Genomic DNA, 182,936 nt, shown 5'->3' on the forward strand with positions numbered 1-182,936 from the left:
AGGCATCCCAGCTGCCCGAGGGAAGCGCCACCCGCACCCCGACCGTCCGGCACCCCAGCGGGGTGTTGCGCGACGGGGTGTCCAGATCGATCGCGTACACGCACACCGTGTGCACCCCGGGATCGAGCTGACCGGTCCGCAACGAGAACCCGTGAGCCGCACCGGCCCCCGGGAACGCCCCCCCGACATCAGGCCGGTCCCCGTCCGCGGTCACCACCGCCCCCACACCATCGACATAGACGTGCACGCTGCTCGAGACGGCCGAGGAGTCCGGGTCCAACGCCCAGCCGTGCAGCGCGATCGTCGACCCGGTGACCGTGACCGCATCGAGCGAGCCGAGGGGCAGCCGGGTGACGACGGTGACCGAGCGGCAGTCGAGCGTCGTGTTGCCCGGCCCGTCGGCCACGTCGATGGCGTACACGCAGACGCTGTGCGTCCCCTCGGCGAGCGCGGTCCTCAGCGCCCACCCGTGCGCAGGGCCGGCTCCGGGGAACGCCAAGGCGACGTCGTCCCGGTTGCCGTTCGCGATGAGCACCGTCGGCCGGCCGTCCACGTAGACGTGGACCGGGACCGAGGCGGTGGGGGCATCGGGGTCCATCGCCCAGCCGGACATCGACAGCGTCACCCCGGACAGGCTGAAGGTGTCGACGGACCCGATCGGTGCCCGCCCCGGTACGACCCGCACCACTGCACCAGTGGACGACTGCGAGGTCACCGTCACCGTGAAGGCATCGTCGGCCACCATCACCGAACGACCCGGCACGAGGGCGGTACGGACGTCGCTGGGCCAGGACGCTCGTGCCGACGGTGTCGGGTCCAGCAGCAGGGAGGAATTCGCCGCACCCGGGTTCGCCCGACGCAGCACGACGCCCTGCTCCAGCCCCACGCTGTTCGCCGAGCTGCCCAGCCAGGAGTCACGGCCGACGGCCGTCCGGTACTCCAGCCAGTAGGCACCACCGCTGGACGTCGTCAGCTTGATGGCCCGCGTTCCGCTGCCACCGCCCACGGGCGACAGGAGGTGGTCCCCGGCCAGGGTGTCCATGGTGACGTCGATGCGCTGTCCTGCCGGCAGCACGCCCAGCTGCCCCTGGTGGACAGTCGACAAGGTGCCCAACTGGCTCCAGGAGATGCCCATCAGGTCGTAGTAGTCGCGGTAGGGCGAGATCTGGCAGGGACCGCCGATCGGTCCTTCGACCGTGCCCTCGCACTGCAACGCCGAGGAGTGGTTGAGTCCGAAGTTGTGACCGAACTCGTGGGCGATCACCGAGGTGGCGGTCGCCCGCACGTAGATCCGCCCACCGGAGCTGATGTCCTGCCGGACCTCACCCAGCCCGTACGAGCACCCGGGCGCGCCCTGGGGGACGTAGACGAGCAGGTGCCGGCCTGCGGCGTACGTCCAACCCGCTCGGGAAGCGGCTTCGGCCCACAGCGCGACGGGATCGGCACACGTCGTCGTCCCCTGGAACCAGTCCACGCTCGCCGTCACCCCGATCCGGACGGCCCCACCGCTCTGCTGCTCCCAGAACTCACCGACCGGTCCGTTGACTGCCGAGACCACCTGCGTCAACGTCGTGGCGTCCCGGGCGACACCAGCCGGCGCGAGCATCACCACCGTGACCGCGTGGTTGACCGGAGCCACCGACTCCGCAGTCGTCTGCTCGTCGGGCTCTGGTGCGGCCAGGACGTCGGCGGAGAGCACCTCCACCGCGGGGACATGTCCATCGGCCGCTGCGCGATCGAGCACGGCCTCGCCGACGGTGACCTCGACGGTCGCGCCGGTGGGCAGCTCGGTGACGTCCTCGGTCAGGACCCGCACCGCACCGGCATCGGACTCCACCCAGCTGAGCAGCGTGTCGTCGCCCCCGTCCTCGTGCTCGTGCGGGTCGTCAACGCCGGGGTCGTGCGGCGCCGGGTCCCCGTAGGCCTGCACCAGCTCACCCACCACCGTCTCACCGGGCTCGACGGCCGGACCACGGTCCGTCGGGACTGCTGCGGAGTCGGTCGTCGGAGTCGGCGTCGGCGCCTCGGTCGCGGGCGCCTCGATCACAGGCGCCTCGGTCGCGGGCGCCTCGATCACGGGCGCCTCGGTCGCGGGCGCCTCGGCGCGGGCAACGGCAGGGACGGCCAGGACGACCACGGCGAGCACGCCGGCGACGGCCGTGTCCCTCAGGGAGTGACGCCGTTGCCGGAGGATGACGTACACGGACGAGCTCCTGACCGAGAAGGGACCTCAGCCAGCATCGGCTGCGCAGCACCGGAACTTGAGCAACCGGCTGAGCGCCGCACCGCCGGGTCGCCTCACGACCCGCCTTGGTCCTCCTCCGTCACGCCCACCACCGCGGGCGAGGACTCAGCTGTGCTCGTCCTCGATCCCCATCAGCCGGCGGCCGGCCTCGGTGATCGACCCGGACAGCGACGGGTAGATCGCGAAGGTCTGCGCCAGGTCCCCGGCGGTCAGGCCCTTGGTGACGGCCAGCGCGATCGGCAGGATCAGCTCCGACGCACCCGGCGCGACCACGACACCGCCGACGACGACGTCGGTGGAGCGGCGGGTGAACAGCTTGACGAACCCGCTGTGCAGGTCGCCCATCTTGGCCCGGGCGTTGGTGGCCAGCGGCAACCGCACGACCTCGACGTCGGCGTCCTCGGTCAGCGTCTTCTCCTGCACGCCGACGGTGGCGATCTCCGGATGGGTGAAGACGTTGGCCGAGACGGTCTTCAGCCGGATCGGCGCGACCGCCTCGCCGAGGGCGTGCCACATGGCGATCCGGCCCTGCATGGCGGCGACGGAGGCGAGCTGGAAGACCCCGGTCACGTCGCCGGCGGCGTAGACCCCGGCGACGGTGGTGCGGGAGACGCGGTCGACGACGATGTGCCCGGACGGCGCGAGCTCGACCCCGCAGGCCTCCAGGTTCATCCCGCCGCTGTTGGGGACGGTGCCCACGGTCATCAGCGCGTGCGACCCCTCGACGACGCGGCCGTCGGTCAGCTCGACCCGGACGCCCTTCTCTGTGCGCACGACCTTGTCCGCGCGGCTGCGCTCGGCGATCCGGCCACCCCGGGACTGGAAGACCTCCTCCACGACGGCCGCGGCGTCCGCGTCCTCCCCGGGCAGCACCTGGTCGCGGGAGGACACCAGGGTGACCGGTACGCCGGCCTCCAGGTAGCCGGAGGCGAACTCCGCTCCGGTGACGCCGGACCCGATCACGATCAGGTGCTCGGGCATCTCGTCGAGCTCGTAGACGTCGCGCCAGGACAGGATCCGCTCACCGTCCGGCTCGGCGCCCGGCAGCACCCGCGGGTCGGCGCCGGTGGCGATGAGGACGACGTCGCCCTCCAGCGTCTCGGTGACCTGCCCGTCGGAGTCCACGACCTCGACCCGGTGCACGGTCAGCCCGCGGGCCTCGTCGGCGAGCCGGGCCGAGGCACGGATGATCCGCACCCCCTCGGACTCGAGGCGGTGGTGGATGTCGGAGGACTGCGCGACCGCCAGCCCCTTGATCCGGCTGTTCACCGTCGCCAGGTCGAGCGCCGCCCGGCCCAGCTCCGTGCCGGTGACCCCCAGGGCGACGGAGTCGCGCACCCAGGTCATCGCACCGGCTGAGGCGATGAAGGTCTTGGACGGCACACAGTCGGTCAGCACGCTGGCGCCGCCGATGCCGTCGCGCTCGACGACGGTGACGTCCGCGCCGAGCTGGGCGGCGACGAGCGCGGCCTCGTACCCGGCCGGGCCGCCGCCGATGATGACGATGCGGGTCATGGGTGCTGCTCCCAGTGCTGGACCGATGTGTGCACCCGCCATTGTCCCTGTCCGGGCACCCGGCGTCGCACACCCACGCGGGCGGGCCGGCCTCGAGAGCCGCCGGGCCGGTCGGCGAAGCCTCAGCCGGGCGAGGCGAAGGCGTCCAGCAGCCGGCGGGCGGCCAGCGCCGGGGTGAGCTCGCCGGCCAGCACTGCCGTCTCCAGCTCCGGCGCCGCCGACCGCACCGCGGGGTGCTCGCGGAGCTGGTGCTCCAGCCCGTCCCGGACCAGCTGCCAGGTCCAGCGCACCTGCTGCGCCCGGCGCCGCTCGTCGAGCTGCCCCGAGGCCCGCATCCGGTCCTGGTGCTCGACGACCGCAGCCCAGACCTCGGACAGCCCGGCGCCGCTGAGCCCCGCGCAGGTGAGCACGGGGACGGCCTCGCCGCGCAGCATCCGCATCGCACCGGCCAGCTCACGGGCGGCGCGGCGGGCGTCGACCTCCCCCGGGCCGTCGGCCTTGTTGACCGCGATGACGTCGGCGATCTCCAGGATCCCGCGCTTGATCCCCTGCAGCTGGTCGCCGGTGCGGGCGAGGGTGAGGAACAGGAAGGAGTCGACCATCTCCGCGACGGCGACCTCGGACTGGCCGACGCCGACGGTCTCCACCAGGACGACGTCGTGTCCGGCCGCCTCGACCACGACCATCGACTCCCGGGTCGCCTGGGCCACCCCGCCCAGCGTGCCCGCGGTGGGTGCAGGGCGGATGAAGGCGTTCGGGTCGACGGCGAGGCGGGCCATCCGGGTCTTGTCGCCCAGGATCGAGCCCCCGGACCGCGCCGACGACGGGTCGACGGCGAGCACCGCCACCTTCGACCCGGCCGCGGTCAGGTCGACGCCGAGGGAGTCGATGAACGTCGACTTCCCGACCCCGGGGACCCCGCTGATCCCCACCCGCCGGGCGTTCCCCGCGTGCGGCAGCAGCTGCACCAGCAGCTCCTGGGCGGCCTCCCGGTGGTCGGCGCGCCGCGACTCGACCAGCGTGATCGCCCGCGCCATCGCCCGCCGGTCCCCGGCGAGCACCCCCTCGGTGAGCCCGGGGACGTCGACGGGCCGGCCGGTCCGGGGGCCAAAGTCGCGACTTCGGCCCCCCGTCACGAGTGGCCGAGGCGGGTGGAGAGGGTGCGGAGCAGGTCCTGCGCGGCGTCGGCGATCACCGTGCCGGGCGGGAAGACCGCGGCCGCGCCCATCTCCTTCAGGGTCGGGACGTCGTCCGGCGGGATGACCCCGCCCACCACGACCAGGACGTCGTCGGCCCCGAGCTCGGCGAGGGCGTCACGCAGCGCGGGCACGAGCGTGAGGTGGCCGGCGGCGAGCGAGGAGACGCCGACGACGTGCACATCGGCCTCCACCGCCTGCCGGGCGACCTCCTCCGGCGTCTGGAACAGCGGGCCCACGTCGACGTCGAAGCCGAGGTCGGCGAAGGCGGTGGCGATCACCTTCTGCCCGCGGTCGTGGCCGTCCTGGCCCATCTTGGCCACCAGGATCCGGGGACGACGGCCCTCGGCCTCGGCGAACGCCGACGCCAGCGCACGGGTCTCGTCCACCGGGCCCGCTCCTCCTGCCTCGTCCCGGTACACGCCGGAGATGGTGCGCACCTGGCCGGAGTGCCGCCCGTAGACCGCCTCCAGCGCGTCGGAGATCTCCCCCACCGTCGCCTTCGCCCGCGCGGCATCGACGGCGAGCGCGAGCAGGTTCGCCGACAGCTCGTCCCCGCGCCGTCCCTCCGCGGCGGCGCGAGCCGCGTCGGTCAGCCGGCCCAGCGCCTCGGTCACCGCGGCGCCGTCCCGGGAGGCACGCAGCTCGACGAGCTTCGCCTTCTGCTGAGCCAGCACGTCGGCGTTGTCGACCCGGAGCACGTCGACCGCCTCGTCGGCCTCGACCCGGTACTTGTTCACCCCGATCACCGGCTGGCGGCCGGAGTCGATCCGGGCCTGGGTGCGGGCCGCGGCCTCCTCGATCCGCAGCTTCGGGATGCCGTCGTCGATCGCCTGTGCCATGCCGCCGTGCTCGGCGACCTCCTGGATGTGCGCCCACGCGCGGCGGGCCAGGTCGTAGGTCAGCTTCTCCACGTAGGCCGACCCGCCCCACGGGTCGATGACCCGCGTCGTCCCGGACTCCTGCTGCAGCAGCAGCTGGGTGTTGCGGGCGATCCGGGCGGAGAAGTCGGTGGGCAGCGCGAGCGCCTCGTCCAGGGCGTTGGTGTGCAGCGACTGGGTGTGGCCCTGGGTGGCGGCCATCGCCTCCAGGCAGGTGCGGACGACGTTGTTGTAGACGTCCTGCGCGGTCAGCGACCAGCCCGAGGTCTGGCAGTGGGTGCGCAGCGACATCGACTTGTCCTTGGTCGCCCCCGCCTCCTTCACCAGCTTCGCCCACAGCAGTCGGCCGGCCCGCAGCTTGGCGACCTCCATGAAGAAGTTCATGCCGATGCCCCAGAAGAAGCTCAGCCGGGGCGCGAAGACGTCGACGTCCAGGCCCGCTGCCTTGCCGGCCTGCAGGTACTCCACCCCGTCGGCGAGGGTGTAGGCCAGCTCCAGGTCGGCCGTCGCCCCGGCCTCCTGGATGTGGTAGCCGGAGATGGAGATCGAGTTGAACCGCGGCATCTGCGTGGAGGTGAAGCTGAAGATGTCGCTGATGATCTGCATCGAGGGCTTCGGCGGGTAGATGTAGGTGTTGCGGACCATGAACTCCTTGAGGATGTCGTTCTGGATCGTCCCCGTGAGCTGGTCCGGGCTCACCCCCTGCTCTTCGGCGGCGACCACGTAGAGCGCCAGCACCGGCAGGACAGCGCCGTTCATGGTCATCGAGACGCTCATCTTGTCCAGCGGGATGCCGTCGAACAGCTGCCGCATGTCCAGGATCGAGTCGATCGCCACCCCGGCCATCCCGACGTCGCCGACCACCCGCGGGTGGTCGGAGTCGTAGCCGCGGTGGGTGGGCAGGTCGAAGGCGACCGAGAGGCCCTTCTGCCCGGCGGCCAGGTTGCGCCGGTAGAAGGCGTTGGACTCCGATGCCGTGGAGAACCCGGCGTACTGCCGCACCGTCCACGGCTGGGTCGTGTACATCGTCGGGTAGGGCCCGCGCAGGTAGGGCGCGATGCCCGGGAGGGTGTCCAGGAAGTCGACGTCGGCCAGGTCGGCCCGGGTGAACAGCGGCGGGACGGCGATCCCCTCCGGTGTCTGCCAGGTCGCCTCGCCGACGTCCCGGCCGGTGGCGTCGGCGTAGGCCTTCGCCCAGTCGTCCGGCGTCGCCGTCGGCTCCGGGCGGCCCAGCTCCAGGTCGCCGAAGTCGGGGATCGCACTCATGCCGACACCTCCTGGTCGTCGGTAGGGCCAAGATCGCGACTTTGGCCCCTCGGGAGCAACTGAGCCACGACCTGCCCCAGGACGTCCAGGGCGTCGCACCCGGCGTGCACGTAGCCGTCGACGCCGTCCACCGCCAGGGACGGCGGACCGGCCAGCCAGACCTGGGTGGCACCGGCGGCCCGCAGCTCCGCGGCGAGCGACGCGGCGGAGGCGGCGTAGTCCCGATCGGTGCCGCAGATGCAGGCCACCGTCGTCCCGGCGAGGCCGTCCACCCCGTCCCCGGTCGGCGCGGCCAGCCCGCCGGCGCCGAACAGGTTGGCCGCGAACGTGGCCCGGGCGGTGTGCCGGGCGACCGGCCCGATCGTGGCCAGGTGCACCCTCGGCCGGGGTTCGACCGCGTCGACCCGGTCGCGCAGCTGCTCGAACGCCTGCGCGGTCCGTACCCGCGGCAGCCCGCCCGGTGCCGCGGGCAGCGCCTCGGCCGCCGGACGGCGGGTGGGCAGCACCTCGGTCGGGTTCGGGAACTCGGTGACGCCGGTGATCGCGTCGGTGCGGTGTGCCACCCGCTGCTGCCGTTCGGCCCACGCGGCGCCGATGCGGTCGGCGACCAGCCCGGACGACAGCGCCGCCGCCAGCCCGCCGGCCCGCTCGACCTCGGTGAACCAGGCCCACGCGGCCTGGGCGAGGGACTCGGTGAGCGACTCGACGTACCAGGAGCCGCCGGCCGGGTCGAGCACCCGGGCGAGGTGTGCCTCCTCCACCAGCAGGCTCTGGGTGTTGCGGGCGATCCGCCGGGCGAAGGCGTCGGGCAGCCCGAGCGCGGCGTCGAAGGGCTGCACCGTCACGACGTCGGCACCGCCGACACCGGCGGCGAAGCAGGCCACCGTGGTGCGCAGCATGTTCACCCACGGGTCGTGCCGGGTGACCATCACGTTCGAGGTCACCGCGTGCTGGCGCATCGCCCGCGCCTCGGCCGGCACGCCGCTGGCCTCCCCGACCCGGTCCCACAGCCGGCGCGCCGCCCGCAGCGCGGCGATGGTGGTGAACTGGTCGGCGCTGGCAGAGAGCCGGAACTCCAGCTGGCCGAGGGCATCGGCGACGTCCAGACCGCCCTCGGTGAGCGCCCGCAGGTAGGCCACCCCGGCGGCGACCGCACAGCCGAGCTCCTCCACCACCGAGCCCCCGGCGTCGGCGAACACCGTGCCGTCGACGACGACGGTGCGCCAGCCCGCGGGGGCGCGGCGGGCCAGGTCGGCCAGGCCGGTGAGGTCCTGCGGCTCCCCCGTCGCGGCCTGCACGCCGAGCGGGTCCAGCCCCAGACAGCCGCCGGGTGCCAGGTCGGTGCGCCCCTCGACCAGCGCGAGGAACGCCTCCGCCGCCGGCACCCCGCCCTGCAGGGTCACCGGCGCGAGGTCCAACAGGACGTCGGCCAGCACCTCGCCCAGCGCGTCGGCCGGCACCGCACCGTCGCCGACCACCAACCACAGCGAGGAGACGCCGTTCTCCAGGTCCGCGGCGATCGCCTCCCGGGTGCGCGCCACGTCGGGGTCGGCGTGCCGCTGCCGGACGTCCCAGCCCCCGGGGACGTCGGGGTCGGCGCCCCCGGCTGCGGTCACCCCGGCGGCACCGGCCCGAGAGCCGCGGACGAACGGCGGGAGACCCGGCAGCCCGGCCAGGGCGGGCAGTTCCCCGGCGTCCTCGGCGGTGTAGAGCGGGGCGACGGTGACCCCGGTGGCGACGGTGCGCGCGAGCGCGTCCTCCACCGGCTCGGGCAGCTCGTCCCGGCCGGCCTTGCGCAGCACCCCGGCCACCAGGTCGCGCCACTGGTCCCGGCTCGCCGCGGGGAACTCCCCGGCCAGGGTCAGCAGGTCGGGCGCGGCCGGCTCGGCCGGTGGGCCCGTGGGGCGCTGGTCGGTGGAGCTCATCGTCGGGTCCCCGCCTCTCAGGTGCCTGAGGGAAGTGCGTCGGGAAGAGGTCTACAGGGCCGGGCCGACGGGTGTACCAGCGGGTACGGCGTCGGCCGCCAGCGCGTGCAGCGCCGTGCGGGCCAGCAACCGCACCCCCACCCCGATCGCCCGCTCGTCGACGTCGAACGTGCCGCGGTGCAGGTCCAACGTCTCGCCGCTGCCGTGCGTGCCCAGCCGGGCGAGCGCGATCGGCAGCACCTCGGCGAACCAGCCGAAGTCCTCCCCGCCCATGCTCTGGGGGGACAGCGCCACGCCCTCGCTGCCCACCGTCTCCAGCGCCGCGGAGCGGAGCAGGGCCACGCTGCGCGGGTCGTTGACCACCGGCGGCACCCCGCGCACGTAGTCGATCGACACCCGGGCTCCCGAGGCGGTCGCGACGTCGGTGACCAGCCGGCACACCAGGTCCTCGGCCTCGCTCCACACCGCGCGGTCGAGCACCCGCAGCGTGCCGCGCAGCTGCCCGGTCTCCGGGATCGTGTTGGCCGCCACCCCCGCGCTGATCGCACCCCACACCAGCGAGACGCCGGCCCGCGGGTCGACCAGCCGGGACAGCAGCCCGGGCACCTCGGTCACCACCTGGCCCATCGCGTGCACCAGGTCGACGGTCAGCTGCGGCCGGGCGGTGTGCCCACCGGGGCCGGTGAGCGTCACCTCCACCCGGTCACAGGCCGCGGTGATCGCGCCGGTGCGCAGCCCGACCGACCCGGCCGTCAGCGAGGGGTCGCAGTGCAGCGCGAACGCGCGGGTCGCACCGGCCAGCACTCCCTCGTCGAGGACCTCCAGCCCCCCACCGGGCACCTGCTCCTCGGCGGGCTGGAAGACGCACCGGACGGTGCCGGGCAGCTCGTCCAGCGAGGCCAGTGCCAGCGCGACCCCGAGCAGCACGGTGGTGTGCACGTCGTGGCCGCAGGCGTGGCAGAGCCCCTCGCGGGTGGAGGCGTACGGGACGTCCTTGAGGTCGGTCAGCGGCAGCGCGTCGATGTCGGCGCGCAGCACGACGACCGGCCCGGCGTCCGGGTCGCCCCCGACGTCACAGACCAGCCCGGTGCCGGACTTCAGCCGGCGAGGCGCGAGGCCCGCCGCGGTGAGCCGCTGCTCCAGGAAGGCCGTCGTCTCGTGCTCGACGAACCCCAGCTCGGGGTGGGCGTGCAGGTGCCGGCGGACGGCGACCAGCTCCTCCTGGTGCGCCTCCGACCAGGCGTCGACGGTCTGGCCGTGGACCTCCACCGCGCTGGTCGTCTCCCCGCCGCTCACGCCGTCCCCGTCGTCGGCAGCCCGTCGCGGAGCTCGGCGAGCAGGCTGTCGACCACCGGCGGCAGCTCACCGTCGTGCGCGGCGGCCACGGCGCGCTGGCGCTGGTAGGAGGCGCCGGCGTCCAGGACCCGCCGGACGTCGAGGAGCTCGTCCTCGCAGCCGAGCTTGCGGGCGGTCGGCAGCAGCTCCTCGACCACGTCGGCGATCGCCTCGCGCACCGGGCGCAGCGTGCCCTGCTCGTCGACGACGATCTCGGCGTCCAGCCCGTAGCGCACCGCCCGCCACTTGTTCTCCCGCACGACCCAGTCCGCCGGCGAGGGCAGGGTGTAACCACGGTCGAGCTGGGTGTCGAACTGCTCGACCAGGCACTGGGCGAGTGCGGCGACCGCGCCGATCTCGTCGAGGGTGGGCAGGCCGTCGCAGATCCGCAGCTCCACGGTGCCGAAGTCGGGGTGCGGGCGGATGTCCCACCACACCTCGCGGACGCTCTCGATGGCCCGGGCGTCGATCAGCGTGCCCATGTACTCCTCGAACTCACCCCAGTCGGCCAGCTGGTAGGGCAGCCCGGCGGTCGGCATCGCCTCGAACACCTTGGTACGGGACGACGCCAGCCCGGTGTCGCAGCCGGCCCAGTAGGGCGAGGACGCCGACAGCGCCAGGAAGTGCGGCACGTACTGGGTGAGCGCGTTCACGATCGGGATCACCTTGTCGGGCGAGCGGACGCCGACGTGCACGTGCACCCCGAAGATCTGCAGCCGCCGGGCCGGCCACTGCATCCGCTCGACGAGCTCCGCGTAGCGCTCCTTCGGCGAGATCTCCTGGCTGTCCCACCGGGTGAAGGGGTGGCTGCCGGCGCACATGACACCCAGGCCGTGCCGCTCGGCGGAGGCGACCACCTCGGCCAGGGTGCCGGCCAGGTCGGCCTTCGCCTCGGCGACGGTGGTGCAGACCCCGGTGATGATCTCGATCGTCGACTGCAGCAGCTCGTGCTTGGCCTTGGGGTGCTCGTCGAGGCCCTCGGGGGTGAGCTCGGCGAGGATCTCGGTGGCGCCGGAGGTCAGCTCGCGGGTCTGGGGGTCGATGAGCTGCAGCTCCCACTCCACTCCCAGGCTGGCGCGCTCGGACGAGTGGAAGGGGATCTGCACCCCGCGAGTCTAGAGAGGGCGGCGGCCCCCCGCCGGACGATGAGCGATCCGCCCGCCCTTCCTATGCTCACGGGGTGAGCCAGCCGACCCCCGCGCACCCTGCCGACCCCGCAGCCCTCGCCGCCCAGGCGGCCGAGCAGCTGACCGCCACCCTGGGCGAGGGCCACGACGTCGCCGTGGTGATGGGCTCGGGCTGGGCCCCGGCCGCCGACGCCTTCGGCGAGACGCTGGCCAGCGTGGCCATCGGCGACCTGCCCGGGTTCGCCGCCCCGACCGTCACCGGGCACGGCGGGGAGATCCGGTCGGTCCAGGTCGGCGCGCACAAGGTGCTGCTCTTCCTCGGCCGCACGCACCTGTACGAGGGTCGCGGGGTCGAGCCGGTGGTGCACGGCATCCGCACCGCAGCGGCGGCCGGGGTGCGCACCGTCGTCCTCACCAATGCCGCCGGCGGCCTGGCCCCCGACCACCGGGTCGGGCAGGCCGTGCTGATCAGCGACCACCTCAACCTGACCGCCCGGTCCCCACTGGTGGGCGCCACCTTCGTCGACCTCACCGACCTGTACTCCGCCCGGCTGCGCACGCTGGCCAAGGAGATCGACCCGTCGCTGACCGAGGGCGTCTACGCCGCACTGCCCGGCCCGCACTTCGAGACCCCGGCCGAGATCCGGATGCTCACCACGCTGGGTGCCGACCTGGTCGGCATGTCCACCGCGCTGGAGGCGATCGCCGCCCGGGCGGCCGGGATGGAGGTGTTCGGCCTGTCGATGGTCACCAACGCCGCCGCCGGCATCACCGGCGAGGCGCTGGACCACCTCGAGGTGCTGGAGGCGGGCAAGGCCGCGGCCGGCCGGCTGGGCGCCTTCCTGGTGGAGCTGATCGGGCGGATGCCGTGAGCGGCCCCGTTCTGGTCACCGGGGCCGCGGGCGGGCTCGGGACGGCGCTGCGCGGCGGGCTGCCGGAGCGCGGCTGGGCGGTGCGCAGCCTGGACGTGGTGCCGATCCAGGACCCGCGCCCGGGCGAGGAGCACCTGGTGGCCGACGCCGCCGACCTGCCCGCGGTGACGGAGGCGGCGCAGGGCGCGGCCGCCGTGGTGCACCTGGCCGGCATCCTCGGCGAGGCGACCTGGCCGGCGATCGTCCGCTCGCACATCGAGACCACCCGCACTGCGCTGGAGGCCGCCCGGAAGGCCGGCGTCCCCCGCGTGGTGCTGGCCAGCAGCAACCACGCCAGCGGCTTCACCCCCCGACCGGGGTCCGGCCTGCTCACCGAGGCCGACGCACCGCCGCGTCCGGACACCTACTACGGGGTGGCCAAGGTGACCATGGAGGCGCTCGGCTCGCTGTACGCCGACCGGTACGGCCTGGACGTCGTCTGCCTGCGGATCGGCAGCGCCTTCCCCCGTCCGACCACGGTCCGCCAGCTGGCCACCTGGCTCTCCCCCGGCGACACCGTGCGGCTGGTGGACGCGGCGCTGCGCACGCCCTCCCCCGGCTTCCGGGTGGTCTGGGGCGTCTCGGCGAACACCCGCGGCTGGTGGGACCTCACCGCCGCCCGCGCGCTGGGCTACGACCCGGCCGACGACGCCGAGGCCTACGCCGCGGAGCTGATCGCCGCCCAGGGCGAGGCGGACCCGACCGACCCGGTGCACGCCCGGGTGGGCGGGGAGTACACGCTGCCCGGCGTGGACGTCGACGTGGTCGAGGCCGCGCAGGGCCCGGTCCAGCCGAGTGGAGGCCCGCGATGAGCGACCTGCTGGACGACGCCCGCGCCTGGGCCGCCGCCGACCCGCACGCCGGCGACCGCGCCGAGATCGAGGCCCTGGTCGACGCGGGTGACACCGCGGAACTGGCCCGCCGGTTCACCGGGCCGCTGACCTTCGGCACCGCCGGGCTGCGCGGCCCGCTGCGCGCCGGCCCGGCCGGGATGAACGCCGCCGTGGTCAGCCGCGCCGCCGCCGGGCTGGCCCGGTACCTCACCGACTCCGGCCAGGGCGGGCGTGGCGTTGTCATCGGCTACGACGCCCGGCACCGCTCCGACGAGTTCGCGCACGTCTCCGCCGCCGTGCTCGCCGGCGCCGGGTTCGCCGTCTCGGTGCTGCCCCGCCCGCTGCCCACGCCGGTGCTGTCCTACGCCGTCCGGCACCTGGGCGCGGTCGCCGGGGTGATGGTCACCGCCAGCCACAACCCGCCAGAGGACAACGGCTACAAGGTCTACCTGGCCGACGGCGCCCAGTTGGTGCCGCCGGCCGACCGGGAGATCGAGGCCGCGATCGCGGCCACCGGACCGGCCCGCGACATCCCGCTCGGAGAGGACTGGACCACCCTCGGGGACGACGTCGAGGCCGACTACGTCGCCGCGGTGGTGCGCGCCCTGCAGCCCGACCGGGTGGACGCCGCGGCCCGCCGACGTCTCGTGGTGGCCTACACCGCGATGCACGGCGTGGGTTCGGCGACCACCCAGCGGGTGTTCGAGGCCGCCGGCTTCGCCGCGCTGCACTGCGTCGCGGAGCAGGACCGGCCCGACCCGGCGTTCCCGACGGTCGCCTTCCCCAACCCGGAGGAACCGGGCGCGGTCGACCTGCTGACCGCACTGGCCGACCGCACCGGCGCCGACGTCGCGATCGCCGAGGACCCGGACGCCGACCGCTGCTCGGTGGTCGTGGGTGGGCGCCAGCTGACCGGCGACGAGGTGGGCGTGCTGCTGGGCGACTGGCTGCTCCGCCGCGGGGTGCGCGGCACCTACGCGAACTCGCTGGTCAGCGGCTCGCTGCTGGGCGCGATCGCCGGCGCGCACGGGGCGCCGTTCGAGCAGACGCCGACCGGCTTCAAGTGGATCATCCGGGCCGGGTCGGCGGCGGCGCCGTTGGTCTTCGGCTACGAGGAGGCGCTGGGCTACGCGGTGTCACCCTCGGTCGCGCACGACAAGGACGGGGTCTCCGCTGCGCTGGCGGTGGCGTTGCTGGCCGCCGAGCTCGCCGTCGACGGCCGCACGCTGGCCGACCGGCTCGACGAGCTGGCGGTCGAGCACGGTCTGTTCGTCACCGGCCAGTACTCGGTGCGGGTCGAGGACCTCACGCTCATCTCCGGCGCGATGGCCCGACTGCGCGCCCAGCCGCCGGCCCAGCTGCTGGGCCGCCCGGTGGAGGTGGTCGACCTGGCGCACGCCACCCCGCCGCTGGACGCGGTCCGGCTGACCGGCGAGGGCGTGCGGGTGATCGTGCGCCCCAGCGGGACCGAGCCGAAGCTCAAGGCCTATCTGGAGACCGTCGTCCCGGTGCCCGACGCCGCCGGACTGCCGGCGGCCCGCACCCAGGGCGCGGACGAGCTGGACCGGCTGCGCACGGAGATGGCCACCGCGCTCGGGCTGTAGCCGGTCGGCGTCAGCCCCAGTAGGGCGGCCGTTCCGGCTCGGGCGCCGACTCGGACTGCGGCTGCGGCTGCTGGCCGACGGTCGGAGCCGCGGACGGCGGCGGGCCGTACCGGTTGGGGCCGCCGTCGCCGCGGAGGAAGCCGGTGATCACCAGCAGCGCCACCTGGCCGAACAACGGCACCAGCCCGATCAGCAGCCACCAGGCGGACATGCCGCGGTCGTGCAGCCGGGTGGCGCCACTGGAGATCGACGCAGGCGCAACGAGCAGCCCGATCGTGGTCACGATCGGCCCGTAGCCGGTCTCGCCCATGGCGATGCTCTCCAGCGAGCTGTTGCCGAGGGCCACGTCGGCCATCAGGGCCAGCACGCTGAGCACCCCGATGGGCAGGGCGTACTGCAGCCACCAGGTGCGCCGGTCGATGCGCCCGCGGCGCACGTACCACTGCCAGAAGTCCACGGGTCCAGTCTGCCTCGCCGAGCGCGGGTCAGCGAGGAGGTGGCCCGTACCGGTTCGGCTGCGGCTGCGTCCCGAGGAAGCCGCAGGTGATGAACAGCACCAACCACCCGAACACGGGGACGATGCCCCACAGCAGCCACCAGGCCGAGTGGTCACGGTCGTGCAGCCGGGTCACCATCGCGGCGACGTTCGGCACGGCCAGCACCAACGCGACGATCGCGGTGACCGGCCCGCCCTCCTCGGGGAAGAACCAGAGGACGTCGGCGAGGTCGGCGGAGCCCGGCCGGTCCTCGAACCGCGGGTAGCTGTCCGGGAACCACTGCGCGTCCACGGACGAGGCCACCAGGCCGAGCAGTGCGATGACCAGGACGTACCGGACCCACCAGTCGCTCCGCTGGATCCGCCCGGTGGGCACGTACCAGCCGAACGGCCCCCCACGTCCGTCGTTGCCGCTCATCCGCCGACGGTCTCCCGGCAGCCGGTCGCCAACGACCGCTGCGCGGCCTCCAGCACCTGGACGACGTCCCGCCCGAAGGTGACGTCGCACGGGTGCGTCCCGCCGGTCAGTGCAGCGGCCTGCAGCTCGTCGACGGCGACCGCGTGGGCCTCGACGGCAGTACCGGACTCGGGCAGCAGCACCAGCCGGCCGGCGTCCCCGTGCACCCAGATGTCGATACCGGTGGCCAGCTCGGCCACCGTCGCCGAGACGGTCACCGTGCTCGCGCGGCCCTCGGGGTGGGTGAGCACCAGGTGGACGGTGTCGCCCTGCCCGGCGCCGGCCTGCACCGCGCTCACCGGCCCGAGCGCCGGGACCAGGAGGGAGAGCGCGTGCGGCCCGACGTCCCACAGCGCGCCGTGCTCCAGCCGCCACGGCGTCTCGAACGGCGAACCCGCCAGCCGGCCCAGCCAGGTGACCGCACCGCCGGCCAGGGTGATGCGCGATGCCTGCTCGAGCCAGGTGGAGGTCGCCGTCCGGAAGCGGCTGGTGAAGAAGACCACCGAGGCGACCCCGGCGTCCTCGACCGCGGCGACCACCCGGTCGGCTGCAGCGACCGACAGCGCCACCGGCTTCTCCAGCAGCAGGTGCTTGCCCGCGGCGGCCGCGCGCTCGGCGAGCGGCGCCTGCACGTCCGGTGGCAGCGCGAAGCTGACCGCGTCGACGTCGGCGAGCAGGGCATCGAGGTCGTCGGTGCCGGGGACGTCGAACTGCGCCCCGGCCGCCTTCGCCTTGGCCAGGTCCCGCCCCCACACGCCGACCAGTTCCGCGCCCGGGTGCCCGGCCAGCGAGGTGGCGTGCACCTCGGTCGCCCAGAAGCCGGTGCCGAGCACCCCGAACCGCATGCTCAGACCGCGCCGAACTGGCGGTCGCCCGCGTCACCCAGGCCCGGGACGATGTAGGCGTTCTCGTTGAGCCGCTCGTCGACGCTGGCGGTGAAGACACGCAGCGGCAGGCCGCTGGCCTCCAGCCGCTCCAGCCCCTCGGGGGCGGCCAGCGCGCAGAGCACGGTGATGTCGGTGCAGCCGCGGTCGGTGAGCAGCGAGCAGCAGTGCACCAGCGAGCCGCCGGTGGCCAGCATCGGGTCGAGCACGAAGACCTGGCGGCCGACGAGCGACTCGGGCAGCGAGGCCATGTAGGCCTCCGGCTGGAAGGTCACCTCGTTGCGGGCCAGCCCGACGAAGCCCATCTGCGACTCCGGCAGCATCCCGTGCGCGGTGTCGGCCATGCCGAGGCCCGCGCGCAGCACCGGCACGATCAGCGGCGGTGCGGCCAGCCGGTAGCCGGTGGTGTCGGTGACCGGGGTGGTGATCGGCTCCTCGGCGACGGCGAGGTCGCGGCTGGCCTCGTAGACCAGGATCTGGGTGAGCTCCCGCAGCGCGGCCCGGAAGGCGGCGTTGTCGGTGCGCTCGTCGCGCATCCGCGACAGTCGGGCGCGGGCGATCGGGTGGTCGACGACGGTCAGCTGCACGGCGCACACCGTATCGGCCCCGGACTGCAGGTCAGGAGCGGAGCCGGGCGGCGGCCTCCCCGACCCCCGGCCCGGTGACCCCGGACGCCGAGACCGGTCGCCCGGTGGCCAGCAGCAGGAGGTCCCCGGCGCGGCCGCACACCTCGGGTCCGTCGCCTCCCACCCAGGCGGTGTCGGTGGCCACGAAGCGGAGCCCGCTCATCCGCCGGGCCGGGCGGCCGTAGAAGACGTTGGACCAGACGTGTTGCAGCGCCGGGACGGCGAGGGCGGGCGGTGTCGGCAGCCGGCGACCGAGTGGCCGGGCGATGTCCTGACTGTGCACGAGGACGTCGACCAGCGGGTCCCAGGGGCTGGACATGCCGACCCGACGGTCGAGCGCCGCGGTCTCGCGCAACTGGGCGAGGAGCGTGGCCGGCGGGTACACCGCGGCACGTTCCCGAGCGGCGCGGGCCTCGGCCCAGTCGAAGTCGCCGCGGGCCCGCAGGATGCGCAGCACCATGCCGGCGGTGGACTGCCGGGTGGAGAGGGTCAGGTGGGCCAGCACGTCGTGCACCGTCCAACCGGGGCAGAGCGAGGGCGTCTCCCACTCGTCGCGGTGCAGGGTGTCGAGCAGGTCGGCGAGAGCACGCCGCTGAGCAGCGACCTCGGGGAGCATGGCGACGCGGGGTTCGGACACGGGTTCCTCGCACGGGACGGTGGACGGCGGTCGGGGCGAGGACTCCCGGGCCACCAGGAACTCATCGCACCCCGACGTCGCGCTGGACGAGTCCGACCTCGTCCTGCCGAGCGGGCAGGCTGAGGGCATGGCTCGCGCACCACGCACTCCCACCGGCCGCGCACTGGCGACACTCTGCCTGGTCGCCTTGTCCGCCTGGGTCGTCTTCATCGCGATCGAGATCGCCACCGTGCCCGAACGCGGTGCACCGACGGTGGACGCACTGGCCAGCCAGACAGCGTCGTCCCTCACCCAGCGGGACGCCGAGGCGCTGCAGGCCCTCCTGGTGGACGACGCCCCCGCTGACTACGCCGAACAGCTCCTCGCCGGGCTCCCCGCAACGGAAGGCGATCTGGACGCCGTGGTCCGGGACTCCGGCCGAGGCGACGTGATCGTGGTGCGCGAACCGGCAGGCGGCGACAGCTGTCTCGCGTGGCAGGTGGTCCCCGAGGACGACCGCTACCTCCTCGGCGTCATCCCACCAGTCGACGGCTGCTGACGCGCGCACCGTCACCCTTCGCGCGGGCTGCTACAGGCCGAGACGAGAGCCGTGCGCCTTCCAGGCGAGGTACTGGTGCCGGACCGCGCCGATCTCAGCCACGTTCTTCATCAGCTCGCTGTTCACCCAGGCCGCGGCGTAGACGAACGGGCGTGGTTCGGGCCAGGGGAATGCGAAGGGGCGATCGAGATCGGTGTCGCTCAGCTCACCGAGGTGTTCCGTCCACTGCGCCCTCAACTCGGTGAGCCGGTCGCGAACTGCGTCGGCCGTTCCCGGCCACAGGACGTGCTCGCGGCGAGGCGGTACCTCCCCGCGTGCCCGCAGGGACAGCTCACCCCACCACCAGAGGACGTGCCAGGTCAGCCAGCCGATCGTCACCGGCGAGGGCGGGTCCTCGTCATCCCAGTCCGCTCGCCACGATCCCGCATCGTCGCGACGAACGGTGAAGGCACCCGGCGCTGGTGTCCAGAAGCACATGTCGTCGTCGAGGTGGGACAGATGGAACTCAGCAGCGAGCCGCCAGGTCATGTCGAACTGCCAACGCACGAGACTGAGCCGGTCTCCGGAGCGCACCGGCTCAGCCTGGCAGTTCTCTGCCGAGCAGACGCGCCCGGACGCGCTGGGCGCGACCGACCCCAACGTCCGTTCGCGACCCATCGCAGTCCTGGGATCGGCAGGTCCTCTGACCGCGCCCGGGAAACGGCCATCACTCGATGTGAAGACCGATGAGGATCTCGGTCTCGTCGGGGCGGTAGGTGCGCCATCGCCCGCCGGGATCTCGCTGCACCCGGAAACCGTGGTGGACCTTGGTGTGATGCCGTTCGCAGAGCAAGGCTGAGTTCTGCAGCGACGTCTCCCCGCCGTGCAGCCAGTGGATGAGGTGGTGGACGTCGCACCACCAACTCGGGGCGCCGCAGCCGGCGAACACGCAGGCCTGGTCCCGCCGTTCCACGGCCTTGCGCAGCCCGGGAGTGACCACCCGGTGGTCCCGGCCCAGGTCCAGCGGCACGCCGTCGGGGCCCATGACGATCCGGGAGATGCTGCCGTCACAAGCCAGGTAGCGGGCCCGCGCGGCGGAGATCGTCGCCCCGAAGCCCATCCCCGCCACACCCGGGCCGGTCGCCGGGTCGACCAGGTCGTCGAGGTCGATGCCCACCACCACGTGCGGCTTCACCGTCCGCAGGATCGGCAGATCACCGCTGGCCAACTGGTTGTCACACAGCTGCACCAGCGCGTCGGCGTTCTGCTGCGCCCGGGTCCGCTCATCACCCTGGGGGCGGTCGGCCTGCACGATCGACTCGATCGCGGCCTGCACCTTCTCCCCACCGACGGCATCCAGGTCGAACCGGCCGGTGACGCTGCCATCGGCGTGCTTGGCGATGCTCAGCCGACGGCCCTCCGTCGGATCCGGCTCCGGGCCGTCCGGGTCCAGCGCGTCCTCGAACGCCTGCACCGCAGCCACCAAGGACTGGTGCGGCGACTCGGCCGCCACCAGCGCCCACACCTGATCAAAGGCAGCCAGGTCGATGCCCTGCTCAACCGCCCGGGCGACCTCGGACTCCCCCACCTTCTCGGCCACCACGTTCACCTGCGCCGCAGTGACCTGCCCGTCAGCGAAACCAGCCGCCAACGCAGGGAAGTGCTCCAACGCCCGACCCGACCGCAGGATCCGCGACGCCTCCACCGGCGACAACCGCGCGTGCCCGATCAACCACGACCGCATGCTCTTCAACCCGTCGCGCTCGGCGGCCTGGGTGGTGTCCGCGCACCGAACCGTGCGGGTCAACTCCGCCGACGCGCGGTTCACCAGCTGCACCAGCATCGCCGTCCGGTCCAGCACCTGCCCGTCGCTGAGCGAGTGGAGATCGTCGGCCGCCAAGGCGGCCAGAGCCGACATCAACTCGCTCACGGACACCTCCCGACGTGTTCGAACGTGTGTACGAATCTTACCGCCAACGAGGACGCCGGGCAACGCGAATTCCCAGGTCACGGGCCTGTCCACAGATTCGGGCTTGTCTCGCTGCGAGTGGAGATCTGCGTTCACAGGAGGGCACCGCCGACGCACGTGGGCGGCTCTCCACAGAGTGGGCCTGCCCTAGGGTGGGAGTGCGGTGCGACTCGTCAGCCACCGCACATGGGAGATGGCCGATGGAGCGATACGAGCGCAACCAGTACTCGCCGGCTGGCCAGATCGATCAGTGGGGCGACCTGGCGCAGGGGCTGAAGCAGAACAGGTCGGGAAGGCGCCGAGCCGTGCGCATGCTCGTAGCCCTCGCCGTCGTCCTCATCGTCGGTCTCGGGCTCGTCTGCCTGCTGGCCTTGGGCGGGCTCCTCGCCTGACAAGGCGGGAGCTCGGCCGCCCGGGGGCACTGACCGTTGAGGCTTCATGCGAACGGTGAGGGTCGGTCAGAGACCAGAAGCGCCCACGAGCGGGCGCTGCGACGGATCGATGTCGTCGTGCGCGATGAGCCACTGACGGATGCGCTCGGCCCAGATGCGCTCGTCGGCTTCACCGTTGCGGGCGGCATGGCTGACCGGCCGCACGAGCCGACTCGCACCGCAGCAGGCAGAGCGCACACGTCGTCGACCGCCGTCACCTTGTCCACAGCCGCCCCCTCTCACCGGTCGGTTGAGCCGATCACTTCGCGGTGCACTGACAAGATCTCCACTCGCAGCGAGACACGGATGCGGGAAGCCCCTTGACAGGCCACCCAGCAGAGCCGCAGGAAGGGCGATGGGCGCCGCACCGTGTCCGATCCGTCAGAGCCGCAGTGGAGAATGCGCGCATGACCCACGTGCTGGACCCGAACGCGCTGGCCGACACCAGCGGCGGAGCGGGCACCCCGCCCGACCCGTTCGCCGACGTCACCCGCTCGAACGACGCCTTCCGCGCGTTCCTGCACGGCCTCCCCGGCGTCGACCAGGTCGGCGCCGAGGCGCGGGCGAAGGTGCTGGGCACGCGGTCGATCAAGACGACCGCCAAGGCGTGGGCGATCGACACGGCGATCTCGATGGTCGACCTGACCACGCTGGAGGGCTCGGACACCCCGGGCAAGGTCCGCTCGCTGGCCGCCAAGGCCCGCCGTCCCGACCCGACCGACCCGAGCTGCCCGGCCGTCGCCGCGGTCTGCGTCTACGGCGACCTGGCCGGCGTGGCCAAGGAGGCCCTGGCCGGCACCGGCATCAACGTCGCCGCCGTCGCCACCGCCTTCCCCAGCGGCCGGGCCAGCCGGGAGGTCAAGCTCGCCGACGTCCGGGACGCCGTGGCGAACGGCGCCGACGAGATCGACATGGTCATCGACCGCGGCGCGTTCCTGACCGGCCGCTACCTCGACGTCTTCGAGGAGATCGTCGCGGTCAAGGAGGCCTGCGGGCCGGCGCACCTCAAGGTGATCCTGGAGACCGGTGAGCTGGTCACCCTGGACGCCGTCCGCCGCGCCTCCTGGCTGGCGATGCTGGCCGGCGGCGACTTCATCAAGACCTCCACCGGCAAGGTCTCCCCCGCCGCGACCCTGCCGGTCTGCCTGGTGATGCTGGAGGCCGTGCGCGACTTCCGCGCCGCCACCGGCCGCCAGGTCGGCGTCAAGCCCGCCGGCGGCATCCGGACGACGAAGGACGCCGTCAAGCACCTGGTCCTCATCAACGAGACCGTGGGCACGGACTGGCTGTCCCCCGACTGGTTCCGCTTCGGCGCCTCCAGCCTGCTCAACGACCTGCTCCTGCAGCGCCAGAAGCTCCGCACCGGCCACTACTCCGGCCCCGACCACGTGAGCGTCGACTGATGACCATGTTCGAGTACGCCCCCGCGCCCGAGTCGCGGTCGATCGTCGACATCCGGCCCAGCTACGGGTTGTTCGTCGACGGCGAGTTCGCCGACGGCACCGGCACGCCCTTCACGACCGTCAACCCGGCCACCGAGGAGGTGCTGAGCGAGGTCGCCACCGGCAGCGACGAGGACGTCGACCGTGCCGTGCGCGCCGCTCGCCGGGCGTTCGTCAAGACCTGGGGCCCCATGCGCCCGGCCGACCGCGGCAAGTACCTGTTCCGCATCGCCCGGCTGCTGCAGGAGCGGGCCCGGGAGTTCGCCGTCCTGGAGACGCTGGACAACGGCAAGCCGATCCGGGAGAGCCGGGACGTCGACGTCCCGCTGGCCGCGGCGCACTTCTTCTACCACGCAGGCTGGGCCGACAAGCTCGAGCACGCGGGCCTCGGCCCGGCCCCGCGCCCGCTGGGCGTGGCCGGGCAGGTCATCCCGTGGAACTTCCCGCTGCTGATGCTGGCGTGGAAGGTCGCCCCGGCGCTGGCCACCGGGAACACCGTCGTCCTCAAGCCGGCCGAGACCACCCCGCTGACCGCGCTGCTGTTCGCCGAGATCTGCCAGCAGGCCGACCTGCCCCCGGGCGTGGTCAACATCGTGACCGGCGCCGGGGAGACCGGCCGAGCGGTGATCAGCCACCCGGACGTCGACAAGGTCGCCTTCACCGGCTCGACCGAGGTGGGCCGCGCCATCGCCCGCGCGGTCGCCGGCACCGAGAAGCGGCTGACCCTGGAGCTCGGCGGCAAGGCGGCGAACATCGTCTTCGACGACGCCCCGATCGACCAGGCCGTCGAGGGCATCGTCCGCGGCATCTTCTTCAACCAGGGCCACGTGTGCTGCGCCGGCTCCCGGCTGCTGGTGCAGGAGTCGGTGCACGACGACGTCGTCGCTTCGCTGCAGCGGCGGATCGGCACGCTGCGGGTCGGTGACCCGATGGACAAGAACACCGACCTGGGCGCGATCAACTCGGCCGAGCAGCTGGCCCGCATCCGTGAGCTGACCGCGTACGGGGAGACCGAGGGCGCGACCTGCTGGCAGCCCGAGGGCGACCTGCCCGACCGCGGCTTCTGGTTCAAGCCGACCGTCTTCACCGACGTCTCCCCCGCCCACCGGATCGCCCGCGACGAGGTGTTCGGCCCGGTCCTCTCGGTGATGACGTTCCGCACCCCCGACGAGGCGGTCGCGAAGGCGAACAACAGCACCTACGGGCTCTCGGCCGGCGTCTGGTCGGAGAAGGGCTCCCGGATCCTGAAGATCACCGACCAGCTGCGCGCCGGCGTCGTGTGGGCCAACACGTTCAACGAGCTCGACCCGACCTCGCCGTTCGGCGGCTACAAGCAGTCCGGCTACGGCCGCGAGGGCGGCCGGCAGGGGCTCGCCGCCTACCTGAGGAGCGACTCCTGATGAGCGACCGGCTCACCGTGCGCAAGACCTACAAGCTCTACCTGGGCGGGGCCTTCCCCCGGTCGGAGTCCGGCCGCACCTACGAGGTGCACGACACCAAGGGGCACTTCCTGGCCAACGCCGCCTGGGCCTCCCGCAAGGACGGCCGGGACGCCGTGGTCGCCGCCCGCGGCGCGTTCGGGAAGTGGTCGGGAGCGACCGCCTACAACCGCGGACAGGTGCTCTACCGGGTCGCCGAGGTGATGGAGGGGCGCGCCGCCCAGTTCACCGAGGAGGTCGCCGCCGGCGAGGGGCTCTCCACCGCCAAGGCCCGCGCCGCGGTGGACGCCGCGATCGACCGCTGGGTCTGGTACGCCGGGTGGACCGACAAGCTCGCCGCCGTGCTGGGCAGCACCAACCCGGTCGCCGGGCCGTACTTCGGCTTCTCGGTGCCCGAGCCCACCGGCGTCGTCGCGGTGCTCGCCCCGCAGCGCAGCTCGCTGCTCGGGCTGGTCAGCGTGCTCGCCCCGGTGCTGGCCGCGGGCAACACCGCCGTGGTGGTCAGCTCCAAGGAGCGCCCGCTGCCGGCGATCACCCTCGGCGAGGTGCTGGCCACCTCCGACGTCCCCGGCGGCGTGGTCAACCTGCTCACCGGTGACGCCGCGGAGATCGGACCCTGGCTGGCCGAGCACGCCGACGTCGACGCGATCGACCTGGCCGGCGCCCCCGCGCCGCTGGCGATGGAGCTGGAACGCTCCGCCGCCGGGACGATCAAGCGTGTGCTGCGCGCCCCGGCCGAGGAACCGGACTGGTCGGCCGACCCGGGACTCTCCCGGCTGCGACCCTTCCTGGAGACGAAGAGCGTCTGGCACCCGATCGGCGTGTAGCGGGGCCGGGCAGCAGGCAGCGATACCGGCCTGCGCGGACCCGGACTCACCGGGCAGGATGGGCGGGTGCCCAGGCCCAGCATCGTCCCCATCGCCCTGACCCTCGACGACCGCACGGGCTACACGCTCTGGGCGCCGCCGTGGGAAGAGGACGGCGAGGAGTGGCAGGCGTTCCTCGGCAGCACCGTCGACGTGCCGGCCGACATCAACGACGACGACCCGGAGGCCCCCGGCCCCACCGCCGTCGTCCACCTGTTCCCCTCGCCGGCCGCACTGGCCGCCTTCTGCCGGGTGAGCACCGATCACGACCTGGTCGACCACCCGGTCTGGCCCGTGGTGTCGACGCTGGGCGCCGCCGACCTCACCCCCGACGAGGACCACCGCTACGACCTGGACGGCGTCTACGACATCGTCGCGGAGAACCCCGACCGCTGGGCCGTCGAGGAGCTCGCCGCCGACGTGGACATCGTCGGCCGGCTCGCCGAGTGCTGCGACACCACCGGCGACGAGGACGACGAGGACCTGGACGACGACGAGACCAGCTTCGAGGCCGTCGCCGAGCTGGTCTCCCGCCCCGAGGTCGCTGCGCTCGGCCTGGGCGTCGGGGCGTTCCTCGGCCGCAGCGGCGAGGAGAGCTGGGCACGGCTGGGCACCGCCGTCGACGAGCTGTGGGAGGACGTCCTCGAGGAGCTCGACGAGCACCTGGACTGGACCGGCGCCGGCACCGTGTCGGCTGACGACTACCCGTCTGCTGCCGAGGAGGCCGAGGCACGCGCCGCCGACCCGGACGACGAGGACGACGAGGACGACGACGAGGACGTCGTCGCCCCGACGGACCGCCCCGCCGCCGGCTCGACCGCCGCCAGCCCGGCACAGGCGTCCACGGCCGGGGTCCGGACCGTCCGCAGCGGCAGCGGGCTGACCGCGACCCCCGCGGCCGTCGCCGCCGCCCAGGAGTTCTGGGAGGCGGTCGGCATCCTGCCCGTGGAGCTGGTGCACCCGCAGGGCGCCGGGGTCACCCTGCGCTGCTACGTCGACGACCGGGCGCGCTTCCTCGGCCGGGACGGGCAGGTGTTCGTCTTCCCCACCCCGGTCGAGCTGGCGCGGTTCTGCGCCGGCGACGAGGCGCACGACCTCACCGAGATCGCCTCCTGGCCCGAGGTGGCCGACACCGACACGATGCCGCTGCCGGCCGACGAGGACCGCTACGACCTGTCCGCGCTGGCCGAGGTGCTGGCCGAGGTGGCCGGCGGCGCCGGCGGGCTGGTGACCCACCAGGCACTGGCCCAGCCGGCCGAGGGTGCGCTGGACCTGGCCGAGTACGCCGGGCTCCCGCGGGTGCAGCAGCAGTTCGGCCCGGGCGCCGCGCTCGGGCAGGCCGTGGCCCGCGGCGAGACCGAGCCGACCGCCCCGCTGTCGGGTGAGGACGCTGCGGTGCTGGCCGGGGCATGGTCCGACGTCCTCGCCGACATCGGCACCGCCCTGGTCTTCCGCAGCGACGTCGAGCGCTAGGGAGACCCGGAGACGGCAACGGCCGGCCCCCGCGATGCGGGAGCCGGCCGTTGCCGTTCAGGCCCCGTCGCTACCGACGGGGCCCCTGCTCAGTAGGAGCGGGCCGGGCGCGAGGGCCGGCCGCCAGCGCGGTGCCCCTCGCTCGAGCCGCGGTAGCCACCGGTGCGCCGCTCGCCGCCGCCGGAACGATCCCGATCGCCGTAGGAGCGCTCGCCCGAGGGGCGGTCTCCGTACGAGCGGTCGCGGTCGCCGGAGGGACGGCCAGCCGCACTGCGATCCCGATCGCCGTAGGAGCGCTCGCCCGAGGGGCGGTCTCCGTACGTGCGATCGCGGTCGCCGGAGGGACGGCGCGGGCCGCCACGGTAGCCACCGGGGCGCTCGCCGGTGGGGCGGCGCCCACCGGAACCGCCGGCCGGACGGCGCGACTCGCGCACCGGACGGACGATCGGCTCGACGAACGTGCCACCGGCGACGAGGTCCGCGATCGGGGCGTCGCCCGGGCGGATCCGCGACACCTGCGGGTCGAGCTTGGCCTGGCGGAACCGGCGCTTGGCCTGGCCCACCTGGTCGGGGAGGAGCAGCGAGACCACGACGCCTGCGGCACCGGCGCGCGCGGTGCGGCCGGAGCGGTGCAGGTAGGTCTTGTGGTCTGCCGGCGGGTCGTAGTGCAGGACCAGCGACACGTCGTCGACGTGGATGCCACGCGCGGCGACGTCGGTGGCCACCAGCACCGGGCTGCGGGCGTCGGTGAACGCCTCCAGCGCGCGACGCCGTGCCGCCTGCGGGAGCCCACCGTGGATGGGCTCGGCCGCGATGCCGACCTGCTGCAGGTTGCCGGCCAGCCGGTCGGCACCGTGCTGGGTGCGCACGAAGATGATGATCCGGCCCGGACGAGCGGCCATCGCCTCGGTGATCTTCAGCTTGTCCGGGAAGGACACGCTGTAGGCGAGGTGCTCGGCCTGCGGACCGGTGTCCTCCGCCTTGGCGACCTCGTGGCGGGCCGGGTCCTTGAGGTAGCGACGCACCAGGGTGTCGACCTCGCCGTCCAGGGTGGCCGAGAACAGCAGCCGCTGGCCGTCGTTCCGGGTCTGGTCGAGCAGCTCCTTGACCACCGGCAGGAAGCCGAGGTCGGACATGAAGTCGGCCTCGTCGATGACCGAGACGACGACCTCGGAGAGGGTCGCCTCGCCCTGGTTGATCAGGTCCTGCAGCCGCCCGGGAGTGGCGATCAGCACGTCGACGCCGCGACGCAGCTGCTGGATCTGGCGGTACATCGAGGCACCGCCGTAGACGGCGGCCAACTGGACGCCGTTGGACTGCCCCAGCGGGGCCAGGTTGTCGTGCACCTGCTGGGCCAGCTCGCGGGTCGGCACCAGGATCAGGCCACGCGGCGCGCGGCGCCCCTGCTGGGCGTCGGCACCGAGCCGGGCCAGCAGCGGGAGGCCGAAGGCCAGCGTCTTGCCCGAGCCGGTGGCGGCCTTGCCGAGCACGTCGCGCCCGGCGAGGGCGTCCGGCAGGGCGGAGGTCTGGATGGCGAAGGGGTGACGGATGCCCTTGCGCTCGAGCGCGGTGACCAGTGGCTGGGGCAGGCCCAGCTGGGCGAAGGTCGGGCCGGTGGGCTCGGGCGCCGCTTCGGCCACGGGGGCCTCGGCGACGGGCGCGTCGAGGACGGCGGCGTCAGCCGGGGCGTCCTGCAGAGCGGGGGTGTTCTGAACGTCGACAGAGTCGAACGAGGACAAGCGGGGACTCCGATACAGATCGGCGCGCGTCCCGTGGTGAAGGTGGTCGCCGGATGCCCGGCGTCCACGCTGGTGATCGGGGGCGTCTGCTATGACGCGTGATCTGCACGGATGCGCTGTGCCCGGACAGGACCGTCCGGGAGGATGACCGGCGTTCACCGGCACGATCAGGTTAGCAGCGACGGCACCCGGATGATTCCCGCGCCCGGGTGACCCTGCTCGCCCCGCCTCAGGGACGCAGGGCCTCGAAGCCCGGGCGGAGCACGTCGGTGAACACCCGGGCACGCACCGCGTCGTCGGCGAAACCGCCGCGCAGCGCCCGCTCGGCGACCGCCTGCACGTCGTCCCAGCCCCACCCGAACGTGTCCACGACGGCGGCCAGCTCGCTGGTCGCCGACACCCCGCTCATCAGCCGGTTGTCGGTGTTGAGGGTCACGGTGAAGCCGGCCCGGTGCAGCCGGTCGACGGGGTGGTCGGCCAGCGTCGGGTAGGCGCCGGTCTGCACGTTGGACGACGGCGCGACCTCCAGCGGCACCTGCTCGTCGCGCACCCGCTCGGCCAGCTCGCCCAGCGGCCCGTCGACCGGCACCTCGTCGGCGATCCGCACCCCGTGGCCGAGCCGCTCGGCCCCGGCGCCGTCCAGGGCGGCCCGGATCGACTCGATGCCGGCCGCCTCCCCCGCGTGGACCGTGCGGTGGGCACCGGCGCGGTCCAGCAGCTCGATCGCCGCGGGGATGCGGTCCGGGGGGAAGCCGTCCTCCGGCCCGGCCAGGTCGAAGCCGACCACGCCGGCGTCCCGGTGCCGCACGACCTGCTCGGCGACCTCCACCCAGCGGTCGGCCTGGCGCATCGCGCACAGCAGTGTGCCGACGACGATCGGGCGCCCGGCTGCCGCGGCCTCCCGGCTGCCCTGGGCGTAGCCGTCGAGCATCGCCTCGACCGCGGCGTCCAGCGACATGCCGCCGGCGGTCAGCAGCTCCGGCGCCATCCGCACCTCGGCGTAGACGACCCCGTCGGCGGCCAGGTCCAGCGCGCACTCGCGGGCCACCCGCTGCACCGCCTCGGGGCGCTGCATCACCGCGACGGTGTGCGCGAAGGTCAGCAGGTAGCGCTCCAGCGACCCGGAGTCGGCGGCCTCGCGGAACCACCGGCCCAGCGCCTCGGGCTCGTCGGCGGGCAGCTCGCGGTAGCCCACCTCGTCGGCCAGCTCGAGCACCGTCTGCGGCCGCAGCCCGCCGTCCAGGTGGTCGTGCAGCAACACCTTCGGCGCGCGGGTGAGGGTCTCGACGTCCAGGGGCGCAGCGGGCATCCCCGCACGTTACCCAGGCGTTCCCGGGCCCCTGCGCTGCGTCACCGGTCGACGCGGTCCTGCCAGCGGAAGGTGCGCACGCAGAGCACCAAGCCGACGACGCACCAGATGGCCAGCACCAGGGCGACCCGGCCGAGCTCCCAGCTGCCGGCCGGCTCCTGGGCGGCCAGCGCGTCCGGGAGGAACACCGAACGCAGCCCCTGCGCCATCCACTTCAGCGGGAAGACCGCAGCCACCGTCTGCAGCCAGGTGGGCACCTCGCTGAACTGGAAGAACACCCCGGAGATGAACTGCAGGACCAGCGCCACCGGGGTGACCGTCGCCGACGCCGAGCGTCCGTTGCGGGCCAGGCTGGAGACGGCGATCCCCAGCAGCGTGGACGCCGCCGAGCCGAGCGCGGCGACCCAGGCGAAGGTCAGCCACTCCGTCCCCGACGGGAGGTCGACGCCGTAGAACACCACCCCGATGACCAGCAGGATCGCCACGATCGCCACGGTGACGACCAGGACCTGGACGACCTTCCCGACGAAGTAGGCGCTCTTGGGCATCGGCGTGCCGGCCAGGCCCTTGAGGGTGCCGTCGCTGCGCTCGGTGGCGATGCCGATGGCCATGTTCTGCAGGCTGGCGCCGAGGATCCCCGCGGCGATCACGCCGGCCATGAAGTACTGGGTGAAGCTGACCCCGGAGCCGAGCTCGTAGTCCAGCACCGCGCCGAACACCAACAGCAGGATCACCGGGAACATCAGCGTGAAGACGACGGACTCCCGCTGCCGGAAGAACTCCTTGAGCTCGACCCCCGCCCGGGTGCGGCAGACGCTGCCGATCGACGGCAGCGAGCATTCCTCGGTCGTGGTCATGACGGTTCGCCGATCATCCGCAGGTAGACGTCCTCGAGCGTCGGCCGGGCGACGGCCAGGTCGGGCACCTCGCCGGGGAAGCGGATGGCCAGCTCCGCGACGAAGGCCGTCGGGCTGGCGGTCTCCGCGGTGCGCCGGACGCCGTCCTCGGTCCAGCTGACGACAGCCGGGGCCTGCCCACGCCCGCCCAGCGCAGACGGGACCGCCACCTCGACCAACCGGCCCCGGGTGATGACACCGACCCGGTCGGCCAGCTCCTCGGCCTCGTCGAGGTAGTGCGTGGTCAGCAGCATCGTGGTGCCCAGGTCGCGCAGCGAGCGGATCAGCGACCAGAACTGCCGGCGGGCCTCCGGGTCGAAGCCGGTGGTGGGCTCGTCGAGGAAGAGCAGGCGGGGCCGGCCGACGATGCCCAGCGCGACGTCCAGCCGGCGGCGCTGACCGCCGGAGAGGGTGCGCCCGCGGGAGCCGGCCTTCTCGGTGAGCCCGACCAGCTCCAGCACCTCGGCCGGGTCCCGCGGGTCGGGGTAGTAGGCGGCCTGGGCGCGCAGCAGCTCCAGGCAGGTCAGCTGGCTGTCCCCGGCGCCGGACTGCAACACGATGCCGAGCTCGGCCTTCCAGCTCCGCCCGCCCTCGGCCGGGTCCACGCCCAGCACCCGGACCTCACCGCCGTCCCGCGCGCGGTACCCCTCCAGCACCTCGACGGTGGTGGTCTTCCCCGCACCGTTGGGGCCGAGCAGGGCGAAGATCTCCCCACGCCGGATGTCCAGGTCCACGCCGTCGACGGCGTTGCGGTCGCCGTAGCACTTCACCAGCCCGCGGATGCTGATCGCGGCATCCGGATCGAGTGGGGTGGACTGCTGGACCGCTCCGGGCGCGGGTGCGGCGGGCGTTCGGGTCACGAACGGTCAGTGTCCTCTCCCCGGCTGTGCACCCCGCGCCGCCCCTCCCGGACGATCATGGAGCCGGCGGGACGACTCGCCGGCTCTGACCCCCTCGCAGGGCCCCGCCGCGAGCCTGCGAGTGGTGGGGGGCGAGGGGGTCCTTCTAGATCCGGTCGAGGACGAGCGGGAGCGGCTCGTCGTCGGTGTCGACGCCGATCGCGCCTTCCAGCGCCTCCAGGGCGCGCGGGATGCGGGCGGCGTCGTCGGTCTGCAGCTCCAGGAGCGGCTGCCCGGCGGTCACCTGCTCCCCCACCCCGGCGGTCCAGACGACGCCGGCCGCGGCCGACACCGGGTCCTCCTTGCGGGCCCGGCCGGCACCCAGCCGCCAGGCCGCCACGCCGAGCGCGTAGGCGTCCAGCCGGGTCAGCGTGCCGGTGGCCGGGGCGGTCACCACGTGCCGCTCGGCCGGCTGCGGCAGCGCGGCGTCCGGGTCACCGCCCTGGGCGGTGATCATCCGGCGCCAGACGTCCATCGCCCGGCCGTCGGCGAGGGCGTCGGCGGGGTCGACGTCGTCCCGGCCCACGCCGGCGAGCATCTCCCGCGCCAGGGCGAGGGTCAGCTCGACCACGTCGGCCGGCCCACCCCCGGCCAGCACCTCCACCGACTCGGCGACCTCGACCGCGTTGCCGGCGGCCCGGCCCAGCGGCCGGTCCATCGCCGTCACCAGAGCCACCGTGCGCACCCCGGCCGCCTCGCCCAGCCCGACCATCGTGCGGGCCAGGGTGCGGGCGTCGGCCGGGTCGCGCATGAACGCACCGGACCCCGTCTTGACGTCCAGCACCAGCGCGTCGGCGCCCTCGGCGATCTTCTTGCTCATGATCGAGCTGGCGATCAGCGGGATCGACTCGACGGTGCCGGTGACGTCCCGGAGGGCGTAGAGCACCTTGTCCGCCGGGGCCAAGTCCGAGCCCGCGGCGCAGATGACCGCACCGACGTCCCGGAGCTGGGCCAGGTAGGCCTCCTCACCGACGTCGGCCCGCCACCCGGGGATCGACTCGAGCTTGTCCAGGGTGCCGCCGGTGTGCCCCAGCCCGCGGCCGGAGAGCTGCGGGACGGCGACCCCGCAGGCGGCGACCAGCGGGGCCAGCGGCAGGGTGATCTTGTCGCCGACGCCGCCGGTGGAGTGCTTGTCGGCGGTCGGGCGGCCCAGCGAGGAGAGGTCCTTGCGGACGCCGGAGTCGATCATCGCCTGGGTCCAGGCCGCGAGCTCGTCGGCGGACATCCCGCGGAAGAAGACCGCCATGAGCAGGGCGCTCATCTGCTCGTCGGGCACGACCCGGTCGGTGTAGGCACCGACCACCCAGCGGATCTGCTCCGGGGTCAGCGGCCGGCCGTCGCGCTTGGCCCGGATGACGTCGATGGCGTCGAAGGGCTGGGTCATCGGGACGCCGCCTTCACCAGGTCGTCGGGGCCGAACGCGTCGGGCAGGACCTCGCGCATCGGCACGATCCCCAGCGACACCGTCTCGATCATCATCTCGGCTCCCCCGTGCTCCCAGAGCAGTTGCCGGCACCGGCCGCACGGCATCAGTGGCTGCCCGTCCCCGCCCACGCAGGCCACCGCGACCAGCCGGCCACCGCCGGAGCGGGCCAGGTCGCTGACCATGCCGCACTCGGCGCACAACCCGAGCCCGTAGGAGGCGTTCTCCACGTTGCACCCGGTGACCACCCGGCCGTCGTCGACCAGGCCGGCCACCCCCACCGGGAACCGTGAGTAGGGGGCGTAGGCGTGACCCATCGCCTCCCGGGCGGCGCTCCGCAGGGCGTCCCAGTCGATCTCGGGCACTAGTGCTCTCCTCGTCGGTAGACCAGCCCGTCGGCCTTCGGCGGCCGCAGCCGTTGCGAGGCCAGCGACAGGACCAGCAGCGTGGTCAGGTGCGGGGTGAAGGAGACGATGCCGTCGGGCAGCTCGTCGATGGTCCAGAAGGCGGCCAGCGCCGCGGCCGCGAAGGCGGCCGCGATGATCGCCTGGGTGTGCTTGCCACGGACGACCTGCCAGACGGCCACCGCAGCGAGCAGGAACGCCACCAGCAGCAGCAGTGCCACCACCGCGGTCTGGCTGCGCAGCTGGAGGGCATCGGCGAAGCCGAACAGGCCGGCACCGGCGGCCAGGCCACCCGGCCGCCAGTTGCCGAAGATCAGTGCGGCCAGACCGATGAAGCCGCGCCCGTTGGTCTGCCCCTCGCGGTAGATGTTGGCGATGAAGACCAGGAAGACGCCGCCCAGGCCGGCGAGCATGCCGGAGATGACCACCGCGATGTACTTGAGCCGGTAGACCGGGACGCCGAGGGAGTCCGCGGCCGCAGGGTTCTCCCCGCACGACCGCAGCCGCAGGCCGAACGCCGTCCGCCAGAGCACCAGGTAGGCCGCCGGGACCATCAGCACGGCCAGCACGGTCAGCACGCCGACGCCACTGCTCACCCCGCGGAGCAGTCCGGCCAGGTCGCTGATCAGGAACCAGCGCTGGGACTCCAGGTCACCGAGCAGGTCGGGGCCGGAGGAGAGCACCGGCAGCGAGAAGCTCGGTGGACGGCTGGACAGCGTCGGTGACTGGGTGACCCCACCGCCCGCGGCGTTGTCGGTGTAGAGGAGCTCGGAGAGGAAGCGGACGACGCCGGCGGCCAGGATGTTGATCGCCACGCCGGAGACGACGTGGTCGACGCCGAAGGTGACGGTGGCGACGGCGTGCAGCAGGCCGCCGAGCGCCCCCAAGATCGCACCACCGGCCAGGGCACCGGCCCAGCCCCACTGGTAGCCGGCCCAGCCGGCTCCCCAGGTGCCCAGGATCATCATGCCCTCGAGCCCGATGTTCACCACGCCCGCGCGCTCGGCGAACAAGCCGCCGAGGGCGACCAGCAGGAGCGGTACGGCGAGCAGCAGCGCGGCGCCGAAGGTCGACGACGACGTCAGCGCCTGCTGCCCGGAGATCACCCGGACGGCGGAGAACAGCACCAGCAGCCCGACCAGCAGCCAGGTCACCCTCCTCGCCCGGCCACCGCCGAGGAACAGCTCGGTCAGCGGGCCACGGCGGGTGCCGGAGGTGGGTACGGCGGTCACGGTGCTCATGCCCCTGCTCCCTGACGGCTGTCGGTGCGGCCGGGTTCGCCGGTCGCGTTGCGGACCCCGACGCCGGTGCCGGTGCCGGTCGTGGGGCCGACGTCCGGTGGCGGCCCGTCACCGGGCCCCTGCCCGTCACCGGTGCTGCCGTCCCCGGAGGTGGGCGGCGCGACGGCGCTGCCACCCTCGGCCTGCCGCCTGGTCACGCGGCGGGCGACCTCGTTGGCGACGACGACGGCGAGCACGATCGTGCCCTGGATGATCGTGACCACGGAGGCCGGGATGTCGGCGAACTGCAGCGGGATCGCGGCCCGGTCCAGGAAGGCGAACAGCAGCGCGCCGAACGCGATCCCCAGCGGGGAGTTCCGGCCCAGCAGTGCCACGGCGATGCCCAGGAAGCCCAGGCCGGCGGTGAACTCGGTGTTGTAGCTGCGCGCGTCGCCCAGCAGGTCGGGCATGCCGATCAGGCCGGCGATGGCGCCGGAGATGAGCATCGCCTTGAGCACCATCCCGCGGGCGTCCACCCCGCTGGCGGTGGCCGCGGACGCCGACATCCCGGTGGCCCGCAGGTCGAAGCCGAACCGGGTGCGCTTGATCAGCACGGCCACGGCGATGCCGACCAGCACGGCCACGACCAGGAAGCCGTAGAGCTCCGAGCGCGGTTCGGCCAGGCCCAGCCCGGTGAGCACGCCGTTCAGGCCGGGGAACCAGCCGGACTCGGGGATCGGGGTGGTGGTGATGATCGAGGCGCCCTCGGGAGAACCCCGCAGAGGCCCGGTGAGCAGGTAGGACGCCAACCCCAGGGCGATGAAGTTGAGCATGATCGAGCTGATCACCTCGCTCACGCCCCGGGTCACCTTCAGCACGGCGACGATGCCGGCCCAGAAGGCCCCGACCGCCATCGCGACGACCACGATGAACAGCAGGTGCAGCGGCCCGGGCAGGGCCACCGCCGCACCGGCGCCGGCGGCCAGCACCGTCGCGATCCGGTACTGGCCCTCGACCCCGATGTTGAACAGCCCCATCCGGAAGGCCACCGAGACCGCCAGCCCGGCCAGGAAGAGCGGCACCGCCCGGTTGAGCACGACCACGATCGCCTGGGTCTGCTGGTCCGGTGAGTCACCGAAGTCGAACATCACCCGGACCGCGGTGGCCGGGTTCTGGCCGATCAGCGCGATGACGGCCGCGGACAGGGCGAGCGCCACGACCAGCGCGATGGCAGGGGCCATCAGCGACAGACCCAGCCGGCGGAGGGCGGTCACGCGGCACCGACCGAGTCGTCGCCGCGCGCCGCGCCGGTCATGTGCCCACCGAGTTCCTCCGGGGTGACCTGCCTGGGGTCCAGCGTCGCGACCAGCGCGCCGCGGAGCATCACGTGCAGCGTGTCGGACAAGCTGATCAGCTCGTCCAGGTCGGCCGAGACCAGCAGGATCCCCATCCCCTCCGCACGGGCGTCCTTGAGCAGTTCCCAGATGCCCGACTGGGCGCCGACGTCGACACCGCGGGTCGGGTGGGCGGCGACCAGCAGCCGCGGGTGCGCGCTCATCTCCCGCCCGACGATCAGCTTCTGCTGGTTGCCTCCGGACAGGGCGATCGCCGCGGTGTCCGGCCCGGGCGCCCGGACGTCGTACTCGCGCATGATCCGGGCGGTGTCCGCCCGGGCCGCCTTGCGGTCGATGAACGCGCCCTTGACCGCCGGTGGCCGGGTCTGGTGCCCGAGGATCCGGTTCTCCCACAGCGGCGCGTCCAGCAGCATCCCCTGCCGGTGCCGGTCCTCGGGGACGAAGCCGATGCCGCCTTCGCGGCGCCGGCGGGTGCTCCAGTCCGCGATGTCCTCGTCGCCGAGTCGGAGCTCACCGGCGGCCAGCGGCCGCAGGCCCATGATCGCGTCGACGAGCTCCGCCTGGCCGTTGCCCTCGACCCCGGCGATGCCGACGACCTCCCCCTCACGGACGGTGAGGGTGACGTCGTCGACGACCGCCCGGCCACCGGCCGCGGCGGTGACGGTGACCCCGCGCATCCGGAGGACGGGGACCTCCCGCACCGTGGAGTCGCGCTTCGCCGCGACGGGCAGCTCGGCACCGACCATCAGCTCCGCCAGCTCCTTGGCGCTCGTCGTCCGCGGGTCGGCGGTGCCGACGGTGGTGCCCCGGCGGATGACGGTGATCGAGTCGGCGACCTTGCGCACCTCGTCCAGCTTGTGCGAGATGAAGATGACGGTGAGGCCCTCGCGCTTGAGCTCGGCGAGGTTGCCGAACAGCTCGTCGACCTCCTGCGGGACCAGGACGGCGGTCGGCTCGTCGAGGATCAGGGTGGTGGCGCCCCGGTAGAGCACCTTCGCGATCTCCACGCGCTGCCGGTCGCCGACGCCGAGTTCCTCGACCAGGGTGTCGGGGTCCAGGCCCAGCGCGTAGCTGTCGGAGATCTCCTGGATCCGGCGGCGGGCCGCACTGCGGTCCAGCCGGCCGCCCTTCGTCGGCTCGCTGCCGAGCACGACGTTCTCCAGCACGGTGAAGTTGTCGGCCAGCATGAAGTGCTGGTGCACCATCCCGATGCCCGCGGCGATCGCGTCCGCCGGACTCCGGAAGCTCGCCGGCTCCCCGTCGAGCAGGATCTGACCCTCGTCGGGGCGGTGCATCCCGTACAGCGTCTTCATCAGCGTCGACTTGCCCGCGCCGTTCTCGCCCACGATGGCGTGCACCTCGCCGCGACGGACGCGCAGTTCGATGTCCTTGTTGGCCACGACGCCGGGGAAGCGCTTGGTGATGCCGCGCAGCTCGACCGCCAGTGGTGCCGACTCGTTCAACGGGGTCTCCATGTGGGCGCAGGACCGGGGCTGGTGACCGGAGGTCTTCCGGTCGTGAGCGCGTCGGACGACGTCCGGTCCGACGCGGAGACGGTACACACGGAAAACGGCGGGCCCGGGGGCGTGTACCGCCCCCGGGCCCGCCGCGTCCGTGCTGCTCAGGACGAGCGCGTCACGGGATCGCCGGGACCTCGATCTCGCCGTCGATGATCTGCTGGCGGAACTCGTCGATCTGGGTCTGGATGTCGTCGATCTGCCCGCCGGAGGTGGACAGGCCCACGCCGTCGGTGGACAGGTCGTTGACGATGTCCTGACCGCCCTCGACGGCGCCCTCGGAGTAGTCGGAGATGAAGGACTCCACCGCGTTGTCGACCCGCTTCAGCATCGAGGTCATGATGACGGCCTGCAGCGCCGGGTCACCGACCGTCTCGTACTGGTCGGAGTCGACGCCGATCGCCCGGCCACCGGAGGCGGCAGCAGCCTCGAAGACACCCTGACCGGAACCGCCGGCCGCGTGGTAGACGATGTCGGCGCCGGCGTCGAACATGCCCTGGGCGACGATCTTCCCGCGGGCCGGGTCGCCGAAGCCGGAGAAGTCACCAGCCGGCGAGATGTACTGGGTGTCGATGACGATGTCCGGGTTCACCGCCTTGGCACCCGCCACGTAGCCGGCCTCGAACTTCTGGATCAGCGGGTTCTCGACGCCGCCGACGAAGCCGATGTGGTCGGTCTCGGACTTCAGCGCCGCAGCCGCGCCCGCGAGGAAGGACCCCTCCTCCTCGGCGAAGAGCAGGCCGGTCAGGTTCTCGGCGCCCATCTCCTCCACCGACGAGTCGACGACGGCGAACGTCGTCTCGGGGTACTCGGCGGCGATGTCACCGATGATCTCGCCGTAGGCGAAGCCGACCCCGATGACCGGGTCGTAGCCCTGCTCGGCCAGCTGGGTGAGCAGCTCGGCCCGGTCGGAACCGTCGTCGTTGGGCGACAGCTCCTGGACCTCGCCGCCGAGCTCCTCGATGGCGGCCTCGACACCGGCGTAGGCCGAGTCGTTGAACGACTTGTCGCCGCGACCGCCGGTGTCGTAGGCGAGCCCGACCATCAGCTCATCGCCGGAGGCGCTGCCGCCTCCGCCATCGCCGGAACCGGTGTCGGTCTCGTCACTCGCGCAGGCCGCCAGGGCCATGCTGCCGGCCAGCAGCAGAGCTGCGGCCTTCATCCCACGCACTCGGCGCAAGACGGTCTCCTCTCTGAGAGGGCTCCTCCGACCAGTGGTCGGAGGGAGCCCCGGTGCGGTGTGTTCCAGGCCTGCTGCGCCGTCCGGCTCACACGTACCGGCTCACGGTTACGAGGCGGTTCCGACGGCGACGTGCGCACGCTAACCGCGGCTCGGGCGCCGGAGACCCCCAGGCGAACGGATAGAGACCCGATCGTTGCCAAGGGGCAACACCCGGCACATACGACGGGCCCTCCGGGAGACCTCCGGCACACCGTCGACCGCCGCTGTTCGATCGGGCAGGCCACCGCGGGTTAGCGTCGGGCATGCGCCGACCCCTGCCGCTGCGCCGGCTGACCGCCGTGCTGCTCGTGGCCGGGCTGTGGGTGATCGGGCTCCTGCTGGCCTCCGCCGGCCCGGCCCTGGCCGAGTGGTCCCGGCCCACCGTCGACCCCTCGGCGCCGACCCCGACCACCCCGCACCCGAACGGGCCGCCGCAGGGCAGCGCCCCTGACGGCAGCACCGTCGGCGGCGAGGGCCTGGACACCCGCGGCCTGGTGACCGTGGCCGGTGCACCGCCGCTCCCCGAGGGCATCGACGCCCGCGGCTGGCTGGTCGCCGACGCCGGCACCGGCGCGGTGCTGGGCGCGCGGGACCCACACGGCCGCTACTACCCGGCCAGCACCCTCAAGGCCCTGACGTTGCTCACCCTGGCGCCCGTCCTGGACCCCGCCCTGGTCGTCGAGGGCACCGTCGAGGACGAGGCGATCGAGGGCAGCCGGGTGGGGTTGGTGCGCGGCGGCCAGTACCCCGTCGACCTGCTCTTCCGCGCCCTGGTCATGCAGTCGGGCAACGACGTGGCCAACGCCCTCGCCCGGGCCGCCGGCGGGGTGGGGCCCACCCTGGCCGCGATGAACGAGACGGCCGCCCGCCTCGGCGCCCACGACACCGTGGCGGGCACCCCCTCCGGGCTGGACGTGGCCGGGCAGTCGTCCTCGCCCTACGACCTCGCGCTGATCCTCCGCCAGCTCGTCACCGACCCGTACAGCCTGGACGTGCTGCAGACCCGCACCGCACAGATGCCGACCGTCGGGACCTACGAGGGCTACCAGATCCAGAACCAGAACACCCTGCTCAGCAGCTACCCGGGCACCCTCGCCGGGAAGACGGGGTTCACCGACGCGGCCCGGCACACCTTCGTGGTGGCCGCCGAGCGCGACGGCCGGCGCCTGGTGGTCAGCGTCATGCAGGCCGAACGACGCCCGGTGCACGAGCTGGAGCAGGCCCGGCGGCTGCTGGACTGGGGCTTCGCCGTCCCGGCCGACGCCGAGCCCGTCGGCCGGCTGGTCGAGCCCGGTGAGGTCGCCGCCGCGATGGAGGCCGCGGAGGCCGCCGAGCAGATGGCGGCCGAGAAGACGGCGGCGATGGCGGCGGGCCCTGCCGAGACAGCGGCCGCCACCCCGGACACCCGAGCCGGCACGGGCTCCGTGGCAGCTCCCGGCTCCGCGACGAGCACCGCACCCCTCGTGCCCGCCGGGATGGCGGCCGGCGCGCTGGTCATCGTGGCGGCCACGGTCATCGGCCGGCGTCGGGCGGTTCGCCGGGTCGCACCGCCCGGGCCCGCCCCCGATGTGCACGACGGGCGATGAGCCGGGGCAGGAACCGGCCCGCAGTCGCGCCGACGACCGCGCCGGCCCCCAGGAGGGCGACGGCGAGCCGGCCCGGGGCCGGGCTCGCCGCGCGCTCGTCGACCCGCGCCATCTCCGGCAGCGGCGTCGGCCCCGGTGGCCCGTGCGGGACGAGGGTGTCGGCGTGCTCGATCGCGGGGAGCGTCGCCGTCCAGCACGCGGTGAAGAACGCGAACCGGCAGACCACGTTGATCCAGACGATCAGGCCGACCAGACCGCCGAACGTCGAGGCGGTCACGTTGCCCCCGATGACCGTCAGGTAGAGGCCGCCGACCAGCTTCAGCGCCTCGAAGCCCACGGCGCCGAAGAACGCGCCGGGCATCAGCTGCCGGTGGCCGAACGGCGTGCCCGGCACGCCCCTGAGCAGCCACAGGAACAGCAGGACGTCCCCGGCCACGGCCAGCACGATCGGCAGCGTCCGGGCGAGCAGGAAGAAGCCGGGCGCCTCGTCGACCTCGGTCAGGCCGAACACCCGACCGGCGATGCTCGTCGCGCCGGTGGTGAGCGCGATGCTGAGCACGCCCGCGACGCCGAACCAGAACAGCGACAGCAGGTCCCTGGCCCGGTCGGCCAGGAACTGCGGCGGGTCCGCCCGACCCCGCCAGACGATGTCCATGCCGATGCGCAGCTTGTCCATGGCGGCCAGCCCGATGAACACCACACCGAACAGGCCGACCACACCGAAGGTGGTGGCGCTGTCGACGGCCGTGGTGACGGTGTCCGCCAGGCTGTCCCCCGTCTCCCCGGGCACCGCGTCCCGCAGGGCCTCGAGGAGCTGGTCCTGCAGCAGCGGGTTGCCCCGCAGCACCAGCCCGGCGACCGCCACGAGCAGCAGGGTCACCGGCGCCAGGGCGAGGAAGACGTAGTACGTCACCCCGGAGGCCATCAGGGTCGCGTGCACCCGGATGTAGCGCCGGCCGGCGCGGATCAGGTGGTCCAGCCAGGAGCGCCGGGCCCGCTGGCGCTGCAGGGACCGCTTCGCCGCACCGGCCGCACGGCTGACGGGGTTGGTCACCGGAGCCAGTCTGGGTGTCGCCCAGCGACCTCGCGCGGCAGCGGGACGGGCCCGCCTCGGCGACTGGTCAGTGCGGCGGACCGGACAGCGGGTACTCGCGGGAGACGGCCCACGCCCCACCGGGCAGCTGCTCGAACTCGGTGAAGCCGTCGACCCGGAACTCTGCGTGCACGTCGGCCAGGCCGGCGTAGGCCATGTCCAGCATGTCGGCGGGCACGTCGTGGGCCACGGTGACGTGCGGGTGGTACGGGAAGCTCAACGGCCGGGCCAGCGGCCCGGTCCGGACGTCGGTCGCGATCAGCTCGCAGTCGGCGATGCCCAGCGCGACCGCCACGAACACCACCTCCGAGATCGGCCGGAAGGTGCCCGTACCCGACAGGTGCATGTCGAACGGGGGGTGCTGCGCCGCCACCCGGGACAGGTGCTCGGTGATCGCCGGGCGGGTGCCGATCGGCACCTCGGTGGGCGGCAGCAGCGTCACGTGCGGGGGCACGAGGGCGGCCTGCGGGTCACCGCACTTGCCCCGCCACTCGACCAGCAGCTGCGCCCAGGGATCCGGGACCGACACCACGACGCCGAGGACGGCGGTGTCCGGCGACGACTCCGAGCCGGCGTCGAGCCGGTGCACGAAGGTGTCGTCGGCGCGGAGCGGCCGGTCCCTCACGTCGGTGCCCCGACAGCGGGGAGGAAGCCGACCCGCTCGTAGACCGTGGCCAGCGTGGGAGCCGCCACCTCGCGGGCCCGGGCGGCCCCGACAGCGAGCACCCGCTCCAGCTCGGCGGGGTCGGCCAGGAGCTCGGCGGTGCGCTGCTGGATCGGGGTCAGCGCGTCGGCGACGACCTCGGCGACCTCCTTCTTCAGGTCGCCGTAGCCGCGGCCGGCGAAGTGCTCCTCCAGCTCGGCGGTGCTCCGACCGGAGAAGGCCGAGTGGATCGTCAGCAGGTTGGTGACCCCCGGCTTGGCCACCGGGTCGGCGACCACCTCACGGCCGGTGTCGGTGACCGCCGAGCGGATCTTCTTCGCCGACACCTTGGGGTCGTCCAGCAGGGAGAGGCAGCCGGCTCCGGGCAGGCTCTTGCTCATCTGCTTCTCCGGCGTCTGCAGGTCCAGCACCTTCGCCGTCCCCTGCGGGATGAACGCCTCCGGGACGGTGAAGGTCTGACCGAACCTGCTGTTGAACCGGGTCGCCAGGTCACGGGTCAGTTCCAGGTGCTGCCGCTGGTCCTCACCGACGGGCACCTGGGTGGCCTGGTAGAGCAAGATGTCGGCGGCCTGCAGCACCGGGTAGGTGAAGAGCCCGACCGTGGTGCTGGCCGTGCCCTGTCGCTGGCTCTTGTCCTTGAACTGGGTCATCCGGCTGGCCTCGCCGAAACCGGTGAGGCACTGCAGCACCCAGCCGAGCTGGGCGTGCTCGGGCACGTGGCTCTGCACGAACAGCGTGCTGCGCGACGGGTCGACGCCCAACGCGAGCAGCTGGGCGGCCGACACCAGCGTCCGGCGCCGCAGCACGGCCGGGTCCTGCTCGACGGTGATCGCGTGCAGGTCGACGACGCAGTAGAAGGCGTCGTGGTCGTCCTGGAGGGCGACCCACTGCCGCAGTGCACCCAGGAAGTTGCCGAGGTGGAAGGAGTCCGCCGTCGGCTGGATGCCGGACAGCACGCGGGGAGCAGGCACGCCCTCCATCGAACCACGCGCCCCGGGAGCGCTCGCTCAGGCTCCGGCGACGCCCGCCGGCGCGCTGGTCAGGACGTCGTCCAGCGCGCCGAGGAAGACGTCGTCCTCCTCGGGGGTGCCGACGGTCACCCGGATGCCCTCGCCGGCGAACGGCCGGGTGATCACCGCGCGGGCCTCCAGCGCGGCGGCGACCTCGGCGGCCCGCTCCCCCAGCGGCAGCCACACGAAGTTGGCCTGGCTGTCGGCCACCGGCAGTCCGCGCTCCCGCAGGGCGCCGGTGAGCCGGGCCCGCTCGGCGACGACGGCGGCGCAGCGCTCCCGCACCTCGGCCTCACTGGCCAGTGCCGCGACCGCCGCGGCCTGGGCGAGCGAGGAGACGCTGAACGGCACCTGGGTGCGGCGGACGGCGTCGGCCACGGCCGGGTCCTCGGCGAGCAGGTAGCCCACCCGCAGGCCGGCCAGACCCCAGGCCTTGGAGAACGTCCGCAGCACGGCGACGTTGGGCCGACCGCGCATCAGCTCGACCCCGTCGGGGACGTCGGGGTCGGTGACGAACTCACGGTAGGCCTCGTCCAGCACGACCAGCGTCTGCGCCGGGACGGCGTCCAGGAAGCGCTCCAGCTCCGCACGCCGCACCGCCGTCCCGGTCGGGTTGTTCGGGTTGCAGACGAAGACCAGCCGGGTCGTGTCGTCGATCGCCGCGGCCAGCCCGTCCAGGTCGTGGGTGTCCGCGGCCCCGCCGGGGGTCCCCGGGACCAGCGGCACCTGCTGGGCCCGGGCCCCGGCGACCTGGGCGAGCAGCGGGTACATCTCGAAGGAGCGCCAGGCGAACGCGATGCTCGAGCCCGGTTCGTTGTAGGCCTGGGCCAGCTGCTGGCAGACGGTGACCGCACCGCAGCCGGTGGCCACCTGCGCCGGCTCGACGCCGTACCGCTCGGCCAGGGCCCGGGTGAGGACGACGGCGCCGTTGTCGGGGTACCGGTTCGTCTCCCCCGCCGTCGCGGCGATCGCCTGGACGACGGCCGGCAGCGGCGGGAAGGCGACCTCGTTGCTGGCCAGCTTCACGGCGCGGTCGACACCGATCTCGCGGGCCAGGTCGGCGGGGTTGCGGCCGGGTCGGTAGACCGGCATGGCGGCCACGGCAGGGCGGGCGCTGACCACGGGTTCCTCCTCGGTCGGACCGGAGGTCGTCCGGGCCACTCACTAGGGTTGGCGGCATGCGCGTACTCGTCACCGGTGGGGCCGGCTACATCGGCAGCGTAGTCACGGCGGCCCTGCTCGAGGGCGGCCACGAGGTCACGGTGCTCGACGACCTGTCGACCGGCCACGAGGACGCCGTCCCCGCCGGTGCCCGGTTCGTCCGGGCCTCGCTGCACGACTCCGCGCCCGTGCTGGCCGACGTCCGGCCCGAGGCGGTGCTGCACTTCGCGGCCAAGAGCCTGGTCGCGCAGAGCCAGGTCGAGCCGGAGGTCTACTGGCACTCCAACGTCGGCGGCTCGCTGGCGCTGCTCGAGGCGATGCGCGCGGTCGACTGCCGGCGGATCGTCTTCTCCTCGACCGCGGCCACCTACGGCGAGCCCGACGCGGTGCCGATCCCCGAGGACGCGCCGACCCGGCCGACCAACACCTACGGGGCCAGCAAGCTCGCCGTCGACGCGATGCTGACCTCCTACGCGGTGGCCCACTCGTTCGCCGCGGTCAGCCTGCGGTACTTCAACGTCGGTGGCGCCGCGTACGGCGTCGGCGAGCGGCACGCCACCGAGACCCACCTCATCCCGATCGCGCTGCAGGTGGCCGCGGGCACCCGCGAGGCGCTCACCGTGTACGGCTCGGACTACCCGACCCCCGACGGCACCTGCATCCGCGACTACGTGCACGTCACGGACCTCGCCGCGGCCCACCTGCTGGCGCTGCCGGCCCCGGCGCCGGGCGAGCACCGCATCTACAACCTGGGCAGCGGCGCCGGGTTCTCCGTGCAGCAGATGGTCGACGCGGTCCGGGAGGTCACCGGGCACGAGCTGCCGGTCATCGTCGGCGACCGCCGGCCCGGCGACCCGGCCCGGCTGGTGGCCAGCTCCGCCCGGATCCAGGACGAGCTCGGCTGGGCACCGCAGCACACCGACCTGCGCGAGATCGTCGCCGACGCCTGGGCGTTCACGAAGGACCTCAGCTAGCGCTCGCCTCGGTGTCGGCGTCGGCCTGCTGCGGTGCGGCGCTGACGCTGATCCGGGCGATCCGGCGGCCGTCGAGCTCGAGCACCGTCAGGGTGCGCTCCTCGACCGTCACGGTGTCCCCCAGCACGGGGAGGCGCCCCAGCTCGGCGAGGACGTACCCGGCGACCGTCTCGTACGGGCCCTCGGGGAGGTGCAGCCCCGTCGCGCCGGCGAAGTCGTCGAGGTTCAGCAGCCCGTCGACGTCGTGCGGCCCCTCGGCCGGCTCCTCGGAGTCGGGCGTGACGTCCTCGTCGTACTCGTCGTAGATGTCGCCGATGACCTCCTCGATGAGGTCCTCCAGGGTGACGATCCCGTCGGTGCCGCCGTACTCGTCGACCACGATCGCGAAGTGCCGGTTCTCCTTGCGCATCCCCGACAGGGCGGTCAGCACGCCGGCAGTGCCCGGCAGCTGCTTCACCTCGCGGGCGAGGTCGCCCACGGTCGCCGCCCGCCCGGCCGGGTGCGTGGGCAGGAAGAGGTCGCGCACGTGCACGAAGCCGACGACGTCGTCCTCGTTGCGGCCCACGACCGGGTAGCGGGACCAGTTGGAGTCCGCGACCTGCTTGGCCGCGCGGCTGGCGGTCATCCCGGACTCCAGGAAGTGCACCTCGGTGCGCGGGGTCATCACCTCGCGCACCTCGCGGTCACCGGCCCGGAAGACCTCGTCGATCAGCCGGCGCTCGTCGCTGGACAGCGACTCGTGCGCCGCGACCAGGTCCCGCAGCTCCTCCTGGCTGATCGACTCCCCGCTCGCCTGCGGGTCGCCGCCCAGCAGGCGGACCAGCACGTTCGTGGACTTCGACAGCAGCCAGATGATCGGCCGGAACAGCTTGGCGATGGCGTTGAGCGGGGCGGCGACCACCAGCGAGAAGCCCTCGGCCCGCTGCAGGGCCAGCCGCTTGGGGGTCAGTTCGCCGACGACCAGGGACAGGTAGCTGATCGCGATGGTGACGGCGACGAAGGACAGCGGGTCGGCCACACCGGGCTGCACCCCCCAACCGATCAGGACGTCGCCGAGCGGCCCGGACAGGGTGCTGGCGCCGAACGCGGCGGAGAAGAAGCCGGCCAGCGTGACGCCGACCTGGACGGAGGCGAGGAACTGATTGGGGTCGGCGAGCAGCTTGTTCAGCGCCTGCCCGCGCCGGCCGGTCTCGGCCAGGGCGCGGACCTGGGACTCGCGGAGGGACACCAGCGCGATCTCGGCGCCGGAGAACGCGCCGCCGACCAGCACGAAGGCGAAGACCATGACGATGTTGAGCCAGACGTCGCTCACGGGCGGCGCGTTCCTCCAGAGATGGTCTCGACGGGACTGTCCCGCGACCGACCACGGTAGTGGCTGGGCCGGCCCGCCGATCCGCGATCACCACCCCTGCCCCCCGCCCGGGGCCACCTCGCCCGAGGGGCCCGGTGACCGTCCGCATGCGTCTACCCTCGCGCGGGTGACGACCTGTGCTCGGTGAGGACGCCCCCGTGCGGCGCCGCGCCTCCGCGCCGTCCCGGCTGCTGCGGGTGGTCCTGCTGCTGACCGTCGTCGCCGCGGTGGCGCTCACCGTCGCGCTGAACGGCGGTTCCCTGCCCGGGCTCGGCGACACGGCGGGCTCGTCGGACGTCGACCGGGGCGCCGCACCCCCGGCTGCCGCGACCGGCGGTGCGGCGCCCACCGGTCGCGCACCGGTCCCCTCCCCGGGCACCCCGGCCGAGGTGCCGGTGACGACCACCGCCTCGGCGCCGACCGAGTCCCCTGTGCCCTCGCCGGCAGCGGCCGGGCAGACCAGCACGCCCGCGCCGTCGGTCCAGTCCGAGCCCGGGCGCGGGTCCCTCGTTCCGCCACCTGCGACCGCCTCGGCGGTGCCGCCGCCGACAGCGGCACCGCCTCCCCCGGCCCCCGCCGCACCGCCTCCGGCGGCCCGCGCCGCACCGCCTCCTCCGGCGCCGGCTGCACCCGCGGCGGCGCCCGGACCAGAGGACCAGGTGCTCGCGCTGGTGAACGCCGAACGGACCTCCGCCGGCTGCGCCCCGGTCAACGCCGACGCCGGCCTGGCCACGGTGGCCCGGGCACACAGCGCCGACATGCGGGACCGCGGCTACTTCGACCACGTCACGCCCGAGGGCCTCGACCCCTTCGCCCGCGCCCGCGCGGCCGGTGTCGGCTACGCGCGGGCAGAGAACATCGCGTCCGGCCAGCCGGACGCGGCCGCGGTGATGGCCGCCTGGATGTCCAGCCCCGGGCACCGGCAGAACATCCTGAACTGCCAACTGCGCACGCTGGGGGTCGGCGTCGCCACCGGCTCCGGCGGCCCGTGGTGGACCCAGCTGTTCGGCGCCTGACCGTCCGCCCGCCGCCCGCCGCCCGCCGCCCGCCGCCCAGCTAACCGGCGGCCGCGAGTGCACTGAGCCGCTGCCGGTCCCGCACGAACTGACCGGGTCCGTCGTGCCAGACCCCGTCGTACTCCAGCGCCACCCGGCGCTCGGGCCAGCCGAAGTCGACGCGGGCCAGGAAGCGCCCATCAGCGCGCACCTCGAACTGCGCCACCGGCGCGGGCAGCCCGTGCGCAGCGAGCAGCAGCCGCACCCTGGTCTCCTGGGGCGACTCCGCCCGGACGACGATCCCCGGCTCCGGGTCCCAGCGGGTGCCCCGTGCGACCACCACCTCGACCGGGTCGCCCGCGCCCGCCACGTCGCGCGCCCGAGCAGGTCCGCGGCGCTCCGCCCACCCAGGACGGCGTCCCGGGCATCCGCTGCGCCGCGCCACGGCCGTGCAGCCGGTGGGTGTCGGGCAGCGTCGCGTCGGCGTACACGTCCTGGCGCAGCCGGCGCCATGCCGAGCTCCGCAGCTGCGCCCGGGTCAGCAGGCCGACCTCGATCGCCCAGGTGCCACGGAAGACCCGCCCGTGGAGCAGCAGGGCGGTACGGGGGGAGCGGCACCGGGGCAGCCAGCCGCGACCAGCCTGCCCGGCGTGGGCGTCGTCCACAGGGCGGTGATCACCTCGGGGTGGTGGCTGCCTCGTTCTGACCGAGGCAGCCACCACCCCGTTCTCGGCACCGCCCCACGACGCAGAACGGCCCCGGCGACCGGAGGTCGCGGGGGCCGTTCCGAGCTACGACAGCGGCCGTCAGGCCATGGCCTTCTGCAGGTTGCTGTCGATGGCTGCCAGGAAGTCCTGGGTGGTCAGCCACGGGGCGTCCTTGGAGATCAGCAGCGCCAGGTCCTTGGTCATCTGGCCGCTCTCGACGGTCTCGACGCAGACCCGCTCGAGGGTCTCGGCGAACCGGGTCACCTCGGGGGTGCCGTCGAGCACGCCGCGGTGGGCCAGCCCCCGGGTCCAGGCGAAGATCGACGCGATCGGGTTCGTCGAGGTCTCCTTGCCCTGCTGGTGCTGGCGGTAGTGCCGGGTCACCGTGCCGTGCGCGGCCTCGGCCTCGACGGTCTTGCCGTCCGGGGTGGCCAGCACCGACGTCATCAGGCCGAGCGAGCCGAAGCCCTGGGCCACGGTGTCGGACTGCACGTCACCGTCGTAGTTCTTGCAGGCCCAGACGTAGCCGCCCTCCCACTTGAGGGACGCCGCCACCATGTCGTCGATCAGCCGGTGCTCGTAGGTGATCCCGGCCGCGTCGAACTGCTCCTTGAACTCGGCCTGGAAGACCTCCTCGAAGATGTCCTTGAACCGGCCGTCGTAGGCCTTGAGGATCGTGTTCTTCGTGGAGAGGTAGACCGGGTAGCCGCGGTTGAGCCCGTAGTTCAGCGAGGCCCGGGCGAAGTCGCGGATCGACTCGTCGAGGTTGTACATCGACAGCGAGACGCCGGCACCGGGGGCCTGGAAGACCTCGCGCTCGATCGGCTCGCCGCCGTCCTCGGGGGTGAAGACGACCTTCAGCGTGCCTGCGGAGGGGAACGTGAAGTCGGTGGCGCGGTACTGGTCACCGAAGGCGTGACGACCGATGATGATCGGCTTGGTCCAGCCCGGCACCAGGCGCGGCACGTTCTCCATGATGATCGGCTCGCGGAAGATCACGCCGCCGAGGATGTTGCGGATCGTCCCGTTCGGGGACCGCCACATCTTCTTCAGGCCGAACTCCTCGACCCGCGCCTCGTCCGGGGTGATGGTGGCGCACTTGACGCCCACGCCGTGCTCCTTGATGGCGTTGGCCGCGTCGACCGTGACCTGGTCGTCGGTGGCGTCGCGGTTCTCCATCCCGAGGTCGTAGTACTCGAGGTCGACGTCCAGGTACGGGAGGATCAGCTGGTCCTTGATGAACTGCCAGATGATCCGGGTCATCTCGTCGCCGTCGAGCTCGACGACCTTGCCCTCGACCTTGATCTTGCTCACGTCGTTCTCCTTTGTGCGTTCGTGGCCCCGCTGCATGGCCCCGCCGCGAGCGTGCGAGCGATGGGGGGCAGCGGGGTCCTTCCTCAGAGGTCGGCTACGTCGGCCTGCTTGGCGCGTACCGACTCGGCGGCCTCGCGCAGGCCGGCCAGCTCACTGTCGGACAGGTCGCCTTCGACGACCCTCCGGACACCTTCCCGGCCGATCTCGGCCTCGACCCCCAGGTAGACCCCGGAGATCCCGTACTCGCCGTCGACCCAGGCGCACACCGGCATCACGGCGCCGCTGTCGGAGATCACGGCGCGGGCCATCCGGGCGGCTGCGGCCGACGGCGCGTAGTAGGCGGACCCGGTCTTCAGCAACGCCACGACCTCGGCCCCACCGTTGCGGGTGCGGTCGACCAGGTGGGCGATCCGGTCGGCAGCCAGCACGTCGGACAGCGGTTTGCCGTCGACCGTGCAGCGGGACGGCACCGGGACCATCGTGTCGCCGTGTGAACCGAGGGTCAGCGTGCGCACCGAACCGACCGGGACGCCGAGCTCCTCGGCGACGTTGTTGCTGAAGCGAGCGGTGTCCAGCATCCCGGCCTGGCCCATGACGCGGGCCTTCGGGAAGCCGGTGGCCAGCTGCGCCAGCGCGGTCATCTCGTCCAGCGGGTTGGACACGACGATGACCACGGCGTCCGGAGAGGTCTGCGCGACGTTCTCGGCGACCTGGCGGACGATGCCGGCGTTGGTCTCGATGAGGTCCATCCGGCTCATGCCGGGCTTGCGGGGCAGCCCGGCGGTGATGACCACGACGTCGGAGCCCTCGGTGCCCGCGTACGAGCCGCCGCCGACCCCCACGACCCGGGTCTCGAAGCCCTCGATCGGGCGCGACTGGTTGATGTCCAGCGCCAGCCCCTCGGGCTTGCCCTCCACGATGTCGGTGAGCACGACGGTCTCGAACACGTCGTACTCCGCCAGTCGCAACGCGGTGGTCGAGCCGTAGAAGCCGGCACCGACCACGGTCACCTTGCCGTTCCGGGCCCGATCTGCCATGCCCGCCAACCTAGCCCCGGGCGGCGTCGTCCGGCCATGCGGGGGCCGCTCCGGGCTGGTCAGGACGGCGGGATGGCCAGTGCCATGGCCACCAGCGCCACGCCGGCGCACCCCGTCAGGGCGACGTCGACGCGCTGGCTCCGGACGGCGAGGAAGCCGGTGCGACGCAGCGGGAGCAGCAACCGCAGCGCGGCTGCGGTGACCAGGGCGAGCCCCATCACGACCAGCCCCTGCCGCCACCGGTCACCGGCGACCAGCAGCAGGCCCACCCCGGCGATGACGATGACGGCCAGCAGCGGCCACTGCCGGAGGAAGCCGGCCAGGAGCGGTCGGCGCAGGTAGAGCGGCGGCCGCTCGGGCGCCGGCCCGCCGGCGCGCCGGCTCATGCGGTCAGCACCTCGAACCCGGCCGACTGCTCGGCGGCGAGGACGACGTTCGCCAGCAGCATCGCCCGGGTCATCGGGCCGACGCCACCGGGGTTGGGGGCCACGAAGCCGGCCACCTCCCGCACGTCCGCGGCGACGTCGCCGGCGATCTTGCCGTCGACCCGGCTGACCCCCACGTCCAGCACGGCCGCCCCGGGCTTGACCATGTCAGCGGTGATCAACCCCGGGACGCCGGCCGCCGCGACGACGATGTCGGCCGCGCGGGTGTGCGCGGCCAAGTCCCGGGTGCCGGTGTGGCAGAGGGTCACGGTCGCGTTCTCGGTGCGCCGGGTGAGCAGCAGGCCCAGTGGCCGGCCGACGGTGATGCCGCGGCCGACCACGACCACCTCCGCACCGGCCAGCGGCACGTCGAAGCGGCGGAGCAGCTCGACGATCCCGACCGGCGTGCAGGGCAGTGCCCCGGGGACGTTGAGCACGAGCCGGCCGAGGTTGACCGGGTGGAGGCCGTCGGCGTCCTTGGCCGGGTCGATCCGCTCGAGCACGACGCTCTCGTCGACGCCGCGCGGCAGGGGCAGCTGCACGATGTAGCCGGTGCAGGCGGGGTCGGCGTTCAGCTCGTCGACGACGGCGAGCACCTCGGCGAGGTCGGCGGTGGCCGGCAGCTCCCGCTGGATGCTGTCGATGCCGACCTGGGCGCAGTCGGAGTGCTTGGCCCCGACGTACCAGCGACTGCCCGGGTCGTCGCCGACCAGCAGGGTGCCCAGGCCCGGCCGCCGCCCGGCCGCGGCCAGGGCGGCCACCCGCTCGGTCAGCTCCGCCCGGATCGTCGCCGCGGTCGCCTTGCCGTCGAGAGTCGTCGCTGCCACGGGGTGCAGTCTGCCCGACGCGCCCCGATCTCCGGGCTCGACATGACCGGCCGCAGCGCGGGTCCCGGGGACCGGCGCTCGTCTCAGTCGGCCACCAGGGCCCCGTGGGCGCGGGTGAACAGCACCGCCTGCACCAGGTCCAGCCGGACCCCGGTGGGGTCGAACCCGCGCCAGTTGACGCCGTCGGTCTCGGCTCCGCGCAGGTCCGCCCCGCGCAGCAGGGTGGACTGGAGCCGCGCCCGCCGGAGGTCGGCCCGGGTCAGGTCGGCGTCGGTCAGGTCGGTGTCGGTGAGGTCGGCCTCGGTCAGCTTCTGGCCGGCCAGGTCGACGCCGGCCAGGTCGACGCCCCGCAGCGACACGTAGGACCAGTCGGACTCCTCCGACGTCATCGGCCGCAGCGTGGCACCGGGGAACTGCGAGCCGGTCAGCTTGCAGCCGGTCCAGGTGACGTTGGACAGCTTCGCCCGGTCGAACCGGCAGGAGAGGAACGCCGTCCCCTCGTGCCGGGAGCCCGACAGCGCAGCGCCGGTGAGGACGCAACGCTCGAACACGCAGCGGCTGGTCACCAGCTCCGCCATCGAGGCGTCGTCGAACCGGCAGTCGACGAACGTGACCCGCTCCAGCCGGGCCCAGTCCCAGTCGACGCCCGCGAGGTCCTCGTCCTCCCAGACGGTGTCCGGGGCCGGTGGCTGCAGATCCGACATCAATGCGCGAAGTGGCGGGTGCCGGTGAGGTAGAGCGTCACCCCGGCGGCCTGCGCGGCGGCGACGACCTCCTCGTCCCGCACCGAGCCGCCCGGCTGCACCACGGCCCGCACCCCGGCGTCCAGCAGCACCTGGAGCCCGTCGGCGAAGGGGAAGAACGCATCGGAGGCCGCGACCGAGCCGGTCGCCCGCTCCCCCGCCCGGGCCACCGCGAGCCGGGCGGAGTCGACCCGGTTGACCTGCCCCATGCCGACACCGACGGTGGCCTTGTCGGCGGCGAGCAGGATGGCGTTGCTCTTCACCGCACGCACCGCCCGCCAGGCGAACACCAGGTCGTCCAGCCCGGCGGCGTCCAGCGGTGCACCGGTGGCCAGCGTCCAGCTGGTCGGGTCGTCGCCCGGGGCGTCGATCCGGTCGGCGGTCTGCAGCAGCAGCCCGCCGCTGATCGCGCGCAGCTCCACCGACAGCCGCGGCGCCTCCGGCATGCGGAGCAGCCGGATGTTCTTCTTCGCGGTCAGCACGCCCAGGGCGTCCTCGGTGAACGACGGGGCGACCACGACCTCGGTGAAGACCTCGGACACCTGCTCGGCCAGGGTCAGGTCGACCTCACGGTTGGCCGCGATCACCCCGCCGAAGGCCGAGACCGGGTCGCAGGCGTGCGCCTTGCGGTGGGCGGCGGCGATGTCGGCGCCGACGGCGATGCCGCAGGGGTTGGCGTGCTTGATGATCGCCACGCACGGGTCGGCGTGGTCGTGCGCGGCCCGCCAGGCGGCGTCGGTGTCGACGTAGTTGTTGTAGGACATCTGCTTGCCGTGCAGCTGCTCGGCGTCGGCCAGCCCCGACTGCCCGCTGCGGTACAGCGCCGCACCCTGGTGCGGGTTCTCGCCGTAGCGGAGGACCTCGGTGCGCTCCCAGCTCCCGCCGACCCACTCGGGGAAGCCGCTCGCGTCGTCCGGGGCGAGCACGTTGCCCATCCAGGAGGCGACGGCGACGTCGTAGGCGGCGGTGTGCCGGAACGCCTCTGCCGCCAGTTCCCGGCGCTGGGCCAGGGTGAACCCGCCGGCCGCGACCGCCGCGACCACCTCGTCGTAGCGGCCCGGGTCGACGACGACGGCGACGGAGGGGTGGTTCTTCGCCGAGGCGCGCACCATCGCCGGGCCGCCGATGTCGATCTGCTCGATGCACTCGTCGGGCGAGGCGCCGGAGGCCACCGTGTCGCTGAACGGGTAGAGGTTCACCACGACCAGGTCGAAGGCGGCGATGCCCAGCTCGTCGAGCTGGGCGACGTGCTCGGGCCGGCGCCGGTCGGCGAGGATCCCGGCGTGCACCGCCGGGTGCAGCGTCTTGACCCGGCCGTCCAGGCACTCGGGGAAGCCGGTGACCTGCTCGACCGGGGTGACCGGCAGGCCGGCGGCGGCGATCCGGGCTGCGGTGGCGCCGGTGCTGACCAGCTCCACCCCGGCGTCGACCAGCCCACGGGCCAGCTCCTCGACGCCGTTCTTGTCGTAGACCCCGAGCAGGGCGCGGCGGACGGGGGTGCGGTCGCTCATCGGGTGCTCTCCTGTGTAGGTGCGTCGGTGGGGGGCAGTCCGGCGGCCTGGACCACGAGGCCGGCCAGGGTCTGCACCAGGAGCTCCCGCTCCACGTCCTTGATCCGTTCGTGCAGGCGCTCCTCGTCGTCCCCGGGCAGCACCGGCACCGGGCGCTGGGCGAGCACCGGGCCGGTGTCGACGCCGGCGTCGACGAGGTGGACGGTCGCGCCGGTGGTGGGGACGCCGGCGGCCAGGGCGTCCCGGACGGCGTGGGCGCCGGGGAAGGCCGGCAGCAGCGCCGGGTGGGTGTTGACCACCCGGCCACCGAACGCACCCAGGACGGCGGGGCCCAGCAGCTTCATGAACCCGGCGCAGACGACCCAGTCCGGCCGGTGGCGGGCCAGCTCCGCGGCCAGCGCAGCGTCCCAGCCGGCCCGGTCGGGGGCGTCGCGCAGGGCGAGGACGAAGGTGGGGAGGCCGGCGTTGCGCGCGTGCGCCAGCCCGGGGGCGTCGGCGCGGTCGGAGCCGACGGCGACGACCTCGGCGGGGTACCCGGGCGTGGCGGTGGCGGCCAGCAGCGCGGCGCACAGCGTGCCGGCGCCGGAGAGCAGGACCACGACGCGGGCCCGATCGGGGCCAGACCGCGGAACGGCGGTCGCGTCGGCGGACACGCTTGCCAACCCTAGCCGTCACCTCCGCCGGGGCCGACCGCGGCCGGGGTCAGCCCCGCGAGCGCCAGCGGCTGACGGCGGCGGCCACGGCGGCGGCGAGGGCCGCCTGGGCGGCGATCGCCAGCCCCGTGGCGAGCGCCGGCGCACCCACCTCGGCCAGCGCCGCGTCACCGAGCCGGCCGCCGGCGACCAGCACCCACAGCCCGGCGCAGACCCCGACACCCAGCCCGGCGACGACGCCCCACAGCGCAGCGATCACCGTGCCGCCGTCGTCGTCGCCGAGTCGACGACCGAGCACTGCGCCCGCGACCAGGCCGGCCACCGCGGGCAGGGCCTGGGAGAGGAAGGCCAGCAGCGGCACCGCCTGCGTGTCGGGCAGTGCGGCGAGCAGCGGCAGTGCGGGCACGCTGCCCAGCGTCACCCCGCTGGCGGACACGAACGTCCCGGCGCCCACCAGGAAGCCGGGGCCGGCGGCGAGGCCCATCACCGCGGCCACGGCGTTGGGGAGCAGCAGCAGGCTCAGTCCCACCTGCCCGGCGGCTCCGGCACCGGCGCCGCCGAGGCCGGTGATGACCCGGCCGAGCCCGGCCACGTCGTGGACGAGGGCCACCGCGACCACCGCGGTGCAGCAGGCGGCCAGCGCCAGGGTCCCGGCGGCCACCGCGCGCAGGACCACCCGGCCGGGACCGGGGAACCGGTCGACCAGCTCCACACCCAGGCCCGAGTCGCGCAGCACCCCCAGCCCGCCGGCGACGAGTGCGACGACGCCGGCTCCCAGCACCGCACGCGGCAGGGCGACCGAGGCACCCGGGGCGTCGACGACCAGCGCCAGGCCGGCGGTGAGGGCGACGTGGACGGCGACGACGACCGCCAGCACCACCGCCGCTCCCCCTCCGGTGCGCGACCGCCGGAGGGCCACCACCGACCCTGCTGCCCGGCTGATCCCCCAGGCGATCCCCGCGGTCACCACCAGCGGCGCGAGCCGCAACGGGCCCGAGGACAGCTGGAGCTCCGCGCCCTGCCCGAGCAGCCACAACTGACCGGCCACCCGTGCGGAGGCCGTCAGCGGCAGCCCGCCGTCGGGGTCCAGGGTCTGGACGACGACGACGGCGAGGGTCAGACCGGCCAGTCCCAGGACCGACACGGCCAGCGCTGCGGCCACGGCCAGGACGCCGGTCAGTCGAGTGCGACGCTCCCCCGGCCCGACGGAGGGCAGGCGCGTCCGCACGGAGGTCACCCCTCCACTGTCGCAAGGCACACGGGACCTGGCCCGGCGCACGCGCCGGGGCGACTCAAGTCACGCTCCCGGCCGTGGCACGGGGTCAGCGGTCAGGTGCAGGCCGTGGCCGGACGGGACCGACCGGCGGCTGCCAGGGCTCGGCCGGTTGCCCGTACTGCGGCTGTCCGTACGGCGGCTGTCCCCAGCCCGTCGGCTGTCCGTAGTGCGGTCGGCCGTACTGCGGCGGCGGCCCGCTCAGCGGCCTCCCGTGCTGCAGCGGCCGGCCCTCACCGGGCCGGCTCCCGGTGGGCGCCCCGGCCGGGCCGGCCTGCTGGCCGGACCACGCGCGGAGCCCGGGCAGCAGGGACGACGCGGCCAGCACGGTCACGGCGGCGGCGACGAGGACGCCCAGCAGAGCGGGGAACTGGAAGCCGTAGTCGAGGCTCCGCAGCCACGCGATGAGGGTGCACAGCAGCGCGAACGCGGCCAGGACGACGGCCGGTGCGGCGCGCAGGAGACCGGCCCGGTCCGGGCGGACGGCCGGGAGCACCGCCCACGCTCCCGCGCCGAGCAGCAACAGCGCGCTCAGCACGACCAGCGCGGAGAACTCGTACCCACTGGCCGTGATCCGGCCGGCGAAGTCGAAGGTGACCGAGGCCCACGGGAGCAGACCGACGAGCAGGTAGAGGACGGCTCCCCCGGCCACCAGGAGGTCCACCGTCGTCAGCCGGCTCCGGTCGAACCCGCGGCCGGCCGCCGGCTGGGGCGGTGGCGCCCAGGCCGGCTCGGGACCACTCGACGTCATCGTGCGCTCCTCGTGCATGGACGTTCGGGTACGGGCGGGCACCCACGAGTCTCCGCCGTCCCGGCGCCGACGGGCGCCCGCGGGCACGCCACTGCCCGGCACCCTCCGGAGAGAGGCCGGGCAGCAGCGGTGTCGTTCGGCCCTGTCCCGGGGCCCACCCCGATCTCGCGAGGGGTGGGGAGGACGGGGTCCTCTTTCAGCCGCCGACGATCTCCCGCATGAGGCGGGCGGCCTCCGACGGGGTCTTGCCGACCTTCACGCCAGCGGCCTCGAGGGCCTCCTGCTTGGCAGCGGCCGTGCCGGCCGAACCGGAGACGATGGCGCCGGCGTGGCCCATCGTCTTGCCCTCGGGGGCGGTGAAGCCGGCGACGTAGCCGACGACCGGCTTGGTCACGTTGGCCTTGATGAAGTCCGCGGCGCGCTCCTCGGCGTCGCCGCCGATCTCGCCGATCATCACGATCGCCTCGGTCTCCGGGTCGTCCTGGAACGCCTGGAGGCAGTCGATGTGCGTCGTCCCGATGACCGGGTCACCGCCGATGCCGACGGCGGTGGAGAAGCCGATGTCCCGGAGCTCGTACATCATCTGGTAGGTCAGCGTGCCGGACTTGCTGACCAGCCCGATCTTGCCGGCCTGGGTGATGTTGGCCGGGATGATGCCGGCGTTGGACCGCCCGGGGCTGATCAGGCCGGGGCAGTTCGGGCCGATGATCCGGGTCGAGCCGCCCTGGGCGTGCGCCCAGAAGTACGTCGAGTCGTGCACCGGGATGCCCTCGGTGATGACCACGGCCATCCCGATCTGGGCGTCGACGGCCTCGAGGACGGCGTCCTTGGCGAACTTCGGCGGCACGAAGACGACGGTGACGTCGGCCCCGGTCTCCTTCATCGCGTCGGCGACGGAGCCGAAGACGGGGACGGTCGTGCCGTCGAAGTCCACGGACTGGCCGGCCTTGCTGGGGTTCACGCCACCGACGACGGCGGTGCCGGAGGCGAGCATCCGCGCAGTGTGCTTGCGGCCCTCGGATCCGGTGATGCCCTGGACGATGACCTTGCTGTTCTCGGTGAGGAAGATCGACATCTCTGCTGTGTCCTGTTCTCGGGTGCCGGGGCGATCAGGCGGCGAGTTCGGCGGCGCGGCGGGCGGCGCCGTCCATGGTGTCGACCACGGTCACCAGCGGGTGGGCGGCCTCGGCGAGGATCCGCCGGCCCTCCTCCACGTTGTTGCCGTCCAGCCGCACGACCAGCGGCTTGGTGGCCTCGTCGCCGAGCAGGCCCAGCGCCGAGACGATGCCGTCGGCGACGGCGTCGCAGGCGGTGATCCCGCCGAAGACGTTGACGAAGACGCTCTTCACGGCCGGGTCGGACAGGATGACGCCCAGCCCGTCGGCCATCACCTGGGCGGAGGCGCCACCGCCGATGTCCAGGAAGTTGGCCGGGCGGACGCCGCCGAACTCCTCACCGGCGTAGGCGACGACGTCCAGCGTGCTCATGACCAGGCCGGCGCCGTTGCCGATGATGCCGACCTGGCCGTCCAGCTTGACGTAGTTGAGGCCCTTCTCCTTGGCCGCGGCCTCCAGCGGGTCGGCGGCGGCCGAGTCCTCGAGGGCGTCGTGCTCGCCGTGCCGGAAGGAGGCGTTCTCGTCCAGGGTCACCTTGGCGTCCAGGGCGAGGACGGTGCCGTCGGGCGCCTTGGCCAGCGGGTTGATCTCGACCAGGGTGGCGTCCTCCTTGCTGAAGACGTCCCACAGCTGGACGGCGATGGCGATCACCTGGTCGCGGACCTCGGCCGGGAAGCCGGCGGCGTCCACGATCTCGGCGGCCTTCTGCGCGTCGACGCCGACCGAGGCGTCGACGGGGACCCGGGCCAGCGCCTCCGGGCGCTCGACGGCGAGCGTCTCGATCTCGACGCCACCCTCGACCGAGGCCATGGCGAGGAAGGTGCGGTTGGAGCGGTCGAGCAGGTAGGAGAAGTAGTACTCCTCGGCGATGTCGCTGGCCTGGGCCACCATCACCCGGTGGGTGATGTGCCCCTTGATGTCCAGCCCGAGGATGTCCTGGGCCCGCGCCTTGGCGGCCTCGGGGTCGTCGGCCAGCTTCACGCCGCCGGCCTTGCCGCGGCCGCCGACCTTCACCTGCGCCTTCACGACGACCGGGGCGGAGATCTCGCGGGCGATCGCCTCCGCCTCCTCGGGCGTCTCGGCTACGCCGCCGGGGAGCACGGGCACACCGTGCGAGGCCAACAGGTCACGGGCCTGGTACTCGAAGAGATCCACGAGCAAGGACCGTAGCCCGCCCCCGGTGCGCCCGCGTCAGGCGCCCTCCGACCGAGGGGGACGTCTCACCCGTCTCTTCCGCTGAGCGGGCGCCGGACGAGGCGGTCAGACCTCGGCGGAGGCGCCCACGTGGTCCCGGACCCAGCCCACGATCTCCTCGGTGGTCGCACCCGGGGTGAACACCCGGGCCACCCCCAGCTGGGCCAGCTCGGGCAGGTCGGCCTCGGGGATGATCCCGCCCCCGAAGACGACGACGTCGTCGACGTCCCGCTCCCGGAGCAGCTCGGCGAGCCGCCGGAACAGCGTCATGTGGGCGCCGGAGAGCACCGAGAGCCCGACCGCGTCGGCGTCCTCCTGGACGACGGTGTCCACGATCTGCTCGGGCGTCTGGTGCAGCCCGGTGTAGACGACCTCCATGCCGGCGTCACGGAGGGCCCGGGCCACGATCTTGGCGCCCCGGTCATGGCCGTCGAGGCCCGGCTTGGCGATCACGACTCGAATGCGCTCAGCTGCCACGACCGCGACTCTAGGGGCGCGAGGGTGGCCCACGTCACCCCTCAGCGGGGGAACCGCGCCGCCAGCGCCAGGCCAGCAGCGTGAGCCCCACCGCGCCGAGACCCAGCACCAGCAGGCCGGCGCCCGGCACGGTCCACTCCAGCTCGGGGCTGGACCGGGCGTCGCGGAGCCCGGCCAGCGCCGTGTCCAGCAGGAAGACGGCGACGGCGAGCAGGCCGCCGACAGCGGCGAGCCGGGGCCGCAACGACGGCGCGACGACGGCGGACAGCACGAGTGCGCCGGCCAGCAGCAGCCCGCCCAGCAGGGCCAGCCCCGGTCGCTCCAACAGCGCCTGCGGTCCCTCCTGGTCCACGACGACCTCCAGCCCGGTCAACGGGTCGGTCACCACCCGGTCCGGGACGTCGGCCGATGGCAGCGCCAGGGCCAGCACCGCCGCGACGCCGAGGAACGCCGCCGCGCCGGCGAGCACCGGACGCAGCGGGTCCAGCGTGCCGCCGTCCTCCATCACGGTGCGGCTCCAGGCGGCGAAGGCGGTCAGGCCGGCGAGGACGGCGAGGCCCAGGGCCAGGACCCCGAGCACCCAGCCGGCACCGGTCTCCACCGAGCTGGTGAGCACCAGCTCTCCGGCCAGCACCTCGACCGCCGGCCGGGTGGTCGACCCCTGCCCCCGATGGAGCTCGATGAGCAGCCGGCCCACGGCCAGCGCACCGGTGACCGCCGCGTAGGCCAGGCCGAGCCGAGGCACTCGCCCGAGAGCCAGCCCGGCGCCCACCGCCATCGAGGCGACCGGTGCCACGAGGGAGGCGATGGCGCTCGGCACCCCCCGTACCGGGCTCACCGCGACCCCTCCGACCACGAGGTAGGTCGGGAACAACGCCGCTGCGCCGGCCAGCCCGGCGAGCAGGAGGAGCACCCCGCAGATCCGGGCCAGCACCGGGACCGCCCCGACGACGAGCTGGTCGGGGGCGGACGGCGCGGTGGCACCGGCCCGGGAGCCGCCTGAGCGGCGGGCTGCGGAGGTGCGCGCGGCAGCAGGCCGGCCTGGCTCGCCGGTGCGGGCGGGGTCGCGGTCACGGGCGGGCACTGGGGTTCTCCTCCGGATCGAGCTCTCTGGCCGCGAGCGCGTGTCGCGTGACAGTTGTGTGACGTTCAACACAACGGGGCATTACGGTCCCCTGAACCGAGCACACCACTGCTCATGGCGCGCCGCCCGGCGCGGTGCCGAGGCGGACGGGAGGGGGAACGGCGTGCACGAGCCCGTTCTGCCCTCCGCACCAGCCTGGCACGCCCCGCGTGCTGGAGCACGGAGCGACGTCCCCGCGGTGCCGGCACCCCCTCGCCGCACCGGCCTCCGGCGACTGGTCTCCCCGACTGCGCTCACCGGCAGCCTCACCGAGCTGGCCTGGGTGGGCGCCCACACCCTGCTCTACCCCCTGGGCACCCGCACCGAGCGGCTTCGCCCGGACGGGAGCTACCGCCCCGGCGCGCAGCCCGCCGCCGTCCGCGCCCTGTTCGCCGCCGACCCCCTCGCCGCCCGGATCCCCGTCGTGCTGGTCCACGGGCTGATCGACAACCGGTCGGTGTTCACCGTGATGCGCCGCAGCCTCCGCCGGCGTGGCTTCGCCCAGGTCTGCACCTGGAACTACAGCCCGCTGCTGCGGGACGTGGAGAGCGCCGCCGAGGCGCTCGGCCAGCACATCGAGGAGGTCTGCCGGACGACCGGCCACGACCGGGTGCACGTGGTCGGCCACAGCCTCGGCGGGCTGGTCGCCCGGTACCTCGTGCAGCGTCTGGGCGGCGACGCACGGGTGGAGTCCCTGGTGACCCTCGGGACGCCGCACGGCGGGAGCCGGTGGGCGCACGTCCTGCCCACCCGCCTGGTGCGCCAGCTGCGGCCGGGATCGGACCTGTTCCGGGAGCTCGCCGCCCCGGCGCCGGAGTGCCGCACCCGCGTGACGGCGGTCTACAGCGACCTGGACCAGATGGTCGTGCCGTCGTCGGCCGGGCGATGCGAGCACCCCGATCTCCAGGCCCGCAACGTGCTCGTGCCGGGCGTCGGGCACATGTCGCTGCCGATCCACCGGGCGGTGGTCGACGAGGTCGCCGCGACCCTGGCCGGCCTGCGCAGCCCCGCCGCCGACACCCCCGCCGCTGCCGCCTGACCACGACGACAACACCTGCCAAGGGCGGGTGTCGTCACTCATCGTTTGTGGTGTCGACACGCGCTGTCAGATCGTTGAACCACCCACCACCCCTCCGTAGCGTCGCGAATGACACCGATGGGATCTCCACCGGCGTCACCGAACCGCAGTGCCAGCACCCGCCGCTCCCCGCGGCCCGCTGGTGCTCGACGACGCCCGGCTCCCCGCGGCGTGCTGGCCGGGAGGTGCCCGTTGTCCCGTGTGCGAACGCTCGTGGGCCGCACGCAGTCCGAGATCGTCCCCGCCGTCGCCCCCACCGGCCCGTCCGGCGACTGGTCCGACGACTTCGACGACGACTGGGACTGGGACCGCGAGTGGGCGGCCACCCAGGACGCCGACCCGAGCACCGCCGCCCGCGCCGCGGCCGGATCCGACGAGACCCCCGCGAGCTCTCCGGTCGACGTCGTACGACGAGTGCTCCCCCGCCCCCCGCGGCGCCGGGCACCGGTGCTGCTGGCCGTTGCCGTCGCCGGCGCCCTGGCGACCTCGCTGCTGGGCGGACTCAGTGACCCGGAGCCCGCCCCGGTGGCCTCCGGAGCGGACTACGGGCTGGGTCTGGCCGATGCCAGCTTCGCCGGCGGCGTGGACGTCGAGGGCGCCCGCGGGGAGATCAGCCAGGCCGAGGCCCAGGCCCGACTGAGCGAGATCGCCGCCTCCCGGGCCGCCCGCGAGCCGGACTTCGTCGTGCCCACCGCCGGCCGGCTGACCACGTGCTTCTGCCAGCGCTGGGGCACCATGCACTGGGGTCTCGACCTCGCCGCCCCGCTCGGCACCCCGATCTTCGCTGCCGCGGACGGGGTCGTGCTGCGCGCCGGCCCGGCGTCGGGCTACGGCAACGCGGTGTACATCCAGGACGCCGACGGGAACGTCCAGATCTACGGGCACATGCGCTACTACGACGTGGCAGCCGGCGACGTGGTCTCGGCCGGCGAGCAGATCGCCAAGGTCGGCAACCAGGGGCAGTCGACCGGGCCCCACCTGCACTTCGAGATCCACCGCGGTGGGATGAACGGCAAGCCGATCGACCCCGAGGACTGGCTCGCCGAGCGAGGCCTGTCCGTCGGCTGACCCCGGTCGGTGGCCCCCGGCAGACTGGCCCGGTGACCTCCGCGAACCCGCCGTCCGGTCCGTCCGTGCGGTTGGTCCAGCTCCCGGCTGCGGTGTTCACCGCTCTGGCCGCCGGTGATCTCGCCGCGGCCGACGAACTCAGCCCGGTGCCGCTGACCGCGTACTTCGCCGGCCCCGACTGGGCGTCCGTGTGGCGCCGGCGCGCCGCACAGTTGATCACCCACCCCGAGGACGCCGGCTGGATCACCCGGGTCATCTGGGACCCAACCCGCCGGGCAGCCGTCGGGCGGGCGGGCTTCCACGGCGCACCTGATCGCGATGGCATGGTGGAGATCGGCTACGCCGTGGCACCCGCATGGCGCCGGCAGGGCTACGCCCGGGCCGCCTTCGAGCAGTTGCTCAACCGCGCACGCGCAGAGCCCGCGGTCCGCACCGTCCGGGTGACCATCAGCCCGGCCAACACCGCCTCCCGGGCCCTGGCGCTGCCCTACGGCTTCGTGCCGGTCGGCGAGCAGCAGGACGACGAGGACGGTCTCGAGCTGGTCTACGAGGTCGCCGCCGACGGACTCAGAGCTTGACGAGCGGGGCGTAGCGCAGCACGAGCCGCTTGGTACCGCCGGAGCCGAAGTCGACCGTGGCCTGCGCCTTGTCGCCGGCGCCGTTGATCTCGACCACCGTGCCGAGCCCGAAGGCGTCGTGGCTGACCCGGTCGCCGACGTCGACGCTGATCACCGCCCGGTTGCCCGCACCGCCGCGCAGGCCCCCGGTCGACAACCCGGTCGAGGCGACCCGGGCCTGGGCGGAGCTCATCGGCTTGCTGGGCGCCGGCTCCAGCCGCTCCCAGTGGACGGCGTCGGACGGCAGCTCGTCGAGGAACCGGGACGGCGGGTTGTAGGCCGGCTGCCCCCAGCTGGTGCGCACGGTCGCCCGGGAGAGGAACAGCCGCTGCCGCGCCCGGGTGATGCCCACGTAGGCCAGCCGCCGCTCCTCCTCCAGCTCCCGCGGGTCACCGAGGGCCCGCAGGTGCGGGAAGACGCCGTCCTCCAGGCCGGTGAGGAAGACCACCGGGAACTCCAGGCCCTTGGCGGTGTGCAGGGTCATCAGCGTGACCACGCCGGCCTCGTCGCCGCTGACCGGGATCTGGTCGGCGTCGGCGACCAGCGAGACCTGCTCGAGGAACTCGGTGACGGTGCCGCCGGGGTTGGCCGCCTCGAACTCGGCGGCCACCGAGATGAGCTCGTTGAGGTTGTCGACCCGTCCCTCGTCCTGCGGGTCGGTGCTGGCCTCGAGCTCGGCGAGGTAGCCGGTGCGGTCCAGCACGCTCTCCAGCAGCGCCGCCGGGCCCGAGCCGGTCTCGACCAGCTGCTCGAACTCCTCCAGCAGCGCGACGAACTCCTGGATCGCCTTGAGCGACCGGGTGGCCAGGTCACCGACCTCCGAGCACCGGCGCAGCGCGCTGGCGAACGGGATCCGCTCACGGTCGGCGAACCGCTCGACGCAAGCCTCCGCCCGCTCGCCGATGCCGCGCTTGGGGGTGTTCAGCACCCGCCGCAGGCTCACCACGTCGGCCGGGTTGGCGACCACCTTGAGGTAGGCGACCGCGTCCCGGACCTCCCGGCGCTCGTAGAAGCGCACCCCGCCCACCACCTTGTAGGGCATGCCGACCCGGATGAACACCTCCTCGAACACCCGGGAGGCGTTGTTGGTGCGGTAGAAGACCGCGATGTCCTTGGGTTGCGCCTTGCCTTCGTCGGTGAGCGCGTCGATCTGCTCGGCGACCCAGGCCGCCTCGTCGTGCTCGTTGTCGGCGACGTAGCCCTCGATCAGCTCGCCGTCCCCGGCGTCGGACCAGAGGTTCTTCGGCCGGCGGGCGGTGTTGCGGGCGATCACCTGGTTGGCCGCGCGCAGGATGCGCTGGGTGGAGCGGTAGTTCTGCTCCAGCACGATGGTGGTGGCGTCCGGGTAGTCGCGCTCGAACTCGTCGATGTTGCGGATCGTCGCGCCGCGGAAGGCGTAGATCGACTGGTCGGCGTCCCCGACCACGCACAGCTCGGCCGGCGGGACCGGGCCGCCGTGCCCACCGACCAGTTCGCGGACCAGCACGTACTGGGCGTGGTTGGTGTCCTGGTACTCGTCGACCAGCACGTGCCGGAACCGGCGGCGGTAGTGCTCGGCCACGTCGGGGAAGGCCTGGAGCAGGTGCACCGTGGTCATGATCAGGTCGTCGAAGTCCATCGCGTGCGCCTCGCGCAGCCGCCGCTGGTAGAGGGTGTACGCCTCCTTCAGCACCTTCTCCGGCGCCGTCTGCGGGGCGTAGGACTCCTCGTCGATCAGCTCGTTCTTCAGGTTCGAGACCTGGTTGGCCAGGCTGCGACCGGGATACCGCTTGGCGTCGAGGTCCAGGTCGCGGGCGACCATCGTCATCAGCCGGACCGAGTCGCCCTGGTCGTAGATGGTGAACGAGCTCTTCATGCCGAGCTTGCCGGCCTCGGCGCGCAGGATGCGCACGCACATCGAGTGGAACGTGGACACCCACATCGCCCGGGCCCGCGGGCCGACGAGGGCCGCGACGCGCTCCTTCATCTCGCCGGCGGCCTTGTTGGTGAAGGTGATCGCCAGGATCTCGCCGGGCGAGGTGCCACGGGCACCGAGCAGGTAGGCGATGCGGTGGGTGAGCACCCGCGTCTTGCCCGACCCCGCGCCGGCGACGATGAGCAGCGGGCTGCCCTCGTGCACCGTGGCCTCGCGCTGCGGGCCGTTCAGGCCGGCGAGCATCCGGTCGAGCTCGCGGCCGATCTGGCCGGAGGTGTGCCGTGGGAGCGCGGCGGTGCCGGGGAGGGTGTGCTGGGGGCTGCTCATGACCCGCCCACTCTAAGCCGGGGCACCGACGACTCCCGAGGTCCGCGTGTCGACTGGGGACGGCGTGACCTGGCCGCGCGGTCCGGGGTGTGACAGACTCCTCGACGTGCTGACGCATCGCGAGTTTCCCTACGGCCGCCGGGTTCCGGCGTCCGTACTCGCTGGCTGATCAGCCACCGCACACGACGCCCCGGGCCCAAGGCCCCGGGGCGTTTTCCGTCTCTCCGGGTCCGACGGCCTCATCCCCGCCCCGGAGGACCCGATGAGCAGCACCCTCTCCCCCAGCGTCCCCACCGAGCGCCCAGCCGACCCGGCCGAGCACATCGACGCGCTGCGCGCCGAGATCGACGCCTGCGACGCGCAGATCATCGAACTGGTCCAGCGTCGGCTGGCCGTCTCCCAGGAGATCGGCGCGCTGCGCACCGCCTCGGGCGGCATGCGGCTGTCGCTGTCCCGCGAGCAGCGGGTCCTCGCCCGCTTCCGCGCCGCGCTCGGCCCGGACGGCGCCGCACTCGGGATGATGCTGCTGCGCCAGGGCCGCGGCCGGCTCTGAGGGAGGCCCCCTCCCCCGCGCCTCGGGAATGCAGCGGGGCGCCCTGGAGGGTGCCCATAAGCTGCGGCGCGTGATGCCGCTCCCCACCGCCCCCGCCGAGCACGTCGACCGCGTCCTGTGCGTGCTCGCCCACCCCGACGACGTCGACTTCGGCAGCGCCGGCACGATCGCCACCTGGACGGCGGCGGGTACGGAGGTCACCTACTGCATGGTGACCGACGGGGACGCCGGCGGCTTCGACGAGACCCCGCGCGACCAGATGGGCCCGTTGCGCCGCGAGGAGCAGCGAGCCGCGGCCGCGGCGGTCGGTGTCACCGACGTCCGGTTCCTCGGGTACCCGGACGGGCGGCTCGAGCCGACCCTGGACCTGCGTCGCGACATCAGCCGGGTGATCCGCCAGGTGCGACCGCAGCGGGTGCTCACCAGCTCACCCGAGCGCTTCTGGGAGCGGATCGGCGCCAGCCACCCCGACCACATGACCGTCGGCGAGTCCACGTTGCGCGCGGTGTACCCCGACGCCCGCAACCCCTTCGCCTTCCCCGAGCTGCTGGCCGATGAGGGCCTGGATGCCTGGACGGTGTCCGAGGTGTGGCTGGGCGGCGGCCCCCGCTCGGACCACGCCGTGGACGTGACCGACGTGCTCGACCGCAAGCTCGCCGCGCTGCGCTCGCACGTCAGCCAGGTCTCGCACTGGCCCGAGGACCAGTTGGTGGAGTTCCTGACCGGCTGGATGCGGCAGAACGCACGTGCCCACGGTCTGCCCGACGGCCGGCTGGCCGAGGCCTTCCAGGTGGTGCACACCGGTTGACCTGGCGCCCTGCCGACGGCACCGCGGCCACCGGCCGCCGCCTCACAACAGGCGGTTGGTGGCCGCCCAGCGGGTGAGCTCGTTGCGGTTGGACAGCTGCAGCTTGCGCAGCACGTTGGAGGCGTGTGACTCCACCGTCTTCACCGAGATGAAGAGCCGCCCGCCGATCTCCCGGTAGGTGTAGCCGCGGGCCAGCAGCTGCATGACCTCCCGCTCACGGGCCGACAGCAGGTCCAGGCCCGGGTCGGTGGCCGGGTCGTCGGCGAGCGCGGGGGCGGCGGGTCCGGCGGAGAAGGCGTCGAGCACGAAGCCGGCCAGCCGGGGGCTGAAGACGACGTCGTCCTCGGCGACCCGGCGGACGGCGTCCCGCAGGTCCGCGCCGGAGATCGTCTTGGTGACGTACCCGCGCGCCCCGGCCCGGATGACCGCGATGACGTCCTCGGCGGCGTCGGAGACCGAGAGCGCCAGCCACCTCGTCGCCGGCAGCTCGGTGCGGAGCGACTCGAGGACGGCGTGGCCGCCGCCTCCGGGCAGGTGCACGTCGAGCAGGACGACGTCCGGTGTGCTGGTCCGGATGCCGGCCACCGCGGTCGGGACGTCCGCTGCCTCGCCGACCACCTCGACCTCCTCGCCCAGCTCGGTGCGCACGCCGGCGCGGACCATCGCGTGGTCGTCGACGAGGAAGACCCGGGTGCGGTTCACAGCGACGCCTCCATCTGTGCACGTGGGAGGCAGAGCTCCACCTCGGTCCCCTCTCCCGGCGCGGACCGCACCGTCGCCGTGCCGTCGAGTCGGGTCAGCCGCCCCACCACCGAGTCGCGCAGTCCGCGCCGGTCGCCCGGCACGGCGGCGGGGTCGAACCCGGTCCCGCGGTCCCGGACGAAGACCGTCACCGATCCCGGCGTCACCTCGCTGTACAGCGAGACCGACGGCGCGCCCGAGTGCTTCGCCGCGTTGACCACCGCCTCCCGGGCGGCCTGGCCGAGGGTGGCGACCGCGTCGTCGACCGGCAGGTCACCGACGACCACGGGCTCGACGGTGACGGCGTGGTCGGCCTCCACCTCGGCCACCAGTCGGGCTACCAGCCCGGCCCAGGTGCCGCCGGTGGCGACGGTCGGCTCGTACAGCCAGGCCCGCAGCTCCCTCTCCTGGCTGCGGGCCAGCCGGTTCACCACCGTGGGGTCGGCCGCGTGCCGCTGGATCAGCGCGAGGGTCTGCAGCACCGAGTCGTGCAGGTGGGCGGCGACCGCGGCGCGCTCCTCCGAGCGGATCCGGGCGGCCCGCTCGGCCGCGCGCTGGTCCAGCAGCCGGCGCCACAGCGGGGCGGTCGCCAGCGTCAGTCCGACGAGGATGACCACGGTGGCGGTGAAGCCGTTGCGGGCGTTGGCCAGCTGCCCGGTGGTGGCCAGCAGCAGCACCACACCGACCACGCCGACGACGACGCCGGCGGCCAGCCCCCAGCGACTGGTGCGTCGGGAGAGCGAGGCGTCGGTCTCGGTCTGCCGCCAGATCAGCGCCAGCCCGATCCCGGCGAGCACCAGCGGCAGGACGACGTCGTAACCGCCGAACGTGAGCAGCTGGGAGACCAGCCCGAAGACGACGAAGGACAGCAGCGCCAGCAGGATCATCTGGCGGCGGCTGGGGCGCTGCCCGATCACGGCCGTCGGGTCGTCCTCCCCGGACGGGTCGGCGACCGGCATGGTCAGCCACAGCAGCGCATAGGCGACGACGCCGACCCCGGTGAACGCCAGCCCGACCACGACGACCCGCACCACGAGCGGGTCCAGGCGCAGGTGCGCGGCAGTGCCGGCGACCACCCCGGCCAGCAGCCGGTCGCCGGCCGGTCGCACCAGCGGGGGACGGGCCGGGCGGCCGTCGGGGAGCCGAGCCGCAGCCGGGGCGGGATGCCCGGCCGCCGGCGCGGTGCTGGGGGTCACGACACCGATGGTGTCACCGTCCTCGCGCCTCGCACACCGGTGATCACCCGGAGGCAGGGCGACCGTCGCGGATCAGGGTCGGTCCAGGGGGTTCCCTGATACCGCGAGGCGATCGGAGTCGGCAGGCTCGTGGCATGACCTCAGCGCTCCCTCCCTCCGCCCCGCCCCCGGCGGCCGAGCAGCCACCGGGCTCGTGGCCGCCTCCGCCGCCACCGGGCCCGGTGGCGCGTCCGCCGCTGCGCCGCAGCCGCACGGACCGGGTGATCGGCGGCGTCGCCGGCGGCCTGGCCGACTACACCGGTGTGGACGCCCTGCTGTGGCGGGTGGGCGCCATCGCGCTGACCCTCGCCGGCGGCAGCGGCCTGATCATCTACGTGCTGCTGTGGCTGCTCATGCCGGCCGCCCCTGCGGCGCCGCCCGGCCAGCCCGGCGTCCCGGACCAGGCCCGCACCGGCCCGCGTTCGCCGGTGCCCGGCGTGACGGTCGCGGCGCTGCTGATCATCGCCGGCATCGCGGTGCTGCTGGACCAGTTCACCGACGTGGAGCTGGGCGCCCGCGGCGTCCTGGGCGTCGCCCTCCTCGTCGTCGGCGTCGGCCTGGTGGTCGGCGCGCTGACCGGGATCGGCCGGGGCGCCAAGGGCGGGCTCATCGGGCTGGGCATGGTGCTCTCCGTGGCGCTCGCGATCGCCTCGACCGTCGACGTCCCCTCCGGCGGGATGGGCGACCGCACCTGGCGCCCGGCGTCGGCCGCCGCCGTGCAGTCGGACTACGAGAACGGCGCCGGCGACCTGCTGCTGGACCTGCGCGACGTCGACCTCGACGACCTGGACTCCCCGATCACCACCCGGCTCGACTCCGGGATCGGCGACATCGAGGTGATCGTGCCCTTCTCCGCCGACGTGGATCTGGACGTCGTCCAGGGGGTCGGCGAGACCGACCTGCTCGGCGACAGCGTGACGAGCGGCTTCTTCCCCGGTCGGGGGACGGACGAGTGGTCCGGGGACTCCGACCCGGAGTTCGAGATCATGATCCACTCCGGACTGGGCGACGTGGAGGTGTCCCGTGGCTGAGCACGACCCCTACGGACGGCGGGACACCGAGGTGTTCCCGCAGGGCACGACCGGCAGCACGATCGGCAGCTCCACCGCCTCCCCCAGCGACTCCTCCGACCGCCGACGCGACATCGACCCCGGGGCACTGGTGGCCGGGGTGCTGTTCATCCTGGTGGCGGTGCTGCTGATGGCCGGGGTGGACCTGGACCTCGCCTGGTTCGGTGACGGCATCGCCTGGGTCATCCTGATCGGGGCCGGGGTCGCACTGCTGGTCAACGAGTGGCGCAAGGCCCGCCGCCGGGGCTGAGGTCGGCGGTGGCCGGGCCCGGGAGACGCTCCCCGGACCCGGCCACTCAGCGCGTGACGACCGCGATGGCCACGGTGCCGAGGTAGATCAGCGGCAGCAGGATGCCCTCGAACCCGACTCCCTTGCGCTCGCGCATCACCAGCCCGGTCGCCAGCACGACGGTCATCAGGATCGTGCCGCCGAGCAGGACCAGGCTGATCTCACCGGCGTCGCGGTAGACCGGCCCCTCCAGGTAGGCGATGTCGGCCACCGGGATCATCAGGGTGTCGAAGACGTTCCCGCCGATGATGTTGCCGATGCCCAGGGTCAGCGCCCCCATCCGCACCGCGGTGATCAGCACGACGAGCTCGGGCAGCGAGGTGACCGCCGTGGTCAGGGTGAAGCCGACGACGCCGCTGGGCAGCCCGGTCGCCTGGACGACACCCAGTCCCGCCTGGCCGATCACCCAGCCGGCGACGCCGACCACCAGCGCCAGCGACGCGAGCCGGCCCCACAGCCGACGGGTCGAGGCGTCGGTGCCGTCGGGTTCGACGTCCTCGACCGTGGCCGAGGTCTGGATGGGTTGCCACATGGGGTGGTCGTGCATCCGCCGGAGCAGGACCAGCCCGTAGCCGTAGAGCAGCGGGATCAGCAGGGTCACCGGGTGGATCCAGCCCCACTGCAACGTGGGGGTGGCGTAGGCGACCACCGGCAGGGACAGCATCCCGACCAGGAGCAGCGCCTGCAGCACGTTCTCCAGTGAGGCGGCAGCGTGCTCCAGGTTGGCCCGGCGGTAGACCAGGTCGGCGATGGCCAGCCAGACCGTCTGCACCGCGACCCCGCCGATCGGGTTGGCCAGGCCGAACCCGGCATCGCCCTCCAGCGCGCCGGTCGCGGTGGTCACGATGCCCGGCAGGGAGGTGACCGCACCGAGCAGCAGGGCGCCACCGATCGCGTCGCCCAGGCCGGTGCGATCGGCGAGTTCGTCGGCAGCGCGGGTCAGCCGGATGCCGGCGAAGACGATCACCGCCGCCATGGCGACGAGGGCCAGCGCGCTCGGCCAGAGTGGCCACACCCCGGCGGTCACTCCGGCACCTCCTCGCGTGGTCGATCAGATCGCCGACAACCTGATCATGAGCCGCCCGGCCCCGCCACTCGGCGCCCCCGAACAGGTGACGCGCCGGAGCACCTCGCCGACCCTCCGCGGGCAGCGCCCGGGAGTGGTGACGGCCAGGGTTCAGCCGTTCGGCACTGGTGCCCGGTCCGAGCGCCGGTGAGGGCCGGTCAGGCCCCCTCCAGGGGCCCGCCCTGAGCTTGCGAAGGGTGGGGAGGAGGGGGTCCCTACTCCCATTCGATGGTGCCCGGCGGCTTGCTCGTCACGTCGAGCACGACCCGGTTCACCTCGGCCACCTCGTTGGTGATCCGGGTGGAGATCTTCGCCAGCACGTCGTAGGGCAGCCGGGTCCAGTCCGCGGTCATCGCGTCCTCGCTGGACACCGGACGCAGCACCACGGGGTGTCCGTAGGTGCGCCCGTCACCCTGCACGCCCACGCTGCGGACGTCGGCCAGCAGCACCACCGGGCACTGCCAGATCTCGGTGTCCAGGTGCGCCGCGGTGAGCTCCTCGCGGGCGATCGCGTCGGCCTGGCGCAGCACGTCCAGCCGGTCGCGGGTGACCTCGCCGATGATCCGGATGCCCAGGCCCGGGCCGGGGAACGGCTGGCGCTGCACCAGGGTGTCGGGCAGGCCCAGCTGCCGGCCGACCTCGCGCACCTCGTCCTTGAACAGCGTGCGCAGCGGCTCGACCAGGGTGAAGGTGAGGTCCTCGGGCAGCCCGCCGACGTTGTGGTGGCTCTTGATGTTCGCCGTCCCGGTGCCCCCACCGGACTCCACCACGTCGGGGTAGAGGGTGCCCTGCACCAGGAAGTCGACGGTCTCGCCGTGCTCCTTGGCATCGGCGATCACGTCGAGGGCGGCCTGCTCGAAGACCCGGATGAACTCCCGGCCGATGATCTTCCGCTTCGTCTCCGGGTCACTGACCCCCGCCAGCGCGGCGAGGAACTGCTCGCTGGCGTCGACGACGCGCAGGTCGGCTCCGGTGACGGCGACGAAGTCCCGTTCGATCTGCTCGGTCTCACCCTCCCGCATCAGCCCGTGGTCGACGTAGACGCAGGTGAGCCGGTCGCCGATGGCCCGCTGGACCAGCGCCGCGGCCACCGCGGAGTCGACCCCACCGGACAGCCCGCAGATGGCCCGGCGGTCGCCGATCTGCGCACGGATCGACGCGACCTGCTCGTCGACGACGTTGGCCATCGTCCAGCTCGGCTCCAGGCCGGCGATGTCGAACAGGAAGTGCTCGAGCACCGTCTGCCCGTGCGGGGTGTTCTTCACCTCGGGGTGGAACTGCACGCCGGCCAGCCGCCGGTCGACGTCCTCGAAGGCCGCGACCGGGGCACCGGTGCTGGTGGCGGTGACGGTGAACCCGGGCGGCGCGGCGCTGACCGCGTCGCCGTGGCTCATCCACACCGACTGCTCGTTCGGCAGCTCGCCGAACAGCTGACCGGGGGTGGTCACGGTCAGCGGGGTGCCGCCGTACTCCCGGTCGCCGGTGCGGGCCACGGTGCCGCCGAGGCTGGCGGCCATCGCCTGGAAGCCGTAGCAGATGCCGAAGGCCGGCACCCCCGCCTCGAAGACGGCCGGGTCGACCTGTGGGGCGTCCTCGGCGTAGACGCTGGAGGGCCCGCCGGAGAGCACGATCGCCGCCGGCTTGCGGGCCAGCAGCTCGGCGACCGGCACGTCGGAGCCGACGAGCTCGGAGTAGACCCCGGCCTCCCGGATCCGGCGGGCGATCAGCTGGGCGTACTGGGCACCGAAGTCGACGACCAGCACGGTCGGGAAGTCCATCGTGGCCGGGCTGCTGGTGGCCGGGCTGCTGGTGGCCGGGCTGCTGGTGGTGGGGCTGCTCATCGGGGGCGTCAGCCCACCAGGTGGCCGGGACCGGCCGCGGTCTCGCCGTTGCCACCGATCACCAGGTCGACCCGCTGGAACTCCTTGAGGTCCCGGTAGCCGGTCTTGGCCATCGTGCGGCGCAGGGCACCGAAGAGGTTGGTGCGCCCGTCGGCGGCGGTGGCCGGCCCGAGCAGCACCTCCTCCAGCGAGCCGCGGGCCGTCGCCGGTGCGGACGTGCCGCCGCGGGGCAGCCGCGGGTGCGCGGCCACGGAGTCCCACCACACGCCGCCGGCCGGCGCCTCCGCGGCGGTGCGCAGCGGCTCCCCGAGCTGGACGGCGTCGGCACCGCAGGCCAGCGCCCGGGCGATGGCGCCGCTGGTCTCGATCCGGCCGTTGGCGATGACGTGCACGTACCGGCCACCGGTCTCGTCGAGGTAGTCGCGGCGGGCCGCCGCGGCATCGGCGATCGCGCTGGCCAGCGGCACCCGGACGCCCATCACGGCGTCGGCGGTGGACCAGCTGTCGGCGCCCACGCCGACGATCACGCCGGCCGCGCCGGTGCGCATCAGGTGCAGCGCGGTCTGGTAGTCTGCCGCGCCACCGACGATCACCGGGACGTCGAGGTCGGCGATGAACTCCTTGAGGTTCAACGCGTCCCCGCCGGTGGTGACGTGCTCGGCGGAGACGATCGTGCCCTGGATGACCAGCAGGTCGACCCCGGCGGCGAGCACGGTCGGGGCGAGCGCCACGGTGTGCTGCGGGGAGACGCGCACCGCCGTCGTCACCCCGGCGTCCCGCACCTCCTTGATCCGGGCGGCGATCAGGTCCGGCTTCACCGGCTCGGCGTAGACCTCCTGCAGCAGCGCGGTCGGCGGGCCGCTGTCGGCCCCGGCGGCGTCGCGCAGCCGGCGGTAGACGTCGGTCGGGTCGTCGTACCGGGCCCACAGGCCCTCGGCGTTGAGCACACCCAGCCCGCCGGCCTGACCGACCGCGACCGCGGTCTCCGGGCTGACCACGGCGTCGCTGGGGCTGGTGACGAGCGGGATCTCGAACCGGAAGGCGTCGATCTGCCAGGCGGTGGAGACGTCGTCGTGGTCCCGGGTGCGCCGGGACGGGACGATCGACACCTCGTCCAGGTCGTAGCCCCGGCGGGCGAAGCGGTTCAGGCCGATCTCGACGTTGTCACGTACTGGCATGGGGTCAGCGGCCTCGGTAGTTGGGGGCTTCGACGGTCATCTGGATGTCGTGCGGGTGGCTCTCGGTGAGCCCGGCAGAGGTGATCCGGGTCAGCTGGCCGCGCTCCTGCAGGTCGGCGACGGTGGCCGCACCCGCGTAGCCCATGCCGGCGCGGAGCCCGCCGACCAGCTGGTGGGCGACCCCGGACAGCGGCCCGCGGTAGGGCACCTGTCCCTCGATCCCCTCGGGCACGAGCTTGTCGTCGGAGAGGACGTCGTCGGCGAAGTAGCGGTCCCGGCTGAAGGACTGGTTGCCGCGCTTCTGCATCGCGCCGAGGGAGCCCATGCCGCGATAGGTCTTGTACTGCTTGCCGTTCATGAAGACCAGCTCGCCCGGAGCCTCCTCGACCCCGGCGAACAGGCCGCCGATCATGACGGTGTCCGCGCCGGCGACCAGCGCCTTGACGATGTCACCGGAGTACTGCAGCCCGCCGTCGGCGATGACCGGCACCCCGGCCGGGCGGGCGGCGAGCGCGGCCTCGTAGATGGCGGTGACCTGCGGGACGCCGACCCCGGCCACCACGCGGGTGGTGCAGATCGAGCCCGGCCCGACGCCGACCTTGACCGCGTCGACCCCGGCGTCGATCAGCGCCTGCGCGCCGGCCCGGGTGGCGATGTTGCCCCCGACCACCTGCACGCCGTGGCCGACGTTCGCGAACTCCTTCTTCACCCGGGCGACCATGTCCAGCACGGCGCGCTGGTGGCCGTGGGCGGTGTCGACGACGAGCACGTCGACCCCGGCGTCCACGAGCAGCCCGGCCCGCTTGTAGGCGTCCTCCCCCACGCCGAGGGCGGCACCGACGGTCAGCCGGCCGCCGACGTCCTTGGTGGCGTGGGGGTACTGGTCGCGCTTGACGAAGTCCTTGACGGTGATCAGCCCGCGCAGCCGCCCGCCGTCGTCCACCAGCGGCAGCTTCTCGATCTTGTGCTGCTTGAGCAGCGCCAGCGCACGGTCCGGGTCGACGCCCACCGGGGCGGTGACCAGCGGCATCGGTGTCATCACGTCGCGCACCAGCCGGTGCTGGTCGGTCTCGAAGCGCATGTCCCGGTTGGTGACCATGCCGACCAGCACGCCGTCGGCGTCCACGACCGGCGCCCCGGAGATCCGGTAGCGGGCCGACAGGGCGTCGACCTCGGCGAGGGTGTTGTCCGGGGAGCAGGTGACCGGGTTGGTGACCATGCCGGCCTCGGAGCGCTTGACCAGGTCGACCTGGCCGGCCTGGTCCTCGGCGGCGAGGTTGCGGTGCAGGATCCCGATCCCACCGGCGCGGGCCATGGCGATCGCCATCCGCGACTCGGTGACGGTGTCCATCGCCGAGGAGACCAACGGGATGGCCAACCGGATGCCGCGGGTCAGCCGGGTGCTGGTCTCCACGTCGGTGGGGACGATGTCCGAGGCCCCGGGGACCAGCAGGACGTCGTCGTAGGTCAGCCCCAGCGGGGCGAACTTGGCCGGCAGTTCGGGGATGCGCTCGTCGGGCTGCATGTGCCGCCACCCTCTCGACTTCTTCGGTGGGAGCGCCTCCGAGGCGCACGGGATCCCATCACATGCTAGGCGGAGCACCGGAGGGCTCCCTCGCCCCGCTACCGTGGTCCGGCGGTCGGGCGTGCCCGGCCCGACTGCTGGCTGACCAGCAGTGACCGAGGATGCCGGCCCTGGCCGGCGAGGAGGACACGTGGACGCGTGGGACGACGCATTCGGCGCGACCCCGGATCGCGACCCGGACTTCGGGGGCGAGCTCGGCTCCGGTGACCACTCGGTGCAGCCACCGCTGACCATGGAGGAGCGGGCCGGGGTGCTCGACGACCTGGCCGAGCTGGAGGTCTTCCGCACTCTGCTGGAGCCCACCGGGGTCAAGGGCATCGTCGTGGACTGCCCCGACTGCGACGAGGAGCACCACGTCGACTGGGCGCTGATGCAGGCGAACCTGCGCCAGCTGCTCGACGAGGGACAGACCGGCCGGCACGAGCCGCCGTTCGACCCCGACCCCGACGACTACGTCAGCTGGGACTACGCCAGCGGCTACGCCGACGGGGTGGCCGCCCTGGCCGAACGCGAGGAGCCCACCGGCCGGCACGGCACCGGCGGCCGCCACGCCCGCGACGACTGACGGAGGACCCAGCGGCCGAGCCGCCCCGTCCATGGTCCCGAGAAGCGGCCGAGCGCGGTGTCCGGGCATCCGGACACCGCGCTCAGCCGCTTCTCGCTGGGTTGCCGCTCCAGCTCAGTGCATCATCCCGCGGCGGAAGCCGGTGGCCACGGCCTCGGCGCGGTCCTTGGCACCCAGCTTGCGGAACAGCCGTCGCGCGTGGGTCTTGATCGTGTCCTCGGACAGGTAGAGCTCCCGGCCGATCTGGGCGTTGCTCTTGCCCTCGCTCATCCCGGTGAGCACCTGCATCTCCCGCGCCGACAGGGCGACCTGCGGCGTCTCCGGCACCGTGGAGCGCACCGTGGTCGGGGCCAGGCCGGCCAGCGGGCTGGCACCACCCCAGCCCGAGCCGGCGAGCACGCTCGCCTGGTGGGGGCTGCGCGGGGCAGGGGCCAGCTGGTGGGGCAGGCGCCCGCCGTCGGGGCGCATGCCGGTGCGGGACAGGCCCAGCCCGAGCTCGACGGGGCTGGCGTCCCACCGGAGGTACCCGCGGGCGCCGAGGGACACCGCGGCGCGCACGGTCTCGGCGTCGTCCGGCGCCCCCAGCATGAGCACCGGCAGCGTCGGGTGGGCGCGCAGGACCTGGGTGGCCACGGCCAGCCCACTGTCGGTCGCCCGCTGCGTGCCGACGAGGAGGACGTCGGGCGTGCGGTTGTCCAGCCGGGCCATCAGCGCCGCCGGGTCGGCGACGGCCTCGACGCGGCTGACGAAGGGCAGGGCGAGCAGCCGGCCGGCGACGTCGTCCCGGACCCGGCGACGCTCGTCGAACACCCAGACGACGGATCCACCGCTGCCGTTGCCCCGCGTCCTGTCCTCGATCACGACTGCTCCCGTCTGCGCCGGTCGGAGCCGGCGGCGTACCGACCGGGCGTCGCCCGGGCGGGTGGCCGGAGCGGGGTGGTCCCCCCGCTCCCGGGAGCGCCGGCACCTCCGGTCTCCCGGACGGGTGTCGGGGTGTCCCCCACCCTGGTGGTCGGCACTCACTGTGATCACCTTGATCCTGTGGGTAGCGCGGCGACAGTGGCCGTCACCCCCGCGGGTGACGGCCACTGATCGCGGGGCGGCCGAAGCACAACTCCGCCGATCTCGCACGACGAACGCGATCGGTCGTGTTTGCAGCCCGTCGGCAGCGGGCATCGGCCCGGAAGCGACCGGGCAGACCCCCCGGTGCACCGAGCCGAGGAGGTCCAATGGCTGACATCCGCCGACTGCCCAACCCCGTGGCCGAGGTCTGGGACTGGCAGCTGCACGGTTCCTGCCGGGGCGAGAGCACCTCGCTCTTCTTCCACCCCGACGGCGAGCGCGGGCCGGCCCGTGCGCGCCGCCAGGCCGCCGCCAAGGCCGTCTGCGGACGTTGCCCGGTCATCGAGTCCTGCCTCCAGCACGCCCTGTCGGTCCGCGAGCCCTACGGGGTCTGGGGCGGCATGAGCGAGGAGGAGCGAGCGCGGCTGATCGCCGCAGAGCCCGCCGCCATCGCCGCTGCGGTCTGATCCGTCAGCGGGAGGCCTCCCCCGCTGACGAGATGCCGAGAGGGCCGGTCCGACGAACGCGTCGGACCGGCCCTCTCGGCTGTCCGGGGCCTGCTCAGCCCAGGTCGCTGACGACCAGGTCCCGCCCCCGGGTCTTGGCCTCGTACAGGTGCTCGTCGGCGCGGCTGAGCAGGTCGGCGGGCGCCGTCCCCGCACCCCCGGCCGTGGTCGCCACCCCGGCGCTGAGGGTCACTGTGAGGCCGTCGGCCAGCTCGGCCCAGGGGTGTGCGGCGACCGCCCGGCGCAGGTCGTCCAGTTGCCGGACGGCGCGCGGCAGGTCCCCGCCGACGAGCACCAGCAGGAACTCCTCGCCCCCCATCCGCGCGGCGAAGCCACCCGGCACGGCGCCGCCCGACGCCGCGACCTCGAGTCTCGCCGCCACCGCGCGGAGCACCTGGTCACCGACGTCGTGCGACCACGTGTCGTTGATCCGCTTGAAGTGGTCCAGGTCGACCAGGGCCACGGAGACGATCTCGGTGGTCGCGACCGCCCGGTCCAGCAGCTGCGGGAGCTGGTCGTCGACGAAGCGGCGGTTGTACAGGCCGGTCAGCGGATCACGCAGGGAGAGCTCGCGGTAGCGCCGGCTCTGCCGCCGCGCCTCGGTCGCCTCGTACATCGCCTGCAGACCCCGGGCCCGGGCGTCGCGTTGCGCGGACTGGAGGTCCAGCGCCGCCTGGCTGTACAGCTGGTGCTCCTCGAACGCCGCCTTGTAGTCCGCACCCGCTGCGTGCAGTTCGGCCTGCTCCCGCCGGGCGCGCACCCGGATGGCGGTCAGCCCGTGCTGCTCGCACCGGCGCACGCACTCGTCCAGCACCTCCTGGGCGCCCGCCACGTGCCCGCGCCGGCGGCGCACCTCGGCCAGGGTGAGCAGGAAGTCGGCGCCGGCGTCCCCGTCCGGCGAGGCGTCCAGCGCCCCGGACTCGATGCCCGGTGCGAGCGCGTGCTCCGCCTCCTCCAGCCGGCCCAGCCCCAGGAGGGCACGAGCGATGGTGTCCAGCCGCCCGACGTGCAACGGCACCCCGTGCCGTTCGGCGAGGGCCTGCAGCTGCGTGCTCAGCCCCAGTGCGCGTTCGTACCGGCCGGCGATCGTCTCGACGTAGGCCCAGTTGTTCAGGATCAGCAACTGGCGGTCCACGTCGCCGAGCTGCTCGGCGAGACCGAGCACCTCCGCGTAGCGTTCCCGGGCTCCCTCGTCACCCTGCAGGCCCTGGCAGTCGGCCATCCGGGCGAGGTGGTCGATCCGCTGGACCGGCGGGTCCTCGTCACCGAGCAGGTGCACCGACTGGACGGCGTGCTCCAGGGCGAGCGAGAGGTCACCCAGCTCCTGCAGGACGGCCGCCAGGAGGAAGTGGCTGCGGGAGAGCAGGTGCCGGGCGGCCGCATCGGTGGCCCAGCGCTGGACCTCGCGGGCGATCCGGCCGGCCTCGGCCACGTCGCCCCGCCGTCGGGCCAGGTCCGCCAGGACCAGCCGGGCCCGCAGTTCCAGCTCGGGTGCGCCCAGCGCGCGGGCGGCGTCCTCGGCCTGCTGGGCCCGGTCGCCGATGCCGTCGACGTCGAAGCGGGACAGCGCCTCGAGCTCAGCGAGGGCAGCCGCCAGCTCGACGGCGTCCGCTGGGGTCGCCGGAGGCACGAGGGGCATCACCCGCTCACCGTCCTCCACGTCCTGCACACCACCCCATCGACGGCTCGAGCGGCACGCTGAGCCCCTGTCTCGGTGGACTGACCCTGACGGGTGGTGCGCCCGGCGGCCACGAACGGGTCCGCCCCCGCTCCCAGACGGGAACGGGGGCGGTGTCAGCCGGTCGCGCTCAGCTCAGTGGCTGTGCCCGTGGCCGTGCGAGTGCCCGTGGGTGTGGTGCCCGGCGCCGTCGTGCTCCTCCTCGGCGGGCTTCTCCACGATCGCGGAGTCGGTGGTGAGCACCATCGCCGCGATCGAGGCCGCGTGCGACAGGGCCGCCTTGGTGACCTTGACCGGGTCGATGACGCCCTGGGCGGCCAGGTCGCCGTACTCGCCGGTGGCGGCGTTGAAGCCCTGGCCGACGCCCAGCTCACGGACCCGGCCGACGACGACCGGCCCCTCGAACCCGGCGTTGGAGGCGATCAGCGCCAGCGGGGAGTCGATCGCCTTGCGCACCGACCGGGCGCCGATCAGCTCGTCGCCGGTCAGGTCCAGGTCGTCGATCGCCGTGGCGGCGTGCACCAGCGCGGAGCCACCACCGGGGACGACGCCCTCCTCCACCGCAGCGCGGGTGGCGGCGATCGCGTCCTCGATGCGGTGCTTGCGCTCCTTCATCTCGACCTCGGTGGCGGCACCGACCCGGATGACCGCGATGCCGCCGGCCAGCTTGGCGAGCCGCTCCTGCAGCTTCTCGCGGTCCCAGTCGGAGTCGGTCGCCTCGATCTCCTTGCGGATCTGGGCGACCCGGTCGGCCACGGCGCCGGAGGTGCCGCCACCGTCGACGATCGTGGTGTCGTCCTTGGTGACGGTCACCCGGCGCGCCGTGCCCAGCACCTCGAGGCCGACGCCGTCCAGGGACAGGCCGACGTCCTCGCTGACGACCTGGCCACCGGTGACGATGGCGAGGTCGGTCATGAACGCCTTGCGCCGGTCGCCGAAGTAGGGCGACTTCACCGCGACGACCTTGACGGTCTTGCGGATCGAGTTGACGACCAGGGTGGACAGCGCCTCGCCCTCGACGTCCTCGGCCACGATCAGCAGCGGGCGGCTGCCGGTCGCCAGCACCTTCTCCAGCAGCGGCAGCAGGTCGGCCAGGGCGCTGACCTTGCCGCTGACCATGAGGACGAGGGCGTCCTCGAGGACGGCCTCCATCGACTCGTTGTCGGTGACGAAGTACGGCGACAGGTAGCCCTTGTCGAACTGCACGCCCTCGGTGACGTCCAGGTCGGTGGTCATCCCGTTGGCCTCTTCGACGGTGATGACGCCGTCCTTGCCGACCCGCTCCATCGCCTCGCCGATCAGCTCGCCGACCTCGGCGTCCTGGGCGGAGACGGTGGCGACCCCGGCGATGGCCTTGCGGTCGTCGACGGGGATGGCGACGGCGTCGAGGGCGGCGGAGACCGCGTCGACGGCGGCGCGCATGCCGCGGCCCAGGCTCATCGGGTTGGCCCCGGCGGCGACGTTGCGCAGACCCTCGTGCACGAGGGCCTGGGCGAGCACGGTGGCGGTGGTGGTGCCGTCACCGGCGACGTCGTTGGTCTTGGTGGCGACGTTCTTGGCGAGCTGGGCGCCGAGGTTCTCGAACGGGTCCTCGAGCTCGATCTCCCGGGCGATGGTCACGCCGTCGTTGGTGATCGTCGGGGCGCCGAAGTTCTTGTTGATGACCACGTTGCGGCCACGGGGGCCGAGGGTGACCTTGACGGCGTCGGCGAGCTTGTCGACGCCACGCTCGAGGGCGCGACGGGCGTCCTCGTCGAACAGGATGATCTTGGCCATGCCAGACCTCTCTGGTGGTGGTGCGGAGGAGAACAGGGGCAGACGACGACCGCCCCGGGACCCGGTGGTTCGGGTCGCCGGGGCGGTGTCGTGCTGGTCTAGCGGAGGAGTGTGGTCACTTCTCCACGACGGCGAGCAGGTCGCGTGCGGACAGGACGAGGTAGTCCTCGCCGCCGTAGCGCACCTCGGTGCCGCCGTACTTCGAGTAGATGACCACGTCGCCGACGTTCACGTCGAGCGGGACCCGGTTGCCGTTGTCGTCGACGCGGCCGGGGCCGACTGCGACGACGGTGCCCTCCTGGGGCTTCTCCTTGGCGGTGTCCGGGATGACCAGGCCAGAGGCGGTGGTGGTCTCGGCCTCGTTGGCCTGGACGACCACGCGGTCCTCGAGCGGCTTGATGTTGACCTTGGTAGCGGTCGTCACGTCGTGACGCCCCCTTCGGTGTCGGACGGGCTCTCGAATGGATGGTGCTGATGCTGTGGCACGGGGGCTGGGCCTCGCCGTCGCGGGGGTCGGGGCCCGGCCCGTGTCGATTGGCACTCTACCCACGTGAGTGCCAGCCGCTCAACCGGGGTCCCGCCCAGGTGGGGACGGCGATGCGCCACGCTGTGCCGGTGCCCGGCGACCCCCACGACGACGAGACCGACGGGCAGGCCGCGGAGACGGTGCGCCAGTTGGAGGCGCTCGCGACCCCGTCCGGCGCGGCCGCGCTGACCCGCGCGCGGGAGCTGCTGGCCGACCGCACCGACGCCGTCACCGCGCTGACCCGGCTGCGGTCCGAGGTGGGGGTGGAGCTGGCCGGCCCGGCCTGGGGCATCGCCCGGCAGCGCGAACGGGCCCGGCCGGCCTTCGGCGCCGATGCCGACCGCTTCTTCTTCACCGCCGACGCGCTGGAGCAGGCCGGCCGCCCGCTCCTCGCCGACCGGCGGGCCGCCCGGCTGCTGGCCGACGGCGCCCGGTCGGTCGTCGACCTCGGCTGCGCCGCCGGCACCGACACGATCGCACTGGCCCGGGCCGGCGCCGCCGTGGTCGCCGTCGACCTGGACCCGGTCGCCCGCGAGCTCACCCGGCTCAACGCCGCGGCGGCGGGGCTCAGCGGCCTCGAGGTCCGCGCGGCCGACGCGGTCGACCTGGTGGCCGCCGCGACCGGGGGCCGGGTCGCCGGGTGCGACGCCGCCGTCCTGGACCCCGCCCGACGGGCCGGCGGACGCCGTCAGCTCGACCCCGACCGCTGGTCCCCGCCGTGGTCGACGGTGCAGGCCCTGCTCGACACCGTCCCCACCTGCGCGGTCAAGGTGGCGCCCGGGCTGGACCACGACCGGGTGCCCGCCGGGGTGGAGGCGGAGTGGGTGTCGCTGGGCGGGTCGATCGTCGAGGCGCTGCTGTGGGGGCGGGCGCCGTCGCGCACCTGGCGCCGGGCCACCGTCGTCGGCCGGGACGGCGTGCTGCACGAGCTGACCGCCGCCACCGACCCGGGTGACGCGGAGCCGGGCCCGGTGCGCGGCTGGCTGCACGAACCCGACCCCGCGGTCATCCGCTCAGGTCTGATCGCCCTGGCCGCGACCGAGCTGGACGCGACCCTGGTCGACCCGACGATCGCCTACCTGACCTCCGACGCGGCCTCGGACTCCCCGTGGGTGAGCTCCTACCGGGTGACCGACGCGCTGCCGTTCAACCTGAAGAAGCTGAAGGCGCTGCTGCGGGCCCGCGGCGTCGGCCGGGTCGTGGTGAAGAAGCGGGGGTCGCCGATCGAGCCCGAGACGCTCGCCCGCCAGCTCCGCGGCCCCGGCGAGGGCAGCGCGGTCGTCGTCGTCACCCGCGTCGCCGGCGCCCCCACCGTGCTGGTCTGCGCGGCCCCCTAGGTCGCCCCACCAGAATGGCCATCCTGGTGGTTCAGCGGCTGATGAGGTCGATCGGCATGGAGCTGTCGGCGCCCAGGTCGCTCGGCGCCGCCGGCACGCCGGCCTCGACGAGGCGCGAGCCGAGCGCGGCCACCATCGCGCCGTTGTCGGTGCACAGCCGCGGGCTCGGGGTGCGCAGCACGATCCCGGCGGCGTCGCAGCGCTCCTGGGCCAGGGCGCGCAGCCGGGAGTTGGCCGCCACACCGCCGCCGATGACCAGGTGGTCGACCCCGTGGTCGCGGCAGGCCCGCACCGCCTTGGCGGTCAGCACGTCGACCACCGCCTCCTGGAAGGACGCCGAGACGTCGGCGACCGAGACCGGCTCCCCGGCCCGCTGCCGGCCCTCCACCCACCGGGCCACCGCCGTCTTCAGCCCGGAGAAGGAGAAGTCGTAGGTGGCGTCCCGGGGGCCGGTGAGCCCGCGCGGGAAGGCGATGGCCGCCCGGTCGCCCTCCCGGGCGGCGCGGTCGATCGGCGGGCCACCGGGGAAGGGCAGGTCGAGCACCCGGGCGACCTTGTCGAAGGCCTCCCCCGCGGCGTCGTCGATCGTCCGGCCCAGCTCCTGCACGTCCTGGGCGAGGTCGGGCACCAGCAGCAGGGAGCTGTGCCCGCCGGAGACGAGCAGCGCGATCGAGGGCTCGGCCAGCCGGCCGTGCTCCAGCTCGTCGACGGCGACGTGCGCGGCCAGGTGGTTCACCCCGTACAGCGGGACGTCGAGGGCCAGCGCGTAGGCCTTGGCCGCGGCCACGCCCACCAGCAGCGCACCGGTGAGCCCCGGGCCGGCGGTGACGGCGATCGCGTCGACGTCGCGCAGGGTCACCCCGGCGTCGGCCAGCGACCGGTGCACGGTCGGGACCATCGCCTCCAGGTGCGCCCGGCTGGCGATCTCCGGGACCACCCCGCCGAAGCGCTCGTGCTCGGCCATGGAGGTGGCGAGCGCATCGGACAACAGCGTCTGCCCGCGCACCAGCCCGATCCCGGTCTCGTCGCACGAGGTCTCGAACCCCAGGACCAGCGGCTGGCTCATCGCCGCGCCTCCCGCAGCATCACGACAGCGTCCTTCCCACTGAGCGGGTAGTAGTTCGGGCGGCGGCCGATCTCGGCGAACCCGCGCCGGCGGTAGAACGCCTGGGTCACCTCGTCGTCCTCGCGCACCTCCAGCAGCACCGGGGTGCGCCGCCCGTCCGCCTCGGCGAGCAGGGCGTCCAGCAGCAGCGCCCCGATCCCCTCGTGCTGCCGCGTGCCGGTCACCCCGATGGTCGCGATGTGCGCCTCGTAGGGGTAGGCGATCAGCCCGGCGTAACCGAGCACGGCGTCGCCGTCGGCGTCGGCATCGACGGCGACCAGGTAGTGCCGGGTGTCGGGACGGGCGAGCTCGTCCCGGTACATCCACTCGGTCCAGGTGTCCGGCGCGAAGAGCTCCTCCTCCAGCTCCATCACCCGGGGCAGGTCGGCGACGGTCATGTCGCGCAGCCGCACGCTCACTGGCTCACCGGCTTGCGGGTCACCGACGGCACCGCGTCGGGACGGCGCAGGTACAGCGGCTCCAGCGGTGCCGGCGGCCGGTCGAACAGGGGCAGCGCCGCGCGCAGCAGCCCGGTGGTGGTGACCTCGGCGGCGACCACCTCCCGGCCCAGCCGCTCGGCGAACCGGACGTCCCCGACGACCGGATCGGTGACCGGGGCCTCCTCCGGCCGGTCCACGCCGGGACCGGAGAGCCGCAACCCCGCCTCGTCGTAGGTGGCCCAGTGGACCTCCTTGCGCCGGGCGTCGGTGACCACCGAGCGGGCGCCGTCGCCGACAGCGTCCAGCGAGCAGACCCCGTAGACCGTCGTCCCGATCGCATCACCCAGGGCGGCGGCGGTGACCACCCCGACCCGAAGCCCGGTGAACGGGCCCGGCCCCAGCCCCACCACGAATGCCTCCACCCGACGCATCGGCACGCCCGCCTCGGCCAGCACCTCGCGGATCGCCGGGGTGAGCAGCTCGGCGTGCCGGTTGCCCGAGGGGAGCGCCCGCTCGGACCGCACCTCGACGGTGCGCTGGGCGGGGAGCAGCAGTGCGCCGTCGACCCGGGCGGAGGTGACCTCGGCCAGCCCGACGACGAGGGTCGGGGTGGCGGTGTCGAGCGCGAGGACGAGCACGACCGTCGAGGGTAGATGCCGCTCCCCGGCCCGCCGTCGGCAGCGGCCGGGTGGTTGCGCCCGAGGCAGGCTGTTGATCGACTGCGCGGGCCCGCCTCCCCCGACGACGAGGAACCCGCATGCCCGCCACCCTGGTCCTGGTCCACGGCGCCTGGCACACCCCGTGGTGCTGGCAGCCGCTGGTCGACCACCTGCCCGGCGTCGACGTCGTCCGCGTCGCGCTGCCCAGCTCCGGCACCGACCCGCAGTCGCTCGGTGACCTCACCGCCGACGCCGCGGCCGTCCGGGACGTGCTCGCCGGGGTCGAGGGGCCCGTCGTCCTGGTGGGGCACTCCTACGGCGGGATCCCGATCAGCGAGGCGGCCACCGCCGAGCTGGGCGTGGCGCACCTGGTCTACCTGTGCGCCTTCCAGCTCGACGTGGGCGACTCGCTGGTGAGCAGCCTGGGCGGTCAGGTCCCGTCCTGGCAGGAGCTGCACGAGACGCACGTGCGGGCCACCGCGCCGGAGGCGGTGTTCTACAACGGCGTCTCCCCGGAGCTCACCCGGCAGGCCGTGGCCGAACTGCAGCTGCAGTCCACGGCCGCGCTCACCCAGCCGCTGAGCCGCGCCGCCTGGACCGAGCTGCCGAGCACCTACGTCGTCTGCGAGCAGGACCAGGCCATCCCGGTGGCCGCCCAGGAGGCGATGTCCGTCCGCGCCGGCACCGTGCTCCGGCTGGACTCCGGCCACTCGCCGTTCCTGGCCGCGCCGGCGGAGCTGGCGGCCCTGCTGCGCCCGATCGTCGAGCAGGCCGGCTGACACTCAGGCGTCGGTGAGCCGCTGCTCCCAGCCCGGGCCGACGGGCACCAGCCGGACGGTGCGGACGTCGTCGTCCCGCCGGTCCAGCTCGACCACCAGGTGCTCGTCGGCCAGCTGCTCGACCAGGCCGTGGCCCCACTCGACGACGGTGACCGCCTCGTCGGTGGTGGCGTCCAGGTCCAGGTCGTCGACGTCGGCCATGCCGGCCAGCCGGTAGGCGTCGACGTGCACCAGCGGGACCCGTCCGCCGCGGTGCACCCGGGCCAGCACGAACGTCGGCGAGGTCACCGGGCCCGGCACCCCGAGGCCGGCGCCGATCCCCTGGGTGAGCGCGGTCTTCCCCGCGCCCAGCGGCCCGGCCAGCACGACCAGGTCACCGGCCCGGAGCAACCCGGCCAGCTCGCGGCCGAACGCCTGGGTGTCGACGACGGTGGGCAGCTCGTGCTCCCGCCTCACAGCGAGCCCGCCACGGCGCGCAGGTCGGCGGCGAGCGCGGCTCGCGGGGCGCCGTTCGGGCCGAACCGGATCGCGGCCGACGGGTGGTAGGTGACCCACACGGCGCGCCCGTCGACGTCGTGCGCCCGGCCCCGCACCTGGCCGAGCACGGTGCGTGGGCCGAGGAACCACTTGGCCGAGGAGAGCCCGAGGGCGACCACGACGTCGGCGCCGAGCAGGTCGAGCTGGCGGCGCAGCCAGCCGCTGCACCGGGCGACCTCGGGCGCCTTCGGGGTGCGGTTGCCCGGCGGACGGCACTTCACGATGTTGAGCACGGCCACCTCAGCCCGGGGCAGTCCGGCCTCGCCGAGCAACAGGTCCAGCAGCGCCCCGCTCTTGCCCACGAAGGGCCGGCCGGTCTCGTCCTCGGTGGCGCCCGGCGCCTCCCCCACGACCACCAGCCGCGGCCGACCCGTCACCGGCACGTCCCCGACGACGACGTGCTGCCGGGTGGCGGCCAGCTCGGGGCAGGCGACGCAGGAGCGGGCGACCTCGGCCAGCGAGGCCCAGTCCGGCGCGGCCGCAGCGGTCGCTGCCACCTCGGTGGCGGCCGCGTCGAGGCGCGGCGGACGGGTGGAGGCCACGCGCAGACCCTACGGCGGGCCCGAGCCGGCGGTCAGCCGGCGGGGCGCTGTGCGGCAGCGACCCGGCGGATCAGGCCGGCCAGCACGTCGGTCACCTGTCCCGGGTGCTCCAGCGGCACCAGGTGCCCGGCGTCCGGGACGGCGACGTACTCGACGGCGCCGTCCCCCGACTCCTCGAGCCGCGTCCGGATCCGCTCGCTGTGCGCCTTGGGGATCAGCTTGTCCGCGTCGCCGGTGAGCACCACGGTCGGCACCCGGCACAGCGGCTCGATCGCGCCGCTGACGTCCAGTCCGGCGATCGCCGGGTAGAACTCGGCGACCACGTCGACCGGGGTCCCGGCGATCATCGCGTCCACATAGCGCCCCAGTGCCGGGTCGACGCCGGTCGAGGAGAACGACATCGACCAGGTGACCGCCGACACGACGTCCTTGGCCAGTCGCCGGGTCACCTCGGCGAGCCCGGGCCTGCGGCGCATGGTCCATACCGCGACCGGCAGCACCGTGGCGCGCACCCGGGTCAGCAGCGCGGGCAGCCCGAAGTCCAGGTCGCCGAGGTTGCCGCTGGAGGTGGACACCAGCGCCACCCCGGCGACCCGGGTCCCGAACAGCTCTGGCCTGCGCCGGGCCAGGGCGAGCACCGTCATCCCGCCCATCGAGTGGCCGACCAGCACCACCGGCCCGCGCGGCACCCGCGCGGTGAGCACCGACTCCAGGTCCGCGGCCAGCTGGTCGATGGTCGAGTGCTCGGCGGCACCCCGGCCGGAGGCACCGTGCCCCCGCTGGTCGTAGAAGACCAGGCGCGCGGTGGGCCGGTGACCGTTGGCGGTGGCCAGCTGCTCGCCGAGGTCCCGGCGCTGGAACGTCCAGGAGGCCATGGACAGCGCGTAGCCGTGCACGAAGACGACGGTCAGCGGAGCATCGGTCGGGCCGACCTCCTCGACCGTGAGCGCCACCCCGTCGTCGGTGCGCACCACCACCGTGCGGTCGGCGGCACGGCGGCCGGAGCCCAGCGGGTCCTCCTGGCGCAGCTGGTTCACCGGCACGTCCTCGACGGGGCGGCCGTCCTCCCCGCGCTGACCGGCCACCTGACCGGCCCGCACCCGGGCCGTCGCCGTCCGGGTGACGGCGACCCCGACCGCCGTGCCGGCCGCGGCCAGGCCGACCGCGGCGCCGACCAGACCGGCCGTGCGGCCCAGGCGGAGGTGGCCGTGCTGCGCCATCAGACGACCCCGGCGGTGCCCACGTAGCGGCGGGAGAAGCGGCCGCCCACCCGGGTGACGAGCTCGTAGTGGATGGTGTCGACCGCGTCGGCCCACTGCTGGGCGGTCGGCTCGCCGTCCGCCCCCGAGCCCCACAGCACCACCGCGTCACCGGGCGCGATCGGGTCGTCGCCCACGTCGAGGACGAACTGGTCCATGCAGACCCGGCCGGCGATGGTCCGCTGCGCCCCCGCGGCGAGCACCGGTGCCCGGTTGCCGGCGGCGCGGGGCACCCCGTCGGCGTAGCCGACCGGCACCAGGGCCAGCGTCGTCTCGCCCGCCGGGGAGTAGGTGTGGCCGTAGGAGACCCCGGTCCCGGCCGGCACCCGCTTGGTCAGCGCCACCTGGGCCTGGACCGTCATCGCCGGGCGGAGCCCGTACTCCCCCGGGTCGCCGCCCAGCGGGTCCAAGCCGTACAGCGCGACCCCGGGCCGCACCATGTCGTACCAGGTCTCGGGCAGGGCGATGGTGGCCGCCGAGTTGGCCAGGTGCCGACGGGCGTCGGTCAGCCCGGCCCGCCGGGCCAGCGCGACCGCCTCCTCGAAGACCTGCACCTGCCGGCCGATGGTCGGGTGGGTGGGGGCGTCGGCGTAGGCGAGGTGGCTCCACAACCCGGTGACGACGACGTCGCCGTCGGCCTGGGCACGCGCCGCCGCGGCCACCAGCCCGGGCCAGGCCTCGGGTGTGGCGCCCTCGCGGGACAGGCCGGTGTCGGCGAACAGCTGCACCCGGGCGGTGCGGCCGGTGGCCCGGGCGGCGTCGACCACCTCGGCCAGCGCCCACTCCGCGTTGACCGACAGCTCGACGTCGGCGGCCAGCCCCGCGGCGTAGTCCTCGCCCGGCGCGTGCTGCCAGGACAGCAGAGGTGCGGTGATCCCGGCGGCGCGCAGCGCGAGCGCCTCCTCCAGCACCGTCACCCCGAGGGCGTCGGCACCGCCGGCGAGCGCCGCCCGGGCAGCAGGCACCAGCCCGTGCCCGTAGCCGTCGGCCTTGACCACCGCCATCAGCGGCCGGCCGGCCCGCGCGCGCAGCGCCGCGGTGTTCGCCGCGATCGCGTCGAGGTCGACGACCACCTCGGCCCGGCTGCCCAGCACCTGCTGCACCTGCGTCACGCTGCCCACTGTCCCAGGCCGCCGCGGTCAGCCCGCGCCGGCGCGCAGCCGGGCCAGCGTCTCGGGCAGTCGGCGGACCAGGTCACCGGCGATCAGCGGGCCCTGCTCGGCGGCCAGCTGACCGGCCCGGCCGTGCACGTGGGCGGCGACGGACGCCGCCTCCGCGGCCGGCAGCCCGGTCGCCAGCACCGCCCCCAGCACCCCGGCGAGCACGTCGCCGGTGCCGGCGGTCGCCAGCCACGGGGTGCCGGTGCCGTTGACGAAGGTCGTGCCGGCGGCGTCGGCGACGACGGTCGCGTCGCCCTTGAGCAGCACCGTGCAACCCAGCTCTGCCGCACCCCGGCGCGCAGCGGCCAGCCGGTCGCTGCCGACCTCGCCGAAGAGGCGGGCGAACTCGCGGTCGTGCGGCGTGAGCACGGTGGGTGCCGTGCGGTCGGCCACCAGCTCCGGGCGCTGGGAGACCAGGGTCAGCCCGTCGGCGTCGACCACCACGGGCAGGTCGGTGGCCAGCACCTCGGCGAGCACGCTGGCTGCGTCGTCGTCGGTGCCCATCCCCGGGCCGACCACCCAGGCCTGCACCCGTCCGGCGTCCCCTGGGCGGCCGGCGGTGACGATGACCTCCGGCCAGGCGGCCCGGACCCCCTCCGCGGCGGTGCCGGCGTACCGGACCAGGCCCGGCCGGGTCCGCACCGCCGCGCCGGTGCACAGGACCCCGGCGCCGGGATAGGTCGCCGAACCGGCCAGGACGCCGACCACCCCGCGTGAGTACTTGTCGTCGTCAGGGTCCGGGGCGTCCAGGTGCGGGACGACGTCGGCGTCGGTCAGCTGCCGGGCCGCCGGCTCGGCCAGCGCGGGACCGAGCCCGATGTCGACCAGGTGCACGGTGCCGGCCTGCCGGCGGCCGGCACCGACCACCAGCCCGGGCTTGACGGCACCGAAGGTGACCGTGTGCTGCGCGGGGAAGGCGGCCCCCGGCACCTCCCCGGTGTCGGCGACGACGCCGCTGGGCAGGTCGACGGCGACCAGCAGCCCCGGACCGGCGGTCGCCTCCCGGACCAGCGCGGCGGCCGGCTCCCGCAGTCCGCCGGTGCTGCCGAGGCCGACGATCCCGTCGAGGACCAGGTCGGCACGGTGCAGCCCGGCGTCCCCCGCGTCGGCGACCCGCCCACCGGCGCGACGGAAGGCGGCCAGCCCGGCTGCATGCGCCCGCTCCGGGCTGAGCAGCACCGCGGTGACGGCGGCGCCGCGCTGCGCCAGCAGGCCACCGGCGAACAACGCGTCGCCGCCGTTGTCACCGGAGCCGACCAGCAGCACCACGCGGACGCCGTGCGCCCGACCCAGCAGGCCCAGACAGATCGTCGCCAGCCCGGTCGCGGCCCGCTGCATGAGCGCTCCCGCCGGGAGCCCGGCCAGGACGGCCTGCTCCGCCGCCCGGACCTGCGCAGCGGTGTGCAGCCCGATCACGGTGCAGTTCCCTCAGCGACCACCATGGCGGAGGCGATGCCCCCGTCGTGGCTCAGCGACACGTGCCAGGTGGTGACGCCCAGCTCCGCGGCGCGGCGGGCCACCGTGCCGCGGACCTCCAGGTGTGGACGCCCCCGCTCCCCGACGACCACCTCGGCGTCGTGCCAGCGCAGGTCGCCCGGGGCGCCCAGCGCCTTGGCCAACGCCTCCTTGGCGGCGAAGCGGGCGGCCAGGGACTCGCTGCTGCGTTCACCGCCGGTGGGCGTGCGCTGCTCGGCCGGCGTGAACAGCCGGTCGCGCAGCCCCGGGGTGCGGGCCAGCGACACGGCGAACCGCTCGACCGGGCAGACGTCGACACCGATCCCGATGATCACCCGCACAGTGTGCCTGCGCCGCCGTCCACCGCCGCCGACGACTGTCCCCCCGCACCAGCGCTGGTGCGGGGGGACAGCCGGTGATCAGGTCAGCTGATCGGTGCTCGGCGCCGGGTCAGGTGCTGCTACTCCACCGTGACGCTCTTGGCGAGGTTGCGCGGCTGGTCCACGTCCAGACCGCGGGTGGCGGCGATCTCGCAGGCCAGCACCTGCAGCGGCACGGTGGTGACGACCGGCGCGAGCAGGGTCGGCGTCCGTGGCACCCGGATCAGGTGGTCGGCGTAGGGCAGCACGTCGTCATCGCCCTCCTCGGCGATCACGATCGTGCGAGCACCGCGAGCGCGGACCTCCTGGATGTTGCTCACCACCTTGCCGTGCACCGACTCCCGGCTCAGCGGCGACGGGACGACGATCACCACGGGGGTGCCCTGGTCGATCAGTGCGATCGAACCGTGCTTCAGCTCCCCGGCGGCGAAGCCCTCGGCGTGGATGTAGGCGAGCTCCTTGAGCTTGAGCGCCCCCTCCAGGGCCACCGGGTAGCCGACGTGCCGGCCGAGGAACAGCAGGGTGTCCTCCGTCGCCAGCGCCCGGGCGAGCTCCCGCACCGGCTCCATCGTGCCCAGCACCTCGGTGATCTGGGCCGGCAGCGCCCGCAGGTCCTCGACGATGGCGGCGACCTCGTCGGCGTACTTGACCCCCCGCACCTGGGCCAGGAAGAGCCCGACCAGGTAGCAGGCCACCACCTGGGTCAGGAAGCCCTTGGTCGAGGCGACCGCGACCTCCGGGCCGGCGTGGGTGTACAGGACGGCGTCGGACTCCCGCGGGATCGTCGACCCGTTGGCGTTGCAGATCGCCAGGACCTTGGCCTTCTGCTCCCGCGCGTGCCGCAGCGCCATGAGGGTGTCCATCGTCTCGCCGGACTGGCTGATGACCACGACCAGCGTGCTCCGGTCCAGCACCGGGTCGCGGTAGCGGAACTCGCTGGCCAGCTCGACCTCGACCGGGACGCGGGTCCAGTGCTCGATCGCGTACTTGGCGATCAGCCCAGCGTGGTAGGCCGTCCCGCAGGCGACGACGAAGACCTTGTCGACGTCGCGCAGCTCCTGGTCGGAGAGCCGGACCTCGTCGAGCACCAGTTCGCCGGCCTCGCCGAGCCGGCCCAGCAGGGTGTTGGCCACCGCCTCCGGCTGCTCGGCGATCTCCTTGAGCATGAACCAGTCGTAGCCGTTCTTCTCCGCGGCTGCGGCGTCCCAGTCGACCGTGCGGGTGGTCGGCTCGACGACGGTGCCGGCGAAGTCGGTGACCGTCACACCGTGCTCGCGGTCCAGGAGCACGACCTGGTCCTCCTCGACGTCCAGCGCGCGGCGGGTGTGCCCGATGAACGCCGCCACGTCGGAGCCGAGGAAGTACTCCCCGTCGCCCACGCCGACGACCAGCGGGCTGTTGCGCCGGGAGGCGACCAACCGGTCGGGCTCCGCGGCGTGGGTGGCGACGAGGGTGAAGGCACCTTCCAGGCGCCGGCTGACCGTGCGCATCGCCTCGGCGAGTCGATCGGTCCCCGCCGGGGTCTCCCGGTAGACGGCGGCCAGCAGGTGGGCCACGACCTCGGTGTCGGTCTCGGACGAGAACTCGATCCCGGCGGCCTCGCACTCGGCGCGCAGCGGCGCGAAGTTCTCGATGATCCCGTTGTGGATCACCGCGACGGTGCCGTCGGCGGAGACGTGCGGGTGGGCGTTGCGGTCGGTGGGCCCGCCGTGCGTGGCCCAGCGGGTGTGCCCGATGCCGATGGTCGAGGCGGGCAGCGCAGCCTCGACCAGTTCCTTCTCCAAGTTGGCGAGCTTGCCGGCCTTCTTGGCGGTGTTCAGCCGGCCGTCAGCCAGCACCGCCACCCCCGCCGAGTCATAGCCTCGGTACTCGAGTCGGCGCAGGCCCTCCAGGACGACGTCCAAGGAGTCCTGCGGGCCGACGTACCCCACGATGCCGCACATTCCCCCGACGATACCGGGGGCTGGGGTCGGCTACCTGTGACCTCGCCCCGGGCCCAGCGGTGCGTCCGGCGGGTCGGGCGCTCCTCAGGTGGCGGCGGCGACGACGTCGGCCAGCCGGGAGGCCACGGCGTCGGCCTTCTCCTGGGTGGGCGCCTCGACCATCACCCGCACCAGCTGCTCGGTGCCCGAAGGGCGCAGCAGCACCCGCCCGGAGTCGCCGAGCTCGGCCTCGACGGCGTTGACCGCCCGTGCGACCTCGTCGCTCTCCGCCACCGCGAGCCGGTCCGTCACCGGGACGTTGACCAAGGTCTGCGGCAGCCGCTGCACCACCGAGGCCAGCTCGGCCAGGGAGGCACCGGTGGCGCTCATCCGGGACATCAGGGCGAGCCCGGTGAGCAGCCCGTCGCCGGTGGTCGCCCAGTCGAGGAAGACCAGGTGACCGCTCTGCTCGCCGCCGAGGGAGAGCCCGCGCGAGCGCAGCGCCTCCAGGACGTAGCGGTCACCCACGGCCGTCGTCTGCACGGAGATGCCCGCCGCCCGCATGGTGTGGTGGAAGCCCAGGTTGCTCATCACCGTGGCGACGACCGTCTCGTCGGTCAGGTTGCCGCTCTCGTGCAGCGCCAGCGCACAGATCGCCAGGATCGCGTCGCCGTCGACGACGTCGCCCTGCGCGGTCACCGCCAGGCAGCGGTCGGCGTCCCCGTCGTGGGCGATGCCGATGTCGGCACCGTGCCGCGCGACGGCGTCGATCAACGGCCCCAGGTGGGTGGAGCCGATCCCGTCGTTGATGTTCCAGCCGTCGGGCTCGCCACCGATGACGTGCACCTGCGCCCCGGCCCGGCGGTAGACCTCCGGCGCACAGCGGTAGGCGGCCCCGTGGGCGCAGTCGACGACGACGCGCAGGTCACGCAGGGGCTCGCGCAACGCGGAGAGCACGTGGGTGGTGTAGTCCTCCGCGGCGCCGGCCAGGTCGCGGACGCGGCCGATGCCCCCACCGGTCGGGCGGTGGTCGCCGCGGGGGTCGCCGTCGTCGGTGCCCATGACCCGCCGCTCGATGGCGGCCTCGACTGCGTCGGGCAGCTTGTGCCCACCGCGACTGAACAGCTTGATGCCGTTGTCGGGCATCGGGTTGTGGCTCGCCGACAGCATCACGCCCAGGTCGGCGTCGGTGCGGCCGGTCAGGTGCGCGATCGCCGGCGTCGGCAGGACGCCGACGCGCAGCACCTCGGCGCCGGCGCTCGCCAGGCCGGCGACGACCGCGGCCTCGAGCATCTCCCCGCTCGCGCGGGGGTCACGGCCGACGACCGCGACGGGACGTGAGGTCCCGTCGCGGTCGGCGAGCACGCTGGCCGCGGCACGGGCCACCGAGAGCGCCAGTTCCGGCGTCAGCTCGGCGTTGGCCCGGCCGCGGACGCCGTCGGTCCCGAAGAGCCGACCCACGGACGTACCGTCAGCGCTTCGAGTACTGAGGCGCCTTGCGGGCCTTCTTCAGGCCGTACTTCTTGCGCTCCGTGACCCGCGGGTCACGGGTGAGGAAGCCGGCCTTCTTCAGGGCCGGACGGTCATCGGGCTCGATCTCGATGAGCGCACGGGCGATCGCCAGGCGCAGCGCACCGGCCTGGCCGCTGACGCCACCACCGTGCAGGATGCCGACGACGTCGTACTGCTCGTTCTTCTCCAGGATCACGAACGGCTCACGGATGAGCTGCTGGTGCACCTTGTTGGGGAAGTACTGCTCGATGGTGCGGCCGTTGAGCTTGAACTCGCCGGTGCCGGGGAGCAGACGCACCCGGACGATGGCCTCCTTGCGGCGGCCGACGGTCTGGATGGGACGCCCGTCGGCGTCGGTCACGGTCAGTGCGCTGGTCACTGGGCCACCTGCTTGATCTCGTAGGTCTGGGGCTGCTGGGCGGCGTGCGGGTGCTCGGGCCCGGCGTAGACCTTGAGCTTGGAGAGCATCTGCCGGCCCAGCGTGTTGTGCGGCAGCATCCCCTTGACGGCGCGCTCGACGACGCGGTCGGGACGGGTCTTCAGCTCGTCGCCGACGTTGATCGTCCGCAGCCCACCCGGGTAGCCGGAGTGGCGGTAGGCGACCTTGGTGTCGCGCTTGGAGCCGGTCAGGGCCACCTTGCCCGCGTTGACGATGACGACGAAGTCGCCGGCGTCGACGTGCGGCGCGAACTGGGGCTTGTGCTTGCCGCGGAGGAGGATCGCGGTCTGGCTGGCGAGTCGACCGAGCACCACGTCGGTGGCGTCGATGACGTGCCAGGCCCGGGTGATGTCACCGGGCTTGGGGCTGTACGTGCGCACGAGGCTCACTCGTCCTGTCGTCGTCGGGCGGGTGGCTGGTGGGATCGCCTCACCGAGGACGGGAGACTTGGGCGGATCCGATGACATCGGCACCCCGGACGCGTGTGCACCAACCGGCATCACGCACCAACGGGAGACCATACCAGCGTCGACGTCGACGCCTCACGGCCGAGATCAGTCGACTTCTCGCAGCCGGCCGCTCGCGACGTCGTAGACCGTGCCCCGCACCTCGGTGCTGAGCAGGTAGGGCGTCTCCCGGACGAGCCGCATCGACTCCCGGACGTCGGCGTCCACGTCGGTGAAGGTGCGCGCCACCCAGGGCGGCCGGTGCCCGGTGGTGCGCTCCACCAGGTCGGCGACCTCCTGGTCGGTGGCCTTGTTGAGCCCGCAGTCGGTGTGGTGGACGAGCACGACCGCACGGGTGCCGAGCACGTGCTGGGAGATGGTGAGCGACCGGAGGGTGTCCTCGGTGACCACGCCACCGGCGTTGCGGATGACGTGCGCATCACCGACGGCGAGGCCCAGCATGCCGAACAGCGGCATCCGGGAGTCCATGCAGGCGACGACGGCGACCTTGCGGTCCGGGGCGACCGGGAGGTCGCCGGGGAACTCACCCAGCCAGGCCTCGTTCGCCGCCAGCATCCGGTCGATCTCGGTCACCCTGCGCCACCTCTCGTCCGCCGCTGAGTCCCGGTAACGCTAGCGCGGCGCGTCAGCGGCCCGCCCCGCCGCGCTCCCGGCACTCCACGGCGAGGCGCGTGACCTCCTCGGGGTCCAGCGCGGGTCGGCCGCCGAGCCTGCCCACGGTCAGGGCCGCCGCGGCTCCCGCCTGCCAGGCGGCCGTCCCCGGGTCGGCGCCCCGCAGCAGCGCGACGGCGAGCGCCGCCACCACGCTGTCACCGGCGCCCGTCGGGTCGACCGGGTCCTGGCCGAGCAGCGGCACCAGCTCCTCGCGCACCCGGCCTCCGGGCTCCCGCCACACCGTGAGGTCGCCGTCCTCCCCGGCCGACAGGCAGACCACCCTGGGGCCTGCGGCGCACAGCTGGCGGGCGGCGGCACGCACGTCCGCCAGCCCGTCCAGCTCGCCGTCCACCCACAGCCCGGCCTCGACCAGGTCGGCGCGCAGGACCCGCACCCGACCCAGCAACGCCTCCCGGGTCTCCGGATCCGGCGGTGCGCCGTCGGCGACCGTCAACGCGTCCCGCGGAGCCCGCGCCAGGGCGGCGCGGACGGCGACCCCCGGCTGCTGCAGCTGGAGCACGACAGCGGACGCCCGCGCGAACGACCGGGCAGCCGCGTCGACGTCGGCAGCGGTCAGCAGGGTCGGCTCCGGGACGTCCTCCAGCAGCCGCCGCGTGCCACCGGCCTCGACCAGGTCGACCAGCAGCGCGGTCTCGGCGCCCCGGCGGCGGACCACCCCGGAGACCCACAGACCGTCGCTGACCGCCTGGGCCAGGACCAGGTCGCCGGGCGGGTCGTCGCCGAGCACCCCGACCAGGGCGACCGGCCAGCCCAGCTGCGCCATCGCAACGGCCTGGTTCGCCCCCTTCCCACCCAGCAGCTCCCGGCGGCGGCGGACGTCGGCGCTCCGTCCACCGCGCGGCAACCGGTCCACCTCCAGCACCAGGTCGCGACCCACCTGGCCGACGACGACCGCGGGACCCTCCGGAACTGGCACGGTTCCTCCTCCTCATCGCGCACGTGGTGCCGCGCCGGCCCGGCCTGCCTGCCGTGCGGCGTCGGTCACCGTCCCAGCCTGCCCGCTCACGCTGCGTCGTGCGATCACCGGCTGTGCACGACCGGACCCGGCGCGGTCCCGGCCCGCCCCGCCACCCGCTGGAGCGCCGTCGGTGAGGATGGGGGCGTGCGCACGGTCGAGGAACACCAGTCAGCGGTCGCCGGGCTGCTCGCCCCGCTACCGGTCGAGGACGTCGAGCTCGCCGCGGCCGCGGGACGGGTGCTCGCCCGCGACCTGACCGCGCGGGTGGCCCTGCCGGGCTTCGACAACTCCGCCATGGACGGCTACGCGGCACGGCACGCCGAGGTGGGGGCGGCCACTGCGGAGGCCCCCGTCCAGCTGCCCGTCGCCGCCGACCTGCCGGCCGGGCGCACCGACGTGCCACCGCTGCTGCCCGGCACGGTGCACCGCATCATGACCGGCGCCCCGGTGCCCGACGGCGCGGACGTGATCGTCCCGGTCGAGCGCACCGACGCCGGCACCGACGTCGTCACCATCACCTCCGCCCCCTCGGCCGGCACCCATCTGCGGCACGCCGGTGAGGACATCCGGGCCGGCGAGCTGGCCATGCCCGCCGGCACCGCGCTCGGCGCGGCCCAACTGGGGCTCGCGGCCGCGGTCGGGTACGACACCGTGCCGGTGCGGCGCCGCCCCCGGGTGCTGGTGCTCTCCACCGGCAGCGAGCTGGTCGAACCCGGCCGCCCGCTGCAGCCGGGCCAGATCTACGAGTCCAACTCGGTGCTGCTGGCCGCCGCCGTCACCGAGGCCGGTGGCGAGGCGCGCACGCTGCACTTCGTGCCCGACGACGTCGACCAGTTCCTCGCCACGGTCCGCGCCGAGCTGCCGGACGCCGACCTGCTGGTCACCAGCGGCGGGGTCAGCGCCGGTGCGTACGAGGTGGTCAAGGACGCCTTCGCCGGTCTGGGCACGGTCGAGTTCGGCAAGGTCGCCATGCAGCCGGGTGGTCCGCAGGGCGCCGGTACGGTCGACGGTGTCCCGGTCATCACGCTGCCCGGCAACCCGGTGAGCTCCTTCGTCTCCTTCGAGGTGTTCGTCCGGCCCGCCCTGCGCCGGGCGCTCGGCCACGCCTCCCCCGATCGGCTGCGCACCACCGCCCGGCTCACCGCCCCGCTGCACTCCCCCGCCGGCCGCCGGCAGTTCCTGCGCGGGCGGTTCGACGGGGAGGTCGTCGACCAGGTCGGCGGGCCCGGCTCCCACCTGGTCGCCCACCTCGCCCGCGCCAACTGCCTCGTCGTCGTCCCCGAGGACGTCACCGACCTGCCCGTGGGCGCCCAGGTGACCGTCGTCCTGATCGAAGGAGCACTCCAGTGACCACCTCCCCCGACGGCCCGGCACGCCTCACCCACGTCGACGAGTCCGGCGCCGCACGGATGGTCGACGTGACCGCCAAGCCGGTCACCGCACGGGTCGCCACCGCCGCCGGCCGGGTGCTCGTCAGCCCCGAGGTGGTCGCGCTGCTGCGCGGCACGGGCGTGCCCAAGGGCGACGCCATCGCGGTCGCCCGGATCGCCGGGATCGCCGGGGCCAAGCGCACCCCCGACCTGATCCCGCTGTGCCACCCGATCGCACTGCACGGCGTGACGGTCGACCTCGACGTCACCGACGACGCCGTGGAGATCACCGCCACCGCCCGCACCGCCGACCGCACCGGCGTGGAGATGGAGGCGCTCACGTCCGTCGCCGTCGCCGGGCTCACCGTCATCGACATGGTCAAGGCGGTCGACCCGCGCGCCTGCATCACCGACGTCCGGCTGCTCGCCAAGTCCGGCGGCAAGAAGGGCGACTGGATCCGATGAGCGCCGACCTGCCGGCCGACGCCCGGGCCGTCGTGCTCACCGCCTCCAACCGCGCCTCGGCCGGGGTCTACGAGGACCGCTCCGGGCAGGCGCTCGCCGAGGGGCTGCGCGGGCTCGGCTTCACCGTGGAGGGGCCGCACGTGCGCCCGGACGACGTCGCGGCGCTCACCGAGGTGCTGCGGGAGGCCGTGGCAGGCGGGGCCGACGTCGTCCTGACCACCGGCGGCACCGGGCTCTCGCCGACCGACGTCACGCCGGAGGCCACCCGGGCGGTGCTGGAGCGCGAGGCCCCCGGCATCGCCGAGGCGGTGCGCCGGTACGGCGAGGGGAAGGTGCCCACCTCGGTGCTGTCCCGCGGCGTCGCCGGCACCGCCGGGCGCACCCTCATCGTCAACCTGCCCGGCTCCACCGGCGGCGTCCGGGACGGTCTCGCCGTGCTGGGCCCGCTGCTGCCGCACGTGGTCAGCCAGCTCCGCGGTGGCGACCACGTCTGATGTCGCCCTGCCGCGCTCCAGCGCGGCCAGGAGCTGTCCCGGCCTGCACTGAGTCGTTTCCCGCGATCGCGCCCGGCGCTGTGTGCCTAGTCGGGCAGGACGAGGCGTTCGGGGTGGGTGTAGACGTTGCAGCCGTCGCCGCGGAGGAAGCCGATCAGGGTGATGCCCACCTCCTGGGCCAGCTCCACCGCCAGCGAGCTGGGCGCCGACACCGCAGCCAGCACGGGCACGGCGGCCATCGCCGCCTTCTGGGTCAGCTCGAAGGACGACCGGCCGCTGACCATCAGCAGGTGCCCGGCCAGCGGCACCCGGCCCTCCCGCACCGCATCCCCGACCACCTTGTCCACCGCGTTGTGCCGGCCGACGTCCTCCCGCAGCGCCACCAGCTCGCCGCCGGCGGAGAACAGCCCGGCCGCGTGCAGCCCGCCGGTCTTGTCGAACACCTGCTGGGCGGCGCGCAGCCGGTCCGGCAGGGCCAGCAGCGTCGCCAAGGTCATCCGGGTGTCGTCGGCGGCGACGTCGTAGGCGGTCTTCGTGCGGATGGCGTCGATGCTGGCCTTGCCGCAGACACCGCAGGAGCTCGTCGTGTAGAAGTTCCGGTCCAGCGCGGTGTCCGGGGCCTCGACACCGGGCGCCAGGTCGACGTCGACGACGTTGTAGGTGTTGCGGCCCTCGTCGTCGACGGAGTTGCAGTACCGCAGCCCGGCGATGTCGGCCGCCGAGGCGATGACGCCCTCGGTGGTCAGGAAGCCGTGCACCAGGTCGAAGTCGTCGCCCGGAGTCCGCATCGTCACCGCCAGCGGCGTGCCGCCGAGCCGGATCTCCAGCGGCTCCTCGGAGGCGACCGTGTCGGGCCGTCGGGTGTGCACGGCGCCGCGGATGCGCAGCACCGGAGTGCGGCTGGTGACTCGTCCCACGCGGCTGACGGTACTCACCGGTCGCGCCCTACCGTTCCGGGCATGACCTCGCTCCCGCGCTTCGCGGCCGTCGTGCTGGCCGGCGGCCGAGCAGCCCGGCTCGGCGGGCAGCCCAAGCCGCAGCTGGACGTCGGCGGGCGCACGATGCTCGACACCGTCGTGGACGCCGTCCGGGACGCCGATCCGGTCGTCGTCGTCGGACCCCCACAGCCCGTCCCGGAGGCCGTCGTGCTCGTCCGGGAGGTGCCGGCGGGTGGGGGGCCGGTCCCGGCACTCGCCGCGGGGCTCGCCGCGGTCGGCGACGCCGAGGTGGTCGCCGTCCTCGCCGCCGACCTGCCCTTCCTCACGCGGGACCTGGTGACCGCCCTGCGCCGGCGACTCGTCGACGACGGCGTGCTGGTCGTCGACGACACCGGCCGCGACCAGCTCCTCCTGGGCGTCTGGCGGACGGCGGCACTGCGCGCCGCCGTCCGTGACCCCCGCCCGCACACGCCACTGCGGACCGTGCTCTCCGGACTGTCCGTCGGCCGCCATCGGCCGGCCGCGCTGCCCGGCCGGCCCGCGCCGTGGACCGACTGCGACACCCCCGCCGACCTCGCCCGCGCCCGGGCCGCGCCCGGCCGGGAGTGAGCCGTTCCCCACGCAGCCGGCCTGCGTGGGGACCACACCCGCCGGGTAGGGCCGCACCATGCGCGTCGTCACAGCAGGAGCCCACGGGAAGATCGCCCGCCGCCTCGGCCGGTTGCTGAGCCAGCGGGGGGACACCGCCATCGGCATCGTCCGCAACCCCGACCACCAGGCCGACCTGGAGTCCGACGGGGTCCAGCCGGTGGTGCTGGACCTGGAGCAGGCCTCGGTGGAGGAGCTCGCCGCCGTCGTCTCGGGCGCCGACGCCGTGGTGTTCGCCGCCGGCGGTGGCCCGGACAGCGGCATCGCGCGCAAGGACTCGGTCGACCGCGGCGCCGCAGTGCTGCTGGCCGAGGCAGCGGTCGCGGCCGGCGTCCGTCCCTACCTGCTGATCTCCTCGATCGGTGTCGAGATGGTGGCCGGGGACGGCGCCCCCGAGGACATGGACGAGGTGTTCGTCGCCTACCTGCGCGCCAAGCTGGCCGCCGAGGAGCACGTGCTGTCCCGCGAGGGCCTGTCCCCCATGGTGATCCGCCCGGGGAGCCTCACCGACGACCCCGGCACCGGACGCGTCCGGCTCGAGCACACCACGGACCGCGGCGAGGTCCCCCGCGACGACGTCGCCGCCGTGCTGCTGGCCCTGCTCGACGACCCCAAGGACGGCGCCGTCGTCGAACTGCTGACCGGCGACACCCCGGTCACCGAGGCCGTCGCCGCCCTCCCCTGACGTCCTCCGGACGGACGCCCTCGCGGGCGCAGCCGGCGCCGGTCAGCTGCGCTTCGCCCGGGTGACGACTGCCCGGGCCGCGAGGCCGGCGTCGTCCGGGTAGTCGACCCGCAGCAACGTCAGACCGCCGGCCGGCGCGACCGGCACGTCGTTGGCCCGTTCACTGCGGGCGAGCAGGGACGACGGCCACTCCGCCGGCCGGCGCCCCTCACCCACGGCGCCCAGGGCACCGACCAGACTGCGGACCATCGAGTGGCAGAAGGCGTCGGCGGACGCCCGGATCTCCACCAGGTCGCCGTCCCGCTCCACGTCCAGGGCGAGCAGGGTCCGGATCGTGGTCGCACCCTCACGTCGCCGGCAGAAGGCGGCGAAGTCCTGCTGCCCGAGCAGCAGGCGCGCCGCCGTCTGCATCGCACCGACGTCCAACCGGCGCGGCCACCCGACCGTGTCGGCCCGGCGCAACGGCGGTGGGCCCGCGTCGGCATCGGTGAGGCGGTACACGTAGTGCCGGGCCAGCGCGGAGAACCGCGCGTCGAAGTCGGCCGTGACCGCCTCCGCCGAGGTGACGGCGATGTCCGGCGACAAGACGCCCCTCAGCCGGCGCAACAGCCGGTCCTGGTGGGCGGTGAAGAGATCTCCGGGCAGGTCGGCGTGCGCGACCTGCCCAGTGGCGTGCACCCCGGCGTCCGTGCGGCCCGCGACCGTCAGGTCCACGTCCACCCGCAGCACCGTGGCCAGCGCCAGTTCCAGCTCGCCCTGGACGGTGCGCAGGCCGGGCTGACGGGCCCAGCCGTGCAGCGCTGTCCCGTCGTAGGAGATGCCCAGCCGGACGCGGACGAGCCCGCCACCGGCATCGGTGGCGGGCTCGTCAGCGCGCATGTGCATCGAGCAGACCGTCGGGGACGGTCTCAGCTCACTTCGGGTCGGCGGCAGGTTCGCCACCGGGAGCCTGCCGGCCCGCGGTCGCCGCGTCGCCGATCTCGGCGGCCTCGACCTCGGCGGCGGCCGCAGCGGCCACGTCGGGGCTCAGCGTCGGGTCGTCGACGACGGCCAGGTTCTCCGAGGTCGGCTCCGGGTCGACGTCGCCGTCGTCCTGACGCTCGCCGTCGGGCACGAAGACGTCGGTGACGACCTCTTCTGCCTCGGCGGACTCGTCGCTGCCGGCCTCGGTGGCCTCGGCAGTGACCTCACCGGCGGCTGCGGAAGCGCCGGCGCCGGCCGCGAACCGCGTGCCGCGGGCGCGCTCGGCCTCGCCGACGGCCTGCTGCGCCACCGTCTGGCCCTCGACCAGCTCGATGATCGCCATCGGCGCGTTGTCGCCCTTGCGGGGACCGACCTTGACGATGCGCGTGTAGCCACCGGGACGGTCCGCGAAGCGCGGGCCGATCTCGGCGAACAGGTGGTGCACGACGTCCTTGTCACGGATCGTCGTCAGCACCTGCCGACGGGCGTGCAGGTCACCGCGCTTGGCGAAGGTGACCAGCTTCTCGGCCAGCGGCCGCAGCCGCTTGGCCTTGGCCTCAGTGGTGGTGATCCGCCCGTGCTCGAACAGCGAGGTGGCCATGTTGGCCAGCATCAGCCGCTCGTGCGCGGGGGAGCCGCCGAGACGGGGGCCCTTGGTGGGGGTGGGCATGTCGGTCCTTCCTCAGGCGGCCGGGCGGGCGGTTGCCGGCTGCGTCGTCCATCGCGGTGCTACGTCCGGGACCAGTGTGGCGGCCCCGATGTGGCCCCGCTGCCAGGGGCAGCGGGGCCCGGTCTCAGAGCTGCTCGGTCTCCTGGTAGGTGCCCTCGTCGAAGGTGGCGGGGTCACCGAAGGCTGCGTCGCCCTGGTAGGCGTCGGTCTCGTAGCCCTCGTCGTAGCTCTCCACCGACGAGGGGACGAACCCGGGCGGGCTGTCCTTGAGCGCCAGGCCCATCGCCGCGAGCTTGAGCTTGACCTCGTCGATCGACTTCGCACCGAAGTTGCGGATGTCGAGGAGGTCCGCCTCGGAGCGGGTGACGAGCTCACCGACGGTGTGCACGCCCTCGCGCTTGAGGCAGTTGTAGGACCGCACGGTGAGGTCCATGTCCTCGATGGGCATCGAGAAGTTGGCGATGTCGGCGGCCTCGGCCGGGCTGGGCCCGACCTCGATGCCCTCGGCGTCGACGTTCAGCTCACGCAGCAGGCCGAAGAGCTCGACCAGGGTCGAACCGGCGCTCGCGATGGCGTCACGGGGCTCCATCGACGGCTTGGTCTCGACGTCCACCACGAGCCGGTCGAAGTCGGTGCGCTGCTCGACACGGGTCGCCTCGACCGCGTAGGTCACCTTCAGCACCGGCGAGTAGATGGAGTCGACGGGGATGCGGCCGATCTCCTGGCCGGGCTGCTTGTTCTGGGTGGCCGGCACGTAGCCGCGGCCACGCTCGACGACCAGCTCGATCTCCAGCCGGCCCTTCGCGTTCAGCGTGGCGATGTGCAGGTCGGGGTTGTGCACCTCGACGCCGGCCGGCGGGGCGATGTCCGCCGCCGTGACCTCACCAGGGCCCTGCTTGCGCAGGTACATGGTCACCGGCTCGTCGGAGTCGGAGCTGACCACGAGGCCCTTGAGGTTCAGGATGATCTCGGTGACGTCCTCCTTGACCCCCGGCACGGTGGTGAACTCGTGCAGGGTGCCCTCGATCCGGATGCTGGTGACAGCAGCGCCGGGGATCGAGGACAGGAGGGTGCGACGCAGCGAGTTGCCGAGGGTGTAGCCGAAACCCGGCTCGAGCGGCTCGATGACGAACCGTGAGCGCTGGGCGTCGATGGTCTCCTCGGCGAGGGTCGGACGCTGTGCGATGAGCATGGTTCTCCTTCAGGTCCTCCGGCACCCGCCATATGACGCCGTGAGGGGGTGGTGCCGGCGGGACGGACATCGGTCCGCCCGTCCCGCCGTCGTGCTGGTCCTGCAGTCGTGCTGGTCCTGCAGTCGTGCTGTCCTACCGGCCGATCACTTCGAGTAGAGCTCGACGATCAGCTGCTCCTGGACCGGGGTGTCGATCACCTGGCGCGCCGGGATGTTGTGGACCAACACCTTCAGCTGCGAGGAGATCACCTCCAGCCACGGCGGCACCGGACGAGAGCCGGCCTTGGCCTGGGCGAGCTGGAACGGAACCATCTCGGCGGACTTCGCAGCCACCTCGAGGATGTCGTTGGCGCTCACCCGGTACGACGGGATGTCGACCTTGCGGCCGTTGACCTTGATGTGGCCGTGGCGCACCAACTGGCGGGCCATGTCACGGGACTCGGCGAAGCCGGCCCGGTAGACCACGTTGTCGAGGCGGGACTCGAGGATCTGCAGCAGGACCTCACCGGTCTTGCCCGACTTCTTGTTCGCCTCTTCGTAGTAACCGCGGAACTGCTTCTCCAGCACGCCGTAGATGCGGCGGGCCTTCTGCTTCTCACGAAGCTGGAGCAGGTACTCGCTGTCCTTGCTGCGACCCCGGCCGTGCTCGCCCGGCGGGTAGGGCCGGATCTCGATGGGGCACTTCGGGGACTCGCACTTGCTGCCCTTGAGGAACAGCTTCATCTTCTCGCGCCTGCACAAACGGCAGTCGGCTCCGGTGTAACGGGCCACGTCAGGTACTCCTAGTTCGTCTCGTCAGTGACCGGTCAGACCCGGCGGCGCTTCTTGGGGCGGCAGCCGTTGTGCGGCTGAGGCGTCACGTCCTGGATCTGACCCACTTCGAGGCCGGTGGCCTGCAGCGAGCGGATCGCGGTCTCCCGACCGGAGCCCGGGCCCTTCACGAAGACGTCGACCTTGCGCATGCCGTGCTCCTGCGCCTTGCGTGCGGCGTTCTCCGCAGCCATCTGCGCCGCGAACGGCGTGGACTTGCGGGAGCCCTTGAACCCGACGTGCCCGGCCGAGGCCCAGCTGATCACGTTGCCCGTGGGGTCGGTGATCGACACGATCGTGTTGTTGAAGGTGCTCTTGATGTGCGCCGCACCGTGGGCGACGTTCTTCTTCTCCTTGCGGCGCACCTTCTTGGTGCCAGCTGCCGCGCGAGCCCTGGGAGGCATCTCTCTCCGGTCTGAGTCTGTGTTCGTGGCCTGGTCCCCACCCGGTCCTAGCCGAGGGGGCGGTCGTGCTCAGGCGCACCGCCGGTCCGGCCCTACGGACCCGCGACGGTGCGCCGACGTGCTGAGATCAGCGGGCCTTCTTCTTGCCCGCGATGGTCTTGCGCGGGCCCTTGCTCGAGCGCGCGTTCGTCTTGGTGCGCTGCCCGTGCACCGGCAGGCCACGGCGGTGCCGCAGACCCTGGTAGCAACCGATCTCCACCTTGCGGCGGATGTCGGCGGCCACCTCACGGCGCAGGTCACCCTCGACGCGGAAGTGCTCGTCGATGTAGTCGCGCAGCTTGAGCAGGTCCTCGTCGGTCAGGTCCTTGGCGCGCAGGTCCGGGCTGACGCCCGTCGCGGCCAGGGTCGCCTTGGCCGAGGTCGGCCCGATCCCGTAGATGTAGGTGAGCGCGATCTCCATCCGCTTCTCGCGGGGAAGGTCGACGCCAGCAAGTCGTGCCATTGTCAGGTACTCCCTCAGCCCTGGCGCTGCTTGTGCCGGGCGTTCTCGCAGATGACCATGACCCGGCCGTGCCGGCGGATCACCTTGCACTTGTCACAGATCTTCTTCACCGACGGCTGGACCTTCACCGGTGCCGCCCTCATTCCTGTAGATCGTGCGCCGACGCCCGGACCCACACGGGGCCCGGACCGGCAGCGGGTTACTTGTAGCGGTAGACGATGCGGCCGCGGGTCAGGTCGTAGGGCGAGAGCTCCACGACCACGCGGTCCTCGGGCAGGATCCGGATGTAGTGCTGCCGCATCTTGCCGCTGATGTGGGCGAGCACCCGGTGCCCGTTCTGCAGTTCGACCCGGAACATCGCGTTGGGCAGCGGCTCGACGACACGACCCTCGACCTCGATGGCCCCGTCCTTCTTTGCCACGCCTACACGGCCTCCTCGTTCGATCGGAACTGCATGCGCCCATGCCGGACTGGCAGGGCGGTGGTGCGGGATTCCTTGCGGGCTGCACTCGACACGTCGAGTGCGGTGGTGCGGGCGCTCTCGCTGAGGGCGTCCCTCGGCGTACGGCCACAGCACGACGACGGACGGCGCGAACGCCATCGGCCACTGTACTCCCCGCAGCACCAGGGCTCCAACCCGGCCCAGGGTGACGGACCCCTCGCACCCCCGGCGCCCTCCTGCTCGGGCTCGGAGCCGTCAGGAGAGAGCCTGTCAGGAGCGGGGCGTGACCCCGAACGGCGCGAGGCCGGCGACGCCACCGTCCTCCGCCGTGAGGACCCACGGGCCCTCCGGCGTGATGGCGACGCTGTGCTCGAAGTGCGCGGCCCGGGAACCGTCCTTGGTGACCACGGTCCAGCCGTCGTCCAGCTCCACGGTGGCCGGGTCACCGACGGTCACCATCGGTTCGATGGCCAGCGCGAGACCGGGGACGAGCTTGGGCCCGCGCCCGGGACGTCCGTAGTTCAGCACGTGCGGGTCCTGGTGCATCTCGGTGCCGATGCCGTGACCGCCGTAGTGGTCGACGATCCCGTAGCGGTGCTGGTGAGCCGTGATCGACTCCTCCACCGCGTGGCTGATGTCGGTGAGCCGACCGCCGGCCAGGGCCTTCGCCAGTCCGGCCCACATCGAACGTTCGGTGACCTCCAGCAGAGCCGCGTCCTCGGCAGACGGGGTCCCCACCGGAACGGTGATCGCCGAGTCGCTGTGCCAGCCCTGCAGGATGGCGCCACAGTCGATGGAGATGTTGTCGCCCTCGGCGAGCGCCCGGTCGGGGTTCGGGATCCCGTGCACCACCTCGTCGTTGATCGACGCACAGATGGTGCCGGTGAACCCGTGGTACCCGAGGAAGTTGGGCACGGCCCCGCACGACCGGATGTGGTCCTCGGCGATCGCGTCGAGCTCGCCGGTGGTCACCCCGGGACGCACGGCCGCACGCACGGCCTTGAGGGCCCCAGCGGTGACCAGCCCGGAGGCTCGCATGAGCTCGATCTCGTGCGCTGTCTTGATCTGGATCATGCGTCCACTCCACTTCGCCAGCAACGGCAGCCGGGCGAGCAGCGCGGACCCGCGGTCACCGTGCACCGGAGCCCCGCCGTCTCAGACCCCGGTCGAGCCGTGGGCCGGGTCGTCCCCCGGCTCGTCGTCCAGTGCGTCCTGTGCGCCGAGCGCCTCGAGCGCGCGGCGGGTGACCTCGTCGATCTCGCCGATGGCGTCGATCTGGCTCAGCAGCCCCGCCTCGGCATAGAAGTCCGAGAGCGGCGCCGTCTGCTCGCGGTAGACCTCCAGCCGATGGCGCACCGTCTCGGGCTTGTCGTCGTCCCGCTGCACCCACTCGCCGTCCACCAGCATCCGGCGTCCGGAGAGCCGACGCACGAGCTCGTCCTCGTCGACCACGAGCTCCAGGCACCTGTCCAGCGAGTGACCCATCTCCCCCAGCGAGTCACGCAGCTGCTCAGCCTGGGCGATGGTGCGAGGGAAGCCGTCGAGCAGGAAGCCGGCCTTCGCGTCGGACTCGGCCAGGCGGTCGGAGACCATCGCGACGGTGATCTCGTCGGGCACCAGGTCACCGGCGTCCATGTAGGCCTTTGCCTGTCGACCCAGCTCGGTCTGGCCACTGACGTTGGCCCGGAAGATGTCACCCGTCGAGATCGCGGGCACACCGAGCCGCTCCGCGATGATCTGGGCCTGGGTTCCCTTGCCGGCTCCGGGAGGACCCAGCAGCACGACGCGCACTAGCGGAGGAACCCTTCGTAGCTGCGCTGGTTCAACTGCGTCTCGATCTGCTTCACCGTCTCCAAGCCCACTCCCACCATGATCAGCACCGCGGTCCCGCCGAACGGGAAGTTCTGGTTCTGTCCCTCTTGGGTGATCGAGAGGAACAGGTTGGGCAACACTGCCACCAACCCGAGGTAGATGGACCCCGGCAAGGTGATCCGGGACAGCACGTACTGCAGGTACTCCGCAGTGGGCCGGCCGGGTCGGATGCCCGGGATGAAGCCGCCGTAGCGCTTCATGTCGTCGGCACGCTCTTCGGGGTTGAACGTGATCGACACGTAGAAGTACGTGAAGAAGATGATCAGCCCGAAGTAGATGGCGATGTGCACCGGGCTGCTCTGGTTGATCACGTAGTTCTCGAAGAACCGGCGGACCGGGCCGCTCGAGTCGCTCTGCAGCTGGCTGAGCAACTGCGGCAGGTACAGCAGCGACGAGGCGAAGATGACCGGGATGACGCCGGCCTGGTTCACCTTCAGCGGCAGGTAGGTCGACGTGCCGCCGTACATCCGGCGTCCGACCATCCGCTTGGCGTACTGCACCGGGATGCGGCGCTGCGCCTGCTCGACGTAGACCACCGAGGCGATGACCACCAGGGCGAAGATGCAGACCACGGTGAAGATGAAGGCACCGCGGGTCTGCAGGATGGCGCCGCCCTCGGCGGGGATCCGGGCCGCGATCGAGGTGAAGATCAGCACGGACATGCCGTTGCCGATCCCCTTCTCCGTGAGGAGCTCGCCCAGCCACATGATCACGGCCGTACCGGCGGTCAGCGTGATGACGAGGATGACCGTCGTCCAGACCGAGTCCGACGGGATGATGTCCTGCGGGCAGTTGGGGAACAGCTGGCCGCTACGGGCCAGGGCGATGATCCCGGTGCTCTGCAGGACGGCGAGGGCGATCGTCAGGTAGCGGGTGTACTGGGTCAGCTTCGCCTGACCCGACTGCCCTTCCTTCTTCAGCTGCTCGAACCGCGGGATGACCACGACCAGCAGCTGGACGATGATGCTCGCGGTGATGTACGGCATGATGCCGAGCGCGAAGACCGACAGCCGGAGCAGCGCACCACCGGAGAACAGGTTGACCAGCGAGTAGACGTCCCGCTGGTCGGAGGCCGCAGCCAGGTCCAGACAGCTGTTGATCGCCTCGGTCGAGACCCCTGGCCCGGGGATGGCGGCACCGAGCCGGTAGACGGCGATCAGCGCCAGGGAGAACAGCAGCTTGCGCCGGAGATCTGGCGTCCGGAACGCCGCGGCGAACGCCTGCAGCACGTGCCCTCCCCGAGTAGGTCCTATGAGGCTATCAACGTCAGGCCGTGGCGCCGTCGACCCGCCCACCCGGAGAGGTGGACCCGGTCGCGCGGTCGACGGTCAGGTGGCGCTCCGGCCGGCGGCCGGACAGACAAAGGCCCCCCTGCGTCCCCCGCCGGGAGCGTGCTCACAGCGGGGCGCAGGGGGGACCTTCGTCAGATCTGGGTGGTGCTGCCCCCGGCAGCGCCGATCTTCTCCTCGGCGGACTTGGAGAAGGCGTGCGCCTGCACGTCGACCTTCACCCCGCCGAGCTCGCCCGTGCCGAGGACCTTGACCGGCTGACCGCGCCGGATGGCGCCGGCGTCGGCCAGCGTCTCCGGGTCGATCGTGCCGCCCTGCGGGAACAGGGAGGCGATCCGGTCCAGGTTCACGACCTGGAAGACGACCTTGTTGTTGTTCTTGAAGCCCGAGAGCTTCGGCAGCCGCATGAAGAGGGGGGTCTGACCACCCTCGAAGCGGGCAGAGACCTGCACGCGAGCGCCGGAGCCCTTGGTGCCGCGACCGGCCGTCTTGCCCTTGGAGCCCTCACCACGACCCACGCGGGTCTTCTTGGTGTGAGCGCCCGGGGCCGGGCGCAGGTGGTGGACCTTGAGAGTCATGTCAGTATTCCTTCTCGCCCGAAGCTCAGACGATCTCTTCGACGGCGACCAGGTGCGGCACCGTCGCGACCATCCCGCGGATCTCGGGACGGTCCTCCTGGACGACCGAGTCGTTGATCCGCTTCAGCCCGAGCGAACGCAGCGTCTGGCGCTGGTTCGGCTTGGTGCCGATGGCCGACTTGACCTGGGTGACCTTCAGCTGAGCCATCTCAGACCCCCTGACCGGCCCGCGCACGCAGCATGGCCGCCGGGGCGACGTCCTCCAGGGGCAGACCGCGGCGAGCCGCGATCTCCTCGGGGCGGACGAGGTCCTTCAGCGCCTGCATGGTCGCGTGGACGATGTTGATCGGGTTCGAGGACCCGAGGCTCTTGGACAGGATGTCGTGGATGCCGGCGCACTCGAGCACGGCGCGCACCGGACCACCGGCGATGACACCGGTACCGGGGCTGGCCGGCTTCAGCAGCACGACACCGGCGGCCGCCTCACCCTGCACCGGGTGCGGGATGGTGCTGGCGATGCGGGGCACCTTGTAGAAGTGCTTCTTGGCCTCCTCGACGCCCTTGGCGATCGCCGCGGGCACCTCCTTGGCCTTGCCGTAGCCGACACCCACGGTGCCGTTGCCGTCGCCCACGATGACCAGCGCGGTGAAGCTGAAGCGCCGACCGCCCTTGACGACCTTGGACACGCGGTTGATGGCCACCACGCGCTCGATGAACTGGCTCTTCTCGGCGGTACCGCCACCGGGGCCGCGGCCGCCGTCACGGCGGTCACGACGGTCGTTGCCGCCGCCGGCACCGCCGGGGCCACCCGTCCCGCCGGCGCCACCGCCGCGTCGCTGTGGTCCTGGCATCAGACGTCCCTCTCGATCTGCTCAGTGATGGTGCTCATCAGAAGTCCAGCCCGCCTTCGCGGGCACCGTCCGCCAGGGCGGCGATGCGCCCGGCGTACCGGTTGCCGCCGCGGTCGAAGACGACGGCGGCGATGCCGGCGGCCTTGGCGCGCTCGGCGACCAGGGCACCCACCTGCCGGGCAAGGGCGGACTTGTCGCCCTCCGCGCCCTTCAGGCTGGCGTCCATGGTCGACGCACTGGCCAGAGTACGGCCCACGGTGTCGTCGATGACCTGGACGTGGATGTGCCGGGAACTGCGCTTGACGACCAGACGCGGGCGCTCCGGCGTGCCACCCACCCGCTTGCGCAGGCGGTTGTGCCGGCGCAGCCGCGAGACGCGGCGCGCGGTGCTGACATCGGTGCCGACGGGCTTGTGCACCCGGACACCCTTCTCGGTCTTGGCTGCCTGTGCCATCACTTGCCCGTCTTCCCGACCTTGCGCTTGACGACCTCGCCCTGGTACCGCACGCCCTTGCCCTTGTAGGGGTCGGGCTTGCGGATCTTGCGGATCTTGGCGGAGACCTCGCCGACCTGCTGCTTGTCGATGCCGCTCACCCGCAGGCGGGTGGGGGCCTCGACGGTGAAGGAGATCCCCTCGGGGGCCTTCACCAGCACCGGGTGGCTGAAGCCGAGGGCGAACTCGAGGTCCGACCCACGGGCCTGCACGCGGTAGCCGACGCCGACGATCTCCAGGGTCTTCTCGTACCCCTGGGTGACGCCGGTGATCATGTTGGCGATGAGCGAGCGGGACAGACCGTGCAGGGCACGGCTCTCGCGCTCGTCGTCGGGACGCTGCACCAGCAGCGCACCGTCCTCACCGTGCTCGACGGTGATGGGAGCTGCCACCGTGTGGCTGAGCTTCCCCTTCGGGCCTGAGACGTTGACCGTTCGCCCGTCGATGGCGATGTCAACCCCGCTCGGCACCGGAATCGGGAGTCGTCCGATCCGTGACATGTCTGCTCGCTCCTCTTACCAGACGTAGGCGAGGACTTCCCCACCCACGCCCTTCTTGTTCGCCTGCTTGTCGGTCAGCAGCCCGGTGGAGGTGGAGATGATCGCCACCCCGAGGCCGCCCAGGACCTTGGGCAGGGCAGTCGACTTCGCGTAGACACGCAGGCCGGGCTTGGACACCCGACGGACACCGGCGATGCTGCGCTCCCGGTTCGGGCCGTACTTGAGGGAGACCACGAGCTCCTTGCGGACGTGGCCTTCGACCTCGACGTCGTTGACGGTCCAGCCGCCGATGTAACCCTCCTGCTGGAGGATCTCGGCGACCTTCGTCTTGAGCTTCGACGACGGCATGGCCGCGGCGTCGTGGTACGCCTGGTTGGCGTTGCGGATCCGCGTGAGCATGTCCGCGATCGGGTCGGTCATCGTCATGGGTGCGTCGTGCCTCTCTCACCGCGGTTCCGCACGCTGTCGTGCGCGGGCCTCTCGGTGACGTGGGTGGTGCTCCGGGTCGTGCCCGGGAGCGAGTGGCCCGCCCCATGCGGGGCGGGCCGTCCTGCGTCTGTTACCAGCTCGACTTGGTCACGCCGGGCAGCTCGCCCGCGTGTGCCATCTCCCGCAGGCAGATCCGGCACAGGCCGAACTTGCGGAAGACCGCGTGGGGCCGGCCGCACCGCTGGCAACGGGTGTAGCCGCGGACGGCGAACTTCGGCGTGCGAGCCGCCTTGTTGACAAGGGCCTTCTTGGCCATCTCTTGGTCTCCTACCTTCTACGCAGACCGCGTCAGCGGGTGGCGTTCACGACGGTCTGGCCGGCGAAGGGGAACCCGAGCAGCGACAGCAGCTCACGGCCCTCCTCGTCGGTCGTGGCGGTGGTCACCAGGGTGATGTCCATGCCGCGGGGCCGGTCGATCTTGTCGACGTCGATCTCGCGGAACATCGACTGCTCGGTCAGACCGAACGTGTAGTTGCCGTGGCCGTCGAACTGCTTGGGGTTCAGGCCACGGAAGTCACGGATGCGGGGCAGCGCCAGCGACAGCAGCCGGTCCAGGAACTCCCACATGCGGTCGCCTCGGAGGGTGACCTTCGCGCCGATCGGCATGCCCTCACGCAGCTTGAACTGCGCGATGGACTTCCGGGCTCGCACGACGGCGGGCTTCTGGCCGGTGATGGCGGTGAGGTCGCGGACCGCGCCGTCCATCAACTTGGCGTCACGGGTGGCCTCGCCGACGCCCATGTTGACCACGATCTTCACGAGACCGGGGATCTGCATGACGTTGGGGTAGCCGAACTCGGACTGCAGGGCCGGCGCGATCTCCTCGCGGTACCGGGCCAGCATGCGGGGCAGCTCACGGGTGGGTGCGCTCATGATGATCAGAGGTCCTTACCGGTGCGCCGCGAGACCCGGATGTTGCGGCCTTCCTCGTCCTTGCGGTAACCGACCCGGGTCGGCTTGTCCTCGGAGTCGATCACCATCACGTTGCTCACGTGGATGGCGGCCTCCTGCGTGACGATTCCGCCCTGCTGGGCACCGCGCTGGGTGGTGCTGATCCGGGTGTGCTTCTTCACCCGGCCGATGCCCTCCACCAGGACCTTCTGGGTCCGGGGGAAGGCCGCGATGACGCGGCCCTTGGCACCCTTGTCCCTGCCGGCCAGGACGACGACCGAGTCGCCCTTCTTGACCTTCATCGACGGGGTCTTCCCGCTCGTCGGCTGAGCCATGGTCACAACACCTCCGGAGCGAGCGAGATGATCCGCATGAAGCGCTTGTCGCGCAGCTCGCGGCCGACGGGGCCGAAGATGCGCGTGCCGCGCGGGTCGCCGCTGTCACGGATGATCACCGCGGCGTTCTCGTCGAAGCGGATGTAGGAGCCGTCCGGACGACGGCGCTCCTTGACCGTGCGGACGATGACGGCCTTGACCACATCGCCCTTCTTGACGCCTGCACCCGGCAGCGCGTCCTTGACGGTGGCGACGATGACGTCACCGATGCCCGCGTAGCGGCGCCCCGACCCGCCGAGCACACGGATGCACAAGATCTCCTTGGCCCCGGTGTTGTCGGCGACCCTGAGCCGCGACTCCTGCTGGATCACTTCCTGCTCCTGAATCTGAGTGGCGACAGCCGGACCGGATCGGTGAACCGGCTGTCCGGCACCCACGTGCGGACGCACCGGCAGCGAGCGCCGCCGGTGCGTCCGTGCACGGGTACCGGGATGCGGCGGGCTCCGAAGAGCGCGCCAGTCGTCCAGAGTACTCCCTGCTCACCGACCCCGAGAGGCCGGTTGTCGACTTCCTACTTGGCCTTCTCCACGACCGTCACCAGACGCCACCGCTTGGTGGCGGAGGTGGGGCGCGTCTCCATGATCTGCACCCGGTCGCCGATGCCGGCGGTGTTCTGCTCGTCGTGCGCCTTCAGCTTGCTGGTGCGACGCAGGACCTTGCCGTACAGCCCGTGCTTCACGCGGTCCTCGACCTCGACGACGATGGTCTTGTCCATCTTGTCGCTGACGACCAGGCCCTCACGGACCTTGCGGTAGCCACGCCCGGCCAGGCCGGGCCCGGTCGAGGTCTCGGTGGTGTTGGTGACCTCGCTCATGCGACACCCTCGTTCGGGGCGACCGAGAGGCCCAGCTCGCGCTCGCGCATGATCGTGTAGATCCGGGCGATGTCGCGGCGGACGGTCTGCAGTCGCCGATTGTTGTCCAGCTGGCCGGTGGCCACCTGGAACCGCAGGTTGAACAGCTCTTCGCGCGACTCGCGCAGCCGGGTGGCCAGCTCGTCGGCGGACAGCTCGCGCAGCTCAGGCGCAGTGAGGCCGGCGGCCATCACACCTCTCCTTCGCGAGTGATGAAGCGGCACTTCATGGGGAGCTTGTGGATCGCGCGGCGCATGGCCTCGCGGGCCACCGGCTCGGCGACACCCGACAGCTCGAACATGATCCGACCGGGCTTGACGTTCGCCACCCACCACTCGGGCGAGCCCTTGCCGGAACCCATGCGGGTCTCGGCCGGCTTCTTCGTCAGCGGGCGGTCGGGGTAGATCGAGATCCACACCTTGCCGCCACGCTTGATGTGACGCGTCATGGCGATACGCGCGGACTCGATCTGCCGGTTGGTCACGTACGCGGGCTCCAGTGCCTGGATCGCGAAGTCACCGAAGTTGATCGCGGTGCCGCCCTTGGCCCGTCCGGTGCGGTCGGGGTGGTGCTGCTTGCGGTGCTTGACCCGACGTGGGATGAGCACTGGTCAGCCCTCCGTGTTCTCGGCGCCGGCGGCCTTCGCGGCCGCCGTGCCCTCGGCACCGGCTGCCTCGCCGATGCTCTGCGCGGGAGCAGCACCCGATTCGACGGCGACGGCACTCGTGGTGTCGGCGGGCGCCTCGGACGGCTGCTCGGTGGAGACCGGGGCGTCAGCCGCAGCGCGGCCGGCCTCGGTGCCCCCGGCGGTGGTGCCGGACGAACCGGACCGCCGCTGGGGACGCTGGGCCCGCTCACGGCGCTGCTGGCGCTGCGCGAGTGCCTCGAGGGCCTCCCGCTCCGCACGCGAACCGCTGGCATCGCCCTTGTAGATCCAGACCTTCACACCGATGCGGCCGAAGGTCGTGCGGGCCTCGTAGATGCCGTAGTCGATGTTCGCGCGGAGCGTGTGCAGGGGCACGCGACCTTCGCGGTAGAACTCCGAACGGCTCATCTCGGTGCCGCCGAGGCGACCCGAGCACTGCACCCGGATGCCCTTGACCTGTGGGCTGCGCTGCGCGGACTGCATCGCCTTGCGCATGGCACGACGGAAGCTGACCCGGCTGGAGAGCTGCTCGGCGACACCCTGGGCGACCAGCTGCGCGTCGGACTCGGGGTTCTTCACCTCGAGGATGTTCAGCTGCACCTGCTTGCCGGTGAGCTTCTCCAGCTCACCGCGGATGCGGTCGGCCTCCGCGCCGCGGCGACCGATGACGATGCCCGGCCGGGCGGTGTGGATGTCCACTCGGACCCGGTCACGGGTGCGCTCGATCTCCACCTTCGAGATCCCGGCACGCTCCATGCCCTTGCCCATGAGCTTCCGGATGGCCACGTCTTCCTTGACGTAGTCGGCGTACAGCTTGTCCGCGTACCACCGGGACTTGTAGTCGGTGGTGATGCCGAGCCGGAACCCGTGCGGGTTGACCTTCTGACCCACTAGCGGGTCCCTCCCCTCGTGTTGCTCTTCTGCTGCTGGGTGGCCGGGCCGGACTGCCCGGTCTCCCGACGTGCCTTGCGCGACCGGAGGGCCAGCTCAGCGCTCGAGCTCACCTCGGTCACCTCGACGGTGATGTGGCTGGTCCGCTTGTTGATGCGGAACGCCCGGCCCTGCGCCCGCGGACGGATCCGCTTGAGCGTGGGGCCCTCGTCGACGAACGCGGCGCTGACGACGAGCGCAGCGGGGTCCAACTGCAGGTTGTGCTCGGCGTTGGCGACCGCGCTGGCGACGACCTTGGCCACCGGCTCGCTGGCGGTCTGCGGGGTGAACCGCAGCAGTGCCAGTGCCTCGTCAGTCGGCAGGTAGCGGATCATGTCCACCACCCGGCGGGCCTTCATGGGGGTGACGCTGACGAACCGGGCCGTGGCCCGGGCGACCGGCGTCTCCTGTCCCAACTGGGAAGTCATCTGGGTCTCTTCTCTACCTGGTCGTCGCTCAGCCGCGCCGCGACCGGCGGTCGTCCTTGACGTGCCCACGGAAGGTGCGCGTGGGCGCGAACTCGCCGAGCTTGTGCCCGACCATCGCCTCGGTGACGAACACCGGGACGTGCTTGCGGCCGTCGTGCACGGCGATCGTGTGCCCGAGCATGTCGGGGATGATCGTCGAACGCCGCGACCAGGTGCGGATGACGTTCTTGGTGCCCTTGTCGTTCTGAGCGTCCACCTTGGCGAGCAGGTGGTCGTCGACGAACGGGCCCTTCTTGAGGCTGCGTGGCATGTCTGTCGGACTCCTCTACCCGCTCAGCGCTTCTTGTTGGTGCGCCGGCGGCGCACGATCAGGGCATCACTGGCCTTGCGCTTGCGCGTGCGGCCCTCCGGCTTGCCCTTCGGGTTGACCGGGTGCCGGCCACCGGAGGTCTTGCCCTCACCACCACCGTGCGGGTGGTCGACCGGGTTCATCGCGACACCGCGGACGGTCGGGCGCTTGCCCTTCCACCGCATCCGGCCGGCCTTGCCCCAGTTGATGTTCGACTGCTCGGCGTTGCCGACCTCGCCGATCGTGGCGCGGCAGCGGACGTCGACGTTGCGGATCTCGCCCGAGGGCATCCGCAGCTGGGCGAAACGACCCTCACGGGCGACCAGCTGGACGCTGGTACCGGCCGAGCGGGCGATCTTCGCCCCGCCACCGGGCCGCAGCTCGATGGCGTGGACGACCGTGCCGACCGGGATGTTGCGCAGCGGCAGGTTGTTGCCGGGCTTGATGTCGGCCGCGGGGCCGCACTCGACCGTGTCGCCCTGCTTCAACTTCGCCGGGGCGATGATGTAGCGCTTCTCCCCGTCGGCGAAGTGCAGCAGCGCGATGCGCGAGGTGCGGTTCGGGTCGTACTCGATGTGCGCGACCTTGGCCGGCACACCGTCCTTGTCGGCCCGGCGGAAGTCGATGAGCCGGTAGGCGCGCTTGTGCCCACCGCCCTGGTGACGAGCAGTCACACGACCGTGGACGTTGCGCCCGCCACGACCGTGCAGCGGTCGGACCAGCGACTTCTCGGGATGGTCGCGGGTGACCTCGGCGAAGTCGGCGACGGACGAGCCGCGGCGGCCCGGCGTCGTCGGCTTGTACTTACGGATGGCCATGGTTCCTCAGAGTCCCTGTCTGTTCTCTCTGGTCCGATCGGTGGTCACCGGCGCTCAGGCGCCGGGTCCACCGAAGAGCTCGATGCGGTCACCGGGGGCAACGGAGACGATGGCGCGCTTGGTGTCCTTGCGCTTCCCCATCACAGCGCCCTTGGAGCGCTTCCTCTTCCCCTGGCGGTTGATCGTGTTGACGGCGAGGACCTTCACGTTGAAGACCTGCTGCACAGCGATCTTGATCTGGGTCTTGTTGGCGTCGGGACGGACGATGAACGTGTACTTGTTCTCGTCCAGCAGCCCATAGCTCTTCTCCGAGATGACCGGGGACAGCAACACGTCCCGGGGGTCGCGGACGCTCATGCCTTCTCCTCGGACGTCTCGGTCGTGGTGGCCGGCGCGATCGAGGGCACGTCGCCGTCGATCTCGTGGGTCTCCAGGTCGGGGAGCTCGGCCGAGGAGGCCGCGCCCTTGCCGCCCCGGGCCGGGCCGGTGACGTACTCGGTCAGCGCGGTCTCGGTGAAGACGACCTCGTCGGACACCAGCACGTCGTAGGTGTTCAGCTGACCGGCCTCGATCAGGTGCACCCGCGGCACGTTGCGCAGGCTGACCCAGTTGAGGACGTCGTCCCGGTCGAGGACGACCAGCACGCGCTTGGCGGTGCTGATCGCGTCCAGGACCTTGAGCGCGGCCTTGGTCGACGGCGCATCGCCGTCGACGAACGCGGAGACGACGTGGACACGGCCGTCACGAGCCCGGTCGGAGAGGGCACCGCGCAGGGCGGCGGCCTTCATCTTCTTGGGCGTCTTCTGCTCGTAGTTCCGCGGCTGCGGACCGTGCGAGATGCCACCGCCGGTGAACTGCGGCGAACGCAGCGAACCCTGACGGGCCCGGCCGGTGCCCTTCTGGCGGTACGGCTTGGCGCCGGTGCCGCTGACCTGGGCGCGGGTCTTGGTCGAGTGCGTGCCCTGGCGGGCCGCGGCCAGCTGGGCCACGACGACCTGGTGCAGCAGCGAGACGTTGGCCGGGGCGTCGAACAGCTCGCCGGGCAGCGTCACGCTGCCCGAGGTCTCCCCCGCCGGCGTCCGGACGTCGACCTGACGGTCGGTCCGGGTTGCGGTCGACTCTGTAGAAGTCGGTGCGGTCACTTCGCGTCACTCCCCACGGGGCCGCCCTTGACCGCGGACCGGACGAGCAGGAGCCCGCCACGGGGGCCGGGGACGGCGCCCTTGATCAGGACCAGGCCCTTCTCGGTGTCCACCTGGTGGACCTTCAGCGAGAGCGTGGTCGTGGTGACCGCGCCCATGCGCCCGGCCATGCGGACGCCCTTGAAGACGCGACCCGGGGTCGAGGCCCCGCCGATCGAGCCGGGGGCGCGGTGCTTGCGGTGGGTGCCGTGGCCGGCGCCGAGGCCCTTGAAGCCGTGACGCTTCATGACGCCGGCGGTGCCCTTGCCCTTGCTGGTGCCGATGACGTCGACCTTGGCCACGTCGGAGAAGACCTCGGCGGTCAGCTCCTGACCGACCGAGTAGTCGGCGGCGTCCTCGGTGCGCAGCTCGACCAGGTGCCGACGCGGGGTGACGCCCGCCTTGGCGAAGTGCCCGCCCTCGGGCTTGTTCACCTTGCGGGGGTCGATCGCACCGAAACCGAGCTGGACGGCGGAGTAGCCGTCCTTCTCGGGGGTGCGCACCTGGGTGACCACGCACGGGCCCGCCTTGATGACGGTCACCGGCACGATGCGGTTGTTCTCGTCGAAGACCTGGGTCATCCCCAGCTTCTCGCCGAGGAGACCACGGAATGTGCTCGCCATGTCTGGGACAGCCCTTACTGGATGTTGACGTCGACCGAGGCCGGCAGGTCGATGCGCATCAGCGCGTCGACCGTCTTCGGCGTCGGGTCGAGGATGTCGATGAGCCGCTTGTGCGTACGCATCTCGAAGTGCTCGCGCGAGTCCTTGTACTTGTGCGGCGAGCGGATGACGCAGTACACGTTCTTCTCCGTCGGCAGCGGCACCGGGCCGACGACGCGCGCTCCGGTCTTCGTCACCGTGTCCACGATGCGCCGAGCCGAGGCATCGATGGCCTCGTGGTCGTAGGCCTTCAGCCGGATGCGGATCTTCTGTCCCGCCATCGGTTGTCTTCGCTCCTGCCGATCGGTTGTGAAAGTACAAGTGGGTCTGCTGACCCGGGGTCGGGTCTCCCGACCCGGTTGACGGGCGGCGGCCGAACCGGCCGCCGCCCGTCAGGGTGTCACTGGTTGATCTTGACGACCCGGCCGGCGCCGACGGTGCGGCCACCCTCGCGGATGGCGAAGCGCAGGCCCTCCTCCATGGCGATCGGCTGGATCAGCTCGACCGACATCTCGGTGTTGTCGCCGGGCATGACCATCTCGGTGCCCGCAGGCAGCGTGACGACGCCGGTGACATCCGTGGTCCGGAAGTAGAACTGCGGACGGTAGTTGTTGAAGAACGGCGTGTGCCGGCCACCCTCGTCCTTCGAGAGGATGTAGACCGAGCCCTCGAAGTTCGTGTGCGGGGTGATGGAACCCGGCTTCACGACGACCTGGCCGCGCTCGACGTCCTCGCGCTTGATGCCACGCAGCAGCAGGCCGACGTTGTCACCGGCCTGGCCCTGGTCGAGCAGCTTGCGGAACATCTCGACACCGGTGACGGTCGTCTTGGTCGAGTTCGGGCGGATGCCGACGATCTCGATCTCCTCGGAGACCTTGACGATGCCGCGCTCGACGCGACCGGTGACGACCGTGCCACGACCGGTGATCGTGAAGACGTCCTCGACGGGCATGAGGAACGGCTTGTCGATCTCACGCTCGGGCTCGGGGATCGCCGTGTCGACGGCGTTCATGAGCTCCATGAGCTTGTCGCCCCACTCGGCGTCGCCCTCGAGGGCCTTCAGCGCCGAGACGCGGACCACGGGGACGTCGTCGCCCGGGAACTCGTACTCGGACAGCAGCTCGCGGACCTCCAGCTCGACGAGCTCGAGGATCTCCTCGTCGTCGACCATGTCGGCCTTGTTCAGCGCCACCACGATGTAGGGGACACCGACCTGGCGGGCCAGGAGCACGTGCTCCTTGGTCTGCGGCATCGGGCCGTCGGTGGCGGCGACCACCAGGATGGCGCCGTCCATCTGCGCGGCACCGGTGATCATGTTCTTGATGTAGTCGGCGTGCCCGGGGCAGTCGACGTGCGCGTAGTGCCGGTTCTCGGTCTGGTACTCGACGTGGGCGATCGAGATCGTGATGCCGCGAGCCTTCTCCTCGGGCGCCTTGTCGATCATGTCGAACGCGGACGCCTCGTTGAGGTTCGGGAACTTGTCGTGCAGCACCTTGGTGATCGCCGCGGTCAGCGTCGTCTTGCCGTGGTCGATGTGCCCGATGGTGCCGATGTTGACGTGCGGCTTGGTCCGCTCGAACTTGGCCTTGGCCACTGGGTTCCTCTCGTCGATTCTTCGCAGTCGTTCGCGTGTCTGGGGTGCGAGCTCACGCTCGCGGTGGCCGGCGGGTGGACCGCCGTCCGGTTACTCGCCGGTCGCCTTGGCGATGATCTCCTTGGCGACGTTGGCCGGGACCTCGGCGTAGGTGTCGAACACCATGGTGTAGCTCGCCCGCCCCTGAGTGCGGCTGCGCAGGTCGCCCACGTAGCCGAACATCTCCGACAGCGGCACCGAGGCCCGGACGACGCGAGCGCCGGAACGCTCCTCCATCGCCTGGATGGTCCCGCGGCGGGAGTTCAGGTCGCCGATGACGTCGCCCATGTTCTCTTCCGGGGTGACGACCTCGACCGCCATCATCGGCTCCAGCAGGGCCGGGCTGGCCTTGCGGGCGGCCTCCTTGAAGGCGATCGATCCGGCGATCTTGAAGGCCATCTCCGAGGAGTCGACCTCGTGGTACTGGCCGTCCAGGAGCGACGCCTTGACGCCGACCATGGGGTAACCGGCGAGGATGCCGTACTGCATGGCGTCCTGCATGCCGGCGTCGACCGACGGGATGTACTCCCGCGGGATGCGGCCACCCGTGACCTTGTTCTCGAACTCGTAGGTCGCCGAGTCGCCGCTCATCTCCAGCGGCTCGAGGGCGATCTGCACCTTCGCGAACTGGCCGGAGCCACCCGTCTGCTTCTTGTGCGTGTAGTCGTAGCGCTCGACGGTCTTGCGGATCGTCTCGCGGTAGGCCACCTGCGGCTTGCCGACGTTGGCCTCGACGTTGAACTCACGCCGCATGCGGTCGACCAGGATCTCCAGGTGCAGCTCACCCATGCCGGAGATGACCGTCTGACCGGTCTCCTCGTCGAGGCGGACCTGGAACGTCGGGTCCTCCTCGGCCAGCTTCTGGATGGCCGTGCCCAGCTTCTCCTGGTCGCTCTTCGTCTTCGGCTCGATCGCGACCGAGATGACCGGCGCCGGGAAGGTCATCGACTCGAGGATGACCGGCTTCTGCGGGTCGCAGAGCGTGTCACCCGTCGTGGTCTGCTTCATGCCGTTGACGGCGACGATCTCACCGGCGCCCACGCCCTGACGCTCTTCGCGCTTGTTGGCGTGCATCTGGTAGATCTTGCCGACCCGCTCCTTGCGGTCCTTGGTGCTGTTGAGCACCGGGGAACCCGCGTCGAGCTTGCCGGAGTAGACCCGGATGTAGGTGAGCTTGCCGAGGTGCTGGTCCGTCTGGATCTTGAAGGCCAGCGCGGAGAAGGGCTCGTTCTCGTCGGCGTGCCGCAGGACCTCGGTCTCACCGTCGAGCGCGGTGCCGACGATCGACTCGACGTCCAGCGGGCTGGGCAGGTAGTCGACGACCGCGTCGAGCAGGGGCTGCACGCCCTTGTTCTTGAAGGCCGTACCGGTCAGGACCGGGTTCACCTGGCCGGCGATCGTGGCCTTGCGGATGGCCGCCTTGAGCCGGTCGACGGCGATCTCCTCGCCGGCGAGGTAGTCCTCCATGAGCGAGTCGTCGAAGTCCGCGATGTTCTCGAGGAGCTTCTCGCGGTACTCCGCGGCCTGGTCGGCCAGCTCAGCGGGGATGTCCTCGATGGCGTAGTCCTCGCCCATCTTGGTCTCACCGCGCCAGGTCAGGGCCTTCATCTGGACCAGGTCGACGACGCCGATGAAGTCGGCCTCGGCACCGATCGGCAGCTGCAGCACCAGCGCGTTGGCCGCCAGGCGCTCGATCATCATGTCGACGCAACGGAAGAAGTCGGCGCCGGTGCGGTCGAGCTTGTTGACGAAGCACATGCGCGGGACGCTGTACTTCTCGGCCTGACGCCAGACCTGCTCGGTCTGCGGCTCCACGCCGGCGACACCGTCGTAGACGGCGACCGCACCGTCGAGCACCCGCAGGGACCGCTCCACCTCGACGGTGAAGTCGACGTGACCCGGGGTGTCGATGATGTTGATGTCGTGGTCGTTCCAGGAGCACTTCGTCGCGGCGGACGTGATGGTGATGCCGCGCTCCTGCTCCTGCTCCATCCAGTCCATCGTGGCCGCGCCGTCGTGGACTTCACCGATCTTGTAGTTGATACCGGTGTAGAAGAGGATCCGCTCGGTCGTCGTCGTCTTGCCGGCGTCGATGTGCGCCATGATCCCGATGTTGCGGGTCTTGGCGAGTTGGGCCTCGTTCTGGGCCATTCCCTTACTCCTCTTCCTTCTCGTCCGTGCGCGGTGTCCGGGGGTCGCCCGGTTGAACCGCGGGCAGCGGCTGCTGATGGACTGGCGTCACCAGCGGTAGTGCGCGAAGGCCTTGTTCGACTCGGCCATCTTGTGCGTGTCCTCGCGGCGCTTGACCGCGGCACCGAGGCCGTTGCTGGCGTCCAGCAGCTCGTTCATGAGGCGCTCGGTCATCGTCTTCTCGCGACGCGCCCGGCTGTACTGGATGAGCCAGCGCAGGCCGAGGGTCGTGCTGCGGGAGGGGCGGACCTCGATCGGCACCTGGTAGGTCGCACCACCGACGCGGCGGCTGCGCACCTCGAGAGCGGGCTTCACGTTGTCCAGCGCACGCTTGAGCGTGACGACCGGGTCGGTGTCGTTCTTCGCCCGGACGCCCTCGAGGGCGCCGTAGACGATCGCCTCGGCGACAGAGCGCTTGCCGTCGACGAGCACCTTGTTCACCAGCTGGGTGACCAACGGCGACTGGTACACCGGGTCGGCGATGAGCGGACGCTTCGGCGCGGGGCCCTTGCGCGGCATTAGCTCTTCTCCTTCTTCGCGCCGTACCGGCTGCGAGCCTGCTTGCGGCCGCGGACACCCTGGGTGTCCAGCGAGCCACGGATGATCTTGTAGCGGACGCCGGGGAGGTCCTTCACCCGGCCGCCGCGCACGAGCACCATCGAGTGCTCCTGCAGGTTGTGGCCGACGCCCGGGATGTAGGCGGTCACCTCGACACCGCTGGTGAGGCGCACGCGAGCGACCTTGCGCAGCGCCGAGTTCGGCTTCTTCGGCGTCGTCGTGTAGACGCGCGTGCACACGCCGCGGCGCTGAGGGGATCCCTTCAACGCCGGGGTCTTGGTCTTCTCGACCTTGTCCTCGCGGCCCTTGCGGACCAGCTGCTGGATCGTGGGCATGGGTGGCCTGGATCTCCTGCCTGCGCTGGGTCGTGCTGTGGATGTGGTGCACTGCGTGTGGTGTGCCCGGTGGCCCGGCCCTCTCGAGTCTGCCCGCGACCCACCCTCCGACCCCCGCGCTCGGGCGTGTCGCCCTTGGCGAGAACCGGCCAGTTGATCGAACCGGACTCGTCGCCCCTCGCGATCCGGCGCCGGCCACACCACCTTGCAGTGGACCCCGTCGATGACGGGAGTGGCCCCTGACATCCGGTCGATCCGAAGACCGATGGACGCCCAGGTGCACCGCTTACGGGAGCAGGCCCAGTCATCCTGGGCACAGCTGACCACAGTACCCGGCCCTGCCGGACCGGTCAAAGCCGGGTCGACATGTGGGCTGCGCACCGGTTCGGCCGGTCCGTCCTGCACCGACTGCCGTTGCCTCGGGCATGTTCCCCGGGCGCTGCCCGAGGGGTCGTGCGGGGACCGTACCGGAACCGGACGGCGGCGGGCAGGGGTCCCGGCGCGCGTCGTCGTCCGTCGTCACGTCGCTTCTGTCGGACTCCGGCCCTACGGTCGGTGGCGACCCGCTCACGTCCCGCACCTCGTTGGTGGTGCGCCTGCCGCTCGGAGGTACGCCGTGCTCCCCGACAACGCCCGCGAACTGAAGGCCCGGCTGTCCAAGCGGCTGAGCGAGGTACCTCCGTCCAGCGTCGCGGCCAGCTCCGTCGACGGTCCTTCCCGGTGGAGCGGGGTGGCGCTGGGCCTGGCCCCGGTCGCCAGAGGTCAGGTGCACCTGGCGATCCGGCTGATCGAGCAGGTCGACGCCGACGTCGTGCTGGGCGGGCTGGACGCCGTCGCCCGGGACGAGGTCGACGTCCGGGTCATCGGGCCGGTCCGGCCGCTGACCTCCCCCGCCCCTGACGAGCTGCGTCGGCGGGGGCGTCCGTTGCGGCCCGGGGCGTCGGTCAGCCATCGCGACGTCACCGCCGGCACCATCGGGGGATTCGTCCGACGGCGCGGCGCGGAGGGGCTGCTCGTGCTGAGCAACAACCACGTGCTGGCCAACAGCGACGCGGGCAGGGCGGGCGACCCGGTGTTCCAGCCGGGTGTCGCGGACGGGGGTCTCGACGCCGACCGGATCGGCAGTCTGGCCGCCTTCATCCGGTTCCGCCTCGAGCCGGGGAACCTGGTCGACGCCGCGGTCGCCGCCCTGGACCCCGGCATGACGGCTGACCCCGCCGGCTACCCCGGCGGCCCGCTCTCCGCCGTGGTCGCCGCCGCGGATGACACCGACCCCGACGAACTGGTGGAGAAGGTGGGGCGCACGACGGGTCACACCCACGGGCGGATCACCGCCGTCGAGGTCGACGGCGTCGGGGTGCAGTTCGACGACGCCGTGCACACCTTCGACGACCAGGTGGAGATCGAGGGCGTCAGCGGGGGGTTCAGCGCCGGGGGCGACAGCGGGTCGGTGATCTGGCGCAGCCGGGACCGCGCGCCACTCGGGCTGCTGTTCGCCGGGTCGACCACGGGCGGCAGCGCCGGTGGCGGCGTCACCTTCGCCAACCCGCTGGCCACGGTGCTGCGCGAGCTCGACGTGGAGTGGTTCGCGGGCTGAGCGACCCCGGAAGGAGGGCCTCGGCAGGCGTTGCCCTGTCCTGATCCGGCACCGGGGGGCACCATGGGGGCATGACCGACCGCGCCTCTGCCCGCGCAGCCAAGGACGCGTTGGCCTCCCGCTTCGCCGCCGACCCCGGCGTCGCCGCGGTCGGGCTGGCGCGGCAGGCCGCCGACTACGTCGTCCGGGTCGACCTGACCGAGGCGGGCGCCGGCGCCCGCGTGCCGGCCGACGTCGACGGCGTACGGGTCGTCACGCACGTGATCGGCACCGTCCGCGCCCTCTGAGCGCCCCGGGGGCCCACTCCCCCGCCGGGCCGTTACCGTCGGCGGCAGTGGCACCGACGAGGGTGCCACGGACGCCGAGGAGGGCGCGTGCGCATCGGGATCCAGGCCAGCTACGCCGGTGACTTCAAGCAGACCGCGGACGAGATCCGTGACCTGGAGTCCGCCGGGCTCGACGTCGCGATGTGCGCGGAGGTGTACACCTTCGACGCGGTCAGCCAGCTGGGCTACCTGGCAGCCGTGACCGACCGGGTCGAGTTGATGAGCGGCATCCTGCCCATCTACAGCCGCACGCCGGCGCTGATCGCGATGACCGCGGCCGGTCTGGACTTCGTCTCCGGCGGGAGGTTCACCCTCGGGCTGGGTGCCTCCGGGCCGCAGGTCATCGAGGGCTGGCACGGGCTGCCCTACGACGCCCCCCTGCAGCGGACCCGCGAGATCATCGAGATCTGCCGCCAGGTGTGGCGCCGCGAGCGGCTGGAGCACGACGGCAAGAAGTACCAGGTGCCGCTCCCGGCCGACCAGGGCACCGGCCTCGGCAAGCCGCTGAAGCTGATCAACACCCCGGTGCGGCCGCAGATCCCGGTGCTGCTCGCCGCGCTCGGGCCCAAGAACGTGGAGCTCGCCGCCGAGATCGCGGAGAAGTGGGAGCCGATCTTCTTCCACCCCGAGCGTGCTGCCGACGTCTGGGGCGCCTCGCTCGAGGCAGGCAAGGCCAAGCGGGACCCGTCGCTCGGCGAGCTCGACGTCGTCGTCGGCGTCCCGGTGGCGATCGGCGAGGACGTCGACCACCTGGTGGAGGCAGTGCGGCCGGGGATCGCGTTGTACGTCGGCGGCATGGGCGCCAAGGGCAAGAACTTCTACAACGACCTGGCCCGCCGGTACGGCTACGAGGCCGAGGCGGAGGCGATCCAGGAGCTGTACCTGGCCGGGCGCAAGGACGAGGCGGCCGCCGCCGTCCCGGAGGACCTGGTGCGGGCGACCTCGCTGATCGGGCCGGAGTCCTACGTGGCCGAGCGGATCGCCGCGTTCGCCGAGGCCGGGGTGACCACGATCAACCTGCAGCCCCTCGACGACAGCCGCGAGGGCAGACTCCGCACCGTCGAGACGATGCGCCGCCTGGCGGGCTGAGGCCGGCGGGGCCGGGTGGACCGGCCCCTTCCGTCACGTGACGTCCGTCGAGACACAGAAGGGCCCCGGGAGCTCGCGCTCCCGGGGCCCTTCTGTCACTCATTCAGCGCATCAGCGCCAGTCGTACTCCTCGAGCCGGACGGCCTCGCCCGTGCCCTGACCGAAGACGTCCGGGCTGTAGTACTGCCCGTCGTCGTAACCGGCCATGGTGTAGACGGCGGCGCGCGCCTCCTCGGTGGGCTCGACCGTGATGTTCCGGTAGCGGCTGATGCCGGTACCGGCCGGGATCAGCTTCCCGATGATCACGTTCTCCTTGAGCCCGAGCAGGCTGTCGCTCTTGCCCTGGATGGCGGCGTCGGTGAGCACCTTGGTCGTCTCCTGGAAGGAGGCGGCCGACAGCCACGACTCCGTCGCCAGCGACGCCTTGGTGATCCCCATCAGCACCGGACGGGCCGAGGCCGGCTCGCCGCCCTCGGCGACCACCCGACGGTTCTCCGTCTCGAACAGCGTCCGCTCGACCAGCGCACCGGGCAGGAACTCCGTCGCGCCCGAGTCGATGATGGTCACCCGCTTCAGCATCTGGCGGATGATCACCTCGATGTGCTTGTCGTGAATCGACACACCCTGGCTGCGGTAGACCTCCTGGACCTCGCGCACCAGGTGCAGCTGCACCTCGCGCGGGCCCATGATCCGCAGCACCTCGTGCGGGTCGACGGCACCCTCGGTCAGCTGCTCGCCGACCTCGACGTGCCCGCCGTCCTCGACCCGCAGCCGCGAGCGACGCGACAGCTTGTCGTAGACGACCTCTTCGGACCCGTCGTCCGGGGTGATCGTGAGCTTGCGGAACTGGTCGCCGTCCTCGATCCGGACGTTGCCGGCCAGCTCGGCGATCGGGGCCTTGCCCTTGGGGACACGGGCCTCGAAGAGCTCGACCACACGCGGCAGACCGTGCGTGATGTCCGCGCCGGCCACACCACCGGTGTGGAAGGTGCGCATCGTCAGCTGCGTGCCGGGCTCGCCGATCGACTGGGCGGCGATGATGCCGACCGCCTCGCCGACGTCCACGAGCTTGCCGGAGGCCAGCGACCGGCCGTAGCAGGTGGCGCAGGTGCCCAGCAGCGACTCGCAGGTGAGCACGCAGCGCACCTTGACCTCGGAGACCCCGGCGTCGACCAGCTGAGCGATCAGCACGTCGCCCAGGTCGGCCCCGGCCGGGGCGATCTGGGTGCCGTCGGCAGCGACCACGTCAGCGGCCAGTGCACGGGCGTAGACGCTGGTCTCCACGTGGGCGTCGCGGATGACCGCGCCGTCCACCACGGTGCCGATCGGCATGAGGACGCCGCGCTCGGTGCCGCAGTCCTCCTCGCGGATGATGACGTCCTGGGAGACGTCCACCAGCCGGCGGGTGAGGTACCCGGAGTCGGCGGTGCGCAGCGCGGTGTCGGCCAGGCCCTTGCGGGCACCGTGCGTGGAGATGAAGTACTCCAGCACGGACAGACCCTCCCGGAAGTTGGCCTTGATCGGCCGCGGGATGATCTCGCCCTTCGGGTTGGCCACCAGGCCACGCATGCCGGCGATCTGGCTGATCTGCATCATGTTGCCGCGAGCGCCGGAGTTGACCATGACCCAGACCGGGTTGGTGGTCGGGAAGTTGTCGACCATCGCCTGGCTGACCTCGGCGCGGGCCCGCGTCCAGATCTCGATGAGCTCGGAACGACGCTCGGCGTCGGTGATGACGCCGCGCTCGTACTGACGCTCGATCTTGCGGGCCTCGTCCTCGTGCCGCTCCAGGATCGCGGCCTTCACCGGCGGGGTGACGACGTCGTCGATCGCGATCGTCACGCCCGAGCGGGTCGCCCAGCGGAAGCCGGCCGACTTGAGGGCGTCCAGCGTCGCCGCCACCTGCACCTTCGGGTAGCGCTCGGCGAGGTCGTTGACGATCGCGCCCAGCGCCTTCTTCGGCACCTGGTAGTTGACGAACCGGTAGTCCTCCGGCAGTGCCTCGTTGAAGAGGACCCGACCCAGGCTGGTGGAGACGACGGCCGGCTGACCGGGCTCCCAGCCCTCGGGGGCCTCCCACGGGTCGTTCGGGCCGCTGTCGACGCCGAAGACCTCGTCGAGGCGGATGAGGACCCGCTCCTGCAGCCCGAGCACGCCCTTGTCGAAGGCCATGACCGCCTCGGCCGTCGTCGAGTACGACTTGGGCCGCTCGCCCTCGGGCACCTCGACCGACCCGGAGAGGGAGGTCAGGTGGTAGAGGCCCAGCACCATGTCCTGGGTCGGCGCGGTGATCGGACGACCATCGGCCGGGCTCAGGATGTTGTTGCTGGAGAGCATGAGGATGCGGGCCTCGGCCTGCGCCTCGGCCGACAGCGGCAGGTGCACCGCCATCTGGTCACCGTCGAAGTCCGCGTTGAACGCGGTGCAGACGAGCGGGTGGATCTGGATGGCCTTGCCCTCGACCAGCTGGGGCTCGAAGGCCTGGATGCCCAGACGGTGCAGCGTCGGCGCCCGGTTCAGCAGCACCGGGTGCTCGGTGATGACCTCTTCCAGGACGTCCCACACGACCGGCCGCGCACGCTCCACCATCCGCTTGGCGGACTTGATGTTCTGCGCGTGGTTGAGGTCGACCAGCCGCTTCATCACGAAGGGCTTGAACAGCTCCAGCGCCATCTGCTTGGGCAGACCGCACTGGTGCAGCTTGAGCTGGGGGCCGACGACGATGACCGAACGGCCGGAGTAGTCGACGCGCTTGCCCAGCAGGTTCTGCCGGAACCGGCCCTGCTTGCCCTTGAGCAGGTCGCTCAGGGACTTCAGCGGACGGTTGCCCGGGCCGGTGACGGGACGGCCACGACGACCGTTGTCGAACAGCGCGTCCACGGACTCCTGGAGCATCCGCTTCTCGTTGTTGACGATGATCTCCGGCGCGCCCAGGTCGAGCAGTCGCTTGAGCCGGTTGTTCCGGTTGATCACCCGTCGGTACAGGTCGTTCATGTCGCTGGTCGCGAAGCGGCCACCGTCCAGCTGCACCATCGGGCGCAGGTCCGGCGGGATCACCGGCACGCAGTCCAGGACCATGCCCATGGGCGAGTTCTGGGTCTGCTGGAACGCGGCGACGACCTTCAGCCGCTTGAGCGCCCGCAGCTTGCGCTGGCCCTTGCCGCTGCGGATGGTCTCGCGCAGCGAGACGGCCTCGGCGTCGAGGTCGAAGCCGGCGAGCAGCTTCTGCAGCGCCGCGGCGCCCATGCCGCCCTCGAAGTACTCACCGAAGCGGTCGCGCAGCTCCCGGTAGAGGCCCTCGTCGGCGATGAGCTGCTTGACCTCGAGCTTGCGGAAGGTGTCCATCACCTCGTCGAGGCGGTCGATCTCCCGCTGGGCCCGGTCGCGCAGCTGGCGCATCTCGCGCTCGCCGCCCTCGCGCACCTTGCGGCGCACGTCGGACTTGGCGCCCTCGGCCTCCAGCTCGGCGAGGTCGGCCTCCAGCTTCTGCTGGCGCGCCTCCACGTCGGCGTCGCGGCGACCCTCGAGGTTGGACTTCTCGGCACTGATCTCGGCCTCGACGGTCGGCAGGTCGCGGTGACGCGCCTCGTCGTCGACGGAGGTGATCATGTACGCAGCGAAGTAGATGATCTTCTCGAGGTCCTTGGGCGCCAGGTCGAGCAGGTAGCCCAGGCGCGAGGGGACGCCCTTGAAGAACCAGATGTGGGTGACCGGCGCGGCCAGCTCGATGTGCCCCATCCGCTCACGACGCACCTTGGCGCGAGTGACCTCGACGCCGCAGCGCTCGCAGATGATGCCCTTGAAGCGGACCCGCTTGTACTTACCGCAGTAGCACTCCCAGTCCCGGGTGGGACCGAAGATCTTCTCGCAGAACAGGCCGTCCTTCTCCGGACGGAGAGTGCGGTAGTTGATGGTCTCGGGCTTCTTCACCTCGCCGTGTGACCACTGGCGGATGTCGTCACCGCTGGCCAGACCGATGCGCAGTTCGTCGAAGAAGTTGACGTCGAGCACTCGATGTACCCCTTTCCGGGGCTAGTTCTTCGCTTCTAATCGATGAGGGTGTGGTGCCGGCCGGCCCTGACTCGGTCAGGGCCGGCCGGCGGCCGATCAGACGTCTTCGACGGACGACGGCTCACGGCGGCTGAGGTCGATGCCCAGCTCCTCCGCGGCCCGGAAGACCTCGTCGTCGGTGTCACGCAGCTCGATCGCGTTGCCGTCGCTGGAGAGGACCTCCACGTTCAGGCAGAGCGACTGGAGCTCCTTGAGCAACACCTTGAAGGACTCCGGGATGCCCGGCTCCGGGATGTTCTCGCCCTTGACGATCGCCTCGTACACCTTGACGCGGCCGAGGATGTCGTCGGACTTGATGGTGAGGAGCTCCTGCAGCGCGTAGGCCGCGCCGTAGGCCTGCATCGCCCAGCACTCCATCTCACCGAAGCGCTGACCACCGAACTGCGCCTTACCACCCAGCGGCTGCTGCGTGATCATCGAGTACGGCCCGGTCGAACGGGCGTGGATCTTGTCGTCGACCAGGTGCAGCAGCTTCAGGATGTAGACGTAGCCCACCGAGATCGGCTCGGGGAAGGGCTCCCCGGAGCGGCCGTCGAACAGCCGCGCCTTGCCGGTCTCCTTGACCATCCGGTTGCCGTCGCGGTTCGGGACCGTCGAGCCCAGCAGGCCGATGATCTCCTCCTCCTTGGCACCGTCGAAGACCGGCGTCGCGGTGCGGGTGCCCGGCGCGGCCTGGCGCGCAGCGCCCGGCAGCTTGGCCGCCCACTCCGGGGTGCCCTCGACCTCCCAGCCGGTCTTGGCGATCCACCCGAGGTGGGTCTCCAGCACCTGGCCGACGTTCATCCGGCCGGGCACGCCCAGCGGGTTGAGCACGATGTCGACCGGCGTGCCGTCCTCGAGGAACGGCATGTCCTCCTGCGGGAGGATCTTGGAGATGACGCCCTTGTTCCCGTGGCGGCCGGCCAGCTTGTCGCCGTCGCTGATCTTGCGCATCTGGGCCACGTAGACCCGGATGAGCTCGTTCACGCCGGCGGGCAGCTCATCGCCGTCCTCGCGGGAGAAGACCCGGACGCCGATGACCTTGCCGGACTCACCGTGCTTGACCTTGAGGCTGGTGTCGCGGACCTCGCGGGCCTTCTCACCGAAGATCGCCCGCAGCAGCCGCTCCTCGGGGGTCAGCTCCGTCTCGCCCTTGGGCGTGACCTTGCCGACGAGGATGTCGCCGGGGACGACCTCGGCACCGATCCGGATGATCCCGCGCTCGTCGAGGTCGGCGAGGACCTCCTCGGAGACGTTCGGGATGTCCCGGGTGATCTCCTCGGCACCGAGCTTCGTGTCGCGGGCGTCGACCTCGAACTCCTCGATGTGGATCGAGGACAGGACGTCGTCCTGCACGAGGCGCTGCGACAGGATGATCGCGTCCTCGTAGTTGTGACCCTCCCAGGGCATGAAGGCGACGAGCAGGTTCTTGCCCAGCGCCATCTCGCCCTCGTCGGTGCACGGACCGTCGGCGACGACCTGGCCCACCTCGACCCGCTGGCCCTCTTCAACCACCGGGCTCTGGTTGATCGAGGTGCCCTGGTTCGAGCGCTGGAACTTCAGCAGCCGGTAGGTCTGCCGGGTCCCGTCGTCGGCCATCACGGTGACGTAGTCGGCGGTGGAGTCCTCGACCACACCGGCCTTCTCGGCCACCACGACGTCACCGGCGTCGACGGCGGCACGCAGCTCCATGCCGGTGCCGACCAGCGGGGCCTCGCTGCGCAGCAGCGGGACCGCCTGACGCTGCATGTTCGCGCCCATCAGGGCGCGGTTGGCGTCGTCGTGCTCGAGGAACGGGATCATCGCCGTCGCGACCGAGGTCATCTGCCGCGGCGAGACGTCCATGTAGTCGACGTTCTCCGGGGCGAGGTCGGTGGTCTCCCCGCCCTTGGTGCGGACGAGGACCAGGTCCTCGGCGAACCGGCCCGACGCGTCCAGCGGCGAGTTGGCCTGGGCGACGACGAAGCGGTCCTCCTCGTCGGCGGTCAGGTAGTCGATCTGGTCGCTGACGGTGCCGTTGACGACCTTGCGGTACGGCGTCTCGATGAAGCCGAAGGGGTTCACCCGGCCGAAGGAGGACAGCGAGCCGATCAGGCCGATGTTCGGGCCCTCAGGGGTCTCGATCGGGCACATCCGGCCGTAGTGGCTCGGGTGCACGTCGCGGACCTCCATGCCCGCGCGCTCACGGGACAGACCACCGGGGCCCAGCGCCGACAGGCGGCGCTTGTGGGTCAGGCCCGCGAGCGGGTTGGTCTGGTCCATGAACTGCGAGAGCTGGCTGGTGCCGAAGAACTCCTTGATGGAGGCGACGACCGGCCGGATGTTGATCAGCGTCTGCGGCGTGATCGCCTCGACGTCCTGGGTCGTCATCCGCTCGCGGACCACGCGCTCCATGCGGGAGAGGCCGACCCGGATCTGGTTCTGGATCAGCTCACCGACCGTGCGCAGGCGACGGTTGCCGAAGTGGTCGATGTCGTCGACGCCGTGGTCGGGCTCGCCGGCGTGCAGACGCACGACGTACTCGATGGTGGCGACGATGTCGTCCTCGGTCAGCGTCGAGGTGCCCTTGGGCACGTCGACACCGAGCTTCTTGTTCACCTTGTAGCGGCCGACCTTCGCCAGGTCGTAGCGCTTCGGGTTGAAGAAGAGGTTCTCCAGCAGCGCCTGCGCCGATTCACGCGTCGGCGGCTCGCCCGGGCGCAGCTTGCGGTAGATGTCCAGCAGCGCCTCGTCCTGGCCGGCGAGGTGGTCCTTCTCCAGGGTGGCCAGCATGGTGGGCGACCACTGGAAGTGTTCGCGGATCCGGTCCTCGGTCCAGCCGAGGGCCTTGAGCAGGACGCTGACCGGCTGGCGGCGCTTGCGGTCGATCCGGACGCCGACGGTGTCGCGCTTGTCGACGTCGAACTCCAGCCACGCACCGCGGCTGGGGATGACCTTGGCGCTGTAGACGTCCTTGTCCGACGTCTTGTCCAGGCTCTTGTCGAAGTAGACGCCGGGGCTGCGGACCAGCTGGGAGACGACGACGCGCTCGGTCCCGTTGATGACGAACGTGCCCTTGCTCGTCATGACCGGGAAGTCGCCCATGAACACCGTCTGGCTCTTGATCTCGCCGGTGGTGTTGTTCATGAACTCGGCGGTGACGAACAGCGGCGCCGCGTAGGTCATGTCCTTGTCCTTGCACTCCTCGAGGGACGCCTTGACGTCCTCGAAGCGCGGGTTGGAGAAGGACAGCGACATCGAACCGCTGAAGTCCTCGATCGGCGAGATCTCCTCGAGGATCTCGGCGAGACCGCCGACGGCGTTGGCCTGGTCCTCGGGGGCGAGGGTGGCCTTCCACTCCGGGGCGCCGACCAGCCAGTCGAACGAGGCGGTCTGCAGGGCGAGCAGGTCCGGGACCTCGAGGGGCTCGCGGATCTTGGCGAACGAGACGCGGAGCGGCGCGCCGGGGATCTTCTGCTGGTCGGTGCCGCCGGTACGGGGACCGGGCTGGACGTCGACCGCGGTGGTGCTGGGATCAGTGGTGGTGGTGCTGGTGGGGCGAGAGCCTGCCAAGATGCGTCCTTTCGAGGACCTCACGACGTGCGGGCGGTGGGTGCAGTTCGTCCTGGGTCGTCGTCGTTGTCGGCGAGGCTGACCGCGGATGCCTGCCCCGTCGGTACGGTCAACACGGGGTGACCCGGAGCCGTTCCCGGGCACCCCTCGTGACCCGTCTCGGCGGGCTGGCAGTCAGAGGGCAGCGCAACAGGAGACCCTACCCCTGCTCAGCGCCGGTGTCCACGTCGGGCCGCCGGGGCGGTCGGGGACCCACCCGCGAGGGGTGGCCGGCGCCCACCCGGCCCGAGGGACACGGGGCTCCAGCAGGAGCCCGGCGCCGCGGGATCGGGGGTGAGCGGGATGAGTGCCCTGCCGATGATGCCAGTGCCACAGCGCACGTGGGACCGCCACGCCGCGACCTGTGGGTGAACGGAGACCCCGCGGACCCCACCCGGCGACAGCGGCCGGGACGCACGACAGGGGCCGACCCACCGGAGTGGATCGGCCCCTGTCGTCAGTGCGGGGTGGTGCTACCCGGCCGCCACGGAGGTGGCGGCCGGGTGGGGGTCACTTGACGGTGACGGTGGCGCCGGCGCCCTCGAGAGCGGCCTTGGCCTTCTCGGCAGCGTCCTTGGCGACCTTCTCCAGGACCGGCTTCGGCGCGTTGTCGACCAGGTCCTTGGCCTCCTTGAGGCCGAGCGAGGTCAGGCCGCGCACCTCCTTGATGACCTGGATCTTCTTGTCACCGGCGGACTCGAGGACGACGTCGAACTCGTCCTGCTCGACCGGGGCCTCCGCGGCAGCGCCGCCACCGGCGCCACCGGCAGGCGCGACGGCGACCGGCGCAGCGGCGGTGACGTCGAAGGTGGTCTCGAACTCCTTCACGAAGTCCGACAGCTCCAGGAGGGTCATCTCCTTGAAGGCGTCGAGCAGCTCGTCAGTGGAAAGCTTGGCCATGGTGTCTCCTTGAGGGGGTCAGTCGGTGCTGGCCGCGGAGTCCGCGGCAGCATCGGTCGTGTCGGGGGTGGTGTCAGCAGCAGAGTCGGCGGGAGCAGCGTCGTCCGAGGCGGCAGCGCCCTCGGCCGGCTTCTTCTCCTGCAGCGCGGCGGCCAGCCGGGCGACCTGCGACAGCGGGGCCTGGAACAGCCCGGCCGCCTTGGTGAGGTTGCCCTTCATGGCGCCGGCCAGCTTGGCCAGCAGGACCTCACGGGACTCGACGTCGGCGAGGCGGGTGACCTCGGCAGCGTCGACCGTGCGGCCTTCGACCACGCCGCCCTTGATGACCAGCAGCGGGTTGGCCCGCGCGAAGTCACGGATGGCCTTGGCGGCCTCGACCGGGTCGCCCTCGATGAAGGCGATCGCGGTGGGGCCGTTGAGCAGCGGGGCCAGGTCGGAGTGACCGACCGAGTCCGCCGCCCGCTTCGTCAGGGTGTTCTTGACGACGGCGTAGCTGCTGCCCGCACCGAGGGAACGACGCAGCTCGGTGAGCTGCGCCACGGTCAGCCCGCGGTACTCGGTGAGCACGGCCGCGCTGGACTTCTGGAACCGCTCGGTGATCTCTTCGATCACCGCGGCCTTCGCCTGCGTGGGCATGGGCCTCCTCTCGTCTGTCGGGCGACCACCGGCGACGTGCGCCCGGGGCGATCGGGCCCGGAGACGAGGAACGCCCCGGCGCAGAGCGCACGGGGCGAGGGACGTTCACGGTCCGGGCGGCGAGCCCAGGCCGTGCCACGTTCGTCGAACCGTCCACCTGCGCGGGTCGCCCGGTCGATTCCGGACCTTCGATCGCACGCGGACGTGCGACGACCAGCGGTCTTGGGGGGAACAGCAGGAAGAGTACACGGCCCTGCGTCCCCCAACGCACGAGGGCCCCGCAGCGACGTGCGCTGCGGGGCCCTCGTGGGGACGGGGTCCGTCGATCAGACAGGTGCGCCGATCAGGAGGGCTCGTCCACGGTGAGGTTGCGGGTGCGGTTCGGGTCGACCTGGATGCCCGGGCCCATGGTCGTGGAGACGGTGACCTTCCGCACGTACCGGCCCTTGGCCGCCGAGGGCTTGGCCCGCAGGACCTCGTCCAGGGCGGCGGCGTAGTTCTCCACCAGCTTGGCCTGGTCGAAGGACGTCTTGCCGATCACCAGGTGCAGGTTGGCCTGCTTGTCGACACGGAAGTTGATCTTCCCGCCCTTGATGTCGTTGACGGCCTTGGTGACGTCGGGGGTCACCGTGCCCGTCTTCGGGTTCGGCATCAGGCCACGAGGGCCGAGGATGCGGGCGATGCGACCGACCTTGGCCATCTGGTCCGGGGTGGCGATCGCGGCGTCGAAGTCCAGGAAACCGCCCTGGATCTGCTCGATCAGGTCGTCGGAGCCCACGACGTCGGCGCCGGCGGCCTCCGCCTCGGCTGCCTTGTCGCCGGTCGCGAAGACGATGACGCGGGCGGTCTTGCCGGTGCCGTGCGGCAGGTTGACCGTGCCGCGGACCATCTGGTCGGCCTTGCGCGGGTCGACCCCGAGCCGGATCGCGACCTCGACGGTGGCGTCGTACTTGGTGGTCGAGGTCTGCTTGGCCAGACCGGCGGCCTGCAGCGGGCTGTACAGCGTGTCCGCGTCGACCAGCTCGGCGACCTTGCGGTAGTTCTTGCCGTGCTTTGCCATGGTGGTTCTCCTTCCCCCCGGAGCGGGGGTCGCGTGGTGCGCGGGCCTGGCGAGGCCCTCCCACGAGTGCTGTCCGGGTCCGCGTGGACCCGGGTGGTGCAGCGCCGCCGTCAGCCGGCGGCTGCCGTCACTTGACGGTGATGCCCATCGACCGGGCGGTGCCGGCGATGATCTTCTCGGCCTGCTCGAGGTCGTTGGCGTTCAGGTCGGCCATCTTGGTCTGCGCGATCTCGCGGACCTGGTCGCGGGTGACCGTCGCGACCTTGGTCTTGTGCGGCTCACCCGAGCCCTTCTCCACACCGGCGGCCTTCAGCAGCATGCGCGCTGCCGGGGGCGTCTTGGTGACGAAGGTGAACGACCGGTCCTCGAAGACCGAGATCTCGACGGGGATGACGCTGCCGCGCTGCGCCTCCGTCGCGGCGTTGTACGCCTTGCAGAACTCCATGATGTTGACGCCGTGCTGACCGAGGGCGGGGCCCACGGGCGGCGCGGGGGTGGCCGCACCGGCGTTGATCTGGAGCTTGATGACCGCGGTCAACCGCTTCCTGGGGGGCATGACTTCCTTCTTCGTGACGGTGGTGACTGGCTGGAACGGCTCCCTCGCAGGCCCCACCTTGAGCCTGCGAAGGCTGGGGGGCGAGGGGGTCCTTAGATCTTGGTGACCTGGGTGAACGACAGCTCGACCGGCGTCTCGCGGCCGAAGATGGAGACGAGCACCTGGAGCTTCTGCTGCTCTGGGTTGATCTCGTTGATGGTCGCCGGCAGCGTCGCGAACGGCCCGTCCATGACGGTGACGGACTCGCCCACCTCGAACTCGACCTCCGGCGCGGGGCCGGCGCTGGGGGCCGCCTCGGTCGTGGAGACCGGCTTGGCGGTGGTGGCCGGCACCAGCAGGTTGACGACCTCGTCGATGCTGAGCGGTGACGGCTTGGAGGTGGCCCCGACGAAGCCGGTGACGCCCGGGGTGTTGCGGACTGCACCCCAGGACTCGTCGTTGAGGTCCATCCGGACGAGCAGGTAACCGGGCAGCTTCTTGCGGTTGACCTGGGTCCGCTTGCCGTTCTTGATCTCGGTGACCTCCTCGGTGGGCACCTCGATCTGGAAGATGTAGTCCTCCATGTCCAGCGACGTGATCCGGGACTCGAGGTTGGTCTTCACCTTGTTCTCGTAGCCCGCGTAGGAGTGGATCACGTACCAGTCGCCGAACTGGCCGCGCAGCGTCGAGCGCAGGGTCTCTGCCGGGTCCTCGTCCTCCGCCGCCGCGGTCTCGAGAGCTTCGACGACCACGGGGTCGTGGTCGGGGGCGGGCTCGGCCAGGGGGTCGGCGACGAGGGTGTCGCGGCCACCGGACTCCACCTCGGGGACGGCGTCGGCGGATCCGGTGTCGGTGTCCTGGTCTGCGGTGTCGCTCGATCCCTCGGCGGACCCGGTCTCGCCGGCGCCCGTCTCGAGGTCTGCGCTACCGCGCACGTCCGCACGCGCGTCGTCGAGGTCGGTGCCCTCGACGGCGCTGTCGGTCTCGAAGGGCTCGCGGGGGTCAGTCACAGGGTCTCTTCCTTGTCGGGTGTGGTGCAGTCGCGGAGGGCGGTCAGCCGAAGACGGCGAGCACGCCCTGGGCGAAGAGGAGGTCCAGGCCGGCGACGATCGCGACCATGACCGCCACGAAGATGATCACCACGGTGGTGTAGGTGATCAGCTCCTTGCGACCGGGCCAGATCACCTTGCGCAGCTCGGCGACGACCTCGCGGAGGAACCGCCCCAGGTCCCGCTTCTTCCGCTGCTCGGCGGCGCGTTCCCGCTCGGCGGCGGCGCGGGTGCGCGTTCCGGTGGAACCCGTGTCGGGTGTCCGGCCGGCGGGACGGCTGGACGAGCGGGACCGGCGCTGGGTGGGGGTGGCGACGACCTTGTCCTCGTCGGTCTCCGCCTCGTCGGCGACACCGGCCTCGGCGGCCTCGAGCGCTCCCGCGTCCTCCACACCCGGCGTCTCGGCGTCGAGCTGCTCGGCGTCGACCTGCTCGCCGTTCGGCTCGCCGTCCTTCTCGCTCACAGCGCCTCGCTCACGTCGGTCCGGCTCACTTCGGTCGGCTCTTCTCGGTCGGTCGTCAGGTCGTGGCAGGGGTGACAGGACTTGAACCTGCAGCCTGCGGTTTTGGAGACCGCTGCTCTGCCAATTGAGCTACACCCCTAGGGAACGCCGGTTCCGCGTCGCGACGCGGCCCCAGTACTCGACGTGACCCCCCGAAGAGGGCCTCCGGGGCACGCCGGTGGCGGGGTCCCACAGGCCCCAGGTCGTCGAGTGTACGGGACCGGCCCGGCCAGCAGCCAACACGGGAGCCGGGTCGCCTCCCGCGGGGTGCGCGGAGCGGGCTGGGACACCCGGTCCGTCTGCCACGATCGGATCATGCCGACCGCCCCCGCCCCCGGGTCCGAGCCCGTCGAACCGACGCCATCGGCGGAGCGGCGGGTCTCCCGGCGGGTCGCCGCGGTCACCTCCTCCACGACGATGGCCGCCGACGCCCGCGCCAAGGCGCTGCGGGCCACCGGACGGCCCGTGATCAGCTTCGCCGCCGGCGAGCCGGACTCCCCCACGGCCGACCACGTCGTCGAGGCGGCCGTCCGGGCCGCCCGGGACCCGGCGATGCACCGCTACACCCCGGTCGCGGGTCTCCCCCAGCTCCGGGAGGCGATCGTCGCGAAGACGCTGCGCGACTCGGGCCTGACCGCCCAGCCGACCGACGTGCTGGTCACCGCCGGGGGCAAGCAGGCGGTCGCCCAGGCACTGGCAGCGCTGCTCGACCCCGGCGACGAGGTGCTGCTCCCGACGCCGCACTGGACCACCTACCCCGAGGCGATCCGGCTGGCCGGCGGCGTGCCCGTCCCGGTGGTCGCCGACGAGGCCAGCGGCTACCTGGTCTCCGTCGGACAGCTCGAAGCGGCTCGCACCCCGCGCACGAAGTTGCTGCTGTTCTGCTCCCCGGCCAACCCAACCGGCGCCGTCCACCCGCCCGAGGAGGTGGCCGAGATCGGCCGGTGGGCGCTGGCTGCCGGCCTCTGGGTGGTCACCGACGAGATCTACGAGCACCTGACCTACGACGGGACGACGGCGCCGTCGTTGCCCGCCCTGGTGCCGGAGGTCCAGCCGCGGTGCGTGGTCGTCAACGGCGTCGCCAAGGCGTATGCGATGACCGGCTGGCGGGTGGGCTGGCTGATCGGGCCGGCCGACGTGGTGGCCGGGGCGACGGCCCTGCAGTCGCACTCGGCCGGGCACGTCTCGAACGTCGCCCAGGCCGCTGCGGTGGCCGCGCTCAGCGGTGACCAGTCCAGCGTCGCGGAGCTTCGGGCCACCCTCGACCGGCGCCGCCGGACCGTCGTGCGGATGCTGCGGGAGATCCCCGGGATCGCCTGCCCCGCGCCGCAGGGCGCCTTCTACGTCTACCCGTCGGTCACCGCCCTGCTCGGCCGCTCGATCGCCGGGCGCACGGCCACCACCAGCGCCGAGCTGGCCGAGCTGCTGTTGGAACTGGCCCAGGTCGCCGTCGTGCCGGGCGAGGCCTTCGGCACGCCGGGGTACCTCCGCCTGTCCTACGCCCTCGGGGACGACGACCTGGTCGAGGGTGTCCGCCGGATGCAGCAGCTCCTGGGCTCCGCAGGCTGAGACCCGCGGACGCGATCAGCCCAGCGCGACGACGGCGCGGGCCAGGGACAGGACCTTGTCGCCACCACTGGTCACGGTGAGGTCCACGCGCACCCGGCCGTCCTCGAGGAGGGCAGCGACCCGGCCCCGCACGGTCAGCTCGGCACCGAGGTCGTCGTCGGGCACCACCACCGGCCGGCTGAAGCGCACCGAGTAGTCGACGACGGCACCCGGATCGCCGGCCCAGGCGGTGACCGCGCGGACGGCGAGCCCCGCGGTGAGCATCCCGTGTGCGATCACTCCGGGGAGGCCGACCTCGCGGGCGACCCGCTCGTTCCAGTGGATGACGTTGAGGTCACCCGAAGCGCCTGCGTAGCGGACCAGGTCGGCGCGGGTGACCCGGGAGGTCTGCTCGGGCAGCTCGGTGCCGACCTCGACGTCGGTCGGTCGAGGGCTCATGCCGTGCCCCGGGCGACGAGCATCGAGCGGGTGGTGCAGACCGGCTCGCCGTCCTCGGTGGCCAGGTCCACGCGGGTGGTCAGCATGTCGTTGCCGGCCACCGTCTTCACCGCGTCGATGGTGGCGGTCGCGACCAGTCGGTCGCCGGCCCGGATCGGGCGGTGGTGGGTGAACCGCTGCTCGCCGTGCACCACCCGGCTGTAGTCGAGCCCCACCTCCGGGTCCTCGACGACGACGTTGCCCGCGCCGAGGGACAGCACGATGGCGAAGGTCGGCGGGGCGATGACGTCGGGGTGACCGGCGGCACGGGCGGCGGCCGGGTCGACGTAGACCGGGTCAGGGTCGGCCAGCGCCGCGGCGAACTCCGCGATCTTCTCGCGCCCGACCTCGTACACGGCAGAGGGCGGGTAGCTGCGCCCGACCAGTCCTGCGTCCAGCGCCATGCTCCCGCCCTCTCCTCGCGACCGCTGCGGTCAGCGCGTCTCGCGGTGGACCGTGTGCTTGCGGTCGGTCGGGCAGTACTTCTTCAGCTCGATCCGGTCGGGGTCGTTCCGCCGGTTCTTGCGGGTGATGTAGTTGCGGTTCTTGCACTCCTGGCAGGCCAGGGTGATCTTCGGACGAACGTCGGTGGCTGCCATGAGCGCATCCTCGCCTTGTCGGTGGTCGAGTGTCCCTCGACGCTTCTCGGGTGGTGCCCGTGCCCGGCGGATGCCGAACACGACGACGGACCCCGTTCCCGGGGTCCGTCTGGGGTAGCGGTGACCGGACTTGAACCGGTGACACAACGATTATGAGCCGTTTGCTCTACCAGGCTGAGCTACACCGCCAGGTGACCGTCCGGCCCGGTCTTCCGACTGCACCGGTGGTCGTCGTGCGAGCCCCTTTACGGAATCGAACCGTAGACCTTCTCCTTACCATGGAGACGCTCTGCCGACTGAGCTAAAGGGGCCTGCTCCGAAGAGCCGTGGAGAACTGTACCTGATGCCTTCGGCCTCCCTGCAGGGGCCCGCCGCGAGCCTGCGAGCGGTGGGGGGGCAGGGAGGCCCTCTCTCAGGTGCGGACGAACAACCGCCGGTGGGTGGCCCCCGGCGCGGCGGCGCGGACCCCGGTGCGCGCCAGCAGCCACCCCTCGAGCCGGTCCTCGGGCAACGGGCGGCTGACCAGGAAACCCTGCAGCTTGTCGCAGCCCATCTGGGTCAGCAGGTCCCGGGTCACCTCGTCCTCGACCCCCTCGGCCACCACGCGCAACCCCAGGTTGTGCGCGAGCTCGACGATCGAGCGGGCGATGAAGGACTCGTTCTGGCTCGTCGACATGCCCAGCACGAAGGACTTGTCGATCTTCAGCTCGTCGATCGGCAGCAGCCGCAGCTGGGACAGGGACGAGTAGCCGGTGCCGAAGTCGTCCATGGACAACCGCAGGCCCAGCGCGTGCAGGTCGGCCAGCACGGTGCTGTTGCGGACCGTGTCGTCGACGACACTGCCCTCGGTCAGCTCGAGGGTCAGCAGCTCACCCGGCACCCCGTGGTGGCGCAGTGCCCGGCGGACCCGGTCGACGATGTCCGGCTCGGCGAGGCAGTGGGCCGAGAGGTTGACCGCCACCGACAGGGCGATGTCCTGGTCCAGCCACCGCCGGCAGCGGTCCAGCGCCCGGTCGAGCACGTGGTCGGTCAGCAGCCCGATCCGGCCGATCTGCTCGGCCAGGCTGATGAAGTCGTCCGGCGAGATGTCCCCGTAGCGCGGGTGCGCCCAGCGCACGAGGGTCTCCACCGAGACGATGTCCGCGGTGCGGGTGTCCACGATCGGCTGGAAGACGACCGAGATCTGCCCGTCGGCCATCGCGGTCTCCAGCTCCGCCCCCAACTGCAGACGGCGCAGGCTCTGCTGGTCCAGGACGGGGTGGTAGGTCGCCACTCCCCCGGAGCCCTGTGCCGCGAGCAGCGCGACGTCCGCCCGCTGGATCAGCGTGCCCGACTCCGACCCGTGCACGGGCGCCGCAGCGACCCCGATCGTCAGCGCGACCTCCAGGTCCAGCCCGGCGACCCGGGCCCGGGTGGAGGCGGCCTCCCGCAGCCGACGGGCGGCTCGCTCGGTGGCGGCCAGGGACAGGCCCGGCAGCAGGACGGCGAACTGGCCGCCCTCCATCCGGGCCACGACGGCCTGCGGCGGCGCGTGCTCGCGGAGCAGCCCGGCGGTGACCAGGAGCAGCTCGTCGCTGGCGGCGTGCCCGAGGGTGTCGGTGACGTCGGTGTAGCCGTCCAGCGCCGCCAGCACCAGCCCGGCCCGGGCGGTGGCCGGCTCGGCCAGCAGCAGCGCGTCGATCTCCCCACCCAGCCGCTGCCGGTTCGGCAACCCGGTCAGCCGGTCGTGGTCGCCGTCGTGCCGGATCTGACTGAGCAGCTGCTGCTGCCGGATGGCGGCGTTGACGTGGGTCAACATCGATTCCAGCGCACTGCGGTCGCCGTCGGCGAAGGTCACCACGTCGCTGCGCCGGTCACAGACCTCGAGGTAGCCGGGCTCACCGGCTGCGGTGACCACGGGAGCACCGAGCACCTCGCGGGCGTGGCGACGGGCCAGGGCGGCCAGCTCCCGGGGCTCCGCCCGCGCCGTCCAGAGGAGGACCGGTCCCGCGGCATCAGGAGCCAGGGCACGCTGCCGGATCAGGTCATCGGGATCACCGGGACCGTCGTACCAGGCGAGCTCGCCATCGGCGGCGTCGACGACGAGCTGCGGGCCGTCGTCGAGGTAGGGCGGCAGCCACAGCGCCACCCGGTCGGCGTTGAGCAGCTCACGGACCGCGCTCACGATCTCCCTGGTCCCCGCCTCGTCCGGGGTCACCAGCTCCACGCGCCGGGCGAAGTCGTAGACCTGCTGGACGGTCCGCCGTTCACGGATGGCGTGCGAGGACTGCCGGAACATCGCCACAGCCCCCAGTACGAGGGGTCCGATCAGCACCCAGCCCCACGCCGTCTCACGGGTCAGCAGGAGGGCGACGACACCGACGACCACGCTCAACGGAGCAACGGCAAAGGCCGGGATCGCGCTCAGCAGCAGTCCCCAGCCCGGGAAGCCCCCGGACAGCCAGATGGCCAGACAGGTCATCAGGATGCCGACGACCGTCGCCGCCAGCAGCGCCAGCACCAGGGACAGCCAGCTCAGCGGGTCGTCGAGGTCGAGCTGCGGGAGCCACGACAGCACCAGCAGCGCTGTGCACACCTCGGCGACGGTCAGGCCGATGTTGTAGGCGGCCTTGGTCAACGGGAGCGACTGACGGACCAGCACGATGGACACGGCGGCCACGCGGGCGATGACGGCCCAGACGCCTCCGACCTCGACGAGCGCGATGACCAGCACCAGCTCGGAGGGCGAGACCGCGAAGGTCTGGCGACGGAACTCCAGCTCCAGCTGGGACGACTCGGTGAGCAGGAAGGCGAGGAAGAGGGCCAGGACGGCCCACACCGACGGGGTGGTCCAGGCATGCGGCAGCGTCAACGCACCGAGCACCGCCGCCACAGAGAGCGCGACGGCGACGATCATCTCGGGGCGCCGGATCACTGCTGCCCCCCACTGTGGGGAGGCCGGCTGCTCGGCCAACGTCAGCCCGTCTGTCAATTGGCGTGGTCGACAGACGTTAACAGCGGTGGCCCCTTCCGGGCAGCCACCTCACCCGATGGGGCAGCCGGCTCGTCACGACCGCCCCGCAGCCAGGCGGCCGGGTCAGCGGTTCCAGCGCCACCCGCGGTTCCAGCGCCAGCCACGGTTGGCGGCGGAGGGGCGGGCGGTGGCGAGCGAGGTGGTGCCGGTCATGACATCTCCTGAGGGGCGCGGATGGACTCGGGTCGCGGTAGCCGCCCGCGCGGGGGCAGAGCGTCGTCCGGCACAGACCGCAATGAAGAGACTGCAGCGGGTCACCCACACGCGCAATATCGAACACGAACGGGTTGATGATCTTCGTTGTGTCGTGACTCTCTGCGGTGAGTGATCTGCCTAGAGTCACTAATGGGTGACCCCGTTCGTGCGCCTGCGTCGGCGCCACCGGTTCCTGTCGTCGGGGTCGGGCACGTCGTCGAGCCGGTCCAGTGGCGAGGGGGCCGGTGGTCCCGGCCGGCCGAGCACGGCGGCCACCTGGTCGAAGCCCGCGCGGGCGGCTGACCCGAGCGATCCGAGGGTGAACGCGTCCGCGGTCAGCAGCTCGACCGCGGCCCGCTCGGCGTCCTCAACAGTCCGGACCCGGCCGGTGTCCGGGCCCATCCGCACGACGCCGTCGGCGCCGGCCAGGCCGGCCGCGGCGTCCAGGACGTCGCCGACGAGCTCCCCCCGTGGCCCGCGGAGTGGTGCGCTGGGCAGGGTCACCCCGATCGTCCACAGCATCTGCCGGTCGACGGCTTCCCCTTGCGCCTGGCTGTGCGCGAGTGCATGGCGGAGCCGCTGCCCGTGCTCCTGGACCGCCACGGTGGCACCGACGATCGCCGCGGCAGACGACGCCGGCCCGCCTGCCTCCCCGGCTCGCAGCGCAGCGTGCACCGCACCGACCACCGGCTCGCTCCGGGCCTCGTCGGCGAACAGGTGTGCCAGTCCACGCAGCTCGGTGTCGGTCGACGCGTCGAGGTCGCCGTCGGCTCCGCCGTCCCGTACAGCCGCGTCGAGGAGTGGCACCAGGACGCCGGGCTGCCCGGCCACCAGTCCGCTCACCGCAGTGCCGATCCCGGCGAGCGTCGCCTGGTCGACCAGCACCCGGTCCGGTGCGTCCGGCGCCAGGCCCTGCCCCAGTGCCCGCAGGGCCGCCTCGACCGCGGCCGCCGCACCCGGGCCCGCGGCGGCGAGCGAGACCACGGCGGCCAGGTCCGCCGTCCCGGCCGGCCAGGGCCGGCTCAGCAGCGTCGTCCAGGCCGCCGGCTCGCCGAGCAGCCGACCCGCTGACCTCGGGTCGGCGCCGCTGCGCAGCACGGTCAGCGCCGCCGCCACCGGGTCGGGTGTCGTCGGCCCGACCCGGACGGCCGCCCCGACCCCCTGGGCGGCTTCGCGGGCCAGGAGCTGGCTCGCCCAGGACGCAGCCAGCCGGGAGGCGCCTCCCCCGACCGGGCCGACCAGGGTGCGCAGCACGACCCCCATCCCGACGGCCACCACGTCGACGGCACCGTCGGGGTCTGCGGGGTCCAACCGCAGCTCGTCGAGCGCCCGGCCGCCCCGGCTCGTGGCGGATGACCCGGCTGCCACCGAGCTGAGCGTCACCGCCAGCAGGCCGGCCAGCGCGTCGACGGAGCCACCCCGCTCGCCCAGCACGGTGAGCAGCCAGCGGAGGCCGTCGGCGCCGAGCCGCCCGACCACGGCAGCAGCGAAGGCAGGGCTCGCCGCGTGGCCGGACCAGCCGGCGGCCGCAGCATCGAGCTGCTCGGCCGTGCCCGGCAGGAGGAGATCCTCCGCCGCCTCCTTCCCCAACGCGGCGAACGCGCCGTCCCCCCATCCCGGCATCCGCCCGGCGAGCCAGCCGGTGACCCGCGCGGCGTCCGCAGGGCGGGCGGCCCCGCCCAACGACGCGGCGACCGCGGCGAGCACAGCCGCGACGGCCGTGGCGTCGGCGGCCAGCTCCTCGAGCAGGGCCCGGTGCTCGACGGCGCGGTCGGCGTCGTCCACCGCGACCGCCGCGCTCAGGTCGGCGGCCTCGTCGCGGCCGGGGGCGGGGACGCCGCCGTCCCACGCCGGCCCGATCAGCACCGCGAGCCGGGACCCGGCGCGGGCGAACTGGTCACGTTGGTCCGCGCGCAGGGCGGCAACCCGGGCGAGCACGGTCAGCCAGAGCTCACGGTGCTCAGTGAGCCGGGCAGCCGCCGTCGTCAGCGCGCTGTGCAGCTCACCGGCCACCGCCGTTGCCGTGGTGACCTCGGTGGTCACCGCCGCCGCGTCGGCTCCCCGCCAGCCGGTGTCGACGACCGCCGCGTCCAGCAGGTGCACCGTCGTCCCCGCCGAGAAGCCGGCCGATGCGAGCTGGTCGAGGACCTCACCCAGGACGGTCGGGGAGCCCGGCGGGTCGGGCAGCTCCGCCGGCGTGGGGAGCAGCGTGCTCATCGGGGGACAGCCGCGCCCCGACCGGGCAGCAACCCGCCGTCCAGCTGCTGCCAGGAGTCGGCGGCCGTCGCCACGGCGCTCTGCAGCCAGGCCAGCTCGCCGGCCAGGCAGCCACCGGCGGCCGCCACCGTCTCACCGAACCCGGCCACGACCGGGCCGAGTGGCCCGCCCACCCCCGCGCCGTCGACCGTCGCACCGACCTGGGCCGCCCGGGCCGACGCGGCGTCCAGCACCCCGGCCAGCGCGTACAGCCCGGCCGGGACCACCTCGATCACCATGCCGGGGAGTCTGGCGGCCCAGCGGCGTCGCCCCCGACCGTCGTCCACAGGCTCGCTGGCCTCGCAGGCTGAGCGGAGCGTCGTCGTCCACACCGTCCACAGGCGTCGTCCACAACCGGTGGACGACGGCGGAGCACCGTTGCGGCCGGCCTCTAGGCTGCGCGCGTGCGCACCGGACCGTCCGACGTCGGCGACCCCGAGGCCGGGTCGACCCTGCCGTTCGTGCTGGTCTGCTGGCTGGTGGGGGCGCTGATGGTGTTCGGTGCGATCGCTGCCTCCGACGCCTTCCTGGAGCAGCAGGAGGTCCAGTCGGTCTGCGACGGTGCCGCGCTGGCGGCGGCGAACCAGGTCGACGAGGGCGCCGTCTACACCCGCGGGGTGGGCACCGAGCTGCCGTTGACCCGCGCAGCGGCCGAGGCGGCGGTGGCCGACCAGCTCGGAGACGTCGGCGTCGTCTTGGACTCGTGGTCGGCGGCGACCGACGGGGCCGAGGTGACCGTGCGGTGCAGCCGGTCGGTCCCGATCGCCTTCGGCTGGCTCTTCCTGGCCGGCGAGCCACTGGAGCGCACCGCCGTGGCCAGCGCCCGGGCCCCCACCGCATGAACGAGGACGGCCCCCGACCGCGAGGTCGGGGGCCGTCGTACCAGGTGTGGCGGGTGAAGGATTCGAACCTTCGTAGGCTAAGCCGACGGATTTACAGTCCGCTCCCATTGGCCACTCGGGCAACCCGCCGTGGTGGTACCGGGAGAGCTTACAAGACGGGGGACGACGTCCTCGCCGGGTCCCCGGCGGCGCGCCGTCCCCACTGAGGAGGAACCGACATGGCCGATGCGTCCTTCGACGTGGTGAGCAAGGTCGACCGACAGGAGGTCGACAACGCCCTGAACCAGGCGGGCAAGGAGCTGTCGCAGCGGTTCGACTTCCGTGGCGTGAACGCCACCATCGCCTGGGCCGGCGAAGAGGCCGTGAGCCTGCAGGCCGACACCGAGGAGCGGGTGGCCGCAGCGCTGGAGGTGTTCAAGGAGAAGCTGGTCAAGCGGGGCATCTCGATGAAGGCGCTGGACGCCGACGAGCCGCAGTCCTCGGGGAAGGTCTACAAGATCTCCGCCCGGATCCAGCAGGGCATCGCCTCGGACAAGGCCAAGGAGATCGCCAAGGCCATCCGCGACGAGGGCCCCAAGGGCGTGCAGGCGCAGATCCAGGGCGACCAGCTCCGGGTCAGCGGCAAGAAGCGCGACGACCTGCAGGCGGTCCAGCAGCTGCTGAAGAGCAAGGACTTCGAGATCGCGCTGCAGTTCGACAACTACCGCTGAGCTGAGGGAGACGGCCCCCGCGCTGCGGTGCAGGGGCCGTCAGCCCAGCTCCCGGGCCATCTGCTGCAGCCGCGCGATGCGCTCGGCCATCGGCGGGTGGGTGGCGAACATCGACGCCATCCCCTGCCCGCGGAACGGGTTGGCGATCATCAGGTGGCTCTGGGTCACCAGCCGGTCGTCCTGCGGCAGCGGCCGGGCCGCCACGCCGCGCTCGAGCTTGGACAGCGCACTGGCCAGCGCCAGCGGGTCGGAGCTGAGCCGCGCACCGGAGGCGTCGGCCTGGTACTCCCGGCTGCGGCTGACCGCCATCTGGACCAGGCCCGCGGCGACCGGACCGAGGAAGACCAGCAGCAGGCCGCCCAGCCCGCCGCCCTGGCGGTCCTCGGACCGGCCACCGAACAGCGAGGCGAACATCGCCATGTGCGCCAGATAGGTGATCACCGTGGCCATGGCGCCGGCGACCGAGCTGATCAGGATGTCGCGGTTGTAGACGTGCGACAGCTCGTGGGCCAGCACGCCGCGCAGCTCCCGACGGTCCAGCAGCTCCAGGATGCCCTGGGTGCAGCAGACCGCCGCGTTCCGCGGGTTGCGGCCGGTGGCGAAGGCGTTCGGCTGGCTCGTGGGGCTCACGTAGAGCCGGGGCATGGGCTGCCGGGCCTCGGTCGCCAGCTCGCGCACGATCGCGTACAGCTGCGGGGCCTGGGTCTCGGTGACCGGGAAGGCGCGCATCGCCCGCAGCGCCAGCTTGTCGGAGTTGAAGTACGCCCAGCCGTTCACGCCCAGCGCCAGCACCAGCGCGATGAGCAGCCCGCCGCGGCCGAAGAAGCTGCCGACCAGCAGGATGACCCCGGCCATCAGGCCCAGCAGCACGGCCGTCTTCAGTCCGTTGTTCCAGCGTTGCACGAGCGGTAGAACGCCGCCGGCCCGATCGCCGTTCCCCCGGCAGCTGGGGCCCGGCTGTGAGGTGAGCCGACCCTGTGTGGCTTCCCTCACGTCGGCGGCCGAGCCGGTCCCCCGGCGCGCCGCGCACGTAGCCTGGTGGGTCGGAGGTACCTCACACATGACTGGCACCAACCACGGGATCAGCGCCCCCGGAATCAGCTCCGCCGCGAACGGTGTTACCCCTGGCATGCACCCCGCCGTGGACCCCGACATCGACGCCGCCTCCAGCTCCGCCCCCGGCGGACTGGTGAAGAGCGTCGTCGCGCTCGACCGCGTCGTCATCCGGCTCGCCGGGGACTCCGGCGACGGGATGCAGCTCACGGGTGGGCGCTTCACCAGCGAGACGGCCTCGTTCGGCAACGACCTCTCGACGCTGCCGAACTTCCCCGCCGAGATCCGGGCGCCCACGGGCACCCTCCCCGGGGTCAGCAGCTTCCAGCTGCACTTCGCCGACCACGACATCATGACCCCGGGCGACGCCCCGGACGTGCTGGTCGTGATGAACCCGGCCGCGCTGAAGGCCAACCTCGTGGACCTCCCCGGCGGTGGCCTGCTGATCGCCGACTCCGACGAGTTCACCCCGCGGAACCTGGCCAAGGTGGGCTACGCCAGCAACCCGCTCGAGGACGGTTCGCTGGAGAAGTGGCAGCTGGTGAGCGTGCCGCTGACCTCGATGACCACCGACGCGCTCGCGGACTCCGGCCTGGGCAAGAAGGAGGCCGAGCGCAGCAAGAACATGTTCACCCTCGGCCTGCTGTCCTGGATGTACCACCGGCCCACCGAGGGCACGATCCGCTTCCTGGAGCGGCAGTTCCGCCGCAAGCCGCAGATCGCCGCGGCCAACATCGCCGCCTTCCGCGCCGGGTTCAACTACGGCGAGACGACCGAGGCCTTCGCGGTCTCCTACGAGGTCAAGCCGGCCCCGATGGCCCCGGGCAAGTACCGGCACATCTCGGGCAACCAGGCGCTCTCCTACGGCCTGGTCGCCGCGGGGCAGCGCTCGGGCCTGCCGGTGTTCCTCGGGGCCTACCCGATCACCCCGGCCAGCGACATCCTGCACGAGCTGTCCAAGCACAAGGCCTACGGCGTGCGCACCTTCCAGGCCGAGGACGAGATCGCCGGCATCGGCGCGGCCCTGGGCGCCTCCTTCGGTGGGGCGCTCGGTGTGACGACGACGTCCGGCCCGGGTGTGGCGCTCAAGGCCGAGACCATCGGCCTGGCCGTGATGACCGAGCTGCCGCTGCTCATCATCGACGTGCAGCGCGGCGGCCCGTCGACCGGGCTGCCCACCAAGACCGAACAGTCGGACCTGCTGCAGGCCCTCTACGGCCGCAACGGCGAGGCCCCGGTGCCGGTCATCGCGCCCCGCTCCCCCGGCGACTGCTTCGACGCCACGCTGGAGGCCGCGCGGATCGCGCTGACCTACCGGACGCCGGTCATCCTGCTGTCCGACGGCTACCTGGCCAACGGCGCCGAGCCGTGGTCGATCCCGGCCGCCGACGAGCTCCCCGACCTGCGCACGGAGTTCGCCACCGAGCCCAATGGTGAGGACGGCGAGTTCCTCCCCTACCTGCGTGACCCGGAGACCCTGGCCCGGCCCTGGGCGGTGCCCGGGACCGCGGGGCTGCAGCACCGGATCGGTGGGCTGGAGAAGGCCGACAAGACCGGCAACATCTCCTACGACCCGGCCAACCACGACTTCATGACCCGTACCCGGCAGGCCAAGGTCGACGGCATCGCCGCCTCGATCCCGGCGACCGAGGTCGACGACCCGAACGGGGACGCCCGGGTCGCGGTCATCGGTTGGGGCTCCACGTACGGCCCGATCGGCGCGGCCTGCCGTCGGATCCGCGCCTCGGGCCGCTCGATCGCCCAGGTGCACCTGCGCCACCTCAACCCGCTGCCGGCCGACCTGGGCGAGATCCTCGCCCGGTACGACCGGGTGGTCTGCCCCGAGATGAACCTCGGTCAGCTGGCCATGGTCCTGCGGGCCAAGTACCTGGTCGACGTACACAGCCACACCCAGGTGCGCGGACTGCCGTTCCGCGCCGCGGAGCTGGCCGCCGTCTTCCAGGACGTCATCGACGGGACCACCGGGACGGTCGCCACCCTCGACACCGGCTCCGACACCCCTGCACAGACGGGAGCGGCCCTGTGACCGCCATCGAGTCCACCAACGCGCACGTGCACGACCTCGGCATGCCCGCCGGAGGTCCGGACGTCACGACCATCGCCGGCGCCATCGACGCCTCGGTCGCGGCGAACGGTGAGAAGCAGACGACGCTGAAGGCCAAGGACCTCAAGACCGACCAGGAGGTGCGCTGGTGCCCGGGGTGCGGTGACTACGTCATCCTCAACGCGGTCCAGAGCTTCCTGCCCAGTCTCGGCATCGCCCGCGAGGACATGGTCATCGTGTCCGGCATCGGGTGCTCCTCCCGGTTCCCGTACTACATGAACACCTACGGGATGCACTCGATCCACGGCCGGGCCCCGGCCATCGCGACCGGCCTGGCCGCCTCCCGCCCCGACCTGTCGGTGTGGGTCGTCACCGGGGACGGCGATGCGCTGTCCATCGGTGGCAACCACCTGATCCACACCCTGCGCCGCAACGTGAACCTGACGATCCTGCTGTTCAACAACCGGATCTACGGGCTCACCAAGGGCCAGTACTCGCCGACGTCGGAGGTCGGGAAGGTCACCAAGTCCACCCCGATGGGCTCGATCGACGCCCCGTTCAACCCGGTGTCACTCGCGCTGGGCGCGGACGCGACCTTCGTCGGCCGGGCGATGGACTCCGACCGCAAGGGCCTCACCGACGTGCTGCGCCAGGCCGCGGAGCACCAGGGCACGTCGCTGGTGGAGATCTACCAGAACTGCAACATCTTCAACGACGGTGCGTTCGAGCTGCTCAAGGACCCGGCCACCGGCCCGATGTGGACGATCCCGCTGGTGCACGGCGAGCCGCTGGTCTTCGGCCCGGGGGGCGCCTCCTGCGTCGTCCGCGACGACTTCGGCGGCCTGCGGATCGCCGAGACCAACCAGGTCGACGCCAGCCAGATCGTGGTGCACGACGCGCACCGCGAGGACCCGTCGTACGCGTTCGCGCTGTCCCGGCTGTCCAGCCAGGACCTGCGCTACAGCCCGATGGGCGTCTTCCGGTCGGTGGCCAAGCCCACGTACGACCGGATGATGGCCGACCAGCTCGAGGACGCCGCGGCGCAGGAGCCCGCCGACCTCGACGCCCTGCTGGCCGGCGGCGACAGCTGGACCGTCAGCTGATCGCAGTCCAGCGCTGAACACCGGTGGCCGGAGGACCTCGAGGGTCCTCCGGCCACCGGCGTCTACGTCTCGCGGAGCACCTCGGTGAGCACCGCCAGGGCCCCGGCGAGCTCGTCTCTGGTGGGGTGGGCGAACCCGAGCACCAGCCCCGCCCGGTTCCCGTCGGCGCCGGTCAGGTGGTGGCGCCCCAGCCCGTCCAGGGCCACCCCGCGGGCCGCGGCCGCCGCGATGACCGCCGCCTCCGCCCCGGGGTCGGGCAGCGGCACCAGCACGTGGGCTCCGGCGGGGTCTCCGTCCGCCCGGCAGCCGGCCGCCGTCACCGCCGCGAGCACCTCCGCCCGGCGGCCAGCGAGCTCGCGGCGCAGCCGCCGCAGGTGCCGGGCGAGGTCGCCGGAGCCGGCCAGCGCGGCGAGGACCCGCTGACCGGCCCGAGCCGGGCGGGTGCCCGTCCTGGTGCGCCGGGCGAGCAGGTCGATGCGCAGGCCCGGTGGCGCCACCAGCCAGCCGGCACCCAGGGTCGGGCTCACGATCTTGCTGGTGGTGCCGAGGTGGACGACGACGTCCGGCCCCAGGGCCCCGAGCAGCGGCAGCGGCGCGACGTCGTAGCGCAGCTCACCGTCGTAGTCGTCCTCCAGCACCCACCAGCCCTCGGTGCGGGCGCGGGCGACGAGGTCCAGCCGGCGGGCTGCCGACATCCGCCGGCCGAGCGGGTACTGGTGGGCCGGGGTGCAGTAGACGGCGGCCAGCCCGGCCGGCACCGCGGAGACGACCAGTCCGTCGCGGTCGACCGGGACGGGCACCGGCTGCACACCGGCGTCGACCAGCGCACCGACGACCCGCTGGTACCCCGGGTCCTCCACCCCGACCCGGCTGCCAGGGGGCAGGACGCGGGCGACCTCGGCCACGGCGGCCGACGTGCCGGACGTGGCCAGCACGTCGGCCGCGGTGGCCGACAGCCCCCGGTGGCGCAGCAGGTGCTCGGCGACGGCGGCGCGGAAGGCCGGGTCCCCGGCCGACTCGGTGGTGGCATCGGGCGCGCTGTCCCCAGCGGCGCGCCAGGCTCGCCGCCAGGCCGCCTGGTCGAGCACCTCGAGACAGGGCGACCCGGCCCGCAGGTCGACGAGCGCAGGACCCGCCGGCGGCGCGACCCGGCCGGCGCGGGCCGCTGCCGGTGGGGCCAGCACCGAGCCGACCACGAACGTGCCCACCCCCCGGCGCCCGGCAGCCCACCCCTCGGCCAGCAGCTGGTCGTAGGCGGCTGCGGTGACCGTCCGGCTGACCCGCAACGCCGTCGCCAGCTCGCGGGTGGACGGCAGTCGGTCACCGGGGCGCAGCGCACCGGCCACGGCGGCCTCCCGCAGCCCGTCGGCCAGCTGCGCCGCCAACGGCCTCGCGGCCGACCGGTCGAGGACGACGGGCGGGACGTCGATCAGCGGACACCTCCGGTGGCCTGGCAGAAAAGCGTCGGAATGGCCCTTGGAGGATGCCACGGCGTGCTGCACGTTGGGGCCATGGACGTCGCAGCCCCGCTCTCCCCCACCCCCCGCAGCACCATCCGCCGGGGGGCACGCCGCGCCCGCACCGACCGCACGGAGCTGTACGCCGCGCTGGACGCCGGGCTCGTCGGCCACCTGGGCGTCGTGCTCGACGGCGCGCCGGTGGTGCTGCCCACCGGGTACGGCCGGGTCGGCGACACCCTCTACCTGCACGGCTCGACCGGGGCGGCCACACTGCGCGCCGCCGCGGCCGGCCAGCCGGTGGCCTTCACCGTCACCCACGTCGACGGCGTCGTCTACGCGCGCTCGTCCTTCCACCACTCGATGAACTACCGCTGCGCGGTCGTGCACGGCACCGCGCAGCTGGTCATCGACCCCGCCGAGCGGCTGCGCGCGCTGGCGGCGCTGACCGAGCAGCTGGCGCCGGGATCCTGGACGGCGACCCGGCAGCCGGACCGCCGGGAACTGGCCGCCACCGCCGTCCTGGCGCTGGACCTCGCCGATGCGAGCCTGAAGGTGCGCACCGGCCCGCCCGGGGACGACGAGCGCGACCTGGCGGCCGATGCCGGCCCGTCGCCGGTGTGGGCCGGGGTCCTGCCGCTGCGCACCGTGCTCGGCGAGCCGGAGCCCGATCCGCTGCTCCCGGCCGGGGTGCCGGTACCGCCCCGGGTGCGGGACCGGGCGCTCAGCCGCCCGGGGTGACCCGGAGCACCTGGTCCTCGCCGCCGCCGTTGTCGGTGGTCACGTACAGCGCGTCCTCCCCCTGCTCGGGGGTGCGGATGCGGCCGTAGGTGTCCTCGAGCTCGGGGAGCCGGAAGGACTCGACCAGCTCGCCGTCCTCGGTCAGCCGGAGCGCGAGGACGCCGGTGTCCTTCTGCACGCCGACCAGCAGCAGCCCGTCGTAGTCGCCCCAGGCCTCCCCGTCGAGGAACGTCGCCCCGGACGGCGCGATGGTCGGCTCGCCGGAGGACCAGACCGCGGGCACGGCGCCGGGGGCGGTCATCGGCACGCTCTCGTCGTAGACGCCCGCCCCGACCGGGTCCCAGCCGTGGTCGGCACCCGGCTGGAGCAGGTTCACCTCGTCGTCCCGGTCGGGCCCGTGCTCCACCGAGTACACCTGGCCGGAGTCGGGGTGCACGGCCAGGCCCTGCACGTTGCGGTGCCCGTACGTCCAGATCCGGTCAGCGGCGTCGGCGACGTCGGTGAACGGGTTGTCCGGCAGGGCCTCACCGGTCTGCGGGTCGATCCGGAGGACCTTGCCGGCGAGTGAGCCGAGGTCCTGGGGGTTGGTGCCGACGGCGTTGTCACCGGTCCCGACGAAGAGCGCGCCGTCGGGGCCGAACTCGACCCGGCACCCGCCGTGCCGGCCGCTGTCGGCGTTGACCGGGATGCCGCCCAGGAGTGGGTCGGCGACCCGGGTGGCGGCGGTCCACCCCTCGTCCACCGTCCAGGCGATCACCTGGATCTCGGCGCCATCGGCGGACTGCACGCCCTGGCAGGTGTAGAAGCGCCGGTTGTCGGCGAAGGCGGGGTCGAGGGCGAGGCCCATCAGGCCGGTCTCCCCCTCGGCGAACAGGTCGTCGAAGTCCGTGTCCAGCGGGCGCGCCTCGCCGTCGGGCAGCACCGCGGTCAGGCCGCCGGCGCGCTCGTCGACCAGCAGGGTGCCGTCCGGTGCCTGGGCGACGTCCCAGGGGTGGTCGAGCCCGTCGAGCACCACCTCGACGTCCAGCGCGGGGGCACCGGTGGGTGCGGACACCGGCGCAGGGGCGGCAGCACCGGAGTCAGCAGCGCCGGAGTCAGCAGCGCCGGAGTCGGTGGCACCGCAGGCGACGAGCAGCAGGAGCGGGGGCAGGGCCACCCAGGGACGGCGGGTCATCCTCCCCAGGATGCCCCCGATCCGACCGACGGGGGCGGCCGTCAGCTGGTGCGGGTCACCACGTACGTGCACAGCCCGGACAGGGCCTCGCGCACCGGGCCGTCGGGCACCGCCGTCAACCGGTTGCGGGCCCGGTCGGCGTACTCGCCGAGCACCGCGGTGGCCCGGGCGAGGGAGGTCGAGCTGCGCAGCAGGGCGAGCGCCTCGGCGTGCTCGGAGTCGTCGACGACCGGGCCGGCGACCAGCTCGCGGAGCCGGGCCTCGGCCGGGTCGTCGCCGGCCAGGGCGAACAGCACCGGCAGGGTGGCGATCCCCTCGCGCAGGTCCGTTCCGGGCCGCTTCCCGGACACCCCGGCCTCGCTGACGATGTCGATCAGGTCGTCGGAGAGCTGGAAGGCCACCCCGACCTCCTCACCGAACGCGGTCAGCGCGGTGACCAGCTCCGGGGCGGCGCCGGCGAACGAGGCACCGAAGCGGGCGGAGGTGGCGACCAGGGACCCGGTCTTGTCGGCCAGCACCCCGAGGTGGTGGCCGACAGCGTCCTCGCCCGGCTGGGCGCCGACGGTCTCCCGCAACTGGCCGGTGACCAGCCGCTCGAACGTCCGGGCCTGCACCCGGACGGCCTCCGGACCGAGGTCGGCCAGCAGGTCCGACGCCCGGGCGAAGAGGAAGTCGCCGGTCAGGATGGCGACGCTGTTGGTCCAGCGGCTGTTGGCGCTCGGGGCGCCCCGGCGGACGGAGGCCTCGTCCATCACGTCGTCGTGGTACAGCGTGGCCAGGTGGGTCAGCTCGCAGACGACGGCCGCGTCGACCACTTCGGGGGCGTCCGCGTCGCCGAGCTGGGCGGCGAGCAGGGCCAGCAGCGGCCGGAACCGCTTGCCGCCGGCGGCCATCAGGTGACCGGCGGCCTCGTTCACGAACGCGTGCTCGCTGGCGACCGAGGAGGCCAGCCGGGCCTCCACCCGCGCCAGCCCGTCGGACAGGGCCGCACCGAGCTCACCGTCGGGCAGCCAGGGGCCGATCGTCGAGGCCGGGCTGGCGGGCCGGTGCCACGACTGGCCCTCGCGCTGGGGGTCGCGTCCGCCGCCCTGGGGGCTGGTGGTGCCGGCTCCGGTCATCAACCGACGAAGATAGCCGCCGCGCACGGCCCCCGGCGCACCGGCCTACCGTCAGCCGGGCCGTCCGGAGCCGGTCAGCCGACGAACACCGCGGCCGACTCGGCCAGCTCGAGCACCGCCCCGGGCAGGACGCCGAGCACCAGCGTCGCGGCCGCGGTGACCGCGAGCACGATCGTCGTCGGCAGGCCGGGGACGCCGACGGTGGGGCCGTCGGGCGCGGGGTCGGAGAAGTACATGAGCACGACGACCCGCAGGTAGAAGAACGCCGCGATCGCACTGGCGACCAGGGCGGTGACGACCAGCGGCCAGGCCCCGGCCTCGATCGCGGCCCGGAAAACGGCGAACTTGCCGGTGAACCCGCTGGTGAGCGGGATGCCGGCGAGGGCCAGCAGGAAGAAGGACATCAGGGCGGCCACCAGCGGGGAGCGCTGCGCCAGGCCGGCCCACTGGGAGAGGTGGGTGGCCTCGCCGTCGCCGTCCCGGACCAGGGTGAGCAGCCCGAACGCGCCGAGCGTGGTGAGGCCGTAGGTGACCAGGTAGAACATGGTCGCGGCCAGCCCGTAGCCGGTGCCGTCCGGGCCGAGGCCGATGACCCCGGTGAGCAGGAAGCCGGCGTGGGCGATCGAGGAGTAGGCCAGCATCCGCTTGACGTCGGTCTGGGTGAGCCCGAGCACCGCGCCGACCACCATGGAGGCGATCGCCAGGGCGTAGACCAGCGGGCGCCAGGTCCAGTCGGCGGTGCCGAAGGCCACGTAGAGCAGCCGCAGCACCGCCCCGAAGGCGGCGACCTTGGTGGCCGCGGCCATGAAGGCGGTCACTGCGGTGGGGGCGCCCTGGTAGACGTCGGGGGTCCAGCTGTGGAAGGGCGCGACGCTGGCCTTGAACATCAGCCCGACCACGAGCAGGCCCAGCCCGATCACCATGAGGGCGCTGCCGCCCTCGGTCACCACGGCCACCCGCACGTCGGACAGTCGCACGCTGCCGGTCGCGCCGTAGACGAGGGCGAGCCCGTACAGGAAGAAGGCCGAGGCGAACGCGCCGAGCAGGAAGTACTTGACCGCCGCCTCCTGGGACAGCAGCCGCCGGCGGCGGGCCAGCCCGGACAGCAGGTACAGCGGCAGGCTGAGCACCTCGAGCGCCACGAACATGAGCAGCAGGTCGTTGGCGGCGGTGAACAGCATCATGCCGCCGATGGCGAAGGTGGCCAGCGGGTAGACCTCGGTCTGCACCCGCTCGGAGGTGGCCAGCTCACGGTCCCGGACGCTGCCGGCCGGGACCGCGGCGGCGGCGACGAACGCCGAGCGGGCCGGGTCCAGGGCGCGCTCGCTGAACAGCAGGACCGACAGCGCGCCCAGGATGGCGATCGTCCCCTGCAGGAACAGGGCCGGCCCGTCGACGGCCAGCGCCCCGGCAGCGGTGACCTCCTCGGTGCCGGCCAGCAGCAGCGTGGCGACGAAGGCCCCGATGGTGCCGACCAGGGCGATCGTCACCTGCACGGGATGGCGCACGGACCGGGGCGTGAACGCCTCGACCAGGACGCCGACGCACGCGGCACCGAAGACGAACAGCAGCGGTGCGAGCGCCGCGTAGGACAGGTCCGGTGCCTCGATGGCGCCCATCAGTCGGTCCCCCCGGTCCCGGTGCTGCCCGGTGCAGCCGGCGTGCTGCCCCCGGGGTCGACGCCGATGTCGCTCATGGTCGCCTCGACCGCCGGGCTGACCAGGTCGATCAGCGGCTGCGGGTACACCCCGAGCACCAGGATCAGGGCGACCAGCGGCGTGACGACGGCGATCTCCCGCCCGGACAGGTCGCGGACCGCCAGTACCCGGGCCCGCGCCGGCGCCTCCAGCACCGCGGTCGCCCCGCCGGCGCCGCGCTCGGGGACGGCGGTGGCGCCACCCCCGGCGCCGTGGTCGCCAGCGCCGTGATCAGCAGGGTCGTGGTCGCCAGCGCCGTCCTCGTCGACCAGGAGCACGCCGCGCGGCGGCCCGTGCATGACCCGCTGGTACATCAGCAGCACGTAGAGGGCGGCCAGCACGATCCCCACGGTGGCGATGATCGTGAACACCGGACGGGTCGGGAACGCCCCGATCAGCACCAGGAACTCGCTGACGAAGCTGTTGGTGCCCGGCAGCGCGAGGGAGGCCAGCCCGGCGAGCAGGAAGACCCCGGCCAGCAGCGGCGCCTTGGCCGCCAGCCCGCCGTAGTCGCGGATCTGCCGGGAGCCGCCGCGGGCGATGACCATGCCGACGACGATGAACAGCAGGCCGGTGGCGATGCCGTGGTTGACCATGTAGAGCACCGCGCCGGTGGCCGCCTCGGTGGTGAAGGCGAAGATGCCCAGCGCGATGAAGCCGAAGTGCGCGATCGAGGTGTAGGACACCAGCCGCTTCATGTCGCTCTGCCCGACGGCCAGCAGCGCGGCGTAGATGATCCCGGCCACGGCGAGCACCAGCACCCAGGGGGCCAGGTCGCGGGAGGCGTCGGGGAACAACGGCAGGCAGTAGCGCAGGAAGCCGAAGGTGCCGACCTTGTCCAGCACACCGACCAGCAGCACGGCGCCGCCGATGGGCGCCTCGGCCCCGGAGTCGGGCAGCCAGGTGTGGAACGGCACCAGCGGCGCCTTGATGGCGAAGGCGAGGAAGAAGCCGGCGAACAGCAGCTTCTGCACGTTCGGGTCGATCTCCAGCTGGCGCAGCGCGTCGAAGGCGAAGGTGCCCTCCCCGAGCTGGGAGTTGCTGACCACGTACAGCCCGATCACCGAGGCGAGCATGACCAGCCCGCCGAGCAGGCTGTACAGGAAGAACTTGACCGCGGCGTACTGCCGGTTCTCACCCCCGAAGCTGCCGATCAGGAAGTACATCGGCACGAGCATCGCCTCGAAGAAGACGTAGAACAGGAAGACGTCGGTGGCGGCGAAGACCCCGACCATCAGCGACTCGAGCAGCAGCAGCCACGCCCAGAAGGCGGTCATCGACCGCGCCGGGCGGCCCGGCCGGGGCAGCGGGGTGTCCCGCCACGAGGCGCCGACGACGACCGGCACCAGCACGCCGATCAGCAGCAGCATCGACAGTGCGATGCCGTCGACGCCGAGGGCGAAGTCGACCCCGAAGTCGGGGATCCAGGCCACCGAGGTGGTCAGCTGGAACCGCTCGCCGCCGGGGTCGAAGGCGACGGTGGTCAGCACGGCGAGCAGCAGCACCAGCAGGCTCACCGCCAGGGCGAGCTGGCGGGCCAGCGCCTCCCGGGCGGCCGGCAGCGCCGCGACGACCGCCGCACCGACCGCCGGGACGACGATCATCAGGACCAGCCAGGGGACGTCGGTCACGGCCGGGCCGCCTCTCCGCGGGTGGGGGTGTCAGGGGTGGTCATGCCGTCACCGCGACCAGCGCACCGGCGACCAGCACCGCGCCGCCGAGGATGCCGAGGGCGTAGCTGCGGACGAACCCGGTCTGCGCCCGGCCCAGCCGGGCCGAGCCGCCGCCCAGCGCGGCGGCCGCTCCGTTGACCGCGCCGTCCACCCCGCGGGCGTCCAGCCAGACCAGCGCGCGGGTGAGCCACACCCCGGGGCGCATGACGAGCGACTCGTTGATCGTGTCGGCGTACAGCCCACGGCGCGCGGCGGTGACCACCGGCGAGACGCGGGCCGGCGCCGTCGTCGGCACCTCGCGGCGGCCGACGAACAGCCAGGCCGTGAGCGCCCCAAGGGCGACGACCACGGTGACGACGATGCTGACCACCAGCGGCGACACCAGGTGCGCGGCCTCCTCCGGCTCGCCGAACACCGGCTCCAGCCAGCCGCTGAGCGGGAAGGCCGCCACCAGCAGGAAGCCCGCCGCGACCGACCCGAAGGCCAGCAGCACCATCGGCGCCGTCATCGACGCCGGGGCCTCGTGCGGGTGCACGCCCTCCTCCCAGCGGGGGCGGCCGAAGAAGGTCATCAGCATCAGCCGGGTCATGTAGAAGGCGGTGAGCCCGGCACCGAGGACGGCGACCCCGCCGAGCACCCAGCCCGACCAGCCGCCGCGGTCCAGCGCCACCTCGATGATCGCGTCCTTGGTCCACCAGCCGGACAGGAACGGGAAGCCGATCAGTGCGAGGTAGCCCAGTCCGAAGGTGACGAAGGTGATCGGCAGCTTCCTGGCCAGGCCGCCGAAGCGGCGCATGTCCACGGAGTCGTCCATCGCGTGCATCACCGAGCCGGCGCCGAGGAACAGCCCGGCCTTGAAGAAGCCGTGCGCCAGCAGGTGGGCGATGGCGGCCGCGTAGCCGACCGGCCCGAGGCCCACGGCCAGGAACATGTAGCCGATCTGGCTGACCGTGGAGTAGGCCAGCACCTTCTTGATGTCGTCGTGGGCGCAGCCGGCGATGGCCCCGATCAGCAGGGTCACCGCGCCGACGGCCAGGACGACGGTGCGGGCGGTGGGCGTGGCGTCGTAGACCGGGGCGCTGCGGGCGATCAGGTACACCCCGGCGGTCACCATCGTGGCCGCGTGGATGAGCGCCGAGACCGGCGTCGGGCCCTCCATCGCGTCGGGCAGCCAGGCCTGCAGCGGGAACTGGCCGGACTTGCCGCAGGCGCCGAGCAGCAGGAGCAGCCCGATCGCGGTGACGGTGCCGCCAGCGAGCAGCCCGACCGAGCCGAAGACGCCGGCGTAGGACGTCGTCCCGAGCTGGGCGAACATCAGGAAGATCGCCAGCGCCAGGCCGACGTCCCCGACCCGGTTCATCAGGAAGGCCTTCTTGGCCGCCGTGGCGGCCGCCGGGCGGGTGTGCCAGAAGGCGATGAGCAGGTAGGACGCCAGGCCGACGCCCTCCCAGCCGACGTAGAGGGCCACGTAGCTGTTGCCCAGGACCAGCAGCAGCATCGCCGCGACGAACAGGTTGAGGTAGGCGAAGAACCGGCGGCGGCCGGGGTCGTGCGCCATGTAGCCGATCGAGTAGACGTGGATCAGCGCACCGACCCCGGTGATCAGCAGGGCGAAGACCGCCGACAGCGGGTCGAACAGCAGCCCGGCGGTGACGTCGAGGTTGCCGGTGTCGATGAAGGTGAACAGGTCCAGGCTGACCGTGCGGCCGGCGCGTTCGGTCAGCGCGAGGGTGCAGGCCAGCGCGACGGCGAACGCCGCGACCACGGTGCCGGTCGCCAGCAGGTGCCCCCAGCGGTCGGTACGCCGCCCACCCAGCAGCAGCAGCGCCGCACCGGCCAGCGGCAGCACGATCACCAGCCACGCGACGGACAACAGTCCGTCGACCGGGACCGACGCAGGCACGACCTCGTTCACCCCTGGGCTCCCGTTCCGCTCAGTACTTCAGCAGGTTGACGTCGTCGACCGAGGCCGAGCGGCGGGTGCGGTAGATCGACATGATGATCGCCAGGCCGATGACCACCTCCGCGGCGGCGACGACCATCACGAACAGGGCGATGACCTGCCCCTCGACCGTCCCGGTGCTCCGGGCGAAGGTGATCAGCGTGAGGTTCACCGAGTTGAGCATCAGCTCGATGCACATGAACACGACGATCGCGTTGCGCCGGACCAGGACGCCGACTGCGCCGATGGTGAACAGGATCGCGGCCAGCACCAGGTAGTTCGTGATGGTCATCGGGGCGCGCCCTCTCCACTGCCGGGGACCGGGCCGGTGGTGCCGCCGCCGATCGTGCCGAGCGCCGCGTCGGTGCCCCCGGCGTGCGGCAGCCCCTCCCGTTCGATCCCGACGCTGCCGGTGCGCGGCAGCTCGTCGACCCGCACGGGCTCGACCCCGGTCGCGAAGCTGCTCGGCGCGAGACCGCCGTCGGGCAGCCGGCCGGGCGCGGCGATGGAGTTGGCCCGCGCGTAGACGCCGGGCCCGGGCAGCGTCTGCGGCCGGTCGGTGAGGAACCGGGCGCGGGAGCGCTCCTTCTGGCTGCGCAGGACGCCGGGCTCCCGTTCGGCGTGGGTGAGCATCAGCGCACCCACCGCGGCGACGATGAGCAGCGCACCGGTGACCTCGAAGGCCAGCACGAAGCGCCCGTAGAGCACGGCGGCGATCGCCTCGACGTTGCCGGCGGCCGGCCCGCCCTCGGTGCCCTGCACCGCCGTCAGACCGATGACCGGCAGGTCCTCGGCGCCCCGCGCGACACCGGCACCCACCAGCCCGGCGAAGCCGATGCCCAGGACGATCGCCGCCACCCGCTGCCCACGCAGCGTCTCGACCACCGAGTCCGACGTCTCCCGGCCGACCAGCATGAGCACGAAGAGGAACAGGATCATGATCGCGCCGGTGTAGACGATGATCTGCGCCGCACCGAGGAACGGCGCCTCCTGGACGACGTAGAAGACGCCCAGGCTGAGCATGGTGGCGACCAGCCACAGCGCGGAGTGGACGGCGTTGCGGGACAGCACCATCCCCAGCGCACCGGCCAGGGCGACCGGGGCCAGCACCCAGAAGACGATGGTCTCCCCGGTGCCGATGACCACCCCGGTGTCCGCAGCGGCGGCCAGCACGCTCATGCCCGCTCCCCGACCACCGGCTCGGCGGCCGACCCGGGCTGCGGCGCCCGCACGTAGTAGTCCTGCTCGCTCTCGCCCAGCCGCATCGGGTGCGGCGGCTGCTCCATCCCCGGGAGCAGCGGGGCCATCAGCTGCTCCTTGGTGTAGATCAGCGCCTGGCGGTCGTCGTCGGCGAGCTCGAAGTCGTTGCTCATCGTCAGCGACCGGGTGGGGCAGGCCTCGATGCACAGGCCGCAGAAGATGCAGCGCAGGTAGTTGATCTGGTAGACGGCGCCGTAGCGCTCACCCGGGGAGAAGCGGGCGTCCTCGGTGTTGTCCCCGCCCTCGACGTAGATGGCGTCGGCCGGGCAGGCCCAGGCACAGAGCTCGCAGCCCACGCACTTCTCCAGGCCGTCGGGGTGCCGGTTGAGCACGTGCCGGCCGTGGTAGCGCGGCTTGGTCTGCTTCGGGACCTCCGGGTACTCCTCGGTGGTCACCTTCTTGAACATCGTGGCGAAGGTGACCCCGAACCCCTGGGCGGGCCCGGGCAGCCAGCTGGACCGCTTGCCGGGGGCCGTGCTGGACGGCGCCGCGGAGGACTGCCGGGCGATGGCCGTGCCCTCCCGCCGGGCCGGGCTGGCGCCGGACGTCGGCTCGGTGGGGGGCGGCGGGGTGGGCTCAGACATCGTCGGTCTCCTCAGGCGTGGTCGAGCTGCTGCGCCGGCCGGTGCCGACCACGGTCCCGGCGCTGACGGACTCCCGGCTGCGCAGCCGCGGGGAGGGCGGGACGACCAGGTCCATCGGGGGCACCGGGAACCCGCCGGCGGCCCGGTCCCGGCCCCGGGCGTCGAGCACCTGCGGCTCGGCCGGTGCCGGCCCGCCGGCGGCGGCCTCGCGGGCGGCGACCCGGGTGTCCCGGTTGCGCATCCGGGAGGCCAGTAGCAGCCCACCCAGCAGCAACAGCGCGATCGGCACCCCCACGAAGACCGCCATCTCGCCGGCGTCCACGTCGGTCTCCCGGGCGACGGCGCGCAGCGTCGCGACGACGAGGATCCAGACCAGGCCGACCGGGACGAGCACCTTCCAGCCGAAGCTCATGAACTGGTCGTAGCGGAGCCGGGGCAGCGTGCCGCGCAACCAGACGAAGACGAACAGCGCGACGACGACCTTGGCGAAGAACCACAGCAGCGGCCACCAGCCGGTGTTGGCGCCGTCCCAGATCGAGATCGGCCAGGGCGCCCGCCAGCCGCCGAGGAAGAGCGTGGCGGCCAGCGCGGAGACGGTGACGATGTTGATGTACTCGGCCAGGAAGAACAGCGCGAACTTCAGCGACGAGTACTCGGTGTGGAAGCCGCCGACCAGCTCGCTCTCGGCCTCGGGGAGGTCGAACGGCGCCCGGTTGGTCTCGCCCACCACGGCGATGGCGTAGATGACGAAGGACACCGGCAGCAGGACGGCGAACCAGCTGGGCCCGGTGAACTCGAGGCCGAAGAGGGACAGCTCGGTGCCGTCGGCCTGGGCGGCGACGATCTCCGAGGTCGACATCGAGCCGGCGTAGAGGAACACCGCGACGATCGACAGGCCCATCGCGATCTCGTAGCTGATCATCTGGGCCGCGCTGCGCAGCGAGCCGAGCAGCGGGTAGGTCGACCCGGAGGCCCAGCCGCCGAGCACGATGCCGTAGACGCCCATGGCCGAGCAGGCCAGCACGATGAGCACCCCGATCGGGGAGTCGACGAGCTGCAATGGCGTGCGCTCGCCGAAGATGCTGACCGTCGGGCCGAGCGGGATGACCGAGAAGGCCAAGAACGCCGGGATGGTGGCGATGACCGGCGCCAGGAAGTACACCGGCTTGTCGGCCAGCGCCGGCATGATGTCCTCCTTGAACGCCAGCTTCAGGCCGTCGGCGAGGCTCTGCAGGTAGCCGCGCGGCCCGACCCGGTTGGGGCCGATCCGCTGCTGCATCCGGGCGACGACCTTGCGCTCGAAGACGATGGCGAACAGCGTCATCAGCACCAGCACCCCGAAGATGCCGACGATCTTGATGAGCACGATCCACCAGACGTCGTTCCCGAAGTCCACCAGCGTCGGCTGGTCGGCGGCGGCGAAGACGGTCACTCCTGGGCTCCCCGCAGGCTCGAGACGGACGTCGCGCCGGCCGGGGTGGGCGGCGGACCCGCCAGCCGGACGACGGAGCCGGGGCCGGCGCCGAGCTGGGCGCGGACCTCGCTGCCCGGCGAGCGCATCGGCAGCCAGACCACCCCGTCGGGCATCTCGACCAGCTGCACCGGCAGCGTGACCGCCCCGGCCGGGCCGGTGACGGTGAGCGGGTCGCCGTCGGCCAGGTCGAGCCGGCGGGCGGCGTCCTTGCCCAGCCGGGCGACCGGGGGGCGGGCGGTGCCGGCCAGCGCCGGCTCCTCCCGCTGCAGCGTCCCGACGTCGACCAGTTGCCGCCAGGAGGCGAGCACCGCCTCGTCCTCGGCCAGCTCCGGCAACGGTGCCGGGACGACGTCGGCCCCGGTGCCGACGGGTGCCTGCGCAGCGCCACCGAGGGCGGCCAGCTGGGCGCGGACCTCGGTCACCGAGCCCACCCGCAGGTCGACGCCGAGGTGCTCGGCCAGGCCCTGGAGCACCCGGCCGTCGGTGAGCTGGCCGGAGCCGTGCAGGGTCGCGTCGAAGGGGCGGACCCGTCCCTCCCAGTCCAGGTAGCTGCCGGCCTTCTCCGGGGCGGCGGCGACCGGCAGGACGACGTCGGCGTGCGCGGTGACCGCGGTCGGGAACAGCTCCAGGCTGACCACGAACCGGGCCGCCTGCAGCGCCCGCTCGGCCAGCACCGGGTCGGGCAGGTCGGCGGGGTCGACACCCCCGACGAGCAGGCCCCCCAGAGAGCCGTCCCGGGCGGCGGTGAGGATGCCGGTGAGGTCGCGTCCCGGCGTCGCCGGCACGTCGGCTCCCCAGCGCTGGGCGACGGCGGCCCGGTCGGCGGCGCTGGCGACAGTGCGGCCGCCCGGGAGCAGGGTCGGCAGCGCGCCCACCTCGACAGCGCCCCGCTCCCCCGCCCGGCGCGGCACCCAGCCGATCCGGGCGCCGGTCTCGGCGGCGAGGGCGCTGACCGCGGAGAAGCCGCCCGGCACCTCGGCCAGCCGCTCGCCGGCCAGGATGACCGCGCCCGGGCGGAACAGCGCGACGGCCACCTCGGCGAGGACGCCGTCCACCGGGTTGGCGGCGAGCGTCTGCAGCAGCTGGGCCTCCTGGCCCGGGACCGTCGGCAGCACGGTGGCCTGCAGCTTCTCCGCGGCCCGCGTGCCGAAGGGGGCCACGTCGAACACCTTCAGGCCCGCCGTCCGGACCGCCCGGCGCAGCCGCAGGAAGACGATCGGCGACTCCTCCTCCGGCTCGAAGCCGACCAGCAGCACCGTCGGTGCGGTGGTCAGGTCGTCGTAGCTGACCGCGCCGGCCCCAGGAGCGGTGCCGGCGACGTGCGTGGCCAGGAAGTCCAGCTCCTCGGCCGAGTGCGCGCGGGCCCGGGCGTCGACGTCGTTGGTGCCCAGCGCCACCCGGGCGAAGGCGGCCCAGGCGTAGGCGTCCTCGACGGTCAGCCGGCCACCCGGCAGCACCCCCACCCCGCCGGCCGCGCGCGCGGCGCGCAGACCCTCGGCGGCCGCAGCCCACGCCTCCGGCCACGAGGCCGGCTGCAGCTCACCGTCCCGCCGGACCAGCGGCGTCATCAGCCGCTCGTTGCTGCTGGCGTAGCGGAAGGCGTAGCGGCCCTTGTCGCAGTTCCACTCCTGGTTGACCGCCGGGTCCTCCCCGGCCAGCCGGCGGGTGACCGTGCCGCGCCGGTAGTCGGTGCGCTGGGCGCAGCCGCTGGCGCAGTGCTCGCAGACGCTGGGCTCGCTGCGCAGGTCGAACGGGCGGGCGCGGAACCGGTAGGTGGCGCTGGTCAGCGCGCCGACCGGGCAGATCTGGGTGGTGTTGCCGGAGAAGTAGGACTCGAACGGCTCGTCCTCGTAGACCGCCACCTGCTCCAGCGCGCCGCGCTCGAACAGCTCGATGAACGGGTCGCCGGCCACCTGCTGGCTGAACCGGGTGCAGCGGGCGCAGAGCACGCACCGCTCGCGGTCCAGCAGCACCTGCGAGCTGATCGGCAGCGGCTTGGGGTAGGTGCGCTTGGCCTCGATGAACCGGGACTCGGCGCGCCCGTTGCTCATCGCCTGGTTCTGCAGCGGGCACTCCCCGCCCTTGTCGCAGACCGGGCAGTCCAGCGGGTGGTTGATCAGCAGCAGCTCCATGTTGCCCTGCTGCGCCTTGTCCGCGACCGGGCTGCTCAGCTGGGTCCGCACCACCATGTCCGGGGCCACCGGCGTGGTGCAGGACGCGGCCGGCTTGCGCTGGCCCTCCACCTCGACCAGGCACTGCCGGCAGGCACCGATCGGGTCGAGCAGCGGGTGGTCGCAGAAGCGCGGGATCTGGATGCCGATCTGCTCGGCGGCCCGGATGATCAGAGTGCCCTTGGGCACGGCGACCGGGAAGCCGTCGATGGTGCAGTGGACGGCGTCGGGCGGGGTGTGCGGGCCGGGTGCGCCCGGCGGCAGCGCCGACGCGGGTTCGGGGGTGGCCGGGGTGAGGGTCATCAGGCTGCTCCAACCGGCTCGAGCCGCAGTGAGCGGCCGAGGCGGGCCTGCTCCTCGACCGGCAGCAGGGCCACGTAGTCGTCCTTGAAGTACTTCAACGAGCTGGCGATGCAGCTGGTGGCACCGTCGCCGAGGGCGCAGAACGCGCGGCCCAGGATGTTGTCGCAGGTGTCGGTGAGCAGGTCGAGGTCGGCGGCCCGGCCCTCACCACGCACCAGCCGGTCCAGGATCTGGACGAGCCAGTAGGTGCCCTCCCGGCACGGGGTGCACTTGCCGCAGCTCTCGTGCGCGTAGAACTCGGTGAACCGGAGCGTGGCCTCGACGATCGAGTCGGTCTCGTCGAAGACCATCAGCGCGGTGGTGCCCAGCATCGAGCCGGCCGCGGCGACCGAGTCGAAGTCCAGCGGCACGTCGAGGTGCTCGGCGGTGAAGTAGGGGGTCGAGGAGCCCCCCGGGGTCCAGAACTTGAGCTCGTGACCGGGCCGGACGCCGCCGGCCATGGCCAGCAGCTCGCGCATCGTCGTCCCCATCGGGGCCTCGTACTGGCCCGGGCGGACCACCCGGCCCGACAGCGAGTAGATCTTCGGGCCGGGCGATTTCTCCGGGCCCATGCTCTTGAACCACTCGGCGCCGCCGCGCACCACGTACGGCACGCTGGCCAGCGTCTCCACGTTGTTGATCACCGTCGGGGAGCCGTAGAGGCCGGCGACGGCGGGGAACGGCGGCTTGAGCCGGGGCTGCCCGCGGTAGCCCTCCAGGGAGTCCAGCAGTGCGGTCTCCTCGCCGCAGATGTAGGCCCCCGCGCCGGCGTGCACCACCAGCTCGAGGTCGTAACCCGTGCCCAGCACGTCGCTGCCGAGGTAGCCGGCGGCGTAGGCCTCCTGCACCGCGGCCATCAGCCGGCGGTGGGCGTGCACCGCCTCACCGCGGACGTAGATGACGGCGAAGTGCGAGCGGATCGCGTAGGCGGTGATGATCACGCCCTCCACCAGGGAGTGCGGGTCGGCCATCATCAGCGGGAGGTCCTTGCAGGTGCCCGGCTCGCCCTCGTCGGCGTTGACCACCAGGTACTTCGGCGCCGCGGCCGGGCCGGTGGGCTCCTCTCCCGGCTTGGGCTGGGGGATGAAGGACCACTTCATCCCGGTGGGGAAGCCGGCGCCGCCGCGACCGCGCAGGCCGGAGTCCTTGACCAGCGCGACGACGTCGTCCGGCGCCATCTCCAGGGCCGAGCGGAGCGCGCGGTAGCCGTCGAGGCGCTCATAGGTGTCCAGCGTCCAGGAGCGGGGCGCGTCGAAGCGGGCGGTGAGGACGGGGGTCAGGGGCATGTCAGGTCTCCCGCTCGATCGAGCTGTTCTGCCCGGCGCCCGAGCTGGTGGGCGGGGTGTCGGTGCCCTCGCGGCCGCGCTCGGCCGGCTGGCGACCGGCGGGCTCGGGGGTGTCCGGGTGGTGCTGCGCCGCACCGGCCCGCTCGGCCGGGGTGTCCGCGGAGGCGACGGCGGTGTCGGCGGCCTGCTCGGACGCCGTCTCGCCCGGCCCGCCCGCGGGCTCGACGTCCGGCTCCGGCGCCTGCTCGGGCTGGGCGTCGCCCATCGGCGGCGCGGTCTCGCCGCGCTCGGCGGCCAGCCGCACCCCGACCAGCGTCGGCCCACCGGCCGACGGGGCGTCGATCGCCGCCCGCTCGGCCTCGAGGTCGGCGTGCTGGGAGAAACCGGCCAGCTGGCGGGAGACGCCGCGGAAGTCGGTCAGCGGCGCCCCGCGGGTGGGTGGCGGCTTCTCCCCCATCCGCAGCGCGGTGACCAGCGCCCGGGCCGACTCGACGTCCTGCTGGTCGTAGAACTCGTAGTCGACGGTGACCACCGGCGCGTAGTCGCAGGCGGCCAGGCACTCGGCGTGCTCCAGGGTGACCGAGCCGTCGGCGGCGGTCTGGTCGTGGCCCACGCCGAGGTCGGCGGAGATCGCGTCGTAGATCCGCTGCCCGCCGAGGACGGCGCAGAGCGTGTTGGTGCAGACGCTGACCAGGTGCTCACCCGTCGGGTGCCGCTTGTACATCGTGTAGAAGGTCGAGACCGCGCCCACCTCGGCCTTGGTCAGCCCGAGCAGCCGGGCGCAGAACCCGACGCCCTCGGGCGAGACGTAGCCCTGCACCGACTGGACCAGGTGCAGCATCGGCAGCAGCGCCGACCGTTCCTGCGGGTAGCGGGCCATCAGCTCGCGGGCCTCGGCCTCGGTCTGCTCGGTCAGCGGCGGCAGGTCCGGGGCGGCCGGCTCGACCGGGCTGGAGTCCAGCCCGGTGACCGCCGTCCCCTCGGGGGAACCAGGCAACACGCTCACGTCGTCACCTCGCTGGCGCTCGTCGACGCCGCTCGCGCGGCGCTGCTGTGCTCTCTGGATGAGCTCGCAAGCTCGCTCACCTGTCCACTCCCCCCATCACGGGGTCGATCGAGGCGATCGCGGCGATGACGTCGGCGATCATGCCGCCCTCGCTCATCGCCGCGGTGGCCTGCAGGTTCACGAAGCTGGGGTCCCGGACGTGCACCCGGAACGGGCGGGTGCCGCCGTCGCTGACCACGTGGTAGCCGAGCTCGCCGCGGGGGGACTCGATGGCCGTGTAGACCTGGCCGGCCGGCACCCGGAAGCCCTCGGTGACCAGCTTGAAGTGGTGGATCAGGGCCTCCATCGACTGGCCCATGATGTGCCGGACGTGGTCCAGGGAGTTGCCCATGCCGTCGGCGCCCAGGGACAACTGCGCCGGCCAGGCGATCTTCTTGTCCTCGACCATCACCGGCCCGGGCTCGAGCCGGTCCAGCGCCTGGCCGATGATCTTGATCGACTCGGTGATCTCGCCCATCCGCACCAGGTAGCGGCCCCACGCGTCGCAGGTGTCGGCCGTCGGCACCTCGAAGTCGTAGGTCTCGTAGCCCAGGTAGGGCTCGACCTTGCGCATGTCCCACGGGATGCCGGCCGCGCGCAGGACCGGGCCGGTGACGCCGAGGGCCACGCAGCCGGTGAGGTCGAGGTAGCCGGTGTCCTTGAGCCGTCGCTGCCAGATCGGCTGGCCGGTGAGCAGCCGGTGGGTGCCGGCAACCCGCTCGGGGAGGACGGCGAGCAGCTCCCGCACGGACTCGACGGCACCCTCCGGGAGGTCCTGCGCCAGACCGCCGGGGCGGACGTAGGCGTGGTTCATCCGCAGCCCGGTGATCTCCTCGAGCACGTCCAGGACCAGCTCCCGCTCCCGGAAGCCGTTGGTCATGCCGGTGAGCGCGCCCATCTCCATGCCGAAGGTGGCCAGCGCGACCAGGTGCGAGGCGATCCGGTTGAGCTCCATGACCAGCACCCGGATGGTCTGCGCCCGCGGCGGCGCCTCGATGCCGAGCAGCTTCTCCACGGCCAGGCAGTAGCCGGTCTCGTTGAACAGCGGGGCCAGGTAGTCCATCCGCGTGACCAGGGTCGTGCCCTGGGTCCAGGTGCGGTACTCCGTCGTCTTCTCGATGCCGGTGTGCAGGTAGCCGATGACGACGCGGGCCTGGGTGACCGTCTCGCCCTCGAGGTCGAGCACCAGGCGGAGCACCCCGTGCGTGGAGGGGTGCTGCGGGCCCATGTTGACCACGAGCCGCTCGTCGCCCTGGGTGTCGGCGCCGAAGGTCTGGTCCCAGTCGCCGCCGGTGACCGTGTAGACCCGGCCCTCGGTGGTCTGCCGGGAGCCGGCGTAGGGGTCCTGGGTGGTGGTCATCGGTAGCTCCGGCGCTCGTCGGGGGGCGGGATCTGCGCGCCCTTGTACTCGACCGGGACGCCGCCGAGCGGGTAGTCCTTGCGCTGGGGGTGGCCCTCCCAGTCGTCGGGCATGAGGATCCGGGTCAGCGCCGGGTGGCCGTCGAAGACGACGCCGAACATGTCCCAGGCCTCGCGCTCGTGCCAGTCCGCAGTCGGGTAGACGGAGGTGACCGAGGGGACGTGCGGGTCCTCGGCGGTGACCGCCACCTCCAGCCGGATCCGCCGGCGGTAGGTCATCGAGGTCAGGTGGTAGACGACGTGCAGCCGCGGCCGCTCCGGCGTCGCAGCCGGACCGCCGCTGTCGGCGTAGTCGACGCCGGAGACGCTGCTGCACAGCTCGAAGCGCAGCGACTCGTCGTCCCGCAGCGCCTGGACCAGGGTGAGCAGGTGCTCGCGGGCGACGAAGTACGTGATCTCGCCCCGGTCGACCAGGACCCGGTGGACGGCGGCGGCGTAGGTGGCCTCACCGACCGCGTCGATCAGCGCGTCGGTGACCTCGTCGAACCAGCCGCCGTAGGGCCGGTCGGTGGAGTGCAGCGCGACGGCCCCGCCGGGCTCGACCCGGACCAGCCCACCGAAGCCGGAGGTGTCGCCGCTGCCGGTGACCCCGAAGGCGCCCTTGCGGAACCCCCCACCGGGCTCGGTCGCCGCGTCGAAGCCGGCCTCGTCGCTCATCGCTCCGCTCCGGGCAGGGCGACGGCGTTGCCTCCGCGCTGCTCGATGGCGAACTGACCGGTGCGGCCCTCGGCGGCGGCCTGCTCGTAGGCGCGCTTCGCCGCCGGGTCGGCCCGGACGCTGGAGGGCATCGCGAGGTGCAGCTCCGGCGCCGTCCCGTTGGCCCGGGCTGCGGCCTGCTCCCGGGCGCGCTTGGCGCCCAGCGGCTGGTGCTGGATCTTGTGGTGCAGCTTGAGGATGGCGTCGGTGAGCATCTCCGGCCGCGGTGGGCAGCCGGGCAGGTACATGTCCACCGGGACGATGTGGTCGACGCCCTGCACGATCGCGTAGTTGTTGAACATGCCGCCGGAACTGGCGCAGACGCCCATGGCGAGCACGTAGCGCGGCTCGGGCATCTGGTCGTAGATCTGCCGGAGGACCGGGGCCATCTTCTGGCTGACCCGCCCCGCCACGATCATCAGGTCGGCCTGGCGGGGGGAGGCACGGAAGACCTCCATGCCGAAGCGGGCCAGGTCGTAGCGGCCGGCGCCGGAGGCCATCATCTCGATCGCGCAGCAGGCCAGGCCGAAGGTGGCAGGCCAGAGCGAGGACTTGCGGGTCCAGTTGACCAGCTTCTCCACGCTGGTCAGCAGGACGCCGCTGGGGAGCTTCTCCTCCAGGCCCATGTCAGCGGCCTCCGTCCGTGCTCGGTCCGGTGCAGGTCAGTCCCATTCCAGCCCTCCGCGGCGCCACTCGTAGACGAAGGCGATGAAGACGGTGCCGATGAAGACGGCCATCGCGGTGAGGCCCCACAGGCCCAGCGCGTCGTTGGCGACCGCCCACGGGTAGAGGAAGACGATCTCGATGTCGAAGACGATGAACAACATCGCGGTCAGGAAGTACTTGACCGGGATCCGCCCGCCGGTGAGCGGCTGGTCGACCGGCTCGATGCCGCACTCGTAGGCCTGCACCTTCGCGCTGTTGTAGCGGCGCGGGCCGATGAACGGGGCCGCGGTGACCGAGAAGAGCGCGAAGCCCGCCGCGAGCACGAAGAGCCCGACCAGGGGCACGTAGTTCGACAGCATCAGCAGCCCCCGAGCCAGGCGTTCCGCGGGACGGTGAGGGGCGTGCACGACCTCGGGCGGACCACTGCGACGACCTCCGCTCACATCCGACGACCGGACGACCCCTTGTGAACTGCTTCACCCTGTGCTTGTGAACTGGTTCACAAGGTCGAGTGGCCGAAGCCTATGCCGAAGGGGTGTCGGAACACCAGGACCCCCGGTGATCGAGTTCACACCGGGGGTCCTGACAGGCCGTGAGAGCGCAGGTCAGCGGCTCACAGCGGCCCGGGGGCCGGGGCGGGCGGCGGCGCGGTGGGGTCGGTCGGGTCCGGGCCCGGGACGGGCGCCGGGGCCGGCGGGGAGATCGGGTCGGTCGGCGACGGGGACGGCGAGGGCGGCTGGGGCTCGGGCGTGGGCGGGATCGTCATGCCCCGGAGCCTGCTCCTCCCGCGGCAGACAGGGAACGCCGTCCGCTCCGGGCGCAGCCCGCGCGGCGCTCGCCGAGTGACGAGCTGTGCACGTCTGCCCCCGACCCCAGGCGTCGAAAGCTCGACACTCGGCGTCCGGGTCAGCGCGTCCACGAGGCGTCCGGCCGTCTGTCGACCCACGAGATCATGGCGGCGACCAGCAGCAGCAGCGCGGGCACCAGGAGGAGGAGCCCACCACCCAGCAACGTCATCAGCCCCCACGCGACGGACGCGGCCCCGACCGCCGCGATGACCGCTGGGGCGCGCATCGTCACGCTGGCGCGTTCGACCCACAGGGCGACAGCCGCACCGACCGCGGTCGGGCCGAACACGAGGAACACGGCCGGGCCGCTGATCTCCCACGCCCAGACCGCAAGGCCGAGGACGCCCACCAGCGCGACGACGATCAGTGCCCGGGCTCCCGGTGACGACACCTCTCGGCGTACCACCTCACCACCTCCTCGACCTCGGTTGCGACGCCCGGCCCCACGGCGAGGGGGCCGGTTGGATCGCCGACCACTGCGCGCCATGGAACCCGACCGTGCCGCCACCGGGCTCGCCCTCGGTCGATGCTGAGCTCGCGCCACGCGACGTCGGCCCAGCCGGCGCCCTGCGTCCACCAGACGCGTCGCGGCTGGCGACGACGCTCCAGGTCAGTCGACCACGAGGCCCAGCGCGTCGACGCAGCCGCCGGCGCTCCCGTGGTCCAGTCGGCCGGCGCAGGACGAGCCGTACCACTCGTAGACGTCCCCGACCGGGGAGGCGAAGTAGAGGGCGTCGCAGGCCGCCATGTCGCCGGCGTAGCAGCTGCGCGCATCGGCGTCCGCTGCGGCGAGGTACAGCTCGTCGCCGGCGGATGGCGGGCTCAACGGCTCACCGCCCTGGTAGAACTCCAGCCCCCACGGGCTGTCGCCGCGGTAGCTGGCCCCCGCGTCGGTCTCGGCGTCGCCCAGCAAGCCGGGCAGCAGTGGCTTCCCGAACACGCCCAGCAGCAGGGTGACCAGGGTCAGGGCACCGATCGGCAGCAGCACCGCCCAGCCGGCCCGTCGGGTGCGCCGGACCGGCGGACTGGTCCACTGCCCCTGCTCCTCGGACCAGACCGACGCCTGCAGGACCTTGCGCTCGGCCCGCAACCAATGGCCCACCGACGGCGCGAGGACCAGCAACGTCCGCAGGACCAGCCACCCGAGGTACAGCGCGATCGTGGCGACCAGCCACCCGATGACCAGGTCCACGAGGTCTCCGGCGACGCCGGGCAGACCGGTCTCGACGTCCTCGGCCTCAGGCCACCGGACGAGAGCCCAGACCAGCCCGCCGAGAGCCAACGTCAGCTCCAGCACGGTGGCCACGAGCAGGAGCAGTCGCCCGGTCCCGCGGATCAGCTGCACGCCACCGAGCAGCAGCATCGCGGCGAGCGCACAGCTCATGAGCTGCGCGGCGATCCACCAGACCCTGTCACCACCCTCCGGCACGCCCAGCACCACGGCCAGCGAGTCGGCGAAGAGCACCAGCAGCAGGCTCGCCGCGGCGGCCTGGAACCCGAAGACCGCGGCCGCGACCGCCACCACCGGCCGCCGGACCAGCGCGCTCTCCTGCGGTGCGGCCGTGGCCGGCCCGGTCGACGGTGCACCGGTCGCCGGGGACCCGGTCCCGGGGGCGGACCTACCCGACCAGGCCGGCTCGGGCTGGTGGCTCGCTCCGCCGTCGGCTGCTGGACGGTGCGCGTGACTCATCGGCGTGCGGACCCCGTTCTTCGTCGACGGCGCCCACCGCCGTCCGGCTGATCAGGGTGGCCAGTGATCATCTGTGGGTCAAACCCGAGGTCACCCGATCAGTTGATCCGAGCCCCCAGCAGGGCTGCGCAGCCCCCGTCGACCGACTCGGTCAGTCGGCCGCCGCAGGTCGAGCCGTACTGCTCGTGGACGTCCCCCACGGCGCTCTCCCAGTACAGGTCGTCGCAAGCGCCCATCGACCCGGTGAAACAGGCCTCCGCGTCCGGGGCGAACTCAGCCGCCCAGCCCGGCTGGTCCGGCGCCGGCGGCATGGCCGGCCGACCGAGGGGACCACCCGAGGAGCTCACGTCGACACCGGTCGTGTGGAGCCCGTCGGCTAGCGCGGCGGTGACCGGGTCACCGGCGATCGCGACCACGGCCACCGTGGCCAGGGCGAGCGTGGCGACCGGGACCAGCACGGCGGCGAGCACCCGGTCTCCGGCGCGACCGGCGGGGAGGACCCGCTGCGGCTGCACCGAGCCCGCCAGCCACCGTCCGACCGCCCGGTCGTGCGCGGCCCCCGCCTGTGCCAGCGACAGCAGCAGGACGAGCAGGAGTCCGGCGCCGGTGGCCGTGGTCGACGACTCGTCCGGCCGGCGCCCCTCACCCAGCCACCAGGCGATGGTGATCAGGACGACGCCCACCTGCAGCCAGGTGCCGACGAGCAGGAGCGTGCGGCCGGCGCCGCGCAGCAGGCAGACGGCACCCAGCAGGAGCAGCGCGGCCAGCCCCGACGTCAGGACGACGCCGACGATCGTCGACCACCGTTCGGCGGGCGCGACCCCCGGCCCGGCGGCCGCCCCGGTGAGCACCATCACCACCGACAGCAGGAGCATCCCCGCGGAGACCAGGGCCAGGACAGCGGCCGTCCGCGCAGCCCCGGGAGGGGGGGTGCCCGCTGGCTGGTCGCGCTGACCAGCCGTGGCGGCGGTCGCCGTGGCTGCAGTCCAGGCGGCGGGGGCAGGTGCACCCGTCCCGTAGGGGTGGCTCATGGACGCAGCACGCCTTTCCCAGGAGACGACGACGACCGTCGTCCGGCGGCTCAGCATCATGATCGAGACGAGCCGGGTCAACGACCCCGCTGCCGTGTTCACCCAGGTGGGTGCGGGTGTTCCTGGTGGGACAGCCGAGCCGGCCGGCGACTTCCCGGCGACGCCGTCCGGGTGGGGTCGGCCGCCGACCCCACCCGGAGCGTCAGAGGCTGCCGCAGTCGATGTTGCTGGTGCCCTGGTCCGCGCCGCCGGCCTCGTTGTCGCAGCCCACCCGGTTGTTCTCCCGGATCGTCCGGGGACCGGCGACGTTGATCATGTAACCGTCCCCGTCGACCGAACCGGTGTTGCCGGTGAAGACGTTGCCCCGGCCCCAGCCGTCCACCACCTCGTGCACCTGGAAGCCGTCCACCGGCGCCGCGGTCCCGGTGTTGTCCGCGATGGTCCAGTCGTTGCCCTTGACGTCGACCCAGGAGTCGGCCTCGACCATGTCCGCGCCGTCGAAGGTGTTGCCGCGCAGCTGGCCGCCGGTCGTGCCCTCCTTGATGTCCACCGCCTCTGCGGTGGTCCCGGCGATGTCGTTGCCCTCGACCACGTTGCGATCGCTGCGGTCGGGCTCGCAGTCACTGATCTGGCACCAGTTGCTCTCGGCGGTGCCCACGTAGACACCCTCGCCGAACTGGGGCTTGCGGAGCCCGGTGTCCCGGATGGTGTTGCCCACCACGGCGTTGTCGGTGCTGCCGGTGCGCAGGTGGATCGCCTCGTCCCCCATCGAGGTCACCAGGAGGCCCTCGATCCGGTTGCCCACCCCGGCATCGACCATCACGCCCTTCTGCCCACCGGTCACCGTCATACCGGTGACCCGCCAGTGGTCCGCGCCGCTGAGGTGCAAGGTGTAGTTGCCGTCGATCTCGCCGCCGTCGAGGACGGCACCCCGGCTGCCGCACAGCTGGATCGGGGTCTCCGCCGTGGCCTCCGCGGTCGCCACGAAGTTCCCCTCGTACCGGCCGTCGGCCAGCCGGATGACCTGCCCGGCTGTGGCATCGTCCAGCGCCCGCTGCAGCTGGGGCCCGGTGCTGACGTCGACGACCTGCGCCCCCTCGCACCCGGCGACCGCCGCCGGCGGGGCCGCGGCCGGCCCGGACGTCTCCGGCGCGGCGGGGGACGGAGGGGACGAGGTCGTGTCGGCGGGCGCAGGTGCCGCATCGTCGTCAGTGCCCCCGGACGAGCAGGCGCTGAGCAGGACCAGGGCCCCGAGCAGCGGGACGAGTCGGCGCATCCGCCCACCGTAAGCCGTCGACACACCCCGTCGCTGCGGCGCCCGTCGCGGGGTCACAGCCGACCCCCGGTGGTGCGCCGGCCGACCTCGACCCGGGCCGGAGGCTGCCACTCCCGGCGGATGTCGTCCCCGTACGGCTTGGTGCCGGGAGTGACCCGCGCACGCCGGGCGCGGACGCCGAGCAGCACCGGCACACCCAGGACCAGGACCCAGAGCAGCAACATCGGGTGGTTGGGGATGAACGTGGACCAGTACGTCCAGTTGTCCCGGTCCCGTGTCCAGCCCCCGACGTCGTTGGCGGCGAGGTCGATCGACACGCCCTCGGCCACCCGGTAGACGTCCAGACCGCTGGGCCCCCGGCCGCCGATGGTGTTCTCCTCGACCGTGGAGCCGGCCGAGGCACCGACCACCGAGATGGCGTGCGCGGTCGCCTCACGGACCTTGTTGTCGACGACGTCCACGGCCGCGTCCCGCACGCGGATCGCGGTCTCGCTGCCGGACACCTTGTTGCCGGTCACGGCGGCCGCCCCGCCGGTCACGGTGATCCCGAACCGGTGGTCGCCGGAGACGGTGCTGCCCACGACCTCCGTGGGCGCCGACGTGCCCACCAACACGATGCCGTCTCTGTTGTCGGCGATCCGGGTCCCGGTGATGGTCACGTCGTCGCCGTCGACCACCCGCAGCCCGGCCTTGCCGTTCTGCCGGAAGACCCCGCCGTCGACCTGCACCTGGCCGTAGGAGCGCAGCGAGGTACCGCCGGCGGACCGGCCGTCCGACAGCGGGGTGCCGCTGAAGAAGACGCCGTAGGCCGCGTTCTTCTCCGCGGTCACGTCCGTGTAGGTCACCGACTCCGAGCCCTGGTCGGCAGAGAAGCCGTGCCGTCCGTTGCCACGCGCAGTCGAGTCCTCGATCACCGTCTGCGCCGTGCTCCGGTGCAGGGACAGCCCGTCGACGGCGTTGTCGGAGAAGTCCGAGCCGGTCACGGTCAGCTCCTCTGCCTGGGAGGCGAAGGCGCCGTAGTGGTTGTCGCGGAACGTGGAGTCCAGGATGGCGCCCGTCACCTCGGTGCTGGAACTGCCCGTCCACGCGACCCCGCTGGTGCGGCCGGACCAGAAGCCCAGGTCGCTGACGGCCACGTGTCGCAGCTCCATCGCCCCGCTCGCGTCGCGTACGTAGGCGCGACCGTCGACGGGGGTGGAGTCCGGTCCGCGCTCCCCGGCGCTCCAGCTGGTCACCGCGAGCGGCTGCCCGTCGGCACCGGTGAGGGTCATGTCGGCCTTCCAGGCGACCAGGGAGACGAAGCCCGAGGCGTCACTGCGCAGCCGCAGCGCTGTCCCCGGGGCATCGATGATCAGCCGCGCGCCGGGGGCCACGAACACGTGCTCGGTCAGCAAGACCGCCCCGTCCGGCTGGACCTCGGCGGCGCCCAGCTCGATGAGGTCGGCCAGCCCGTACGCCAGGCCCCCGGCGGTCAGCACGAGCGTCTGGGTGCCGTCGAACTCGTGTACGTAGGGCGCCGAGCCCGGCCGGACGGAGCCGACGATCGTCAGCAACCGCTCGTCCTCGGAGGCGAGGAGGGCGGTCTGCCGCTCGGCCGAGACGCTGGACACCGGGGCCGCTGCGACGGCCGGGGCAGCCTGCGTCCCGGCCTGTGCCGCCGAGTCGGCGCCCTCCAGCGGACCCCAGACGACGACCACGCCCAGCACGGCGGCGACCGCTGCGCTGACGGTGACCAGACGGGTCACGGTGCCGACCTTCCGCCCGTTCACGCGTTCACCCCCGCCATCGGGGCGGCCGAGTGGGTGCTGACGAGGCTGGCCTCGTCCTGGCCCTCGCCGCCGGTGAGGCCGGCGTGCCGGGTGAGCCAGCCCTGCTTGTTCATGGTGAAGAAGGCGTAGGTCTTGATCGGCAGAGCCACCAGGACGATGACCAGGGCGACCAGCGGCAGGATCGCGATGTCGCTCGGCCGGCGCCGCAGGTGGCTGACGCTCCTGATCGCGCGGCCGACGAAGACCCAGGTCAGCGCCAGCACCAGCGCGATCGCGCCGCGGTCGCTGAAGCCCGCGGCGACGACGTAGAAGACGGCCGCGAACATCGTCACGGGCGTGAACAGGATCTGCAGCACGGTGATCTGACTGACCAGCGGCACCCGCCACAGCCAGCCCTTCCAGGCGGCGGTCAGGTAGCAGCGGTAGGAGTTGCGGCTCCAGCGGATCCGCTGCTTGCAGAAGGCACGGAACGTGCTGGGGAACATGGACAGCGCGCGGGCACTGTCCTGGTGCACCGTCTTGTACCCACTGGCCAGCACGAGCCAGGTGAGCCGGCCGTCGTCCCCGGCGATGCACCGGCGACCCAGGAAGAACTCGTGCTCGAGGTTCTCCAGGACCGGGAGGACGGCGGCCCGCCGGTAGGCCGCCGTCCGACCAGAGACACAGACGACCGCGCCGGCCCGCGAGGTGGCGGGCACGTAGTCCAGGTACCGGAGGTCGATGATCCAGTCCGCCACGCGACGCCAGATGTTCGAGGTGGGCAGGTGCACGTTCTGCCGGGTGCCCACCGCGCCGACCTGGGGGTCGACGAACGGCATCTGCACGGCCTCGAGCAGGCCCGGCTGCCAGTTCGTGTCCGAGTCGCAGAGGACGACGACCTCGCTGGTGGCGGCCCGGATGCCGACGCCGAGTGCCGACCGCTTGCCCTCGTGTGCGAACGAGATCACGGTGAGCCGCGGGTCTTCGCGAGCGGTGAGGCGGGCGAACGCCTCCGCGTCCTCGACGTCCAGGACGACGATGACCTCCGTCGGGTCCTGCCCGAGCCAGGTGTCCAGGCACCGCTCGAGCACGTCCGGGTCCTCCCGGAACGAGGGCACGACGACGGAGGTGGTCGTCCGGTGGTCGTTCACCAGGGAGCGATAGCCGGCGGACATGATCTTGCGGATCAGCCAGATCGACCACGACAGCACGCCGACGACCCCGATGGGCAGCGCGGCGTACCAGTTCTCGGTGATGAAGGTCAGGACGTCGACCACTCTCGGCTGCTCCCTGCGCTCAGGACGGCGGGGCACCTCGGACCGACCGGTGCTGCGCTGCACGGTGTCGATCAAGGCGCATGTCGGGCCGTCGGTGCCCACTCTCTCGGGGGTCATGCCTGAGAGTGGGTTAACTCTCAGTGACATCGCAGCACGCTGTCGTGTACTCACATGGCGTAAACAGCCGAGCTGGGTGGCAGCCACACGCAGCCGTCCGAGTGGCGAGGTGACGCAGCGTAGCCTTAGCGTGCGTCCAAGTCGGCGGCCACAGCCTGTGCGCCGCCCACCGGCAGGGCATGCGTGCCGGCACCCGACACCCATCCGACATCAGGAGACCCATGAAGATCGCCGTCATCGGTTGCGGCTACCTGGGCGCTGTGCACGCGGCGTCGATGGCCGAGCTCGGGCACGACGTCGTCGGCATCGA

The 182,936-nt window shown here is 72.9% G+C and carries 184 protein-coding genes and 4 tRNA genes; 38 read left to right on the forward strand and 150 right to left on the reverse strand.

Annotated elements, in window-relative coordinates:
- The 7 genes from O2V63_RS18605 to O2V63_RS18635 form a co-directional block, all read right to left on the reverse strand.
- On the reverse strand, nucleotides 1–2,203 hold a 2,203-nt coding region (locus O2V63_RS18605), incomplete at its 3' end, for a reprolysin-like metallopeptidase (protein ID WP_269169007.1).
- A 147-nt stretch (nucleotides 2,204–2,350) separates the two neighbouring features.
- On the reverse strand, nucleotides 2,351–3,760 hold the full coding sequence (locus O2V63_RS18610) for an NAD(P)H-quinone dehydrogenase (RefSeq protein ID WP_269169008.1): 1,410 nt from the start codon (nucleotides 3,758–3,760) through the stop codon (nucleotides 2,351–2,353).
- A gap of 122 nt (nucleotides 3,761–3,882) precedes the next feature.
- Entirely contained in the window at nucleotides 3,883–4,896 is a 1,014-nt protein-coding gene (gene meaB, locus O2V63_RS18615; protein WP_269169009.1) for a methylmalonyl Co-A mutase-associated GTPase MeaB, read from the reverse strand.
- Nucleotides 4,893–7,103 carry a methylmalonyl-CoA mutase gene (scpA, locus tag O2V63_RS18620; RefSeq protein WP_269169010.1) on the reverse strand — a complete coding sequence of 737 codons (2,211 nt, stop codon included), beginning with the start codon at nucleotides 7,101–7,103 and terminating at the stop codon, nucleotides 4,893–4,895. The genes meaB and scpA overlap by 4 nt, the downstream gene beginning before the upstream one ends.
- Nucleotides 7,100–9,028 (reverse strand): methylmalonyl-CoA mutase family protein, encoded by a 1,929-nt coding sequence (locus O2V63_RS18625; RefSeq protein ID WP_269169011.1) that lies wholly within the window; start codon nucleotides 9,026–9,028, stop codon nucleotides 7,100–7,102. Before O2V63_RS18625 ends, scpA begins: the two co-directional genes overlap by 4 nt.
- 51 nt (nucleotides 9,029–9,079) lie before the next feature.
- Nucleotides 9,080–10,324, reverse strand: coding sequence for an amidohydrolase (locus tag O2V63_RS18630; protein WP_269169012.1), 1,245 nt, complete (start codon nucleotides 10,322–10,324; stop codon nucleotides 9,080–9,082).
- Nucleotides 10,321–11,469 carry a glutamate--cysteine ligase gene (locus tag O2V63_RS18635; protein WP_269169013.1) on the reverse strand — a complete coding sequence of 383 codons (1,149 nt, stop codon included), beginning with the start codon at nucleotides 11,467–11,469 and terminating at the stop codon, nucleotides 10,321–10,323. Before O2V63_RS18635 ends, O2V63_RS18630 begins: the two co-directional genes overlap by 4 nt.
- 74 nt (nucleotides 11,470–11,543) lie before the next feature.
- On the opposite strand from O2V63_RS18635, the gene O2V63_RS18640 reads away from it, so the two are divergent.
- Genes O2V63_RS18640 through O2V63_RS18650 form a run of 3 tightly spaced genes read left to right on the forward strand, consistent with a single transcriptional unit; the run spans nucleotide 11,544 to nucleotide 14,838 of the window.
- Nucleotides 11,544–12,362: a purine-nucleoside phosphorylase gene (locus tag O2V63_RS18640; RefSeq protein ID WP_269169014.1), complete on the forward strand. Its 819-nt coding sequence runs from the start codon at nucleotides 11,544–11,546 to the stop codon at nucleotides 12,360–12,362.
- Nucleotides 12,359–13,213: an NAD-dependent epimerase/dehydratase family protein gene (locus O2V63_RS18645; protein WP_269169015.1), complete on the forward strand. Its 855-nt coding sequence runs from the start codon at nucleotides 12,359–12,361 to the stop codon at nucleotides 13,211–13,213. Before O2V63_RS18640 ends, O2V63_RS18645 begins: the two co-directional genes overlap by 4 nt.
- Complete coding sequence (locus tag O2V63_RS18650; protein WP_269169016.1) at nucleotides 13,210–14,838, forward strand: phospho-sugar mutase; 1,629 nt, start codon at nucleotides 13,210–13,212, stop codon at nucleotides 14,836–14,838. Before O2V63_RS18645 ends, O2V63_RS18650 begins: the two co-directional genes overlap by 4 nt.
- Before the next feature lie 10 nt (nucleotides 14,839–14,848).
- Here O2V63_RS18650 and O2V63_RS18655 read toward each other — a convergent pair whose 3' ends face one another.
- Genes O2V63_RS18655 through O2V63_RS18675 form a run of 5 tightly spaced genes read right to left on the reverse strand, consistent with a single transcriptional unit; the run spans nucleotide 14,849 to nucleotide 17,938 of the window.
- Nucleotides 14,849–15,295, reverse strand: coding sequence for a DUF805 domain-containing protein (locus O2V63_RS18655; protein WP_269169017.1), 447 nt, complete (start codon nucleotides 15,293–15,295; stop codon nucleotides 14,849–14,851).
- A gap of 28 nt (nucleotides 15,296–15,323) precedes the next feature.
- A complete protein-coding gene (locus tag O2V63_RS18660; protein ID WP_269169018.1) occupies nucleotides 15,324–15,752 on the reverse strand; it encodes a DUF805 domain-containing protein in 429 nt (142 codons plus the stop codon).
- Nucleotides 15,749–16,636, reverse strand: a complete 888-nt coding sequence (locus O2V63_RS18665; protein WP_269169019.1) for a Gfo/Idh/MocA family protein — start codon at nucleotides 16,634–16,636, stop codon at nucleotides 15,749–15,751. Before O2V63_RS18665 ends, O2V63_RS18660 begins: the two co-directional genes overlap by 4 nt.
- Before the next feature lie 2 nt (nucleotides 16,637–16,638).
- Nucleotides 16,639–17,262: a uracil phosphoribosyltransferase gene (gene upp, locus O2V63_RS18670; protein ID WP_269163021.1), complete on the reverse strand. Its 624-nt coding sequence runs from the start codon at nucleotides 17,260–17,262 to the stop codon at nucleotides 16,639–16,641.
- Nucleotides 17,263–17,293: 31 nt separating this feature from the next.
- Nucleotides 17,294–17,938, reverse strand: a complete 645-nt coding sequence (locus O2V63_RS18675) for a maleylpyruvate isomerase family mycothiol-dependent enzyme (RefSeq protein WP_269169020.1) — start codon at nucleotides 17,936–17,938, stop codon at nucleotides 17,294–17,296.
- 127 nt (nucleotides 17,939–18,065) lie between these two features.
- Between O2V63_RS18675 and O2V63_RS18680 the strand changes: the two genes are divergently transcribed.
- Nucleotides 18,066–18,476 (forward strand): hypothetical protein, encoded by a 411-nt coding sequence (locus tag O2V63_RS18680; protein ID WP_269169021.1) that lies wholly within the window; start codon nucleotides 18,066–18,068, stop codon nucleotides 18,474–18,476.
- A gap of 30 nt (nucleotides 18,477–18,506) precedes the next feature.
- On the opposite strand, the gene O2V63_RS18685 is transcribed toward O2V63_RS18680, so the two are convergent.
- Together O2V63_RS18685 and O2V63_RS18690 are read right to left on the reverse strand one after the other, a co-directional pair.
- Nucleotides 18,507–19,049, reverse strand: coding sequence for a DinB family protein (locus O2V63_RS18685; RefSeq protein WP_269169022.1), 543 nt, complete (start codon nucleotides 19,047–19,049; stop codon nucleotides 18,507–18,509).
- 133 nt (nucleotides 19,050–19,182) lie between these two features.
- Entirely contained in the window at nucleotides 19,183–20,385 is a 1,203-nt protein-coding gene (locus O2V63_RS18690) for an HNH endonuclease signature motif containing protein (RefSeq protein ID WP_269169023.1), read from the reverse strand.
- A 239-nt stretch (nucleotides 20,386–20,624) separates the two neighbouring features.
- Between O2V63_RS18690 and O2V63_RS18695 the strand changes: the two genes are divergently transcribed.
- Entirely contained in the window at nucleotides 20,625–20,816 is a 192-nt protein-coding gene (locus O2V63_RS18695) for a hypothetical protein (RefSeq protein WP_269169024.1), read from the forward strand.
- Between the two features lie 66 nt (nucleotides 20,817–20,882).
- On the opposite strand, the gene O2V63_RS18700 is transcribed toward O2V63_RS18695, so the two are convergent.
- Entirely contained in the window at nucleotides 20,883–21,020 is a 138-nt protein-coding gene (locus O2V63_RS18700) for a hypothetical protein (RefSeq protein ID WP_269169025.1), read from the reverse strand.
- Between the two features lie 242 nt (nucleotides 21,021–21,262).
- Here O2V63_RS18700 and deoC point away from each other — a divergent pair, with 242 nt between their 5' ends.
- The 4 genes from deoC to O2V63_RS18720 all read left to right on the forward strand — a co-directional run bounded on the left by deoC (nucleotide 21,263) and on the right by O2V63_RS18720 (nucleotide 26,075).
- Nucleotides 21,263–22,258, forward strand: coding sequence for a deoxyribose-phosphate aldolase (gene deoC, locus O2V63_RS18705; protein ID WP_269169026.1), 996 nt, complete (start codon nucleotides 21,263–21,265; stop codon nucleotides 22,256–22,258).
- Entirely contained in the window at nucleotides 22,258–23,697 is a 1,440-nt protein-coding gene (locus tag O2V63_RS18710) for an aldehyde dehydrogenase family protein (protein WP_269169027.1), read from the forward strand. The genes deoC and O2V63_RS18710 overlap by 1 nt, the downstream gene beginning before the upstream one ends.
- On the forward strand, nucleotides 23,697–24,563 hold the full coding sequence (locus O2V63_RS18715) for an aldehyde dehydrogenase family protein (protein WP_269169028.1): 867 nt from the start codon (nucleotides 23,697–23,699) through the stop codon (nucleotides 24,561–24,563). The genes O2V63_RS18710 and O2V63_RS18715 overlap by 1 nt, the downstream gene beginning before the upstream one ends.
- 66 nt (nucleotides 24,564–24,629) lie before the next feature.
- A complete protein-coding gene (locus tag O2V63_RS18720; RefSeq protein WP_269169029.1) occupies nucleotides 24,630–26,075 on the forward strand; it encodes a hypothetical protein in 1,446 nt (481 codons plus the stop codon).
- Between the two features lie 89 nt (nucleotides 26,076–26,164).
- Here the strand turns inward: O2V63_RS18720 and O2V63_RS18725 are convergent, their stop codons facing one another.
- From O2V63_RS18725 to O2V63_RS18770, 10 genes are all read right to left on the reverse strand, one after another.
- A complete protein-coding gene (locus O2V63_RS18725; protein WP_269169030.1) occupies nucleotides 26,165–27,814 on the reverse strand; it encodes a DEAD/DEAH box helicase in 1,650 nt (549 codons plus the stop codon).
- Nucleotides 27,815–28,043: 229 nt separating this feature from the next.
- On the reverse strand, nucleotides 28,044–29,123 hold the full coding sequence (locus O2V63_RS18730; protein WP_269169031.1) for an adenosine deaminase: 1,080 nt from the start codon (nucleotides 29,121–29,123) through the stop codon (nucleotides 28,044–28,046).
- Nucleotides 29,124–29,164: 41 nt separating this feature from the next.
- Nucleotides 29,165–29,980, reverse strand: coding sequence for an ABC transporter permease (locus O2V63_RS18735; RefSeq protein ID WP_269169032.1), 816 nt, complete (start codon nucleotides 29,978–29,980; stop codon nucleotides 29,165–29,167).
- Nucleotides 29,977–30,879, reverse strand: a complete 903-nt coding sequence (locus O2V63_RS18740; RefSeq protein WP_269169033.1) for an ABC transporter ATP-binding protein — start codon at nucleotides 30,877–30,879, stop codon at nucleotides 29,977–29,979. The genes O2V63_RS18735 and O2V63_RS18740 overlap by 4 nt, the downstream gene beginning before the upstream one ends.
- Nucleotides 30,880–31,024: 145 nt before the next feature.
- Nucleotides 31,025–32,302, reverse strand: a complete 1,278-nt coding sequence (locus O2V63_RS18745) for a thymidine phosphorylase (protein ID WP_269169034.1) — start codon at nucleotides 32,300–32,302, stop codon at nucleotides 31,025–31,027.
- Nucleotides 32,299–32,706, reverse strand: coding sequence for a cytidine deaminase (locus O2V63_RS18750; RefSeq protein ID WP_269169035.1), 408 nt, complete (start codon nucleotides 32,704–32,706; stop codon nucleotides 32,299–32,301). Before O2V63_RS18750 ends, O2V63_RS18745 begins: the two co-directional genes overlap by 4 nt.
- Nucleotides 32,706–33,986: an ABC transporter permease gene (locus O2V63_RS18755; protein ID WP_269169036.1), complete on the reverse strand. Its 1,281-nt coding sequence runs from the start codon at nucleotides 33,984–33,986 to the stop codon at nucleotides 32,706–32,708. The genes O2V63_RS18750 and O2V63_RS18755 overlap by 1 nt, the downstream gene beginning before the upstream one ends.
- Nucleotides 33,983–35,239, reverse strand: a complete 1,257-nt coding sequence (locus tag O2V63_RS18760) for an ABC transporter permease (RefSeq protein ID WP_269169037.1) — start codon at nucleotides 35,237–35,239, stop codon at nucleotides 33,983–33,985. The genes O2V63_RS18755 and O2V63_RS18760 overlap by 4 nt, the downstream gene beginning before the upstream one ends.
- Nucleotides 35,236–36,783 carry an ABC transporter ATP-binding protein gene (locus tag O2V63_RS18765; protein WP_269169038.1) on the reverse strand — a complete coding sequence of 516 codons (1,548 nt, stop codon included), beginning with the start codon at nucleotides 36,781–36,783 and terminating at the stop codon, nucleotides 35,236–35,238. Before O2V63_RS18765 ends, O2V63_RS18760 begins: the two co-directional genes overlap by 4 nt.
- A 172-nt stretch (nucleotides 36,784–36,955) precedes the next feature.
- The gene (locus O2V63_RS18770) at nucleotides 36,956–38,008 is read right to left on the reverse strand and encodes a BMP family lipoprotein (protein WP_269169144.1); all 1,053 of its coding nucleotides are present in this window, start codon (nucleotides 38,006–38,008) and stop codon (nucleotides 36,956–36,958) included.
- A 314-nt stretch (nucleotides 38,009–38,322) separates the two neighbouring features.
- Here O2V63_RS18770 and O2V63_RS18775 point away from each other — a divergent pair, with 314 nt between their 5' ends.
- Entirely contained in the window at nucleotides 38,323–39,645 is a 1,323-nt protein-coding gene (locus tag O2V63_RS18775; protein ID WP_269169039.1) for a D-alanyl-D-alanine carboxypeptidase family protein, read from the forward strand.
- On the opposite strand, the gene O2V63_RS18780 is transcribed toward O2V63_RS18775, so the two are convergent.
- The 4 genes from O2V63_RS18780 to hisC all read right to left on the reverse strand — a co-directional run bounded on the left by O2V63_RS18780 (nucleotide 39,572) and on the right by hisC (nucleotide 43,534).
- Nucleotides 39,572–40,699, reverse strand: coding sequence for a YihY/virulence factor BrkB family protein (locus O2V63_RS18780; protein WP_269169040.1), 1,128 nt, complete (start codon nucleotides 40,697–40,699; stop codon nucleotides 39,572–39,574). The two genes, O2V63_RS18775 and O2V63_RS18780, sit on opposite strands and share 74 nt — an antisense overlap.
- A gap of 67 nt (nucleotides 40,700–40,766) precedes the next feature.
- Nucleotides 40,767–41,363, reverse strand: a complete 597-nt coding sequence (locus tag O2V63_RS18785; RefSeq protein WP_269169041.1) for a 2'-5' RNA ligase family protein — start codon at nucleotides 41,361–41,363, stop codon at nucleotides 40,767–40,769.
- A complete protein-coding gene (gene trpS, locus O2V63_RS18790) occupies nucleotides 41,360–42,382 on the reverse strand; it encodes a tryptophan--tRNA ligase (RefSeq protein ID WP_442929043.1) in 1,023 nt (340 codons plus the stop codon). The genes O2V63_RS18785 and trpS overlap by 4 nt, the downstream gene beginning before the upstream one ends.
- A 27-nt stretch (nucleotides 42,383–42,409) precedes the next feature.
- Nucleotides 42,410–43,534, reverse strand: a complete 1,125-nt coding sequence (gene hisC / locus O2V63_RS18795) for a histidinol-phosphate transaminase (protein WP_269169043.1) — start codon at nucleotides 43,532–43,534, stop codon at nucleotides 42,410–42,412.
- Between the two features lie 56 nt (nucleotides 43,535–43,590).
- Between hisC and galE the strand changes: the two genes are divergently transcribed.
- Nucleotides 43,591–44,547, forward strand: a complete 957-nt coding sequence (galE, locus tag O2V63_RS18800) for a UDP-glucose 4-epimerase GalE (protein WP_269169044.1) — start codon at nucleotides 43,591–43,593, stop codon at nucleotides 44,545–44,547.
- On the opposite strand, the gene O2V63_RS18805 is transcribed toward galE, so the two are convergent.
- Complete coding sequence (locus tag O2V63_RS18805; protein WP_269169045.1) at nucleotides 44,540–45,859, reverse strand: hemolysin family protein; 1,320 nt, start codon at nucleotides 45,857–45,859, stop codon at nucleotides 44,540–44,542. The two genes, galE and O2V63_RS18805, sit on opposite strands and share 8 nt — an antisense overlap.
- Before the next feature lie 197 nt (nucleotides 45,860–46,056).
- On the opposite strand from O2V63_RS18805, the gene O2V63_RS18810 reads away from it, so the two are divergent.
- Nucleotides 46,057–46,914: a CAP domain-containing protein gene (locus tag O2V63_RS18810; RefSeq protein WP_269169046.1), complete on the forward strand. Its 858-nt coding sequence runs from the start codon at nucleotides 46,057–46,059 to the stop codon at nucleotides 46,912–46,914.
- 40 nt (nucleotides 46,915–46,954) lie between these two features.
- On the opposite strand, the gene O2V63_RS18815 is transcribed toward O2V63_RS18810, so the two are convergent.
- From O2V63_RS18815 to O2V63_RS18880, 14 genes are all read right to left on the reverse strand, one after another.
- Nucleotides 46,955–47,263, reverse strand: a complete 309-nt coding sequence (locus O2V63_RS18815) for a hypothetical protein (RefSeq protein WP_269169047.1) — start codon at nucleotides 47,261–47,263, stop codon at nucleotides 46,955–46,957.
- 436 nt (nucleotides 47,264–47,699) lie between these two features.
- Nucleotides 47,700–48,914, reverse strand: coding sequence for an NADP-dependent isocitrate dehydrogenase (locus O2V63_RS18820; protein WP_269169048.1), 1,215 nt, complete (start codon nucleotides 48,912–48,914; stop codon nucleotides 47,700–47,702).
- 83 nt (nucleotides 48,915–48,997) lie between these two features.
- Nucleotides 48,998–49,951 (reverse strand): malate dehydrogenase, encoded by a 954-nt coding sequence (gene mdh / locus O2V63_RS18825; protein WP_269169049.1) that lies wholly within the window; start codon nucleotides 49,949–49,951, stop codon nucleotides 48,998–49,000.
- A gap of 59 nt (nucleotides 49,952–50,010) precedes the next feature.
- Entirely contained in the window at nucleotides 50,011–50,337 is a 327-nt protein-coding gene (locus O2V63_RS18830) for a DUF3017 domain-containing protein (RefSeq protein WP_269169050.1), read from the reverse strand.
- Nucleotides 50,334–51,203 carry a bifunctional methylenetetrahydrofolate dehydrogenase/methenyltetrahydrofolate cyclohydrolase gene (locus tag O2V63_RS18835; protein WP_269169051.1) on the reverse strand — a complete coding sequence of 290 codons (870 nt, stop codon included), beginning with the start codon at nucleotides 51,201–51,203 and terminating at the stop codon, nucleotides 50,334–50,336. The genes O2V63_RS18830 and O2V63_RS18835 overlap by 4 nt, the downstream gene beginning before the upstream one ends.
- A gap of 83 nt (nucleotides 51,204–51,286) precedes the next feature.
- Complete coding sequence (locus tag O2V63_RS18840; protein WP_269169052.1) at nucleotides 51,287–51,907, reverse strand: pentapeptide repeat-containing protein; 621 nt, start codon at nucleotides 51,905–51,907, stop codon at nucleotides 51,287–51,289.
- Complete coding sequence (gene purH / locus O2V63_RS18845) at nucleotides 51,907–53,457, reverse strand: bifunctional phosphoribosylaminoimidazolecarboxamide formyltransferase/IMP cyclohydrolase (protein ID WP_269169053.1); 1,551 nt, start codon at nucleotides 53,455–53,457, stop codon at nucleotides 51,907–51,909. Before purH ends, O2V63_RS18840 begins: the two co-directional genes overlap by 1 nt.
- On the reverse strand, nucleotides 53,454–54,110 hold the full coding sequence (purN, locus tag O2V63_RS18850) for a phosphoribosylglycinamide formyltransferase (protein WP_269169054.1): 657 nt from the start codon (nucleotides 54,108–54,110) through the stop codon (nucleotides 53,454–53,456). Before purN ends, purH begins: the two co-directional genes overlap by 4 nt.
- A gap of 49 nt (nucleotides 54,111–54,159) precedes the next feature.
- On the reverse strand, nucleotides 54,160–55,347 hold the full coding sequence (locus O2V63_RS18855) for a cell division protein PerM (protein ID WP_269169055.1): 1,188 nt from the start codon (nucleotides 55,345–55,347) through the stop codon (nucleotides 54,160–54,162).
- An 85-nt stretch (nucleotides 55,348–55,432) separates the two neighbouring features.
- Nucleotides 55,433–56,134, reverse strand: coding sequence for a hypothetical protein (locus O2V63_RS18860; RefSeq protein WP_269169056.1), 702 nt, complete (start codon nucleotides 56,132–56,134; stop codon nucleotides 55,433–55,435).
- A 196-nt stretch (nucleotides 56,135–56,330) separates the two neighbouring features.
- Nucleotides 56,331–57,209 carry a succinate--CoA ligase subunit alpha gene (gene sucD, locus O2V63_RS18865; protein ID WP_036334175.1) on the reverse strand — a complete coding sequence of 293 codons (879 nt, stop codon included), beginning with the start codon at nucleotides 57,207–57,209 and terminating at the stop codon, nucleotides 56,331–56,333.
- 34 nt (nucleotides 57,210–57,243) lie between these two features.
- Nucleotides 57,244–58,404 carry an ADP-forming succinate--CoA ligase subunit beta gene (gene sucC, locus O2V63_RS18870; protein ID WP_269169057.1) on the reverse strand — a complete coding sequence of 387 codons (1,161 nt, stop codon included), beginning with the start codon at nucleotides 58,402–58,404 and terminating at the stop codon, nucleotides 57,244–57,246.
- A gap of 105 nt (nucleotides 58,405–58,509) precedes the next feature.
- On the reverse strand, nucleotides 58,510–58,920 hold the full coding sequence (locus tag O2V63_RS18875; RefSeq protein ID WP_269169058.1) for a cobalamin B12-binding domain-containing protein: 411 nt from the start codon (nucleotides 58,918–58,920) through the stop codon (nucleotides 58,510–58,512).
- A gap of 34 nt (nucleotides 58,921–58,954) precedes the next feature.
- A complete protein-coding gene (locus O2V63_RS18880; RefSeq protein ID WP_269169059.1) occupies nucleotides 58,955–60,004 on the reverse strand; it encodes a hypothetical protein in 1,050 nt (349 codons plus the stop codon).
- 238 nt (nucleotides 60,005–60,242) lie between these two features.
- On the opposite strand from O2V63_RS18880, the gene O2V63_RS18885 reads away from it, so the two are divergent.
- The 3 genes from O2V63_RS18885 to O2V63_RS18895 all read left to right on the forward strand — a co-directional run bounded on the left by O2V63_RS18885 (nucleotide 60,243) and on the right by O2V63_RS18895 (nucleotide 62,767).
- Nucleotides 60,243–61,082 (forward strand): esterase/lipase family protein, encoded by an 840-nt coding sequence (locus O2V63_RS18885; RefSeq protein ID WP_269169060.1) that lies wholly within the window; start codon nucleotides 60,243–60,245, stop codon nucleotides 61,080–61,082.
- A gap of 240 nt (nucleotides 61,083–61,322) precedes the next feature.
- Nucleotides 61,323–62,189, forward strand: a complete 867-nt coding sequence (locus tag O2V63_RS18890) for a M23 family metallopeptidase (protein WP_269169145.1) — start codon at nucleotides 61,323–61,325, stop codon at nucleotides 62,187–62,189.
- Between the two features lie 32 nt (nucleotides 62,190–62,221).
- Nucleotides 62,222–62,767, forward strand: coding sequence for a GNAT family N-acetyltransferase (locus tag O2V63_RS18895; RefSeq protein WP_269169061.1), 546 nt, complete (start codon nucleotides 62,222–62,224; stop codon nucleotides 62,765–62,767).
- Here O2V63_RS18895 and pcrA read toward each other — a convergent pair.
- The gene (pcrA, locus tag O2V63_RS18900) at nucleotides 62,757–65,048 is read right to left on the reverse strand and encodes a DNA helicase PcrA (protein ID WP_269169062.1); all 2,292 of its coding nucleotides are present in this window, start codon (nucleotides 65,046–65,048) and stop codon (nucleotides 62,757–62,759) included. The genes O2V63_RS18895 and pcrA overlap by 11 nt on opposite strands.
- A 262-nt stretch (nucleotides 65,049–65,310) precedes the next feature.
- Here pcrA and O2V63_RS18905 point away from each other — a divergent pair, with 262 nt between their 5' ends.
- Nucleotides 65,311–65,601 (forward strand): chorismate mutase, encoded by a 291-nt coding sequence (locus O2V63_RS18905; RefSeq protein WP_269169063.1) that lies wholly within the window; start codon nucleotides 65,311–65,313, stop codon nucleotides 65,599–65,601.
- 73 nt (nucleotides 65,602–65,674) lie between these two features.
- On the forward strand, nucleotides 65,675–66,409 hold the full coding sequence (locus O2V63_RS18910) for a PIG-L deacetylase family protein (protein WP_269169064.1): 735 nt from the start codon (nucleotides 65,675–65,677) through the stop codon (nucleotides 66,407–66,409).
- Between the two features lie 42 nt (nucleotides 66,410–66,451).
- Here the strand turns inward: O2V63_RS18910 and O2V63_RS18915 are convergent, their stop codons facing one another.
- The gene (locus O2V63_RS18915) at nucleotides 66,452–67,111 is read right to left on the reverse strand and encodes a response regulator (RefSeq protein WP_269169065.1); all 660 of its coding nucleotides are present in this window, start codon (nucleotides 67,109–67,111) and stop codon (nucleotides 66,452–66,454) included.
- Nucleotides 67,108–68,346 (reverse strand): ATP-binding protein, encoded by a 1,239-nt coding sequence (locus O2V63_RS18920; RefSeq protein ID WP_269169066.1) that lies wholly within the window; start codon nucleotides 68,344–68,346, stop codon nucleotides 67,108–67,110. Before O2V63_RS18920 ends, O2V63_RS18915 begins: the two co-directional genes overlap by 4 nt.
- A 134-nt stretch (nucleotides 68,347–68,480) precedes the next feature.
- On the opposite strand from O2V63_RS18920, the gene O2V63_RS18925 reads away from it, so the two are divergent.
- Both O2V63_RS18925 and O2V63_RS18930 read left to right on the forward strand, forming a co-directional pair.
- Nucleotides 68,481–69,416, forward strand: a complete 936-nt coding sequence (locus O2V63_RS18925) for a PspC domain-containing protein (protein ID WP_269169067.1) — start codon at nucleotides 68,481–68,483, stop codon at nucleotides 69,414–69,416.
- Nucleotides 69,409–69,705 (forward strand): hypothetical protein, encoded by a 297-nt coding sequence (locus tag O2V63_RS18930; RefSeq protein WP_269169068.1) that lies wholly within the window; start codon nucleotides 69,409–69,411, stop codon nucleotides 69,703–69,705. The genes O2V63_RS18925 and O2V63_RS18930 overlap by 8 nt, the downstream gene beginning before the upstream one ends.
- A 46-nt stretch (nucleotides 69,706–69,751) precedes the next feature.
- Here the strand turns inward: O2V63_RS18930 and O2V63_RS18935 are convergent, their stop codons facing one another.
- The 4 genes from O2V63_RS18935 to guaB all read right to left on the reverse strand — a co-directional run bounded on the left by O2V63_RS18935 (nucleotide 69,752) and on the right by guaB (nucleotide 75,354).
- Entirely contained in the window at nucleotides 69,752–70,771 is a 1,020-nt protein-coding gene (locus O2V63_RS18935; protein WP_269169069.1) for a sodium:calcium antiporter, read from the reverse strand.
- Between the two features lie 254 nt (nucleotides 70,772–71,025).
- Nucleotides 71,026–72,651, reverse strand: coding sequence for a glutamine-hydrolyzing GMP synthase (guaA, locus tag O2V63_RS18940; RefSeq protein ID WP_269169070.1), 1,626 nt, complete (start codon nucleotides 72,649–72,651; stop codon nucleotides 71,026–71,028).
- An 8-nt stretch (nucleotides 72,652–72,659) separates the two neighbouring features.
- On the reverse strand, nucleotides 72,660–73,829 hold the full coding sequence (locus O2V63_RS18945) for a GuaB3 family IMP dehydrogenase-related protein (RefSeq protein ID WP_269169071.1): 1,170 nt from the start codon (nucleotides 73,827–73,829) through the stop codon (nucleotides 72,660–72,662).
- A gap of 4 nt (nucleotides 73,830–73,833) precedes the next feature.
- On the reverse strand, nucleotides 73,834–75,354 hold the full coding sequence (guaB, locus tag O2V63_RS18950) for an IMP dehydrogenase (RefSeq protein WP_269169072.1): 1,521 nt from the start codon (nucleotides 75,352–75,354) through the stop codon (nucleotides 73,834–73,836).
- A 190-nt stretch (nucleotides 75,355–75,544) separates the two neighbouring features.
- Between guaB and O2V63_RS18955 the strand changes: the two genes are divergently transcribed.
- Nucleotides 75,545–75,979 (forward strand): DUF5319 family protein, encoded by a 435-nt coding sequence (locus O2V63_RS18955; protein WP_269162967.1) that lies wholly within the window; start codon nucleotides 75,545–75,547, stop codon nucleotides 75,977–75,979.
- A 114-nt stretch (nucleotides 75,980–76,093) separates the two neighbouring features.
- On the opposite strand, the gene O2V63_RS18960 is transcribed toward O2V63_RS18955, so the two are convergent.
- Entirely contained in the window at nucleotides 76,094–76,840 is a 747-nt protein-coding gene (locus tag O2V63_RS18960) for a response regulator transcription factor (protein WP_269169073.1), read from the reverse strand.
- 368 nt (nucleotides 76,841–77,208) lie between these two features.
- Here O2V63_RS18960 and O2V63_RS18965 point away from each other — a divergent pair, with 368 nt between their 5' ends.
- Entirely contained in the window at nucleotides 77,209–77,508 is a 300-nt protein-coding gene (locus O2V63_RS18965) for a WhiB family transcriptional regulator (protein WP_036334333.1), read from the forward strand.
- 94 nt (nucleotides 77,509–77,602) lie between these two features.
- Here the strand turns inward: O2V63_RS18965 and O2V63_RS18970 are convergent, their stop codons facing one another.
- The 3 genes from O2V63_RS18970 to groES all read right to left on the reverse strand — a co-directional run bounded on the left by O2V63_RS18970 (nucleotide 77,603) and on the right by groES (nucleotide 81,425).
- Nucleotides 77,603–79,186: a GGDEF domain-containing protein gene (locus O2V63_RS18970; RefSeq protein ID WP_269169074.1), complete on the reverse strand. Its 1,584-nt coding sequence runs from the start codon at nucleotides 79,184–79,186 to the stop codon at nucleotides 77,603–77,605.
- A gap of 174 nt (nucleotides 79,187–79,360) precedes the next feature.
- Nucleotides 79,361–81,001, reverse strand: coding sequence for a chaperonin GroEL (groL, locus tag O2V63_RS18975; protein WP_269169075.1), 1,641 nt, complete (start codon nucleotides 80,999–81,001; stop codon nucleotides 79,361–79,363).
- 115 nt (nucleotides 81,002–81,116) lie between these two features.
- The gene (gene groES, locus O2V63_RS18980; RefSeq protein ID WP_036334331.1) at nucleotides 81,117–81,425 is read right to left on the reverse strand and encodes a co-chaperone GroES; all 309 of its coding nucleotides are present in this window, start codon (nucleotides 81,423–81,425) and stop codon (nucleotides 81,117–81,119) included.
- 191 nt (nucleotides 81,426–81,616) lie between these two features.
- On the opposite strand from groES, the gene O2V63_RS18985 reads away from it, so the two are divergent.
- A complete protein-coding gene (locus O2V63_RS18985; protein ID WP_269169076.1) occupies nucleotides 81,617–82,864 on the forward strand; it encodes a THUMP-like domain-containing protein in 1,248 nt (415 codons plus the stop codon).
- A gap of 31 nt (nucleotides 82,865–82,895) precedes the next feature.
- On the opposite strand, the gene tsaD is transcribed toward O2V63_RS18985, so the two are convergent.
- From tsaD to tsaB, 3 genes are read right to left on the reverse strand one after another with little or no spacing between them, the layout of a single operon-like run.
- Entirely contained in the window at nucleotides 82,896–83,930 is a 1,035-nt protein-coding gene (gene tsaD / locus O2V63_RS18990) for a tRNA (adenosine(37)-N6)-threonylcarbamoyltransferase complex transferase subunit TsaD (RefSeq protein ID WP_269169077.1), read from the reverse strand.
- Nucleotides 83,927–84,388 carry a ribosomal protein S18-alanine N-acetyltransferase gene (gene rimI, locus O2V63_RS18995; RefSeq protein ID WP_269169078.1) on the reverse strand — a complete coding sequence of 154 codons (462 nt, stop codon included), beginning with the start codon at nucleotides 84,386–84,388 and terminating at the stop codon, nucleotides 83,927–83,929. The genes tsaD and rimI overlap by 4 nt, the downstream gene beginning before the upstream one ends.
- Nucleotides 84,385–85,047 (reverse strand): tRNA (adenosine(37)-N6)-threonylcarbamoyltransferase complex dimerization subunit type 1 TsaB, encoded by a 663-nt coding sequence (tsaB, locus tag O2V63_RS19000; protein ID WP_269169079.1) that lies wholly within the window; start codon nucleotides 85,045–85,047, stop codon nucleotides 84,385–84,387. Before tsaB ends, rimI begins: the two co-directional genes overlap by 4 nt.
- 119 nt (nucleotides 85,048–85,166) lie before the next feature.
- Between tsaB and O2V63_RS19005 the strand changes: the two genes are divergently transcribed.
- A complete protein-coding gene (locus O2V63_RS19005) occupies nucleotides 85,167–85,847 on the forward strand; it encodes an alpha/beta hydrolase (RefSeq protein ID WP_269169080.1) in 681 nt (226 codons plus the stop codon).
- A 3-nt stretch (nucleotides 85,848–85,850) separates the two neighbouring features.
- Here the strand turns inward: O2V63_RS19005 and tsaE are convergent, their stop codons facing one another.
- The 12 genes from tsaE to O2V63_RS19065 form a co-directional block, all read right to left on the reverse strand.
- Nucleotides 85,851–86,303 carry a tRNA (adenosine(37)-N6)-threonylcarbamoyltransferase complex ATPase subunit type 1 TsaE gene (tsaE, locus tag O2V63_RS19010; RefSeq protein WP_269169081.1) on the reverse strand — a complete coding sequence of 151 codons (453 nt, stop codon included), beginning with the start codon at nucleotides 86,301–86,303 and terminating at the stop codon, nucleotides 85,851–85,853.
- On the reverse strand, nucleotides 86,300–86,926 hold the full coding sequence (locus O2V63_RS19015; RefSeq protein ID WP_269169082.1) for a uracil-DNA glycosylase: 627 nt from the start codon (nucleotides 86,924–86,926) through the stop codon (nucleotides 86,300–86,302). The genes tsaE and O2V63_RS19015 overlap by 4 nt, the downstream gene beginning before the upstream one ends.
- 32 nt (nucleotides 86,927–86,958) lie before the next feature.
- Nucleotides 86,959–88,146 carry an alpha/beta fold hydrolase gene (locus O2V63_RS19020; RefSeq protein ID WP_269169083.1) on the reverse strand — a complete coding sequence of 396 codons (1,188 nt, stop codon included), beginning with the start codon at nucleotides 88,144–88,146 and terminating at the stop codon, nucleotides 86,959–86,961.
- Nucleotides 88,146–89,297, reverse strand: coding sequence for an alanine racemase (gene alr / locus O2V63_RS19025; protein ID WP_269169084.1), 1,152 nt, complete (start codon nucleotides 89,295–89,297; stop codon nucleotides 88,146–88,148). Before alr ends, O2V63_RS19020 begins: the two co-directional genes overlap by 1 nt.
- Nucleotides 89,298–89,324: 27 nt before the next feature.
- Entirely contained in the window at nucleotides 89,325–90,761 is a 1,437-nt protein-coding gene (locus tag O2V63_RS19030) for an NAD(P)H-hydrate dehydratase (RefSeq protein ID WP_269169085.1), read from the reverse strand.
- Nucleotides 90,758–91,135 (reverse strand): holo-ACP synthase, encoded by a 378-nt coding sequence (locus O2V63_RS19035; protein WP_269169086.1) that lies wholly within the window; start codon nucleotides 91,133–91,135, stop codon nucleotides 90,758–90,760. Before O2V63_RS19035 ends, O2V63_RS19030 begins: the two co-directional genes overlap by 4 nt.
- 125 nt (nucleotides 91,136–91,260) lie before the next feature.
- Nucleotides 91,261–93,123, reverse strand: a complete 1,863-nt coding sequence (gene glmS, locus O2V63_RS19040; RefSeq protein WP_269169087.1) for a glutamine--fructose-6-phosphate transaminase (isomerizing) — start codon at nucleotides 93,121–93,123, stop codon at nucleotides 91,261–91,263.
- A gap of 84 nt (nucleotides 93,124–93,207) precedes the next feature.
- On the reverse strand, nucleotides 93,208–94,563 hold the full coding sequence (glmM, locus tag O2V63_RS19045) for a phosphoglucosamine mutase (RefSeq protein ID WP_269169088.1): 1,356 nt from the start codon (nucleotides 94,561–94,563) through the stop codon (nucleotides 93,208–93,210).
- 10 nt (nucleotides 94,564–94,573) lie between these two features.
- A complete protein-coding gene (rpsI, locus tag O2V63_RS19050; RefSeq protein ID WP_442928913.1) occupies nucleotides 94,574–94,993 on the reverse strand; it encodes a 30S ribosomal protein S9 in 420 nt (139 codons plus the stop codon).
- Nucleotides 94,990–95,433, reverse strand: a complete 444-nt coding sequence (rplM, locus tag O2V63_RS19055; protein ID WP_269159179.1) for a 50S ribosomal protein L13 — start codon at nucleotides 95,431–95,433, stop codon at nucleotides 94,990–94,992. Before rplM ends, rpsI begins: the two co-directional genes overlap by 4 nt.
- Nucleotides 95,434–95,607: 174 nt before the next feature.
- Nucleotides 95,608–96,093, reverse strand: a complete 486-nt coding sequence (locus O2V63_RS19060; protein ID WP_269169089.1) for a beta-class carbonic anhydrase — start codon at nucleotides 96,091–96,093, stop codon at nucleotides 95,608–95,610.
- Nucleotides 96,094–96,145: 52 nt separating this feature from the next.
- Nucleotides 96,146–97,111: a PfkB family carbohydrate kinase gene (locus O2V63_RS19065; protein ID WP_269169090.1), complete on the reverse strand. Its 966-nt coding sequence runs from the start codon at nucleotides 97,109–97,111 to the stop codon at nucleotides 96,146–96,148.
- 186 nt (nucleotides 97,112–97,297) lie between these two features.
- Here O2V63_RS19065 and moeA point away from each other — a divergent pair, with 186 nt between their 5' ends.
- From moeA to O2V63_RS19080, 3 genes are read left to right on the forward strand one after another with little or no spacing between them, the layout of a single operon-like run.
- Nucleotides 97,298–98,503, forward strand: a complete 1,206-nt coding sequence (gene moeA / locus O2V63_RS19070) for a molybdopterin molybdotransferase MoeA (RefSeq protein WP_269169091.1) — start codon at nucleotides 97,298–97,300, stop codon at nucleotides 98,501–98,503.
- On the forward strand, nucleotides 98,500–98,988 hold the full coding sequence (gene moaC, locus O2V63_RS19075; protein WP_269169092.1) for a cyclic pyranopterin monophosphate synthase MoaC: 489 nt from the start codon (nucleotides 98,500–98,502) through the stop codon (nucleotides 98,986–98,988). Before moeA ends, moaC begins: the two co-directional genes overlap by 4 nt.
- The gene (locus tag O2V63_RS19080; protein ID WP_269169093.1) at nucleotides 98,985–99,482 is read left to right on the forward strand and encodes a MogA/MoaB family molybdenum cofactor biosynthesis protein; all 498 of its coding nucleotides are present in this window, start codon (nucleotides 98,985–98,987) and stop codon (nucleotides 99,480–99,482) included. Before moaC ends, O2V63_RS19080 begins: the two co-directional genes overlap by 4 nt.
- Nucleotides 99,483–99,568: 86 nt before the next feature.
- On the opposite strand, the gene fdhD is transcribed toward O2V63_RS19080, so the two are convergent.
- Entirely contained in the window at nucleotides 99,569–100,399 is an 831-nt protein-coding gene (gene fdhD, locus O2V63_RS19085; protein WP_269169094.1) for a formate dehydrogenase accessory sulfurtransferase FdhD, read from the reverse strand.
- A 42-nt stretch (nucleotides 100,400–100,441) separates the two neighbouring features.
- Here fdhD and mobA point away from each other — a divergent pair, with 42 nt between their 5' ends.
- Together mobA and O2V63_RS19095 are read left to right on the forward strand one after the other, a co-directional pair.
- Complete coding sequence (gene mobA, locus O2V63_RS19090) at nucleotides 100,442–101,029, forward strand: molybdenum cofactor guanylyltransferase (protein ID WP_269169095.1); 588 nt, start codon at nucleotides 100,442–100,444, stop codon at nucleotides 101,027–101,029.
- 58 nt (nucleotides 101,030–101,087) lie between these two features.
- Nucleotides 101,088–101,753, forward strand: coding sequence for an NAD(P)H-binding protein (locus O2V63_RS19095; RefSeq protein ID WP_269169096.1), 666 nt, complete (start codon nucleotides 101,088–101,090; stop codon nucleotides 101,751–101,753).
- Between the two features lie 42 nt (nucleotides 101,754–101,795).
- On the opposite strand, the gene truA is transcribed toward O2V63_RS19095, so the two are convergent.
- From truA to rpsL, 36 genes are all read right to left on the reverse strand, one after another.
- Nucleotides 101,796–102,632, reverse strand: coding sequence for a tRNA pseudouridine(38-40) synthase TruA (truA, locus tag O2V63_RS19100; protein ID WP_269169097.1), 837 nt, complete (start codon nucleotides 102,630–102,632; stop codon nucleotides 101,796–101,798).
- A 34-nt stretch (nucleotides 102,633–102,666) separates the two neighbouring features.
- Complete coding sequence (rplQ, locus tag O2V63_RS20890) at nucleotides 102,667–103,386, reverse strand: 50S ribosomal protein L17 (protein WP_442929044.1); 720 nt, start codon at nucleotides 103,384–103,386, stop codon at nucleotides 102,667–102,669.
- Nucleotides 103,387–103,510: 124 nt separating this feature from the next.
- On the reverse strand, nucleotides 103,511–104,578 hold the full coding sequence (locus tag O2V63_RS19110; protein WP_269162941.1) for a DNA-directed RNA polymerase subunit alpha: 1,068 nt from the start codon (nucleotides 104,576–104,578) through the stop codon (nucleotides 103,511–103,513).
- Nucleotides 104,579–104,722: 144 nt separating this feature from the next.
- Complete coding sequence (rpsD, locus tag O2V63_RS19115; protein WP_269159168.1) at nucleotides 104,723–105,349, reverse strand: 30S ribosomal protein S4; 627 nt, start codon at nucleotides 105,347–105,349, stop codon at nucleotides 104,723–104,725.
- A 35-nt stretch (nucleotides 105,350–105,384) separates the two neighbouring features.
- The gene (rpsK, locus tag O2V63_RS19120; RefSeq protein ID WP_026844840.1) at nucleotides 105,385–105,792 is read right to left on the reverse strand and encodes a 30S ribosomal protein S11; all 408 of its coding nucleotides are present in this window, start codon (nucleotides 105,790–105,792) and stop codon (nucleotides 105,385–105,387) included.
- Nucleotides 105,793–105,919: 127 nt separating this feature from the next.
- Nucleotides 105,920–106,294, reverse strand: coding sequence for a 30S ribosomal protein S13 (gene rpsM, locus O2V63_RS19125; RefSeq protein WP_036334299.1), 375 nt, complete (start codon nucleotides 106,292–106,294; stop codon nucleotides 105,920–105,922).
- A gap of 14 nt (nucleotides 106,295–106,308) precedes the next feature.
- Nucleotides 106,309–106,422: a 50S ribosomal protein L36 gene (gene rpmJ / locus O2V63_RS19130; protein ID WP_014742835.1), complete on the reverse strand. Its 114-nt coding sequence runs from the start codon at nucleotides 106,420–106,422 to the stop codon at nucleotides 106,309–106,311.
- Between the two features lie 71 nt (nucleotides 106,423–106,493).
- Nucleotides 106,494–106,715 (reverse strand): translation initiation factor IF-1, encoded by a 222-nt coding sequence (infA, locus tag O2V63_RS19135; RefSeq protein ID WP_012950459.1) that lies wholly within the window; start codon nucleotides 106,713–106,715, stop codon nucleotides 106,494–106,496.
- A 291-nt stretch (nucleotides 106,716–107,006) separates the two neighbouring features.
- Complete coding sequence (gene map / locus O2V63_RS19140; RefSeq protein WP_269169098.1) at nucleotides 107,007–107,810, reverse strand: type I methionyl aminopeptidase; 804 nt, start codon at nucleotides 107,808–107,810, stop codon at nucleotides 107,007–107,009.
- 81 nt (nucleotides 107,811–107,891) lie between these two features.
- Nucleotides 107,892–108,518, reverse strand: coding sequence for an adenylate kinase (locus O2V63_RS19145; protein WP_331253847.1), 627 nt, complete (start codon nucleotides 108,516–108,518; stop codon nucleotides 107,892–107,894).
- Nucleotides 108,519–108,526: 8 nt separating this feature from the next.
- Nucleotides 108,527–109,837: a preprotein translocase subunit SecY gene (gene secY, locus O2V63_RS19150; RefSeq protein ID WP_269162938.1), complete on the reverse strand. Its 1,311-nt coding sequence runs from the start codon at nucleotides 109,835–109,837 to the stop codon at nucleotides 108,527–108,529.
- Nucleotides 109,838–110,031: 194 nt separating this feature from the next.
- Entirely contained in the window at nucleotides 110,032–110,475 is a 444-nt protein-coding gene (gene rplO, locus O2V63_RS19155) for a 50S ribosomal protein L15 (RefSeq protein WP_036334296.1), read from the reverse strand.
- Between the two features lie 25 nt (nucleotides 110,476–110,500).
- Nucleotides 110,501–110,683: a 50S ribosomal protein L30 gene (rpmD, locus tag O2V63_RS19160; protein WP_164699904.1), complete on the reverse strand. Its 183-nt coding sequence runs from the start codon at nucleotides 110,681–110,683 to the stop codon at nucleotides 110,501–110,503.
- Between the two features lies 1 nt (nucleotide 110,684).
- A complete protein-coding gene (gene rpsE, locus O2V63_RS19165) occupies nucleotides 110,685–111,326 on the reverse strand; it encodes a 30S ribosomal protein S5 (protein ID WP_036334292.1) in 642 nt (213 codons plus the stop codon).
- Nucleotides 111,327–111,363: 37 nt separating this feature from the next.
- Nucleotides 111,364–111,780, reverse strand: a complete 417-nt coding sequence (gene rplR / locus O2V63_RS19170; RefSeq protein WP_166754927.1) for a 50S ribosomal protein L18 — start codon at nucleotides 111,778–111,780, stop codon at nucleotides 111,364–111,366.
- Nucleotides 111,780–112,319: a 50S ribosomal protein L6 gene (gene rplF, locus O2V63_RS19175; protein WP_269169100.1), complete on the reverse strand. Its 540-nt coding sequence runs from the start codon at nucleotides 112,317–112,319 to the stop codon at nucleotides 111,780–111,782. Before rplF ends, rplR begins: the two co-directional genes overlap by 1 nt.
- 15 nt (nucleotides 112,320–112,334) lie before the next feature.
- Complete coding sequence (rpsH, locus tag O2V63_RS19180; protein WP_269159162.1) at nucleotides 112,335–112,745, reverse strand: 30S ribosomal protein S8; 411 nt, start codon at nucleotides 112,743–112,745, stop codon at nucleotides 112,335–112,337.
- Nucleotides 112,746–112,878: 133 nt separating this feature from the next.
- The gene (locus O2V63_RS19185; protein ID WP_036334286.1) at nucleotides 112,879–113,064 is read right to left on the reverse strand and encodes a type Z 30S ribosomal protein S14; all 186 of its coding nucleotides are present in this window, start codon (nucleotides 113,062–113,064) and stop codon (nucleotides 112,879–112,881) included.
- A gap of 32 nt (nucleotides 113,065–113,096) precedes the next feature.
- Nucleotides 113,097–113,681, reverse strand: coding sequence for a 50S ribosomal protein L5 (gene rplE, locus O2V63_RS19190; protein ID WP_036334284.1), 585 nt, complete (start codon nucleotides 113,679–113,681; stop codon nucleotides 113,097–113,099).
- A gap of 5 nt (nucleotides 113,682–113,686) precedes the next feature.
- On the reverse strand, nucleotides 113,687–114,034 hold the full coding sequence (gene rplX, locus O2V63_RS19195; protein WP_269169101.1) for a 50S ribosomal protein L24: 348 nt from the start codon (nucleotides 114,032–114,034) through the stop codon (nucleotides 113,687–113,689).
- A gap of 2 nt (nucleotides 114,035–114,036) precedes the next feature.
- The gene (gene rplN, locus O2V63_RS19200; RefSeq protein ID WP_026844850.1) at nucleotides 114,037–114,405 is read right to left on the reverse strand and encodes a 50S ribosomal protein L14; all 369 of its coding nucleotides are present in this window, start codon (nucleotides 114,403–114,405) and stop codon (nucleotides 114,037–114,039) included.
- Nucleotides 114,406–114,605: 200 nt separating this feature from the next.
- On the reverse strand, nucleotides 114,606–114,908 hold the full coding sequence (gene rpsQ / locus O2V63_RS19205; protein ID WP_153359835.1) for a 30S ribosomal protein S17: 303 nt from the start codon (nucleotides 114,906–114,908) through the stop codon (nucleotides 114,606–114,608).
- Nucleotides 114,905–115,138 carry a 50S ribosomal protein L29 gene (gene rpmC, locus O2V63_RS19210; RefSeq protein ID WP_014742850.1) on the reverse strand — a complete coding sequence of 78 codons (234 nt, stop codon included), beginning with the start codon at nucleotides 115,136–115,138 and terminating at the stop codon, nucleotides 114,905–114,907. The genes rpsQ and rpmC overlap by 4 nt, the downstream gene beginning before the upstream one ends.
- Nucleotides 115,138–115,554, reverse strand: coding sequence for a 50S ribosomal protein L16 (gene rplP, locus O2V63_RS19215; RefSeq protein ID WP_014742851.1), 417 nt, complete (start codon nucleotides 115,552–115,554; stop codon nucleotides 115,138–115,140). The genes rpmC and rplP overlap by 1 nt, the downstream gene beginning before the upstream one ends.
- Nucleotides 115,555–115,557: 3 nt before the next feature.
- Nucleotides 115,558–116,484, reverse strand: coding sequence for a 30S ribosomal protein S3 (gene rpsC, locus O2V63_RS19220; protein WP_269169102.1), 927 nt, complete (start codon nucleotides 116,482–116,484; stop codon nucleotides 115,558–115,560).
- A complete protein-coding gene (gene rplV / locus O2V63_RS19225) occupies nucleotides 116,484–116,951 on the reverse strand; it encodes a 50S ribosomal protein L22 (protein ID WP_164699905.1) in 468 nt (155 codons plus the stop codon). Before rplV ends, rpsC begins: the two co-directional genes overlap by 1 nt.
- A 28-nt stretch (nucleotides 116,952–116,979) precedes the next feature.
- A complete protein-coding gene (rpsS, locus tag O2V63_RS19230) occupies nucleotides 116,980–117,261 on the reverse strand; it encodes a 30S ribosomal protein S19 (RefSeq protein ID WP_153359827.1) in 282 nt (93 codons plus the stop codon).
- A 23-nt stretch (nucleotides 117,262–117,284) separates the two neighbouring features.
- Nucleotides 117,285–118,118 (reverse strand): 50S ribosomal protein L2, encoded by an 834-nt coding sequence (gene rplB / locus O2V63_RS19235; protein ID WP_166754920.1) that lies wholly within the window; start codon nucleotides 118,116–118,118, stop codon nucleotides 117,285–117,287.
- Between the two features lie 54 nt (nucleotides 118,119–118,172).
- Nucleotides 118,173–118,475 carry a 50S ribosomal protein L23 gene (gene rplW / locus O2V63_RS19240; RefSeq protein ID WP_014742856.1) on the reverse strand — a complete coding sequence of 101 codons (303 nt, stop codon included), beginning with the start codon at nucleotides 118,473–118,475 and terminating at the stop codon, nucleotides 118,173–118,175.
- Entirely contained in the window at nucleotides 118,472–119,170 is a 699-nt protein-coding gene (gene rplD, locus O2V63_RS19245) for a 50S ribosomal protein L4 (protein WP_269169103.1), read from the reverse strand. The genes rplW and rplD overlap by 4 nt, the downstream gene beginning before the upstream one ends.
- 86 nt (nucleotides 119,171–119,256) lie before the next feature.
- A complete protein-coding gene (gene rplC, locus O2V63_RS19250; RefSeq protein ID WP_036334270.1) occupies nucleotides 119,257–119,922 on the reverse strand; it encodes a 50S ribosomal protein L3 in 666 nt (221 codons plus the stop codon).
- Between the two features lie 14 nt (nucleotides 119,923–119,936).
- Complete coding sequence (gene rpsJ / locus O2V63_RS19255) at nucleotides 119,937–120,242, reverse strand: 30S ribosomal protein S10 (protein WP_014742859.1); 306 nt, start codon at nucleotides 120,240–120,242, stop codon at nucleotides 119,937–119,939.
- A 119-nt stretch (nucleotides 120,243–120,361) separates the two neighbouring features.
- Complete coding sequence (tuf, locus tag O2V63_RS19260; RefSeq protein ID WP_036334269.1) at nucleotides 120,362–121,555, reverse strand: elongation factor Tu; 1,194 nt, start codon at nucleotides 121,553–121,555, stop codon at nucleotides 120,362–120,364.
- 90 nt (nucleotides 121,556–121,645) lie between these two features.
- On the reverse strand, nucleotides 121,646–123,745 hold the full coding sequence (gene fusA, locus O2V63_RS19265) for an elongation factor G (protein WP_269169104.1): 2,100 nt from the start codon (nucleotides 123,743–123,745) through the stop codon (nucleotides 121,646–121,648).
- A gap of 87 nt (nucleotides 123,746–123,832) precedes the next feature.
- Nucleotides 123,833–124,303 (reverse strand): 30S ribosomal protein S7, encoded by a 471-nt coding sequence (rpsG, locus tag O2V63_RS19270; RefSeq protein ID WP_036334267.1) that lies wholly within the window; start codon nucleotides 124,301–124,303, stop codon nucleotides 123,833–123,835.
- The gene (gene rpsL / locus O2V63_RS19275; RefSeq protein ID WP_036334266.1) at nucleotides 124,303–124,677 is read right to left on the reverse strand and encodes a 30S ribosomal protein S12; all 375 of its coding nucleotides are present in this window, start codon (nucleotides 124,675–124,677) and stop codon (nucleotides 124,303–124,305) included. The genes rpsG and rpsL overlap by 1 nt, the downstream gene beginning before the upstream one ends.
- Nucleotides 124,678–125,293: 616 nt before the next feature.
- On the opposite strand from rpsL, the gene O2V63_RS19280 reads away from it, so the two are divergent.
- From O2V63_RS19280 to O2V63_RS19290, 3 genes are all read left to right on the forward strand, one after another.
- Nucleotides 125,294–126,274, forward strand: coding sequence for a hypothetical protein (locus tag O2V63_RS19280; RefSeq protein WP_269169105.1), 981 nt, complete (start codon nucleotides 125,294–125,296; stop codon nucleotides 126,272–126,274).
- A gap of 71 nt (nucleotides 126,275–126,345) precedes the next feature.
- The gene (locus O2V63_RS19285) at nucleotides 126,346–126,561 is read left to right on the forward strand and encodes a hypothetical protein (RefSeq protein WP_269162930.1); all 216 of its coding nucleotides are present in this window, start codon (nucleotides 126,346–126,348) and stop codon (nucleotides 126,559–126,561) included.
- A gap of 87 nt (nucleotides 126,562–126,648) precedes the next feature.
- On the forward strand, nucleotides 126,649–127,689 hold the full coding sequence (locus tag O2V63_RS19290) for an LLM class F420-dependent oxidoreductase (protein WP_269169106.1): 1,041 nt from the start codon (nucleotides 126,649–126,651) through the stop codon (nucleotides 127,687–127,689).
- A gap of 111 nt (nucleotides 127,690–127,800) precedes the next feature.
- Here the strand turns inward: O2V63_RS19290 and O2V63_RS19295 are convergent, their stop codons facing one another.
- The 9 genes from O2V63_RS19295 to O2V63_RS19335 all read right to left on the reverse strand — a co-directional run bounded on the left by O2V63_RS19295 (nucleotide 127,801) and on the right by O2V63_RS19335 (nucleotide 140,112).
- Nucleotides 127,801–131,700, reverse strand: a complete 3,900-nt coding sequence (locus O2V63_RS19295; protein ID WP_269169107.1) for a DNA-directed RNA polymerase subunit beta' — start codon at nucleotides 131,698–131,700, stop codon at nucleotides 127,801–127,803.
- 96 nt (nucleotides 131,701–131,796) lie between these two features.
- Nucleotides 131,797–135,291 (reverse strand): DNA-directed RNA polymerase subunit beta, encoded by a 3,495-nt coding sequence (gene rpoB, locus O2V63_RS19300; RefSeq protein WP_269162927.1) that lies wholly within the window; start codon nucleotides 135,289–135,291, stop codon nucleotides 131,797–131,799.
- Between the two features lie 549 nt (nucleotides 135,292–135,840).
- Nucleotides 135,841–136,230, reverse strand: coding sequence for a 50S ribosomal protein L7/L12 (gene rplL, locus O2V63_RS19305; protein WP_269159149.1), 390 nt, complete (start codon nucleotides 136,228–136,230; stop codon nucleotides 135,841–135,843).
- Nucleotides 136,231–136,248: 18 nt separating this feature from the next.
- Complete coding sequence (gene rplJ / locus O2V63_RS19310) at nucleotides 136,249–136,866, reverse strand: 50S ribosomal protein L10 (RefSeq protein WP_269162925.1); 618 nt, start codon at nucleotides 136,864–136,866, stop codon at nucleotides 136,249–136,251.
- 343 nt (nucleotides 136,867–137,209) lie between these two features.
- Nucleotides 137,210–137,926 (reverse strand): 50S ribosomal protein L1, encoded by a 717-nt coding sequence (rplA, locus tag O2V63_RS19315; RefSeq protein WP_269169108.1) that lies wholly within the window; start codon nucleotides 137,924–137,926, stop codon nucleotides 137,210–137,212.
- Between the two features lie 127 nt (nucleotides 137,927–138,053).
- The gene (gene rplK / locus O2V63_RS19320; RefSeq protein WP_036334253.1) at nucleotides 138,054–138,482 is read right to left on the reverse strand and encodes a 50S ribosomal protein L11; all 429 of its coding nucleotides are present in this window, start codon (nucleotides 138,480–138,482) and stop codon (nucleotides 138,054–138,056) included.
- A gap of 92 nt (nucleotides 138,483–138,574) precedes the next feature.
- Entirely contained in the window at nucleotides 138,575–139,471 is an 897-nt protein-coding gene (nusG, locus tag O2V63_RS20895; RefSeq protein WP_269169109.1) for a transcription termination/antitermination protein NusG, read from the reverse strand.
- Between the two features lie 43 nt (nucleotides 139,472–139,514).
- Nucleotides 139,515–139,973 carry a preprotein translocase subunit SecE gene (gene secE, locus O2V63_RS19330; protein ID WP_269169110.1) on the reverse strand — a complete coding sequence of 153 codons (459 nt, stop codon included), beginning with the start codon at nucleotides 139,971–139,973 and terminating at the stop codon, nucleotides 139,515–139,517.
- A gap of 63 nt (nucleotides 139,974–140,036) precedes the next feature.
- Nucleotides 140,037–140,112: transfer RNA gene (locus tag O2V63_RS19335), tRNA-Trp, on the reverse strand.
- 215 nt (nucleotides 140,113–140,327) lie between these two features.
- Between O2V63_RS19335 and O2V63_RS19340 the strand changes: the two genes are divergently transcribed.
- Nucleotides 140,328–141,581 carry a pyridoxal phosphate-dependent aminotransferase gene (locus O2V63_RS19340; protein WP_269169111.1) on the forward strand — a complete coding sequence of 418 codons (1,254 nt, stop codon included), beginning with the start codon at nucleotides 140,328–140,330 and terminating at the stop codon, nucleotides 141,579–141,581.
- Between the two features lie 15 nt (nucleotides 141,582–141,596).
- Here the strand turns inward: O2V63_RS19340 and O2V63_RS19345 are convergent, their stop codons facing one another.
- The 8 genes from O2V63_RS19345 to O2V63_RS19380 all read right to left on the reverse strand — a co-directional run bounded on the left by O2V63_RS19345 (nucleotide 141,597) and on the right by O2V63_RS19380 (nucleotide 148,360).
- On the reverse strand, nucleotides 141,597–142,019 hold the full coding sequence (locus O2V63_RS19345; RefSeq protein ID WP_164699912.1) for a MaoC family dehydratase: 423 nt from the start codon (nucleotides 142,017–142,019) through the stop codon (nucleotides 141,597–141,599).
- Nucleotides 142,016–142,462 carry a MaoC family dehydratase N-terminal domain-containing protein gene (locus tag O2V63_RS19350; protein WP_269169112.1) on the reverse strand — a complete coding sequence of 149 codons (447 nt, stop codon included), beginning with the start codon at nucleotides 142,460–142,462 and terminating at the stop codon, nucleotides 142,016–142,018. The genes O2V63_RS19345 and O2V63_RS19350 overlap by 4 nt, the downstream gene beginning before the upstream one ends.
- A gap of 30 nt (nucleotides 142,463–142,492) precedes the next feature.
- Nucleotides 142,493–142,657 carry a 50S ribosomal protein L33 gene (rpmG, locus tag O2V63_RS19355; protein WP_014742879.1) on the reverse strand — a complete coding sequence of 55 codons (165 nt, stop codon included), beginning with the start codon at nucleotides 142,655–142,657 and terminating at the stop codon, nucleotides 142,493–142,495.
- Between the two features lie 115 nt (nucleotides 142,658–142,772).
- Nucleotides 142,773–142,846: transfer RNA gene (locus tag O2V63_RS19360), tRNA-Met, on the reverse strand.
- A 49-nt stretch (nucleotides 142,847–142,895) separates the two neighbouring features.
- Nucleotides 142,896–142,968, reverse strand: a tRNA-Thr gene (locus tag O2V63_RS19365).
- A gap of 101 nt (nucleotides 142,969–143,069) precedes the next feature.
- On the reverse strand, nucleotides 143,070–145,571 hold the full coding sequence (locus tag O2V63_RS19370; RefSeq protein WP_269169113.1) for a putative bifunctional diguanylate cyclase/phosphodiesterase: 2,502 nt from the start codon (nucleotides 145,569–145,571) through the stop codon (nucleotides 143,070–143,072).
- 441 nt (nucleotides 145,572–146,012) lie between these two features.
- A complete protein-coding gene (locus O2V63_RS19375) occupies nucleotides 146,013–148,082 on the reverse strand; it encodes a hypothetical protein (RefSeq protein WP_269169114.1) in 2,070 nt (689 codons plus the stop codon).
- On the reverse strand, nucleotides 148,079–148,360 hold the full coding sequence (locus O2V63_RS19380) for a hypothetical protein (RefSeq protein ID WP_269169115.1): 282 nt from the start codon (nucleotides 148,358–148,360) through the stop codon (nucleotides 148,079–148,081). Before O2V63_RS19380 ends, O2V63_RS19375 begins: the two co-directional genes overlap by 4 nt.
- 165 nt (nucleotides 148,361–148,525) lie before the next feature.
- Between O2V63_RS19380 and O2V63_RS19385 the strand changes: the two genes are divergently transcribed.
- The gene (locus O2V63_RS19385; protein ID WP_269169116.1) at nucleotides 148,526–148,963 is read left to right on the forward strand and encodes a pilus assembly protein TadG-related protein; all 438 of its coding nucleotides are present in this window, start codon (nucleotides 148,526–148,528) and stop codon (nucleotides 148,961–148,963) included.
- 47 nt (nucleotides 148,964–149,010) lie between these two features.
- On the opposite strand, the gene O2V63_RS19390 is transcribed toward O2V63_RS19385, so the two are convergent.
- Nucleotides 149,011–149,092 (reverse strand) — tRNA-Tyr (locus O2V63_RS19390).
- 89 nt (nucleotides 149,093–149,181) lie between these two features.
- Here O2V63_RS19390 and O2V63_RS19395 point away from each other — a divergent pair.
- Entirely contained in the window at nucleotides 149,182–149,673 is a 492-nt protein-coding gene (locus O2V63_RS19395) for a YajQ family cyclic di-GMP-binding protein (RefSeq protein ID WP_036333198.1), read from the forward strand.
- A 39-nt stretch (nucleotides 149,674–149,712) separates the two neighbouring features.
- Here the strand turns inward: O2V63_RS19395 and htpX are convergent, their stop codons facing one another.
- Nucleotides 149,713–150,576: a zinc metalloprotease HtpX gene (htpX, locus tag O2V63_RS19400; protein WP_269169117.1), complete on the reverse strand. Its 864-nt coding sequence runs from the start codon at nucleotides 150,574–150,576 to the stop codon at nucleotides 149,713–149,715.
- A 226-nt stretch (nucleotides 150,577–150,802) separates the two neighbouring features.
- Between htpX and O2V63_RS19405 the strand changes: the two genes are divergently transcribed.
- The gene (locus tag O2V63_RS19405) at nucleotides 150,803–152,773 is read left to right on the forward strand and encodes a 2-oxoacid:acceptor oxidoreductase subunit alpha (RefSeq protein WP_269169118.1); all 1,971 of its coding nucleotides are present in this window, start codon (nucleotides 150,803–150,805) and stop codon (nucleotides 152,771–152,773) included.
- The gene (locus O2V63_RS19410; RefSeq protein ID WP_269169119.1) at nucleotides 152,770–153,894 is read left to right on the forward strand and encodes a 2-oxoacid:ferredoxin oxidoreductase subunit beta; all 1,125 of its coding nucleotides are present in this window, start codon (nucleotides 152,770–152,772) and stop codon (nucleotides 153,892–153,894) included. The genes O2V63_RS19405 and O2V63_RS19410 overlap by 4 nt, the downstream gene beginning before the upstream one ends.
- Nucleotides 153,895–153,956: 62 nt before the next feature.
- Here the strand turns inward: O2V63_RS19410 and pdxR are convergent, their stop codons facing one another.
- Nucleotides 153,957–155,279 carry a MocR-like pyridoxine biosynthesis transcription factor PdxR gene (gene pdxR, locus O2V63_RS19415; protein WP_269169120.1) on the reverse strand — a complete coding sequence of 441 codons (1,323 nt, stop codon included), beginning with the start codon at nucleotides 155,277–155,279 and terminating at the stop codon, nucleotides 153,957–153,959.
- Nucleotides 155,280–155,405: 126 nt separating this feature from the next.
- Here pdxR and O2V63_RS19420 point away from each other — a divergent pair, with 126 nt between their 5' ends.
- Nucleotides 155,406–156,092 carry a pyridoxamine 5'-phosphate oxidase family protein gene (locus O2V63_RS19420; RefSeq protein ID WP_269169121.1) on the forward strand — a complete coding sequence of 229 codons (687 nt, stop codon included), beginning with the start codon at nucleotides 155,406–155,408 and terminating at the stop codon, nucleotides 156,090–156,092.
- On the opposite strand, the gene O2V63_RS19425 is transcribed toward O2V63_RS19420, so the two are convergent.
- The 23 genes from O2V63_RS19425 to O2V63_RS19535 form a co-directional block, all read right to left on the reverse strand.
- Nucleotides 156,076–157,266 carry a PQQ-dependent sugar dehydrogenase gene (locus O2V63_RS19425; RefSeq protein WP_269169122.1) on the reverse strand — a complete coding sequence of 397 codons (1,191 nt, stop codon included), beginning with the start codon at nucleotides 157,264–157,266 and terminating at the stop codon, nucleotides 156,076–156,078. The two genes, O2V63_RS19420 and O2V63_RS19425, sit on opposite strands and share 17 nt — an antisense overlap.
- A 41-nt stretch (nucleotides 157,267–157,307) precedes the next feature.
- Nucleotides 157,308–158,384, reverse strand: coding sequence for a polyprenyl synthetase family protein (locus tag O2V63_RS19430; protein WP_269169123.1), 1,077 nt, complete (start codon nucleotides 158,382–158,384; stop codon nucleotides 157,308–157,310).
- Between the two features lie 74 nt (nucleotides 158,385–158,458).
- Nucleotides 158,459–160,003: an NADH-quinone oxidoreductase subunit NuoN gene (nuoN, locus tag O2V63_RS19435; RefSeq protein ID WP_269169124.1), complete on the reverse strand. Its 1,545-nt coding sequence runs from the start codon at nucleotides 160,001–160,003 to the stop codon at nucleotides 158,459–158,461.
- Nucleotides 160,003–161,712: an NADH-quinone oxidoreductase subunit M gene (locus O2V63_RS19440; protein ID WP_269169125.1), complete on the reverse strand. Its 1,710-nt coding sequence runs from the start codon at nucleotides 161,710–161,712 to the stop codon at nucleotides 160,003–160,005. Before O2V63_RS19440 ends, nuoN begins: the two co-directional genes overlap by 1 nt.
- 40 nt (nucleotides 161,713–161,752) lie before the next feature.
- Entirely contained in the window at nucleotides 161,753–163,657 is a 1,905-nt protein-coding gene (gene nuoL / locus O2V63_RS19445; protein WP_269169126.1) for an NADH-quinone oxidoreductase subunit L, read from the reverse strand.
- Nucleotides 163,658–163,688: 31 nt separating this feature from the next.
- Complete coding sequence (gene nuoK, locus O2V63_RS19450; RefSeq protein WP_036333187.1) at nucleotides 163,689–163,988, reverse strand: NADH-quinone oxidoreductase subunit NuoK; 300 nt, start codon at nucleotides 163,986–163,988, stop codon at nucleotides 163,689–163,691.
- The gene (locus tag O2V63_RS19455; RefSeq protein ID WP_269169127.1) at nucleotides 163,985–164,875 is read right to left on the reverse strand and encodes an NADH-quinone oxidoreductase subunit J; all 891 of its coding nucleotides are present in this window, start codon (nucleotides 164,873–164,875) and stop codon (nucleotides 163,985–163,987) included. Before O2V63_RS19455 ends, nuoK begins: the two co-directional genes overlap by 4 nt.
- Nucleotides 164,872–165,540 (reverse strand): NADH-quinone oxidoreductase subunit NuoI, encoded by a 669-nt coding sequence (gene nuoI, locus O2V63_RS19460; RefSeq protein WP_269162904.1) that lies wholly within the window; start codon nucleotides 165,538–165,540, stop codon nucleotides 164,872–164,874. Before nuoI ends, O2V63_RS19455 begins: the two co-directional genes overlap by 4 nt.
- Nucleotides 165,533–166,972, reverse strand: coding sequence for an NADH-quinone oxidoreductase subunit NuoH (gene nuoH / locus O2V63_RS19465; protein WP_269169128.1), 1,440 nt, complete (start codon nucleotides 166,970–166,972; stop codon nucleotides 165,533–165,535). Before nuoH ends, nuoI begins: the two co-directional genes overlap by 8 nt.
- Entirely contained in the window at nucleotides 166,969–169,488 is a 2,520-nt protein-coding gene (locus tag O2V63_RS19470) for an NADH-quinone oxidoreductase subunit G (RefSeq protein ID WP_269169129.1), read from the reverse strand. The genes nuoH and O2V63_RS19470 overlap by 4 nt, the downstream gene beginning before the upstream one ends.
- Nucleotides 169,488–170,813 (reverse strand): NADH-quinone oxidoreductase subunit NuoF, encoded by a 1,326-nt coding sequence (gene nuoF / locus O2V63_RS19475; RefSeq protein ID WP_269169130.1) that lies wholly within the window; start codon nucleotides 170,811–170,813, stop codon nucleotides 169,488–169,490. The genes O2V63_RS19470 and nuoF overlap by 1 nt, the downstream gene beginning before the upstream one ends.
- Nucleotide 170,814: 1 nt before the next feature.
- Nucleotides 170,815–171,819 carry an NADH-quinone oxidoreductase subunit NuoE gene (gene nuoE, locus O2V63_RS19480; protein WP_269169131.1) on the reverse strand — a complete coding sequence of 335 codons (1,005 nt, stop codon included), beginning with the start codon at nucleotides 171,817–171,819 and terminating at the stop codon, nucleotides 170,815–170,817.
- A 76-nt stretch (nucleotides 171,820–171,895) separates the two neighbouring features.
- Nucleotides 171,896–173,218 carry an NADH-quinone oxidoreductase subunit D gene (locus O2V63_RS19485; RefSeq protein WP_269169132.1) on the reverse strand — a complete coding sequence of 441 codons (1,323 nt, stop codon included), beginning with the start codon at nucleotides 173,216–173,218 and terminating at the stop codon, nucleotides 171,896–171,898.
- Nucleotides 173,215–173,934, reverse strand: coding sequence for an NADH-quinone oxidoreductase subunit C (locus O2V63_RS19490; RefSeq protein ID WP_269169133.1), 720 nt, complete (start codon nucleotides 173,932–173,934; stop codon nucleotides 173,215–173,217). The genes O2V63_RS19485 and O2V63_RS19490 overlap by 4 nt, the downstream gene beginning before the upstream one ends.
- On the reverse strand, nucleotides 173,931–174,599 hold the full coding sequence (locus O2V63_RS19495) for a NuoB/complex I 20 kDa subunit family protein (RefSeq protein ID WP_442929046.1): 669 nt from the start codon (nucleotides 174,597–174,599) through the stop codon (nucleotides 173,931–173,933). The genes O2V63_RS19490 and O2V63_RS19495 overlap by 4 nt, the downstream gene beginning before the upstream one ends.
- A gap of 36 nt (nucleotides 174,600–174,635) precedes the next feature.
- Nucleotides 174,636–174,998 (reverse strand): NADH-quinone oxidoreductase subunit A, encoded by a 363-nt coding sequence (locus tag O2V63_RS19500; protein ID WP_081975124.1) that lies wholly within the window; start codon nucleotides 174,996–174,998, stop codon nucleotides 174,636–174,638.
- A 254-nt stretch (nucleotides 174,999–175,252) separates the two neighbouring features.
- Nucleotides 175,253–175,405, reverse strand: a complete 153-nt coding sequence (locus tag O2V63_RS19505) for a hypothetical protein (protein WP_269159119.1) — start codon at nucleotides 175,403–175,405, stop codon at nucleotides 175,253–175,255.
- A 140-nt stretch (nucleotides 175,406–175,545) separates the two neighbouring features.
- Complete coding sequence (locus tag O2V63_RS19510) at nucleotides 175,546–175,878, reverse strand: hypothetical protein (protein WP_269169134.1); 333 nt, start codon at nucleotides 175,876–175,878, stop codon at nucleotides 175,546–175,548.
- A 219-nt stretch (nucleotides 175,879–176,097) separates the two neighbouring features.
- Nucleotides 176,098–177,177: a hypothetical protein gene (locus O2V63_RS19515; protein WP_269169135.1), complete on the reverse strand. Its 1,080-nt coding sequence runs from the start codon at nucleotides 177,175–177,177 to the stop codon at nucleotides 176,098–176,100.
- A 98-nt stretch (nucleotides 177,178–177,275) separates the two neighbouring features.
- Entirely contained in the window at nucleotides 177,276–178,208 is a 933-nt protein-coding gene (locus tag O2V63_RS19520) for a hypothetical protein (protein ID WP_269169136.1), read from the reverse strand.
- A gap of 202 nt (nucleotides 178,209–178,410) precedes the next feature.
- Entirely contained in the window at nucleotides 178,411–179,484 is a 1,074-nt protein-coding gene (locus O2V63_RS19525) for a NosD domain-containing protein (protein ID WP_269169137.1), read from the reverse strand.
- A 53-nt stretch (nucleotides 179,485–179,537) separates the two neighbouring features.
- Entirely contained in the window at nucleotides 179,538–181,229 is a 1,692-nt protein-coding gene (locus O2V63_RS19530) for a right-handed parallel beta-helix repeat-containing protein (RefSeq protein ID WP_269169138.1), read from the reverse strand.
- A 20-nt stretch (nucleotides 181,230–181,249) separates the two neighbouring features.
- On the reverse strand, nucleotides 181,250–182,509 hold the full coding sequence (locus tag O2V63_RS19535) for a glycosyltransferase family 2 protein (RefSeq protein WP_269169139.1): 1,260 nt from the start codon (nucleotides 182,507–182,509) through the stop codon (nucleotides 181,250–181,252).
- A 338-nt stretch (nucleotides 182,510–182,847) separates the two neighbouring features.
- On the opposite strand from O2V63_RS19535, the gene O2V63_RS19540 reads away from it, so the two are divergent.
- Nucleotides 182,848–182,936, forward strand: an 89-nt coding sequence (locus O2V63_RS19540; RefSeq protein ID WP_269169146.1) for a hypothetical protein, incomplete at its 3' end; no start/stop codon positions are given.

This window comes from Modestobacter sp. VKM Ac-2977, assembly GCF_026968045.1.
GTDB lineage: Bacteria > Actinomycetota > Actinomycetes > Mycobacteriales > Geodermatophilaceae > Modestobacter.

Coding starts and splice junctions, on each gene's coding strand:
- O2V63_RS18610 (WP_269169008.1), bottom strand. CDS start 3,760: ATGACCCGCATCGTCATCATCGGCGGCGGCCCGGCCGGGTACGAGGCC.
- scpA (WP_269169010.1), bottom strand. CDS start 7,103: ATGAGTGCGATCCCCGACTTCGGCGACCTGGAGCTGGGCCGCCCGGAG.
- O2V63_RS18625 (WP_269169011.1), bottom strand. CDS start 9,028: ATGAGCTCCACCGACCAGCGCCCCACGGGCCCACCGGCCGAGCCGGCC.
- O2V63_RS18650 (WP_269169016.1), top strand. CDS start 13,210: ATGAGCGACCTGCTGGACGACGCCCGCGCCTGGGCCGCCGCCGACCCG.
- O2V63_RS18660 (WP_269169018.1), bottom strand. CDS start 15,752: ATGAGCGGCAACGACGGACGTGGGGGGCCGTTCGGCTGGTACGTGCCC.
- O2V63_RS18665 (WP_269169019.1), bottom strand. CDS start 16,636: ATGCGGTTCGGGGTGCTCGGCACCGGCTTCTGGGCGACCGAGGTGCAC.
- O2V63_RS18680 (WP_269169021.1), top strand. CDS start 18,066: ATGGCTCGCGCACCACGCACTCCCACCGGCCGCGCACTGGCGACACTC.
- O2V63_RS18695 (WP_269169024.1), top strand. CDS start 20,625: ATGGAGCGATACGAGCGCAACCAGTACTCGCCGGCTGGCCAGATCGAT.
- deoC (WP_269169026.1), top strand. CDS start 21,263: ATGACCCACGTGCTGGACCCGAACGCGCTGGCCGACACCAGCGGCGGA.
- O2V63_RS18710 (WP_269169027.1), top strand. CDS start 22,258: ATGACCATGTTCGAGTACGCCCCCGCGCCCGAGTCGCGGTCGATCGTC.
- O2V63_RS18715 (WP_269169028.1), top strand. CDS start 23,697: ATGAGCGACCGGCTCACCGTGCGCAAGACCTACAAGCTCTACCTGGGC.
- O2V63_RS18730 (WP_269169031.1), bottom strand. CDS start 29,123: ATGCCCGCTGCGCCCCTGGACGTCGAGACCCTCACCCGCGCGCCGAAG.
- O2V63_RS18735 (WP_269169032.1), bottom strand. CDS start 29,980: ATGACCACGACCGAGGAATGCTCGCTGCCGTCGATCGGCAGCGTCTGC.
- O2V63_RS18745 (WP_269169034.1), bottom strand. CDS start 32,302: ATGACCCAGCCCTTCGACGCCATCGACGTCATCCGGGCCAAGCGCGAC.
- O2V63_RS18755 (WP_269169036.1), bottom strand. CDS start 33,986: ATGAGCACCGTGACCGCCGTACCCACCTCCGGCACCCGCCGTGGCCCG.
- O2V63_RS18775 (WP_269169039.1), top strand. CDS start 38,323: ATGCGCCGACCCCTGCCGCTGCGCCGGCTGACCGCCGTGCTGCTCGTG.
- trpS (WP_442929043.1), bottom strand. CDS start 42,382: ATGGAGGGCGTGCCTGCTCCCCGCGTGCTGTCCGGCATCCAGCCGACG.
- galE (WP_269169044.1), top strand. CDS start 43,591: ATGCGCGTACTCGTCACCGGTGGGGCCGGCTACATCGGCAGCGTAGTC.
- mdh (WP_269169049.1), bottom strand. CDS start 49,951: ATGGCAGATCGGGCCCGGAACGGCAAGGTGACCGTGGTCGGTGCCGGC.
- O2V63_RS18830 (WP_269169050.1), bottom strand. CDS start 50,337: ATGAGCCGGCGCGCCGGCGGGCCGGCGCCCGAGCGGCCGCCGCTCTAC.
- O2V63_RS18840 (WP_269169052.1), bottom strand. CDS start 51,907: ATGTCGGATCTGCAGCCACCGGCCCCGGACACCGTCTGGGAGGACGAG.
- purH (WP_269169053.1), bottom strand. CDS start 53,457: ATGAGCGACCGCACCCCCGTCCGCCGCGCCCTGCTCGGGGTCTACGAC.
- O2V63_RS18860 (WP_269169056.1), bottom strand. CDS start 56,134: ATGACGTCGAGTGGTCCCGAGCCGGCCTGGGCGCCACCGCCCCAGCCG.
- sucD (WP_036334175.1), bottom strand. CDS start 57,209: ATGTCGATCTTCCTCACCGAGAACAGCAAGGTCATCGTCCAGGGCATC.
- pcrA (WP_269169062.1), bottom strand. CDS start 65,048: ATGAGCAGCCCCCAGCACACCCTCCCCGGCACCGCCGCGCTCCCACGG.
- O2V63_RS18905 (WP_269169063.1), top strand. CDS start 65,311: ATGAGCAGCACCCTCTCCCCCAGCGTCCCCACCGAGCGCCCAGCCGAC.
- O2V63_RS18910 (WP_269169064.1), top strand. CDS start 65,675: ATGCCGCTCCCCACCGCCCCCGCCGAGCACGTCGACCGCGTCCTGTGC.
- O2V63_RS18925 (WP_269169067.1), top strand. CDS start 68,481: ATGACCTCAGCGCTCCCTCCCTCCGCCCCGCCCCCGGCGGCCGAGCAG.
- guaA (WP_269169070.1), bottom strand. CDS start 72,651: ATGAGCAGCCCCACCACCAGCAGCCCGGCCACCAGCAGCCCGGCCACC.
- O2V63_RS18945 (WP_269169071.1), bottom strand. CDS start 73,829: ATGCCAGTACGTGACAACGTCGAGATCGGCCTGAACCGCTTCGCCCGC.
- guaB (WP_269169072.1), bottom strand. CDS start 75,354: ATGCAGCCCGACGAGCGCATCCCCGAACTGCCGGCCAAGTTCGCCCCG.
- O2V63_RS18965 (WP_036334333.1), top strand. CDS start 77,209: ATGGCTGACATCCGCCGACTGCCCAACCCCGTGGCCGAGGTCTGGGAC.
- O2V63_RS18970 (WP_269169074.1), bottom strand. CDS start 79,186: ATGCCCCTCGTGCCTCCGGCGACCCCAGCGGACGCCGTCGAGCTGGCG.
- groL (WP_269169075.1), bottom strand. CDS start 81,001: ATGGCCAAGATCATCCTGTTCGACGAGGACGCCCGTCGCGCCCTCGAG.
- tsaD (WP_269169077.1), bottom strand. CDS start 83,930: ATGAGCCAGCCGCTGGTCCTGGGGTTCGAGACCTCGTGCGACGAGACC.
- O2V63_RS19005 (WP_269169080.1), top strand. CDS start 85,167: ATGCCCGCCACCCTGGTCCTGGTCCACGGCGCCTGGCACACCCCGTGG.
- O2V63_RS19020 (WP_269169083.1), bottom strand. CDS start 88,146: ATGGCGCAGCACGGCCACCTCCGCCTGGGCCGCACGGCCGGTCTGGTC.
- glmS (WP_269169087.1), bottom strand. CDS start 93,123: ATGTGCGGCATCGTGGGGTACGTCGGCCCGCAGGACTCCTTGGACGTC.
- O2V63_RS19080 (WP_269169093.1), top strand. CDS start 98,985: ATGAGCGCCGACCTGCCGGCCGACGCCCGGGCCGTCGTGCTCACCGCC.
- mobA (WP_269169095.1), top strand. CDS start 100,442: ATGACCTCGCTCCCGCGCTTCGCGGCCGTCGTGCTGGCCGGCGGCCGA.
- O2V63_RS19095 (WP_269169096.1), top strand. CDS start 101,088: ATGCGCGTCGTCACAGCAGGAGCCCACGGGAAGATCGCCCGCCGCCTC.
- truA (WP_269169097.1), bottom strand. CDS start 102,632: ATGCGCGCTGACGAGCCCGCCACCGATGCCGGTGGCGGGCTCGTCCGC.
- rplQ (WP_442929044.1), bottom strand. CDS start 103,386: ATGCCCACCCCCACCAAGGGCCCCCGTCTCGGCGGCTCCCCCGCGCAC.
- O2V63_RS19110 (WP_269162941.1), bottom strand. CDS start 104,578: ATGCTCATCGCACAGCGTCCGACCCTCGCCGAGGAGACCATCGACGCC.
- rpsK (WP_026844840.1), bottom strand. CDS start 105,792: ATGCCTCCCAGGGCTCGCGCGGCAGCTGGCACCAAGAAGGTGCGCCGC.
- rpsM (WP_036334299.1), bottom strand. CDS start 106,294: ATGGCACGACTTGCTGGCGTCGACCTTCCCCGCGAGAAGCGGATGGAG.
- map (WP_269169098.1), bottom strand. CDS start 107,810: ATGATCCAGATCAAGACAGCGCACGAGATCGAGCTCATGCGAGCCTCC.
- rplO (WP_036334296.1), bottom strand. CDS start 110,475: ATGACTCTCAAGGTCCACCACCTGCGCCCGGCCCCGGGCGCTCACACC.
- rpmD (WP_164699904.1), bottom strand. CDS start 110,683: ATGGCTCAGCTGAAGGTCACCCAGGTCAAGTCGGCCATCGGCACCAAG.
- rpsE (WP_036334292.1), bottom strand. CDS start 111,326: ATGCCAGGACCACAGCGACGCGGCGGTGGCGCCGGCGGGACGGGTGGC.
- rplR (WP_166754927.1), bottom strand. CDS start 111,780: ATGGCACAGGCAGCCAAGACCGAGAAGGGTGTCCGGGTGCACAAGCCC.
- rplF (WP_269169100.1), bottom strand. CDS start 112,319: ATGTCACGGATCGGACGACTCCCGATTCCGGTGCCGAGCGGGGTTGAC.
- rpsH (WP_269159162.1), bottom strand. CDS start 112,745: ATGACGATGACCGACCCGATCGCGGACATGCTCACGCGGATCCGCAAC.
- O2V63_RS19185 (WP_036334286.1), bottom strand. CDS start 113,064: ATGGCCAAGAAGGCCCTTGTCAACAAGGCGGCTCGCACGCCGAAGTTC.
- rplE (WP_036334284.1), bottom strand. CDS start 113,681: ATGAGCGCACCCACCCGTGAGCTGCCCCGCATGCTGGCCCGGTACCGC.
- rplX (WP_269169101.1), bottom strand. CDS start 114,034: ATGGCTCAGCCGACGAGCGGGAAGACCCCGTCGATGAAGGTCAAGAAG.
- rpsQ (WP_153359835.1), bottom strand. CDS start 114,908: ATGAGCGAGGTCACCAACACCACCGAGACCTCGACCGGGCCCGGCCTG.
- rpmC (WP_014742850.1), bottom strand. CDS start 115,138: ATGGCCGCCGGCCTCACTGCGCCTGAGCTGCGCGAGCTGTCCGCCGAC.
- rplV (WP_164699905.1), bottom strand. CDS start 116,951: ATGACTTCCCAGTTGGGACAGGAGACGCCGGTCGCCCGGGCCACGGCC.
- rpsS (WP_153359827.1), bottom strand. CDS start 117,261: ATGCCACGCAGCCTCAAGAAGGGCCCGTTCGTCGACGACCACCTGCTC.
- rplB (WP_166754920.1), bottom strand. CDS start 118,118: ATGGCCATCCGTAAGTACAAGCCGACGACGCCGGGCCGCCGCGGCTCG.
- rplW (WP_014742856.1), bottom strand. CDS start 118,475: ATGAGCGTCCGCGACCCCCGGGACGTGTTGCTGTCCCCGGTCATCTCG.
- rplC (WP_036334270.1), bottom strand. CDS start 119,922: ATGGCGAGCACATTCCGTGGTCTCCTCGGCGAGAAGCTGGGGATGACC.
- rpsJ (WP_014742859.1), bottom strand. CDS start 120,242: ATGGCGGGACAGAAGATCCGCATCCGGCTGAAGGCCTACGACCACGAG.
- fusA (WP_269169104.1), bottom strand. CDS start 123,745: ATGGCCCAGAACGAGGCCCAACTCGCCAAGACCCGCAACATCGGGATC.
- rpsG (WP_036334267.1), bottom strand. CDS start 124,303: ATGCCGCGCAAGGGCCCCGCGCCGAAGCGTCCGCTCATCGCCGACCCG.
- rpsL (WP_036334266.1), bottom strand. CDS start 124,677: ATGCCCACGATCCAGCAGCTGGTCCGCAAGGGCCGCGAGGACAAGGTC.
- O2V63_RS19285 (WP_269162930.1), top strand. CDS start 126,346: ATGACCGACCGCGCCTCTGCCCGCGCAGCCAAGGACGCGTTGGCCTCC.
- rplL (WP_269159149.1), bottom strand. CDS start 136,230: ATGGCCAAGCTTTCCACTGACGAGCTGCTCGACGCCTTCAAGGAGATG.
- rplJ (WP_269162925.1), bottom strand. CDS start 136,866: ATGCCCACGCAGGCGAAGGCCGCGGTGATCGAAGAGATCACCGAGCGG.
- rplA (WP_269169108.1), bottom strand. CDS start 137,926: ATGGCAAAGCACGGCAAGAACTACCGCAAGGTCGCCGAGCTGGTCGAC.
- rplK (WP_036334253.1), bottom strand. CDS start 138,482: ATGCCCCCCAGGAAGCGGTTGACCGCGGTCATCAAGCTCCAGATCAAC.
- O2V63_RS19340 (WP_269169111.1), top strand. CDS start 140,328: ATGCCGACCGCCCCCGCCCCCGGGTCCGAGCCCGTCGAACCGACGCCA.
- O2V63_RS19345 (WP_164699912.1), bottom strand. CDS start 142,019: ATGAGCCCTCGACCGACCGACGTCGAGGTCGGCACCGAGCTGCCCGAG.
- O2V63_RS19350 (WP_269169112.1), bottom strand. CDS start 142,462: ATGGCGCTGGACGCAGGACTGGTCGGGCGCAGCTACCCGCCCTCTGCC.
- rpmG (WP_014742879.1), bottom strand. CDS start 142,657: ATGGCAGCCACCGACGTTCGTCCGAAGATCACCCTGGCCTGCCAGGAG.
- O2V63_RS19375 (WP_269169114.1), bottom strand. CDS start 148,082: ATGAGCACGCTGCTCCCCACGCCGGCGGAGCTGCCCGACCCGCCGGGC.
- O2V63_RS19380 (WP_269169115.1), bottom strand. CDS start 148,360: ATGGTGATCGAGGTGGTCCCGGCCGGGCTGTACGCGCTGGCCGGGGTG.
- O2V63_RS19395 (WP_036333198.1), top strand. CDS start 149,182: ATGGCCGATGCGTCCTTCGACGTGGTGAGCAAGGTCGACCGACAGGAG.
- O2V63_RS19405 (WP_269169118.1), top strand. CDS start 150,803: ATGCACCCCGCCGTGGACCCCGACATCGACGCCGCCTCCAGCTCCGCC.
- O2V63_RS19420 (WP_269169121.1), top strand. CDS start 155,406: ATGGACGTCGCAGCCCCGCTCTCCCCCACCCCCCGCAGCACCATCCGC.
- O2V63_RS19425 (WP_269169122.1), bottom strand. CDS start 157,266: ATGACCCGCCGTCCCTGGGTGGCCCTGCCCCCGCTCCTGCTGCTCGTC.
- O2V63_RS19430 (WP_269169123.1), bottom strand. CDS start 158,384: ATGACCGGAGCCGGCACCACCAGCCCCCAGGGCGGCGGACGCGACCCC.
- nuoN (WP_269169124.1), bottom strand. CDS start 160,003: ATGGGCGCCATCGAGGCACCGGACCTGTCCTACGCGGCGCTCGCACCG.
- nuoK (WP_036333187.1), bottom strand. CDS start 163,988: ATGACCATCACGAACTACCTGGTGCTGGCCGCGATCCTGTTCACCATC.
- O2V63_RS19455 (WP_269169127.1), bottom strand. CDS start 164,875: ATGAGCGTGCTGGCCGCCGCTGCGGACACCGGGGTGGTCATCGGCACC.
- nuoI (WP_269162904.1), bottom strand. CDS start 165,540: ATGTCTGAGCCCACCCCGCCGCCCCCCACCGAGCCGACGTCCGGCGCC.
- O2V63_RS19470 (WP_269169129.1), bottom strand. CDS start 169,488: ATGACCCTCACCCCGGCCACCCCCGAACCCGCGTCGGCGCTGCCGCCG.
- nuoF (WP_269169130.1), bottom strand. CDS start 170,813: ATGCCCCTGACCCCCGTCCTCACCGCCCGCTTCGACGCGCCCCGCTCC.
- O2V63_RS19485 (WP_269169132.1), bottom strand. CDS start 173,218: ATGACCACCACCCAGGACCCCTACGCCGGCTCCCGGCAGACCACCGAG.
- O2V63_RS19490 (WP_269169133.1), bottom strand. CDS start 173,934: ATGAGCGACGAGGCCGGCTTCGACGCGGCGACCGAGCCCGGTGGGGGG.
- O2V63_RS19495 (WP_442929046.1), bottom strand. CDS start 174,599: ATGGGCCTGGAGGAGAAGCTCCCCAGCGGCGTCCTGCTGACCAGCGTG.
- O2V63_RS19500 (WP_081975124.1), bottom strand. CDS start 174,998: ATGCTGTCGAACTACGTGCCCCTGGTCGGGCTCTTCGTGCTCGCGGCG.
- O2V63_RS19505 (WP_269159119.1), bottom strand. CDS start 175,405: ATGACGATCCCGCCCACGCCCGAGCCCCAGCCGCCCTCGCCGTCCCCG.
- O2V63_RS19515 (WP_269169135.1), bottom strand. CDS start 177,177: ATGAGTCACGCGCACCGTCCAGCAGCCGACGGCGGAGCGAGCCACCAG.
- O2V63_RS19520 (WP_269169136.1), bottom strand. CDS start 178,208: ATGAGCCACCCCTACGGGACGGGTGCACCTGCCCCCGCCGCCTGGACT.
- O2V63_RS19525 (WP_269169137.1), bottom strand. CDS start 179,484: ATGCGCCGACTCGTCCCGCTGCTCGGGGCCCTGGTCCTGCTCAGCGCC.